We start from the raw sequence: 213,481 nt of genomic DNA on the forward strand, positions 1-213,481 counted from the left end.
GCGGCTTTATTGTGACATCAATGGCGCCTGGCCTTCAGGCCATGAACATACCACCATTGACGTGCAATTCTTGTCCTGTGACGTAAGCCGCCTGCGGTGACGCCAGGTAAGACACGGCGTGCGCGATGTCAGCCGGCTTGCCCAGGTGACCCAGGGGAATCTGGCTCAGCAAGGCCTTTTGCTGCTCGTCGGCCAAGTTGGCGGTCATGTCGGTTTCAATGAAACCGGGCGCAATGCAGTTGACTGTGATGTTGCGCGAGCCCAGTTCACGCGCCAGGGCACGCGTCATGCCGGCCACACCCGCCTTGGCCGCCGCATAGTTGGCCTGGCCCGGGTTGCCCGAAGCCCCGACCACCGAGGTGATGCTGATGATGCGGCCGTAGCGCTGCTTCATCATGGTGCGCATGACGGCGCGACTCATGCGAAAGACCGCCTTGAGATTGGTGTCAAGCACGGCATCCCATTCGTCATCCTTCATGCGCATGGCCAGGTTGTCGCGTGTGATGCCGGCGTTGTTCACCAGAATCTGCAGCCCGCCGTGTTCCTTGACGATGCTGTCGATCAGCGCATCCACGCCGGTCGGGTCATTGACATCCAGCACCCGACCCGTGCAGCCAGCGTGGCTTGCCAGCGACTGCGACACCTTGGCCGCACCCTCTGCCGTGGTGGCGGTGCCGATGACTTTGAGGCCACGCTCGGCCAGGATGAGCGCAATGGCGGCACCAATGCCGCGTGAGGCGCCCGTGACCAGGGCCACCTGGCCTTCAAATTTGATTTCGCTCATGTTGTTTGCGCATCCAGAATAAAAGTTTTGACGTCAGTCAGGCTGGCCAGATCAAACAAGGGCAAGCCCTGCATCTCGGCGTTGATGCGCTTGGTCATGCCGGCCAGCACCTTGCCCGGGCCGCATTCGACCAGGGTGGGCAAACCGCGCGCACCCAGCGCCTGCACGCACTCGACCCAGCGCACCGGGCCAAAGGCCTGGCGAAACAGCGCATCGCGGATCCGGTCGGCGTCCTGCTCCACAGCCACATCGATGTTGTTGACCACTGCAATTTGAGGCACGGCAAAAACCGTAGCCTGCAGTTTTTCCTTGAGCTTGAGCGCGGCCGGCTTCATCAGGCTGGAGTGAAACGGCGCCGACACCGGCAAGGGCAAGGCGCGCTTGGCACCCAGCGCTTTCAGTGCCACGCAGGCCTGCTCAACAGCCGCCTTGGAGCCCGCGATCACAGTCTGGCCAGGGTCATTAAAATTGACAGCTTCGACGACTTCAGACGAACCAGGACCAAAAGAGGCTGTGACTTCAGCACAACCGGCACTGACCCTGGCAGCATCCATGCCCAGAATGGCGGCCATGGCGCCCACGCCCACCGGCACGGCGTCCTGCATCGCCTGGGCCCGAAATCGCACCAGCGGCGCCGCTTGAGTCAGCGTCAGGACACCGGCAGCCACCAGCGCCGCATACTCACCCAACGAGTGACCCGCCAGGGCTTGTGGCGCCACACCCACCTCGGTCATCCAGACCCGGTAGGCGGCCACACCGGCCACCAGCATCACCGGCTGGGTGTTGGTGGTGAGCGCGAGCGCCTCCTTGGGGCCTTCCTTGATCAGCAGGCCGATGTCTTCGTTCAGGGCATCAGAGGCTTCCTGGACGGCGGCGCGCACTTGCGGGTGATCGGTCCAGCCGTCAAGCATGCCCACAGACTGCGAGCCCTGGCCCGGAAATACAAATGCAAAAGGTTTCATTTTTGTCAGATAGAGATGAGAGGCAATACTTTACCCCGTAAGCGACAAGTGGCGTCGCTTACAGCTTCAGCAGCACAGCACCCCAGGTAAAGCCACCACCGACGCCTTCGAGCAGCAAGGTTTGCCCGGGCTTGACCTGGCCATTGCGGACTGCGGTGTCGAGCGCCAGCGGGATTGAGGCCGCCGAGGTGTTGCCGTGCTGATCCACCGTGACCACCACCTTGTCCATGGGCAACTTGAGCTTGCGCGCGGTGCTCTGCATGATGCGGATGTTGGCCTGGTGCGGGATCAGCCAGTCGATGTCGGCATCGGTCTTGCCCGCCTTGGCAAGGACAGCGCGTGCCGATTCTTCGAGCACACCCACCGCCAGCTTGAAGACCGCCTGGCCGTCCATGCGCAGCAACGGGTCACCCAGAATACTACCGCCACAAACATGCCCGGGCACACACAGGATTTTGGTGTAGCTGCCATCGGCATGGATGTCGGTGGCCAGAATGCCGGGCTCAGTGGACGCCTCCAGCACCACCGCGCCGGCACCGTCGCCGAACAGCACGCAGGTGGTGCGGTCCTTGAAGTCCAGAATGCGCGAAAAAACCTCGGAGCCAATCACCAGCGCCTTGGTCGCGGTACCCGACTTGATCAGGGCGTCGGCAATGGTCAAGGCGTAAATGAAGCCGCTGCAAACCGCTTGCACGTCAAATGCCGCACCGCCCTTGACGCCCAGCTTGCCCTGCAAAATGCAGGCGGTTGAAGGAAACACCATGTCGGGGGTCGACGTGGCCACAATGATCAGGTCGATGTCCTGGGCCTGGACACCCGCCGCCTGCAAGGCCTGGCGCGCTGCATGCAAGGCCAGGTCGCTGCTGGCCATGTCAGCATCAGCGAAATGCCGGGCGCGGATGCCGGTGCGCTCAACGATCCAGTCATCGCTGGACTCCACGCCCTGGGTCGCCAGTTCAGCCACCAGATCTGCATTGGTGAGACGCCGCGGCGGCAAATAACTGCCGGTACCGGTAATGCGAGAGTAGATTTTCATGAATCAAGCCGAGGAAGTCGTCTGCGATTAAATGGGCACGTCATCACTTGCCAACAGCGGAGCGGCATGGGCAATCCGAACCCGAACACGATCTAACAAATTATTGCGGGCTGCATCATACGCCCGCGTCAGGGCATAGCCAAAAGCCATCTGGTCGGCTGAGCCATGGCTCTTGAACACCAGACCACGCAAGCCCAACAGGGCGCCGCCGTTGTAGCGCCGATGGTCCATGCGTTTCTTGAGTGCGGCAATCACCGGGTAGGCAGCGAGGGCGGACATTTTGGTGAAAATATTGCGCGAAAACTCTCTCTTGAGAAAGTCCACGATCATGCCGGCCAGGCCTTCGCTGGCCTTGAGCGCGACGTTGCCGACAAAACCGTCACACACCACGATGTCGGCCGTGCCCTTGAAAATGTCATTGCCTTCGACATTGCCATGAAAGTTGAGGTCACCGGCCTTGCCAGCGGCGCGCAGCAATTCGCCGGCCTTCTTGATGACTTCATTGCCCTTGATGGCTTCCTCGCCAATATTGAGCAGGCCAACACTGGGGTTGTCCTCGCCACTGAGCACCGACACCAGCGCCGAGCCCATCACGGCAAACTGCAGCAAATGTTCGGCTGTGCAATCCACATTGGCCCCCATATCGAGCACCGTGGTGGCGCCACCCTTGGCATTGGGGATTTGCCCGGCAATGGCGGGGCGGTCAATGCCGTCCAGGGTTTTCAGCAGGTAACGGGAAATCGCCATCAGGGCGCCGGTATTGCCCGCAGACACTGCGGCCTGAGCAGCGCCGTCCTTGACCTGCATGATGGTCACGCGCATCGATGAATCTTTTTTGCGCCGCAGCGCAACTTCGAGCGGATCATCCATGGTGACCACTTCACTGGCCAACACCACGGTGGCCCGCGCGTGGGAAAAACCCGTCATGCTTTGAGGCAAACCGACCAGGATCAAGTGCACGTCGGGGTGCTGATCCAGAAAACGGGCACACGCAGGCAGAGTCACCTCAGGCCCGTGGTCGCCCCCCATGCAGTCAACAGCAATAGTGATCATGAATAACAGGTCGCCCAACAAACATCAAGGACGAGTCCGACAGGCATCAGACTCAAAAAAGCAAAAGCCCGGGGCTACACGTTGGGTAGCCCCGGGCCTTGGGTGCCTGACAGCGTTAGGCTTCAGTCTTGCTCTTGATCACCTGACGGCCACGGTAAAAACCATTCGGGCTGATGTGGTGACGCAAGTGGATTTCGCCCGTGGTGGCTTCCACAGCGATGCCGGGCACGACCAAAGCGTTGTGCGAACGGTGCATACCGCGCTTGGAAGGGGACTTTTTGTTTTGTTGGACGGCCATGTTCCGCTCCTTAAGGCTATAAGCTGCCGGAGTGGCAGCCGTTGAAAATGATTAAAAAGCGCACGTCGTGGTGCGCGAAGACCGCAGAGTATAACCCAAGGCGGAGAACTTCGAACCTTAAAGTTTGCCGGCACCTTTCAGACCAGCCAGCACCGCAAAGGGGCTCGGCTTGGGCGAGGGCGCCTCAAAGTCAGGATCCACCGCCGTCAGCTTGACCGGCAAGGGGCAGGTGTCATGACGCGGCACCGCCGGCAAATCCATCAGCACCTCGTCTTCAATCAGCGCCGCCAGGTCAAAGTCCCGGCTCAACACCAGCACATCTTCTGGAGACTCATCATCTTCCTGTTCGGCCTGCGCTTCGGTTTCGACAAAGCGGAAAGCCCGTTCGATCTGCACCGGCACATCCACCGGCCCGAGACAACGCTGACAGGTCAGGGGCAGACTGGTGCTGACACTCAAATATAACCAGGGCTGCAGCTGCCCTTTTGCGTCGGAAGCAAGCTCGCCCCGCGCCGTCCAGTTCAGCGTGTTCTGCCCGCCAAGACTCTGCGTTTCTTCCATCAGGCGCTCGTAATGGGCCAGCACGTCCTGGCCGGAAAGTTGTTGCGAGGCTTGTCCGGCGTGTTTGACGTCGATTTTGGGAGGGCGTTGGTAAGTCGTCATGCCCCGCAGTGTAAGAGAATCGGGGCATGACTGAACCATTCCCACGCCAGATCATCCTGGCCTCTACCTCTGTTTACCGCCGCCAATTGCTGGAACGGCTGCGGCTGCCATTTACCGTGATCGCCTCGCAGGTGGACGAGGCAGCGCTGCCCGATGAGGGCCCGGCGCCTCTGGCCCGCCGCTTGGCGTTGGCCAAGGCGCAAGCGGTCGCCGCGCAGCATCCTGACTGCTTGGTGATCGGCTCCGACCAGGTGGCCGACCTCCACGGCGAAGCGCTGGGCAAGCCCGGCATCCACGCGCGCGCCGTGGCGCAATTGCAGCGCATGCGCGGGCAGACCGTCATTTTTCAAACGGCTGTCGCGGTGGTGTGCCAGGCCACCGGCTTCGCCCAAACCGAGCTTGCAGCCGTCAAGGTCCAATTCCGGGACCTGAGCGACGCTCAGATCGAGCGCTACCTGCTGGCCGAGCAACCGTACGACTGCGCCGGCAGTGCCAAGAGCGAAGGACTCGGCATTGCCTTGCTGGCGCGCATTGACAACGACGATCCGACTGCGCTGGTCGGCCTGCCGCTGATCCGCACCTGCCACCTGCTGGAAGCCGCCGGGCTCGCAGTGTTATGAAAGGCCGGCTCTACCTGGTGCCCGCGCCGTTGGACTTTGGCTGCAGCCAAAGCGCTGATTTGCGCGACACCCTGCCCATGGGCACCCTCACGGTGGCCGCCAGTCTGGCGCACTGGGTGTGTGAAAACGCCAAGTCGGCGCGCGCCTACCTGAAACGCGTCAACGAGATCACGCCGCTGTGCCAGCCGATCCAGGCGCTGTCGCTGGTGGAGCTGCCACGCGAAGTGCACAAGAAAGGCGACCACAACGGCAATTTCGATGCCCGCGCGCTGTTGCAACCGGCGTTTGACGGGCACCACATGGGCCTGGTCAGCGAGGCCGGCATGCCCGCCGTGGCCGACCCTGGCTCGTCGGTGGTCAGGGCCGCGCATGATCTGGGCATCACGGTGGTGCCGCTGGTGGGGCCGGTGTCACTGCTGCTGGCCTTGGCCGCCAGTGGCCTGAACGGCCAAAATTTTGCTTTTGTGGGCTACTTGCCGCAGGACCCGCAAGAGCGCGTGCAGCGCATTCGGGAACTGGAAGCACTGGCGCTCAAAAGCGGCCAGACCCAGCTTTTCATTGAAACGCCCTATCGCAACCTGGCCATGTTTGGGGCCCTGCTGCAAACCCTGCAGCACAACACCCGGCTGGCCATCAGCAGCGGGCTCACGCTGGCGAGTGCCAGCATTGCCAGCGACAGCATCAAGAACTGGAAACACAAAGCGGTGGCGGTGAACAACGCCACGCCAGCCGTGTTTGCCATCGGCCGCTGAGCTGGCCTTAATGCGGGGCCGCGCCGGCCTTCAACGCCGACATGACCCCGGCGCCCATGGCCACGCCAAAACGTTTGACCAGCCGCTCGGCCACGTTGTCACGGCGCGTGTAATCTATGATTTCCTCGGCCTTGACTACTTCGCGCGCGACAAAATCCAGGCTGCCCAGCTGGTCGGCCAGTCCGATCTCGACGGCCTGCTGGCCGCTCCAGAACAAACCACTGAAGGTCTCGGGGGTTTCTTTCAGGCGCTCGCCGCGCCCTTCCTTGACCACCGCAATGAACTGCTGGTGGATCTGATCGAGCATGGCCTGGGCGAAGACGCGTTGGGTCTCGGTTTGTGGACTGAAGGGGTCCAGGAAGCCCTTGTTTTCACCCGCCGTCATGAGCCGGCGCTCAACTCCCAGCTTGTCCATCAGGCCGGTGAAGCCAAAGCCATCCATCAACACGCCAATGCTGCCCACAATGCTGGCTTTGTCCACAAATATCTTGTCGGCCGAGACCGCAATGTAATAGGCCGCCGAAGCTGCCGACTCCTCCACCACGGCGTAGACCGGCTTGTTGTGCAGGGCTTTCAGGCGTTTGATTTCATCGTTGATGATGCCGGCCTGCACCGGACTGCCACCCGGAGAATTGATCAGCAACACCACCGCCAGCGCCCCTTCATCTTCAAAAGCAGCACGCGCCGAGGCCACCACCAGCTCGGCACTGGCCTCGGCGCCGGAAGCAATTTCACCCTTGATTTCAATCACGGCCGTGTGGGGCGTCGTCACATTTTGGGTATTGACCCCTTCGCTGAAAGCCAACCAGGCCAAGGTCACAAACACCAGCAGCCAGGCCAGCCGCACAAAAGTACGCCAGCGGCGTGCCAGCCGCTGCTCCTTCAAGCTGGCAAAAACCAGTTTTTCCAGTGTCGCACGCTCCCAGCCCGGGGTCTCCTGAAGGCCGGGGCCACCCCCCTTTTTTGACGCTTCGCTGGCTTTCATGGTGGACTCCGACGCTGAAGTCCGCTCAGGTTCGGACGCACCGGGCGATGGCTCTGCGGGGTCAATGACAGGTTCGTTCATATTAAAGAGGCAGTTGAAATTTATCGGAAGTATGCCAGTGCACCAGACCCTCGGCCTCGCTCACCTCAATTTTCACCAGGCCACCACGGCAGGGCCCCAGGCGGCATTGGCCAGTCTGCGGCGCGTAAGTGGCGCCGTGGGTCGCGCACATCAGTGAGTGCCCGGACAGGTCAAAAAACTCATTTGGCTGGAAGTCCATTTCCATCGGTACATGGCTGCAGCGGTTCAGGTAGGCATAGACGCTGCCTTGGTAACGCACTGCAAAAGCCGCCTGATTCTTGCCGAAGTAGCGCACCTTGAAGGGCACGGCCAGGCTGCTGTCTGCCAGTTCGTGTGACTGACACAGCAAAATCGCTTGGGTCATGCGGGGCGCTCAGACATGGGTATCAGGCATGGATATGCAGCCAGTCATGCAGTTGCGCCACATCGTGCACCACCGCCAGGGGTTTGAGTGCGACAAACGCCTCCGGTTCATGCGCGCCGTAGCTCACGCCCACACTGGCGCAGCCGGCATTGAGTGCCATTTGCAGGTCATGGGTGGTATCGCCAATCATCAGCGTGCGCTCGGGTGGCACGTCAAATTCGGCCATCAGTTCACGCAACATCAAAGGGTCGGGCTTGCCAGCCGTTTGATCGGCGGTGCGTGAGGCATCGAACGTGCCTGCCAGCGTGGAGGTAGCCAGGGCTTCATCGAGTCCGCGGCGGCTTTTGCCGGTGGCCACCGTCAGCAGGTGGCCGCGGGCCTTGAGCGCCGCCAGCATCGGCAACACGCCCTCAAACAGGCTGATCTCATGCTGGATCGCAAAATAATGGTGCCGGTAGCGGTCACCCAACAAGGGGTAACGCTCTTGGGGTACATCAGGCGCCGCGTGAGCGAGCGCCTGCATCAAACCCATGCCAATCACATAGGAAGCTGCCTCATCGCTGGGTTTTTGGCCCCCCACGTCCAGCACGGCGGCCTGGATGCAGCGGGCAATGATGGCGGTGGAGTCAAACAGGGTGCCATCCCAGTCAAAGGCGATCAGGTCAAAACGGCGAAAAGTCATGTGAAAGGGTCAGAGTGATGGGCGCACTGGCGCCGGGTTTGAAAGAAATTGGGACAGCTCAGACGGCAACTCTGCCAGAATTTCCAGGCGTTCACCGCTGACGGGGTGATTGAACTGCAAACGCCAGGCGTGCAAAAACATGCGTTTGAGCCCTGGCTTGGCGCCCGCACCGGCCAGGGTCTTGTTCAGGTCGAAGTCGCCGTATTTGTCATCCCCCAGAATCGGATGGCCTTCGCTGGCCAGATGCACCCGAATCTGGTGGGTGCGTCCGGTCTTGATGGTCACCTCCAGCAGCGTCCCCTGCGGCAGCTGCTCACGCACCTTGACCAGGGTCACCGAAGGCATGCCATCGGCGTTATCACGCGCCACCACCTTGACGCGGCGCTCACCTGCCTGGGCGTCTTTGCCATCCAGCAAATACTTGTGCAAGGGCTTGTCGAGCACCTTGAGCTTGGCTGGCCAGGCGCCGCGCACCATGGCCAGGTAGGTTTTGCCGGTCTGGCGCTCGCGAAACTGGTCCTGCAGGTTCTTTAGCGCGCTGCGTTTTTTGGCCACCAGCAAGATGCCGCTGGTTTCACGGTCCAGCCGGTGCACCAGTTCCAGGAATTTGGCCTGGGGGCGGGCCATGCGCAATTGCTCGATGACGCCAAAACTCACGCCCGAACCGCCGTGCACTGCCACCCCGGCGGGCTTGTTGATCACCAGCAGGTGCTCGTCTTCGAGCAGCACCGCAAAGTCACGCGCCGGCACGCCGCGCGCCGTGCCCTGGGCCATGGCCTGCGCCTTTTCAGCCACCCGCTCGGAAATGCGCACCGGTGGCAGACGCACCAGATCACCCTCATTCAGCCGGGTGTCGGCGCCCACCCGGCCTTTGTTGACACGCACCTCACCACTGCGGATCAGGCGGTAAATATGGGTTTTTGGCACCCCCTTGAGATGGCGCATCAGGAAATTGTCGACACGCTGGCCAGAGCTGTCCTCATCGATGCAAACGGTTTTAACCTGGGGTGCTGGCGCAGCGGGTTTGCCCTCTATAATGACTTTCACTGGGGGTGTGCTGTAAGTGGTTGATTTAACGAATCATTCATTCTTTATGTCGGTGAAGTTTAGTTCACACGCCGCTTGCCCCGCCAGAAAAGTCGATACCGCCTGACACCTTGCCCGCAAATGGCTGACCCATTGTCAGTCATGGCAGAGTGGGTGAAGGGTCAAAACGACGCAATGAAACCCTGATATGGAATACCCAAAATTCACAGACCTGTGCTGTGAATGGATTGAAGCGATATGTTTGTGTTGATCAACCTGATGTGTAATTGCCTGCAGCGCGAAACCGCGCTGCTGCTCGGCATTTATCAGGCATCGGCGCCCGCCAAACGGACGCAAACAGCTATTATATCAATAGCAAAACCAACACCCATCCCGATCGCTCCCCTCCACGCGCCCACACCCAGACTCACAACTTGAGTCCGGGCTCTCCGGCTATTTCCGCCTCGTTTCAAAGCGTCAGTTCGTGTATCAATGCTCGTCATGAGCAGTTTGTTGCTATTTGAATTGAAGGAACGCGACCCATGAAACGGATGCTGATCAACGCGACGCAGGCAGAAGAACGCCGCCTCGCCATTGTCGATGGACAAAAATTACTCGACTACGAAATCGAAATTGAAGGGCGCGAACAGCGCAAGGGCAATATCTACAAAGCCGTGGTGACACGCGTGGAGCCCTCACTGGAAGCCTGCTTTGTCGATTACGGCGAAGAGCGTCACGGCTTTTTGCCGTTCAAGGAAATCTCCAAACAATATTTCCAGCAAGGTGTAGCGGTCAGCCAGGCGCGCATCCAGGACGCCATCCGCGAAGGCCAGGAACTGCTGGTGCAGGTGGAAAAGGAAGAGCGCGGCAACAAGGGTGCAGCGCTGACCACATTTGTCTCGCTGGCCGGTCGTTATGTGGTGCTGATGCCCAACAACCCGCGCGGTGGTGGTGTTTCGCGCCGCATCGAAGGCGAGGACCGCGCCGAGCTCAAGGAAGCGCTCGACCAGCTCGAATACCCCAACGGCATGAGCATCATTGCCCGCACGGCCGGCATCGGCCGCGCCGCGCCTGAGCTGCAATGGGACCTGAATTACCTGCTCAAGCTGTGGTCGGCCATTGATGGCGCTGCCAAGGGCGGCAAGGGTGCGTTCCTGATTTACCAGGAATCGAGCCTGGTGATTCGCGCCATCCGCGACTACTTCAACCACGACATCGGCGACATCCTGATCGACACCGACGACGTGTACGAACAAGCCCAGCAGTTCATGGCGCACGTCATGCCCGAGCACGCCGCCCGCGTCAAACGCTACCGCGACGACGCGCCGCTGTTCAGCCGCTTCCAGATCGAGCACCAGATCGAGTCGGCCTATGCCCGCACCGTGACGCTGCCCAGCGGCGGCGCCATCGTGATCGACCACACCGAAGCACTGGTCAGCGTGGACGTCAACTCGGCCCGCGCCATCAAAGGCGGCGACATCGAGGAAACCGCCACCCGCACCAACCTGGAAGCCGCTGACGAAGTGGCACGCCAGGCGCGCCTGCGCGACCTCGGTGGCCTGATCGTCATCGACTTCATCGACATGGAAGAAAGCCGCAACCGCCGCGAAGTGGAAAACCGCCTGCGCGACGCGCTGCGCCAGGATCGCGCTCGCGTGCAGTTTGGCACCATCAGCAAATTCGGCCTGATGGAAATGAGCCGCCAGCGGCTGCGCCCGGCGCTGTCCGAAGGTGCTTCCATCCCCTGCCCGCGCTGCGGTGGTTCGGGCCACATCCGCGACACCGAATCGAGCGCGCTGCAAATTTTGCGCATCATCCAGGAAGAGTCCTTGAAGGACAACACCGCCTCCGTGATGTGCCAGGTGCCCGTGGAAGTGGCGTCGTTCTTGCTGAACGAAAAGCGCACCGAGATCGCCAAGATCGAGCTCAAGCAGCGCATCAACGTGCTGATGGTGCCCAACAAGTCGCTGGAAACACCCAACTACCGTCTGGAACGCCTGAAACACGACGATCCGCGCCTGGACAACATCCAGGCCAGCTACAAGATGGCCGATGAGGTCGAAGAAGCCACTGCCGTCACACGTCGCTCACAGGAACCCACCAACCGGCAAACCCCGGTGATCAAAGGCGTCTTGCCTGACGCCCCCGCACCTGTGGCCATCCCCAAACCCGAGCCTGTGAAAGCCGCCACGCCGGTGGCACACCCGACCAAGCCTGTTGCAGCGCCTGTGGTGGAGGAAACAGGTTTCTTCGGCTGGCTGAAGAGCCTGTTTGGTGCTGCCCCTGAGGCCACCCCTGCCGCCCCGGTGGCCGCAACCGCAGCCAAGGACGAGACCCGCGCACCACGTGACGGCCGCCCAGGCCGTGACGGCGCGCGTCGTCCGGACGGCCGTGGCGAAGGTCGCCCTGAAGGACGTGGTCCGCGCAGCGAAGGACAAGGCCGTGGCGGACGCGGCGAAGGTCGCAGCGACAACCGGGGTGGCAACCGCTCCGGCCGCCCTGACCGCAATGGCGCCGGCAGGGACCGGACCGAAGTGCAAAACGCCTTGGACGCAGGTAACGCCGCACCCGAACCGGGCACCACGGTCGACACCGCAGCACGTGGCGAACAACGCCCCGAGCGCGGTGGCCGCAACGCCGAGCGCGGCGACCGTCCGCCACGCACCGAGCGCGGTGGCCGCAACGCCGAGCGCGGCGATCGTCCGCCACGCACCGAGCGCGCGCCCCGCGCCGAAGAAGAGCCTCGCAACGTGGAAGCAGTTGTCAACACCGCGACCGAAGGTGCAGACAGCGCTGCCGATCAGCCCGGTGCAGACAACACCATGCGTGATGAAAACGGCGCACCCAGGGAGAAACGCTCGCGTGACCGTTATGGCCGCGACCGCAAGCCCCGCGCTGAGCGCAACGAGTCACCCGAGCAGCCCAGCCAGGAGCCTCAAGCGACTGAAGCAAGCGCTGAACAGGAGCCCGTGCGCAAATCGTACTTCAGCGTGCCTGCAGCCAGCAGCCAGCCCGACACGGTGGTGGCAGCGCCAGCAACACCCGCACCGGTTGCAATTGACGTAACGCCTGAGCCGGCAGCATTGCCCGCCGCCGTGGCAACGCCCGAAGTCGCGCCTGCGGTGTTGGTCGCGGCTCCGGTTGCTGCAGTGGTCGCCGCACCGACACCGGTTGCTGCGGCGGTCGCTGCCCCAGTGGCTGCCGCGCCTGCAGCACCGACCAAGGCCATGCCCGCCGTGCAGCCCTTTGCCTTGCCGCTGGAAGAATTGGCCCAAGTGGCCGAATCATCCGGTCTGCAGTGGGTGCAATCGGATGCCAGCAAAGTGGCCATGGTGCAGTCGGCGATTGCCGCAGCGCCCAAGCCGGTGCATGTGCCACGTGAACGTGCGCCCGTGCCGGTGCTCGACAACCAGCCACTGGTACTTGTGGAAACCAAGCGCGACCTGCGCGACCAGAAGCTGCCGTTCGAGCAGACCGAACAAGCCTAAGCGCTGACACCCCAAAAAAGGGCACCTGCGGGTGCCCTTTTTTTGTCCGGGAGATCTTCAAGCGAACTTTTCCAAGCCAGGCTTGCGTTTTCACACGACGCATGAAGCAGGACAAACCATCGCTGATCCCGGAATTCTTCAGAAACGCAAGGCTGCGTATGGCAGCACACAGACGAAGTGGCGACAAGCACTTAGCATTGGCTTGACGATTCACTTACACCTTGGCCGCGAAGAAATTCATCCACTTTTCAAGGACAACCAGGATGAAAAAATCAAATTCAAGAGAAAACTCGGAACGCGTGGCCAACAACTTCTCGCCCTTTGAAGGTTGCGGCAGTACTGCCGCCCTGATGACGTCGCTCTGTTCCAGGTCAAAACACAAGGGTGGGATTGTCGAACGCAAAAAGGAACGTTCTATTCAGAGATGCTCCGATGATTGAACACAATACCGATTTCAAATTAGTCAACGAATCTTTTCCGCACATTGGCAAAAAAATCCGACTCTTTTGGGGGCATCCGGAATTCGTTGTCCTGATGGATGACCTGCAACAAAACAAAAGAGGAGAGCCAAGACAGGGGTTTCCTATGGACATTGCCCGCGCCCTCAACAATCTTGACTCCGAACACAGCCTTGCCTTTCCAGAGTTGATCCGAAAAAGTGATATCTGGGGCCTGTGACGTGGCAGGGATCTGATTGAGTTGATCCGCCGTCTTCAAGCACCGACCGGAAAAGGGTCTGTCATCGGCTCACTTCACCACCAGCAAACTCTCGTCCCATTTGGCGTGTTTCTCCAACCCCACCAGATTGGCCACCGTAGCCGCGATATTGGACAGACCTGCAGTGGCTGTTTGCTTTAACGCCAGCTTGCCGCCGCTGACCTTGTCAAACAAAATCAGTGGCACCGGGTTCAGGGTGTGGGCGGTTTTGGCCTTGTAAGTGCCGTCGGCGTTCAAGGAGGGTTGTTTGGTTTTTTTATCGAGCTCGTACATCTCGTCGGCGTTGCCGTGATCGGCAGTGATCAGCGCCACACCGCCCGCCGCTTCAATGGCCGGCAGCAGGCGCGCCAGAGCCAGGTCAACGGCTTCCACGGCCATCGTCGCGGCGCGGAAGTTGCCGGTGTGGCCGACCATGTCGCCGTTGGCAAAGTTGCAGCGCAGCAGCTTGTGCTGGCCGCTCTGCACGGCGGCGATCATCGCGTCGGTGATCTCGGCCGACTTCATCCACGGCCGCTGCTCGAAGGGCACCACGTCGCTGGGCACTTCCTGCCATGTTTCACCCTCGAACTTATTGGAGCGGTTGCCGTTCCAGAAATAAGTGACGTGGCCGAATTTCTGGGTTTCGGAACAGGCGAACTGGCTCAGGCCGGCCTTGCTGAACCATTCGCCCGAGGTGTCCCGGATGGCTGGCGGCGTCACCAGAAAACGCTTGGGCAGTTGCAGATCGCCGTCGTACTGCAGCATGCCGGCATAGGTCACTTGCGGCGTGCGCACCCGGTCAAAACGGCTGAAGTCCGGCTCGACAAAAGCGCGCGTGATCTCGATGGCGCGGTCACCGCGAAAGTTGTAGAGCACCACCGAATCACCGTCCTCCACCGTGCCGATGGGCTGGCCATTGTCGGCAATGACAAACTCCGGCAAGTCCTGGTCAATGGTGCCGGGGTGGCTGGCACGCAGGCCGTTCACCGCCTCGGTGGCGTTGGCAAACTGCGGCCCCTGGCCCAGCACATGGGTTTTCCAGCCTTTTTCGACCATCGGCCAATTCGCGTCATAGCGGTCCATGGTGATGTTCTGGCGGCCCCCGCCCGAGGCAATGCGGGCATCAAAGCTGTCGGTGCTGAGCCCGGCCAGAAAGGCCTCGAACGGCACCACGTAATCCAATGCGCTGGTCTCGGGCACATCGCGCCCGTCCAGCAGGGCGTGGATACGCACGGTTTTCACACCTTCGAGCTTGGCCTGAACCACCATGGCTTTCAGGTGGTCGATGTGGCTGTGCACATTGCCGTCAGAAAAAAGACCGATGAAATGGATCACACCCCGGCCCGCCTTGGCGCCAGCCACAATTTGCTGCCAGGCCTGGCCCTGCCAGATCGAGCCGTCGGCTATGGCATTGGCCACCAACGCCGCGCCCTGGCTGTACACCTGCCCGGCGCCAATGGCGTTGTGGCCCACTTCGGAGTTGCCCATGTCATCGTCGGACGGCATGCCGACGGCCGTGCCGTGCGCGCGCAGGCTGATGTGGGGAAATTCGGCGAACAAGCGGTCCAGCGTGGGCTTGTGGGCGGCAGCAATGGCACTGCCTGCGTCAAGCTTGGGCAGGCCGTAGCCGTCCATGACAATGACAACAACCGGGCCGGGCACGCCGGCGAAGCCAGGAAATTTTTGAAGCATGGTGGGTTCTGTAGTGAGAGTTGGGCGAATGCCTCAATTCAGTCGTCCTGTCGCAGCGCCAGTTGCGCGGCCTGCTGCCAGGCCTGGGCCGCCTGCTCGTCATCACCCTGGCGCTGGGCCAGATCGGCCAGCATCATCCAGGCACGGGCCGCCAGGCGCTGGTCGGGCAGGCGCGGCAAGGCCTGTTTGATCAATTGACGTGCCTTGCCCCATAGCTCAAGGTGCAGGCAGGCGACACCGGCCAGATACTGCAGAACCGCGTCACCCGGCTGAGCCATTTGGGCTTGCTCAATGCGTACCAGCCAGACCGAGTCGACGGTGTCAGCGAACGCTGCTTCAAGTGCCTGCACCAGGCTGATTCTCTGGCTCGGCGTGAGCCCGTCTGGCGCCATCAGCATGCGCTCCCAGACCGGCAACAGCCAGGCCAGGGCGGAGACTTGTTCGCCACCCAGAAACAGCAAGCGTTCTGCCGCCAGGCAGGCCACCTCGGGCATGGTTTGCTCAATGGACTCCAGCTTGTGCCAGACACGCTGCAACTGCTCGGTATCGCGGGCATCCTGAATGTTTTCAAGGGCCAGGGCGCGCACCAGGCCACGACCCGAGGCCTCGGTAAAGGCGCGGTGCTTGACCAGCAGGCGGGCCGTATCCAGCGCCAGACCGGGCTGCCGCGTCAAGCGGGCCAACTTGAGCCGCAAACGCAGGGCCACGGTGCGCCGTGCCACGCCTGAGGGCAACTGGTCAAACCAGTCCTGCGCAGCCGCGGCGTCGCGGTCTTCCAATGCCCAGCGCACGGCGCGCAACAACAAACCCTCGCGCACACCCAGCGCGCCCGGGCTGGCCGACTGGGTCAGGGCTTGTTGAAGATGGGTGTCACGAGCCGTCTTGTCCTGCAAGGCCTGCGAGCTTTCAGCCGCCAGCAGGGACGACATGACGCGCAAACGCACGGCACCAGAACCACCCTCACCAATGCCCGACAAGGCCGCTTCGCGCGCCAGCACTTCCAGCGCTGCTTTTCTGGCCCGCAGGAACCGCCCCGCGACAAAATGCGACAGGGCTTCGATCAAGTTGGCATGCATGGCCTGTTCCTGGTGGCGCACGCGCCACGAGCGCGCCTGCCCCGGCAGGGCAAACAAGGCGGCCAGCGCCCGCAGCGCCAGATGGATCAGCAAGAACAACAGGCCCAACAGCACCACGACCATGTTGAGCGACAAATCGACCCGATGTGGTGGCCAGAAAATGGTGATGGTGCCCTCGTTGTTGCTGACGAACAAGGCCAGCAACACAGCCACACCGAACAAGCCCAAAAACCACAAGGCGACTCGCATGTTCAGCGTCCTGCGGCAGCGGTGGCCAGCACCGCCAGCGTGTCGTCGATGCGCGGCAACTGCAGGGTGCGCATTTGGGTCTGGACCTGCTGCAGCAAAGCACTGGCGGCCTGGCTTTTACGCGCATTGGCCTGAAAATATTTTTTCAGCATGGCATCGGCATCGGCCAGATCAGAGCGCGCCGAATCGATCTGGCGTGCCAACAGCCCCAAACGGGCGTTGAGCAACTTGAGCTTGAAGTTCTCCCGTAGAAAAAACGACTGCTCTGGGGACAACAGCGCCGCCTCCGGCGCCTCAATGCGGCTCACCCTGACCAGGTTGCGCGCCTCGCCGATCACCATCTGCAAACCACTTTGCCACCAGGCGAGTGACGCCTTGGGCGGTGCGACGAGATTTTTCTCAAACTGGCGCGCGGGTGCCACCGCGTTGGCCACCACCAGTTCATCCGCCAGATGCACCAGTTCATCGAGCTTGACGAGCAGGGTGGGGGTGTCGCTCACCGCAGCAGATTTGACGCGGTCAATATCCCGGGCAATGGCACGCTGCAGCAAGGCCAGCCGCGGTTGCGCCGCACGCACAATGCGCTGGTCAGCGCTTTTCAGGGCCGCTAGCAGAGGCTCCACGCTACCCGTCAATTGCGCCTGTTGCTGGGCCAGCCGCAAGGCGGCATCAATGTCGACCACCAGGTTCTCATCACGTGAGCGCGACATGCTTTGCATCAGCTCGTCAAGCTGGCTGCGTTGCAGGGCGACTTCGCTCAAGCGCGAATCCAGCACGGCCGCGCGCGCCGCGGCATCCTGCGCCAGCGTCACCGCCTGCTTGGCCATGGCCCGCGCCTCCAGTGACTGGGCCTGCGCTTCGGCGCTCTGGCGCGCCAGCTGCTCCTGCATGCCCGCCACTTTTTGCCAAAGGGCAGCGCCGGTCAGCAAGGCCAGCAGGGCCACACCTGCAAACACCCACATCAGCGCGCGCATCAAGACTTCGCTTTTAGCCACGGGGCTGACAGCGCTTGATGCGGTGTCGAACGGTGGCACATCCGCGCCGCGGTGGCTGGCTGGGTCAGAGGGAAGCTGGGCATTCATGTCAATGATTCTACCGAGGCCCGCACTTCTTCCCACGTGGGCCGTGTCTGGGTCACCACACCAAAACCCAGGCCCCTGGCCGCTGCCGCAATGCGCGGGTGGGTGGCCACGGCGCGGGCGGCCGACCAGTCCTGCCCGGGCAGCAAGCTCTGCAAGTGACCGAGCGCCTCGGCGCTGCTGAACAACCAGACCGAACCATCGGTGGCCGCCGACTGCGCCAAGGCACATTGCACGTCGGTCCAAAAAGGTGCGCCGCGTTGGTAAGCCACCACGAAATCGACCTGCGCACCGCTTTGGCGCAGATGCTCGGCCAGCCATTCACGCCCCACGCCCTGGTCGTTGTCGAACACCGACGTGCCGTCAGGCGCCACGCTGTCGCCGCGCACGATCAACACTTTGTCGCCCGGCTGGACCTGGGCGTGAACCTGCTGCCACAGCGCCTCGGAATCGAACTGCCCGGCCTGCTCGGGGGGCGTGTCCAGCCGAGGCACCGGAACGCCATGGTCCAGCAATGCATGGGCGGTGCCGGGGCCGGTGGCCCACCAGCGCGTTGTCATGGCTGCGAGTGCTTTGGCGTCCGGGACTGAAGCCGGCTTTGCCAGAAAGAAATAATCGACCGCATGGCGGCTGACGAACATCAACGCCTTGTAGTTTGGCAAGTTCAGCCAGGCCCTGCTCACTGCAGACACATCGGCAAGTCCCCGCACTTCGATCAGCGGCAGCACCACGGCGTCGTCGCCATGGGCTGCAAACCGGTCTGCCCACTGCTGCGCCTGCGGCTGCACCCGGGTCACGATGAGGCGCACCATCAGGCCTTGGGCTTGGCAGGTTCGGTCAAGTGGGCCAATGTGCCGCCTTGGGCCAGCACCTGGCTGCGCAGGTCATCCGCCACGCGCTGCCCCAAAGCCGTGGCGCTGGCCAAATCACTCACCGGTCCGCTCAAACGCACGCGCACCAGCGGCAACTGCCCCTCGCTATCGCCCCAGGCGGCGTCGATCGTCAGGTGGTCTTCGGCCAGCGTGGCATAGGCCGCCAGCGGCATCGAGCAGCTGCCGCCCATGGCCCGGCTCACGGCGCGTTCTGCCGCCACAGCCAGCCAGGTGGTGTGGTGCACCAGCGGTGCCAGCGCCGCCACCACATCGGCGCGATCCGTGCGCACCTCGATGCCCAGAGCACCCTGGCCCGCAGCGGGCAGCATCACCGACGGATCAAACTCAGCACGAATGCGCTCTTTCAGACCCAGGCGCTTGAGGCCTGCCGCGGCCAACACAATCGCGTCATACAAGCCCTCGTCGAGCTTGCGCAGGCGGGTGTCAAGGTTGCCACGCAGGGGTTCGATGCGCAGATCGGGGCGCAGCGCGCGCAGCAAGGCCATGCGGCGCAGGCTCGACGTGCCCACCACCGCACCTTGCGGCAAGGCGTCCAGGTTGGCATATTGGTTGGAGACAAAGGCATCGCGCGGGTCTTCTCGCTCCATCACGCAGGCCAGGCTGAAGCCTTCTGGCAGCTCCATCGGCACGTCCTTGAGCGAGTGCACAGCCAGATCGGCACGCTTTTCCTCCAAGGCAACTTCAAGCTCCTTGACAAACAGGCCTTTGCCGCCCACCTGGCTCAGGGCGCGGTCCAGAATCTGGTCGCCCTGGGTGGTCATGCCCAACAATTTAACCTGGTGCCCCATGCCGCCCAACAGGGCTTGGACATGCTCGGCCTGCCACATCGCGAGGCGGCTTTCTCGGGTTGCAATGGTGAATTGATGCATAGTGATCGGCAAAATACCGTAACCTTTTCGTAATCGTGAACGTTGCAGGAATGCTAGCATGGCTTTTGCTTATGCTCACTCCTATCGACTCTTCCATCAGCCATGTCAAAGTCCACTCCCGCACCCAAAAATAACGCCCTCCCCAGCAGCGAACGCCCGCTGGTAGAAGACATCCGCCTGCTCGGGCGCATTCTGGGCGACGTGATTCGCGAGCAGGAAGGCGACGCGGCCTTTGCCTTGATCGAACAGATCCGCCAGCTCTCGGTCACGTTTCGCCGCCATGCCGACCCGGTGGCCGACAAGGCGCTCAACAAATTGCTCAAGTCGCTCAGCAGCGACCAGACCGTGAGCGTGGTGCGCGCCTTCACCTATTTCAGCCATTTGGCCAACCTGGCCGAAGACCGCCACCACATCCGCCGCCGTGCGGTGCACGAACGCGCCGGCAGCATCCGCCCCGGCAGCATCGACATGACGCTCAAGCGCCTGAGCAGTGGCGGCATCACGCCGCAAGCCATCAGCGAGATGCTGGCGCACAGTTTTGTCTCGCCGGTGCTCACGGCCCACCCCACCGAGGTGCAGCGCAAAAGCATTCTGGACGCCGAACGCGCCATTGCCCAGCTGCTCACCGCGCGCGACGACATCCTGGCACAGGCGGCCGCCAGCCCGGTGGCGCATGACGCCCTGACGCCGCGCGAACTGAGCCAGAACGAAGCCCAGTTGCGCGCCCGGGTGCTGCAGTTGTGGCACACCCGCTTGCTGCGCTTCACCAAGCTGACGGTGGCCGACGAAGTGGAAAACGCGCTGAGTTATTACGAATCCACCTTCCTGCGTGAAATCCCCAAACTCTACGCCAGCCTGGAGCAGGCGCTGGGGCCACACCCGGTGCACAGTTTCCTGCGCATGGGCCAGTGGATCGGTGGCGACCGCGACGGCAATCCCAACGTCAACGCCCAGACCCTGCGTCACGCCTTAAGCCGCCAGTCCGACATGGCGCTGCGCCATCACCTGACCGAGGTGCACTACCTCGGTAGTGAGTTGTCGCTGTCGGCCATGCTGGTGGATTTCCCGCCCGAGATGCAAGTGCTGGCCCAGCACTCACCCGACAGCAATGAGCACCGCAAGGACGAGCCCTACCGGCGTGCCCTGATCGGCGTCTATGCGCGCCTGGCAGCCACGCTCAAAAACCTCAGCGGTGGCGAAGCGGCGCGCCACGCGGTGGCGCCACAAAACCCCTACCTGGGACCTGACGAACTGCTGCGCGACCTGCGCGTGATCGAGTCCTCATTGATCACGCAACAGGCACAAGCCCTGGTCGGGCAACGGCTACAGCCGCTGATCCGGGCGGTGGAAGTATTCGGCTTTCACCTCGCCACGGTCGACCTGCGGCAAAGCTCGGACCAGCATGAAGCCGTGCTGGCCGAACTGCTGGCAGTGGCCCGTATCACGCCGCATTACGCCAAGCTCGATGAGGCCGCCAAACGTGCCCTGTTGCTGGGCCTCTTGAACGACGCGCGCCCCTTGCGCGTCATGGGTCATGGCTACAGCGCCCACGCTCTGAGTGAGATCAGCATTTTCGAGGCTGCCAGGCAGTCACGCGCCCTGTTTGGCAGCGAAGCCATTCGCCACTACATCATCAGCCACACCGAAACCGTCAGCGACCTGCTCGAAGTCATGCTGCTGCAAAAGGAAGTGGGCCTGATGCAGGGCACGCTGGACGACCATGCGAGTTGCGATTTGATCGTGGTGCCGCTGTTCGAAACCATCGAAGACCTGCGCAACGCGGCCACCATCATGCGCGAGTACTACGCCCTGCCCGGCGTGCTGGCCATGGTGCAGCGCGGCGGCCCCGACCAGTATGGCGAGCAGGACATCATGCTGGGCTACTCCGACAGCAACAAGGACGGCGGCATTTTCACCAGCAACTGGGAGCTGTACCAGGCCGAGATTGCCCTGGTGGCGATGTTCGATGGCATCAACCAAGGCGCTGACCGTCCGATCCGCTTGCGCATGTTCCATGGCCGGGGTGGCACTGTGGGGCGCGGCGGCGGCCCCAGCTTCGAAGCCATCCTGGCGCAACCTCCGGGCACAGTGCGCGGCCAGATCCGCCTGACCGAACAAGGCGAGGTGATTGGCTCCAAATACGCCAACCCAGAAATCGGTCGGCGCAACCTGGAAACCCTGGTGGCGGCCACCCTGGAGGCCACCCTGTTGCACCCGACCCAGCCCGCCGCGCCGGCGTTTCTGGAAAGTGCAGCCGAGTTGTCGCTGGCCAGCATGGCCGCCTACCGCAAACTGGTGTACGAGACCCCCGGCTTCACCGAATACTTTTTTGATGCCACGCCGATCCGTGAAATTGCCGAACTCAACATCGGCTCGCGCCCGGCGTCACGCAAGGCCACGCAGAAAATTGAAGACCTGCGCGCCATTCCCTGGGGCTTCAGCTGGGGCCAGTGCCGCCTGACGCTGCCCGGCTGGTTTGGCTTTGGCAGCGCCGTGGAAGCGTTTTTGAACCCGCCCGGCGCCACCGTCAAAATGACCAAACAGCGCCTGGCCTTGTTACAACAGATGCAGCAACAATGGCCGTTTTTCAGCTCATTACTGTCCAACATGGACATGGTGATGGCCAAAAGCGACCTGGCGCTGGCCTCGCGTTACGCCGAGCTGGTGGACGACAAACGCCTGCGCAAGAAAATCTTTGGCGCGATTGAGCAGGAATGGCAGCGCACCGCGCACGCGCTGGAACTGATCACCGGTGACAAGGAGCGCCTGACGCACAACGCGGCGCTGCAACGCTCGATCCGCCATCGCTTTCCCTACATCGACCCGCTGCATCACCTGCAAGTGGAGTTGGTGCGCCGCCACCGCGCCGGGCAAACCGACGAGCGCCTGAAACGCGGCATTCACATTTCCATCAACGGCATTGCGGCGGGGCTGCGCAATACGGGTTAAACACGCTCAAGCCCCTGCGCGTCGCGCTTTTCCACCAGCTTGAGCAGCATCAGCAGCCCCGCGCCCAGTGCCATGATGGTCGCGGCAACGTACAAGCCGGCGTTGTAGCTGCCCAAGCGTGCACCGATCTGGCCGGTCACGGCCGGGCCGATGATTTGCGCCACGCCATAAGACAGCGTCATCTTGCCCATCATCTTGGCGGGCATGCCGGGGTAGTAGCGCCCGGCCATGCTCAGCACCAGGCTCACCATGCCGATGAAGGTGCCACCAAACAGCAGCGCACCCAGCATCGCAGCCCACAGGCCCGGCACCATCACCGGCAGCAAGATGCCGACAATCTGCAGCAAGGCGGCAAGAATCAGCGCGTTGAGGTCGCCGGTGCGTCGGGCAATCAGGTCCCAGTTCATACAAGCCGGTGCCGCCCCGAGGCCAATCGCCAAAAACACCAGATTGCCCCACCCGGCCAGGCCCGGCAACTGGTTCACGATGGCCACAATAAAGGTGACGCTGACCACATAACCAAAACCGGCGCAAAAATAGGCCGCCATGAACACCCGCAAATACAGGCTGCTGGGCGGTTGGTCCTGCAACTTCTGGCCGCTGGTGGTGAGGCCGCTGCTGTCGGGCGGCGGCAGCCAGCGCAACGCCGGCACCAGCAACAGGCAGCCCAGAACGGTAAAGGCAAACCATTGCTCGCGCCAGTCCAGCCAGGGCGTGAACAGCATCACCGCACCGGCACAGCCGGCAATCCCCAGGCCGATGCCGGCAAAGTGGATGCCGAGCTCGCTGCGGTGGTTGTGGCGGATCAGCCAGTTCATGATGAGCCCGGTGCCCAGCAGCATGCCAGCGGCACTGGTCAGTCCCGCCACGTAGCGGGACAGCGCCCAGACCACCACATTGGTGCTCAGGCCCATCACCAGCGTGCTGACAATGGCCAACACCATGCCGATGCGGTAAAGCCGGTCTTTCAGCACCAGACTGCTGATGCGCGAGGCAATCAGGGCGCCGCTCAGGTAGCCCGCGTAGTTGATGGCCGCCAGCCAACCGGCCGCTGCCACGCCCAGGCCGGCTTGTTGTTGCATCAGCGGCAGCAGCGGGGTGTAGGCGAAACGGGCCACGCCCAGCACCAGAATCAGGCTGAAAATACCGGCGCTCAAGACCTTGAAGCGTGTCACGGAAGAAGTCATGGCGTCAGACCGCACTCACCAGCGCCCGCACGGCACTGAGCTGGCGGCGCGAGACAAACAAGGCGTCTTCCACCCCGTCAAGCCGCACCGCCCAGCCCTCGCCCTCTTCGGGGTCGAGGTGTTTTTCCAACGCACGCACGGCGCGCCGGGCCACCAGGGCATTGCGGTGAATGCGGATGAAGCGACTGCCATAACGGGCTTCCAGCTCGAACAGTGAGGTCTCCAGCAGGTAGCTTCGGCTGGCGGTGCGCACCGTGATGTATTTGAGCTCGGCTTTCAGGTAGAGCACCTGCGCCAGCGGCACGCGCTCGGCACGGCCGCGCTCCTGGATCACCAGCACGTCTTCCTGCGCCTCGGTCGCAGCGTCTGCGGCCTGATGCCGCGCCCGTTCAATTTTTTGCAGCGCCGCCTGCAAACGCTCCAGCCGCACTGGCTTGGTCAGGTAGTCCAGCGCTTCCAGCTCGAACGCCTGCACCGCGTGTTCGGCAAAGGCGGTGACAAAAACAACGGCAGGCGGATGCGGCAACTGGCGCAGCGCCCGCGCCAGCATGAGCCCATCGGCACCGGGCATGTGGATGTCGGCCAACACGGCATCCACCGCGTGGTGCTGCAAAAAGTCCATCGCCTGCACTGCATTGGCGGCCTCGCCCAGCACCTGCGCTTGCGGCTCTCGGCAGTCGCCCAGCAGGGTTTTGAGCCGGCTGCGCGCCAGGCCCTCGTCGTCCACCACCAGCACGCGAATCATCATATGGGTACCTCGATACGGATCCGGAACACACCGTCTTTCACACCAATTTGAAAATCGGCCTGCACGTCGTGCAGCAGGCTCAGACGCTCGCGCACATTGCCCAGCGCCGTGCCGCTGCCGCCCGCACCAATGACACCGCTGGTGGTGTTGCTGACCTTGATCACCACGCGCGAACCACGACACTCGGTGCTGACCCGGATGTCAGCGCCGCTGGCGCTAGGCTCAACCCCATGCTTGACGGCGTTTTCCACCAGTGGCTGCAGCAACAGCGGCGGCAAGCGGGCCGCACCAGCACGCTCATCAAGCGCCCATTCGATGCGCAGGCGCTCGCCAAAGCGCACCTGTTCGATGGCCAGATAGGCTTGCGCCATGGCAATTTCCTGACGCAAAGTGACCGACTCGCCCTGCTCCATCAGGGCATGGCGAAACAGGTCGCTGAGGTCTTCGAGCAAGTTTTCGGCCTTGCCCGGCTCGGCCCGCACCAGGGCAATCGCGCTGTTGAGGGTATTGAACAAAAAGTGCGGCCGGATGCGCGCCTGCAATTCTGCCAGCCGCGCGGTGGTGGTGGCCGGCGCCTTGCCCTTGGCCCGCAACACCAGGGCCGCGACCAGCGCCGCCGCCAGCAGGGCACCGGCAAAGGCACTGCCCCACCACGGGGCCGGCTGCTGCAAACCCGACCAGGCCAGCATGGCGCAGCCATAGAGCCCGGCCAGCGCTCCCAGCGCAATGCCGGCCGCCTGTTGCCCGGGGTGGGGCAAACGCGCCAGCACTTTCTTGAAAATACAGGCCAGGATCAGCCACAACAGGGTGGCAGGCAAGGCTGCGCCGGTCACCAACGCCAGCCGCGTCAACCAATCCATCAGGTTCACGGCGCCAAACATGGTGGCCACCGCCATCACGGCCTGCACAAACAGCACGGCGCGCAGCACCACGCCGACATGGCAGGCATCAAACACCAGCGCCACGGACGGCTGCACGGCATTCCTGGCCGAGGCGGAGGCGGGGTTGTGGAAGACCGATAAAATTTGGGATTCTTTCATTCATCTGCCTGATGCGTGGCGCAAGCGGCCACTGGGGCAATTATTGATGATTCTCGGGCATGCTGCCCTCCTCTTACCCTTGAGCCGTGATGAGCCAAAACCAATTCGACAAAAAGTCCCAGGCCTGGTCGGCGCTGTTTTCCGAACCCATGAGCGATCTGGTCAAGCGCTACACCTCCAGCGTGTTTTTTGACAAGCGCCTGTGGCAAGCCGACATCACCGGCTCGCTGGCGCACGCCGACATGCTGTCGGCGCAGGGCATCATCACAGCCCAGGACCTGGCCGACATCACGCGCGGCATGGCACAGATCACCACCGAGATCGAGTCCGGCGCGTTCGAGTGGAAGCTCGACCTGGAAGACGTGCACCTCAACATCGAGGCACGCCTGACCCAGCTGGTGGGCGATGCCGGAAAACGCCTGCACACCGGGCGCTCGCGCAACGACCAGGTGGCCACCGACGTGCGGCTGTGGCTGCGTGGCGAAATTGACCTGATCAGCGCCCTGCTGAACGACTTGCAGCAATCCTTGCTCGAGGTGGCCGACCAGAATGTCGACGTCATCCTGCCCGGCTTCACCCACCTGCAGGTGGCGCAGCCCGTGAGCTTTGGCCACCACCTGCTGGCCTACGTGGAAATGTTCAGCCGCGACGCCGAGCGCATGGCGGACGTGCGCCGGCGCGTCAACCGCCTGCCGCTGGGCGCGGCCGCGCTGGCGGGCACCAGCTACCCGCTGGACCGCGAGCGCGTGGCCCGCGCCCTGGGCATGGTCGATGCGCAAGGTGTGGCCCAGGTGTGCCAGAACTCGCTCGACGCCGTGAGCGACCGCGACTTTGCCATTGAGTTCACCGCTGCGGCCTCGCTGTGCATGGTGCACATCAGCCGCCTCAGTGAAGAGCTGATTTTGTGGATGAGCCAAAACTTCGGCTTCATCAAAATTGCCGACCGCTTCACCACCGGCAGCTCCATCATGCCGCAAAAGAAAAATCCCGACGGACCCGAGTTGGCACGGGGCAAGACCGGTCGCGTGGTCGGCCACCTGATGGGCCTGATCACCCTCATGAAAGGCCAGCCGCTGGCCTACAACAAGGACAACCAGGAAGACAAGGAGCCGCTGTTTGACACCGTGGACACGCTCACCGACACGCTGCGTATTTTTGCCGAGATGATCGGCGGACAAATCAACCCGGCCAGCGGCACAAAGGAAGGGGGCATCACGGTCAACGCCCCTGCCATGGAGCAGGCCGCCCTGCGCGGTTATGCCACCGCCACCGACCTGGCCGATTACCTGGTCAAGAAAGGCCTGCCCTTCCGTGACGCCCACGAAACCGTGGCCCACGCGGTCAAGGCCGCCGTCAGCCACCAGGTGGACCTGTCGGAACTGCCGCTGGCGGTGCTGCAGGGCTTCAACACGAGCATCGACAAAGACGTGTACGACGTCCTGAGCCTGCGCGGCTCGCTCAACGCCCGTGACATCCTGGGCGGCACCGCGCCGAAGCAGGTGCGCCTGCAAATTGCCAAGCACCGGGCCCGACTGGGTTGAACCTGGATAAACCTCATGACAACATCTGAAACCAAAGAAATCATCCCGCCCTACACCACCGGCTGGCGCCTGGCGACCATCATCTGCCTGGTGATGCTGGCCGTGGCCGCCGCCAGCGGCGTCGGCATGTATGAGATGTTCAACGCGCAAATCGGCCACCTGCAGGCCAAGCTCAAGAACGTGCCGCAAACCAAATACGTGGCGGTGCTGCTCGATGCCCAGCTGGCGCCCGGCGTGCTGGTCACCTTTGACCCACAGGACGGCTTTGTGCAGCTGCAGCGGCTGACCGACATCAAGGAAGGGCAAAACGACAGCATGCAGCTGTGGGACATCAGCACTCCAGCCAAGCCCCAATCCCTGGGCGTGCTGACGCCCAAACTCAAAACGGCCCAGTTGCCAGCCACCGAGAAAACCCTGGCGGCCATCACGCAGCTGGCGATCAGCGTCGAAAACCGAGGCGGTGCTGAGCCGGGCGCGCAACCGCTGCAGCCCTACCTGTACCGCGGCGCGCTGATTCAGAAAGCGTTTTAAAAAACCTGAGACCTTGCGGGACAGACCAAGATTTGCGCAGCAAATTTGCTCTGTCCTCAACTGATTAGGATTCAGACCACTCGCGCAGCGACGTGCTCTGACCCCAGCTGATTAAACCAAGACCGTCCGGCGGCAAGCGCCTCTTGCCGCACACCCAACGCCGCCATGGCAGGCGGCACGGGCAGGCCGCGCACCAAGGCCGCAGCCAGTTCGCCCATGGCGGGCGCGGTCTGGATGCCATAGCCGCCCTGCCCCGCCAGCCAGAAAAACCCCGGCGCATCGGGCGCAAAGCCCACAACCGGAGTCTTGTCGGCAACAAACGAACGCAAACCGGCCCATTTGCGCCGCACCTGCCTGATCTGCAAGGTGGTGGCGCTTTCCAGCCGGTCGACGGCGATCGCCACATCGAGTTCTTCGGGCTGAACATCCTGCGCCGGCACCGGGTCGGCATTGGCCGGTGACACCAGCAGCAGCCCAGCCTCGGGTTTGAAATAAAAGGTCTCGGCGGCATCGATCACCAGCGGCCAACCCGTGCTTTGCACGGACGCCGGCAACTCACAGGTGAAGGCCGTGCGCCGCATCGGCACCAGACCCACCGGCCTGACGCCGGCCAGTTGCGCCAGTTCGTCACACCAGGCGCCGGCCGCATTCACCAACACCGGCGCGCTGAATGACCCCGCAGCCGTCTCGATACACCAGGCCCGGCCATCATGGCGGATTTGGCGCACGCCGGCATCACACACCAGTTGCGCCCCGGCGGCTTTGGCACCGCGCAAAAAACCCTGGTGAATACCGTGCACGTCCATGTCCATGGCGTCGGGTTCATACACCCCAACCACCGCGGCTTCGGGTTTGAGCACCGGCACCCGTTGCAGTATCTTGTCCTGCGTCCACCAGGCAATGTTGGGCACCAGGGCGCGCATGCTGTCCAGCGTCTGGCGCAGCGCGTCATGGTCGGCTGCGCCACCCACAATCAGTGCACCACGCGGCGTCACCAGCGGATAGGGCGAAAAGCCCTCGGAAGGCTGGAAGTAAAAAGGTTTTGAGGCGGTGGTGATGGCACGCACCGTGGCATTGCCATAGGTTTCGGAATAAAGCGCAGCCGAGCGCCCGGTCGAATGGTAGCCAGGCTGCGGCTCGCGCTCCAGCACGACCACATTGGCATGGGGCGCCAAAAAATAAGCCACCGAGGCGCCCGCCATGCCGGCACCAATGATGAGAACGTCTGAGGTTTGCATGATTTTTAATTGAGGAAGATCATGCAAACACTGTAACGCGAGTCAATCCGCCAGCTTCAGGCCACCGGCTTGATCGGCACGTACATCTCACCGCCGGCGCGCTTGAAGGCGTCCGACATGTCGGCCATGCCCTCGGTCAGGGCCTGGACCTCGCTCACGCCCTTGTCTTTGGCGTAGTCGCGCACCTCTTGCGAGATTTTCATGGAACAGAACTTGGGGCCGCACATCGAGCAAAAGTGCGCCACCTTGGACGAGTCTTTGGGCAAGGTTTCGTCATGGAAGTCGCGCGCGGTGTCGGGGTCGAGTGACAGGTTGAACTGGTCCATCCAGCGGAACTCGAAGCGCGCCTTGGACAGCGCGTCGTCGCGCGCCCGCACGCCCGGGTGACCCTTGGCCACGTCGGCCACATGGGCGGCGATCTTGTAGGTGATGATGCCGACCTTGACGTCGTCACGGTCCGGCAAACCCAAATGCTCCTTGGGCGTGACGTAACACAGCATTGCGGTGCCGAACCAACCGATCATGGCGGCGCCAATGCCGCTGGTGATGTGGTCGTAGCCGGGCGCGATATCGGTGGTCAGCGGCCCCAGAGTGTAGAACGGCGCTTCGTGGCAGTGCTTGAGCTGCTCGGTCATGTTGGCCTGGACCATGTGCAGGGGCACGTGGCCGGGGCCTTCGATCATCACCTGCACGTCCTGCTGCCAGGCTTTTTGCGTCAGCTCCCCCAGCGTGCGCAGTTCGGCAAACTGCGCTTCGTCGTTGGCGTCGGCACCCGAGCCCGGGCGCAGGCCGTCACCCAGCGAATAACTGACGTCATAGGCCTTCAGGATTTCGGTCATTTCATCAAAGTGGCTGTAGATGAAGTTTTCCTTGTGGTGGGCAATGCACCACTTGGCCATGATGGAGCCGCCGCGCGACACGATGCCGGTCATGCGCTGCGCTGTCAGGTGGATGAAGGCCAGGCGCACGCCGGCGTGGAAGGTGAAGTAGTCCACGCCCTGCTCGGCTTGCTCGATGAGCGTGTCGCGGAAGATGGCCCAGGTCAGGTCTTCGGCCACGCCGCCCACTTTTTCCAGCGCCTGGTAGATGGGCACGGTGCCAATGGGCACGGGCGAGTTGCGCAAAATCCAGTCGCGTGTGGTGTGGATGTTTTTGCCGGTGGACAAGTCCATCACCGTGTCTGCGCCCCAGCGGATCGACCACACCAGTTTTTCCACTTCTTCCTCGATGCTGGAGGTGACGGCCGAGTTGCCGATGTTGGCGTTGATCTTGACCAGGAAGTTGCGGCCGATGGCCATCGGCTCCACTTCGGGGTGGTTGATGTTGGCCGGGATGATGGCGCGGCCACGGGCCACCTCGTCGCGCACAAATTCGGGTGTCATCACCCGCGGAATGCTGGCACCAAAGCTGTTGCCGGCCAGCCGGGTCTCGCGCTCGGCACTGGTCTGATATTGGTCCATCCAGGCCTGTTTCTGGTTTTCGCGGATGGCCACGTACTCCATCTCGGGGGTGATGATGCCGCGCCGGGCATAGTGCATCTGCGACACGTTGGCCCCGCTGCGGGCGCGGCGCGGTGTGCGTTGCAGCCCGCTGGCCTGGGCGCGCAAGGCCGCCAGCGCTTCGGATTCGCCGTTCTTCAGGCCATCGTCCAGCGCAAACGGGGTGCGACCGGCATACGACTCGGTGTCACCCCGCGCAGCGATCCAGGGGCTGCGCACATGGGGCAGGCCCTGGCGCACGTCAATCTGGGCGGCGGGGTCGGTGTAGGGGCCGGAGGTGTCATACACGGTGACGGCTTCACCGTTGCTTTGCATGATTTCACGCATCGGCACCTGGATATTGGCCTGGCTGCCGGGGATGTAGATCTTGCTTGATGCCGGCAAGGGCGCGCGCGTGAGGCGCAACAGTTCGGTGAATTTGTCGGGGGCGTTCATGGGGACAGTCTCCTGATGTGTTGAAAAAACAACTCGGGAGTTCGGCCAGCCTCAACGCAAACACAGACAAGATCAAACGCCGCCTGCCGGTAGCGCAAGGCATCGACCTGGATCGATGCGCGGCAATGGCAATAACACAACGTTTGGCACTTCTTACGCCGGTATCAACCGGATCAAGTTCGCGGGTTCGGACAACCATCTCAGTGCTGATTCAGCACACCCCGGGCGAGGCGCAGTGTAAACGAGTCCGAAAAAACAGGGCTGGCAAAATATTTTCAGGTCCTGCACCGCAAATTTCAAGCCGTGGCCCATCTGGTCACCGTAACATGTTGCCGATTCAAAGGATTACCACGATGCCCATCATCACCAACATCGAAGACCTGCGCCTGCTGGCCCAAAAGCGTGTGCCGCGCATGTTTTATCAATACGCCGACTCGGGCTCCTGGACCGAGTCCACCTACCGCGCCAATGCCGAGGATTTTCAGAAAATTCTGCTGCGCCAGCGGGTGGCCGTCAACATCGAGCACCGCAGCACCGCCAGCACCATGATCGGCCAAAATGTCGCCATGCCGGTGGCCATTGCGCCCACCGGCCTGACGGGCATGCAGTGTGCTGACGGCGAGATCAAGGCGGCCAATGCGGCCAAAAAATTCGGCATTCCGTTCACCCTGTCCACCATGAGCATCTGCTCGATCGAAGACGTGGCCGCCGGGACCGGTGGCCACCCGTTCTGGTTCCAGCTGTACGTCATGAAAGACCGCGACTACATCGAGCGCCTGATCGACCGCGCCAAGGCGGCCAACTGCTCGGCGCTGATGCTCACGCTGGACCTGCAAATCATCGGCCAGCGCCACAACGACATCCGCAACGGCCTGTCGGCACCGCCCAAGCTCACCGTGCGCAATATGCTCAACATGATGACCAAGCCGCGTTGGGGCGTGGGTATGCTGGGCACGCCACGGCGCGGCTTTGGCAACATCGTCGGCCACGTCAAGGGCATCGAGAGCATGGGCACCTTGAGCGAATGGACCGCCAAACAGTTCGATCCGGCCTTGAGTTGGAACGACGTGGAATGGATCAAAAAGCGTTGGGGCGGCAAGCTCATCCTCAAAGGCATTCAGGACGCCGAAGACGCCCGACTGGCGGTGGCGTCAGGCGCGGACGCGCTGGTGGTCAGCAACCACGGCGGCCGCCAGCTGGACGGCGCGCCCAGTTCCATCACCGCCCTGCCCGCCATCGTCGACGCCGTGGGCAGCCAGATCGAGGTGCACATGGACGGCGGCATCCGCAGCGGGCAAGACGTGCTCAAGGCCCGCGCCCTCGGTGCGCGCGGCGCCTACATTGGCCGTGCCTTTTTGTACGGCCTGGGCGCCATGGGTGAAGCCGGTGTGACCCGCGCGCTGGAGATCATCCACAAGGAACTTGATTTGACGATGGCTTTTTGCGGGCGCACGCACATCGACAAGGTGGACAAGGGGATACTGCTGCCCGGGACGTATCCCACGTAGGCTCGCAGCCGTCATTTGGACATTCGCAAAACGCGCTTGGGATTTTTTTATCGGCTGGGCTGATTCTGCCGGTGAGCGTTGTTGGTGGTTGAACAAGAAGACAACCATTTCGGATGTCTGCTCCAGCTTCGCGGACTGTGCTGCAGCAGCAGCTGTCATTTACCAGAAAATCGGGAGCGCCCGGTTCGGGCCAGGTGAGGGTAGTCGCCAAAGACTGGTGACGGGCACTACGCTGGGCCGTGCTCAATCCTTGAGGCTCACCCCCAAGGCATCCAGCTTCTTGGCATACGAGTCCCTGCGTTTTGTTGCCTTTGCAGCTGTTTCGGCGGCCGCTTGGACTGCCTTGGGCCCCTTTTGCGCAGCAGTTTTGATCAATCCGAACTTGTGAGCAGCATCTGCTTGCGCCCGCTTGAAAGTGGCGATGAGTTCGGCATGGGCAACGGATGGATTCAAAGTTTGACGTTCGTGCGAAGCAAAGCTGTTCTCAATTCGCGATTGGCAGGTTTTGAAACATCCACCTTTTGAACAGCCAGGTCGAACGGTGAGCCTGGACTGATGTTGGTTGGCAGTACTTTTTTTACAGGATTCACAGTGGGGGGAGTGCCCTGCCCCGGACACATACGAACGGAAAACCCGAATTCTTCGAGTACGCCTTTCGCATACAGCTCCGCCAATTGTTGAAACGTCACGAAGGCTGAGCGTTTAACTTCTTTGAACCCTGGCTCACTGATGTCACGAACGATCTCGAATTTACCAAGCGTATCTCGCTGCGTATTGGTAAACGGATGCAGCAAGAAAGACTGACGAACCCCATTCTTTTTGGACACCAGAGTGTGCTCGACGGCGATATCAGTTAACAGCATATTGTTTTCCTCTTTTTTAAGCCCCAGCTTGCCAAGTCGCATCAGCCGGCTCAATCAGAACGTTCAAGTTGGGCACTTCCCCCTTGCGGAAAGCACTCAAGGCAAGGACGTGAGTGCCCGCTTCAAACCAGCTGCAACTGGTGCGTCACCAGCTTGAAGTCCGGGTCTTCCGGGAACGGTTTGATCTTGAAGCCCAGGCCCTTCATGAGTTTGAGCATATTGGGGTTATTGGCCAGCACCAGGCCCTCGATTTCGGTCAGCCCCTTTTCACGGGCAAAGTCCATGATCGACAGCATCAGCCGTGAACCCAGGCCGCGGCCCTTGAACGCGTCGTCCACCACCAGCGAGAATTCGCAACTGGCGCGGTCCGGGTTGGTGATGTAGCGCGACACGCCAATGATGCGCGTGGTCTCAAGGGTCTGGCCTTGCGCATCGGTGACCTCTTCGGTGATGAGCGCCACCAGCGCCATCTCACGGTCGTAGTCGATCAGCGTGAAGCGTGACAGCATGGTGGCCGGCAGCTCCTGCATGCTCGACACAAAACGGAAATAGCGGCTCTCGGGTGACAAGCTGCGCACAAAGGCCTGCAACATGTCGGCGTCGTCGGGGTGCACCGGACGCACGATGTACTCGCCGCCACCGGCCAATGGGCACAACTGCTCGTGTTGCGATGGGTAAGGCAGGATCGCCAGGTGGTTGTAATGACGCACTGACGGTGCGGCGTTGTCCACCACAATGCGCGCGTCCACGGCCAGCGCGCCCGACTCGTCGACGATGATGGGGTTGATGTCCATCTCGCGCAGTTGCGGCAGTTCGCACACCATCTCCGAGACACGCAGCAAAATCTGCTCCAGTGCTTCCATGTCGACGGCCGGCGCACCACGCCACACGCCCAGGGTTTCCGCCACGCGCGAGCGCTCGATCAGGCGGCGTGCCAAAAACTGGTTCAGTGGCGGCAGTTCCATGGTGCGGTCGTCGATGAGCTCGATCATGGTGCCACCGGCACCAAAAGCGATCACCGGGCCAAAGGGCTCGTCGGTGACCAGGCCCACGCAAACCTCACGGCCGCGTTTCAGGTTCGCCATGTTCTGGATCGTGACGCCGTTGATGCGGGCATTGGGCATCATTTTGGTCACCGTCTGAATCATCGACAGGTAGGTGTCGCGCACGCTGGTGGCATTCAAAACGTTAAGGACCACACCCTGCACGTCGGACTTGTGGCTGATGTCCGGGGAATCGATCTTGAGCGCCACCGGAAAACCCAGCTGGGTGGCGATCATGATGGCTTCATTGGCGCTGCGCGCCAGGATGGTCTTGGTGACCGGGATATGAAAGGCCGCCAGCAAGGCCTTGGACTCCATCTCGGTCAGCACCTTGCGACGCTCGGCCAGCACGCTCTCGATCAGCAGGCGTGCGCCTTCCACATCCGGCTGCGACAGGTCTGACAGCGGGGGCGGTGTTTGCTGCAGCAACTGCTGGTTTTGGTAGAACGAGGCAATGTTGCCAAAGGCACCCACTGCCGCCTCAGGGGTTCGGAAGGTGGGAATGGCGGCGTCGTTCAACATCTTGCGGGCATCCCCCACCGTGGCGTCGCCCATCCAGCAGGTCAGCAGCGGCTTGCTCACGTGGGCGTTGAAGTCGGCCATGGCCTTCGCCACAGCGTCGCCGTCGGCACCCATCTTGGGAGAATAAATCACCAGAATACCGTCCACCTGGGGTGCTTTGCTGACGGTTTCAATGGCCAGGCGGAAATGCTCCGGCCCGGCGTCTTCTGACACGTCGATCAGATCGGTCAGGGTGGCCAGCGCTGGCATGTGCGGCTTGAGGGCCACCGCCTGCTCGGGCGTGAGTCGCCCCAGCGTCAGATTGATTTCACTGACCCAATCGGCGGCCAACACGCCGGGTCCGCCACCGTTGGTGATGATGGCCAGGCGCTTGCCGACGGGCTTGTAGCGCGAAGCCAGGCATTTGGCCGCCGAGAACAGCGCCACAAACGAGCGCACGCGCACCGCGCCAGCACGTCGCAGCGCGGCATCAAACACGTCGTCGGAACCGACGATGGTGCCCGAGTGGGTCAGGGCCGCCTGATTGCTGGCCGGCTTGCGCCCGGCCTTGAGCACCACCACCGGCTTGGCATTGGCAGCGGCGCGCAGTGCGCTCATGAAGCGCCGGGCGTTGGTAATGCCTTCCATGTAGATCACGATGCTGTGGGTCTTGGCGTCCGAGGCCAGGAAATCCAGCACCTGGGCGATGTCCACCGCGGTATTGGGTCCGAGGGAGACCACTGCGGAAAAGCCCACGGCGTTCTTTTTGGCCCAGTCCAGAATCGAGGAAGTCAGCGCGCCCGACTGCGACACCAGCGCCAGCGGCCCCAGCGAGGCCAAATCCCCCGCCACACTGGCGTTGAGCTGCAGGCTTGGCCGCTGAAAACCCAGACTGTTGGGGCCCAATAGGTGAATGCCGTCGCGGGTGGCCATTTTGTGCAGGTCGGCGGCCAGGGCGGCGTCGATGCCGGTCGAGATCACCAGGGCTGAGCGACATTTGATGCGCCCGGCAATTTCCATCGCAGCCACGACCTCGGAAGGCGGCAGCGCGATGATGGCCAGATCGGCATTGACCGCAGCCAGGTCCGCCAAGGTCCCGCTGGCATGAATGTCCAGAAAAATCAGTTTGCCGGTAAAACGCTGGGCGGTGATGGCCTGGTGCAACACGCGCGCTTGCGGCGTGAGCGTCTCGGACTCTTCAGCCTTGCCGGCGAACACCACAATGGAGGTCGGCGAAAAAAGAGAACTCAAAAAATGCTTATCCATGAAACCACCTATTGACAAATAATCCAGACCGTGAATCTGCAATGCAGAGCTTAACCGGAATGGCGCGGCATTTTTTTGACCTGGCGCACCAAAAAAGCAGGCATTCGCACGACTTTAAGCCACATTGCCTTGATGGCTGCCAAGCGGCCTCATTTGCATCGAAAATCAGGGTGTCATGAGCACCCCACGGACCATCCCCCTGCGCCGCATTGCCCACCTGGACATGGACGCGTTTTATGCCTCCGTGGAACTGCTGCGCTACCCCCAACTCAAGGGGCTGCCGGTGGTGATTGGCGGCGGACGCCGGGCGCAGGACGAAGACCTCAAGGCGGCACAAGGTGAGCGCCCGCTGCACAAGATTGCGGTGGCCGAGTTCCCCCGACTGCAAGACTACAGCGGGCGCGGTGTCATCACCACCGCCACCTATGCGGCGCGCCAGTTTGGCGTGGGTTCGGCCATGGGACTCATGAAAGCCGCCAAGCTCTGTCCCCAGGCGATTTTGCTGCCCGTGGACTTTGCCGCCTACCGGCACTACTCCCGCACCTTCAAGGACATCATCCTGGACATTGCGCCGCTGATGGAAGACCGCGGCATTGACGAGGTCTACATCGACTTCACCGAAGTCCCCGGCGGCCAACGCGAAGGTGGTCGGGTGCTGGCACGCCTGATCCAGAAAGCCATTTTTGACGCCACCGGCCTCACCTGCTCGGTGGGCGTGGCGCCCAACAAACTGTTGGCCAAGATGGCCAGCGAGTTCAACAAACCCAACGGCATTGCCATTGTTGCCGAGGACGACCTGGCGGGCAAAATTTGGCCGCTGGCCTGCCGCAAAATCAATGGCATTGGACCCAAGGCCGATGAAAGGCTGCAGCAATTGGGCATCAAAACCATCGGCGATCTGGCGCAAAAAGAACAAGGCTGGCTGATGGACCACTTTGGCCAGAAAACCGGCGCCTGGATGTTTGAAGCTGCCCGGGGCATTGACACGCGCCCCGTGGTGCTGGCGAGTGAACCGGTGTCCATCAGTCGCGAAACCACCTTCGAGCGCGACCTGCACGCGGTGCGCGACAAGGCCGAGCTGGGCACCATCTTTACCCGGCTGTGCGACCAGGTGGCGCAAGACCTGGCGCACAAGGGCTATGTGGGCAAAACCATCGGGATCAAACTGCGCTATGACAACTTCAAAAGCGTCACGCGCGACCTGACGCTGCCCGACTACGTCTGTGATGCCGCCGCCATTCGCCACCAGGCCGGACTCTGCCTGAAACGGGTACCACTGCAGCAGCGCCTGCGCCTGCTGGGAGTGCGCGTGGGCTCCTTGCTGTCCTTGACCGAATATCAAACCGGACTGCGCAATGCGGCCCCAAACGCGCCGCTGCAAACCCTCATGAATCTGGATCTATAGGCCATAATTTGCCCCAGTAAAGACCGCCGTTTGGTGCCTGTTTTGGGCCGCTGGACGTTTTCAACGCCACCGTTTCAGCCATGCACCGAACCATTTTCTCGACCCCCGTCGTCAACACCCTGCTGCGCGCCTTGTCAGTGACTTATCTCAAGCTGGCGGGCTGGCAGGTGCAGGGCGTGCTGCCCGAGCAGGCGCAAAAAAGCGTGCTGATTGCGGCCCCCCACACCAGCAACTGGGACCTGCCCTACACCCTGATGGTGGCTTTTGTGCTGCGCCTGAACATTTACTGGATGGGCAAGGCCAGCATCTTCAGATTTCCGTTTGGACCGCTGATGCGCTGGCTCGGCGGCATTGCCGTGGACCGCAGCAAGACCAATAACCTGGTGCTGGCCTCGGCCCAAGCCATTCAGGCGGCGGACGGCGCCCTGCAACTGATCGTGCCGCCCGAGGGCACGCGCAGCAAAACGCGCTACTGGAAAACCGGCTTTTATCACATTGCAGCCACAGCACAAGTGCCGATCGTGCTGGCCTACATGGACTACCAGCGCAAGGTCAGCGGCCTCGGACCACTGTTTGTGCCCAGCGGCAACCTCGAGGCCGACATGCTGCAGATCAAGGCTTTTTATGCGCCCTTCAAAGGCCGGAATGCCGACCAGTTCGAGAGCGAATAAGGGTCAGCGCCTGGCTGCCGCACGGTCGATCTCGGCGCGCAATTCAGCGTAGTTCATGGTCACCGGAAACTGCGGAAACTCGTCGATCACGTTTTGTGGCGGGTGAAACAAAATGCCGGCATGGGCCCCGGCCAGCATGGCGGTGTCGTTGTAGGAGTCACCGGCGGCAATCACGTGGAACTGCAGCTCGCGGAAACGCTGCACCGCTTCTTTTTTCTGGTTGGGCATGCGCAGGTGGTAGTTCACCAGAAAGCCATCGGCATCGGCTTCGAGCTTGTGGCAAAACAGCACCGGCATGTTGAGCTGGGCCATCAGTGGCATGGCAAATTCGTAAAACGTGTCCGACAGGATGATGACCTGGTAGTCGCGCCGCAGCGCGTCCAGAAAATCACGGGCGCCGGCCATGGGCCCCATGTCGGAGATCACCTTTTGAATGTCGGGCAGGCCCAGCTGATGGGTCTTGAGCAACGCCAGCCGGTAGCTCATCAGCTTGTCGTAATCGGGCTCGTCGCGGGTGGTGCGTGAGAGCTCGGGAATGCCGGTGCGCTTGGCAAATTCGATCCAGATTTCGGGAACCAGGACACCTTCAAGGTCAAGACAAACAAGCTGCACGGAAATTCTCCAAAAATTGGTCAACAAAGGCGGGCATGTTACCGTGAAAGGATTGCCTCAGGCACTGCCCTCGTCCAGCGTCGCCTCTTCCAGATGACGGACATCGCCCCAGCCCACCAGGGTGAGGCCCTCGGGGGTCCACAGCAGGCGGTTGATGGTGGCATTTCCCAGCTGCCAGGTGCGTGGCGCCTGCAGCTCCTGGCCGGTGGCCAGGCGGTAGAGAACATCCATCACACCGCCATGGGCGACCAGCACAATTTGCCCGCCCACATGTTGCGCCGCAAAAGCAGTCACGGTGGCGGCAATGCGCTCACGCAGCGCCAGCAAGGATTCACCCCCCGGGGGCGCCCAGTCGGGCTCGCGCCGGCGCCAGCGCATCGCCTCAAGCGGCCACTGCGCTTCGAGCTCGGCATAGGTTTTGCCCTCAAAGCTGCCAAAACAGCGCTCGCGCAAATCCCGGCTGGCGACCTGGGGCGCGCCGGTGCTCTGCGCGATGGCACTGGCGGTATGCCAGGCGCGCAGCAGGTCGCTGGTGTAGATGGCCGCCACGGGTTCCTCGGCCAGCGCGCGTGCCGCCTGCGCGGCCTGCCACAGTCCTTTGGCGTTGAGCGCAATGTCAAGGTGGCCTTGCAGCCGGGTATCCACGTTCCAGGCGGTTTCTCCGTGGCGGATGGCGATGATACGGGTTGCTTGCATGGCCAGCTAGGTCGTCAACTTATTAATTGGGAATTTCAATATTGACCCGTCGCACCCCGGCAGGCGGCGTCGGAAAGCCTTGCAGCGCCGCGTCCAGCATGGCCGCCAGCACCACATCGCCATCCGGCCAGATGCCCTCGTGGCTGGCGTGGCTCTCGAACACCACTGCGCCTGCGGCATTGCGTATGATCAGGCTGACCTGGCGCCAGTAAGTGGTGCGCGACTCCAGGCCGGGAAACAGCGGACCCCGGTTGCCAATGCTGATGGCACCGTGACCAAAGACCCAGCCCAGTCCCCAGCCGATGCCCACGCCGCCCTGGTTGAGGGTATTTTCCTGGCGCTGCACGGCGCTCACCTGCACCAGCAAAGCTGCGTTGTTTTGACGCTTGAGGCCAACCTTGGCCAGCGCCTGCTCAGCCAGCTTTTCCAGTTTGGCCTGATTCACCGGGTCCGCCATTTGCGAGGGCAGGCGTTCGAACTGGTAACTGGCACCGGTGGCGATTGCTTGCGGCGCAAAGCTGTTGACCTGGGTGTCCACCAGACGCACGCCGGCACAGCCCGAAAGCAGGACCACCCCGATCAGCAGGGCGGCGCGCCCCAATTTGTTCACGATTGACCGCATATTTTTCCCCATAATCACAAGCCAAAGGACCTTATCACTGCGAGCGAAGCACAGCAGTCCATGCATGAGTTAAAGCTGCACCACCTGCAAACCCGCCACCTTGGGCAGCGGAAACTCTTCCTCGTCAAAGACCTTGTCACCATTTTCATCGGCCCGTCCGGTGATTTTGATGTTTTTGAAGTCGTAGCGATTGACATCCATCAAGTGCGAGGGCACCACGTTCTGCAGTGACGTGAACATGGTCTCGGTGCGGCCCGGGTACTGCTTTTCCCAGTCGCGCAGCATCTGGCCAATGAGCTGGCGCTGCAGGTTTTCCTGGCTGCCGCACAGGCTGCAGGGGATGATGGGGAATTCGCGGTGCGCGGCCCAGCGCACCAGGTCTTTTTCAGCCACGTTGGCCAGCGGCCGGATGACGATGTGACCGCCGTCGTCGCTCACCAGCTTGGGCGGCATGCCCTTGAGCTTGCCGCCGAAGAACATGTTGAGGAAGAAAGTAGCCAGCATGTCGTCACGGTGGTGCCCCAGCGCAATCTTGGTGATCTTGAGCTCGTCGGCCACCCGGTACAAAATGCCGCGGCGCAGTCGGCTGCACAGACTGCACATGGTTTTGCCCTCGGCGACCACTTTTTTGACGATGCTGTAGGTGTCCTGGGTCTCGATGTGGAACTCGATGCCGAGCTTGGCCAGGTACTCGGGCAGGATGTGCGCCGGAAAGCCCGGCTGTTTCTGGTCGAGGTTGACGGCTACAATCTCGAAGTTGATCGGCGCGCGCTTCTGCAATTTCAGCAGGATGTCAAGCAAGCCGTAGCTGTCCTTGCCACCGCTCACGCACACCATGACACGGTCGCCCTCTTCGATCATGTTGAAGTCGATGATGGCCTGGCCCACCTGGCGGCACAGGCGCTTTTCGAGCTTGTGGATTTCGCGCTCGATTTTTGGCTGCTGCACCTTCTCGGCGCTGTCTGTCCAAATGGCATTCATGGGTTCAATCCTTGTTCCACTGGCCGGTCTCGATGCGAATGGCCACTTCGCAGTCGGCAAAAATTTCGAGCTTGGCGATCTTGACGCGCACCCCCTTGACGTTGGGCAGCTGCATGAGCCGGTTGGCGAGCTTGCCAATCAGCGTTTCCAGCAGGTTGACGTGCACGGCCGTGCACTCGTCAATGATGATCTTGCGCACCTTGCGGTAGTCCAGCACATGCATGATGTCGTCATCGGCCGGCAGCAAGGGTTGCAAGCCCAGGCTCAGCTCGGCATCCACTTGGATCGGTTGCGGCGCGATCTTCTCGGCTTCAAGAATACCCAGGTTGGCATCAAAACGCAGGCCACTCAAAGTCAGGGTTTGTTGGCCCAGCGTGTGGCTGCTGGTGAAATAAGTCATGGTGTGAGGAATAAGTAAGTGGGAATGCGGCCCGGGGTCAAAGCAGCGAAAAATCGCGCTCGAACTTCATCAGGTGCTGGCCACCATCCACCAGCAGGGTGGTGCCGGTGATGGACTGGTTTTCAAGGGCAAAGGCCACCGTGGCCGCCACGTCGGCCGCGGTGGAGGAGCGGCCCAGTGGCGACAGCTTGTGCAGCGCCTCAAACTTTTCCGGCGTCAGCATGTGGCTGGTCAGCGTCAGGCCCGGGGCCACGCCCACCACCCGCACGCGCGGCGCCAGCGCCAGCGCCAGCATGGTGTTGGCAGACTCCAGCGCGGCCTTGGACAGCGTGTAACTGACGAAATCCGGATTCGGGTTCCACAACTTCTGGTCCAGCAGGTTCACCACGGCACCCTGGGCACCCTCGCGCGTCAGCAGATGCGCATGCAAGGCCTGGCTCAACAGAATGGCCGCGCCGGTGTTGGCGCGCATGTGTTTTTCCATGGCCGCAAAGCTGAAGCTCTCGGGCGTATCGTGCTCAAAGGTGGACGCACTGTTGACAATGGCATCCACCTGCCCGAGCGCTTCAATCACGCCCGGCAACAAATTGCGCACTGCTGTCTCATTGCCCAGGTTGGCGCGAAAAGAGGCGCTGGCGCCTGCCAGCTTGGCGCAGTCGGCGACCGTTTTGCGCGCTTCTTCCACCGAATCACGGTAATGCACGGCCACCCGCCAGCCCGCGCGGGCCAGGGTCAGGGCGATCTCGCGGCCCAGCCGTTTGGCAGCACCGGTGACCAAAACGGTGCGCGGAACGGGGACGGCGGCAGGCGGTGGCGTGACAGGGTGAGACATTCGGGGACAATTCCAGGCTATGACAAGATCCCACAGTTTAACGAGCGAGCTCGCGCACCACATCGGCCAGACCATTCTTGACGCCGGCGGCTGGGTCGGGTTTGATGTTTTCATGGACTTGGCCCTGTACACCCCCGGCCTGGGTTACTACGCCCACGGCAGTGCCAAATTTGGCGTTTTGCCCTACGCCGTGCAGGACGGTGTGCGCGCTGCTGGCAGCGACTTTGTCACCTCGCCCGAGATCACCCCGCTGTTTGGCTGGACCCTGGCGCAGCAGGTCGTGCAGGCGCTGCACGTCACCGACACCCAGGAAGTCTGGGAGTTTGGCGCTGGTTCTGGCGCGCTGGCGCTGCAAATTCTGCAAGCCCTGCAGGCCCAGGGCGGGCCTTTGCCGCGCTACACCATTGTGGACATTTCAAGCAGCCTGCGGGCGCGACAACAAGTCACCTTGGCGGCGTTTGCCGGGCAGGTGCGCTGGGTTGACGCCCTGCCCGACGAGCTGCAGGGCGTGGTGCTGGGCAACGAGGTGCTTGACGCCATGCCGGTCAAGCTGCTGGCCCGGATCCATGGCGCCTGGCATGAGCGCGGCGTGGTGCCAAGCGGGGCAGAAGCGGACGGGACACCTGCTTTTGCCTGGGCTGACCGGCCCACGGCGCTGCGCCCACCCCTGGAGATTGCCGGGCCGCAGGATTATTTGACCGAGATTCACCCACAGGGCGAATCCTTTGTGCGCACGCTGGGCCACAAGCTCTCGCGCGGCGCGGTGTTCCTGATCGACTACGGCTTTCCCGAGGCCGAGTATTACCATCCGCAACGCCACATGGGCACGGTGATGTGCCACCAGGCGCACCAGGTGGACGACGACCCGCTGGCGCGCGTTGGCCTGAAAGACATCACCGCCCACGTCAACTTCACCGGCGTGGCGCTGGCAGGCAATGAAGCGGGCCTGGGCGTTCTGGGTTACTGCAACCAAGGCCGCTTCCTGATGAACTGCGGCCTGCTCAGGCAGATGGAAGCCGCCGACCTGCCGACCCGTGTGATGGCGCAAAAACTCATCATGGAACACGAAATGGGCGAGCTCTTCAAGGTCATCGGTTTTTACAAGGGCGAGCCCTGGCAGGCGCTCGGGTTTGAGTCTGGCGACAAGACGCACACCCTGTAAACAAGGCAAACCATGTTCCGCTGGCTCATTGTTGTTTTTCTGGCCCTGGTATTGATCAACGGCTTCACGCCCTGGCTGCAGAAGCTGGGTTTTGGCAAATTGCCAGGTGACTTTCGCTTCAAGGTGTTCGGCAAGGAATTTTTTATTCCGCTCACCACCACCATCGTGCTGAGTCTGGTGGCCGCGGCCATCGCCAAATTCGTGTGACGCTGGTGCTTGAATTCATGCCAACTGCAACCATCTGCAAGGCTTGAAAGGATTCCCCATGACCGATGCCCTGCACATTGTTTGCCCGCACTGCCACACCACCAACCGCATCAGCCGCGCCAATTTGGGCAGCGCGCCCGACTGCGGCAGTTGTCACAAGCCGCTGTTTGACGCCCATCCGGTGATGCTCGACGAGGCCAGTTTTACACGCCACATCCAGCGCAACCAGATTCCGCTGCTGGTCGATTTTTGGGCTCCCTGGTGTGGCCCGTGTCGCCAGATGGCACCGGCTTTTGAGCAGGCGGCAGCCCAGTTGGAGCCCACCGTGCGGCTGGCCAAAGTGGACACCGAGGCCGAGCAGGCCTTGGGCGCACGCTTCAACATCCGCAGCATTCCCACGCTGGCCCTGTTTGTGAATGGCCGCGAGGTGGCACGCCAGGCTGGCGCCATGGGTGCGGCCGACATCGTGCGTTGGACCCAGCTGCATTTGCCACGCCCCTGAAGCCGCAGCGGCTGGCCACGGCGCAATGGGCGCGCTGACCCGAGCCTTTGACGGGCACGATGGCGTCCGCATCGCCGTGGACCACCAGGGCCGGCACTGTCAGCTTCTCAAGGTCGTCACTCAGCGTGTCTTGGTGCTGCTCGAATCCTTCGGGTTCGCCGTGGCGCCAGCGGCAGCCCCGCCCACGGCGCCGGCAACGGCCCCCAGCGTGGCACCAACCAAAACCCCCACCGGGCCCGCCACCGCGACGCCAATGGCGGCCCCCGTGGCGGCACCAGCCACCACGCCGCCCCCCACCAGCACCGAGTTGGCCTCGCGCTCAGCCTCCTGGGGTTCGAGCGCCACTTGCGCGGCGGGGTCCGTGTCCTGCGACGGTATGCCGTGACCGGGCAGGGCTTGCTCGGCAAGGTCTTCGTCGACCGCTGGGGTGTCGGAAAGTGGGGTGATCAATGGGTTCATGTGCTTCTCCTGGGTGAATTGAAGGTGGATCGAGCGCAGGGCTCGGTCCGAAGACTGTTCCTTCAGCTTAGGAGCGCGATGGCGGCCCGTCGGTGCGGCAGCGTACTGGTACTGGCACCGGCTCTGTGAGCCACCGAACGTTCGCTTGGCCTTCAAGCCTCTACCATGGACTGCAAAGCATCGGCTCGGGTTCCTGGGCGCGTACCACCCACAGGCAACTTTACAAAGAGGACCCGGCATGGCCACTGAAACTGACCCGCCCCAACACCATCAACCAAGGTGTTTTTGCGACCGATTCGCCCTCGGACTGGTCAAGTTCATGCGCTTCTTTGCAGACGCCTTTTTCGCCAAGCGCTACGGCATTCGCGCGGTGGTGCTGGAAACCGTTGCCGCGGTGCCGGGCATGGTGGGTGGCACGCTGCAACATTTGCGTGCGCTGCGACGCATGGAAAGTGACCGCGGCTGGATCCGCGTGCTGCTGGAGGAAGCCGAAAATGAACGCATGCACTTGATGACCTTCATCCAGATTGCACAGCCGTCACGGCTTGAGCGTTTGCTTGTTCTGCTGGTGCAAGGTGCCTTCTACAACCTGTTCTTTCTGCTTTATATGTTTACGCCCAGAACAGCACACCGGATCGTGGGTTACCTTGAGGAAGAGGCCGTGTTCAGCTACACCGAATACCTGGCAGGGGTGGACAACGGCACCTACCCGAATGTGCCAGCACCGCAGGTCGCCATCGACTACTGGAAATTGGCCCCGGGCGCCATGCTGCGGGAAGTCATCGTCGTCATTCGCGCGGATGAGGCACACCACCGCGACGTCAATCACCAATTTGCCGACGAGTTGACACACGGTCGAGCCTGAAACCCCAAGCGGTTAGCGATAAGCGCCAGGGTAATGCCTTGGCAACCGGCCCCGGCGTCAGGGTTTAGCATAGCGGCCTCACCACTTATGGCCATATTGATGCCTGGCGCCCCATTTCCATGGAAACAATCATGAATTCAAATGTACTGACCCACGGTTTTAAATTGCCCAGCGGTGCCGCGCCGATCGCCTGTGTGGACATTGGCGGCACCAAGGTGGCCGTCAATATCGTGGACGACCAGGGAGTGCGCGGCAAAGTGTCCGAACCCACCGCCACCACCGGCGTCAACGATGCGCTGGGTCGGCAAATCATCCGCTTGATTGGCCAGAGCTGTGACGCCGCCGACGTACCGGTGCAGCGCATCGCCCGGGTTGGCGTGGCGTCCTGCGGGCCCTTTGTGCTGAACCAGGGCCTGGTGGAGCTGGCGGCGCCCAATATTTGCGGCGGTCAGGCCGGCCCCGCGCGCGGTCTTCCCAACGACTGGAAAACGGCCTTGCTGGAAGCCCCGCTGCGCGCCGTCTTCGCCCATGTGCGGGTTGAAAACGATGGCATTGGTGCGCTGGAAGCCGAGCGCCGCTGGGGTGCCCTGCAGACGAATGGTGTGCCGATGGCCAACTGTGCCTACGTGACCTGGAGCACCGGCATTGGCACCGGCCTGTGTGCGGATGGCCACGTGTTACGCGGCAAAAACGGCAACGCCGGTCATGCCGGGCACCTGTTTGTCAGCACCAACAACGACGCCCTGTGTGGTTGCGGCAACCTGGGCGACGTGGAAGGCCTGATCGCGGGCAACGCCATCGCCCGCCGCTTTGCGTCGGCGGGCTATGCGGACTCGGCTTCATTGTTTGCCGCCGCTTACGCCGGTGATGCCGGGGCCAACGCCATCGTTGACGACTTGTGTGAGGTGATGGGGCGCATGCTCTACAACCTGATCGTCACGCTCGATCTGCAGCGCATCAGCCTGGGCGGAAGCGTCTATTGGCACCACCGCGATCACCTGTTGCCGCGCCTGCGCGCCGTGGTGAAAGGCAAACTACCACCGCTCACCGAGGGCTGCGAACTGGTCAGCGCCGGCCTGGGCGAGCGCGTGGGTGATTTCGGCGCGCTGGCGCTGGTGGTGTAAGTTTCTTTGATCGGGCGCAACCAAGGGTAAATACTTACTTGCGGCTTCCTGAAAATTAATTAACAATTAATTAATTCCGGCAACACGGTGTCTGCCCGAATCAACCCGCGCCTGGCTTCCCCAAGAACAACCCAGGCCAACTTCAAGGAGATGACATGATCAAACTTACCCAGTTGGCCACGGCCGTGGCCATGGTGGTGGCAGCTAACGCAGCAATGGCTGGCGAAGTCGAGGTACTGCACTGGTGGACCGCCGGCGGCGAAGCCAAGTCGGCCGCCGAGCTGAAAAAAATCATGCAGAGCAAGGGCCACACCTGGAAAGATTTTGCCGTGGCCGGTGGCGGTGGTGACAATGCCATGACCGTGCTCAAAAGCCGCGTGGTGGCAGGCAACCCGCCTGCAGCCGCCCAGATCAAGGGCCCGGCCATTCAGGAATGGGCCAGCGAGGGCGTGCTGGCCAATCTGGATTCAGTGGCCAAAGCCGAAAAATGGGACAGCCTGTTGCCCAAGGTGGTGGCCGATGTCATGAAGTACAAAGGCAATTACGTGGCCGCCCCGGTCAATGTGCACCGCGTCAACTGGATGTGGGCCAACGCCGCCGTGCTGAAAAAAGCCGGTGTCGCCGGCGCCCCCAAGACCTGGGACGAGTTTTTTGCCGCCGCTGAAAAGGTCAAAAAAGCCGGTTTGATTCCGGTCGCCCACGGCGGCCAGAACTGGCAGGACTTCACCACCTTTGAATCCGTGGCACTGGGCGTTGGCGGTGCCGGTTTCTACAACGATGCCTTTGTCAAGCTGGACAAAAAAGCACTCACCAGCGCCACCATGAGCAAGGCACTGGAAACCTTCCGCAAGGTCAAGTCCTACACCGACGCAGCGGCTCCCGGACGCGACTGGAACCTGGCCACGGCCATGGTGATCCAGGAAAAAGCCGCCTTCCAGTTCATGGGTGACTGGGCCAAGGGCGAGTTCACCGCCGCGAACAAGGTGCCGGGCAAGGACTACATCTGCGCCGCCGCGCCGGGCACCGCCAACGCCTTCACCTTCAACGTGGACTCGTTTGCCATGTTCAAACTGAAGGATGCCGCCGCCCAAAAAGCGCAGGCAGATCTCGCGGCAGCCATCATGGGCACCGAGTTCCAGGAGGTTTTCAACCTGAACAAGGGTTCGATTCCGGTGCGCCTGAACATGGACATGGCCAAGTTTGACGACTGCGCCAAGCTGTCGAGCAAGGACTTTGTGGCGACCTCCAAAGCCGGTGGCCTGGTGCCGTCCATCGCCCACGAAATGGCGGTTCCTCCCGCGGTGTCGGGTGCCATGAAGGATGCGGTCAGCCAGTTCTGGAACAACGACAAGATGAGTGTGGCTGACGGCGTCAAGAGCATTGCCAAGGCTGCGGCGACCAAGTAAAGCCTGGGGGTTGCGGGGTATTTTTACCCATGCCCGCAGCAGGGCTGGGGTACATACCGCCGCTCATGTCCCCCGCCCTGACGGGCTCCTCCTTGACTTCGCTCTGGTATGCACCCCAGCCCTACTGCTGAATTGTGGATTTACTGGCAGGAAAACCAAAACCTTGCCGACCCTGACTCGGACTTGGGCTTTGTGACAAGCAAAGCAAAGTCCTCCCCAGGATCAGACGGGTCGGGTGTTTCGCGTAGTGAGGTCAAGGAGGAGACCCTAGGCCGCAGGCTTAGGGTTGGGGGACACGAACGAAGTGAAATACCCGGTCCGTCTGATCCCGTCACAGCGCAAGCACAGCCCAGGAACAACGCAGGCGCACCATGCACCAAGCCCAAAACTTTCCCAACCGTAAGGCGCAATGTCCATGAAATCTTTTGAAAACGTGTTGCCCAAACTGGTGATCGCGCCGGGCTTTGTGCTCGGGTTCGCCTTCATCTATGGCTTCATGATCTGGAACGGTGTGTTGTCCGTGACCAACTCGCGCATGTTGCCCAACTACGACGAATTCGTTGGGCTGGAGCAATACGTGAAATTGTGGGAAATGGACCGCTGGTACGTGGCGCTGAAAAACTTGGGGCTGTTCAGCGTGCTGTATGTCGGTGGCTCAATGCTGCTGGGCATGCTGCTGGCCATTTTTCTGGACCAGAAAATCCGCTTCGAGGGCGTGATCCGCACCATTTATTTGTACCCCATGGCGCTGTCCTTCATCGTGACGGGAACCGCCTGGAAATGGATTCTGAATCCCAGCCTGGGTCTGGAAAAACTGATGCAGGACTTGGGCTGGAGCAGCTTCAGCTTTGACTGGCTGGTGCAATCCGACACCGCCATTTACTGCGTCGTGATTGCCGGCATCTGGCAGTCGGCGGGTTTTGCCATGGCGTTGTTCCTGGCCGGCTTGCGCGGCATCGACGACAGCATCATCAAGGCGGCGCAAATAGACGGTGCCAGCCTGCCACGTATTTATTGGCGAATCATTTTGCCGGTGTTGCGCCCGGTGGTGTTCTCCACCATTCTGGTGCTGTCACACCTGTCGATCAAGGCGTTCGATTTGGTGATGGCGCTCACCGCGGGTGGGCCGGGCTACGCGTCCGACGTGCCCGCCACCTTCATGTTCACCATGAGCTTTACCCGCGGCCAGATTGGTCTGGGCGCCGCCAGCGCCACCATGATGCTGGCCATGGTGGCGGCGCTGGTGGTGCCCTATCTTTACAGCGAGTTGCGGTCCAAACCGCACGAGCGTTGAACCGGGACCTGACCATGAATGCTAAAAATATGTCCCGTTTGGCGGTGTATGCCGTGCTGGCGGTGGCGGCTTTCTTCTTTCTGGCGCCCATGTATGTGATGCTGGTCACCTCCTTCAAGGATGCCGACCAATTGCGCGCCGGCAACCTGCTGAGCCTGCCGACATCGCTCAATGTCGAGTCCTGGCAACTGGCCTGGTCGACGGCTTGCACTGGCGTGGATTGCCGTGGCCTGAAACCCTACTTCTGGAACTCGGTGAGCATGGCGGTGCCGGCGGTGCTGATCTCGACCGCCTGGGGTGCCTTGAACGGCTACGTGCTGAGCATGTGGAAGTTCAAGGGCTCGGACTTGTTGTTTGGCTTCATTTTGTTTGGCGTCTTCATGCCATTCCAGGTGGTGCTGCTGCCGATGAGCCAAGTGCTGGGGTTTCTGGGTCTGAGCAGTTCCATCACCGGTCTGGTGCTGGTGCACAGCCTGGCCGGCATGGCAGGTACCACGCTGTTTTTCAGGAACTACTACACCGCCATTCCGCGTGAGCTGATTCAGGCTGCGCGCATGGACGGGGCCGGCTTCTGGCGTATTTTTTACCGCATCGTGATCCCCATGAGCACGCCCATTTTGATGGTCACGCTGATCTGGCAGTTCACCAACATCTGGAACGACTTTTTGTTTGGCGTGGCCTTCAGCGGCGCCGACAGCAAGCCGATCACGGTGGGCCTGAACAACATGGCCAACACCACCAGCAGCGTGAAAAGCTACAACGTCGACATGGCTGCGGCCATCATCGCCGGCCTGCCGACCATGCTGGTCTATGTGCTGGCCGGACAATATTTCGTCAAAGGTCTGACCGCCGGTGCGGTCAAAGGATAAACATCATGGCAGCTTCACTTCATATTGCAGGCATTCGCAAGGTTTTCGGCAAGGGTGACAAGGCCGTCGAAATCCTGAAAAAAATCGACATCGAGGTCGCCCCTGGTGAGTTCCTGATCCTGGTCGGTCCCTCGGGCTGCGGCAAGTCCACCCTGCTCAACATCATTGCCGGCCTGGAAGAACCCACCGAGGGCGAGCTGAAAATAGCCGGCAAGAACGTCATTGGCATGGCGCCGGCGCAGCGCGACATCGCCATGGTGTTCCAGAGCTACGCGCTCTACCCCACCATGAGCGTGGCCGACAACATCGGCTTTGCGCTGGAAATGCGCAAGGTGCCACCCGAGGTGCGCAAAAAGCGCATCCAGGAAGTGGCCGCCATGCTGCAGATCGAGCACCTGCTGGACCGCCGGCCAGCGCAACTCTCGGGTGGCCAGCGCCAGCGCGTCGCCATGGGGCGCGCTTTGGCGCGCGACCCACAACTGTTTCTGTTTGACGAACCTTTGAGCAACCTGGACGCCAAGCTGCGCGTGGAAATGCGCGCCGAGATCAAGCGCCTGCACCTGGTGAGCGGCATCACCACGGTGTATGTGACGCATGACCAGATCGAGGCCATGACACTGGGCAGCCGCATTGCGGTCATGAAAGACGGCATCCTGCAGCAAATCGGCACACCCGACGATATTTACCGCCGCCCGGCCAACACCTATGTGGCCGGCTTCATTGGCTCACCCACGATGAACTTCATCCCGGGCCAAGCCAGCGGCAATGGCGACAACGCGGTATTTGCCTTTGAAGGCGGCAGCCTGACCTTGCCCTGCCCGGCCACCGGCATGGTGACGCTGGGGCAGCGCCCGGAACACATCCATCTGAGCGATGACGCCAGCTGGCGCGGCGAGGTCACGCTGGTCGAGCCCACCGGGGCCGACACCTACGTGGTGGTCAAGACCGGGGTCGGGCTGGTCACGGTGCGCACAGCACCGAACACGCCGGTCAAGATCGGCGATAGCGTGGGCATGACAGTCAGCGGCCGGCACAACAACTGGTTTGACGCGCAAAGCGGCTTGCGCCTGGCCTGAGCCACAGCGCAGCCTGGCTGGTCAAGCAGCCTCGCGCAGCGCCTCGTCAGACTTTTGCACCATGGCTGCGAATTCGGCCGGACCCACCGGGCGCGAGTAAAAATAGCCTTGCGCGTAATCACAGCCCGCGGCTTTCAGCAGGTCACGCTGCTCCAGCGTCTCCACGCCCTCGGCGATCACTTTCATGCCCAGTGCGTGCGCCATGGCAATGATGGCCTGGCACAGCACCAGGTCGGTGGTACCCACCTTCAGGTCGCGCACAAATGACTGGTCGATCTTGATGAAGTCGATGTCGAATTTCTGCAGGTAGGACAGTGACGAGTAGCCTGTGCCAAAGTCGTCGAGTGACACGTTGATGCCCTCGTCGCGCAATTTGAGCAACTGATCGACCACGCCGTTGCTGGTCGACAGCAGCAAGCCCTCGGTGATCTCCACCACCACACTTTCACCGGGCAGTCCGAGCACACGCAACTGGTCGATCCAGGAAACGTGATTGGGGTTCGGGTTCTCGAACTGCAAGGGGGACTTGTTGACACTGACCTGAAACTCGGGGTGCAGGTCGGCACGCCAGCATTTCACCTGGGCGGCCGCCTGGGCAAAAATCCAATCTCCGAGTTCCACAATCAGGCCACTGCTTTCTGCCACCGGAATAAACTCGGCCGGGCTGATCAGGCCGCGTTTGGGATGCTGCCAGCGAATCAAGGCCTCAGCCTTGTGGATCTCGCCGGTGGCCAGGGTCACAATGGGCTGGTAGACCATGCGGAACTCCTGCGCCGGCAGGGCAGCCCGCAAATCGTGGGTCAGCTGGGCGCGCTGCATGGCGGCCTCCTGCAGCGCCGGAGTGAAAAAGCTGAACCGGTTACGCCCTGCCGCCTTGGCCACATAGAGCGCCTGATCGGCATTTTTCAGCAGGTCTTCCACCTCCATGGTGTCGGTCGGGTACACCGTGACACCCATGCTGGCCGACACAAAAACCTGGTCCAGCCCCAGGTGGAACGAAGCGCTCAAGGTGTTGAGCAGCTTGGGCAGGATGCTTTGCAGATTGGACTCGTCGGTCAGGCTGGTGATGATGACCGTGAACTCGTCGCCACCCATGCGCGCCACGGTGTCGGTTTCACGCAGGCAACGCTGGATGCGCTGCGCTGCCTCGACCAGCAAATCGTCGCCACGGTCGTGCCCCAGCGTGTCGTTGACTTCCTTGAAGTGATCGAGGTCGATGAACAACAGCGCCAGTTTGTGCCCGTTGCGACGGCATTTCTTGATTTCCTGGACCAGCCGCTCGCGCATCAGCCGCCGGTTGGGCAAGCCGGTCAGCGCATCGAAGTGCGCCTGCTGCCAGACCAGCGCATCGGCCGTCTTGCGCTCGGTGATGTCGGCGTGGGTGCCCAGCATGCGCAGCGCCTGGCCCTGGGCATCACGGCTGATCACCATGCCCCGGCTGTGCACCCACTTCCAGCTGCCGTCCTTGCACAGCACCCGGTGCTCATTGCTGTAGGTGAGCGTGAGGCCATCCAGATGCGCCTGCCGGTCGTGCTGCACGCGGCCCACGTCCTCGGGGTGAACCAGGGCATCGAGCTCGGCCACGCTGGCCTGGAGTTCGCCATCGTCATAACCGTACATGCGCAGCAGATTGGGCGACAGGTACTGCTCACCACTTTGCACCTGCAGGTCCCAGACGCCGTCGCCCACGCTTTCCAGCGCCAATTTCCAGCGTGCCTCGCTGTCGCGCAGCGCCATCTCGGTCTGTTTGCGTCGGGTGATGTCCTGCACGATGGCGGTGCGTTTGACCGCGCGGCCATTGACCCAGTTGGTGGTCCCCCGCGAGTGCAGCCAGATGCGCCGCCCCTTCAGGGTCAGCATTTCAATCTCGAACTCATGGGTCGATGTGGACTGGCCCGACGGCTGGTAAGACGCCTCCTCGACGGCCTGTGAATCTTCGGTATGGAGCGGCTTGATCGTGGCGGGCGACGGACTGAAGTCCTGCGGGCTGGTCTCGAAAATGCGGTAAACGCCGTCGGTCCAGGTCACCTGCTCGCGCAGCAAGTCCACTTCCCAGCCACCCAGCTCGGCCAGTGCCTGGGTGGCAAAAAGCAACTGGTTGGCGCGCTTGCGGCCGGCCTCTGCCTGCACATAGTCGCTGACGTCCAGCACGGTCTGCACCAGACCGGTCCCGGGCAGGCGCCGGGTTTGCACTTGCAGGGTACGCCCCAAATGCTTCAGGCGCAGGTAATGCTCGGTGGGCTCAGCCGGGTCGTCGGCGTCGCTGGCAAGCCCGGACGGCTGGTCCAGCGGATGGGGGGCGCCGGCGAAATCACCGCGCTGCATCTGAAAATCATAAATCTCGCGCAGGGACGGGCTGCTGGCCAGGAACTCTGGTGGCACGTCGAGCAACTCGGACAGACACGGATTGAAAAGGCTCACACAGCCGTGGGCGTCATACACACAAACGCCCTGACTGATATGGGCCAGCATGGCCTGCCAAAGCTCGTGTGTTGCCTGCCCGGTGCTGATTTCAGAATTGACATTCACCATGAATTTTCACCATAAAAAATAATAGCAAGGCTCAAACCAACACGTTTTCAAGCACCCTGGCCGGCAAGCACAACTGCACCCGCAGGCCCCGGGGCTGGGCCGCCAGAACCTGCGCGTGGCCACCATGGCGCTGCGCAATCTCAGCCACAATTGCCAGCCCCAGACCACAACCACCCGGCACATCGCTGGCCCGCCAAAAGCGTTCGAACACATGCGGAAAGTCCTGCGCCGACAAGCCCGGGCCGTTGTCGGCGACTTCGAGCACCACCTGTGGGCCCTGCTCCCGCACACGCAAGGTCACCTCGCTGCCAGCGCCAGCATACCTCAGCGCGTTGTCAATCAAATTATTCAGTGCTTCACGCAACAGGAAAGCCTCGCCGGCGAGCATCAGGTGGTCAGCCCCTTCGTAACCCAAGTCTATCCCGGCCTTGAGCGCGCGTGGCGTCCAGTCACGCGCCACTTCGCGCGCCAGGCTGGCCACATCCAGCGGCTGCAGCTTGACTTCCACTTCGTTGCGTGCCAACGACAACAACTGTTGCACCAAATGGGCGCTGCGCTGGGCACCCGACAGCACCTTGGTCAGCCGTGCGCGCAAGGCCTGTGGGTCGTTTTCAGCCAGCGCCAGCTCGGTCTGACTGATCAAGCCAGCCAGCGGCGTGCGCAACTGGTGCGCAGCATCGTTCAAGAAGCGCTTTTCCTGACCCAGACTGCGCCGCACCGCGCTCAGCAGGTGGTTCACGGCGCTGGCCAGCGCGTGCACTTCCTGCGGCGCCTCGGTCATCTCGATCGGCGACACATCCGACAGCGCCTGGTTGCGCCGATCCCCCAGCTGCGCCTGCAGCCGGGTCAGGGGCTGCAGGCCGCGGGAAATGCCACCGTAGACCAGCACGCTGAGCACGATACCCAACAACAGCAACGGCGCCAGCATGTCGGCAATCAGCTCGGTGGTCAAACGTTGTTGCACCGCCAGGCTCTTGGCCACCTGGACCCGCATGCGCTGGGGCGCACCCGCATCGCCATAATCCACCTCGATCAGCGCCACCCGCATGGGTTTGCCGTCCACCCGGGCGTTGTACAGCAGCGCTTCATGGGTCGGTGGCTGCGCTGCTTCAGCCGGCCCCGGCAGTTGGCCGTTGCCCAACAGGAAACTGCCGGGCGGACTCGACACCATGTAGCTCACCCGGTCCTCGGGGTCCTGCTCGATGATGTCTTGCGCCGCTCGGGGAAAGTCGATGAGCAGGCCTGAACCAATCGGTTTGACCTGACGCGCCAGCGAACGCACCGACTGGGTCAGTGACTGGTCGATGGCCTTCTCGGTGTAATTCAGTGCCATGCGGTAAGCCAGGGCACCGCCCACCAGAAACAACACCAGCTGGGGCAGCAGCAACCACAGCAACAACTGGCGCTTGAGTGACAAGCCCTGCCCGTGGTGTTGCGTTGCAGTGGGCAGAGTCATTGGCGCATGCAGGTTCAGGCGACACCCGTTTCCAGCATGTAACCCAGGCCGCGCACATTGCGAATATTCAGGCCGGAATCCACCAGCTTGCGCCGCAGGCGGTGGATATACACCTCCAGCGCATTGGAAGCCAAGGCACCGGGCTCACCGGGCTCGCTCTGCCAGGTTTCCAGCACATCCTCGCGGCTCACCACACGCCCGGCATGGGTGACCAGCAAGGATAACAGGGCCCATTCGCGCTGCGTGAGCTCCAGCGCCTCGTCCCCCAGCCAGGCCTGCGGCAGGACGGCATCGACACGCAGCGGCCGGGCGGACTGGCTGCCGGCCAATTCCAGCGAGCCGCCAAATGCCGGCAGCCGGGCACGCCGCAGCAGGGAACCCATGCGGGCCTGCAGCTCCGCCATGTTGAAGGGTTTGGTCAGGTAATCGTCGGCGCCTGCGTTGAGCCCCTGCACCCGGTCATCCACACCTTCGCGCGCGGTCAAAATGAGCACCGGCAGGGCGGGCAGGCGCTTGCGCACCCAGCGCAGCAATTCCATGCCACTGATTTTGGGCAGGCCCAGGTCGAGCACCACGCCGTCAAAACGCTGCGTTTCCAGCAAGGTCTGCGCGGCCTCGCCATCGGCCGCGGCCGTGACCAGGTGGCCGGCCTGGGTGAACTGCGCACTCAGGCCATCGCGCAGCAATTCGTCGTCTTCAATGATCAGCAAACTAGACATGTGGCAAGCATACCCGACGCGTTCACGCCTGCGGTCGTCAAGCAGCCAGGACCGTCCGCACCGCAGCCACGCGGGCGGTGTGCACGGCCTCGGCAATGTGCTGCCCTTTGGCACCGCGCGCCACGGCACTGGCGGCGACCTCACCGGTGTCGATCCCCTGAGCCGCCGCCAGCACCGCCTGCAAACGCGGGCGCTGCGGGTAGGCGGAATCAAAGTAGCCCAGGCGCCCGCGCGCATCACACTCGCAGGCCAGCAGGATCTGAGCGAAACGCGCCGGTTTGCGCAGCGCGTCGCAGCGCTCCAGCAGCCGCACCAAAGCGGCGGCATCAAACTCGCTTGAGCGGTGAATATTGCTGTGCTCGCGCGCCATCACCTCGGCCAGTTCCCGGCATTCGGTGGGCACCCGCAGACGCGTGCACAGGTTACGCAGCAAGCCGACGCTGCGCTGCTCGTGCCCCAGATGGCGCGGCAGGATATCGGCGGGCGTGTTGCCCTTGCCCAGGTCGTGGCAAAGGCAGGCCAGCCGCACCGGCAGGGGCGCCAGCAGGCGCGCGCTCATGTCCATCACCATCATCACGTGCACGCCGGTGTCGACCTCGGGGTGGTAGTCGGCGCGCTGCGCCACGCCCCACAGGCAGTCCACCTCGGGCAGCAAGCGGGCCAATGCGCCACAGTCGCGCAGCACGGCAAACATGCGCGACGGCATGGCCTCCATCAGGCCTCTGGCCAGCTCTTGCCAGACGCGCTCGGGAACCAGGTGGTCGACCTCGCCACTGGTGACCATCTCGCGCATGAGCGTCAAGGTTTCGGGTGTCATTGTGAACTCAGGAAAACGGGCCGCCAGGCGCGCCACACGCAGAATGCGCACCGGATCTTCGCGAAACGCCGGGCCAACGTGGCGAAACAATTTGTCGACCAGGTCCTGCACGCCGCCATGCGGATCGATAACGTGCTGGGGGTCAAAGACGCCGCCAGGGCCGAGCTGGTCGGCCGCGACCGCCAGGGCATTGATGCTGAGGTCACGCCGCGCCAGGTCCTGGGCCAGGCTCACGTCAGGCGCCGCATGAATGACAAAGCCGCGGTAGCCCGGCGCCGTCTTGCGCTCGGTGCGCGCCAGCGCATACTCCTCATGGGTTTGCGGGTGCAGGAACACCGGAAAGTCCTTGCCCACCGGCACAAAGCCCTGCGCCACCATGTGCTGCGGCGTGCTGCCCACCACCACCCAGTCGCGGTCCTGCACCGGCAGTCCCAACAGGGCATCACGCACCGCACCACCCACCATGTAGATCTGCATGCCGGGGCCCCCTGCTTCAGCGCGACAAGCGGTAAGGCTCTTCAAAGTCCAAAAAATCCTGCTCGGCCAGCGCACCATCAACCCATGCCTGGACGCCCGGCAAGGCGCACACCCGCGCCACATAGGCACTCACGTCAGCCGGCAAGGGCAAGGCGTAGCTGCGCAGGCGCATGCAGACCGGGGCATAAAAGGCATCGACCACGCTGAAGTCGCCAAATAACATGGGGCCACCGTGTTCGACCAGACATTGCCGCCACATGGCGATCAGGCGCGCCAGGTCGGCGCGCACGGCTGGCTGGTCACGCCAGACCAGGGCGCCCACCGCGGGCAGGCTGGCCTCGATGTTCATCGGGCAATGGCCGCGCAGGCCGGTAAAGCCGCTGTGCATTTCGGCACACAGGCTGCGTGCACGCGCCCGGGCGGCCCTGTCGCGGGGCCAAAGCACTTTTTCAGGAAACTGCTCGGCCAGGTATTCGGCAATGGCCAGCGTGTCCCACACCACCAGGTTACCGTCCACCAGCACCGGCACCTTGCCGGTGGGCGACAGCTTGCGCAGCGCGGCCTTGAAGTTTGAGTCGGGGCTAAAGGCGTCAAAGCGCAACATCACCTCTTCAAACGCAATACCGGCCTGGGTCAGCAGCACCCAGGGGCGCATCGACCAGGACGAATAATTCTTGTTGCCGATATAAAGTTTCATGAAGCAGCTTTCAAAGGCGTGATGCTAGCAGCCAGCGGCGGCGGCGCCGACGGCTGCTGGCTGAGCCCGCGCATCCAGGTCGCGTCGGCCTGCCAGCGCTGCGACCACTGCAACAACTCGGCCCCGGGCATGGGCTTGGCAATGCCGTAACCCTGGGCCAGTTCGCAGCCCAGCTGCAGCAGGGCGCTGCCGTGTGCCAGAGTTTCAACCCCTTCGGCGATGACCTCGCGCTTGAACGCATGGGCCAGACCGATGACTCCCTGCAAAATCGCCAGGTCGTCGGCATCGTCGAGCATGTCACGGACAAAACTCTGGTCAATCTTGATGCGCGCCACCGGCAGCCGCTTGAGGTAGTTCAGCGACGAGTAGCCGGTACCAAAATCGTCGAGCGCAAACAACACCCCCATCAGCCGGCATTGCTCGATGACATGGGTCACCCCGCTGATATCTTCCAGCGCGGTGGTTTCCAGAACTTCGAGTTCCAGTCGGCCGGACAGCACCGTCGGGTGTTGGGCCAAAATGGTTTGCAGGCGCCCGAGAAAATCGCGCTGCTGCAATTGGCGCGCGCCCACGTTGACACTGACCGGCAGATCAAGCCCCTGGGCATGCCAGGCCTGCACCTGATCGAGCGCGGTATGGATGACCCATTCGCCCACTTCGATCGCCAGCGCATGGTTCTCGATGACGGGCAAAAAAAGCCCCGGTCCGAGCAGGCCACGGGTCGGATGCTGCCAGCGGATCAGTGCCTCCACGCCCACCAGCCGGCCACTGCGCATGTTGACCTCGGGCTGGTAGTACAGCGTCAGCTGACCACTTCCCAACGCCTCCCGGATTTCCTCCAGGCTCTCATTGTGACCCCGCACGCTGCGGTCGTGTTCGGTGTCGAAAATATGAAACCGGTTCTTGCCCAGCAGCTTGGCCTGGTACATGGCCTGGTCAGCCTGGCGCTGCAACTGGTCGGCATCAATGTCCGACTCCTGCGGGTAAAAGGTCACCCCCAGGCTGGCCGTGACCCGCAAGCGGGCATCGTTAAAAACGATGGGCTCGGTGATCGCAGCCAACAAGCGCGTGAGCATGGGCAGCAGCTCGGCGTCGTTGGCCACGTCGACCAGCACCGCCACAAACTCGTCACCCCCCAAACGCGCCAGCGTGTCGCCCTCACGCAGGGTCAGTTTCATGCGGTTGGCCAGCACCGCCAGCAAATGGTCACCGGCATCATGACCAAAACTGTCGTTGATGGCCTTGAAACCGTCCAGGTCCAGAAACAGCACCGCCAGCTTGAGACCGCGGCGCTGGCATTGCAGCATCGACTGGCTCAGGCGGTCCGCCAGCAACACGCGGTTGGGCAGATTGGTCAGGGCATCAAAGTGCGCCACATGGTGCAGTTGCTGCGCATGCTGCTTGGCCTCGGTGATGTCGGAAAAAATGGCCACGTAATGCTGGGGTCGGCCGTGGTCGTCAAACACCGTGCTGATGGTCAGCATCTCGGCATAGAGGTCGCCATTTTTCCGGCAGTTCCAGACATCGCCATACCAGTGACCCTTGTCCTGCAGATCGCGCCACATGGCCTCGTAAAACGCCTTTTCCTGCCGCCCGGAGCGCAGGAAGCGCGGATTTCGGCCAATCACTTCATCGTGGGTATAGCCCGTGATCAGGCTGAAGGCTTGATTCACGTCGATGATCGCCCCCTTGGTGTCGGTGATCATGATGCCTTCGCGGGCGGTACCAAAGACACTGGCCGCCAGCGTGAGCTTTTCTTCGGCGCGCTTGCGCTGGGTGACATCCGAGATAAAACCGTGCCACAACACGGAGCCATCGGGTTCGCGTTCCGGCATCGCGCTGGCATGCATCCAGCTCTCGGTGTCTGTGTCGGCGTCGAGGCGAATGCGGTATTCGTGCTCCCAGGGCGTCAACTGCTGGGCGGATTGCTGGATGCTGGCCGTCACAGCAGCCAGGTCGTCCGGATGGATCATGGCGAACACCGGGCTGGCATCGTGCTGCACATCGGCCGGGTTCAGTCGATGCCGGTACAAGGCGCCGATAGCCTCGCTGACATAGGGGAAAGAGGCTGTTCCGTCCGGGCGCAGCCTGAATTGGTAAAGCACCCCCGGCACGCGACTGGCAATTTTCTTGAACCGGTTGAACACCTCATCGTGCGCCAGGCGCGCCTGTTTTTTTTCGGTGATATCGGAGATCACCCCCACATAGTGGCGCAAGTTGCCCTGCTCGTCATGTGATGTGCTGATGGCCAGTTGGGCATCAAACAAGCTGCCGTCCTTGCGCCGGTTCACCAGCTCCCCGCGCCACCGGCCGGTTTGCTTCAATTGGTCCCACAGCGCTGCATAGAAAGCCCGGTCCTGTTGCCCTGAGGAGAGGATCCGGGGATTGCACCCCAGCACCTCTTGCTCCGGGTAGCCCGTCATGCGCGTGAACGCCGCATTGACCGACAGGATGTTGGCCTCGTGATCTGTCACGAGAATGGATTCGGAACTGGCTTCAAAAACAGCCGCATTGATACGCAGCACGCGCTCAACCTGCGCACGCTGCTCAGACAATGAGCGCTGTTTCAGCAAGACCATCTGCCGATTGCAAAGGGCCGACGGTCATCAACAACACCGGGATCAGTGTGCCCATCAAGGTTTTGACTTCGGTGCGCCATCTCGATGTCAACGCCGGACAGCGTATGCGTTTTGGGGTTGCGGTAAGTGATGCTGTAGCAGTCAGGCCAGAGGCACACGCGCACCAGCTTGCTGACTTGAATACTTGCCAGGCGGCTGGCCGGGGCGGTCTGGGCCGGGGCCGAGACCGACACACCCGGGGCGGTAGCCAGCAAAACAGACAGGTAGGCAAGGCGCATGGGGTCTCCGGATGGTCAGCCAATGAGAGAGAAGCCCCCGATGATACGTTCAGGGCAGGTCATTGGCGGCAACTGTGCCGTCGGCCACCCGTGGACCCACCTTGCCCAGCCGTGCCTTGAGCGACTGGGTCTGGCCACTGATCATGGCGGCGTAAATGGTGGTGTTGGCCAGCACTTTCTTGACGTAATCGCGGGTTTCGGTAAAGGGCACATTTTCGGCCCAGATGGCGGCCTCCAGCACCGGTGCGCCGGCTTGTCCGCGCCAGGCACGCGGCCGACCGGGGCCGGCGTTGTAAGCCGCGGCGGCCATCGGCATCGAGCCGGCAAAGTCATCGAGCACCAGCTTGAGGTAACCGGTGCCAATGGCAATATTGGTGTCGCGCTCGGTGATCTGGTGCGGCTTGAAGTCGGTCATGCCGATTTTTTTGGCGGTCCAGCTCGCCGTGGCCGGCATCACCTGCATCAGGCCGGAAGCCCCCACGACCGAGCGGGCATCCACAATAAAGCGGCTTTCCTGGCGGATCAGGCCATAGACATAGGCCGGGTCCAGTCCGATCTCACGGCTGCGCACCAACACCGCCTGTTTGTGCGGCATGGGAAAGCGTTGCGCGAGGTCAATCACGCTCTTGGTGCGCTCGCTGGTGTTGATGCAACGGTCCCAGACCTCGTGGCGGCACGCCAGATCCGCCGCAGCCAGCAGCTCGCGGTCACCCATGCCACCGCGGGTGTGCAGATTGGTGCTGTAGTTCCATTCGCGCACCCCGTCCGCGCGCAAGCCAATGGCAATGGCCGCCAGCGCACGTTGCAAACCGGGGTTGCCATTGGCAGCGGCCTTTTCAGCTGCGGTCAGGGGTTCGGGCGGGGGCGGTGGCATGATCGCCAAGCCCAACTCTTCTTGTGCCAGCAACTCGTAGAAGCCCTGCACACCCGCCACGCTTTGCAGCAAGGCTTGGGCCTCGGCACGATCAGCTGGCATTTTGGCCAGCGCCAGCAAAGCCCGCGCGCGCCAGTAGACCCAGGCAGCCTCCTGGCGCTGGCTCTCGGTCATGGCCGCAGTGGCGGCTGCGACCTGTTCCCAGCGACCTGCACGCAGCGCAGCGCGCACTTTCCAGGCCAGGTGGTCGGCGTGCATCAGCTTGTCTTGCCCGTTCAGAAAAAAGGCCAACGCCTTGTCCGACTGGCGTATGGCAGCGCCTTTGCCGATCACACCCCAAACCCAGCTGCGCTCTTCCTGGCTGAGCTGGGTTTTCCAGCGCAGCTTGTCGACCTCAAGGGCGGCAAGCTCAGGGTCCTTGACCGCCAGGCGAATCATGGCGAGCGTGACCAGCTCTTTGGTGCGCGCGCGCAGCGCCAGCAGCCGGCCTTCAAGGTAATGCTCGGGATTGGCGTAGATGGCGCTGACCGTGTTGGCCCATTCGGGGTCCAGCAAGCCCACCGCCTGGACGGCCACGCGCGGCTTGCCGTTTTCCATCCCGAGCCGGGCACGCAGCCAGGCGGTATGCGCTGGCAGCTTTTTGGCCTGGAGCAACTGCCCGGCCGCCGTGGCACAGCCTTCATCGGCCTCGCGCAGGGCCAGCCAACGGTCTTCAACCTGTTGCGCCACATCGCGCTCGTTGGACTTGAAGTCGGTCAGCAAGGCATAACACTGGACCGAGCGGTCATCGTTCATGCGGAAATTGGGGTATTCGGCCATGAACGTGCCCCATTCCTGCTGCTGCCCCAGTAGCAGCAGCCAGTCGTTGCGCAAGCGGTCTTCCTGGTAGGTTCCAGCAAAGCGGGTTAAAAAACGACTGATCTCGTCGGGGGTGGCCGTCTCCAGGCGGGCACGCAGTTCCCAGTAAGCGGCCCAGGGCGCCAGCACATGGTTCTGGGCACGCGGCAACAGCTCGCTCAGGCGCTTGGTTTGACTCTTGTTGAAGGCTTCGCGCATGTCAAGCATCACAGCATCGGAGGCGCTGGTGCCGGCGCCCTGCGGCTGGGCCTGCGCGGGCAGGCCGGCCAGCGAAACCAGCAAGCCAATCAATGTCAAAATAGTTGTGAACTGCATAGAGTGATTATGAATAAATCTGAAGAACAAAAAGCCGCTGAAAAAAAAGCTTTGCGCAAGCGGCTGATTGACCAGCGCCTGCGCTTGCCGGACCGCACAGAGCGTGTGGCCATGCTGCAACAGGTACTGCGGATCTGGCTGGTGGGGCGCCCCGACACCGTGATTGGCGCTTACTGGCCCATCAAGGGAGAATTCGACCCCCTGCCCGCCCTGCACCGCTGGAAAGAAGACGGCGAACTCATCGAGCAGCAGCAACTGCGCAAAATTGGACTGCCCGTGGTGGATAAAGTTCATAAAACCATGGCTTTTCATACCTGGTACCCGGGCTGTCCGATGGAAGAGGACGCTTACGGCATCCCAAAACCCAAAGACACCGAGGTCATCACCCCCTCGCTGCTGTTTGTGGCCTGTGTCGGTTATGCGCCCGGAGGCTACCGCCTGGGTTACGGCGGCGGTTTTTATGACCGTACCCTGGCCAACCTGAACCCGCGCCCGTTCACCGTGGGCCTGGGCTTTGGCACCGACTTTTTACCTGACTTCGAACCCGAACCACACGACCTGCCGATGGACGCTATTTTGAACGACCACGGCGTGGTCTGGCCGGTGTAAGCCCCATGCCCCATACCTCCACGACAGCACGCACTTTCTGCCTGAGCGACTTTGACTTCGATTTGCCGCCCGAACTGATCGCCCAGCACCCGGCGCCTGAGCGTAGCGGTTCACGCTTGCTCGACGGCAGCGCCAGCGCGCCCACCGACCGCATCTTCCGGGATCTGCCCGGGCTACTCAAGGCAGGCGACCTGCTGGTGTTCAACGACACCCGTGTGATGAACGCGCGCCTGTTTGGCGAAAAGGCCACAGGCGGCAAACTGGAGTTGCTGATCGAGCGCGTACTCGGTGGCAACCAGGTGGCAGCGCACCTGCGTGTCAGCAAGAAGCCCGCCATTGGCGACACCATGTCTCTGGTCAGCGCGCCGGGTCACCCGGACAATGTGAGCGCCACGCTGCTGGGACGCTGGCCCGATGCAAACGGCGCGTTGTTTCGCTTTGTGCTGGCCAATGATGCGGGTGATGACCCTTACACCCTGATGGCGCGCCACGGCCATGTGCCCCTGCCGCCCTACATCACCCACACCGACTCGGCCGAGGACGCCCAGCGTTATCAGACCGTGTTTGCCAAAAATCTGGGCGCCGTGGCGGCGCCCACGGCCGCGCTGCATTTTGACAACACCCTGCTGGCGCAACTTGACGCCATGGGCGTGCAGCGCGCCCACGTCACGCTGCATGTGGGCGCGGGAACCTTTCAACCGGTCAAGACAGAAAACCTGTCCGAGCATCAGATGCACAGCGAGTGGTACGAGGTGCCGGTAGCCGCCCAGCAGGCCATTGCCGACTGTCGCGCGCGCGGCGGTCGGGTCGTGGCGGTGGGGACCACGACAGTGCGCACGCTCGAATCCTGGGCCCTGAGTGGCCAGCCGACCGGCGACACATGCATCTTTATCACCCCCGGTTTTGAATTCAGGGTGGTTGATGCCTTGGTCACCAACTTTCACCTGCCCAAGTCAAGCCTGATGATGCTGGTCAGCGCTTTTGCCGGGCACGAGCACATCATGGCGCTGTATGCCCATGCGATTCGCGAACGCTACCGATTTTTCAGCTACGGCGACGCCATGTTGCTGACGCGCGCGCTCAGCGGGCCTGAAGCCGGTTGATGTACTCGACCAGCAACAAAATGCGCCCCCGCACCAGGCCGTCTGCGTCGTAATTGCCACGGGCTTCATGGAGCCTCTGGGCATCATCAACCCGGTAAGCCTGGCCCCAGATCGGCATGTCGCGACTTCCATGGCTTGGCACACCCTTGCCGTCGATCACGTCATACATCCGGGTGACCGGCAGAATGCCCTGGTTTTTCTTGGCCAACTGGGTCAGGTCGGTTGCGCTGACACGCAGCAAGTCCCGCAGCGAGCCATCGCCCTTGCCCAACGGGCCATGGCAAACCGCGCAATTGGTGTCGTACTCCAACTTGCCCTGGTCGGTTTTTGCCTGCTGCGCCCAAATGGCACCGCTGCACAGCGCCAGTGACACGGCCATCAGGACGGTTTTTTTGCTGACATGTTTCATGGTGATGCTCCTGTTGATTGAACGGTGAAGCATCCTATGATTTGACGAAATTACCTCCGTTGCGAATTCTCATGCTTGGTGTGTCTGGCGCACCAACGCACGGCAAGCCTTGCGCACCTGGCGCTCAAGGCTTGGCAAAAAAATTCACCCCCGGCAGGCCCTGGTAGTCGACATCTTGCGTCCAGAACGTGGCGCCGAGTTCCAGTGCCAGGCTGTACATCATGGCATCGGCCATCGCCAGGCGGTGTTTGACGGCCACGCTGGCCGCCGCCACGGCCCGGCGGTCGGTGATGTCGAGCACCCGGCCCAGCCGCATCACGTCCAGGCACTGCGTGACCGCATCGGCTGGCACCTTGCGGCTGAGCACCTTGTGCACTTCAAACAGCGCAATCACAGGCACCAGCAGGGTGTTGCGCTGCTCGATCACGGGCTTGAACTTGGGGCCATTCGCGCCCGCAAGAAAAAATTCAATCCAGCCAGAAGAATCAACGACGTTCATTCAAATTCCCGATCAGGCTCTTTTTCAATCTCCAGATCGGCAGGATCGAGATTGTATTTTTTGAGCAGCCCGTAATACGCGCTCATCGGCAGTTCAGGCTTGATCACCAACTCTTGCCCGCGCAGTTCAAACTGGATGTGGGAACCCGGACCAATCCCCAGCTTGGCCCGCATGGCAGCCGGCAGCGTCACCTGCCCTTTGCTTGACACAATTGCTTCTGCTTGCATGGCAAATCCTTTACTTAAAGTTAAGTAAAGCACATCATAAACGTAAAGCAAATAAATGTCTAATCAGTCGGGTGATGCAAGCCTTTGACCCCGCATCTCACCCACCATCGCGCCCAAGGCCATGGCCTGCGCCCCAGATCAAAGACAATACCGCCCAAGCTCCTCTTCATCGCCATGACACACGATCACGATCATCCCCACGACCATCCGCATCCACCTCCGACCCAGCCCGTGGTTCAGTTCGACCTGTTGCGCACCGACCCGCCGCTGCCTGAGACCGGCTACGCCGGCAGCCATGCCCGCCGCGGCACGCTGGTGCTGAACCACGGCATGGTGCAAACCCCGATCTTCATGCCGGTCGGCACCTACGGCACGGTCAAGGGTGTGATGCCCAGCAGCCTGGAAGACATGGGCGCGCAAATCATCCTGGGCAACACCTTTCACCTCTGGATGCGCCCGGGGCTGGACGTGATGCAAAGCTTTGGCGGCCTGCACGACTTTGAGCGCTGGAACAAACCCATCCTCACCGACTCGGGCGGTTTCCAGGTCTGGAGCCTGGGCGCCATGCGCAAAATCACCGAGGAAGGCGTGCACTTCTCTTCGCCGGTGAACGGCGACAAGCTGTTCATGTCGCCCGAAGTGTCGATGCAGATCCAGACCACGCTGAACTCCGACATTGCCATGCAACTCGACGAATGCACGCCCTACCTGTCGGTCGAACCCAAAACAAAGGGCCAGAAAACGACCGAACACGAGGCCAGGGTCTCGATGGAAATGAGCCTGCGCTGGGCCAAACGCAGCCAGGACGAATTTGCCCGGCTGGAAAACCCCAACGCTCTGTTCGGCATTGTGCAGGGCGGCATGTTTGAGGGCCTGCGCCAGGAATCGCTGGAGCAACTGGTGGCCATGGACTTCCCCGGTTACGCGGTCGGCGGCGTCAGTGTGGGCGAGCCCAAAGAAGAAATGCTGCGCATCATGGCGCACACGCCGCACCGCCTGCCCTGGCACAAACCGCGTTACCTGATGGGCGTGGGCACGCCCGAAGACCTGGTCGAGGGTGTGGCGCAGGGCGTGGACATGTTCGACTGCGTGATGCCCACCCGCAACGCGCGCAACGGCACCCTGTTCACGCGTTTTGGCGACCTGAAAATGCGCAATGCGCGCCACAAGGCAGACCACGGGCCGCTCGACAGCACCTGCAGCTGCTACACCTGCAAAGGCACGACCCGGCCCAACGGCACGATCAGCGGCGGCTTTAGCCGAGCCTACCTGCACCACCTCGACCGCTGCGGCGAAATGCTCGGCCCGATGCTCGCCAGCATCCACAACCTGCACTACTACCTGAACCTGATGCGCGAGGTGCGCGCCGCACTCGATGCCGGCAGCTTTGGCGCTTTCCGCCAGCAGTTCAAGGCGGACCGGGCGCGCGGGGTGTAAATTTATTTACCAGTAAACACCGTCAGCACACCGGTGTAGCCATACAGATGATGGCGGGCAATCTCGCCGCCGGCAAAAAAGCCGATCAGCGGCACGTCGCCCAGCGCGCGGCGAATGATCTGCAGCTCGGCACTGTCGCCACCAAAATGGGCGCCACCGCGGCCTGAGCAGCTCACATAAATGGCGCCGGCAATGCCACGGGAGGCATGCGGTGCTGCTTCGGCTTCGGATTGCGCAAGCGCAGCGGCCGTTTCCAGCGCCTGCTCCTGCGGCTCCAGCTCTTCACGGATCTCGGCGCAAATGCGCATCAGGTCGGCGCGCGCGGCCTGCACGTTGCGCTGGCAAAACGCCAGCTCCATGCCTTCGGTCACGATGTCGGCCACCGCCACACCGGCACGTCCCGGGTCCAGGCCGATGATGTGGCGCACCAGCACATCGGGGCCAAAGTTACCGGTGCGCGTCACGGTTTGCGACGCATCCGCCAGGCTTTCAGGCGCGGTCAGCCCCACCAGTGTGGCGCGCACAGCTTTCAGCGCCTCGCGCGGCTCGTCCAGCGACACCTTCAGTTCGCGCAACATCACATCCAGTGCCGGCTCGCCATCCAGCGTCAGCACCACGTTGCGCTCGGCGCTGGTGACCTGGTGCGCGCGGCTGATGGGCAGGCAGCCCTGGGTGACGCGCGACACCAGCGCCACCTCGGAGCCAAAGGCCACGCCGCTCAAGCCGCCGCTGAAAACACCGCTGGCCGCGCCCTGCCCCTTGACATTGCCATTGCCCGACACGGCAAATTGCACTGTCGCACCACGGCTGGAGGCCAGTCCGCCAAACACATAACCGGAGTCGGTGCGCTGGGCCAATTCCTCGATCAGTTCACCCACATCAGGGGTATGGCCGTCGGCATGCACCAGTGCGGTGTGTGCCTCAAAGGCCAGCCCCAAGGGCGCCACGCCCGAGAACACCCGGTATTGGTCGCTGGGCAACTCACACAGCATGACGGCCAGCGCGGGCTCGTCAAAGTACTCGACATTGTTCGAGGCAATGCCCACGCCCACGGTACCGGACCAGTCGGTGACTTCAGGCAGTTCGGCGCTCAGGTGCTCCAGGATCTCCTGCGCCTGGGCAGCGTAGTGGTCGGTGATGTAAAGCAAGGCCAGGGTCGGGCTGCTGGCGTAACCGTGCAGCGCCATCTGGGCGCGCAGCTGCGCCAACACCAGGTTGGCGGCCATGCCCCACTGCGGATGGGTGGCATGCCCATAAGGAAACAATTTCATGACCCGGCCTGGCAGTTGCGGTGGTACAAGTTAGCGGCTTCGGGCACTGGATTTGGCCGCCACTTTTCTGGCCGTCTTGGCAGGTGCCTTTTTGCTCGCCACTTTTTTACGGGCAGGCTTGGGCGCAGCGGCAGGGGCGTCTTTCGCGGGTACCTTGTTGACGTCCTTCATGGCGCCCGCGGCAATATGCTGGAACTGCTGGGTCAGCGCAGTCCACAACTGCATCGGGTCGACCAAACCGGCCGCCGCAGTTGCCGGTTTGCTGGCTGGCTCAGCCGGCTTCTCCACCTCGGCCTGGGGTTTTTCCTGCACTTTTTCCGGCACTTTGCTGACCTGCTCCTGCGCGGCGTCCGTGGCCTTGAACTTGAATGCATTGGCCACCTCGCCCATACTCAGGTTCATGCCCTTGAGCGTGGCCAGGGTGAGTTTTTGCACCTCCAGCGCCTGCACCGTGGCGCCCAGCGCCTTGGAGTTTTGATCGAGCCAGAAATGCACCGCCTTGAGTTCGGCGATGCGCTTGTCCAGCTCTTCTTCATTGAGCGACGGCGCAATCCAGTTGGACAGGTTGGGCATTTGCGGCACCGCTTGCGTGGCGCCCTTGGCCAGGTTTTGCAAAAAGTCAAAGCCAGGAACAAATTTGGCAAAACCGTCGTTGTCTGAATGACTCATGTTTTTCTCCTGAAAAGTTGTTGTCGTGGCACAGGCAACAGCTTACCGCAAAGCGCCGGGCGTGAAACAGCTTTTCTCGGTGCCGCGCCGGGACTCCAAGGTCAAAACTTCAGGTTCACGCCCACATAAACCGAGCGCCCCATGCCCGGCACGGCAGTGCCGTAAGGCGTGCCCGTGCTGCTCATGGTGGTGCCCTGGCCGGTGTAGGCCCCGCCGGTGGGCAGGAAATAGAACTTGTCAAACAGGTTTTCCACACCGAAGTCCAGCCGCACGGTTTGCCACGAATAACTGCCACGCAGGTTGACCAGGCTGTAGCCGGGGGTCTTGATCTCGTTGCGCAGGGTCGAGCCATCGGTCTTGGCCTTGACTGCGACCAGCTCCAGACTGTTGTCCCAGGCACCGGTTTTCTGCGTCACCGTCAGCCGGGCGTTGCGCGGCATGATGTTGTACAAGCCGTCGCCCGTGTCCCGGTTCTTGCCGTGGGTGTAGTTCAACAGGCCCTTGAAACCAAACTCGCCCCAACTGGTTTTGGCCAGTGGCAGGTGGCCGGACAGATTGACCCCGTAGAGTCGCGCCGACTGGTTCATGTACTTCAACACACTGAAAGCGTTGGTGACCAGCGTGGTGGCAGCGGCGTTGGCGGTGGCATTCCACTGCACGGCATCGATGTAGTCGTCCACCTGGGTGAAGAACGGCGTGGCCTTGAAGCCCCAGGCCTTGTCAGCCGCGTGCCAGTCGAAGGTGGCGCTCAGGGTGTTGGCTTTCTCGGGCACAAGGCCCAGGTTGCCCACATAGCCGTTGCCGTCACCGACAAAATTGTTCATCAAAGCCGCCATCGTCCAGGTTGACCAGGTAAAGCGCTCGTACACGTTGGGCGAGCGCACCTTGTGGGCAAAGCCGAATTCAACGTCATAGTTGGCATTGGCGGTGTATTTGGCCAAGGCGCTCAGGTCGAGGTTGGTGTCGGTGCTGGCGTGGCTTTGAGCGTTGAAGGCGTTGGCATCGCGTGCTTGATTGCCCATGGCTGCAGGCGCCATGTTGTAGCCCGCAGCCTCGCCAGCATCCATCCTGACCTGCTCCAAACGCGCGCCAATCAGCGTCATCCACTGCGCGCTTTTTCCGCTTTCCAGCTCGGCAAACAGGGCCGTGCGGTCACGCTCGCCGTCCTTGATGTTCCAGAAGGTGCCCGGTGCCATACTCGCACCTGACGCTGGCCACCAGTCGTTGTTGCGGTATTGCTGCAGCTCGGCGCCGACGCGCAGCAGGTCTTGCGGGTTCAGGGCCACCCCGGCCTTGACACTGACACCGGTGGTTTTGCCCTCGGTGTACATCGGCATGCCGGCGGCACACGCCGAAGGGAAGGCCGTCACGACGCAGGGCACACCCGAATAACTGGGACCTGGCGGATTGCTGTACCAATATTTTTTGTCCGCGCCAAAGTCCATGAAGTGGTCCACGTTCTCCTGGTAGGCGCGGACCTCCAGCGAACCCCAGTCAAACTGGCCCAGGTAGCTCAGGTTCAGGCTGTCCTGCTTGTTGTAGAGCATGTCCATGCGCTGATTCGGGTAGAGCTGGAACGGCATGTCCTGGATGCCCAGCCTGGCCTCAAACAGGTGGTTGTCATTTTTGAACGCCAGGGCCAGGGTGTGGTTCAGGGTGTCGAAGGCGCTGGAGCCCACTTCGTCACGGGCCAGGATATGGCCTGGGCGCCCGGTGGCGTCATACGTTTTGAAATCGGCAGCGGCGCTGTAGTTGTCAGCCTGGCTGCTGGCCCCGCTGTAGCTGATGCTGAGCGCCTGCGTGGCGTAGCTGGCCGACAGATTGACACCGCTGGCCTTGTTGTTGCTGCGGTAAAACGTGCCGACCTCGCCTTTGACAATGGGCTTTTGGCCAGGTGCAGCGAACTCTGGCGCGCGCGACTCGGCGTTGATCGTGCCGCCAATGCTGTCGCCGCCGCTGCTAACCGGCGCGATACCGGCATACACCGTGAGCGCGCCCAGCTGGGTCGGGTCGATGTAGGACAGCGCCGGGTTCATGTGGTTGGGGCAGGAGGCAATCAAGTCCATGCCATCGACTTTGATGCGCAGACGGTCGTCGGCCAGGCCGTTGATGGCGGGCAGGCTCGACACACCCCCCGCACCGTACAGGCTCAGGCCCGGCACGTCGGTCAACAGGCTGGCAGTGTCACTGGTGGTGGCCAGTCTGGAGGCCAAAACGGCTGGATCGACCGGGGTCGCGCCCGGTGGCTGGGCCGTGTCGATTTTGCTGGCGTTCACCGTCACGGTGGGCAAACTTGCAGTGGCGGCCTCTTGTGCCAGGGCTTGGCTGCATTGCAGGCACAGCGCCGACATGGCCAGCGTCATGGCACGGGAGAATGGATGGGACTGAGGATAAGACATGGTGATTTTCTTGCCTTGATGGCGTTGTTCTAAAGGATGAAATGACTCCGTCGCCGTCTTGCTGGGCTGAAGATGGGCGTACTGACCCACAACACACGCACAGCACACACACGCCGGACCGGCGCGCGTTGCTGCAGTGGTGCAGATCCGGCGAAAACAGGAAAAATCGGGCCCGGGCGGGCCGTGGGCGTGCGCTTTCGCAAGCGCCCCTACAGCCTTACTTGGCTGGCATGTTGCCGTGCATGGAGTGGTCCATGGCGGCCGGTTTGACCATGCCACCCGGTGCCATGGCGGCCACGGGCAGCTTCAGCTCCAGCTTGCTCTCGGCACCCTTGGCGTCCTTGAACGTCAGGGTGACGGGTACGGTGCTGTCTTTGGCCAGCGCGGCTTTCAAGTCCATCAGCATCAGGTGGTAACCGCCGGGTTTGAGTTCCACGGCCTTGCCGGCGGGCAGGACCAAGCCGCCTTTGACCTCGGCCATTTTCATCACGCCACCCTCCATCTTCATTTCATGCACCTGCGCCACGCCGGCGGCCGGTGAGGCCACGCCGACCAGGGTGGCACCTTCCTTGGCCGTGATCGTCATGAACGCGCCGGTGGCCAACTGGCCCGTGACGGTGGCGCGGGCCCAGGCGTTTTTGACCTCAACGGCGGCATCGGCAGCCAGCACGCCGAACGTGGTCGCAGCCAGGGCGACGGCGGTCATCAGTGATTTGAATTTCATGGGGTTTCCTTCAGGATTAAAAAGGTCGGGACGACCGTATGAGTGACAGAAAAAAGATGGCTCAGGCCATGACGAAAAGAACACCAAGGGGATGGCCGCTTGAGCTGAGAAAAAGGGCTGCACCCGGCAGTGTTGTAGGGCGGACTTGCACCCGCCTGGTCGACTGAAGTCGACCCTACGACGGCCCGACAACAACCCAACAGCGACTCTGACGGGCGATCAGACTTTGGGGGGGGCGCGCGCTGGCGGTAGCGCAGCGGTCCGGGCGGCGATGATGGCCGCTGGAATACGCCGCAAGGCATGGGCCAGTGGCTGTGGCGCAGCCACGGTGTTCAACACCACAGGGGGTGGCGCACCCGCCACCAGGCACAAGGGACAAAACAGGGTGTCACCGCTGTCAGACGGGGCAGCGGTGGTGACCGTGCCGTCGTCCGCCAACACCACCTTGAGCATGCCCGCGCCGGTGCAGATCACCAGCTCGGTTTGCGGGTTGACCAAGGGCGAGGCCACTGCAGCGCCAAGCGTCAGGGCAAACCACAGCACAGCCAATTTGGCCAGCCAGGGTGCATTGCGCAGGGATTGCAGAAGGGTCATGGGGCGCGATTATGGCATCCCAACGTCTCCCCGGACCTGCTATCCTGCGGTCGATGAACAGCTTATTTCACCTGGCCTTCAACGTCACCGACCTCGACCAGACCCGCGCGTTCTACGGCGGCGTGCTGGGATGCCGCGAAGGACGCAGCACCGCGACCTGGGTCGATTTTGATTTTTTTGGACACCAACTCTCGATGCACCTGGGCGAGCCTTTCAAGACCACGCCCACGGGTCATGTGGGCGAGCATCTGGTGCCCATGCCGCACTTTGGCCTGGTGCTGGGGCTGCCCGACTGGCAGGCATTGGCCAAGCGCTTGACGAACGCCAACATCGACTTCGTCCTGCCGCCACAGTTGCGTTTTGCCGGGCAACCGGGTGAGCAGTGGACCATGTTCTTTTGCGACCCCTTCGGCAACCCGATCGAGGTCAAGGGCTTTGCCTCGCTGGCATCGCTTTACGCCAGCTGATCAGCCCGCAGGCGTTTCCCCCCATCGCCGCAGCGCACTTGAGCGCCGCTCTTCATCGAGCGCCTTGTCCTCGATGGCTTGGCGCACAAATTCAATGTGTTCACTGGCGGCGAGCGCCGCCTCCTGCGGCCTGTGCTCGCGAATGGCTTGCCAGATGGCACGGTGCTGTGCCCGCAAGTGACTCCAGCGCTGCGGCCGGGCGTGCAAGTGCATCAGGTTATTTGACACATGGCCGTGAATCACGCGCATCAGGCTGGCCGTGAGGTGACCGATCAGCACGTTGTGGGTGGCCTCGGCCACGGCTTGGTGAAAGGCGACGTCGGCGTCAATGCAGGCGCTCAAATCATCCCGTTCATAGCTGTTTTCAAGCGCTGCATAGACCTCGTCGAGTCGGCTGATGTCGAGATCGGTGGCACGGTCGGCTGCCAGCGAAGCCGCCTGGCTTTCCAGCATTTGGCGCACTTCAAGCAGGTCACGGTGCAGCAGGGGGTTGCCCTTGAGCATGTCCTGCCAGGGGTCGACAAAATGGGCATCGAGCCGGTCGGTCACATAGGTGCCGCCGCCATGGCGCGTGGTCAACAAGCCCCTGGACACCAATTTTTGCATCGCTTCCCGCAGCGAGGGTCGCGACACGCCCAGATCCAGAGCCAGCAGGCGCTCTGCAGGCAAGCGGTCGCCCGACTTGAGTGAGCCTTCAAGCATTCTTTTTTCGAGTTCACTGGCGACAGAGTCGGCCAGGCGAGGAGCACCGGGACGTGTTGAGATCATGCTTGTCTTTGGGCAATACTGGTCATACCACTTGCATCATATTTCAAAACCTGATTGAAAATATTGCATCAAAACGCAGGGTAAACCCTAGTTCCACGTCAAAATCCAGATTGTTACAGTTATCAACTGGTAATACCAATTTACCAAACAACAAAAAGAAGACAAACCATGCGCCATTTGATGGACGTCCTGGCGCGCATTCCTTTTTTTCCCATTCAGCAAGGAGTATTTCCATCATGAACACCTGGCGGTCGATCCCTCTCTTTTCACAACCCTCAAGACGCAGGAGGCCATCATGAATCAAACCATGCTTTCCTTGCTGGCCTTTGCGCCACTGGTGCTGGCCGCCGTGCTGCTGGTGGGTTTCAACTGGCCCGCCAAACGTGCCATGCCGGCCGTGCTGGTGCTCAGTGTGGTGATTGCCCTGGGCGCCTGGGGCATGTCGACCAACCGGGTCATCGCCTCGATATTGCAGGGCCTGATCCTGACCGGCGCGGTGCTGTGGATCATCTTTGGCGCCATTCTGCTGCTCAACACCCTGAAGCATTCAGGCGCGATCAAGGCCATCCGTGGCGGCTTCGCCAACATCAGCCCGGACCGCCGGGTGCAGGTCATCATCGTGGCCTGGCTGTTTGGCTGCTTCATTGAAGGCGCTTCCGGCTTTGGCACCCCCGCTGCGGTGGCAGCACCCTTGCTGGTGGCGCTGGGCTTTCCGGCCATGGGCGCGGTCATGCTGGGCATGATGGTGCAGTCCACCCCGGTGTCTTTTGGCGCGGTCGGCACGCCGATTGTGGTGGGCGTGACGGGGGGTCTGGACAAAGCCGGCATCTCAAGCCAATTGCTGGCCAAGGGCTCGGATTGGGATGTTTTTTACCGACTCATCACCTCGGAGGTGGCCATCACCCATGCGCTGATCGGTTTTGTCATTCCGCTGCTGATGTGCGCCATGCTGACACGCTTTTTTGGTGCCAACAAGTCCTGGCGCGAAGGCCTGGCGATTGCACCGTTTGCGCTCTTCGGCGGACTCGCTTTTGTGCTGCCCTACGCCGCGGCCGGTGTTTTTCTGGGCCCCGAATTCCCATCGATCATCGGCGCCCTGGTGGGTCTGTCGATTGTGGTGCCTGCCGCCAAAATGGGCTTCTTGTTGCCCAAGAAAACCTGGGACTTTGCCGAAGCCAAGGACTGGCCGGTGCACTGGATGGGCAGCATCGAAATCAAACTTGACCAATTGACCGCCAAGGCCCCCATGTCGGTCGGCCTGGCCTGGCTGCCCTACCTGTTGCTGGCGGGCCTGCTGGTGCTGTCGCGCGTGCACCCCGGCGTCAAGGCCTTCTTTTCCAACAACCTGGTGCTGGGTTGGTCGAATATTCTGGGGGAAAAAGGCTTGTCGGGCAGCATCCAGTTTCTGTACCTGCCCGGCGGCATCATGATCATGGTGGTGTTGGCGACTTTTCTGCTGCAGCGCATGAAATTTTCGGAGCTCAAGGCGGCGGTGGGTGAATCGTCACGCACCCTGCTCGGTGCCGGTTTTGTGCTGATGTTCACCATTCCCATGGTCCGGATCCTGATCAACTCAGGTGTCAACATGGCCGACCTGCCCTCGATGCCGCGCGCCATGGCCGAACTGGTGGCTGGCGCCGTGGGCAGCATTTACCCGTTTTTTGCCCCGTCGGTGGGCGCGCTGGGGGCCTTCATTGCCGGCTCGAACACGGTGTCGAACCTGATGATGGCGCAGTTCCAGTTTGACACGGCGCAACTGATCGGCGTTTCGGGTGCCCTGCTGGTGGCCGTGCAGGCCGTCGGGGCCGCTGCGGGCAACATGATCGCCATCCACAACGTGGTGGCGGCATCGGCCACGGTGGGCTTGCTCGGGCGCGAAGGCACGATTCTGCGCATGACCATCATCCCGACGCTCTACTACCTCGTCGTGGCGGGCGTGCTGACCATGATCGCCATTCATGGCCTGGGAGTCACCGACCCGATGATGTTGGCGGTCAAGCCTTGATCCACTTTATTCCCCAGGAGTTCATTCATGTGTAAACGTATTTTTGTCGCCATCGACGGCAGCACCACGGCCCGGGCAGCGCTGGTCGAGGCCATCCAGTTCGCCAGCCTTCCGGGCATGAGCCTGTGCATAGGCACCGTGCTTGACACCGGGATGCTGAGCAAGAACAGCATGGGTATGGGCGCCCTGTTCGACATCGACCAGGTCAAAGCCGGTATGCGCCAGGCCGCCGAGACACTGCTTGACGACGCCATGGACAAAGCCAAAGAGGCTGGCCTGGACCCTTTCCGCATTCTGGTCGAGTCAGACAACAAACGCGTCGCCGACATGATTGTGGAGGCGGCCGGCCAATGGGACGCCGACCTGATCGTGATCGGCACCCACGGCCGGCGCGGCTTTGAGCGCATGGTGATGGGCAGCGTGGCAGAAAACCTGGTGCGCATTGCCACCACGTCGCTGTTCCTGGTACGCAGAAAAGCGGCCTGAACCCCTTGGTCTTACCGTCTGCTGCGCCCATCGCAAAGCGCAGCGGGCGTGTCGGCTGGCAACTCAGGGAGCTGCCAGCCTCAAGCCTGCTATCCTGTTGCCACCGACAGCCCTTGCAGCGCGCATGAACTACACCTTTGCCTCCGCCACCATTTTGCTGATCCTGATCACCGATCCGATCGGCAACATCCCGATTTTCGCCAATGCCCTCAAGCACGTGGCACCCGAGCGACGCGCACGCGTCATCCTGCGTGAGGTGCTGATTGCGTTTTTGCTGCTGCTGACCTTCATGTTCATTGGCGAAAGCTTTCTGCGCGTGATGAACCTGAGCGCGCTGTCGCTGCAGATTGGCGGCGGTGTGATCCTGTTTTTGATCGCGCTGCGCATGATTTTTCCACCGCCCAAGGTGGAAACTGACGAACCTCCGGGTGAACCACTGATCGTGCCGCTGGCCATTCCTGCCATTGCCGGACCGTCGGCGCTGGCTACCGTGCTGCTGCTGGTGTCACAAGCGCCCGAAAAGCGGATCGAGTGGATCGCGGCGCTGTGCGTCACCATGACGGTCAGCGCGGTGGTCCTGGTGCTGGCCGAGCGCATCCAGCGCGTGGCGGGTGACCGCTTTGTGGTGGCACTGGAACGGCTGATGGGCCTGGTGCTGGTGGCCGTCTCGATCGAGATGATGCTGCGCGGTATCAAGACCTTCGCCTCACAACTGACATGAGCCTGGCCCGCCGAAGCAAGCCCGCGCGGGCGCCATGAACTTGAAAATCTGGCTGTCACTGACATTGGCGGTGTTGCTGCTGCACCTGGTCCTGCTGCAAACGCTGCCTTTGACTCGGCCCTTGACCCGAGCGCCAAGCGAGCCCACGCTGACCACCCGATCTGTCTTGTTGACTCGTACACCCACGCCTGGCGCAGTCCGGGCAGCCACCACACGACAAGACCAAGCCAAAACACCGGCCGCCAAAACGCCCGCCCGCCAACCCGTCGCCCAAGCCGAACCGACGCCTGAATCGGCCATATCCAACACCGTGGCGCCCGCGCTGGGCGCCGTTGACCCTGGTGCAGCCACTGCCCAAGCGCCAACACAAGCACCGGCCGAGTCCCCGGCCAGCGTCGCCTCCGCGCCTGCCGTGGCGGCCATCAGTCCCGCCAGCGCGCCTGAAAGCACCACAGAACCCCAGGCGTCGGCCCTTCCCACAACCGAAGTCGCTTTCAATCCCGACAGTCTGCCAGCCTCGGTGAAGCTGACGTACCAGGTCGAAGCCAACAAGTTTCCGTACACGCTGAGCGGTGAATTTTTATGGCAAAAGCTGGACCAGGGCTACCAGGCGCAACTGAGCATCAGCACGCTCGGCCAGACACGGGTGCAAACCAGCCGCGGCCAGATTGACCCCTTTGGCCTGGCTCCGGAGCGCTTTTCAGACAAATACCGCAGCGAGCTGGCCGCCCACTTCAACCGCGCGCAGGGTCTGGTGAGCTTCAGCGCCAACACGCCCAGCCTGGTCTTGCAGCCCGGTGCCCAGGATCGCCTGAGCGTGCTGGTGCAGCTGGCGGCCCTGGTGGCCAGCGCACCACAAAACTTTGGCCCTGGCACCACGCTGCAAGTTCAAACCATTGGCCCGCGCGATGGCGACCTGTGGCTGTTCATGTTTGGCAACATGGAAACCCTGGAACTCCCCGGCGGCCCCCAGCAGGGCTTGAAGCTGGTGCGCCAGCCGCGCCAACCCTACGACCAGAAACTCGAAGTCTGGCTGGCCCCCGGCCTGGCCTACCTGCCCGCCCGGATCCGCATCACCGAAGCCAATGGCAATTATGTGGATCAGAAATGGCTGGCCTCGCAAGCGGTCGACGGCCCTTGAATGGCGCCAAGCGGTGCCCAAGTACAAGCTCTTTGGGATTCGTGGATAATTTGACGCATGCACACGCTTTACGACTCTGAGACCTATTCCGTCACCCACATGCTGGCCAACGCTGTCACGGCAGAGCTTCAGCCTGATGACATGAAGGCGGGCGAGCAATTGCTGATCGTGCCGCAGCTGGTGCGCCACGGTTTTGAAATTGTCGACAAGCGTGCCAACAAGGAGGTCTACCTTGACGGCTCCTGGGCCGAGCTGTTTCAACAGCAAATCTCGGCTTGGCAAACCAAAACACCCACCCAGGAAGAAGTCGAAGACACGCTGGAGCAATACGCCGAACTGGCACAAAATCCGGTCGTGGTGCATTGAGCCACCCGATCGTTCATTGCAGCGCACCCTGAGTCCGGGATGATGGCCCCATGAGCGGCGCTGAGATCACCGCACTGCTGCTGCTGTGCACGGCAGTCAGTTTTACTCCTGGCCCCAACACCACGCTTTCCACCGCACTGGCGGCCAATTTTGGCCTGCGCCGTGCGCTGCGTTTTGTGCTGGCGGTCCCGGTCGGCTGGGGTTTGCTGCTGAGCCTGTGCGCCAGCGGTGTGGGTGCACTGGTGGTGAGCCTGCCGCCGCTGCGCCTGGGCGTCAAAGCGGCAGGTGTGGGTTACCTGATCTGGCTGGCCTGGAAGCTCTGGCAGGCGCACCAACTGTCTCAGGCCCAAGGCAGCCAACTCAACGTGACATTCTGGCAAGGTGTGATGCTGCAGTTTCTCAACATCAAGGCCTGGATGCTGTCGCTCACGGTGGTGGCCGGCTGGCTGGCCGGGCGCGACGACCTGTGGGCACGCTTTGCCGTGGTGCTGCCCTTGCTGCTGGCATTTGCCCTGGCCAGCAATCTGAGTTACGCGCTGGTGGGCACGCTGCTGCGCCAGTGGCTGGCCGACCCGCAACATGGTGGGCGACGCCTGCGCTGGTTCAACCGCTGCATGGCGATGGTGCTGGTCGCCACGGCGTTGTGGATGGCCACGGTTTAAGCCGAGCGCGCAGCAAGAGCCACGTCCGCCACACCCCACACCGGGTTTTGCTGCCAGTGCTGCAGCCACTGCGGAAAAGCCTGTGCCGGCAGGGGCCGCGCAATGGCATAACCCTGACCCAGCTCACAGCCCATTTCCAGCAACCTGCGGCCATGCGCTTCGGTCTCGACCCCTTCCGCGATCACCCGGCGATTGAACGCATCCGCCAGACCGATTACCCCCCGCAAAATGGCCAGGTCGTCCGGATCGTCGAGCATGTCGCGCACAAAGCTCTGGTCCATCTTGAGCACACTGACCCTCAGGTGCTTGAGGTAGCTCAGCGAGGAGTAACCCGTGCCAAAGTCGTCCAGCGCAAACAGAACACCCAGGCGGTGACAGTCATCAATCAGTCGCGAGAGCCCCGCCAGGTCACTGAGGGCGCTGGTCTCCAGAATCTCGACTTCGAGCTGCGCCGGCCGGATCTGCGGATGCGCCGCCAGCAAGGTCTGCAGGAACGCGACGAAATTGCCTTGCTGGAGTTGCCGTGCGCCCACGTTGACGCTGACATTGAAGCTCTCCGGCAGGACCAGGCCGTCGTTCTGCCAGTGCTCCATCTGGCTTAACGCAGTGTCCATCACCCACTCGCCCACCACCACCGCCAGCGCATGCTCCTCAATGACCGGCAAAAACAGGGCTGGGGCGAGCAAACCCCGATCCGGGTGTTGCCAGCGAATCAACGCTTCCACGCCAATCACGGCACCGGTGCGCATATTGACTTTGGGCTGGTAATAAAGCAAGAATTCCTGGGCGGCCAGTGCGTTGCGAATGCGTTCCAGGCTCTCAAAATGACCTCTTGTGCTGCGGTCATTTTCCGCATCGAAAAAGTAAAAGCGATTTTTGCCAGCGAGTTTGGCCAGGTACATCGCCTGGTCGGCCTGGCGCAGCAATTGGTCGGCCTCCACAGCTTCGACCTGCGGATAAAAGGTGACCCCCAGGCTGGCCGAAATTTGCAATGAGACATCGCCCAGTTGCACCTCCTCGCCGGCTGCGCTGAGCAGGCGATCGAGCAGCGGCACCGCCGCCTGACTGTCATCCAGATCGATCAACACAGCCACGAATTCGTCGCCCCCGATGCGCGCCAGGGTATCGCCCTCGCGCAGCGCCAGTTTCATCCGGGTGGCCACGTGGCGCAGCAAATGGTCGCCAAGATCGTGGCCATGGCGGTCGTTGATGTTTTTGAAACCGTCCAGATCGAGGTAAACCACCGCCAGCTGCTGGCAGCGCCGGATACTCTGCGCCATGGTCTGGTGCAACCGGTCGGCCAGCAACACCCGGTTGGGCAAGCCTGTGAGCACGTCGTAATGCGCGATGCGCTCGAGCTCCTTTTCATGCTCCTTGATGGGCGTGATGTCAGAAAACAGGGCCACATAGTTCTGCACCTGGCCCTGCGCATCAAAGACCGCCGAAATATTCAGCAGTTCCGCATACACCTCGCCATTCTCGCGCCGATTCCAGATCTCACCGTACCACTGGCCGTCGCGGTGCAAGGCTGCCCACATGGCTTGGTAAAAATCGGGCGTCTGATGACCCGAACTCAGGATGTTGGGCGTTTTCCCGAGCGCCTGCGCGCGAGAAAAGCCAGTGATGCGACTGAAAGATTCATTGACATCGATGATGGTGCCTGCAGCGTCGGTGATCAGGATGCCCTCGCGGGCATGGGTGAACACATTGGCCGTCAGCAGCAGCCTCTCCTGGGCCTTCTTGTGCTCGGTCACGTCCTCTGAAATGCCCAGCAGGTATTTCATTTGGCCGTCGCCACCCCGGATACCCACCTTGCGCGTGTGCAAAAACCGCACACCCTGGTGGGCTGTCTGGACCGCCTCGATCGGAGTGTCCTGCACGCCCGACTCGCCCTCCAGGACCGTCCGGTCCTTGCGCATGAAGTCCTCCGCCTGCACCGACGGGAAAAAGTCCAGATCGCTCTTGCCAATCAGGTCATCGCGACCAAAGCCCAGCATATTTTCACCGGCGCGGTTCAACAGCACAAAACGCAAGCTGCGCGCATCTTTGAGAAAAATCATCAATGGCGCGTTTTCCACAATGGCCTCGGTCAGCGTCTTGGCGTCCAGCAAGGCCTGTTCAGAGCGCTTGCGCTCGGTGATATCGCGAAGAAAGGCCACCACATGCCCCGCTTCAAGCGCATGGAGTTGGACACTGACTTCCACATCAAACACCCGGCCATCCTTGGCAAGGTGCCGGGTTTCAAAACGGTCCGAGCCCACGGCCAAAACCTTTTGAATGTGCGCAAGACTCAGCGCCTCGGACTCGCCGGCCTCGAACTGGCTGACATGCATGCCCAACAACTCGGGCACGGTATAGCCACTCATGCGCGCATAGGCCTGATTGACTTCAAGCAAGCGTCCTTGCAGGTTGGTCAACCAAAAACCATCCATGGCGGCTTCCAGGATGCTGCGGTGTTGGTGTTCGCTTTTGCGTAAGGCAGCCACGGCTTGCGCCACAGCATCCTGACTCGACAGCATCTTGCCAAGCAGCAGGGTCAAGAGCGGAAAAGCCAGCATGATCGGCAGCCCCAGGCTCTGCAGCGTCCGCCAGCCCAATGGGGCCGGCAAGGTGGCCATCAGCGACAATTCGGTGAGGTGCACCACAAGCCCAAGCAGCAGCAACTGGGGCAAGCGAATGGGCTGCTTGGCGCTGGACCAGCGTCGGTAAAAATACCAGCCCCAGACGGCTGCAGACACGATCACCAGCACGCCCATGATCACGCCCGCGCCGCCCAGAGGCAGCCGGTAAGCCAGGGCCAGCGCAGCCGCAACACCAGCCGCCAGGGGGCCAAAGAACAAGCCGCACAGGCTTAAGGTGACCGTGCGTGGATCAAAAATCAGGCCCGACCCCAAATCCATGGGCGCCACCATGTTGATCACCGTGGCGGTGCCGAACAGCAGGCCTTGCAAAATGGCCTGCCGCGTGGCCGATTCCTGGCTGCGCCTGATCAAACCCGAGGTCAACACCATGGCCACCAGAATGGCCATGTTGTAGGTGAGCTCAAGAGCGACAGACAGCACGATTAGACCTTGTCACAGTTTGTAATTGGCGTTCATTCTATGCCGGAAGCCCAAAAAAAAGGCACCCGAAGGTGCCTCTCATGCTGCCCGCAGGCAGTGCGTGATCACGCCTTTTGAGTCACTGCGGCGGCAGCGCTGAGGGCTTGCTCGGTCACGGCAGCCATGTTGCTTTCAGCCACGGCCAGGGCCTTTTTGGCCGAGCTTTGAGCAGAGTCAATGGCGGTCTGGCTGGAAGCCAAAGCACTCTTGAACACAGCGACAGCCGACTCGGTACCGACCGGTGCATTCCTGGCCACGTTTTCCACCACCTGGTTGAACGCTTTCTGTGCGTCAGCAGCCTTGCCTTCGAAGGCCTTGCTGAATTCAGCGCCGGTTTCAACTGTGATGCCGTACACGTGGCGGCTGTAAGCCACCGACTTTTCAGCCATGGGGGCGAGCAGACCGTTCTGCAGGGCCATGGCTTGCTGCAGGTCTTTGGCCGCCAGAGTGGCTTGGGCGTGGCTGAAAGATTCAGTCATCAAGGCCTTGGCGGCAGCCAGGTTCAACTCAACCAGCTTTTCCAGGCCAGCGAAAGATTTGGTGGCCAGTGCCTGGGTGGTGTCGAAAGCGGCTTGATTGGTGGCGGTGATTTGGTCAGCAGTGATAAACATGGTAGTTCCTTTTAAATGGGGTTGATTGCGTTGTAACGTCCGGATAAGCGGTTTATGTTGCAGTGCAGCATGAGTTGAATTATAGGGAAAACCCAGGGCTTTTCAAGTCTTTTTTGTTGCAGTGCAGCAAAAAAGTTAAGGGTATGACTCTAGGAGCCAGGGCGGCAGAGCGTCCTGCTGCGTGTCCCCCGCCCTGCGGGCTCCTCCTTTTACCTGCGCAGAACGCTCTGCCGCCCTAACTCCTAGCGCCACAGAATCAGCGCCGTCCCCCATTCAGCGCCAGCAGGTCGCGGGGGGCCATTACCCGAGCGCGGGTCGGTCCAACAGCGTATTGGCCGGCAAGCGGTCCACTTCCACCAGCAGTCTGGCCAGTGCATTCCCGGCGGCATCAACCAGGGCCTGGCCTTTTTCTGCCGTGGCATTGGCGGCATGGCCCACCGCCCCGGCGGGGTTGTAGTCCTGTGTTTGCCAGCCCAGCTTGGCACTTTTGCCGTTGCCCAGAATCTCAAAAGCGCCCGCGCGCGCCTGCGCCCTTGACTCAAAATGGCGCGCCTGCGCCATGTCCACGCGGGCCGGGTCCAGCGCCAGCATCATCGAGGTCTCGATGTCACCGCCGTGGATACCAAAGCGGTGTTCTTCAGCGCTGAATAAAGCATGGACATTCCGGCCCTGCGCGTCCGCGAGCGGCAAATTAAACCAGCTCACACTGTAGACCAGCATGTCCAGCCGCGCGCGCAGGTCGCGCGCGACCAGGTCCATCACACCGACATGGCCACCGTGGCTGTTGAACAGCACCAATTTGCGGATGCCGGCGGCGGCCACCGACTCGGCAATGTCGGTCCATAGTCGCAGGATGGTCTCATTTTTGAGGGTCAACGTGCCGGGAAAACGCGCGTGTTCCGGGCTCAGGCCAACCGCCTGCGTCGGCAAAAAAAGCACCGGCACATCGGCCGGCAGCTGGTCCAGCGATGCCGTGATGATGCCGTCGACCAGCACCGTGTCCACGCTCAGCGGCAGGTGCGGGCCATGCTGCTCGGTCGCTGCCACGGGCAACACCGCGATGGTGCGCGCGGCCAGGCCACTGGCGCGCAGACGCTCAAAATCAAGCGTGGTCCAGTCAGCCCAAAAGCGTGAAGAGGTGGTCATGGTGGGTTTGCAGCGTGAGAAAAATTGCGGCTCAAGCCTTTTTCATGAACTCGGCCTTGAGCATGAACGCGCCCTGCTCGGTCTTGCAGTCGACCTCATGGTCCCCGGCGCCTTCAGGCAAGCGGATGCCTTTGATCTTGGTGCCCTTTTTCAGCACGATCGAGGACCCCTTGACCTTCAGGTCCTTGATCAAGATCACCGTGTCGCCATCGGTCAGCGGGTTGCCATTGACGTCCTTGACCGGACCACCGGCTTCCTCGCCTTCCGCGACAACCGCCGCCTGGGGCCACTCAAAACCGCAATCCGGACAGACACAGTTGTCACCGTCCGGGTAGGTGTTCTCGAGGGTGCATTGGGGGCAGGCAGGCAAGTTCAACATGGTGGTTGGGAGCAAAGAGCCGAATTGTAGAGCCCGCTATCATCCGCGCATGACCAAAAAACATTCACGCCACATCACAGGAGACAGCTTTTTTGCCTGGGATGGCGACGTGCTGGTGGTCAATATCCTGGGCAAACCCAGTGCCAGCAAGGATGCCATTGGCAAACCCAAGGGCACCCAACTCAAGGTCAGCGTCACCGCCAAGCCCCAGAACGGCAAGGCCACCGACCACATGCTGCGTTTTCTGGCGCCGCTCTTTGGGGTGAATCTGGCTGCCATCGAGGTGGTGTTTGGCCAGGAAAACGTCAACAAGCAATTGCGCATCAAAGCCCCGACAAAACTGCCCGCTGTATTTAACGAGCCCACAGAACAGGCGTCGCTTTTTGGCGCTGATGCTGCTGTCCACTAAAAAGCTCAGCTTAGTCCGCGGAACTTCAAGACTCCTTCAGCCTCTCACTGCACCATGACCCTTCTGAAACATCTGACGCGCCCTTTTTCTGCGCTGTTTTTCCTGGCAAGCCTCGCGCTACCGACCGCCGCCATGGCACAGAACAGCCCCAAGAACACCTTCACCACCGAGCAGGTTCAGGCTGAACTGATGGCGCACGCGCCCGATGGCGTGGATCCCGGTAAAACGGTCTGGGTCGGGCTGCAACTACAGCACCAGCCGGATTGGCACACCTACTGGAAGAATTCTGGCGACTCCGGCCTGGCCACCAGCCTGAGCTGGACCCTGCCCGCCGGCGTGCTGGCGGGCGACATCGCCTGGCCGCTGCCTGTGAAGATTCCGATCGGCAATCTGGCCAACTATGGTTACAAAGATACTGTGCTGCTGCCGGTACCTCTGACCATCACGCCAGACTTCAAGCCGTCCGTATTGAACCCCGAACTGGAGATCAAGTTGCAAGCCAGCTGGTTGGTGTGCAAGCTCGAATGTGTCCCGCAAGACGGTGACTTCGTGCTGCGCATCCCCGTCAAGGGCTCCACCGCCATCCATGGCGCCGCTTTCGATGCCGCCTTCAAGGCGCAACCCGAGGCGCTGCCGCAAGCGGGTAGCGTGGCCATTGAGAACCGCACGCTCAAGGTGTCGGTGATTGGCCTGCCCGCCAGCCTGCAGGGCCAAACGCTGGAGTTTTTCCCGGAAACCCCGGAAATCATCGAGACCGCAGCCAAATGGAAGCAAAGCTGGCAGGGGGCCGTGTGGACGGCTGCCGTGCCGATGGCCAAGCACCGCAGCAGCGACCCGACCGTGATGCCGCTGGTGCTGGTCGCGCAGTTGGGCAAGGAGCAGGTGGGCTTTGTCACCCAAGCCAAGGTCACAGGCACTTGGCCCGCCCAGGCAGCACCGTCTGAGGTGGCCGCAACCACACCGGGGCCTCCGTTGGCACCCCCCTCCAACCTGCCCTCCTCGCTCTGGCTGGCGCTGCTGGGCGCCCTACTGGGTGGCATGATCCTGAATCTGATGCCCTGCGTGTTCCCGGTGCTGGCCATCAAGGTAGTTGGTTTTGCCCGACACAGCACAAACCAGCGCCGACAACGCGTCGGCGGCCTGGCCTACAGCGCCGGCGTGGTGCTGTCCTTTGTCGCGCTGGGGGCGCTGATGCTGGCCTTGCGTGGCGCCGGCGAGCAGTTGGGTTGGGGGTTTCAGTTGCAGTCGCCCGGCGTGGTGGCGGCGCTGGCCGTGCTGTTCACCGTGATCGGCCTCAATCTGGCCGGTCTGTTTGAGTTTGGCCAGTTCGTGCCTTCCAGCGTGGCCGCGCTGGAAGCCAAAAACCCGTCAGTGGATGCATTTTTGTCGGGCATCCTGGCCGTGGTGATTGCTTCACCCTGCACCGCGCCCTTCATGGGTGCGTCGCTGGGCTTGGCGTTGGCGCTGCCCGCCACGCAAGCCCTGGCCATCTTTGCCACCCTCGGGCTGGGCATGGCGCTGCCCTACCTGGCAGCCAGTTGGTCGCCGGCCTTGGCCCGCCTGTTGCCGCGTCCGGGCGCCTGGATGGCCACTTTCCGCCACGCCATGGCATTCCCGATGTTTGCCACCGTGGTCTGGCTGCTCTGGGTGCTGGGCCAGCAAAGCGGCATCAACGGCGCCGCCAGCCTGCTGGCACTGTTGCTGAGCCTGGCTTGGGTCATCTGGGCGCTGGGTTTGCGGGGCCGCAGTCGCCTGGTGCTGGCAACACTTTCGATGGCGGCGCTCGCTTTTTTAGCGGGTTCCATCGGCCAAAACATCATCACACCCTTGGAAAGCAACAGCACCACAACCAGCACGGCGCTGTGGCAACCCTGGGCGCCGGGCAAGGTGGATCAGGCACTGGCCAGTGGTACCCCCGTGTTTGTCGACTTCACCGCGGCCTGGTGCGTGACCTGCCAGTACAACAAGACCACCACACTGGCCAGCGCCGAACTGCTGGCCGACTTTGCCGCCAGAAATGTGACGCTGCTGCGGGCCGACTGGACGCGCCGAGACCCCACCATCACCGCCGCGCTGGCGCAGTTGGGGCGCAACGGTGTGCCGGTGTATGTGCTGTACCAAAACGGCCGTGCGCCGGTGGTGCTGTCAGAAATCCTGTCAGTGGCGGAAGTGCGCAGCGCACTGGCCCGGCTTTAGTCTGACCCGCAAGCTTTTATCACCCCGGCGCCTGAGGGTCGCGGCGCAATGCGACAATCCCGTCATGAATTCCACGCCCACTTCCTCTTCTTTCGCACCCCTCCAGAACGACACCTTTCTGCGCGCCTGTTTGCGCCAGGCCACTGACTACACGCCGATCTGGATGATGCGCCAGGCCGGACGTTTTTTGCCCGAATACCGCGCCACCCGGGCCAAGGCAGGCAGTTTCATGGGCTTGGCCACCAACACCGACTTTGCCACCGAAGTCACGCTGCAGCCGCTGGAACGCTTCCCGCTCGATGCCGCCATCCTGTTCAGTGACATCCTGACCGTGCCCGATGCCATGGGCCTGGGGCTGTCATTTGCGCTGGGCGAAGGCCCCAAATTTGCGTCGCCCGTGCGTGACGAAGCCGCTGTGGCCAAGCTGCAGGTACCTGACATGGACAAGCTGCGTTATGTGTTTGATGCCGTGACCTCGATCCGCAAGGCGCTCAACGGCCGCGTGCCGCTGATCGGTTTCAGCGGCAGCCCCTGGACACTGGCTTGCTACATGGTCGAAGGTGCGGGTTCTGACGACTACCGCCTGGTCAAGACCATGATGTACAGCCGCCCGGACCTGATGCACAAGATGCTGCAGATCAACGCCGACGCGGTGGCGCTTTACCTCAACACCCAGATCGAAGCCGGTGCCCAGGCGGTGATGATTTTTGACAGCTGGGGCGGTGTTCTGGCCGACGGTGCGTTTCAGGAATTCAGCCTGGCCTACACCCGCCGGGTGCTGTCGCAATTGCACCAAGAATACAAGGGCGCACGTATTCCCAGCATTGTCTTCACCAAGGGCGGCGGCTTGTGGCTGGACGAAATGGCGCAACTGGACTGCAATGTGCTGGGTGTCGACTGGACCGTGAACCTGGCCAAGGCTCGCGCGCAGGTTGGCGCCAGCAAGGCCTTGCAAGGCAACTTGGACCCTAACGTGCTGTTTGCACAGCCAGCGCAAATCGAGGCTGAAGTACTCAAGGTGCTCCAGGCTTTTGGCACCCCGCACCGTGGTGAGGGCGCCGGCCCCACCCACATTTTCAATTTGGGCCATGGCATCAGCCAGCACACCGAGCCTGCGCATGTGGCCGCCCTGGTGCAGGCAGTCCACCAGCATTCACGCCAAATGCGGCTTGCCAGCTGACGAACCTGGTGAACCTGGCGCACCGGAGGAAAACTTGCCCGGACCCGTCTGCTAGCACTTTTTTGCCTGCTTTACCAGTCCTGAACGACAAAATAATTTGTCACTTATGCACAAAAATAGGCATAAGCCAGAGTCTGTACTTTTCCTTCTGCTGGCTGACTCCAAAAGCCATGCAAGTTGCAAGCCATTGATTTATATAGGTTTAAAAATTTGCCTTTTTTCTAAGCAAGCTAACCGAAGCCTTGATTTGCAAGGCCTGGGGACCGTTGCAGAGCCCTTATCAACAAAGTTATCCACAGAAAATCTGGATGACTTATAAAAGCTCTCAAAATCAAGCACTTAACGCTTTTTCCGCAAGTTCACTTGAACAAAATGCCACCTCCCTCCGCCCCTGGCGCCTGCTTGACTCAGGTGCTCGTTCACACGCCGGCGCACAGCCAGATGACGGGCGCGCTGAGTTATTGGAGCCCGGCGCCCCTACCCCCGGGCACCCTGGTGCGGGTGCCGCTGGGACAACGCGAACTGCTGGGCGTGGTCTGGCCCGGTGAGTCGGCCACCCCACCCGACACCGCGCTGGACCCAGCCAAACTGCGCCCGATCACGGCGGCCCTGGAGGCCCTGCCCCCCCTGAGCCCCCATTGGCGGGCCCTGATCAGCTTCGCCGCCGGCTACTACCAGCGCACGGCCGGCGAAGTGGCCTTGGCGGCCTTGCCGCCGCAACTGCGCGACATGAGCAGCGTCCAGCTCGGACGCCGACTGAAAAAACTGGCCAAGGCGGCCAGCGCATCCGTCAAACCAGAAACCAGGCCAACTCAGGCGTCCGACACGGCGCCGGCGCCCGAGGCAACCGGTGCCAGTCAGAGCGTCCGGTTGACGCCAGAGCAGCAGCAGGCCATCGACCAGTTTCACCAGCAGGCGGGCCCCTTCCTGCTGTTTGGCGCTACTGGCAGCGGCAAAACCGAAGTTTTCATGCACTGCACCGCTGCGCTGCTGGCCGCCTCAAGCGAGGCACAAGCGCTGGTCATGGTGCCCGAGATCAATCTGACACCGCAACTTGAAGCACGCTTCAAGGCTCGCTTTTGTGCCATCTATGGCGACGACGCTGTGGTTTCGATGCACAGCGGCATGACACCGGCACAACGCCTGAACAGCTGGCTGGCCGCCCACAGTGGCGCTGCCCGCGTGGTGCTGGGCACCCGCATGGCGGTGTTTGCGTCGATGCCGCAGTTGCGCTTGATCGTGGTCGACGAAGAACATGACCCCAGCTACAAAAGCGGTGAGGGTGCGCGCTACTCGGCGCGTGATCTGGCCATTTACCGGGGCCGCCTGGAGGGCGCCAAGGTGATGCTGGGTTCCGCCACGCCCTCGCTGGAAAGCTGGTACCACAGCCGCCCCGCCGCCGAGGGCGGGCGCTACCTGCGGCTGGAGATGCCAAGCCGCATTGGCAGCGGCCAGTTGCCGCTGGTACGCCGGGTCGACATGAACCATCAGCCGAAGTCCTGCATCATCTCCCCCCCCCTGTTGGCCGCCATGGCTCAGCGCATCGCCCGGGGTGAGCAAAGCATGGTGTTTTTGAATCGGCGCGGCTACGCTCCGGTGCTGCAATGCAGCGACTGCGACTGGAAAAGTGAATGCCCGCATTGCAGCGCCTACCGGGTCTTTCACAAGATTGACCGCACCTTGCGCTGCCACCACTGCGGTTTGAGCGAGCGCGTGCCGCGTGCCTGCCCGGCCTGCGGCAACCCCGACATCGTGCCGCTGGGGCGCGGCACCGAACGACTGGAGGAGCACCTGGCCGAATTGCTGGCAGACCTGCGTCGCCCGGACGGCGAGCCGGTGCGCATCATGCGCATCGATGCCGACACCACGCGACTCAAGGGCACGCTCGAATCCCAGCTGGCGCAGGTGCACACGGGCGAGGTCGATGTGTTGGTGGGCACCCAGATGATTGCCAAGGGGCACGACTTTCGCCGCATCACGCTGGTGGCCGCCGTGAACCCGGACAATGCCCTGTTTTCCAGCGATTTTCGGGCGCCCGAGCGACTCTTCAGCCTGTTGATGCAAGCCGCCGGGCGGGCCGGGCGTGATGAAACGGTGGCCACCCAAAGCGAAATGTGGCTGCAGACTTGTCAGCCCACGCACCCCTTGTACGAGGCGCTGAAGAAACACGACTACCCCGCGTTTGCCGCCTCACAACTCAAAGAGCGGCAACAAGCCGCCATGCCGCCGTTCAGCTTCCAGGCGCTGGTCCGTGCCGAAGCACGCAGCCAGGAAGCCGCACAAGGATTCCTCAACCTGGCCAGCCAGACCGCAGCCAGCCAAAGCGATACGGCGGCCCTGCTGGCCCACCTCATGCTCTACCCGGCGGTGCCGATGAGCATGGCGCGCATTGCCAACATCGAGCGTGCGCAAATGCTGGTGGAAAGCCCGTCGCGCACGGTACTCCAGCGCTTCTTGAGTGCCTGGCAAGGCGTGCTGCACAGCACCCGGTCAGATCCCAGCTGCAAAGGCGTGATCCGCTGGGCGATTGACGTGGATCCGCTCAACATCTGAGCGGGTAATTCCTCCGGACAAGTTCAGCCGGCCTTGGTCGCCACGATGACCTGGAAGTTGCCAAAGAACGCCGTGTGGCGCTCGCAACGGACACCGGGCATGGCCTGCAGTTGCAGCACCGGGTCATGACTGTCCCACAGCGCCAGACCGTAGGGCTCGAAGACCTTGAAATAAGTCCAGCTCAAGGTACGCAGCAACCAGGGGCGGGGACGGTGGAACTCGCCCAGATACAACTTGCCGCCCGGGGCCAACACCCGCATGGCTTCGTTCAAGGCCTCAATTTTCAGATCATGCGGCAACTCGTGCAGCAGAAAAAACATCACGTTGGCCTGCACCGAGGCGTCGGGCTGTTGCATGGCGACCGCATTGTCCCGCAGGTACACCGTGCGATCGGCGTAAGCCCCGAGCTTGGTTCGTGCATGGTCGAGTTCATTCTGGATGATGTCGGCAATCAGCACCTTGCAGGCACCCGACTTGACGGCGGCATCGACCACACGGGGAATCACATTACCGAAGGCGCACGAGGTGATCAGGATATCTTTGTTCTTCAAATCATCCTGACGCAATCCATGGGTAATGATGGAGACCAGGCGGCTGTACTGAAATAACAAAATAGCCGAAATGATGGGCTGCCAGTCCACCAGACGAATCAGCCGCATGTTGGAATAGATGGGGTACACATGGGCGGCATCATGTGTCAGCTGCCCCATGGCACCACGCACGAGCAATGCGCCGCGGGTCAGGGTGAAGAAAAACAGGGCGGTGCTGGCGAGCACCACCACCACGGTAAAGACGGTATAAGAAAACCAGGCAGACATCGCGTTCTTTCAAATGACGGGTAAGGGAGTCAAAAAAATGACCAAGGCCGATTACACGCCCCTGGGAAAACCCTGTATTGATGCAGATCAAAATGCCAACAGGCGTTGGCGAAAGCGCGATGACAGCGCCCTTAGACCATCAGGGCCACGGCCAGCGAAAAGGTCAGAAAAGCGGCGGCGGTTGACACCAGAATGATGCGTGCAATGCGCCCGTTGTCGGCACCAAAGCGCTCGGCCAGCAGCGAGACATTACTGGCGCTTGGCAAGGCCGCAGTGAGCACAATGACCGTCAAGGCAAAACGCGATAACGGCAAGCCCTGACTGATCAGACCGGCGCCCACCAGCAGCACCAGCAGTGGATGTACAAACAGCTTGAAGAGTGCCACCGGCAAATAGTCACGCAGCAGTGGCGCCGTGGCATGACCCGCTTTGGCGAGCATTTGGGCACGCGCCAGCACCGCACCGATGGTAAAAAGCGCCACCGGCGAGGCCGCGTCGGCCAACAAGCCTATGGTCTGCGCCACCGGCGCGGGCGGCTCCCAACCGACCACCGACACCAACGCGCCCAACAAAATGGCCCATGGCATCGGGTTGGCCAGCACGCCCTTGAGTGCTTTTTTGAATGCCTTGGCAGCACCATGTTGGTCAGCCCCGTCCAGGCGTGACAGCGCAATACAAAGCGACGTGATCACGATCATGTCAATCATCATGGTCAGGATCACCGGCCCAGCCGACTGCGCCCCCAGCAAAGCCACCAACAGCGGCACCCCCATGAAGCCGGAATTGGGAAACGCACCTACCAGGGCGCCAAAGGACGCATCATTCCAACCAATGCGTGCATTCAAGCTCACTGCCACGATAAATCCCACCGTGATCAAGGCACAGATCAGCCAGGTGACAAAAACGCCGACATCAAGCAGTTGTCCTATGGGCGTGTCGGCGCCGAACCGGTACAACATGCACGGCAGGGCAAAAAACAGCACAAAGCCGTTCAAGCCGGGAATGGCCTCCAGGGGCAGCATGCGCCTGCGCGCGGCCAGATAGCCGCACAGCACCAGTGCAAAAAAAGGAAAGGTAATGACAACGATTTGCAGCACGGCGGCAGACTCAGCTTGGGTCAAAGGCAGCCAGCCCCCGGCCCGTCGTGCTGCAGTCCGCCAGCATGCCATCAACAAACACGTGGAGTTCGCCAGCCCGCATGGTGATCCAACTTTCATCGGTGGTCAGGGGTTCGGTCACGACGATCACCTGCCGGTCCTGCGGACTGTTGAGTTCGGCCAGGTTGACGCTGACATCCTCGTCTTTCAGGTGCACTTGGTGAAACGGGTGCTCACGCATCACGTAATGCAGTCGGGTGGTGGCATGCGCCCACAATGCCAAGCCGTTGCTGAGCAAAAAATTGAAGGTGCCGTGCCGGGCAATCGCCGGAACCAATTCGCGCAAGGTACAGCTCAGCTCTGCTACCGATGGCACGTCGGCGTGGGATTTGGCCAGCTCCTGCATCAACCAGCAAAAGGCCAGTTCGCTGTCTGTCGTGCCCACCGGCTGAAAGCTGCCGTGCAGCTTGGGCGCGTAATCTTTCAGGTCGCCATTGTGGGCAAAGACCCAGTTGCGGCCCCACAACTCGCGCACAAACGGGTGGCAATTTTCCAGCGCCACCTGGCCCACGGTGGCTTTGCGCACATGCGCCACCACGTTATGACTTTTAATGGGATAACTTTTGAGCATCTGGGCGATGGGCGAGGTGGCGGCACTGGCCTTGTCAACAAAATGGCGCACGCCCTTGCCTGGGGTGGCGCAGTCACTCTCGAAAAAAGCAATACCCCAGCCGTCTGCATGGTGGTCGGTGCAACCGCCACGCTGCGAAAATCCAGTAAAGCTCAGCGTCAGGCTGGCCGGCAGGTAGCTGTTCATTCCCAGAAGTTGACACATAAATCCGTGGCCTTGACAAAAGACATAACCGGAAATGAAACCAAAAGCGCTATTATTCAGCGTAAAAAAATAATGTACGGCGCTCCTGTCGGACAAGCGCAAGTCGCGACCGCCCTTGTTGTCAGATATCTCCGTGCTTGATTATGACGAATACGAACGCCCCATCTTGCCGCATCCGAAAATTTTGATACGCCCATGAGCCCAACACACATCAAAAAAACTGTCACAAAAGAAAGTGTGCTTGCGGCCACCAAATGGGGCCTGGTCCTTTTGTCCGGTGCCATCGTCGCAGCCCAGGCGATGACACTGGGAGAACTGCAGGGTGAGGCCCTGATCGGGCGTGCGCTGGACGTGAGCATACCCGTCCAATCCAGTGCAGGAGATGCCTTGTCTGAAGGCTGCGTCCGCGCTGACGTCTACTACGGCGAAGCTCAACAGGGAACGCCGCGCATCACGCTTCAAGAGAGCCGGCTGCGGGTGCAACTTGCCGAACCTGTCAATGAACCGGTTGTGAGGGTCCAGCTGCGCACTTTTTGTGGTGCCAGCCAGATGCGCAACTATGTCCTGCTGGCTGATCTGCCGCCGGATTTCAGTGCCAACGTGGCAACCAACACACCCCCCGTCGCAACCCCGGCCGCGTCCGAGACATCCAGCGCCAACCGCGCCCCGGCGGCGGTCGTGTTGCCCCAGGCGGCACCCGCCCAGGCCGCCAAACCCGTTAGATCGGCAGCCCGAAAGCCGGCTTCGTCCGTTGGCAAAAGCAAAAAAATAGCTCAGAAGCCCAAACCCACTGCCACCAAGCGCCCGCGCGATCCCAAGCCCGCAGTCGTGCAGCAAGCCAAATCGGTGCTCAAGCTGGATCCTCTGGAAATCCTGTCGGACCGGATGGACAACCTGGAACTCAACATGCCCTTTGTGCCAGCCGAGGACGCCCTGTTGCAAAGTCGACAGATTGCAGCGCTGCAGGAAGAGGTGAAGTCCATGCGCGAGCTCGCGGTCAAGAATGACAGCGCCCTGTTGGCGCTACGCAGCCAACTTGAACAAGCCCAATCCCGGCAAATGTTCAGCACCCTCCTTTATGCCCTGATCGCCGTGTTGCTCGCCGTCGTGGCGGGTCTGGCGTGGCTTTGGCACAGCCAGAAAAAGTTGACTGTTGCCGCGCAATCATGGTGGCAACACGCCTCGGACGAAGACCTGACGGCTTTTTTACAGCCCGAAGCGGCACCGCCGGCGTCCAAACCTGTTGCAAGCGTGGCAAAGCCACTCGTGATCACCCAGCCTGAACCCCTTCCGGCTCCGGCGACCGCGCCAATCGCCATCAACCCGGAGTCGGTTCAGGACCTTCGCCAGCAGGCAGAATTTTTTATTTCGCTGGGGCAGGATCACCGGGCCGTCCATATCCTGAACCAGCATGTTGCCGCCTCCGAGCTCCCCAATCCCCTGGTCTGCATGGACCTGCTGGGCCTGTACCAGCACGCCAATCAGGTTCCCGAATTCAATCAGCTGCGCGAGATCTGCGAGCAGCATTTCAATGTGCACTTGCCTGATTTGACCGATGACCTGCAGGACGGTCAGGACCTGGCTTCTTATCCTGACGTCCTGGCCACCCTGACGCGCCTGTGGCCTGGTGAACAGGCACAGCTTTTCATGGACCGCTGCATTTTTCGCAAAGCCGCGACCCAAGCCCTCTTCGACCTTGCGGCCTTCCGTGATCTGCTGAGCCTGCACGCGCTGGCAGAAGAGCTGGCCTTGCCCGTCACGCCACGCTGACCAAGGGGCTGAATCAACCCATTGACGCCGTTGAACCTTCCTGCTGGCACTCACTCATAGAGAGTGCTAACATTGCGAAATTGAGCAACAAGGAGTTCTGGCATGTCTACTTACACTGACGTTACTGGCAACCCCCTGACCCTGGCAAATCCCTGGTCGGTGGTACCGGCGCTGGGCCATCTGGATGCCTACATTGCGGCCGTCAACCGCATGCCCATGCTGACCCTGGAAGAAGAACAAAGCTACGCCCGCAAACTGCGCCAGGACAGCGATGTGGAGGCGGCAGGGCGGTTGGTGTTGTCCCACCTGCGGCTGGTGGTGTCGATTGCGCGCCAGTATCTGGGCTACGGCCTGCCGCATGGTGACCTGATCCAGGAAGGCAACGTGGGCCTCATGAAGGCTGTCAAACGCTTTGATCCGGACCAGGGCGTGCGCCTGGTGAGCTACGCCCTGCACTGGATCAAGGCCGAAATCCACGAGTACATCCTGAAAAACTGGCGCATGGTCAAGGTCGCCACCACCAAGGCCCAGCGCAAGCTGTTTTTCAACCTGCGCTCCATGAAGCAGCGTTACCAGAGTGATGACGCGGCGGCTGACCTCGACACGCACCGCAACACACTCAACGAAAGCCAGATCGATGCGATGGCCGCTGAACTCCATGTCAAGCGCGAGGAAGTGATTGAGATGGAAGCGCGCCTGGCGGGCGGCGATGTACTGCTGGACCCGAGTCCGTCAGATGATGGCGAAGATGCCTTTGGCCCGATTGCCTACCTGACCGATTCGGCACACGAACCCACGGCCATGCTGGAAGCGCATCACCGCGATCTACTGGCCAGTGACGGCATTGCGATGGCGCTGGACACACTGGACGAGCGCAGCCGACATATCGTGGAAGAACGCTGGCTGAAGGTGAATGACGACAGTAGCGGCGGCATGACACTGCATGATCTGGCGGCGGTGCATGGTGTCAGCGCCGAGCGTATTCGCCAGATCGAGGTCGCCGCCATGAAAAAAATGAAAAAAGTGCTGGTTGAATTTGCCTGAATCTCTGGCCCACGCCAGCAGGCGCCAGGCGCTGCGCCACAATACCCCTGACAGCCCCGGCTTCAGGGGTGTTTTTTACAGGAGTCATCATGCCTCGCCCATGGATCAAACTAAGCCTCATCTCGATCACCGTCGGCGTCCTGCCCCTGTGCGCGGCCGCCCAGGCGCCGTCGAAAGTAACACCCTGGCCTGCCAAGACCTTGCGCATCATCGTCGGCTTTCCTGGCGGGTCGTCGCCGGACCTGACAGCGCGCACACTGGCCGAGCCTTTATCCAAAGCGCTGGGCCAACCGGTGATTGTGGAAAACAAGGTGGGAGCCGGTGGCAACATTGCCGCCGATTACGTGGCCAAGGCCACGGACAACCACACCTTGGGCCTGATGATCAACGGCAATCTCACCACGGCCAAACTGCTCAACCCCAAGTTGCCCTACGACCCGCTCAAGGACTTGCTGCCCGTGAGTCTGGTGGGTGTCTCGCCACTGGTGTTGATGGCGCCGAAAACCGCACCGGGTGCTGACGCCCCTGCGTTTCTGGCAGCGGCCAGACAAGCCGGTAACCGCTGGAGCTATGGCTCGCCCGGTGTCGGCACGATCGGGCACGTTGGCATGGAGTTGCTCCAGAGTAAAACCGGCACCCAAGCCGTTCACGTCCCCTACCCTGGCTATGCCCAGGTGGCCACGGCCATGATCGGCGGGCAATTGCAGTTGTCCATGTTGCCACCCGCTCTGGCCCTGGCTCAGGTCAAGGGCGACAAGTTACGCGCCATTGGCGTGACGTCCAGTGGCCGCAGCGCCTTGGCACCTGAATTGCCCAGCATGGCTGAAGTGGGGGTGGCCAACTTCAATCTGGAAATCTGGAACGCCGTGGCAGCCCCCAAGTCCATGCCACCGGCTCTGGTGGCCAAACTGGCTAGCCTCGTCAGCGACATTGCGCGTTCCCCGGAAGTCCGGCAAAAACTGTTTTCCCAAGGGTGGCAAGTGGTGGGCTCCTCGCCCGAAGGACTGGCCAAGCGCATCCAGTCGGACACCTTGCTCTATGGCGACATCATCAAAAAACTGGGGGTGAGCAACCAGTAGCCAGCCAGCCCGGCGTAGCCGGGCAACGCGACGACTACTCTTGCGCCGCTGCGCGAATCGTGTCACGCCCGTGACGGTCCTTGGCGCGACCCAGGTCGGTGTCCAGCGCGCTGGCCAACTTGTCCACGGCACTGATGAAAGCGCCCGCCATCTTGTCGGCTTCGGCCGTCACGGTAACCGGCTGACGCCCGGCCAAGCGAGCCTCAAGACGACACCGCTTGTCGTTGACGCCAGATTTTGCACCGTCAATGTCGGTCAAAAAAACTTCCAGACGGGTAACGTAGTCCTTGAAACGGGCCAGGCGACCGGTCGCTTCGTCGCGCACCCATTGCGCCAAACCTTCTCCACCTTGAATGTGATCGTCTGTATTGACCTGAATCTGCATATTTTTTCTCCTGTTTTGACTTCAGTAAGTGCCCGTGACGAGCAATGAACGGTTCTGACTGTACCCCAGGCCCGCCAGCCGGCACATGACAATGCGCAGGGTTCACTCACAAGGCGCAAGGCATCACGCGGATGCCCCCGGCCTCAGGGTGCAGACACCAGCAGTTGCCTGATGTCAGCCGCCGTCAACTCGGGCTTGGTGCCGTAGCGGGTAAACAAGCGCAGCTTGCCGCGGGTGTCGTAGACGTAGCTGCCCGCGGTGTGGTCCATGGTGTAGCTGGTGGGGGTCGGGCCGTCCACTTTTTTGTAATAGACCTTGTAATCCTTGGCCAGCAAGGTCAGCTGTTCGGGCGTGGGCACCAAGGCCAAAAATGTCGGGTCGAAAGCGGCCATGTACTCCTTGAGCATGTCCGGCTTGTCGCGCTCCGGGTCGACACTGACAAACAAGCCCTGGACGCGCTCACCGTCCTTGCCCAGCAACTGCTTGATCCGGGCCATCTCCAGCATGGAGGTGGGGCAGACGTCCGGGCACTGGGTGTAGCCGAAGAACATCATGACAATTTTCCCCTGGAAATCCTGCAGCGTGCGCACCTGCCCATTGTGGTCGGTCAGGGAAAAGCCTTTGGCGTAATCGGCACCGGTGATGTCAATGGCCGTGAACTGGGGGGCATTGGGCGAGCAGGCGGAAAAAAGACTTGCCGCGCCCAGCAGCATGGCGCCGGCCGTGATTGATTTGATCGCGTTTCGTTTGTTCATGCGGTCGATGATAAACCGGGCCAGACCATCGCCTTGGCCGTTAGACGTAATGATCAATCAGCAGCGCAGCGAACAACAGGCTCAGGTGGATGAGCGAGAAACGAAAGGTCTTGCGCGCCAGCAGGTCAGAATAATCACGCCATAACCACCAAGCATGCAGGATGAACCCGGCGTTCAACAGCACCGCGACCACCAGGTACAGCCAGGAACTCATGCCGTAGATAAAGGGCAGCAAACACGCCGCCAGCAGGATAAAGGTGTAGAGCAACACCATCAACTGGGTGAACGCGTTGCCATGGGTCACGGGCAGCATCGGCAGGCCGGACTTGCGGTAGTCCTCCACACGGTACAGGGCCAGTGCCCAGAAATGCGGCGGCGTCCACAAAAAAATGATCAGAAACAGAATGATGGCCTCGGGCCCGACATTGCCCGCCATGGCGGCCCAGCCCAATACCGGCGGCATGGCCCCGGAGGCGCCACCAATCACAATGTTTTGGGGCGTCAACGGCTTCAAAATGACGGTGTAGATCACCGCGTAGCCAATGAAGGTGGCGAACGTCAACCACATCGTCAGCGGATTCACCGCAAAGTAGAGCAGCGCAGAACCCAGCGCACACAGGGTGGCTGAAAACAGCAGGGTTTGCCGGTCGCCAAGTTCGCCCTTGGCCGTGGGCCGCCAGGCGGTGCGCTTCATCTTGGCATCAATGCTTTTTTCGATGATGCAGTTGAAGGCCGCCGCCGCTCCCGCGACCAGCCAGATGCCCAGACAGGCAACGGCGGCCACCCCCACCTCGCGCCAGGACGGCACGCCGGGCACCGCCAGCACCATGCCGATCAAGGCACAAAAGACAATCAGCTGGATGACGCGCGGCTTGGTCAGCGCGTAATACTGGGCAAAGGCCGACAGGGCGACCGGCGACGCCAGGGTAGTCACGGCAGACGTCCCGCTTGCTGGGGAGCTGAGGACGCCGAACCGGCCAGGGTCCAGGTCAGCGTCAGCACCAGCGCGGCGGCGCCGCCGGTGTGCAACAGCGCAGCCAGGAGCGGCCAGTCCAGCACCACATTGCTCAGCCCAGTGGCCAGTTGCAAGCCCACCAGCGCTGCCAACGCGCGACTTGGGTTGCGCCACGCGTCGCTGCGATTGAGTTGCCAGGCCAGCAACGCGAGCACGACCAGTACCAGGTAGGCCATCAATCGATGCACGTAGTGGATGGCGGTCAGAGCTGAGAAATCGAGGGGTTCGCCAGTACCGGTCACACCCAAATGGCGCCACAACTCGAAGCCCTGGCTGAAATTCATCTCGGGCCACCAGCGGCCCTGACACTGCGGAAAGTCGCTGCAGGCCAGTACCGCATAGTTGGTGCTGACCCAGCCTCCGAGCAAAATTTGTACCCACAGCAAGGCAAGCCCGAGAACGAGCCAGCGGCGAAGGCCAGCCGGCAGCACCCGACTTGGCGGCGTCGGGTTGCCGCGCACCACCTGCAGCGCCAGCAAGGCCAGCAGCACCAGGGCACCCGCCAGGTGCAAGGTGACAATGGCGGGAAACAACTTCATGGTGACCGTCAGGGCGCCAAACGCCCCCTGCAAGCAGACCCAGAACAGGGTGAACGTGGCCCACCAGGGCGACAGCGCCCCTGGGGACGGCTTCCCCCCGGCGCGCGCGCTGATGCGCCATTGCAACCAACTGGTGAGTGTCATGGCCACGATCAGCGCGCCGACCCCAGTGGCCAGGTAACGGTGCAGCATCTCGATCCAGGCCTTGGCCTGCGTCACCGGACCGGTGGGCATGGCAGCCTGCTCCGCGGCAATGGCGTGCTGGGCGCCCAGTGGCGAGGTGCTGCCGTAACAACCCGGCCAATCCGGGCAACCCAGGCCCGAATCGGTAAGCCGGGTGAAAGCACCAAACAGAATCAGATCGAAGGTCAAGAAAAGCGTGAACAGGCGCAGTGCCTGGGCGCGCTGCAAGGGCGCATGGTGGCGGTTGCGCCAGTAGACCCAGGCCAACGGCCCAAGGGCCAGCAGCGCGCCCACCAGCAACAGGCTGGCCAGGGGTGTCAGGTCATAGAGGGGTTGCGCGTTCATGGGGTCATTGGCCCGCCACGCCAGCCTGGCGCCCTGGTGGATCCCACGCCAGGGAGGCCCGCAACAGATGCGCCATGTCACGTTTTGCTTTGCTGGCAGCGACACTGTCAAGCTGCGAAGGAAAGCGCATCATGGTGTTGCCCATCGGGTCCACCACGTAAATGAAGTCTTGCTGAACTTTGCCAGCGGGTGCGGGCAACCAGCGTGCCAAGTGCGCAGCGTCGACACGCAGCACGGTCGCACTGTCCTTTTTCAGGCTGGCTGCCAAGGTCGGATCCACCGGTGCCTGGTCATTGATCAACCAGAGCCAGTCCAGGCGGTCCATGTCCTTGCCCAGCATCAAACGGAACTGGCGCAATACCGTCAACTGCTTTTGGCAGTCCTGCAGGCAGGCCCCGCCATCCACCTTGACCAGCAACCACTGCGCCTTGAGCGATGGCAAAGCGAGACTGGCGCCATCCAGGGTACTTGCCTGCACTTCGGGGACAGCACGCACCGGGGTGATGAGTTCCCCGAGCCCGGCCTGTCCTTGAGGTCGCATCACGTGAAAAACAAAATAAGCCACCAGGACCGGCAGCGAACAAGCCAACAGAATAGCCAACAATTTCAGACGGCCACTGGCTACTGCGCGCGCCGCCTCGCCCGGCTTGGGCAGCGAATGCACCGTCAGGCCCAACACTTCATCCGGTGGCGACGGGTTCATGACGGCACGCCTTTGCGCACGCTGGCGAAAAAGAAGAACAACAGCAGAGCCACGGCCATGCCAAACCACTGAAACGCGTAACCCCGGTGCATGCCAACGCGGTCTTCGGGCGGCGCCCAGCGGCGCACCAGCGTGTCGGGTGTATCACCGCCGGTCTGCTGCAACACCACGGGCTGCAATGGATGCCCGAGCTGCTGCTGAAAGCGCTGCAGGTCCACCCGCGACCATAGCTTGGCCTGCGCCTCGGGACGGTCCGGCATCAGGAAAAACTTTTTGGTCGATGGCACGTTGGCGATGCCGGTAATTTGGACCCGCCCCTCGGGCGTGGCCACCACGGGCAGCACCGAGCGCCCCTGCGTCCAGCCGACCCAACCGCGGTTGACCAGCACCCGGGTGTCACTGCCTTCTATTTTCAAGGGGGTGATGACGTGAACACCAGGTTGGTCATTTTCCTGGCGGTTGTCCAGAAAAATCTGATGTTGTGCCTCGTAGGTTCCCATCACGGTGAATGCAGCATCCTGAGCGGTCTGGGCATCCAGCAGTTGGCCTGACATCGGCGTGGGCCCCAACTGGCTGCGCTGCGCGCGTTGCGCCAGCTCCTGGGCCAGGCGCTCACCCTTGCCGGCCTGCCATAAGCCGAGATAGATGAACATGACCAAGCCCAGCAGCATGGCCAGCGTCGGGATCAGACGAATACGGAGACGATTCTGGAACATGGACCTGAGGTTAAAAAGCATAATGCAGTCAAACTTTTCAAAGAGACTGTGATGCTGGCGAAAATTTTAATTCTGGCGACCTTGGCACTGATTTTGGTAAGTCTATTCAGTGCGCTGGCCTTGCTTTTCAAGACCGACGACCCTGACAAGCGCAAACGGGTGGTGCAAGCCCTGACCGTGCGCATTAGCTTGTCCATCGGCCTGTTCCTGACGCTGTTGGCCAGCTTTTACTTCGGCCTGATTCCAGGCCGCGGGTGATGCCAGAAGCCCACCTGGGTGGGCTTGAAGGTCAAATGTTCAGGTGCGGTGTCTGCCTCAGAGAATGTAAACAAAGACAAACAAAATCAGCCAGACCACGTCAACAAAGTGCCAGTACCAAGCCACCGCCTCAAACGAAAAGTGGTTGTGCGCCGACAGGTGCCCCTTCATGCCGCGCCCGAGCATCACCATGAGCATGATGGTGCCCAGGGTGACGTGCAGACCGTGAAAACCGGTCAGGATGTAAAACGTGGCACCGTATACACCGGCACCCAGGGTCAGGCCCATCTCGGCATAGGCGTGGGCATATTCGTACACCTGAAAACCCATGAAGGTCAGGCCCAGCGCGACGGTCATGGCCAGGCCCCAGGTCAGTTGGCTTTGCTTGCCCTTGATCAGGCCCCAATGCGCCCAGGTGAGGGTGGCACCGGATGTCAGCAGCAGCATGGTGTTGATGGCCGGAATGCCCCAGGCACCCATCGGCATGAACGGGTCACCCATGGGACCGGCGCTGGGCCAGACACTGGTAAATTGTGCATAGGGCGTTAACGCAGCCTCGTAGCCACCCAACTCCGGCAGGGAAATCTGGCGAATGTAGTACAGCGCGCCAAAAAAGCAGGCAAAGAACATGACCTCAGAAAAAATGAACCAGACCATGCCGATGCGGTACGAGCGATCTTCCCACACCGTGTAGGCACCACGCAGGTTCTCGCTGATCAACTCGCCAAACCAGCCAATGATCACGTAAACAATCAGCGCTGCACCCAACAACATGCTCCAGATGCCGGGGGGCGTTCCGTTGAGCCTGAAGATGAATCCGAGGGCCAACATGAAGATACCGACCGACAAAAAGGTCGAGTAATGGCTGGCAGCCGGCACAAAGTAGTGGCCGCGTGCAGCAGCTTGGGGGGCGTTTGTCATTTTTTTCCTTAATGATCAGCTTTTTGTCTTGACGGCTTCAAAGAAAGTGTAGGACAGGGTCACGGTGCCCATGTCACGGTCCAGCTTGGGGTTCACCACAAACACCACCGGCATGGTGCGCGACTCTCCAGGCTGGAAGGTTTGCTGGGTAAAGCAGAAACACTCCAGCTTTTCAAAATGCAGTGACGCCACCGCCGGCGTCACACTGGGAATGGCCTGCCCCACGAACACCTGGTCACTGTGGTTGGTGACGGTGTAATTCATGCGGGAAATTTCACCGGGATGGATGCGAATGGAAAACTGCTCGGGCTTGAAGCTCAGACCCACGCCGGGCATGGTATGGCTGAGAAATTCGACATTGACCGAGCGCGACAGATCGACCTGGGTGTTCTGGTCTGCCACCATGGCCTCGCTGTTGGTCTTGCCGTTGAGCCCGGTGATCTCACAAAAGACGTCGTACAAGGGCACCATGCCAAAGCCGAAACCGACAAAAAACAGCGCCACGAAGCCGAGTTTGATTCCCATGCGCACATTGCTGCGCTGGCGCTCAGCCCCGGTCTGGCCGGTCAAAAGGGGCGATATTTCCATATGGAACCCAAAAAGATCATCACGACGATCACGGCAACAAGGTAGCCCAGGCGCTTGTTGTTGCGCCTGCGCTTGTCCCACTCGGCTGCGTCAAAGGCAGCGCGCTCCATCTCCGGCAATTTCATCTCGATCTCAATGACGGTTATTTGATGACGGGAGGTGTCTCGAAGGTGTGGTACGGCGCCGGTGACGGCACGGTCCACTCCAGGCCCTCGGCGCCTTCCCAAGCCTTGTCGCCCGCCTTTTCGCCACCCTTGATGGTCTTGTAGACGTTGTAGACAAAGATCAGGTGCGACACACCCAAGATGAACGCGCCAATACTGGACAGCATGTTCCACTCGGCAAACATCAGCGGGTAGTCGGGAATACGACGCGGCATGCCCGCCAGACCGACAAAAAACTGCGGAATGAAGGTCAGGTTGAAGCCCACCACAGCCACCCAGAAGTGCCATTTGCCCATGGTCTCATCAAGCATGTGGCCGGTCCACTTGGGTAGCCAGTAGTACACCGCCGCCATGGCACCCATCACCGCAGACGGGTAAAACGCGTAGTGGAAGTGCGCCACCAGGAAATAAGCATTGTGGTACTGGGGGTCAGCTGCCGCGTCGGACAAGGCCAGCCCGGTCAGGCCACCCCAACCGAACAACACCAGGAAACCCAGGGCAAACAGCATCGGCGTTTCAAAGGTGATTGAACCTTGCCAGACCGTGGCGATCCAGCAAAAGAACAGCACCGCCAGCGGGAACGAGATGGCCATGGTGATGTACATGAAGTAGATCTGTCCACCCAGTGACATGCCACTGGTGAACATGTGATGGGCCCACACAATCAAGCCCAGACCGGCAATGGCCCAGAACGAATACACCTGCGCCTTGTAACCATAAATCGGCTTGCGCGCAAAGGCCGAGAACACGTGGGGCAGTGCGCCGGCAATCGGCAGCAGCAGCACATACACCTCCGGGTGACCCATGAACCAAAAAATATGCTGCCACAGCACCGGGTCACCGCCGCCGGCGGCATTGAAGAAATGGGTACCAAAGTGGCGGTCCATCAGCACCATGGTGACGCCACCCGCGAACACCGGCATGATGGTGATGAGCAGCACGGCCGTCATCAGAAAGCCATGGGCGAAGAGCGGCATCTTCATCAGCGTCATGCCCGGGGCGCGCATGTTCAGGATGGTCACGATCACGTTGATCGAGCCCAGAATGGACGACACACCCAGCATGTGAATGGCAAAAATGGCAAAGTCCATGCCCCAACCGCTTTGAATCGACAAGGGGGCGTACAGCGTCCAGCCGGTATCAACGCCGCCAGGGCCCACACCCATCAAACCCAGGAAAAACGGCAGCGTCAGCATGATGGCAGCGGGCGGCAAAATCCAGAAGCCCCAGTTGTTCAAGCGGGGCAGCGCCATGTCAGGCGCGCCAATCATCATGGGCAACATGTAGTTGGCCAGACCGGTGGCCGCCGGCATGGCGAAGCCAAACACCATGACGAGGCCGTGCAGGGTGATCAACTGGTTGAACAACTCGGGTTGCACGAATTGCAGGCCAGGCTGAAACAACTCGGCGCGAACCACCAGAATCATGGCACCACCGACAAAGAGCATGGCGAAACCAAAAATCAGGTACATGATCCCGATGTCTTTGTGGTTGGTGGTTTCCAACCAGCGCATCCACCCGCCCTTGTAGTGTCCCGCATGGGAATCACCCACCGGCATGCCATGTGCCATATCGTGTGCCATTGCCAACTCCTTCTACTGAATTTCTGAAATTTGATGCCGTTTTACTGGGCTTTTGCCAGCGCGAGCTGCGCCACGGGCGCCAGGGCGGCCGTTGGCACTACTGCCGCCGCCGGGGCTTTTTTGCTGGCCAACCACTTGGCAAACTCTTCGTCACTGACCACATGAACCACGACCGGCATGAAGCCATGCTCTTTACCGCAAAGCTCAGAACACTGGCCGCGGTAGGTTCCGGTTTTCTCAACAGTGGCCCAGAATTCCCGCAAGAAACCGGGAACGGCGTCGCGCTTGACACCGAAAGCGGGCACCCACCAGCTGTGGATCACGTCATTGGAAGTGGTGATGAAACGCACCTTTTTGCCGACAGGCAAGACCAGCGGGTTGTCCACCTCCAGCAAATAATGCTCGCCCTTGGCCGCCCCGTTGTCAATCTGATCTCGCGGGGTGGTCATGCGACTGGTAAAGCTGACGCCTTCGGCCGGAAACTCGTACTGCCACAGCCACTGGCTACCCGTCACCTTGACCACCAGTTCTGCGTCGGTCTTGGTGTCCTCGTACATCACCACCGCGTGGTAGGCAGGAATGCCAATCACCACGTAGTCAAGAAACGCCAGCAGGGCAAAGGGCGACAGGACCCAAAGCCACTGCTTGCGATTGGTCGGGCCGGTGTAACTGGCCGCCTTGTAACCAGCGTCCTTGCGATGCACACGAAAAGAATAAATCAACAAGCCAAAGACCAGGAAAAACAGCACCAAAATCACCACCATGACGAGGTTGTGCATGTGCAGCGTTTCGCGTGCAATCGGTGTCACGGGCTCCGGAAAATTGAAAGCATACTCAGCCCAAGCGGCTACCGAGCCCAAAGCCAGCAGAACGCTCAAGCCAAACTTGTACATGCTACGCATAAATCGCGGTCCTTCGTGTGGGGATTGATGACCGAACAATGGTCATCTAATTGATATTTATCAATCGATTCTAATGGATCATCAGCCGCAAATCCCCCAAAAACTACAAGGGGAAACCCCATATCCGGGCGAACCCAGGAAACTTGTTTGGCAAGGTCAGGGGAGCCAGAAAATGCGCACGATCGGCCACACCAGCAACAGCACAATGATGCAGGGTGCGATAGTCCAGGCCATCTCGATCAACAGCGAACTGTGAAAATTGTCCTGCGCCAGCTGACCGCGCCGATGGTGCCGCCAGGAAGCCCACAGCAGCGCGGCAAAAGAGGCCAAAAGAATCAGCAGGCAAAGCGCCATCAGCGCCCAACGAAAGTCGAGTTCATTCATGTTGATTCAGACTGGATTGCGGTTCAGGGCGGCCAGCGCTTGCGACTTTGCCGCGCGTCAGGGCAGCACGCATCTGGTCCAGCGTGATTTCACTTTGTGCCTGCACCGCGAGCTTGGGCGCCGGCTTGAAGGCGTGGCCATACACCACCTCAAAAGTCAATTGCATGGCATTTTTCTCAATGGCGTCGAGCAGCTGGGTATGCCAGCGGCGCCCACGCAAGGCCTGGAAGCGGTCGACGTGAAGGTTGCGCCCCAAGCCCCGCAACTCCTGAAGCACCCGCTGCGGCGACTCGAAGGTGAGCGTGATGCGCTCCATGTCCATCACCGGCTCGGCAAAGCCGGCACCGATCAACATGTCACCCCAATCGTGCATGTCGGTGAATTCGTGGCTCGGCGCTGGCCAGTCCAGCGCCTGGTAGAGCACCCGCAGCTCTTTGAGGCTGTCCGGACCCAGGCACGAAAACATCAAAAAACCATCCACCGCCAGGGCCCGATGCCACTGCTGCAGCAAGGCCTGCGGCTGGTGGCTCATGTGCAGGTTCATGTTGGCCCACAGCATTTGGGCCGGCTGCGTGACCTCGGCAAGCACCTGCGACCGGGCTTGCAGCCAACGCCTGGCCTGCCACCAAGGCGGCGTCACCATCCGTTCGACATGCCGGGCGTTTGCACCACCGGGCTCAACCAAGGTACAGGTCGCGCGCGGATAACGCTGCGTTAAAAGGGCATGGGCCTGCATGCCTCCATTGAGCGGCGCCCAATGCAGCCAACTTTGCGGCTGACAGGTGATCCAGTCCAGCCGTTCCTGCATACGCCGCGCAACCTCTTCATGCAACCAGGCCGAGGCCGCCGCAGGCCGGTGTTGCCAGCGCAAAGCAGCCTGTGGATCAACGGAGGGGGGCGATAAATGGGCCATGGCGCAATCAAAAAGAAGACGCGAGTATATTGACTGAATGTTCGCCCGCTTTTTCTCAAGGATGTTGCAGCCTCCCGCCAGCCAATGCCGGGTCTGCCGCAGCTGGCCGGCGCAGCCCGTTTGCGACGCCTGTGTGGCCGAATTTGCCCAGCCCCAGGCGCGCTGTCGCACCTGCGCCTTGCCCTTGCTGGCGGGTCTGTCCCAGTGCGGTGCCTGCCTACGGGAACCACCGCCCCTGGATCTGTGCTTGGCCGCCGTGCCCTACGCCTTTCCCTGGGCGCACTTGATGGCCGATTTCAAGTTCAATGAGCAGCCCGCACTGGCCGGATTCTTTGCCCACCTGCTCAAGGCCACGCCCTGGGTCGAGCCGGCGCTGGAAGCGGCTGATCTGTTGCTACCGATGCCGCTGTCCAGTCAACGCCTGCAGCAGCGCGGTTACAACCAGGCCCTGTTGTTGGCCAACCATCTCAGCGCGTCCAAAACACACACGGACCTGTTGCTGCGCGTGGTGGACACACCCGCACAGCACGGACTCAAGCGCACCCAGCGCCTGACCGCCCTGAATCAGGCTTTTGCCGTAGATCCACTGAAAGTTTCGACAGTCAAAGGCGCGCAGCTGGTGCTGGTTGATGATGTCATGACCACCGGAGCGTCGTTGAACACCGCCGCGCGCGTGCTCAAGGCGGCCGGGGCATCCCACATCACCGGTCTGGTGGTGGCGCGCACTGAATAAGCCTGCGCGACAATGCAGACATGTTTCATATTGTTCTGGTTGAGCCCGAAATCCCTCCCAATACCGGCAACGTCATCCGGCTGGCGGCCAACACCGGCTGCACCCTGCACCTGGTGGAGCCGCTGGGTTTTTCGATGGACGACAAACACATGCGCCGCGCCGGGCTGGACTATCACGAATACGCCACCCTCAAACGTCACGTCAGTTGGCAGAGCTTTCTGGATGAAGAGCAGCCCCTGCCTGAACGCCTGTTCGCGCTGACCACCCGCGCCACACAAAACGCGTTCGAGGCGAGCTTCCTGGCCGGTGACTACCTCGTGTTTGGCTCCGAGACCAAGGGCCTGAGTGAGGAGGTGCGCCGATCATTCGCAGCACAGCAAACCTTCAAGTTACCCATGCTGCCGGGCCAGCGCAGCCTGAACCTGTCGAACGCGGTGGCGGTGACGGTGTTCGAGGCCTGGCGGCAAAACGGCTTTGGCAGCCGGCAGACTTGACCAGAAAATTGTCAGCAATAAAAAACCCGCGCTCGGACAAACGAGGCGGGTTTTGAAGGGTTCTGGTACTGTTGACAACAGTGAAATGGTGCCGATTATCGGATTCGAACTGATGACCTACCGCTTACAAGGCGGTTGCTCTACCAACTGAGCTAAATCGGCACAAGTTGTATTTTACATGGCAGATTCACGCCGAATTCGCCTGCGTGCAAGGCTTATTTGATGCGCGTCAGCGTGGGCCGTCCGCCCGTCTTGGGCTTGCTCACCGCGCTCTTTGTGGCGCTTACAGATTCAGGGGCAGTCGCCGGCACGCTGGCCAGATGGGACGACACCAGCTCCGCACTGCTGCGGTCTTGATCCTGCGGCTCATCATCTTCAGCCAACGCGGACTGGTCAGCGCCTTGCGCATGCGGACTGGCTTTTGGAAAGGCCATGCCCTGGCCATTTTCCCGGGCAAAAATGGCCAGCACACGGTCTACCGGCACCATGACGTCGCGCGCCACGCCAGCAAACCGGGCCTTGAATGCCAGATAGTCGTTGCCAAGCTGCAGGCTGGTGGTGGAGTCATAGCTGATGTTGAGCACGATCTCGTCATCCTTGACGTACTCACGCGGCACCTGCACGCTGCCGTCGACCCAGACCGTGACGTAAGGCGTCAAACCGTTGTCAGTGCACCATTCGTGCCAGGCACGAATCAGGTAGGGCTGGGACGAGGTCAATTCCGGAGCTGGCTTCATGACGTCAGTAGCGGCCGTTATTTGCGCATGACTTTTTCAGACGGCGTGAGCGCCTCAATGTAGGCGGGGCGAGAAAAAATGCGCTCCGCGTACTTGAGCAAAGGCGCCGCGTTCTTGCTGAGTTCGATGCCGTAGTAGTCCAGACGCCAAAGCAGCGGCGCAATGGCCACGTCGAGCATGGAGAAACCTTCACCGAGCATGAATTTGTTTTTCAAAAACACCGGCGCCAGCTGGGTGAGCCGGTCACGAATGTGAGCGCGGGCTTTTTCCAGCGCTTTTTCATTGGTCTTGGCGGTACGGGATTCGAGCGTGATCACATGGGTGAACAGCTCCTTTTCAAAGTTCAGCAAAAACAAGCGGACGCGTGCCCGATCGACCGGGTCACCGGGCATCAACTGCGGGTGCGGAAAGCGCTCGTCGATGTACTCGTTGATGATGTTGGATTCGTAAAGGATCAAATCACGCTCGACCAGAATCGGCACCTGGCCATAAGGGTTCATGACGTTGATGTCTTCGGGTTTGTTGTACAGGTCAACGTCACGAATCTCAAAGTCCATGCCCTTCTCGAACAGGACGAAACGGCAGCGGTGTGAGAAGGGGCAAGTTGTACCCGAGTAAAGCACCATCATGGTGGAGGCTCCTAAAAAAGTAAAAGCGGACGGCGGTTAGGCGGCCCACTCAAAAGAGTCTGCGGGGCGCCACTCAAGACGCTCCCCAGACAGGTAGATGGTGCTATTTGATGTCTTTCCAATAGGCTTTATTCAGTTGCCAGGTCAGAAAGATCAAGCCAGCCAAAAAGATCAGCACCCACATGCCGATGGCTTTACGCGTGGTCTGGGCCGGCTCGGCCATCCACTGCAGGTAGTTCACCAGGTCGCCGATGGTCTGGTCGTACTGACCCGGCGTCATGCTGGCTTGCATTTCCCATAGCACATGCGGCATGGCCACGTTCGGGAAAACATGGTTGTTCCAACCCGTGGGCTTGGTGTCGTCCTTGTAAAAACCGCGCATGTACGAATAGAGGTAGTCGGCCCCGGTCCCACCGGCACCGGCACGTGAACGGGCGATCACGGTGAGGTCAGGCGGATTGACACCAAACCAGGCCTTGGCCTGTTGTGGATCAATGGCGGCCTTCATCGTGTCGCCAATTTTGCTGTTGGTGACCAGCAGGTTGTCCTTGATCTGCTCCTGCGTCAAACCAATATCGGTCAGGCGGGTGTAGCGCATGAAAGCAGCCGAGTGGCAGTTCAGGCAATAGTTGACGAATACCTTGGCGCCGCTTTGCAAGGCCGCCATGTCGGTGATCTTGTTTGGCGCCTTGTCCCAAGCCGCGCCTACCGACGCCGCCTGCACCGCACCGGCCAGCCCCAGGGCCAGCGCCATACCAAGCATGATTTTTTTTGTGAAACCCATGATTTTCATGTTGTGTTCTCCAGTTCAATGGGCCGTGAAGTTGACGCGGCTGGGCACTTGTTTGAAGGTCCCCAGGCGACTCCACCAGGGCATCAGCAGGAAAAAGCCGAAGTAGAACAAGGTGCCAAACTGGGAAATACGACCGGCAATGTCTGATACGGGTTGCGTGCCCAGGTAACCGATGACGAAAAAGTTGATGACAAAGGCAGCGTACAAGGCCTTGTGCCAAGTGGGACGGTAGCGAATCGACTTGACCGGGCTGTTGTCGAGCCAGGGCAGGAAGAACAGGATCACGACACCGCCGCCCATGGCGACCACGCCCCAGAACTTGGCATCGATGGCCATCATCATGGCGACCACCACGAGAGCCCCACCCACGATCACAGCCTTGAACAGGCTGGGCATCTTGATTTTGACAACGGCCAGCACAGCACCCGCCAGCACACAGGCCATCAGCACGTACATCATTTCCGAGGTCACGGCGCGCAACAGGGTGTAAAACGGCGTGAAGTACCAGACAGGCGCAATGTGCAGCGGCGTCTGGAACGGGTCTGCCGGGATGAAGTTGTTGTATTCGAGGAAGTACCCGCCCATTTCTGGCGCAAAGAAGACGATGGCAGAGAACACGAACAGGAACATGCTGACTGCAAACACGTCGTGCACAGAGTAGTAAGGGTGGAAAGGAATGCCGTCGAGCGGAATGCCGTTGGCGTCCTTGGTGGCCTTGATTTCGATGCCGTCGGGGTTGTTGGAGCCGACTTCATGCAAGGCGATGATGTGCGCCACCACGAGGCCCAGCAGCACCAGCGGCACCGCGATGACGTGGAAGCTGAAGAAGCGATTCAGGGTGGCATCACCCACCACGAAGTCGCCACGAATCAAGAGCGCCAGGTCCGGGCCGATGAACGGAATAGCCGAGAACAGGTTCACGATCACCTGAGCACCCCAATAGCTCATCTGGCCCCAAGGCAGCAGATAACCCATGAAGGCTTCGGCCATCAAGGCCAAAAAGATGCCGCAACCAAACAGCCAGATCAGTTCACGCGGTTTGCGGTAGCTGCCGTACATCAGGCCACGGAACATGTGCAGGTACACCACCACAAAGAAGGCCGAGGCGCCCGTGGAGTGCATGTAGCGAATCAACCAGCCCCAGGGCACGTCACGCATGATGTATTCGACCGAGGCAAAAGCCAGGGCGGCATCGGGCTTGTAGTGCATCACCAGGAAAATGCCCGTGACGATCTGGATCACCAGCACCAACAGCGACAAAGAACCGAAGATGTACCAAAGATTGAAGTTCTTCGGCGCGTAATACTCGCTCATGTGCTCCTTGAAGAGCTTGGAGAGCGGGAAACGGTTGTCGACCCAATTCAGTGCTTTTTCACCAGCAGAAGCGTTGGGGGAGATTTCGTGAAAAGTAGCCATGTTTTTTGTCCTTAGGCTTTTTTGTCTTCACCAATGAGCAACTTGGTGTCGGAAAGGTACATGTGCGGCGGAACCTCGAGGTTGTCGGGTGCCGGTTTGTTTTTGAAAACACGTCCTGCCAGATCGAACGTTGAACCGTGGCAGGGGCAGAAAAAACCACCAGTCCAGTCGTCAGGCAAGGAGGGTTGTGGGCCGGCTGTGAACTTTTCTGAAGGCGAGCAACCCAGATGGGTGCAGATACCCACCACCACCAGGTACTCCGGCTTGATGGACCGGCTCTCGTCCTTGCGGGCGTACTCAGGGGCCTGCTCGGTCGGCTTGCGCTGCGACAGCGGGTCAGCCAGTTGGTCGTTGAGCTTGGGTAGCGCCGCCAGCTGCTCCGGCGTGCGACGCACGATCCAGACCGGCTTGCCACGCCATTCCACGGTCATCTTTTCCCCGGGTTTGATCGCGGAAATGTCAGCTTCAACCGCTGCACCAGCGGCTTTGGCTTTTTCGGAGGGTTGAAAGGAGCTCACAAAAGGAACTGCTGCGGCGATACCGCCCACTGCACCAGCACAACCAGATGCAATGAGCCAGGTCCTTTTACTTGGGTCGATGGGGCCGCTTGCGGCGAGCGTTTCACTCATGAGAGTCCTCAATGGAAAAATGGAATTAGTAACAACCCTAGATTCTAACGGAGCCGTTTGCCTCTCGTTCGATGAAGTCCGCCCGGGCGCCAGGGATGAGCTGCCGCGCAACGCGAATCGCTTCCATCAGGCTGGAAGCATCTGCCTTGCCAGTACCGGCAATGTCAAAGGCTGTGCCATGGTCCGGGCTGGTCCGCACCAGCGGCAAGCCCAAGGTCACGTTGACACCCTTGTCCACGCCCAGGTACTTGACGGGAATCAGTCCCTGATCGTGGTACATCGCCAACACCACATCAAACTCACCGGGCTGGCCCGGCTGCGCCCGTGCGCGCATGAAAACCGTGTCAGGGGCCAGCGGGTCACTGGCCTGCACCCCTTGGGCGCGCGCCGCCATCACGGCGGGCCCGATGATGTCCAGTTCTTCTCGACCAAACAGACCCCCTTCGCCAGCATGCGGATTCAGCCCGGCCACGCCGATCCGCGGCGCACGCCCCAGAATGGCCTGCAGGGAGCGGTGCGTGATCAGCAAGGATTCGAGCACCTGCTCAAAGGTGACCGCCGCCAGGGCCTGCCGCAAGGACACATGGATGCTGACCAGCACCACACGCAGTTCGTCGTTCGCCAGCATCATGCGCACCGGCAGTTGCGTCACCGAGGTCTTGAGATGCGCCGCTGCCAAGGATTGCAGCAGTTCGGTGTGGCCCGGAAAATCGTCATAGGGTGCCCCGACCAAGGACAGCGCCGCCTTGTTCAGCGGCGCCGTGACGAGGGCAGCCACCTCGCCACGCAAGGCCGCCTTGGCCGCCCAGACCACACAGTCACCCGCCAATTGCCCCGCGCCGGCGCTGACCCGGCCAAAGGCAGCAGGCTCGCCACCTGCCAAAGCGGTCGAGCTGATTTGCCAAACCGGGATACAGCGTGGCGGGCAATCCAGCACCTCCTGCAAGTCGGCCAAGGTGGCCACTGGCAGGGCGACACCGGGCCCTGCCACCACCGCCGCGGCCCGACGCAGGGTGGCGACGTCGCCCACCACAAAGCAGCCACGCGTGAGATCCGGTGCATCACGAAACGCCTTGACGATGGTCTCGGGGCCGATGCCAGCCGGGTCCCCCAGGGTAATGGCAATGGGCAATGAGCGGGTTGATTCAGTCATGTCAGGCGGGGTTATCGATGTCAATGAATTCATGCACCAGGCCCAATTGGGCGGCCACATGGGCGGCCACTGCGGGTGCGCCGTAGCGCTCGGTGGCATGGTGACCACAGGCCAGATAAGCGACACCGCATTCGCGTGCGTAATGGGCCTGTGGCTCGGATAGCTCACCGGTGATGAAGGCGTCGGCGCCCGCTTCGATAGCGGCCTCAAAGTAGCTTTGCGCGCCACCGCTGCACCAGGCTATTTTGCGAAGCGTTTTATGCTGCTCACCGACCAAGGTCACCGCGCGCCCGAGTGCCTGCTCGATGTGCGCCGCCAGGTCTTGCGGCGACGCAAATGATTGACCGTCCGCGCGCTGTCCCAGGCAGCCAAGCGCTTGTTCGCCAAACTGCGACTGCGCCACCAGGCCCAGCTGCAGCGCGAGCTGCGCGTTGTTGCCGAGGGTGGGATGGGCATCCAGCGGCAAGTGGTAGGCAAACAGATTGATGTCATGCGCCAGCAGCAAAGCCAGCCGCTGCTTCATCCAGCCGGTCACGCAGCCGTCCTGGCCTCGCCAAAACAGACCATGATGCACAAAAATGGTGTCCGCCCCAGCGGCAATGGCGGCTTCGATCAGGGCACGGCTGGCAGTGACCCCCGAGACAAGTTTGCCCACTTGCGCCCGGCCCTCCACCTGCAAGCCATTGGGCCCGTAGTCTTTGAAGCGCTCAGGTTGCAACAAGTCGTCCAGCGCGCGCAGTAATTCAGCTCGTTCACACATGTCCGGGTCAAGGCCTTTAGAAAAGATTGCGAGTCAGATCACTCGCCTGGCGACGTGCTCTGACCCCAACTGATGAGAAACTTGATGATAAGCGGACGAAGCCAACGGCGCCGAGGCTCGGGCTATTCGCGGGATATTGGCCTGAGATGAGGGCATGCCGCTATTGGCGGACCTTGAAAAGGGTCAGTAGACCTACAATTTGCCGGCCTAGTGCTGTTCCACCTTCACCAAGCTTCATGCTTGCCCTGTCATGAAAAGATTTTGGTTGTTATTTTCTCAATCGGTCACGGTGCTGCTGGCCGTCTACTTTGTGGTGCTGACGCTCAAACCGGCCTGGCTGGATGGCGTCAACGTCCAACCGGCCTCGGTTGCGCTGATTGAAGCGCCTGCAGGGGTCGCCACGGAAGTGCCAGCAGGCAGCTTTCGGCTGGCAGCACAAAAGTCATCGTCAGCCGTGGTGAGCATCAACACCAGTAAAAATGCCCGGTCGAGCCCACACAGCAGCGATCCCTGGTTCCGGTTTTTTTTTGGTGACCAGGAAAATGCGCCACAGGTGGGTCTGGGCAGTGGCGTGATCGTGAGTGCCAACGGCTACATCCTGACCAACAACCACGTGGTGGAAAGTGCTGACGAGATTGAAGTGATCCTGAACGACAGCCGGCGTGCGCCCGCCAAGGTGATCGGCACCGACCCGGACTCTGACCTGGCCGTGCTCAAAATTGAACTGGAGCGCTTGCCGGTCATGGTGCTGGGCAACTCCGACAGCCTGCAGGTGGGCGACCAGGTGCTGGCCATTGGCAACCCGTTTGGCGTGGGCCAAACCGTGACCAGTGGCATTGTCAGCGCCCTGGGGCGAAACCAGTTGGGCATCAACACTTTTGAGAATTTCATCCAGACCGACGCTGCCATCAATCCGGGCAATTCTGGGGGAGCGCTGGTGGACATCGACGGCAACCTGCTGGGCATCAATACCGCCATCTATTCGCGCTCGGGAGGCAGCATGGGCATTGGTTTTGCCATTCCTGTGTCCACCGCAAAAATGGTGCTGGAGGGCATTGTGAAAGACGGCCAGGTCACGCGTGGCTGGATCGGGGTGGAACCCAATGAACTCACGCCCGAACTGGCGCAAACTTTTGGCGTGGCAGCACAGCAAGGCGTCATCATCACCGGCGTTCTGCAAAACGGTCCGGCGGCTCAGGCGGGAATGAAACCTGGCGATGTGGTGACCCGCATAGGCAATCAGGACATTCGCAACGTGGCCGAACTGCTGACCCAGGTGGCAGCGCTCAAACCAGGCACGGCCGCAGCTTTTGAAGTGCAGCGCACGCAGGGAAAAACGAAGCTGCAGGTGACGCCCGGTGTGCGCCCAAAAGCGCGGCGACAAGCGCAATAAGCGACGGCTTAAATCAGGCTTGGGTCGCCCGTTTTAGCCCGGACTGCTGCTTGTTTCGGCGCTGTCTTCGGGCTTTTTGGTGTGCCGGATGAAAATTTGCGCTGCCCAGATACCCACTTCGTACAGCAGGCACATCGGGATGGCCAGGGCCAGTTGTGATACCACGTCGGGCGGTGTCACGATGGCCGCAATGATGAAAGCCAAAACGACAAAGTAACCGCGAAATTCCTTGAGCTTTTGAATGCTGAAAATGCCCATGCGCGCCAGTACCACCACGACCACGGGCACTTCAAACGCCATACCAAAGGCAAGAAACATGGACAACACGAAACCGAGGTAGGCCTCGATATCAGGCGAGGCCGTGATGCTGGCCGGCGCAAAACTCTGAATGAAGGCAAAGACGCGGCCAAAAACAAAGAAATAGCAAAACGCCACACCAATGAAAAACAGCCCGGTGCTGGACACCACCAGCGGCATCACCAGCTTTTTTTCGTGCGAGTACAGCCCGGGCGCCACAAAGGCCCACAACTGGTACAAAACCACGGGCAAGGCAATCATGAAAGCGGCCATCAACAGCACCTTGAGCGGCACCATGAAGGGCGAAATCACCGAGGTGGCAATCAGCGTGGCGCCCTTGGGCAAATGGGCCACCAAGGGGGCCGCCATCAGGTCGTACAAAGCACCGGGGCCGGGATAGACACCCAGCGCCACCGCCACCACCGCAACCGCAATGAAGGCCTTGACCAGCCGATCACGCAGCTCGACCAGGTGCGCCACGAAAGGCTGCTCGGAACCGGCCAACTCGTCGTCTTTTTTTGGGGAATCAGTCATCAATTGAATTTGGTGGGTCGGAAACGCGCCACCCGGGCCGCGCCCGACAGGGCTTTGGTACGCACACCGGTACGGGCCTTGAACCAGTTGGGCGTGGCCCCTTGTTTGAGACGCCAGTTTTTCTTGGGGTGCCGGTACTCGGGCGAGGGCTCAGGCAGGGCGAGCTGGTAATCAGAACCCGATCCGGTATCCACTTGGGTGGCATCTGCCCAGGTTTTCTCGAAGTCGGCAGCACTGCTTTGCACCGACTCACTGACGTCCTTGGCCGCAGCTTCGACACTTTCCTTCATTTTCTTGAGTTCATCAAGCTCCATGGAGCGACTGACCTCGGCCTTGACGTCGCTCACGTAGCGCTGAGCCTTGCCAAGCAGGGTACCCACCGTACGTGCGACACGCGGCAATTTTTCAGGGCCAATGACGATCAGTGCCACAGCACCGATCATGGCCAGCTTGGAAATACCGAGATCAATCATGCAGGCCTTGCGCCAGACCGCATGCGGCCAACCGTGCGCTCATCAGGACTTTTGCTTGGCTTCCACGTCGATCGTGGTTTTTTCAGCCGCCGCTGCATTAGCCACCTGGGCAGACTCAGCCGCCTTGTCTTCCGGCGCAGTGCCACCGTCTTTCATGCCTTCCTTGAAACCCTTGACGGCACCACCGAGGTCGCCGCCGAGATTTTTAAGTTTTTTGGTGCCAAACACCATGATGACGATCAACAGAACAATCAACCAATGCCAAATAGAAAATGAACCCATCGTGGTCTCCTAAAGAATGTACGGATTTTAAGGGGCGCACCTGATTGGCGCGCCCGACAGAGAAAATTTAACCCCGCAACCAGGGGCGTGGACCACCCATCACGTGCACGTGCAGGTGATGCACCTCTTGCGCACCCTCCACACCGGTATTGGCCAGCATCCGGAACCCCCCCTCGGGGTAGGGATTGCAGCCTTCCTGCAAAGCCAGCTTGGGAACCAGCACCATCATGCGGCCCATCAGCGCGGCGTGGTCTTCGGTGAGCAAGGCCATGGAAGGAATGTGCAGCTTGGGAATGACCAGAAAATGCACTGGCGCCCATGGGTGAATGTCGTGAAAAGCGTACAGATCGTCGTCCTGATAGACCAGCCTGGACGGAATTTTCCCGGCAACAATCTTGCAAAACAGGCAATCCGGGTCGTTCGGAACCACATGCTCGATCATGCTGACATCTCCATTGGCAAACCTTTGTTCATGCGCACCATGCCGCTGACGATACGGTACAAAAACCAGACTGAAATACCCAGCCAGGCCAGCCAACCGGGAAGAAAAAACAGCAACCACAGTGGCGCGGTGACCAGATACAGCAATGCCGCAATGATGACGGTGCGAATGCGCCAGCTGAAATGCGTGGCATGCCAGCTACCCTCGGCATCGCTGCGCTTGACGAGGTCAATCACCAGCGCAATGACGAGCAGCACCGGACCGAACTGTCCGCCCGGAATCAGCGCGCCCACCGCCACGATCAGATGCAGGACATAGCTGACGGTCCCCCACGCATTGAGCCCGTTGAGCGTTTGCACGTCCAGTTCGCGCCAGGCAGCACCCTCATGGGGTGTCTGATTGTGGGGGGTGGAGTCCTGTGTCATGTCACATTTCCTTGCCCAGGAATTTCGTGTTCCTTGAGCTTTCGCATAGCCTTCTCTTCGAGACCGCTGGTCCCTTCGCGGCGCACCAGTTCGGCAATGACATCAGCGGGAGTCAGGCCGTAGTGGGCCAGCGCGATCATGCTATGAAACCACAGGTCAGCCACCTCATAGACGATCTTGCTTTTGTCGCCACCATGGTCGGCGTCCTTGGCGGCCATGACCACCTCGGTTGCTTCTTCGCCGATCTTTTTCAGGAAAGCATCAGGACCCTTGTGCAGCAGCCGCGCCACGTAACTGGCCTCCGGGTTGCCGCCGTGGGCGGGCAGTCGCGACGCAATGACAGCAGCCAGCGCAGCCAGCGAGTCGGCAGAATTTGTATCGGGGCGCATCACGCTTTATAAATGGTTTGGGGATCTTTCAGGACCGGATCAACGACCTTCCAGGCGCCATTGTCATACACACTGTAAAAACAACTGTGTCGACCGGTATGACAGGCCAAGCCAGGCGTGTGACCGGTCTGGGTGACCTTGAGCAAAATGACATCGCTGTCGCAGTCCAGGCGAATTTCATGGACGGTCTGCACATGGCCGGATTCCTCGCCCTTGAACCACAGCTTGTTGCGCGAGCGGCTGAAATACACGGCACGACCCGATTCAGCCGTTTTTTGCAAGGCTTCGCGGTTCATCCAGGCCATCATCAGCACGTCGCCACTGCCCTGCTCTTGCGCAATGGCAGGAATGAGGCCTTGGGCGTCCCATTTGAGTTTATCTAACCAGTTCATGACCAGATTGTCGATGATTTGACGGATCAGAATTCCAGAAAATGTTGAGGACAGAGCAAGCTCACTGCGTATCGCTTTGGTCTGTCCCGCAAATCATCAGATTCTCACCGGGATGCCACGCGCCGCCATATGGGCTTTGGCCTGCGCCACAGTGAATTCGCCGTAGTGAAAGATGCTGGCCGCCAACACCGCGTCCGCCCCACCCTGCTGGATGCCGTCGGCCAGGTGGTCCAGTGTGCCCACGCCGCCCGAAGCAATCACGGGCACATTGACCGCATCACTGACAGCGCGGGTCAAGGCCAGATCAAAACCTGCCTTGGTCCCGTCGCGGTCCATGCTGGTGAGCAAAATCTCACCGGCGCCAAAATCTGCCATCTGACGCGCCCAGGCGACGGCGTCGAGACCGGTGTTTTTACGCCCGCCGTGGCTGTACACGTCCCAGCCCTCGCCCACAGGCAAGCCATGAGGATCCAGCCGATGCACATCATCGCCCGAGCGTCGCTTGGCATCAATGGCCACCACAATGCACTGCGCACCGTATTTTCCGGAAGCATCGCGAATCACCTGAGGATTGGCGATGGCTGCCGAATTGAAACTGGTTTTGTCAGCGCCGGCGTTGAGCAGACGGCGCACATCGTCCACAGTGCGCACACCGCCACCCACGGTCAATGGAATGAATACCTGGCTGGCTACCGCCTCAATGATGTGCAAAATCAGATCGCGGCCATCACTGGTGGCGGTAATGTCCAAAAAGGTAAGTTCGTCAGCGCCCTGCTCGTTGTAACGCGCGGCAATTTCCACCGGATCGCCCGCATCACGCAGTTCGACAAAATTGACCCCTTTGACCACCCTGCCACCCGTGACGTCGAGGCAGGGGATGATGCGTTTGGCTAGCACAAGACCATCCGACGTTCAGCCATTGAGCTCATCGGCCCGCTCTTGCGCCGCTTCGAAGTCCAGATCACCGCTGTAAATGGCGCGACCACAAATGACGCCTTCAACACCCTCATCTTCAACCGCGCACAAGGCTTCGATATCAGCCAGGTTGGACAAACCGCCGGAGGCGATCACGGGAATGGTCAGCGCCTGCGCCAAGCGTACCGTGGCTTCGATGTTGATGCCTGTCAACATGCCGTCACGGCCAATGTCGGTGTAAATGATGGACTCGACACCAAAGTCTTCGAACTTCTTGGCCAGGTCAATGACATCGTGCCGAGTCAACTTGCTCCAGCCATCGGTGGCCACCTTGCCGTCCTTGGCATCCAGGCCGACGATGATGTGGCCACCAAACGCGGTGCAGGCGTCCTGCAAAAAACCAGGATTGCGCACCGCTGCGGTACCAATGATGACGTAGCGCAAACCCGCATCCAGATAACGTTCAATGGTGTCGAGATCGCGAATACCGCCGCCCAACTGAACATCAACCTCACTGCCAACGGTCTTGAGTATCTTGCGGATGGCTGCCTCATTTTTGGGTGTCCCGGCAAAAGCGCCATTCAGGTCCACCAAGTGAACGCGGCGCGCCCCCTTGTCAACCCAACTGCGCGCCATGACCGAAGGCTCTTCGCTGAAGGTGGTTGAAAGTGACATGTCGCCCTGTTGCAGGCGCACACAATGGCCGTCTTTTAGATCAATGGCAGGAATTAAAAGCATGATGCTTCAGTGAGGGAGTGAATAGGCTTCGGCTAAGGCAGCACGAATGGTGAAAAAGTGAAGTCAAGGATTCCAGTGGAGGAAATTACGGTACAGGCACAGGCCGTGTTCAGCGCTTTTTTCAGGATGAAACTGGGTGGCAAAAATATTATCACGGGCAATGGCTGAACAAAAGCGCTGGCCATAGTCGGTTTCACCCACGCTGTGGCGCAGATCAGACGGTTTGGCGTAAAAGCTATGAACAAAGTAAAAGTAACTGCCGTCAGGCACGTCGCCCCAAACCGGGTGCGGCGCAGCGCCATGGTTATTGCGCCAAACCTGGTTCCAGCCCATTTGCGGCACCTTGTAACGGCTGCCATCAGGTTGCGTTTGCCCCACCAGGTCAAACTTGACAACTTCGCCATGGATCAAACCCAAGCCCGCTGTGTCGCCCTCAGCGCTGTGGTCCAGCAGCATCTGCATGCCGACACACACACCGAACAAAGGCTTGGAGGCAGCGGCTTCCAGGACGGACTGCAGCAATCCGGATTCGCGCAATTCGCGCATGCAGTCCGGCATGGCACCTTGGCCTGGCAGTACCACCCGCTCGGAACTACGAACCACATCGGGGTCCTGGGTGATCACCACCTCAAACCCGGTACCGCTGGCCGCTGCTTTGACCGCCTGGGAAACCGAGCGCAAATTCCCCATGCCGTAGTCGACCACAGCAACGGTTTTCCCGGAGTCGTGTCGGACGCCTAAATTCATGGTGTATTGGGCTCTACCATCGACGAACAGAGCAACTGATCAAGCGCGTTCAGAGCGAGCCCTTGGTCGATGGAATGCTGCCGACGGCGCGCGGATCCACCTCAAGCGCCGCACGCAGGGCACGGGCAAAAGCCTTGAACACGGTCTCGGCCTGATGGTGCGCGTTGGCGCCCTTGAGGTTGTCGATATGCAGGGTCACCAGCGCGTGATTGACAAAGCCCTGGAAAAACTCATGCATCAACTGGCTGTCAAAGTTGCCGATCATGCCGCTGGTGAAGGGCACGTCCATGACCAGGCCCGGACGGCCGGAAAAATCGATCACCACCCGGCTCAAGGCCTCGTCGAGAGGAACATAAGCATGGCCGTACCGTCGGATACCCTTCTTATCGCCCACCGCTTTGTAAACCGCCTGCCCCAGCGTGATGCCGACATCTTCGACCGTGTGATGACCATCGATGTGCAGATCACCGTCGGCATCAATGTCAAGGTCAATCAGCCCATGACGGGCGATCTGGTCGAGCATGTGATCAAAAAAACCGATGCCGGTGTGCAAGTGCGACTGACCTGTGCCATCCAGGTTGACGCGCACCGTGATCTTTGTTTCTGCCGTCTGACGCATCACATCGGCACATCGCGGCAGGGGACTCGCCAAGTTATCAGGCAATTCTGTCAATGGGTAGTTCGTCATGGAAGCTTGTTAACAGCAAAAAAACAAAAAAAAGACAGTCAAATGCAAATTCAGACGATGCCGTACATGCACCGAATTGGCCAGTTTAAATACAAAACGAATTCATGCTCACGAATACACAAAAAAAAAGCCCACTAAAGTAGGCTTTTTAAATTGGTTGCGCGAGAAGGATTTGAACCTCCGACCTTTGGGTTATGAGCCCAACGAGCTACCAGACTGCTCCATCGCGCGGTATGTTTGTATTGTAACCGATTAAGCGGCTGTTTCGGCTTCTGGCGCAACAGTTTCCGGGCCACGGTCAACCAATTCCACGATACACATGGGCGCGTTATCACCCACGCGGAAACCCATTTTCAGGATGCGGGTGTAGCCGCCTGGACGCGCATTGAAACGCGGACCCAACACGTTGAACAATTTGACCACCGAGTCACGATCGCGCAAGCGATCAAATGCCAGGCGCCGGTTAGCGAGTGTTGCAGTTTTTGCCAACGTGATCATTGGCTCAACCACACGACGCAACTCCTTGGCTTTGGGCACGGTTGTCTTTATGACCTCGTGCTCAATCAGAGAATTCATCATGTTGCGCAGCATCGCCAAACGATGCGAAGAAGTGCGATTTAGTTTGCGAAGACCTAGTCCGTGACGCATGGTAATTTCCTTTTATTTAATTAAAACAGCCGTATCAGGTACTGTTCATGTCACATCGATAAATTTAATTATCGTTTTTCAAGTGCAACTGGAGGCCAGCTTTCAAGCTTCATGCCCAAAGTCAAGCCGCGGGAAGCCAGCACTTCCTTGATTTCATTGAGCGATTTCCGACCCAGATTAGGTGTCTTGAGCAGCTCGTTTTCAGTGCGCTGAATCAGGTCGCCGATGTAGTAAATATTTTCGGCCTTGAGACAGTTTGCAGAACGCACCGTCAGTTCAAGCTCATCGACCGGACGCAAAAGCACCGGGTCAAAGTTCGAGCTACCGCCACGCACCGGCGATGCAATGATGGAATCAACATCACCACCTTCAAGCTGCGCAAAAACGGCCATCTGTTCGATCAGGATCTTGGCCGAAGCGCGCACAGCATCTTCGGCCGAGAGCGCACCGTTGGTCTCGATATCGAGGATCAACTTGTCGAGGTCAGTACGCTGCTCGACGCGCGCGCTTTCCACCGTGTAACTGACCCGCTTGACTGGCGAGAACGAGGCATCGAGGACGATACGGCCAATGGACTTGGTGGTGTCGTCCAAGTGACGGCGCATGGTACCCGGTACATAACCACGACCACGTTCCACTTTGATCTGCACATCCAGCTTGCCACCGTGCGCCAGATTGGCAATGACATGATCAGGGTTGATGATTTCAACATCGTGCGGCGTCTGGATGTCGCCCGCGCAGACAACGCCTTCGGTATCCTTGCGCAAGCTCAACGTGACTTCGTCACGGTTGTAGAGCTTGAAAACGATACCTTTGAGGTTCAGCAAAATGTTGACGACGTCCTCATGAACACCTTCAATCGAAGAATATTCGTGCAACACACCGGCAATCGTGACCTCGGTCGGGGCAAACCCAGGCATGGACGACAGCAACACACGACGCAAGGCGTTACCCAAGGTGTGACCGTAGCCCCTTTCAAAAGGCTCTAGTACAACTTTAGCCCTGTTGGTAGACAACTGCTCAACATTGATCGCCTTAGGTTTTAGTAAAATATTTTGCATGTACAAATCCTCTTGATACCCCCGGTGACTTACACCGGTAAAGGCTTACGATGCAACAGACGACCCATAAACCATCGGTTGCCAAAACATAGGCTGCTTACACTTAACGTGAATACAGCTCAACAATCAGTGACTCATTCACGTCAGCTGCGAACTGGTCACGATCTGGTACTGATTTGAAAACGCCTTCGGCCTTTTCAATGTTGACTTCAACCCAGGCAGGCATGCCCACTTGTTGCGCCAATTGCAGGGCCTCAGCAATACGTGCTTGTTTGTTCGATTTTTCACGAACAGCCACCACGTCACCCACCTTGACCAGGTAGGAGGGAATGTTCACGGACTTGCCGTTCACAATAATTGCCTTGTGCGAAACGAGCTGACGGGACTCAGCGCGGGTGGAGCCGAAGCCCATCCGGTAAACAACGTTGTCAAGACGCGTTTCGAGCAACGCCAGCAAATTGGCGCCGGTGTTGCCTTTGCGACGGTCGGCTTCCTCAAAATACCGACGGAACTGCTTCTCGAGCACGCCGTACATACGTTTGACTTTTTGCTTTTCGCGCAACTGAATACCGAAGTCGGAGGTACGGGCACCTGAAGTGCGGCCGTGCTGACCGGGTTTGGAGTCGAACTTGACCTTGTCACCAATCGAGCGACGGGCGCTCTTCAGGAACAGGTCGGTGCCTTCACGGCGGGAGAGTTTGCCCTTGGGGCCTAAAAAACGTGCCACTTGAATTTCCTTTTTGATCATCTACCGCTTGAAAAAGCGGGAGCCAATGTGCGGACACATTGGCGGTGGGCTTGGTTTGAAAAATTAGATGCGACGACGCTTCTGTGGGCGGCAACCGTTGTGCGGAACCGGCGTCACATCAGCAATCATGTTGATTCGGATACCCAGGGCAGCCAGGGCACGAACCGAAGACTCACGGCCGGGACCCGGACCCTTGATCTCGACATCAAGATTCTTGATGCCTTGTTCAATGGCGGTGCGGCCAGCCACTTCCGAAGCCACCTGAGCAGCAAATGGCGTGGACTTTCTGGAACCTTTAAAACCTTGGCCACCAGAAGAAGCCCAGGCAAGAGAGTTGCCCTGACGATCAGTGATGGTGATGATGGTGTTGTTAAAGGAAGCGTGCACGTGCGCAATGCCGTCAGCAACGTTCTTTCGAACTTTCTTGCGAACGCGCTGTGCAGCGTTATTGGATGGAGCTTTAGCCATAATGAACTTTCAGAGCCTGTTATTTCTTGAGAGAAGCCGCTGCTTTACGAGGACCTTTGCGCGTGCGTGCATTGGTACGCGTGCGCTGACCACGCAAGGGCAGGCCACGACGATGGCGGAAGCCACGATAACAACCGATGTCCATCAAACGCTTGATGTTCATGGTGGTTTCGCGACGCAAATCACCTTCAATGGTGAACTTAGCGACTTCGTCACGCACTTTTTCAAGTTCTGAATCGGTCAGATCCTTGATTTTTTTGGCGTAGTCGACACCGCAAGATTCGCAAATCTTGCGGGCGCGGCTGCGTCCAATACCGAAAATGGCAGTCAAGCCAATTTCAGAATGCTTTTGTGGTGGAATATTGATACCAGCGATACGTGCCATTTTGATCCTCTATAACTCTTGCAATTAACCCTGACGCTGTTTGTGGCGTGGATCTGTACAGATCACACGAACCACGCCCTTACGCCGAATAATCTTGCAGTTGCGGCAAATTTTCTTGACCGAAGCCGAAACTTTCATTGCGTTCTCCTAAACAATTCGTAAACAGTTGAAACTACTTGGCTCGAAACACAATGCGTGCCCGGCTCAAATCGTACGGTGTAAGTTCTACAGTCACTTTGTCACCAGGCAAGATGCGGATGTAATGCATGCGCATTTTTCCGGAAATATGCCCTAAAACAATATGACCATTTTCAAGTTTGACCCTGAATGTTGCATTGGGAAGATTTTCTACAATCTCACCCTGCATTTGAATAACGTCGTCTTTTGCCATATGTTTAATCTCAGGAAGCCTTGAAGTTGGCTTTTTTCAGCAGAGATTCATATTGCTGCGACATCAAATAATTTTGCACCTGGGCCATGAAGTCCATGGTCACCACAACAATAATCAGCAATGAAGTACCACCAAAATAAAACGGTACGTTGTACTTGAGAATCAGAAACTCTGGCAACAAACACACCAATGTGATGTACATCGCACCAACAAACGTCAAGCGCAACAGAATCTTGTCGATGTACTTGGCCGTATGGTCACCCGGACGAATACCAGGAACGAAAGCGCCACTCTTCTTGAGATTGTCGGCAGTTTCACGGCTATTGAAAACCAGGGCCGTGTAAAAGAAACAAAAGAAAATAATGGCTGCAGCGTACAACATGACATAGATCGGCTGACCCGGCGTCAAGGAACCCGCGATGTCTTTCAACCAACGCATCGAATCACCTGCACTGAACCAACCAACCACGGTCGCAGGCAACAGAATGATCGACGATGCAAAGATCGGAGGGATCACGCCAGCCATGTTCAGCTTGAGCGGCAAGTGCGAAGACTGGCCACCATAAACCTTGTTACCAACCTGGCGTCGCGCATAATTCACAAGGATCTTGCGCTGGCCACGTTCGACAAACACCACAAAGTACGTCACCAGTGCCACCAGAATCACAATCAGCAGCGAAACAATAATGCTCATCGCCCCAGTACGAACCAATTCCAGCAAACCACCCACTGCGCTCGGTAAGCCCGCCGCAATACCCGCGAAGATCAGGATGGAGATACCGTTACCCAGTCCACGCTCGGTAATCTGTTCACCCAACCACATCAGGAAAAGCGTGCCCGCTGTCAGCGTGACCACAGCGGTCATGCGGAAGCCAAACCCAGGCTCGATCACCAGACCGGCAGAACTCTCAAGTGCCACAGCGATTCCCAAGGACTGGAACAAGGCCAGGCCAAGCGTGCCATAACGGGTGTACTGGGTAATCTTGCGACGCCCAGCCTCGCCCTCTTTCTTCAATTGCTCGAAGGCCGGCAGCACATACCCCAGCAACTGCATGATGATCGAAGCCGAAATGTACGGCATGATCCCCAGCGCAAAGATGGTGAATCTGGACAAAGCGCCACCCGAGAACATGTTGAACATGCCGAGGATACCGCCCTGCTGACCCTTGAAAAACTGCTGTAGCTGGACCGGATCGATGCCAGGCACCGGAATGTGTGCGCCCACACGGTAAACCACGAGGGCAAGCAACAGAAAGACCAAACGGCGACGCAAATCGCCGTATTTGTCTGACTTTGCCGCGAGAGCCGTACTGGTAGCCACTTACACCAATCCTGAATCTGTATTAAGCAACGCTGCCACCGGCAGCTTCAATCGCCAACTTGGCGGCCGCTGTAGCGCCAACACCATTGAGCTTGAAAGCCTTGGTGACTTCACCCGTCTTGATGATCTTGACCACCTTGGCCAACTCACCCACCAAACCAGCTTGCTTGAGCACGAGCACGTCAATGTCTGCCACGTCAAGCAAATTCAGTGCAGACAGAGTCACTTCAGCGTTGAATTTCAGCAGCGCGGACTTGAAGCCGCGCTTGGGAAGGCGACGCTGCATAGGCATTTGGCCGCCTTCAAAACCCACCTTGTGGTAACCACCGGCACGGGACTTTTGGCCCTTGTGACCACGGCCTGCTGTTTTACCAAGACCCGAGCCAATGCCGCGACCCACACGGCGTTTGTAATGTTTAGCGCCGTCAGCCGGCTTGATGCCATTGAGTTCCATCATTTACCTCTTACAGCACTTTAACCAAGTAGCTGATTTTGTTGATCATGCCGCGGACTTCGGGTGTATCCACCAGTTCACTGGTGCTGCGCATCTTGCGCAAACCCAGGCCACGAACAGTCGCACGGTGTGACTCTGCGCAACCAATCGGGCTACGCACAAGTTGAACGGTTACTTTTTTTTGCGTTGTCATTTTTGAAAACTCCAATTAGGCAAAAATTTCTTCGATCGTCTTGCCGCGCTTGGCTGCAACGACGGAAGGCGTCGTGGCATGCGACAGCGCGTCCAACGTGGCGCGAACCATGTTGTACGGATTCGAGGAACCATGGCTCTTGGCCACAATGTCCGTGATACCAATGACTTCGAAAACAGCGCGCATCGGGCCGCCGGCAATGATGCCGGTACCCTTGGGGGCCGGTGCCATCATGACTGAGGCGGCGCCATGGTGACCCATCACACGGTGGTGAATGGAACCGTTTTTCAGCGAAACCTTGGTCATGTTGCGACGTGCTTCTTCCATGGCCTTTTGCACGGCAGCAGGAACTTCTTTCGATTTTCCCTTGCCCATGCCGACGGTGCCATCACCGTCGCCAACCACGGTCAGTGCTGCGAAGCCCAGAATACGACCACCCTTGACCACTTTCGTGACCCGGTTGATCGCGATCATCTTCTCGCGCAGACCATCCTCAGGCCCTTCAGCCTTACCTTGCATTTTTGCTTGTACTTTAGCCATCTTAATTTCCGATCTGCTTAGAACTGCAAGCCAGCTTCACGTGCCGCATCAGCCAACGCTTTCACGCGGCCATGGTACGCAAATCCTGCACGATCAAACGCTACTTTTTCAACACCAACAGCTTTTGCCTTTTCAGCCAAACGCTTACCGATGACCTGGGCAGCGGCAACATTGCCACCTTTACCAGATCCGCCCAATGACTGACGCACTTCGGCTTCCGCCGTCGATGCGGTGGCCAAAACCTTGCTTCCATCGCCAGAAATTACACTGGCGTAGATGTGCAAGTTGGTGCGATTCACCGTCAAACGGGCGACGCCTTGGAGGGCGATGCGGATCCGGGTTTGACGGGCTCTGCGAAGACGCTGCTCTTTTTTGCTCAACATGTTGCAGATCCTTATTTCTTTTTGGTTTCTTTGATGGCGACTTTTTCGTCCGCATACCGAATACCCTTGCCCTTGTAGGGCTCAGGCGGACGGACTGCACGAATTTCGGCTGCAATCTGACCAACGCGCTGGCGGTCAGCACCCTTGATCACAACCTCTGTCGGCGTCGGAGTTGCCACAGTAATACCGGCAGGCATGTCAATATTGACCGGATGAGAGTAACCCACCGTCAAGTTGAGTTTGTTGCCAGCGGCTTGCGCCTTGTAACCCACACCAATCAGGGTGAGCTTTTTCTCAAAGCCCTTGCTGACGCCAACCACCATGTTGTTCACCAACTGGCGCATGGTACCGGCCATGGCATCGGCTTCACGCGTATCGTTGGCAGCCGAGAAGCTCAGCTTGCCAGCATCGCTGGAGATTTTGACCAGCATGTTTTGCGTCAGGGTCAGCAAACCGCCGGAACCCTTGACGCTGATACTTTGCTCACCTACCGTCACCTCAATCCCAGCAGGGATGGTCACGGGCATTTTTGCTATACGAGACATCTTGTATTTCCTCTCAATGTCACGCTTTAGGCGACGTAGCAAAGGACTTCACCACCGACACCGGTAGCGCGCGCCTTGCGGTCAGTCATGACACCCTTGGGCGTTGTGACAATTGCCACACCCAGGCCGTTTTGAACTTGCGGAATGGCATCGCTGCCACGGTACACACGCAGACCAGGACGACTGACACGCTCGATGCGCTCAATCACCGGACGACCCGCGTAGTACTTCAAGGCGATTTCCAGCTCGGGCTTGCCGTCAGCCGGATTGATCTTGAATCCATCAATGTAACCTTCGTCCATCAGGACTTGGGCAATCGCGACCTTCACTTTGGAAGAAGGCACACGAACAGAAGTTTTTGCAACCATTTGCGCATTGCGAATGCGGGTCAACAGGTCGGCGATCGGATCACTCATACTCATATCTATTTCTCCTACCGATTACCAGCTGGCCTTGACGATGCCAGGTATTTCACCAGCAAAAGCCATTTCACGAATCTTTGCACGTGCCAAGCCAAATTGCTGGAACGTACCACGAGGGCGTCCAGTGATGGCACAGCGGTTACGCTGCCGGGTTGGATTTGCATTGCGAGGCAAAGCCTGCAGACCAAGGCGGGCCGCAGCGCGCTCTTCATCAGTGCGCTTTGCATCTGTCGAGATCGCCTTCAATTCCGCATGTTTTTTTGCGTACTTGGCGACCAGTTTGTCGCGTTTGAGTTCGCGTTGGATTAAAGCCATCTTAGCCACAGATCACCTCAGTTCTTGAAGGGAAAACGGAAACCAGCGAGAAGAGCCTTGCACTCATCGTCACTCTTGGCCGTTGTTGTGATGCTGATGTTGAGACCGCGCAAGGCGTCAACCTTGTCGTACTCAATCTCAGGAAAAATAATTTGTTCTTTCACGCCGATGTTGTAATTACCACGACCATCGAAGGAGCGACCGGAGATACCACGGAAGTCACGCACGCGGGGCAGGGCCACAGTGACAAAGCGATCCAGGAATTCGTACATTTGCGCACCACGCAATGTCACCATACAGCCAATGGCCTGGTTCTCACGAATCTTGAAACCGGCAATTGCCTTCTTGGACATCGTCACCACAGGCTTCTGGCCCGCGATTTTTGACATGTCACTCACGGCGTGGTCCATAACCTTCTTGTCAGCGACTGCTTCGCTCACACCCATGTTGAGTGTGATCTTGGTCAGGCGAGGAACCTGCATTGGCGACTTGTAGCCAAACTTGGCCATCAACTCGGGAGCCAATTTTTCACGGTAAAGTTGTTGCAAACGAGCCATGTTCATGCCACCTTGATTTCTTCGCCGCTGGACTTGTAAACGCGAACACGTTTGCCGTCAGCCTGCAATTTGATACCGACGCGGTCAGCCTTGCCGCTTGCTGCATTGAAAATTGCAACATTGGACTGGTGAATCGCCATGGTTTTTTCAACAATGCCACCCGCCTCACCCTTCATGGGGTTGGGCTTGGTATGCTTCTTGACGATGTTCACACCTTCAACCATCAGGTGCGAATCATCTTTACGCGATGTGACTTTGCCACGCTTGCCTTTATCGCGCCCGGTGAGCACGATGACATCGTCGCCTTTGCGAATCTTGTTCATGTGATGTCCTTACAAAACTTCAGGTGCCAAAGACACGATCTTCATGAACTTTTCAGTGCGCAATTCACGCGTCACCGGCCCAAAGATGCGCGTGCCGATAGGCTCGAGCTTGGCATTGAGCAACACTGCTGCATTGCCATCAAATTTGACCAAAGAGCCGTCGCTGCGACGGATGCCCTTGGCCGTGCGCACCACCACAGCACTGTAGACGTCGCCTTTTTTGACACGTCCACGAGGCGCGGCTTCCTTGATGCTCACTTTAATAATGTCGCCTACGCTGGCGTAGCGACGCTTGGATCCGCCCAGCACCTTAATGCACAGAACGGACTTGGCGCCAGTGTTGTCGGCGACTTCGAGTCGAGATTCGGTTTGGATCATTTGTTTAATTCCCAACTTGCACTGAAAACCGGCCTGCACAACGCTTAGCCTTACTTCAGTCAGTCTTGGGCCCGTTACACGCAACATGAACCACTCATGTCGTTAGCTTTGGGCAGATACTTCGGTTTTAACGCGAAGCCTCGTATTATGCAGCAAAAATTTAGCTCGATCAAGGATTTTCTTGTGCGCAGAGCAAATATTGTTGACACAGGTTATTCATGGCGCGCTGCAAACCTCACCATCGCCTCGCTCAAGCCTTCGCACAGCCACCTCCCTGCGCCTGGCAAGGCAAACCGAACTGCTACTCGAGCCCTGGAAGCCAAAGGCCCACACATTTGATTAGACTCAAGCTTTCCAACAACCATGACGCGGTCTCACCCACGCATAAAACTCATGAGCAAACGTATCGCATTCATTGGCGGAGGCAACATGGCCAGCGCCCTCATCAGTGGTCTGATCAAACAGGGATTACCGTCCGACCTGATTGACGTGGTGGAACCCTTCGCCGATGCGCGGGACAAGCTGCTGGCCAGCTTTGGCATCACCGCCCGTCCCGAAGCGGGTGCTTTTTTGATGGATGCCGCGCTGGTGGTCTGGGCTGTCAAGCCGCAAACGTTCAAGGCGGCGGCACTGGCCGTGGCACCACACACCCCTGGACGTTTGCACTTGAGCGTGGCGGCTGGCATTCGAAGCGACAGCATTGCCACCTGGTTGGACAGCGAGCGCGTCGTGCGCGCCATGCCCAACACGCCCGCACTGATTGGTCAGGGCATCACCGGCCTGTTTGCCCGCACCAGTGTCACGGCGAACGACAAAGCCTTTGTGGAACAAGTCATCGCCACCACCGGCGAATCCCTCTGGCTCGATGCCGAAGACCAGCTGGATGTGGTCACGGCCCTGTCAGGCTCGGGGCCAGCCTATGTGTTCTATTTCATGGAGGCCATGACCATGGCGGGCACCGAAATGGGCTTGAGCCGCGAACAGGCACTGCAACTCGCCGTGGCCACCTTCAGTGGCGCCAGCGCATTGGTAAAAACCACGGGAGATGCACCCCAGGTGCTGCGCCAGCGCGTCACCTCCAAAGGCGGCACCACCTTTGCCGCCATCTCCAGCATGGAAGACAACGACGTGCGCGCCCTGTTCATCGATGCCATGTACGCAGCCCGTGAACGCGCCAAAGAACTTGGCGACGAGTTTGGCGCAGACTGAGCGGATTAGCGAAAAAAATAACTGGCGGCAATACCGGCAAAAACGGTAAAGCCCAGCCAATGGTTCAGCCTGAAAGCCTTGAAACAGCCCTCACGTGAACGCGAGCGGATCAGGGTGAAATGCCAGGCCACCTGAGCCAAAGCCAACGACATGGCCAGATAAAACAGTGGGTTTGCCGCATACTGACCCAGGGTCACTGACCAGACGCCGATGAAGCCCAGATAGCACAAGGTGACCACCAGCACATCCCAGCGACCCAAGGTGATGGCCGAAGTTTTGATGCCAATGCGCAGGTCATCGTCGCGGTCCACCATGGCGTATTCAGTGTCGTAAGCCAGCACCCAGAACAGGTTACCCAACATCAGCCACCAGGCCAGCGGCGGCACATCGCCGCGCACGGCAGCAAACGCCATGGGAATGCCCATGCCAAAAGCAATTCCCAGGACGGCCTGCGGCATGGACACAAAGCGCTTGGCATACGGGTAAGCCAGCGTGACGGCCAACGCCGCACACGACAAGCCAATCGTGAGGGCATTGGTGGTGAGCACCAGCGCAAAGGCCAACAGCGCCAGCAGCGCCCCCACCATCAGCGCCTCTTTCACCGACACCGCGCCGGTGGTCACCGGCCGCCCCGCCGTGCGCTTGACATGTTTGTCAAACTCGCGATCTGCCACATCGTTGATGCAGCAGCCGGCACTGCGCATCAAAACCGTGCCCAGTACAAAGACGCCAAACAAATGCCAGCCCGGAAAGCCTCCAGCGGCCACCCACAGCGCGGCCAGTGCTGGCCACAGCAACAGCAGCCAACCCGCCGGGCGGTCCCAACGGATCAAGGCCAGGTACAAATTGAATTTCTTACGCCAACGCATCGTTTTCTTTCTTCTTCGGTTTCACCCATTCGGCCATCAGGACAAACGCCGTACGCCCGGCAACTCACAGGCATAAATCGCGTTGCGCAGGGCGGCAATGGCCTCATAACGGGTAAAACTCCGCCGCCAGACCAGCACCACACGTCGTGTGGGCGGGTCGCCCGCAAAGGGCAGGTATTTGACATAAGCGTCTTCGAGGCGCCGGGCTTTTGCCGCCAGTGCTTCCTTGGGGACACTCAGGCGCGGCACCAGGGTGACCCCCATGCCCGCGGCCACCATATGCTTGATGGTTTCCAGCGAGGAGCCCTCGAAGCTCTTGCGAATGCCCTCGGCATTGCTGGAAAAACGGGCAAACTCGGGACACACTTCGAGCACATGATCGCGAAAACAGTGACCACTGCCAAGCAGCAGCATGGTCTCGTTCTTCATCTCGTCACTGGTCACCTCGGCCTGGGCCGCGAGCGGGTGATTGGCCGGCACAGCCGCCATGAAAGGCTCATCGTAAAGGGGCGCCACGGCCAGCCCGGCGTCCGGAAAAGGTTCCGCCAGAATGGCGCAATCAATCTCACCCGTGCGCAACATCTCCAGCAACCTCACGGTGAAGTTTTCTTGGAGCATCAAGGGCATTTGCGGAGTCTTGGATATCATCTGGCGCACCAAGTCCGGCAACAAATACGGACCAATGGTGTAGATGATGCCCAGCGCCAGCGACCCGCCCAGCGGGTCCTTGCCGCGTTTGGCAATTTCCTTGATGGCGGCTGCCTGCTCCAGCACACTTTGCGCCTGGCGCACGATTTCCTCGCCCAACGGCGTCACGGTCACCTCATTGGCGCTGCGCTCGAACAGCTTCACATCGAGTTCCTCCTCGAGCTTTTTTACCGCCACCGACAGGGTCGGCTGCGACACAAAGCAAGCCTCGGCCGCCTTGCCGAAATGCCGCTCACGCGCGACGGCAACGATGTATTTGAGTTCAGTCAGGGTCATGCTGCTATTTTCACCTACGGCGCGCTCGACCCGCGCATCAGGGTTTGTACCGACACGGCATTGTGACTGGGGTTGATCTGAGTCAATCAAACACATGGCAAAGCCTCTAGCATTCAAACAGGAGAATGCCCATGTTTGATTTACCCATCCGCAGCGTCATGGAACGCAAAAAATTCATCACTGCGGCGCCCAACACCACCGTCAGCCAGGCAGCCCGCTTGATGGCGACCAAGAACGCCGGTGCCGTGCTGGTCGTTGAAGACGATCAACTGATCGGCATATTTACCGAACGGGATGTGGTGTTTCGCGTGATCGCCCTGGGACTCGATCCGAGAGAAACCTGCTTGCGGCAAGTGATGACCGCCGATCCCAAAACACTCAGCCCAAACCAGTGCTACGGCCACGCCCTGGTCATCATGCAGGAAAACGGCTTTCGCCACGTGCCCGTGGTGGAGGAGAATCTGCCCATCGGCATTATCTCGTCGCGCAACGCGATGGACCCCGACCTGGAAGAGTTTGTCGCGGATCAACGCCGGCGTGAACACTACCGCTAGGCTATCACCCCCCGCAGATCAAGGGTCGGTCAGGCGTTCAGATAATCGGTCTTGCCACCCAGCCAGCGCTGCACATGTTGCGCGGCCAGCGCAGGGTGTTGGTCCAGCAGCAGCGGCGCCAGGTGACGCGCCCAGTCCAGCAGCCGGGCATCTTCCACCACGTCGGCAAAACGCAGCATGGCATCGCCCGACTGGCGCGCGCCCATGAACTCGCCCGGTCCACGAATTTCCAGGTCACGCCGGGCGATCTCAAAACCATCGCTGGTTTGCGCCATCGCCTTGAGGCGCGCTCGCGCGGTATCACCCAGGCGTGGCGCGTCACCGGTGGCGTACAGCAGCACACAAGCCGACGCCGCTGCGCCACGACCTACCCGGCCACGCAACTGGTGCAACTGGCTCAGGCCAAAGCGCTCGGCGTGCTCAATCACCATCAGCGAGGCATTGGGCACGTCCACCCCCACTTCAATCACCGTGGTACTCACCAGCACCCCCATCTGACCGCCAACAAACAGGCTCATCACCACTTTTTTCTCGAGCACGGGCATGCGTGAATGCAGCAGACCCACCAGTACGCCGGGCAGAGCCGCACTGAGTTGCGCGTGGGTTTCTGTCGCATTACGCAGATCCAGCGCCTCACTCTCTTCGATCAAGGGGCAGACCCAGTAAATCTGCCGCCCCTGCACCAATTGGTCACTGATGCGGGCAATCACCTCGTCGCGGCGCGCGTCATGAATCACCCGGGTCACGATGGGGGTTCGCCCGGGCGGCAACTCGTCAATGGTGGATACATCCAGGTCGGCGTAGTAACTCATGGCCAGCGTGCGCGGGATGGGTGTGGCCGTCATCATCAGCAGGTGGGGCTCCAGATCCGGGCTGCCCAGCTTTTCCCGCAGGGCCAGACGCTGTGCCACGCCAAAACGGTGCTGCTCATCGATGATGGCCAGGGCCAACTTGTGAAATTGCACCTTGCCCTGGATCAAGGCATGGGTACCCACCACCAACGCAGCCTGCCCGCTGGCGATCAAGGCCAACATCTCACGCCGCTCCTTGGCTTTCTGACTTCCTGTCAACCAGGCCACGGTCACGCCGAGCGGCTGCAACCAGTCCACCAGCTTGGCAAAGTGCTGGGTGGCCAGAATTTCGGTAGGGGCCATCAGTGCACACTGCCAGCCGGCCCCCATGCACTGCGCAGCGGCCAGCGCGGCCACCACGGTTTTGCCGGCACCGACATCGCCTTGCAGCAGGCGGTGCATGGGCGCCGGCCGGGCAAGGTCCCGATTGATTTCAGCCACCACACGCCGCTGCGCTGTGGTCAATTGAAACGGCAGTGTCGCCAGCAAACGTTCAAACAAGCTGTCAGCACTGGCCCCAGACAGCGCTGGCGAGCGCAAGCGGGCACGCGAACGCCGCGATTGCAGTTGCGAAAGTTGCTGCGCCAGCAACTCCTCGGCCTTGAGTCGTTGCCAGGCCGGGTGACTGTGATCCTGCAGGGTATCGAGCGACACATCAGGCGTGGGGTTGTGCAGGAACGAGAGTGCTTGACGAAGATTCCAGACGGGCTCCAACCCAATCTCCTGCAAGTACGCTGCAGGCACGGTTTCAGGCAGCTCTGCGCGCGCCAGGCCGGCCTGCACCGCCCGGCGCAAATAGGCCTGGGGTAAACCGGCCGCCGTGGGGTAAACCGGAGTCAGTGCCGTGGCCAGTTCGCCACCCGCGGGCTTGACCACCGGATGCATCATGGTGAGGCCGGCAAAACCACCGCGAATCTCACCGCGCACCCTGATCAGATTCCCGACAGCAAGCGCTTTTTGTTGGGATGGATAAAAGGTAAAAAAACGCAACAGACAGGTGCCGCTGCCGTCGTCGAGCGTGACCAGCAGTTGCCGGTGGCCACCAAGCTTGACTTCGGCATGGGTCACCCGGCCCTCCAACTGTGCCACCTCACCTTCGCGAACGTCGCGCAATTTGACCAGTCGCGTTTCATCTTCATAGCGTAGTGGCAAGTGCAAGGCCAGGTCAATCGGTCGTACCAGCCCGAGCTTGCGCAAGACCTTTTGCGGGCCAGTCAGCGGCTTGACGGCTGGAGTTACAGGCGGGAGTGGCATACACCAATTTTGCATGCAATCAGGCAGCGACTTCATTATCATCACGCCATGTCCGCCCGCCCTGCCTTGCCTGACCGCCAGTTCACATGGTTGCATGCACCACTGCGCCATTGGCACAGCTGGTGGCACATGTTTTATGTGGCTTCGGTAGTGCTGGCGCTGGCGCTCAGCCCGAGCAGCTATACGCCCGAGTTTCGGCGCCTTACCGCCCAGCACATCCACGCCAGCACCTGGCGGGTGATCCCCTGGTTCACGGCGCTTTCAGCCTTGCTGAGCCTGGTGTTGATTCGCATTGTGGTGGTGACCGCCCTGAGCTACGGCTTGTCGCAATATGCCCTGCAAATGGTGGTACGGGTGCTGGTGCTGGAGCTCATCCCGCTGGCAGCCGCCTTGTTTGTCGCCTTGCGCGCGGGTCTGGCTTTTAACGCTGGCGCCGTCGGCGTGGCAGCCCAGCCCGCCGTGGCGCCAGGGCCACTCGACCTGGCTCACCTGCGCGACCATTTGACGCCACGCGTGCTGGCCGATGCCTTCGCCGTGCTGGCCCTGGCCATGCTTAGCAGCGTGGTGATTCTGGTATTGACTTACCTGACCGTTTATGGTCTGTCGCCCTGGGGCTTGCCCGGTTTCACCCGTACCGTGGGCCAGGTGTTTGATCTGCAGGTCAGCCTGGGCTTCATTCTGAAAACCCTGTTTTTCAGTCTGGCGGTCGCCGTGGTGCCCATGGCCGCCAGCCTGGAGGCCACGCAACAGCGCGTCACAGATACGATCCAACCAGGCGCCGTGCGACTGTTCCTGGTCCTGTTTTTGCTGGAAGCGACCTCGCTTGTCGTCAAATACGCCTGACCCACCCGGAACCGCCCATGACCGATACCACCGAAGCCAGCCCAGACCTCACCCACATCGAGCGCCGCGCCAAGGGGCTGTTATTGCTGATGGCCGCCTTGGTGGCGGGCTTTGTGCTTTATGTGATGGTGGCCCGCGGTGTGTTTGAGAGCACCCAGCAGTTGGTGCTGATCTCGGACGACTCCGAGGGCGTCATCGTGGGCATGGACCTGACGTTTTCTGGTTTTCCCATCGGCCGGGTGCGGCGCATCGAACTGGCGCCCGATGGCATGGCCCGCATGGTGGTTGACGTGCCCCACAAACAGGCGCACTGGTTACGCAGTTCCAGCATTTTCACCCTGGAACGAGGCATGGTGGGTGACACCCGTATCCGCGCCTACAGCGGCATCCTGGGCGACCCACCACTGCCCCCCGACGCGGAGCGCACGTTGCTGCGCGGCGACACCTCGGCTGAAGTGCCACGCCTGATCGCCTCGGCCCGTGCTCTGCTGGAAAACCTGGAAGCCATGACCGGCACCGAGTCACCCCTCAACGCCAGCCTGGGACAACTTAAAACCACCACCGAGCGCATGAACGGCCGTTATGGCGTGTTGACCGGTGTCATGGGCAGCGAGAGCAACGCCAAACAAATCATCCAGACGCTGGAGCGCACCAACAGCCTGCTGGCGAAAGCGGAGCAACGCATGTTTGGCAGCGGTGGCCTGGTGGATGCCACCCAGGTCACCTTGAACAGCACCCAGGCCACCATGAACAGCGGAAAAGCGGCGCTGGAGCAATTGCAGAACGCCATCGGCGACACCCGCAACACTTTGAAAAACGTCGACGCGGTGCTGGCCGAAGCCCAGGCGGTTGGCGCCAATGCGCGTATCGCCAGCACCGACCTGGGCGTGTTACGTGCAGAAGTCGAGGCCAGCTTGCGCCGCCTGAGCCAGCTCACCGACGAGATCAACCGCAAGTGGCCTTTCGCCCGCGATACCGAGATCAAGTTGCCATGAAACGTTTTTTAGCCCTGACTACCGCCCTGCTGCTGGTCGCTTGTGCCAGCGCACCACCGCCTCCCGAATGGCAAAGTCAATCGTTTGCAGCGCTCAAAAGTTACACGGCAGCTTACCTGCGCGGCAACACGCGGGTGGCAGAAGTCGAATTTGAGCGCGCCAAAGCCGAAATTGCCCGCACCGGCCGGCCCGACCTGATGGCACGCATTGAGCTGCTGCGCTGTGCCACGCAAGTGGCCAGCCTGGTCATGGACCCCTGCGTGGCTTACCACGCCCTGGCACAGGACGCCGCGTTTGCGGAGCAGGCCTACGCCAGCTTCATCGCGGGGCGCTGGGACACGCTGCAAGCGCCACATTTACCCTTGCACTATCGCGCCTTGGTGACCCAAACCCAGGCATCGATGAGGCAGACCGCCAAGCCCGAACAGGGTGCAAACGCCCAAATCCCAAGCAAACTCCTTCGAATTGAAGATCCGTTGGCGCGCCTGGTGGCCGCCGGGGCACTGATTCAAAGGGAGCCTTTGAGCAACGCGGACATTGATCTGGCGGTTGAAACCGCGTCAGCGCAGGGCTGGCGCCGACCCTTGCTGGCCTGGCTTGGCGTGCAGCTCAAACGCAATCAAAGCCTTGGCAACACCGGGGCCGCAGCCGCCATTCAGCGGCGCATTGATTTGGCGCTGTAGGGCGTTTCAAAACGGCATTTTGGGCATGCCTTTCATGCCGCCCATGCGCTTCATCATTTTCATCATGCCGCCGCCCTTCATCTTCTTCATCATGTCCTGCATTTGCTCAAATTCCTTGAGCATGCGGTTGACCTCCTGCACCTGAACCCCGGCGCCAGCAGCAATGCGGCGCTTGCGGGTGGCTTTGATGAGCTCGGGTTTACGACGCTCCAGTGGCGTCATGCTCTGGATGATGCCTTCCTTGCGCTTGACATCTTTTTCAACCTTGCCCATGTCCATCTGACCGGCTTTGGCCGCCATGGCGGCAGGCAGTTTGTCCATTAGACTGCTCAGGCCGCCCATTTGCTTCATTTGCTGGATCTGGCTTAAAAAGTCGTTGAGGTCGAAGCTGGCACCACTTTTGACCTTGGCAGCCAGCTTCTGAGCCGAGGCCATGTCGACCCCCGCCGTGACCTGCTCGACCAGCGCCAAAATATCGCCCATGCCCAGAATGCGGCCAGCGTGGCGTTCGGCGTCAAACACCTCCAGTCCGTCGAGCTTCTCGCTGGTACCGGCAAACTTGATCGGTGCACCAGTGACCTGGCGCACCGACAGAGCCGCACCACCACGCGAGTCGCCATCGAGCTTGGTCAGGATAATGCCGGTCAGGGGCAAGGCCTCCTTAAAGGCTTTTGCTGTATTGACCGCGTCCTGGCCCTGCATGGCATCCACCACAAACAGGGTTTCCACCGGGTTGATGGCGGCGTGCAAGTCCTTGATTTCACGCATCAGCACGTCATCAATGGCCAACCGGCCCGCCGTGTCGACCAGCAAGACATCAAAATAATGTTTGCGGGCATAGTCCAGCGCAGCCAGCGCGATGTCCACCGGCTTTTGCTCGGGCGTGCTGGGAAACCACTCGGCCCCCGCCTGCGCTGTGACGGCTTTGAGCTGCTCAATGGCGGCCGGGCGGTAAACGTCACCTGAGACCGTCAATACCTTCTTGTTGCGCTTCTCGATCAGGTGTTTGGCCAACTTGGCAGTCGTGGTGGTTTTACCCGCCCCCTGCAAACCTGCCATCAGGATCACGGCTGGCGGTTGCGCCGCCAGATTGATGTCGGCCACACCGTCACCCATGGTGGCGGCCAGCTCCTTATTCACAATGCTCACCAGAGCCTGGCCCGGTGTGAGCGAGCCCAGCACGTCTTGCCCCAGCGCCTTGTCCTTGACCCGGGCAATGAAGTCACGCACCACCGGCAGCGCCACGTCGGCCTCCAGCAGTGCCATGCGCACCTCGCGCAGCATGTCGGCCACATTGGTTTCGGTGATGCGGGCCTGGCCGCGTATTTCTTTAACCAGGCGCGAGAGTTTGTCGGTGAGAGCGGAGGCCATAGGATATTTTTCCGGCAAACGGAACCTGAGTTAATGCCAAGGGTGGGAAGACAGGATACAAAACGCTAAACTGTGCGCATGATTTTAGCCAGTGCTACTCCCCTCACTCTCACCCTGGCGCTGGGCGCGTCGGCGGCTTATGCGGCGTCTGCCACGGGAGCCGCACGCGCTGGCAAAACGCTGCCCCGTATCACGGCCTGGCTGGCGTGGTGTTTGCATGGGGTACTGCTGGCCTGGGGACTTTGGGGAAGCGAGCCACGATTCGGTTTTGCGCCCGCATTGTCCGTCACCACCTGGCTGGTCGGCTTGGTGTATGCCGTTGAAAACTACGTTTTCCCACAGCTCAGAACACCTTGGCTGTTGTCGGGTGCGGGCTCTGCGGCCGTACTGTTGGCCCTGCTGTTTCCGGGCAATACCCTCAATCCCAGCGCCTCGACCTGGCTGCCCCTGCACTGGGCGCTGGGAATTGCCTCTTACGGCTTGTTTGCCGTGGCCGTCGTGCACGCCTGGCTGATGACCCGCGCCGAAGCACGCATACGTGTGGCCGCCAACGCCGCCAGCGGCTTGCCCCTGCTGACCATGGAACGGCTGACCTTTCGCTTTGTCAGCCTCGGATTTATCTTGCTGAGCGCGACCTTGCTGGCCGGCTTTTTCTTTGGCAACCATCTGTATGGTGCCAGCCACGCCATCAAATGGGATCACAAAACCATTTTTTCGGTGTTGTCCTGGCTGACATTTGCTGTTCTTATGGTGGGCCGAATCCGCTTTGGCTGGCGCGGCAAACGCGCAGTGCGATTTCTTTACGCTGGCTCGGGCCTGCTGTTATTGGCTTATGTAGGCTCCCGTTTTGTCATGGAAATCGTGCTGGGGCAGGCGCTGTGAAAGGCTTGCTGATTTTGCTGGTGGTGCTGGTCGGCGTCTGGTTCTGGCGCAATCGTGCATCTGCCATCAGCCAGCGCCCGCCGGCGTCGTCCGATCCGACGCCCATGCCACTCGACACCGTGGCCTGCAGCCGCTGTCATGTGCACATTCCCCGTGCCGAGGCGATTCAGGGTCAGCACGGAAGTTATTGTGGGCAGGAACACCTGGATCAATCGGAACCCTGAATGAAGTTGCCCGCGCTGGCATCACTCTGGTCAGGAAAGCAGTCACACCAGACCGACTTCAACGACCACCCCGACGAATTTGACCGTCTGTGGCGCAGTTTCATGACCGCCCGTGCCACCCTGGGCGGGGTGCTGGTGGTACTGCAGGCCAGCCTGCTGGGCCTGGCCGCAGCGCCCAGCCTGACGCCCCTGTTAATCTGTCTGGCCTACCTGGTCGCCACGTTGGCAGAGCGAATGATGTCAGCACCGAAACAATTGGGGTTGGGCTTCAATGGGGCCTGGTTGCGCACGCTGGGCGTTGACCTACTGGCCTTTGCCGCGCTGCAAACCCTGCAGGACAGCAGCATCAATTACACCCCGCTATTTGCCTTGCCGGTGCTGATGGCCTCGGTCCTGGGGTCACAGTTGCTGGCCCTTGCCAGCGCGGCCAGTGTCACCTTGTTGTTGTTTGCCTATGCCGGCTGGCTATCCCTGCAAGCCCCCTGGAGTGCCAGCGCCCTTTTCTCACAGGCTGCGCTGACGGGCGCCGGCTGTTTTGCCATTTCCTTTATTGCCCGGCAAATGGCGAGCCGTTTGGCCAGCATTGAACTCAAGGCCCAACGGAGTCAACTGGCCGCAGCAGTGCAGCGGCAAGTCAACGAACTGATCATCGAGACACTGGGCGATGGCGTGCTGGTGGTCGATGCACAGTACCTGGTGCGATCCGCCAACCCTGCCGCTCAAAAACAATTGAGCTCCCCCCAAGGTACGCAAAATCAGCCCTGGATTCTGGCCAATGCACCAGGTTGGCAGGGACTGCGCCAGCTGATCGACGAGACCTTTAAAACACAGACAACGCAACATCTGGAAATCAGCATTCAGCACGAAGGCCAGGGAACGCGCCTGGCCATGGCTCACACCCAACTGACCGCCCAATTGAATCCGGAGGCGCAAGGCATGTGTGTGATTTTCTTGCAGGATCAAAGAGAACTGCAAGCTCGTTTACGGGTCGAAAAATTCGCCAGCATGGGCCGTATGTCGGCCGCGGTCGCCCATGAAATACGCAACCCGCTGGCTGCCATCGTGCAAGCCAATGCCTTGTTGGCAGAAGACCTGTCTGATCCCGGGCAACAACAATTGAGCCGGTTGGTGCAACAAAATGCCCAGCGCCTTGAAAAAACAGTGCACGACATCCTGCACGTCGTCCAAAACCCCAACACAGACCGCCTGGTCCAGACTCAGCCGCTCGACCTGACACTCACCGTGCCGCGAATTTGTCGGGACTGGCAATCGCATGGGGGGAACAAGCCGGACATCGCGGTACAGTTGCCCAACACCCAGGCCTGGGTCTGGTTTGACCCCGAGCACTTGCGTCGTATTTTGATCAACCTGCTGGACAATGCCCAACGCTACATTAGCACACACCCCGATGCCATCCAGATCACGCTGGACAAAAGTTGGGGAACTGGCGCGAGCGCGCGCATCTGTCTGCGGATCTGGAGCGACGGTGCGCCGCTGGACCCTTCCGTCGAACAACATTTGTTTGAACCTTTTTTTTCCTCCGAGAGCCGTTCCAGTGGTCTCGGGCTTTATATTTGCCGGGAACTGTGTGACAGTCATGGTGCTGAAATCAACTACCGGCGCAGCACGCGCGCCATGGATGGAAAAATGTTGACGGGTAACGAGTTTTTTGTGACGTTCAAATCATTGCCTCCACACGATAGTCTTGCAGCGTCAGTCCAGCCAAACGAGTGAACCCATGACCCCAAGCACCCAACACATCCTGGTGGTCGATGACGAGCCCGACCTGCGCACCATTTACGAACTGACCCTGTTGCGTGAAGGTTATCGGGTCGACACCGCAGAAAACCTTCAGCAGGCACGCACCTGCCTGCAAAGCAAGGTGTTTGACGCCGTCATCACCGACATGCGCCTGCCTGATGGCCTGGGCCTGTCACTGATCACCGAACTCAAGGCGCAGCATCGCAACGAGCGCTGCGTGGTCATCACCGCTTATGGTTCCACCGCCAATGCGGTCGAGGCCTTGAAAGCGGGTGCTTTTGACTACCTGACCAAGCCCGTCGACCTCAAACAATTTCGCTCCGTCATTGCGGCGGCATTGCGCAGCGCACCAGTTCCGCCCACACGACAAGCCGCGCAGCCAGATCAGTTGCAGCCCGAATTCAGCGGTGGACCCGACAACCCGGGCGCCCAGTCACTGGCGCGGCTGGTCGGTCAGTCGCTGGTCATGCGTCAGATCAAGGAGCGCATCCTCAAAGTTGCACCCAGCATGGCGCCGATCATGGTCACAGGTGAGTCTGGCACGGGCAAAGAACTGGTGGCCTATGCGATTCACAGCAACAGCCACCGCGCCCGAGGTGCCTGGATCGCCGTGAACTGCAGCGCCATTCCCGAGAATTTGCTGGAAGCCGAATTTTTTGGTGTCAAAAAGGGCGCCTACACCGGCGCCAGCCAGGACCGACAGGGATTTTTCCAGGCGGCGCAAGGGGGCACCCTGTTTTTGGATGAAATTGGCGACCTGCCCCTGGCCATGCAGGCCAAATTGCTGCGCGCCATCCAGGAACGTCGCGTCAGACCCTTGGGTTCAACCCAGGAGGACCTGGTGGATGTGCGCATCATCAGCGCCACCCACAAGGATCTGGCGACCGAAGTCCAGCAAGGCAACTTCCGGCAAGACCTGTATTACCGTCTCAATGTGATCGAGCTGACGATTACGCCGCTGCGGGAACGACAGGAGGATCTGCCCGAACTGTGCGACGCACTGCTATCACGCATTGCGCAGGAAGCGGGCTTGCCGACACCCCGCCTCAGTGCTGACGTTCTGGCGCAATTGACCCAACTGCCAATGCCGGGCAATGTCAGAGAGCTGGAAAACCTGCTCCATCGCAGTGTGACTCTGGGTGATCTTGACCAGATCCCGTGCCTGCCCGCCACAGCACCCGCAGTCTCAGACTTAGACCCGGCCGGGGAACACATTCCCAGCGATTTGCAGGCTTATCTGGACACCCACGAGCGCGCCATCTTGCTGCGCACCCTGCAAGAGACCAGTTTCAACCGCACTGCCGCCGCGTCCCGGCTGGGCCTGAGCCTGCGACAAATCCGCTACCGCATCGCCCGCCTGGGGATTGCGGCCGCACACTCTGATGAGAATACCGATGACGACGCCACTGACAACTGCCGGTGACGCCTTGTGGGCAGACGGCTGGTACCGCTTTGCCGCGCAACAGGCCTCACCCAACCGGGGTCCGCGTCCACCGCAGACCCACATTGACTTGATCGTGCTGCACTCCATCAGCCTGCCACCAGGTCAATATGGTGGACCTGAGGTGCTTCAGTTTTTCAACAACCAGCTCAACTGGCAAGCCCACCCCTACTTCCACCAAATCCAGGACATGGAGGTGTCAACGCATTTCTTCATCCGGCGCAACGGCGAGCTCTGGCAGTTGGTCAGTTGCGACGACCGCGCCTGGCACGCAGGCGCGTCGACCTACCGTGGCCGCGACAACTGCAACAACGACAGCATTGGCATTGAACTCGAAGGGCTGGAAGGTGACTTGTTTGAAGACGCGCAATACGAATGCCTGCAAAGCGTGTGCGCCGCGCTGATGCAGCACTACCCCATTGCCCATCTGGCGGGACATGAACACATCGCGCCCGGCCGCAAAGGCGACCCTGGCGCAGGTTTTGACTGGCTGCGCTTGCAAAAAGACTTGGGACTGGAGACTCGGTATTTACCCCTAGCCTTGCCATCCGATGCGACCAGGAAAGACGGCTCAACGGACTTGTTTGAGCGATAAAAAAGCATGCAAACTCAAGCTCAGTCGGGCATCGATCGCTATTAAAACCAGAGAAATACAGCTCGGCGCCACAAACTGGCCAAGTGACAAAAAACACCATGGGTAGTGTCATAACCGATTCACAACCCTAGATATAGTGATAAGCTAAGGCATTCGATCACGCGCACGCAGCTGCTAAAAGCTGCCTCGCCATTCATTTCCGCACCAGTTTCAAGAGAGGATGCCATGCAAACTGCCCAGACCACTTCCAGCACACCTTACAGCAACATGCCGAGCCGATCCGAATCAGGCGAGCCATCTGCGACTTCTGCCGGAACATTGAGTCAATACCAAATCCTCCGGCGCAACGGTGCCGTGGTGCCTTTCGAGCCCAACAAAATTGCCGTGGCCATGATGAAGGCCTTTCTGGCAGTGCATGGCACCCAGGGCGCCGCGTCCGCCAGTGTGCGTGAGACCGTTGAGGTGCTTACCCAGGTCGTGATCAAGGCGCTGATGCGTTCGCGCCCGGCCGGTGGCACCTTTCACATTGAAGACGTGCAGGACCAGGTGGAACTGGGTCTGATGCGCGAAGGGCACCACGAAATTGCCCGCGCCTATGTGCTGTACCGCGAGAAACGCAGCCAGGAACGCGCGCAAAAGGTGGTTCAACAGGCGCCTGCGGCCCCGCTGTTGCATGCCGTTGACAAGGGCCAGCGTGTGGTGCTGGATCTGGCACGCCTGCAAGGGATCATTGTGGACGCCTGCAGCGGCCTGGGTGCTGATGTCAAGCCCGAGCCCATCATGGCAGAGACGCTGCGCAACCTCTATGACGGCGTGCCCATGGACGAGGTCTACAAAGCCTCGGTGCTGGCGGCCCGCACCCTGATTGAAAAAGACCCGGACTACACCTACGCCACCGCGCGCTTGCTGTTTCACACCATCGCCAAAGAGATATTGGGTGAAGACGTGGCGCAAGCTGACATGCCCCAGGCCTACGCCGACTACTTTCCGCAGTTCATCAAACGCGGCGTTGAGAACGAGTTGCTCGATGAAAAACTGCAGCAGTTTGACCTGGTGCGACTGGCCGGCGCCCTCAAGGCCGAACGTGATCTGCAATTCGATTACCTCGGCCTGCAAACCCTTTATGACCGCTATTTTTTGCACATTGGCAAACAGCGCATCGAACTGCCGCAAGCGTTTTTCATGCGCGTCGCCATGGGCCTGTCGCTCAATGAAATCGACCGCGAAGCCCGTGCCATCGAGTTCTACGAGGTGCTGTCCTCGTTCGACTTCATGTCATCCACGCCCACCCTGTTCAACAGCGGCAGCCTGCGCTCGCAACTTTCAAGTTGTTACCTGACCACGGTGCCCGACGACCTTGACGGCATTTACGAGTCGATCAAGGAAAACGCCTTGCTGTCCAAGTTTGCCGGCGGCCTGGGCAATGACTGGACCCGCGTGCGCGCGCTAGGCAGTCACATCAAGGGCACCAACGGCGAATCGCAGGGCGTGGTGCCTTTCCTGAAAGTGGTCAACGACACGGCGGTGGCGGTAAACCAGGGTGGCAAGCGCAAGGGCGCGGTCTGCACCTACCTGGAAACCTGGCACCTCGACATCGAAGAGTTTCTGGAACTGCGTAAAAACACCGGCGACGACCGCCGCCGAACGCACGACATGAACACCGCCAACTGGATTCCGGACCTGTTCATGCGCCGCGTCATGGAAAAAGGCCAGTGGACCCTGTTCTCGCCCAACAACGTGCCCGACCTGCACGACAAGTTCGGCATCGCCTTTGAGCAGGCTTATGTGGCCTACGAAGAAAAAGCGGCGCGCGGCGAGATCAAGCCCTGCCGCACGGTGCAGGCGTCCGACCTGTGGCGCAAGATGCTGACCATGCTGTTCGAGACTGGCCACCCCTGGATCACGTTCAAGGATGCCTGCAACATCCGATCACCGCAACAACATGTGGGCGTGGTGCACTCCAGCAACCTGTGCACCGAGATCACCCTCAACACCAGCAACACGGAAACAGCGGTCTGCAACCTGGGCTCGGTCAATTTGTTGCAGCATTTGAAGGACGGCGCAATCGATCACGCCAAACTGCAAAAAACCATCACCACCGCCATGCGCATGCTTGACAACGTGATTGACATCAACTACTACGCGGTCAAAAAGGCGCGGGACTCCAACCTGCGGCACCGCCCGGTGGGGCTTGGCCTGATGGGCTTCCAGGACAGCCTGTACGAGTTGCGCCTGCCCTATGCGAGCGAGGCGGCGGTGCAGTTCGCCGACGAGTCCATGGAGGCCATCTGTTACTACGCCTACCAGGCGTCCACCGAACTGGCACGCGAACGTGGCCAGTATTCCAGCTACAAGGGCTCCTTGTGGGACCAGGGCATCCTGCCCATCGACACGCTGGACCGGCTCGCACACGAGCGGGGTGGTTATGTCGAGGTTGACCGTTCCAGCACCCTCGACTGGGATGCATTGCGGCAAAAAATTGCCCAGCACGGCATGCGTAATTCCAACTGTGTGGCCATTGCGCCCACCGCCACCATTTCCAACATCATTGGTGTCGACGCCTCCATTGAACCCTGCTTTGGCAACCTCTCGGTCAAGTCCAATCTATCGGGTGAATTCACCATCATCAACAGCTATCTGGTGCGCGACCTCAAGCGCATTGACCTGTGGGATGATGTGATGGTGATGGACCTCAAACATTTCGATGGTTCACTGGCCCCCATCGATCGCGTTCCGCAGGAAATCAAGTCGTTGTACGCCACCGCTTTTGAAGTCGAGACCCGCTGGCTGGTAGAAGCTGCCGCGCGGCGCCAAAAGTGGATCGACCAGGCGCAGTCACTCAACATTTACATGGCCGGCGCGTCGGGTAAAAAACTCGATGACACCTACAAGTTGGCCTGGGTGCGTGGCCTCAAAACCACCTATTACCTGCGCACACAGTCGGCCACCCATGTGGAGAAATCGACGGTGACAGCGGGCCGTTTGAATGCCGTTTCATCCAGCGGCGAACTATCGGATCAGGGTGGTCTGACTGCACTCGATGCCGCGGCCGCGGCGGCACGACAACAGATGGCCAACGTTCCTGCCACGGACATCAAGTTCTGTGGTGTCGATGACCCAACGTGTGAGTCCTGCCAGTAAGCAGAACCGGGGCTCATTCGATGCGATGCTGTCACACCACAGTGCGGCAAGCATGAGCACCCGACACTCTCAAAATTCTTTCTATTTTTGACGCAAGATCTCATAATTCACCGATTGGAAAAAACATGTTGACCTGGGACGACGAAGTACTACCCACTGCCAGTTTGCATCCCCCCGAAGCCAGCCGCCCGAATCCGCTGATGGCTGGGCGTTTTGCTGACCCCGCCGCCGCCGTGGCTGAGTTTGCGCCCACGCCAAACGTCACCAAAGCTGTACCGGCGTCCGCGCAAAAGGCGCCATTGGCAGCCCCGCAACGCCGCGTCAATGCCGCAGACAAGCGCATCATCAACGGCAAGACCGATGTCAATCAGTTGGTGCCCTTCAAGTACAAGTGGGCTTGGGAAAAATACCTGTCAAGTTGTGCCAATCACTGGATGCCACAAGAAGTCAACATGACCCGTGATATTGCGCTTTGGAAGGACCCCAACGGCCTGACCGAAGACGAGCGCCGCATCGTTAAACGCAACCTCGGTTTTTTTGTGACCGCAGATTCACTGGCGGCCAACAACATCGTGCTCGGCACCTACCGCCACATCACCGCACCCGAGTGCCGTCAGTTCTTGCTGCGCCAGGCTTTCGAGGAAGCCATTCACACCCACGCTTACCAGTACATTGTGGAATCCCTGGGACTGGACGAGGGCGAGATTTTCAGTGCTTACAACGAAGTCAAATCCATCCGTGACAAGGATGAGTTCCTGATCCCGTTCATTGAGGCCATCATGGACCCGCAGTTCAAGACTGGCACACCGGAGGCTGATCAGACCCTGCTCAAGTCACTGATCGTATTCGCCTGCCTGATGGAAGGCCTGTTCTTCTATGTCGGGTTTACCCAGATTCTGGCATTGGGCCGGCAAAACAAAATGACCGGTGCCGCGGAGCAATACCAGTACATCCTGCGTGATGAATCCATGCATTGCAACTTTGGCATTGACCTGATCAACCAGCTCAAGCTGGAAAACCCGCAACTCTGGAATGCAGAATTCAAAGCCGAGATCAAAGCTTTGTTTGAAACCGCGGTCGATCTTGAATACCGCTATGCCGAAGACACCATGCCACGTGGCGTGCTGGGCATGAACGCGTCCATGTTCAAAGGTTACCTGCGCTACATCGCCAACCGCCGGGCCACCCAGATTGGGCTGGAGGCGCTGTTTCCCAATGAAGAAAACCCGTTCCCCTGGATGAGTGAAATGATCGACTTGAAGAAAGAGCGTAATTTCTTCGAGACGCGTGTCATTGAATACCAGTCTGGCGGCGCCTTGTCCTGGGAATAACAGCGACGTATGACCAAGCTCTTTTCACAAGCTTCCAAGCCATCTCATGGTGGCAAAGTCTTGTTGACCCCCGTTCATGGTGCTGGGAACCTGCCCAACACCATGGATCACTTGACGCGCAATGATTTTCGTCAAGTGCTCTTTGCAAATTGATCAAGGAGATTGACATGGCCACTGCAAAAAAACCTGCTGCCAAGCCTGCCGCCAAACCCGTAGCAAAAGCTGCTGCCAAACCCGCAGCTAAACCAGCCGCAAAAGCTGTTGCCAAGCCCGCTGCAAAAGCAGCCGTCAAACCGGTCGCAAAAGCTGCTGCCAAACCAGCGGCAAAAGCTGCTGCCAAGCCGGTCGCAAAAGCTGCTGCCAAACCAGCGGCAAAAGCTGCTGCCAAACCAGCGGCAAAAGCTGCTGCCAAACCAGCGGCAAAAACTGCTGCCAAACCAGCAGCAAAAGCAGCCGCCAAACCAGCAGCAAAAGCAGCCGCCAAACCGGTCGCAAAAGCTGCTGCCAAACCAGCCGCTAAGGTTGCTGCAAAGCCAGCCGCTAAAGCCGTCGCCAAGCCAGCCGCTAAAGCCGCTGCCAAAAAAACGGCTCCCGCAAAAAAGACTACCAAAGCACCCGTGGCCCCTGCAGCCCACACCAAGCTCAATCCACAAGCAGCCTGGCCGTTCCCATCCGGAAAAAAACCCTGATCCATCACTTGTCCCGAAGTACCAGCCCGATGCCCAAACTGCATCGGGCTTCCCTGTCAGGGATAAAAAATCAGCAATCGGTAACCCTGCGCGCGTGCATGCGTGAAATTTGCGCGAAGCTGCAAATAGCTTGTTACCGACCATTCACTTGCTGACGCCACAGTCGCCGTTGCAACGCCCAACTCGGCCGGTGTAAAAACACGTCGAATCACAGGCTGGCCTGTCAGATCGGTCAATGTCAGTTCGACCGCAGGCAAAGCCAATTCAAAGCGCGACTTGTTTTTCACGACAAATCGCAATTCAAAACTATCCTGGCCTACCTGCTGAAAGGTCGCGGCATCAATCGCAAGACTTTCAATGCCTTGCAGGGGCGATACGCGACAAGCCAGAAGCTCGCAAGCCGAGAGAAGGGACGTCTTCATGACAGGAAATGAGGCAGACAATTGGTCGCGTTCACGGTACACGCCCTGAAGCAGCAAACCGACCAGCAGCAGCCCCACCACCCCCCAGAACAGCACCGGTTGGCTCCCTCGATGCGCACCTGACGGGCCGTCCGGTACCAGCATGAACGAAACAGGCGCCGCCAATGGCGCCAGACTGGTGGCCGCTGGCTCCGCTGCATCTGATTCAGATTCGGATGAAGGCTTGATGAGGAGCGCTGCCGATGCCCATGACCCCTCTGCTGAGAACGGGGCTGTCAACGGCCCGTCCTGCGCTGGGCCGTCGGCTGTTGAAAGCGATGGACCTCGTTGGTTGCCGCTGAAAGACATGGCTTGCTGCTCATCACGCGACAAGCCTTCCGGACTCAAGATTTGCGCTTGAGCCTGGTCACCCGTTGGCGCGACAGCCTCTGAGGTCAAGGACTCGGTCTCAGCATTGACCCACTGCTGTGAGGCATCAAAAACTTCGCCACACTGACCGCAACGGACCCAACCATCCGAAATTCGCAACTGGTCAGGCACGACCCGGTAAGAGGTTTGGCATGCGGGGCAACGGGCGATCAAGTTCATGAAATCTGATACCTCCTGGCCATGCCGTCAAGCCGATTTATTTTGTTGCCGTCATCAGGATCCAACCGTCTTCAGCATCGGCCACTTGCAGCGCGCAATAAGGCGCATAGGCCGCCTTGAGCTCATCGGCCTGGCGCGCCAGAATGCCCGCCAGCACCAACTTGCCCCCCGGAGCCACGCGCGACCAAAGCAGCGGCGCCAGGACCTTCAGGGGTGTTGCCAGAATATTGGCCAACACCGTCTGGTACACACCACTGGCCGTTTCAGGCAGACCCGCATGCAAGTCCACATGATTGGCCTGTGCATTGAGCACGGTGGATTCCACCGCAGCCAGATCAATATCGACCGCATCAATGTCGCTAGCGCCAAACTTGGCGGCCCCAATGGCGAGGATGCCGGAACCACAACCATAGTCCAACACACGGGTCAGTGCCGGTGCACCACCATGACTGGCAATCCAGCGCAAGCACATGCGCGTGGTCGGATGGGTGCCGGTACCAAAGGCCAGACCCGGGTCAAGACGAATCACGATGCGGGCTTCGGCAGGGGGCTCATGCCAGGTGGGCACAATCCAGAATTCAGGCGTGATGTCCACCGGCGCGAACTGCGACTGGGTCAAGCGCACCCAGTCCTGCTCCGGCACGTGCTGAATCCCCAGAACCGAACAGTCATCAAAAAAGTCCTGCGCCTGCAACAGTTCCAGCGTGGCTTGCGCCTGTTCACGGCCTTGAAACAGGGCCAGCACCCGGGAGCGCTGCCAGCCCTCTTTCGGTGGCGGCATGCCCGGCTCGCCAAACAGTGCCTGCTCGGCATCGGTTTGGGCATCAGCGTCTTCCACGCTGACGCTCAAGGCATCCAGGGCGTCCAGCGCGTCACTCACGGCCTCAACCCGGTGCTCCGGGCACATCAATCGCAGTTCAAACATGAGTCGGGTCAATCACCGGTTGTGGTTGGCAAGCCAAGCTTCAAGGTAATGGATATTGGTGCCACCTTCCATGAACTTGGCATCGACCATCAACTCACGATGCAAGGCGATGTTGGTGTTGATGCCCTCCACGACCGTTTCACCCAAGGCGGTGCGCATGCGCGCCAGGGCCTGCTCGCGGGTATCGCCATGAACAATGATTTTCCCGATCATCGAGTCGTAGTTGGGTGGCACAAAATAATTGGTGTAGATGTGCGAGTCCACACGCACGCCAGGACCGCCCGGGGGGTGCCACATGGTGATGCGTCCTGGTGAAGGAATGCACTTGTACGCATCTTCAGCGTTCAGACGACATTCAATGGCGTGACCATGAATCTGGATCTGGCGCTGGGTAAACGGCAATTTTTCGCCAGCTGCCACCATGATTTGCGTCTTGACGATGTCAATGCCCGTGATCCACTCGGTCACCGGGTGCTCGACCTGCACGCGGGTATTCATCTCAATGAAATAAAACTCACCGTCCTCATACAAAAACTCAAAGGTACCCGCACCTCGGTAGCCAATTTTTTTGCACGCTGCCACACAACGCTCGCCGACGCGCTCGATGAGCTTGCGTGGAATACCGGGCGCCGGGGCTTCCTCGATGACCTTCTGGTGGCGCCGTTGCATGGAGCAGTCGCGCTCACCCAGATAAACCGCGTTTTTGTATTTGTCGGCCAGGATCTGGATTTCGACATGGCGCGGATTCTGCAAATACTTTTCCATGTAGACCGCCGGGTTGCCAAAGGCGGCACCCGCTTCGCTTTTGGTCATGGCGACCGCGTTGATCAGCGCCGCCTCGGTGTGCACCACCCGCATGCCGCGACCACCCCCACCACCTGCTGCCTTGATGATGACCGGGTAACCGACCATTTTGGCAATACGCTTGATTTGCACCGGGTCGTCGGGCAGCTCGCCTTCAGAGCCGGGAACGCAGGGCACACCCGCCTTGATCATGGCTTGTTTGGCCGACACCTTGTCGCCCATGATACGGATCGACTCCGGCGTGGGGCCAATGAACTGAAAACCGCTGCGCTCGACCCGCTCGGCAAAATCAGCGTTTTCGCTCAAAAAACCATAACCAGGGTGAATGGCTTCGGCATCGGTCACTTCAGCCGCTGAAATAATGGCCGGCATGTTCAGGTAACTGAGCGCCGAAGAAGCTGGCCCGATACAGACGGCCTCTTCCGCCAACTTGACGTATTTGGCGTCGCGATCCGCCTCGGAATACACCATGACGGCCTTGACGCCCAGCTCGCGGCAGGCGCGCTGGATCCGCAAGGCGATTTCGCCCCGATTGGCAACCAGAATTTTTTTAAACATGAAGGACGCCTGACGTTAGTCGATGATGAACAGGGGTTGGCCGTATTCGACCGCTTGACCGTTGTCAGTCAAAATGCGCCGCACCGTGCCGCTCTTGTCGGATTCAATTTCATTGAGGATTTTCATGGCCTCGATGATGCACAGGGTCTGCCCCTCCTTGACCACATCACCGAGTTCAACAAAAGATTTGGCGCCAGGCGACGCAGAACGGTAGAAAGTGCCCACCATCGGCGACTTGACAGTGTGACCGGTTTCAACCGGCGCAGCCACCACGACAGTTTCAGGTGCGGCAACGGGTGCCAAGGGAGTCGGGCTGACGGGCTGCCCGACGGGTGCAAGTTGCTGAACCACGGCACCGCCACCTTTGACAATGCGGATTTTTCCTTCGGCTTCGGTGATTTCGAGCTCGGAGACGTTTGATTCCGACACCAGGTCGATCAATGTTTTGAGTTTTCTGAGATCCATGGGGGCTCCAACGAAAAATAATTAACAGCCAACAGAAATTCACTTTATTTTGCGTGAAATTGCAATTAATTTTCAACAAAACAAGCTAACTAGGCTTTATTTTACATTTTCTTTGCCACGTCGATCAAGCCGGCAATTGCCCCCAGAGACGCAAGTCCTCGTTTGTCAGCTTGCCCATTTTACGGTGCAGAACGTCTCCCTGCGCACCAAACACCACGGTAAAGGGCAAGGCACCACTTAAATTCCCAAGCGATCGACTCATCTCGATCCCCGGAAAACCGGCTAAAGCCACCGGAAAAGAAAGCGGTGAGCGAGCCAGAAAGCGCGTCACTGGCGCCGCCTGGTCAACCGCCAAACCTAGAACTTGCCAGCCTTTAAGCTTATTTTCCATAAAAAAACTGTCAATTAACGGCAGTTCTTCAACGCAGGGAGGGCACCAGGTGGCCCAAAAATTCAACAACAAAGGCTTGCCCTTGAAGCCACTGGTCGACAACTTGGCTCCATCCAACTGCGTGAACTGTTGCTGCCAAAAGAGGCTCTCAACCTCTGAAAGCATTTGCGACTGACGCCTCGAGGTGCGCCAGGCCAAGCCTGCACCCACACCCGCCAGGCCCAAACCAGCCGCCGCAGCCAACCAGCCACGTCTGGACGGTTGCAAGCCACTCATGTCGTCACTGGCGACAACAGGCGTCGCACCGCTTTGGCATCGCCCCGTGGCGCGCGTCCTTTGGCATCGGCCTTGAGTGCGCCCCGGACATCATCGAAATCATAAATCATCAGATGCACCCCAATGTCTTCGTTCAACTCAGCAGAAAACGCGTGCACGCTCAAGGCATCCACAGCTTCGCCGTTGAAGCCCGTGACCGTGCGCGCCACATAGCTTACACGCTGGTCGATCAAAGCGATCTCGGCCGACTTGCTGTCATCACAAAACAACTGCAGATAGATGTCCGACTTCCGCGTGGCTGCGCCATGCCACACCGCGCCCCCCAGATGAGGACGAAACTCGGCCAGGCGCGCCATCCAGTCCAGTGCCAGACGCCGCAAGGCCTGCAACTCTTGCGGCTGGGTATCGGCACAGAATACTGCAATGTAATCCATCACGGCGTCTTCGAGTACCTCGTTGGAAGGCAGCATTCCACGGCCACTCAAGCCCAGTTCCTGGGCGGCACGGCGCTTGGCGGGGCCATACTCGAGCCCTTCTTCCACCACCCAGCGGGCGGCCTGCGCTGCAATTTCAGATTGATCATCGGTCATAGAGCCCCATTTTGCCCCGACCGAGGTTCTCCACCTCCTTAAAGGGAATGGGCCAGGCTCCCCCTTGGCTGCCCGCCTAAAATCCGGCGATGCATATTCACATTCTTGGTATCTGCGGCACCTTCATGGGAGGACTTGCCGCCCTGGCGCGCGAAGCTGGCCACACCGTCACCGGCTGCGACGCAGGCGTGTACCCGCCCATGAGCGACCAGTTGCGCGCCCTCGGCATTGACCTGATGGAGGGCTACAGCGCCGACCAACTGACGCTCAAGCCCGACATGTTTGTGATCGGGAACGTGGTCAGCCGCGCACGCTTGAGCGACGGCATGCCCAAATTCCCGCTGATGGAGGCCATCCTTGACGCCGGCTTGCCCTACACCAGCGGCCCCCAATGGCTGGCCGATCACATCCTGCCAGGCCGCCATGTGATCGCCATTGCCGGCACCCACGGCAAAACCACCACGACCGCCATGACCAGCTGGATTCTGGATCAGGCGGGCTTGCAGCCTGGTTTTTTGATCGGTGGCGTGCCGCTGAATTTTGGCGTCTCGGCCCGGCTGGGCCAGGGCAAGGCCTTTGTCATCGAGGCCGATGAGTACGACACCGCGTTTTTTGACAAGCGCAGCAAATTCGTGCATTACCGCCCTCGCACAGCCGTGCTCAACAACCTGGAGTTTGATCACGCTGACATTTTTGACGATCTGGCGGCCATCGAGCGACAATTTCACCATTTGCTGCGCACCGTGCCCGGCAAAGGCGCGCACGGTGGCGGCCGGGTGGTCGTCAACGGCCTGGAAGAAAGCCTGGCCCGCGTGCTGCACATGGGCTTCTGGAGCGCGGTGCGCAGCTTTGGCGCAGCGGTCAGTGACTTCACTGCCCAAGGCGAGGCCAACGACTTTGAGGTGTTGTGTCAAGGCCAGTCCGTTGGCCGCGTGACCTGGTCGCTGACCGGCAGCCACAACCAGCTCAACGCGCTGGCGGCCATTGCGGCCGCTGAACACCTGGGCGTGGCGCCCCAGCTTGCAGCGCAGGCGCTGGGTAGTTTCGAGAATGTAAAGCGCCGCATGGAGCTGCGCGGCACCGTCCCAACAGTCACCGGAAGCATCACGGTTTACGACGACTTTGCCCATCACCCCACGGCCATTCGCACCACCGTCGACGGCCTGCGCCGCACCCTCAAGGCCGGCGAGCGCATTTTGGCGGTGTTTGAGCCGCGCTCCAACACCATGAAGCTGGGCACCATGAAGGCGCAATTACCCTGGAGCCTGGAACAGGCCGACCTGGCCTTTTGCCACAGCGCCGGGCTGGGCTGGGATGCCACCGAGGTGCTGGCAGGCATGGGTGTTCGGGCGCTGGTGACGGACAACATTGGCACCCTGGTTGAGCAAGTCAGCCAGGCTGCCAGGGGCGGTGATCACATCCTTTGCATGAGCAACGGTGGCTTTTCCGGCGTTCATACCAAGCTGCTGCAGGCGCTGCGCAGCCGATAGCCCGACAGGACCTCCTGGATTCCGGAGCGGGCCTATCGCGCGCGCCGTGCCAAGACGGCTTTTGACAGCACGTCCAGGCATTCAAGCGAATCGTCCCAGCCCAGGCAGGCATCGGTGATGCTCTTGCCAAATTCGAGCTTGTCGGATTTGTCTTTGCCCGGGGTGAACTTTTGCGCCCCGGCGTTCAGGTGGCTTTCGACCATGACGCCAAACACGCTGTGCGAACCACTGGCGATTTGGGTGGCAATGTCGCGTGCCACATCGAGCTGTTTCTCATGCTGCTTGCTGCTGTTGGCGTGGCTGCAGTCCACCATCAGAGTGGCCGGCAATTTGGCTTTTTCCAGTTCGGCACAGGCCGCAGCCACGCTGGCGGCGTCATAGTTGGGCGCTTTGCCGCCGCGCAAAATGACGTGACAGTCTTTGTTGCCGTTGGTTTGCACAATCGCCACCTGGCCGTTTTTGTGCACCGATAAGAAATGATGGCCACCAGCAGCCGCCTGAATCGCATCGGTGGCGATCCGGATGTTGCCGTCGGTGCCATTCTTGAAGCCGATCGGCGCCGACAGACCGGACGCCAGTTCGCGGTGCACCTGGCTTTCGGTGGTGCGGGCACCAATTGCGCCCCATGCAATCAGGTCGCCCAGGTACTGCGGAGAGATCACATCCAGAAACTCACTGCCCGCGGGCAGGCCCAGGCGGTTGATCTCAATCAACAACTGGCGTGCAATGCGCAGGCCTTCATCGATGCGGAAGGATTCGTCCAGGTAGGGGTCGTTGATGAGGCCTTTCCAGCCCACCGTGGTGCGTGGCTTCTCGAAATACACGCGCATCACAATTTCCAGCGTGTCAGCGTATTTGTCGCGCTGCTCTTTCAAGCGGCGGGCGTACTCGATGGCCGCCGCCGGGTCATGAATCGAGCATGGGCCAATGATCACCAGCAGCCGGTCGTCCTTGCCCGCCATGATGTGATGAATATGGCGCCGGGTGCTGCTGATCATCTTCTCCACGGGTGTCCCCTGAATCGGAAAAAAGCGGATCAAATGCTCGGGCGGCGGTAACACGGTGATGTCCTTGATGCGTTCGTTATCTGTCTGACCGGTGCGGTCAGTGGCGGGACTTGGCGAGTTGGTACCCCAGGCATCTTTATCAGCAGTGGCTTTGGCATTCATGGGCGGTTTCCTCATAAAGTTGAGATCAAAAACACATAAAAAAACCGCCGGGTGTGCCGGCGGTTTTTCAAGATTCAGTACGTTTGGATCAGCTACGTTCAGAACTCTCTACCGCCGGTGGCGCTTGAGAACCAAAAATAAGCAAAGAAAAAATACACTGACTTCATGGCATTGAAATGTAGCACAGTCGCGTCAACCCAAACTGACAGGGTCGGCCATCATGTCTAACTTGACTTCAAGCCGTGCCGCCGACCGTCAGGCCGTCAATCCGCAGCGTGGGCTGCCCCACACCAACAGGCACACTTTGCCCTTCTTTACCGCAGGTGCCGACACCGCTGTCGAGCTTCATGTCATTGCCGATCAAGCTGACACGCTTCAGCACATCAGGCCCGCTGCCCACCAGCGTCGCGCCCTTGACCGGGTACAAAATCTTGCCGTTTTCGACCCAGTAGGCCTGGCTTGCCGAGAACACGAACTTGCCTGAGGTGATGTCCACCTGGCCACCCCCGAAATTGGTGGCATAAAGGCCTTTCTTGATGCTGGCCACAATTTCCTCGGGGGCCTTGTCGCCGCCCAGCATGTAGGTGTTGGTCATGCGCGGAATCGGCACATGCGCGTAGCTTTCACGCCGTCCATTGCCTGTTGGCTTGACGCCCATCAGGCGGGCGTTCATGGCATCCTGAATGTAGCCTTTGAGAATGCCGTCTTCAATCAGCACATTGCGGCCACTGGCATTGCCTTCGTCATCAACGTTGAGCGAACCGCGCCGGTCACTCAGCGTGCCATCGTCCAGCACGGTCACCCCTTTGGCGGCCACCCGTTGGCCAATCCGGCCACTGAAGGCACTGGACCCCTTGCGGTTGAAGTCACCTTCCAGGCCATGACCGATGGCTTCGTGCAGCAAAATGCCAGGCCAACCTGAACCCAGTACCACCGTCATTTCCCCCGCAGGCGCAGGCCGCGCCTCCAGATTGGTCAGCGCAGCCGAGACCGCCTCGTCGACATACTGGCCGATCAGCGCGTCATCAAAATAGGCAAAACCAAAACGGCCACCGCCGCCAGCTGAACCCATCTCGCGACGGCCTTGTTGCTCGGCAATCACGGTCACACTCAGGCGCACCAGCGGGCGCACGTCGGCCGCCAGCGTGCCGTCAGCACGCGCCACCAGCACCACGTCGTACTCTGCCGCCAGCCCCGCCATGACCTGCGCCACGCGCGGATCTTTCGCGCGGGCCAACTGCTCTACTTTTTCGAGCAACTGGACCTTGGCGGTACTGTCGAGGCTGGCAATGGGATCCAGCCCGTTGTACAGGGAGCGGGAAGACGCTATTTTTTTGCTGGGCACACGTGCCCGTCCGACCTGGGCAACGCTGGAGATGGAACGCACCGTGCGCGCGGCATCCAGCAGCGACACTTCGGAAATATCATCCGAGTAGGCAAAAGCCGTTTTCTCACCACTGACGGCGCGCACACCGACCCCCTGGTCAATCGAGAAAGAGCCGGTCTTGACAATGCCTTCTTCCAGGCTCCAGCCTTCGGATCGGGTGTACTGGAAATACAGGTCGGCTTCATCGACCTTGTGCGCCTTGATTTCCGCCAGCGCGCGCGCCAAGTGGGATTCATCCAACCCGAAAGGGGTGAGCAGCAAGGACTTGGCAATGGCCAGGCGTTCAAGGGTGGGTTCGCGTGAAATCATCGCGCGATTTTAGGGCTTGGGGTCAAACAGCCGTGTTGACAGCCCGGCGCAACCCCTTGAGCCATGCGGTAAACCGGACTTACGACTGGACCAGCCGCTTGGATTTGGCAATCGACATCAAGATGCCCAAGCCAAGCCCCAGGGTGACCATGGCGGTGCCGCCATAGCTGATGAACGGCAGCGGCACCCCCACCACTGGCAAAATACCACTGACCATACCCATGTTCACGAAGGCGTAACAGAAGAAAATCATTGCCATCGCGCCACCCAACAAACGGGTAAACACGGTGGGCGCCCCCAGCGCAATCACCAGCGCGCGCAGCACCAAAAAGACAAAAGCAGCGATCAGCAGGATATTGCCAAACAGACCGAACTCTTCAGAAAAAGCGGCAAAAATGAAATCGGTGGTGCGCTCCGGAATGAACTCCAGATGGGTTTGCGTCCCCTGCATGAAGCCCTTGCCCCATAAGCCACCGGAGCCAATCGCGATCATGCCCTGAATGATGTGAAAGCCCTTGCCCAGCGGATCACGCCCCGGGTCCAACAGCGTGCACACCCGCTGTTGCTGGTAGTCGTGCAGCAGCGGCCAGTTGACGCCGTCGGCGCACAGTTCGGGCTCGAACACCACCAGCAAGCTCATGCCCAGCAAAGCCAGAACCAGCGGCGGGGCCACCAACTTCCAGCTCAAGCCGGCAAAAAATATGACGGACAGCCCGGCAGCCAGCACCAGCAGCGAGGTGCCCAGGTCCGGCTGTTTCATGATCAAGCCGACAGGCAGTATCAACAACATGGCCGCCACGATGAAATCCAGTGGCCGCAATTGCCCCTCACGCTTCTGAAACCACCACGCCAACATCAGCGGCATGGCAATCTTGAGAATCTCACTGGGCTGAATGGTCACGCCCACATTCAACCAGCGCCTGGCACCCTTTTTGGTCACGCCGAAGATCGCCACGGCAATCAACAACGCCACGCCCAGAACGTACAGAGGCACCGCCAGGGCCATGAGGCGCTGCGGCGGAATTTGCGCCACCACGAACATGATGAAGCCGGCGATCAGCATATTGCGCGCATGGTCTTCAAAGCGCGTGCCGTGGTCGTAACCCGATGAGTACATGGTCAGCAGCCCCCCGCACACCAGAATGAAGACGGCAAAGGCCAGCGGCCCGTCAAACCCTGAAAACCAGGGTGACAAGCGGCGCGACAAGGAAGGACGTTCAAAAACCAGGGACATGCGGCGATTATCGCGAAGCGCTGCCGCCCGGCGGCACCCGAAGCGGTATCGTCACCGGCCCGTCGTTCAGCAGACAAACCTGCATGTCTGCGCCAAACACACCCGTCTGCACCTGGCTGTGCAGGGCGTGGGCCTGGGCCACCACGTGCTTGTACAAGTGCAGGCCTTCGCCGGGGTCTGCCGCTGCTGCAAAACCTGGCCGGTTGCCGCCTGAGGTGTCAGCCGCCAGCGTGAATTGACTCACCAGCAGCAGCCCCCCCGAATGCCCCAAGCCATCCATGTCTTGCAGACTATGGTTCATCTTGCCCGCAGCATCATTGAAGATGCGCAGCTTCAGGATCTTGGCCAGCAACTTGTCGCCTTGCAGCTCCGTGTCACCCCGCTCGGCGCACAGCAAGACCAGCAGGCCCGGACCAATTTCACCGACCACCGAGCCAGCCACTTCAACCCGGGCGTGGCGCACCCGCTGCAACAAAGCCATCATGAGAGGACGCTCCGTCGGCCGCTGGGCATGGCAAGGCAATCCAGGAGCAAATAATGGTCAGGACAGCGTGACGCGGGCAAACTTGCGTTTACCGACTTGCAGCACATAGGTGCCTGCGCCCAGCTTGAGCCCCTTGTCACTCACCACGCCGGAGTCCAGGCGCACACCACCGCCGTCAATCAGGCGGTTGCCCTCACCGCTGGATGTCGCCAGCCCGGCCATTTTCAGCAGTGCGGCAATGCCAACGGGCAGCCCATCCTGCGCCAGGGGCAGCGTCAACTCGGCAATCTCATCCGGGACACCACCCCGGCTGCGGTTGATGAAGTCCTGCTCGGCGGCATCGGCCGCAGCGCGCGAGTGAAAGCGCGTGGTGATTTCCTTGGCCAGCGCCACCTTGGCATCCTTCGGGTTACGTCCCGCCAGCACCTCGGCCTTCAGAGCCGCAATTTCGGCTTCCGACTTGAAGCTCAGCAAGGTGTACCAGCGCCACATCAGCACGTCAGAGATGCTGAGCACCTTGGCAAACATGGTGTTGGCATCCTCGGAAATGCCGATGTAGTTGCCCTTGCTCTTGGACATTTTTTCAATGCCGTCAAGGCCTTCGAGCAATGGCATGGTCAGAATACACTGCGGCTCCTGGCCGTATTCGGCTTGCAAGTGGCGCCCCATCAACAGGTTGAATTTTTGATCGGTGCCGCCCAGTTCCAGGTCACTTTTCAAGGCCACGCTGTCGTAACCCTGCATCAGCGGGTACAAGAACTCGTGCACGCTGATGGGGGTGCCGGCATGGAAACGGTCGTGAAAGTCGTTGCGTTCCATCATGCGTGCCACGGTGTAGCGCGCTGCCAGTTCGATCATGCCGCGCGATCCCAAAGCGTCACCCCACTCGCTGTTATAGCGAATCTCGGTTCTCGCAGGGTCCAGCACCATCGAAGCCTGGCGATAATAGGTTTGCGCGTTGACCTCAATTTGCTCACGGGTCAAGGGCGGACGCGTGGTGTTGCGCCCTGACGGGTCACCGATCAACGTGGTGAAATCGCCAATCAAAAAGATGACGGTATGACCCAGATCCTGCAATTGACGCAGCTTGTTGAGGACCACGGTGTGGCCAATATGAATGTCGGGCGCCGTGGGGTCCAGCCCAAGCTTGATGCGCAACGGTTTGCCCGTGGCCTCCGCGCGGGCCAGCTTTTTCAGCCAATCATCCTGCGGGATCAACTCTTCACAGCCGCGTAGCGTCACTGCCAAGGCCTCCTTGACACGATCAGATACAGAAAATGGAGGCGTTTTGGCGTTTGTCATAAGGGTTTTTCCGGATGCAACGCATCGGGCGGGGTTTATACTCTGAGATTGTTTTTGCAGCTGATTTTACGTGGGCGTGACTGCTCTTTTTTTCTCACCTGTTGTGTCTTTTACACAAGCCTCATCCCAGGATTCACTTTGATCAAGCAAATTATTGCGATCGGCCAGGTATTTTCAAGCACGGCCGCCCGTTGGATCAAGCAGCACCCAAAACGCGTGACGGCCACGGTGGCAGCCTTGTTGCTGAGCGGTGGCGGTGGCGCATTTGCTGTGGCGTCGCTCGGCCCCGACGCTGCTGACCTGCCGGTTCGCGAAATACTCGAAACCGTGCAGCCCTTGGCTTATTCCGACTATAGCCGCGAGGCTGAATCTGCGTATGTGCTCTACCGCACAGATAGCACGCGTTCCAATGACACCGCAGACACGCTGCTCAAGCGCCTGGGCATTGACGACGCGCAGGCAGCGGCTTATCTGCGCAGTGACGGCAACGCCCGGCAGATTTTGCTGGGCCGCAGTGGCCGCCAGGTGACCGCGGAAGCGCTCAGCGACCAGCGCCTGAACAAACTCACAGCCCGTTGGACCGCCGACAACGAGGGCCACTTTCAACGTCTGGTCATTGAGCGCACTGGCAATGGCTTCACCACGCGACTGGAGACTGCTGCCTTGCGCGCCAGCAGTCAACTGGCCAGCGGCACCATTCAGAGTTCATTGTTCGTCGCCACCGATGAAGCCAAGATTCCCGATGCCGTTGCTGTGCAATTGGCCGAAATTTTTTCCGGCGACATCGACTTTCGCCGCGAACTGCGCAAGGGCGACCGTTTTTCAGTGGTCTATGAAACCCTTGAAGGCGACGGCGAGCCGCTGCGCACGGGTCGCGTCTTGAGCGCCGAATTTGTCAATGCCGGCAAGTCCCATCAGGCCATGTGGTTTGACGAACCTGCTGCCGGACAATCAGGCGACAGCCTGCAGGCCGGGAACCCCATCAGCAAAGGCGGTTATTACACGCTCGATGGCCAAAGCCTGCGTCGCGCTTTCCTGAGCTCACCCGTCGCCTTTTCGCGCGTCAGCAGCGGATTTGCCATGCGCTTTCACCCGGTCCTGAAACAAATGCGCGCCCATCTTGGCACCGACTTTGCAGCCAGCACCGGCACACCGGCACGCACGGTGGGTGATGGTGTGGTGACCTTCGCAGGCGTTCAAAACGGGTATGGCAACGTCGTTTTCATCAAACATCGCGGCGAAACCGAAACGGTGTATGCCCACTTGAGCAAGCTCCTGGTCAGCCGAGGTGACAAGGTCAGCCAGGGTCAAACCATTGGTCTGGTCGGCTCGACGGGCTGGGCAACCGGCCCCCACCTGCACTTTGAAGTGCGCCACAATGGCGTCCAGCAGGACCCCATGAAAGTGGCCCAGAAGAGCGAAACCGTGCCAGTCACAGCAGCACGCAAGCCCGTTTTTGACCAAATGGCACAACAAGCCCGCGTCGCGCTGGCAGCCGCCGCCAGCATGGAAGTGACCAGCGCGCAGTAAGCTCCTTGGCCGCGTCGCGCGTGACGGAGTTATTCATTGGCCTGATGTCAGGCACCTCAATGGACGGTGTCGATGGCGTCTTGGCCGACTTCAGCACCTCACCGCTCACGGTGCGCGCCCATGCCAGCGCCGCCATGGAACCTGCTCTGAAAGCTGAGTTGCTGGCACTCAACCAGCCAGGAGCCAATGAATTGCATCGCGCCGCCTTGGCGGCCAACGCGCTGATGCGCGTCTATGCCGGCGTGGTCCAACAACTGCTGTCCAGTTCTGCCACTGCGCCTGGGCAGGTTCAGGCGATTGGCGCCCACGGGCAAACCGTTCGGCATCAGCCCCAACAGCACGACGCCACGGGTTACACACTGCAACTCGCCAATCCGTCCTTGCTGGCTGAATTGACCGGCATCGATGTGGTGGCGGACTTCAGGAGCCGCGACGTTGCAGCGGGTGGCCAGGGTGCACCCCTGGTACCCGCCTTTCACCAGGCAGTATTTGGCAAAGCCGGCCAAACCAGGGCCGTGCTCAATATCGGCGGCATGGCGAATCTGACGTTACTGGGCCCGGCGTCGACGGATGATGTGCTCGGCTTTGATTGCGGGCCCGGCAACGCCATGATGGATGCCTGGTGCCAGCGCCACCTGGGGCAGGCCTTCGACGCCGATGGCGTCTGGGCGGCCAGCGGTCAGGTGCTGCCTGACTTGCTCAGGACCCTGCTGACAGCGCCTTTTTTCGCATTGTCACCGCCCAAGAGCACGGGGCGTGATTTGTTCAGTCCCGACTGGCTTGCCGTGCAACTTCGCGACTTTGCCGATGCTGCACCCGCCGATGTCCAGGCCACACTCACCGAACTGACCGCGAGAACCTGCGCCACAGCGGTGGAGACGTATGGAGCCGGCAGCCAACAACTACTCGTTTGCGGCGGCGGCGCCTTCAACGCCCACCTGATGGCCCGCCTGCGCGCGTTGCTGCCAAGCGTCACGATTTTGCCCTCTGACGCCTGCGGCCTGCCGGCACAGCAAGTGGAGGCCACCGCCTTTGCCTGGCTGGCCCGCAAAACCATGCGTCGCGAAACCTTGGACCTGCAAAGCATCACGGGCACCCGAGGTGCCCGTGTACTGGGTGCGATTTATCCGGCCTGAGCCGGCCTACGCGGCTTGGTCAGGAAAAGCTGGAACCACAGCCACAGGTGGTCGTGGCATTGGGGTTCTTGATGACAAACTGTGCGCCCTGCAAGTCTTCCTTGTAGTCAATCTCTGCGCCCACCAGATACTGGTAACTCATGGCATCAATCAACAGGGAAACACCGTTCTTGGTCATGGTGGTGTCATCGTCGTTGGTGATTTCATCAAAGGTGAAACCGTACTGAAAACCCGAACAACCACCACCCTGCACGAACACGCGCAATTTGAGATCAGGATTACCCTCTTCGGCAATCAGGTCAGCCACTTTGGCGGCCGCGCTGTCGGTGAACAAAATCGGGGCTGGCATTTCGGTTTGAATGTCTTCGGCAACGGCGCTCATGGGTTTCTCCTGTAATTGGAACTGATGAAATGGTACAGTAATTTGATCAAGTTTTGACCTGCTGATGATTTGCCGCTAGTTTCAGTGTGGTTTTTTCTGGCGGGCACTTCGGAGTGACCCAGGCTCAAAACGCAAGAAGCCGCCGGAACTTGCATCCCGGCGGCTTCTTGACAGACAGCGTAGATTAACGCTTGCTGAACTGCTTGCGACGGCGGGCACCGTGCAAACCGACCTTCTTACGTTCGACTTCACGGGCATCGCGGGTCACGAAACCGGCTTTGCTCAGCTCGGACTTGAGCGTGGCGTCGTAGTCGATCAGGGCACGGGTGATACCGTGGCGCACTGCACCTGCCTGGCCGGACTCGCCGCCGCCTGCCACATTGACCATGATGTCAAAGGTTTCAGCGTGGTTGGTCAGCATCAGAGGCTGCTTGCAGATCATGATCGAGGTTTCACGGCCGAAGAACTTTTGAATGTCCTTGCCGTTGACAACGATCTGGCCGGAGCCTTTTTTCAGGAAAACACGGGCGACGCTGGATTTGCGACGGCCGGTACCATTGTTCCATTCACCAATCATTTCAAGGCTCCTTAGATTTCCAACACTTTGGGTTGCTGGGCAGTGTGCGGGTGCTCTGCACCACCGTACACCTTGAGCTTCTTGATCATGGCGTAGCCCAGCGGGCCTTTAGGCAGCATGCCCTTGACGGCTTTTTCCAAAGCGCGGCCAGGGAATTTGGCTTGCATGTCACGGAAGTTGGTGGAACTGATGCCGCCCGGATAACCGGAGTGGCTGTAATACATTTTGTCCAGGGACTTGGCACCGGTCACGCGCAGCTGGGCCGCGTTGGTGACAATGATGAAGTCGCCGGTATCGACGTGAGGCGTGTAAATGGCCTTGTGTTTGCCGCGTAAACGGAGAGCAACTTCGCTGGCTACTCGTCCGAGGACCTTGTCGGTCGCGTCAATCACAAACCACTCGTGCACGACCTCAGCGGGTTTTGCGCTGAAAGTTGACATGAGATTTCTCTTCTTTAGTGAGGGTTTGCTGGGCTCTTTTCTACGGTCGGCGTTCCTCTGATGGGAATCTCTTAGGTAGGTTTTCAAGCTTCGCCGCGGAGCCACAAAAGCGCTGCGAAGCCCGGCATTATACAAAGATATGGGCACTGCGGTTAACATCCATGCATGTTCAGTTATCGCCACGCCTTTCACGCCGGCAACCATGCCGATGTCCTCAAGCACACCACGCTGCTGGCCATCCTGCGCCACATGGCGCTCAAGGAAACGGCTTTTACCGTCTTTGACACCCATGCCGGCGCCGGACTGTACCGCCTCGATGGCGACTACGCCAGCACCAGCGGCGAAGCCGGCGAGGGCTATTTGCGCCTGATCGAGAAGCTTGCCTGCATCACCCCGACAGCCGCGCTGCAGGACTACCTCGACATGGTGGCCAGCTTCAACACGACGGGCAGCCACAAGGTCTACCCCGGCTCGCCCTTCATCATTCAGCGCCTGCTGCGTGAGCGCGACAAGCTCAAGCTGTTTGAAATTCACCCCACCGACACCAAAACCCTGTCCTCCAACATCGCCCAGCTTGATGTCGGACGTCAGGTGGCTGTGTTGCGCGAAGACGGCTTTGAAGGCATCAAGAAATTCCTGCCGCCACCGTCGCGGCGCGCCCTGGTGCTGTGCGACCCGAGTTATGAAATGAAGACCGACTACAACCGTGTGGTCGACATGGTGGCCGATGCACTGGTCCGGTTCCCGACCGGCACTTACGCCATCTGGTACCCGCTCATCCCGCGTCCGGAAGCCCACCAGTTGCCGCGCAAGCTCAGGACCCTGGCCACCAAGGCTGGCAAACCCTGGCTTAACGCCACGCTCACAGTCAAATCCAGCAAACTGCTCACCAATGACGCGGGCGATGTCATCCGTCCTGGCCTGCCCGCCAGCGGCATGTTCGTCATCAACCCGCCGCACACCCTGAAGAGTGCGCTGAAGGACAGCTTGAAACAGGTGGCACTGGTACTGGCGCAGGACCAGAACAATGCGTTTGAGGTGGAATCAGGCAGCTGATCGCCCGTCACCCGCGGCTTGATCAAAGGTGACGCGCGCCAGCACCTTGGCGTCACGGCCAAGAACCACGCCCTCGCCCATCGTCAAAAACTGGCCCACCAGCGCCGTCACATTGGTTTGGTGCGATACCCACACCTGAAACTGCCCCGCCGGCAGTTGTGCCAGCGCCTGACGTAACGCGGCGGTTTGATCCGGCAAGGGCAGGCGGTCGCCAAACACCGAATTCAGGGGTGCCCACAGCTGACTCTTGCCAAAGGCCAGATTGGCCGTGTCCACACAACGGCACCAAGCGCTGGTCAGGACCGCCTGCGGCTGCAAGCCCCGCGCCTTGAACCATTGCCCCATGCGCACCGCGCTTTGTTTTCCTGCCGCGCTCAGGTTGCGCTGGGTGCCACACACCCCCAGCTTGAATTCTGGTGGGTCGCCAATACCCGGCTCGGTCTGGGCATGACGCAACATCAATACACAGCCACCCCGGCGCAGCAGCGCGGCCGGCTCGTCTGCGGCGACAACTCCCATGGGCAAGGCACCGGACGCCAACAGCGTCAGCATCTGCCGCCGCGACAGACAAGGAACAGAAAAATTTCTCAACCGGGTCATACCGTTTACTTTCGTTCCAACACGGGTTGCAAGGCCACCCCGGTATGTGTTCCCAACGCCACCACGGCCTCAGGCGAACCCGCAGCCACCACACGGCCACCCGCGTTGCCACCCTCCGGCCCCAGGTCCAGCACCCAGTCCGCCTCGGCGATCACATCCAGGTCGTGCTCGATCACCACCACGCTGTGACCGCCATCGACCAGGCGGTGCAGCACCTTGATGAGCTTTTCCACATCGGCCATGTGCAGCCCCACCGTGGGTTCATCCAGCACATAGAGCGTGTGCGGTGCTTTCTGGCCGCGCCGGGTAATGTCGTCGCGCACCTTGCTGAGTTCGGTCACCAGCTTGATGCGCTGCGCCTCGCCGCCACTCAAAGTGGGTGACGGCTGGCCCAGCGTCAGGTAACCCAGGCCCACGTCTTTCAGCAGTTGCAGCGGATGCGAAATGACCGGCATGGCGGCAAAAAAGTCCACGGCTTCGTCCACTTCCATCTGCAGCACATCGCCGATGTTCTTGCCACGCCAGGTCACTGCCTGGGTCTCGGGGTTGAAGCGCGCGCCCTTGCAGGTTTCGCACAGTACCTTCACGTCGGGCAGGAAACTCATGGCGATGGTGCGGATACCCTGCCCTTCACAGCTTGGGCAACGGCCCTCGCCGGTGTTGAAGCTGAAGCGATTCGCGGCATAACCCCGCGCCTTCGCTTCCAGCGTGTCGGCAAAGAGCTTGCGGATGGTGTCCCAAAAACCGATGTAAGTGGCCGGGCATGAACGCGGCGTCTTGCCGATCGGGGTTTGATCGACCTCCAGCACGCGGTCCACCACCTCGAAGCCGGTCACCTCTTTGCAACCAACCCAGGCAACCGTCTCACCCGCGGCCAGCGCATCGCGCCCGGCCTTGGTGCTGCGCTTTTGCACGGCGACCTGCACGTTGGCCAGCAACACGTCGCGCGCCAGGGTGGACTTGCCCGAGCCGCTGACGCCGGTGATGGCGACCAGGCGGCTCAAGGGAACGGTGGCCGTGACGTTTTGCAGGTTGTGCATTGAGGCACCCATCACGGTGATCCAGTGTTGTTGTTCAAGGTCCGTCACCACCCGGCGTGGTTTCAGCGGGTGTTTCATGGCATGCAGCAAATAGCGGCCGGTCTGTGAGTCCGCTGAGCCCTGAATGTCCGCCACCGTGCCTTCGGCCACCAGCCGTCCGCCACGCTTGCCGGCGCTGGGGCCGATGTCGATGATGTGGTCGGCGTGGCGAATGGTGTCGACGTCGTGCTCCACCACCACCAGCGTGTTGCCTTGGTCGCTCAGGGTCTGCAAAGCGCCCAACAAAATCTGGTTGTCACGCGCGTGCAGGCCGATGGTGGGCTCGTCGAGCACGTAACACACGCCCTGCAAATTGCTGCCCAGTTGCGCTGCGAGGCGGATGCGCTGGGCCTCGCCGCCGCTCAAGGTGGGCGCGCCCCGGTCCAGCGTCAGGTAACCCAGGCCGACTTGCTCCAGAAACTCCAGCCGCCCCTTGATCTCGGGGATCAGGTCGCGGGCAATATCACTCTCGCGCCCGCTCAGGCGGCCCAGGACCTGCATGGTTTCGACCCAGCCGCGCAGGTCACTCACGCTCAGGCGTGCGAGTTCGGTGATGGCAATGCCATCAACAGTCGCCTGCGACTGACCCGCACCTCCCCCAAAACGCACCGCGCGGGCTGTCGCGTTGAGCCGGGTACCCTGGCACTTGGGGCACACGGTATCGACCAGGTCTTCCACCTCGGGCTCGGCAAAGGTCTGCTCGCGGCCCTTGTTGTCGTCATCGCGCACCGAGTCGTCGAACACCTTGCGCTGCTCGCGCGTGAGCTTGACGCCGGTACCCACGCAGTCCGGGCACCAGCCGTGTTTGCTGTTGTAACTGAACAACCGTGGGTCGAGTTCGGCGTAACTGGTGCTGCACACCGGGCAGGCGCGCAAGGTGGAAAACGCACTGAGCTTGCCGATGCCCGCTGTCGGCGTGTCGGCCTGCATGGCCTCGCTCAAACCCGCCAGATCGCTCAGCACATGCACTACGCCCTTGCCGTGCTGCAAGGCCCGGGCGAGCGCCTCGCGCAACTCCGCTTCCTGCTCCGGCAACACATCGAGGCTGTACACCGGCAATTCGATGGTGTGCTCCTTGAAGCGGTCCAGGCGCGGAAAGTTGGTGGTGGGCAAAAAGTTGCCATCGACCCGCAAATGGGTGAAACCGCGTGGGCGCGCCCAATCGGCCAGCTCGGTGTAAACGCCCTTGCGGTTCATCACCAGCGGCGCCAACAGGCCGATGTGCTGACCGCGGAAATTCTTCATCAACTGTGCCGCAATCTTCTCGGGCGTTTGCGGCGCCACTGGCGTGCCGTCATGGATGCAGTGCTGGGTGCCGAGCTTGACAAACAAGAGCCGCAAAAAGTGCCAGACCTCGGTCGTGGTGCCTACGGTCGACTTGCGCCCGCCACGACTCAGGCGCTGCTCGATCGCCACCGTGGGCGGGATGCCGTACACCGCATCGACCTCGGGTCGACCGGCTGGTTGCACGATCGAGCGCGCGTAGGCGTTGAGCGACTCCAGGTAACGGCGCTGGCCTTCGTTGAACAGGATGTCGAACGCGAGCGTCGACTTGCCCGAGCCTGAAACCCCGGTGACCACGGTGAACTTGCCGCGCGGGATGTTGACACTCAAGGACTTGAGGTTGTGTTCGCGCGCATTGATGATCTGGATGCTGTTGTCTTGCCCTTGTAGGGGCGACTTCAGTCGACCAGGCCGACTGAAGTCGCCCCCACGAAGTCTGCCAGCCCCGGAAAAATCCCGCACCTCGTGCACCACGCCCGTTTGCGCGGCGTAGTCGCGCAGCGCCAGCGCGGTGTGCGAACTGGCGTGCAGCATCACCTCTTCGGGCGTGCCAAACGCCACCACCTCGCCCCCGGCGTCGCCGCCTTCGGGACCCAGATCGATCAACCAGTCCGAAGCGCGGATCACGTCCAGGTTGTGCTCGATCACCAGCAGCGAATGACCCGCATCCTGCAGCTTGCGCAGTGCCCGCATCAGTTTGGCAATGTCGTCAAAGTGCAGCCCGGTGGTGGGCTCATCGAACATGAACAACACGCCGCGCTTGGCCGTGGGCTGGCGGCTGGCACTGGCGCTTTTGGCGGCTTCGGCCAGAAAACCGGCGAGCTTGAGGCGCTGCGCCTCGCCACCGCTGAGCGTGGGCACCGGCTGGCCGAGTTTGACGTAGTCCAGCCCGACGTCCATGATGGGTTGCAGCGCCCGCAGCACATCATGGTCGGCCGCGAACAACGCAGCGGCCTCACTGACGGTCAGGTTCAACACGTCGGCGACGTTGAGGTGCTGCGCCTCGCGTTCAATCGTGATCTCCAGAATTTCAGGGCGGTAGCGTTTGCCGTCGCAATCCGGGCAGCGCAGGTAGACGTCGCTCAAAAACTGCATTTCCACATGCTCGAAGCCGGAGCCACCGCAGGTCGGGCAGCGGCCGTCGCCGTTGTTGAAGCTGAATTTGGTGGCGGTGTAACCGCGCTGCCGGGACAGCGGCGCGTTGGCAAAGATCTCGCGAAGGGCATCCCAGGCACCGACATAACTCACCGGGTTCGAGCGCGCGGTCTTGCCGATCGGCGACTGGTCCACAAACACCACGTCGCTGAGCTGCTCTGCCCCCAGCAGGCGCACGAAAGCACCCGGCGTCTCGGTGGCCTTGCCGAAGTGTCGCAGCAGCGCCGGGGCCAGCGTGTCCTGGATCAAAGTGGACTTGCCGGAACCGCTGACACCGGTGACACACACCAGGCGCTGCAGCGGAATCTCGACCGTGACGCTTTTCAGGTTGTGGTCGCTGGCGCCTTCGAGCACCAAGCGCGGTGTGCTGGCGGCCACCAGGCGCTTGAAGCCCATGCCCACGGTCTTGCGCCCGCCCAGGTAGGCGCCGGTCAGGGTGTCGGCGTTGCGCAAGTCGGCGGTGCTGCCGTCAAACACAATCTGACCCCCACGCTCGCCAGGACCGGGACCCATGTCGATCATGCGGTCAGCGGCCAGCATCACGGCCGGGTCATGCTCCACCACCACCAGCGTGTTGCCAGCGTCGCGCAGGCGCTGCATGGCTTTGATGATGCGGTGCATGTCGCGCGGGTGCAGGCCGATGCTGGGCTCGTCGAGCACAAACAAGGTATTGACCAGCGAGGTGCCTAAAGCGGTGGTGAGGTTGATGCGCTGCACCTCGCCGCCACTGAGGGTGCGGCTTTGCCGGTCCAGCGTGAGGTAGCCAATGCCCACCTCGCACAGGTATTTCAGGCGGGTGCTGATTTCCTCGAACAGCAGCTTGAGGGTTTTTTGATCGGCCTCGGAGACCCCCGGAACAAGCTGTGCCAACTGCATGGTCTCGAAAAACAGGCGCAAGCGGTCCATCGGCAACTGCATCAAGTCATGCAGGCACAGGCCCGGCAAGGCTTCCAACTGATCGCGACGCCAAGACACACCCTGCGGCATGAAGCGCTTGGCGGGTTCCAGCACGGCATCCGCATCGGCTTTGGAGCCAATGCGCCACAGCAGGCTCTCGGTTTTCAGCCTGGCGCCGCCACAATCCGGGCACAGCGTGTAGCTGCGGTACTTGGACAGCAGCACACGAATGTGCATCTTGTACGACTTGGTTTCCAGGTATTCAAAAAAGCGCTTGACACCAAACCAGTGCTGGTTCCACTTGCCATTCCAGTGTGGCGAGCCGTGAATCACCCAGTGCTGGTGTTCCGGTGACAGCTTGTTCCACGGCGTGTCGCGCGGAATGCCCTCTGATTCGGCATGGCGCATCAAATCGTCCTGCGCCTCTTGCCAGGCCGGCGTTTGGATCGGCTTGATGGCGCCAGCGCGCAAGGTGAGCTTGTCGTTGGGAATCACCAAGCCGTAATCGACGCCGATGACCCGGCCAAAGCCGCGGCAGGTGTCACAGGCGCCCACGGCCGAGTTGAAGGAAAACATCGACGCAATCGGATCGGTGTAGCGCAGGTTGCTTTCCGGGCAATGCAGGCCGGTCGAAAACTTCCAGACGACGGGTTCCGCAGTCTCTGCCGTCGCCGGCGCATCCAGCAGGTACACCGTCATGCGACCGCTGCCGTGTTTGAGCGCCACTTCAATCGCTTCCAGCACGCGGGCGCGCTCGGCCGTTCCGAGCCGGAAGCGGTCCGCCACCACGTCGAGCACCTTGCGTTTTGAGATCGGCTCGGCAGCAGTTTTACCGGCTTTCTTTTTAACCACCGCCGTGTGGGTCTCGACCGTCACCTCGCGCTCGGCCTGCACCTTGGTGAAACCACTCACCGACAACCATTGTTCGATTTCAGCTGGCGTCGCGCTGGCGGGCAGTTCCACCGGGAAGGTGATGGCCAGGCGTGCGTCGCTGCTGCCCACGCGCTGCTGCAGTTCGGTATAAATGGTCTCAGGGGTGTCGTGGCGCACCGGTTGCCCCGTGGCCCGGTCAAACAAGGAACCGGCGCGGGCAAACAGCAGTTTCAAATGGTCATTGAGCTCGGTCATCGTGCCCACGGTGGAGCGGCTGGAGCGCACCGGATTGGTCTGGTCAATGGCAATTGCGGGCGGCACACCCTCGACCTTGTCCACGGCGGGCTTGTCCATGCGGTCCAGAAACTGACGCGCGTAGGCGCTGAAGGTCTCCACGTAACGGCGCTGGCCTTCGGCAAACAGGGTGTCGAACACCAGGCTGGATTTGCCCGAACCGCTGGGACCGGTGACCACGGTCAGCTCACCGGTGCGGATGTCCAGATCGAGATTTTTGAGGTTGTGCTGGCGCGCACCGCGAATGCGGATGGTTCCCTGTGGCATGAAGGCTTTCCGGTTTGTGAGGCAAACATTCTAGGGATGTCCGTCTGCCAAACCCGCTCAAAGGGGCTTAAGCGCGGCGCACCCCTGGCGCTATAGCCGCCGCCGCGTCCCACGCACCCTCAAACCACGCATCATCCGCCAGATAAGCGCGCAACATGGGCAGCGCATCGAGCCCCCAGAACAATTTGCCATCCACCTCGAAAGTGGGCACACCAAACACGCCCTGCGCGATGGCCTCGGCCGTATTGGCCTTGAGCCGTGCCTTGACCTCGTCGCTGTCCGGCAAGTGTGCCGGCTTCAATTGCTGGGTGAGCGCCTGCAGGCGAGCCGGGTCAGCCGCCTCCAGGCCGCCCTGCCAGACATGGCGAAACACCGTCTCGCAGACATAGCGATTGGGCTGCTCTGGCGCACCACAGGCCAACGCCAGCCGCAACAAGGCCAGCGGATTGAACGGGTGGGTGGCGGGCAACTGCAATTCAAGCCCATGCTGGTGCGCCAGCCACAGCACCTGGCGGTAGGTCCACTCGCGCTTGCCGGGAATCTCGGCCGGGCCCAGTTGCCCGTGGTGTTTCAGCAGGGCGCCAAACAGCACCGGCTTGTACGTCACGCTGGTGCTGTGGCCCATCAGCGCCTCGGGCAATTTCTGGAACGCCAGGTAAGCGTAGGGCGAGATGAAATCCAGGTAAAAGGTGATGTGCTTCATGATTCGAACTCGGTCAGGCGCGCCTCGATTCGGGTCCAGACGACACGCTTGAACGCGTCATCGGCATTGCCCCACTGGCTAATTTCTTCCAGAGTCCGGAAGCAACCCTGACACAAGCCGGTGGCATCACTCATCTGGCACACCGAGACACAGGGCGACGGCACCGTCTGTGCAAAACTTTGCGCGCTGGCGCGGAGGTGCCTGGCGCTGGCGGCCAGGAATTTCATGGCTTTGGGGTCGGGACTCAAGCGGTTTCTCCTGCCGCCACATCCACCACGGGCGCACCGGTCAGGTGCATCAGGTCAGCGGGCTGCAACTTGAAGACGCCATGCGGATGCCCAGCCGCCGCCCAGATTTCGTCAAACCGCAGCAGGTCGCGGTCGATCAGGGTGACGGGCGCCACCGCATGCCCGACCGGCGAGACACCGCCAATGGTGAAACCCGTGCTTGCCTTGACAAACTCCGCATCGGCCCGCCCGAGCTTTTGTCCGTCCACACAGACCAGCGACTGCACCTTGGCTTCGTCGACACGACGGTCGCCCGAGGTAATGACCAGCACGGCGGCGGCATCGGGCTTGCGCTTGAAGATGATGCTTTTGGCAATTTGCCCCAGCGCCACACCCAGCGCATCGGCGGCCTGTTGCGCGGTGCGCGCCGCATCGTCAAGCAGCACGGGCGGGTGCGGGTGGCCCTTGTCCTGCAGGGCGCGCGCCACGCGCTGCATGCCTTCGGGCAAGGGTTTGAGTTCAGCACCACACATCAGGCTTGCCGTTTGGTAAACAGCGCCTTGCCCGCGCGTGCGTTGGTCGGACGATTCAGGAAGTCGCTGATGAACTGGCCGGCATCGATCAACAAGTCCAGGTCGATGCCGGTCTCGATGCCCATGCCGTGCAGCATATAGACCACGTCTTCGGTCGCCACGTTGCCGGTCGCGCCTTTGGCATAGGGGCAGCCGCCCAAACCGGCCACCGAGGTGTCGAACTGCCAGACGCCCATTTGCAGGCAGATCAGGGTATTGGCCAGCGCCTGGCCGTAGGTGTCGTGAAAGTGGCCGGAGATATCGTTGAGGTCGAAATGCTTGAGCGTGGCTTCCACCGCGCGCTGCACCTTGAGCGGCGTGCCCACGCCAATGGTGTCAGCCACCCCCACATGCTGCACGCCAATGCCCTTCATGAGACCGGCCAGGTAGCCCACCCGCTCAGGCGCCACCTCGCCCTCGTACGGGCAACCCACGCTGCAGCTCATGGCGCCGCGCACATAAATGCCCGCATCGCGCGCAGCCGCCACCACCGGCTCAAAGCGATCGATGCTCTCGGCGATGCTGCAGTTGATGTTCTTCTGGCTGAAGGCCTCGCTGGCGGCGCCAAACACCACGATCTCGTCGGGTTTTGAAGCCAATGCGGCCTCAAAACCCTTGAGGTTGGGCGTCAGCACCGAATAACGCACACCGGGCAGTCGGTGGATGCCCGCCATCACATCCAAGTTGTCGGCCATCTGCGGCACCCATTTGGGGCTGACAAAACTGGTGACTTCGATCTCTGTCAGGCCAGCGGCTTGCAGCCGGTGCACCAGCTCGATCTTGACCGCGGCCGGCACCAGGTTTTTCTCGTTTTGCAGGCCGTCACGGGGGCCGACTTCGACCAGTTTGACGCGTTGCGGAAGGGACATAAAGAACTCTCTGACGTAAATTGACGGAGCGACTCAGGCAGCCAGCAAGTGGCAACGAGAAATATGCGAAAGGGCCTCACCCATGGCTTCGCGCGCGACCGCTGTATCGTAGTTGGCCTGACCGCGAAGCCACCAGCCGTCACTGAGCCCAAAGTACCGGCACAAGCGCAGGTCAGTGTCTGCGGTAATCGCGCGTTTGCCCGCCACGATGTCACCAATGCGCTGTGGCGGCACACCAATGTCTTTGGCCAGGCGGTACTTGGTCAGGCCCAGCGGTTTCAAAAACTCTTCATCCAGCATTTCACCGGGGGAAACAGGGGGGACAGTTCGCATATTCAAACTCCTTCAGTGGTAGTCCACAATCTCAACATTCTTCGGGCCATCTGCAGTCCAAACAAAGCACACACGCCATTGATCATTGACGCGAATGCTGTGCTGCCCGGCGCGATTTCCCCTCAAAGCTTCCAAGTGATTACCAGGGGGAATACGCAAATCTTCCAACACCGAAGACCAGTCAAGTTGCTCCAATTTGCGCAAAGCTGATCGCTCGACATGGACCCAGCGCCGGACACGTTGCCCCAAAAAAAGTGCCTGCGTGTCTTTGCATTGAAAACTTTTGATCGCCATGCCTGAATGTTAACGCCAGACGTTGATAACGCGCGATGTTAATAAAATATCCACAGACGATGCTTGACTTTTATTCTCGCCATTTGCTTCAGGTGTTGGTTTGCAGCTGTTCTGAAGGATCCTGGTCATGCTGCCGAAAAACCTGGATCGAGCGGCTGAAATCGGCAACTGAGGGCCTACAACTGCCTGGCAATGATGGCGACAAGCTGGATTTCGACGGGCGCGTTGCCCGGCAGGCTGGCAACCCCGACAGCGGCCCGGCAGCCGATGCCGTCGTCACCGATTTCACCTTGCAGATAGGCCGAAGCAAAGTCGGCCAAACGTGCATGCGCGGTGAATTCCGGTTCAGCCGCGATATAGACCGTCAAGCTGAGAACCCCGGCGACTCGCTCGTGCGGCGCCAGCAGCAGGCGTGCGGCGGTCAAGGCATTTTTCGTGGCGAGCTCGACCGCGGCCTGATAATTTTCCAGCGGAGCGCCTGGGCTGACTGCGCCCTTGAACATCAATACCCCGTTGTCCCGGGGCGTCATGCCCGAGGTATAAACCAGGTCGCCATGCCGCTTGGCGGCGACATAGTTCCCTTGCGGCACGGGGGGGCGCGTCATCTCCGGTACCGCTCGATCAGGGCGCAGGTGCGCTCGACCGCCTGAATCGCCGCCGCATGGTCCTGTGAAAAGTTAAAGCGGACGCTGTCGATGGAATGGGGGCCGAATTCCGCCCCGGGGGTGACCGTCACACCGGCCTGATGGCGCAGAATCGTGACAAAGGTCTGGGTCGGCACGGCGAGTTCAGGCAGGCGCGGGAACAGATAGCTGCCCGCTTGCGGGGTGCGTGCGGCCAGCCCATCCACCGCGCGCAGTCTGGCCAGCAAGGCGTCGCGGATCACCTGATGCAGGGCAATCCGCTCCTGCAGCCAGCCGGCGGGTTCCGCAAACCAGGTCCGAAGCACCGATTGGCTGTAGCCCCCGGCCCGCAAGGAGACGATGGCCTGAAGCTTTTCCATCCGGTCAATCAGCGCCGCCGAGCCAAAGGCCACGCCCACGCGGTAACCGCTGAGCGATTCCGTCTTGGAGGGGCCGATGATGGTGATCAGGTTGTCGGGGGCGTGGGGGTTAGCCCGCAAATGCGTGTAGTGGCTGCCCGGATACAGCAGCCGGGAATAGAGCTGGTCAACGATCACGGTGGCACCGTAAGCCTGTGCCAGACGCGCAATCGCGTTGATTTCACTGCCAGAGTAAATCACGCCCGCCGGGTTGTTCGGGTTCGAAAAAACAAACACCTTGGCCCCGGCTTTGAAAACCTCTTCCAACTGGCCCAAGTCGAGGCCCGCATGGTCGGTTGCGGCAAGGTAGTTCAGCTTGACGGGCGCGATCTCGGCGCCGAAAAATTGCACCAGCTTGCGGTTGGCGAAATAGTCGGGTTGCACAATCGCGACCTTGTCGCCTGCTGAAACAGTGGATGCGATGGCCAGGAAAAGCGCGCCCTGGGTGCCTGGGGTGATGATCAGCCCATCGTCCGCCGAGACCGGTGCACCGGTGAAATCGGCAAGTTTGGCGGCAAGATGGTCGCGGATGTTTTTCTTGCCACGGTATTCAGTATAGGCTTGGTCGGCACCGAATTCGACACCCGCGACAAAGGCCTCAAAGGCACCGGGGGTGGGTTCGAACGCATTGACATCGCCATGCGAAAAATCAACCGGCCTGCCTTCAAGCGGGCCCTCGCGCAGCAAAGACCCAAGATCGGCCGCCTTTTGGCGCCCCTCTTGCCCCGGCGCGTTGTCGGTTGCAAGCATGGCGAATGTGTCTTCGATCTTGCCCATTTTGTCCTGTCGTCTGGTTGATTGACGATGCTAACATTCTCGGAGAGGATGTTGCGTAATGGCATCTTGCGCCATTGTGAAGCGAATGACGAGGGTGTCAATGATGTGTGGCCGATTCAGGCGGCAGAAGACCCAATACCGACTTTCAATTTTCCAGACAGCAGGCGCTCAACGACGAAGTTAAGCGTCACTTTGGGCCTCTCGACTGCAAAGCAATTTCTCGATGCTGTAAGTTTTGTGCTGCCATAGCCGTGTACTTGCGATCGAGTTCATCCCGAATTGTTTGAAGCACTTGCAGATTGTCGCTCAAACGAACCCAAATGCGATCAATGTCTTCCTCTGGAGACTTCGCAAGTTGCGTCGCACCATTTGCATAAAGACGGGAATCAGCAAGAAACGATTCTGCTTTAGTCTGAAGCTCAAGGATATTTTGCTTGAGATTTTGTAGACTTGAGTGTCCCCCAGAGCCAGAGAAAACCTCTGCGGACTTGTACTCAATAATTAGTTCTGATGCTCTGGACTTAATTCCTAAGACCGCGACCAGTATTGAGGCTGCGGTAGAGGACACTTCCCGAAGCCTAGCCCGACGGTTCGAGTCTTCGGCTGAACGGGCAGCCTCCCGCGCAGAGTCGGCCGATCGAAATGCTGCTACAGCTGCAAAGGCGCCCCCAACTGCGCTTACAACCGCAGCAATTGCAGTAGAAATTTCGAGCAACGATGGAGAGGCCATAGTGTTGTGACGCTTAACGTTCAAGCTCAGGGGCGCGAAGCCGGCTAGCCGGCGAAGCGTCCTTCTGGAGTGATGGGATGGGCGTCAGTTGCATGCTCACTTGGCCGTGAGGACCTGAACCACGATTGCAGCAACAGACAGGACAAGCGCGACAAACGAAGCTGCGAGAGACCACGAATGCCTTCGGTGCTCGTCGTCGTGCCCTGCGAGTATTGACGCAAGAAACGGGAAGTGAACACAGTGACGCTTCCCTTGCAAATTCAGATAGAACAACGAAACGAGAGCGCCGTTGTCTTGCTTGTAGCGATGCTTGGCGTCGAGGTAGTAGTACAACCTTCCGAATAGCAGCTCGGGCTTGCAGTTGAGCCGCTTGGCGACCGCAGGCACGTCGATTGGCAAGTAGGGATCGTTTTCACCTCGCACCTCCCCAGGCGGAACGCCAGGGTATGCGGCCTCGTACATCTCGTAGATGCAGCGCAGAACTTGACGGTCAGTCGGAAGTTTGCTCATGAAGCCGAACGAAAAATACACCGCAAAATCTGCCGATTAATCTGGGCGCTGCGGAAAAAACTGGTCATGAATTCCTCCTGAAAGTGGTTTGCAGCCTTGCTTGCGGCGGTCTTACACCCCCCCGCAGACTGTCTCCGAGCAATTCTAGACTCCAACAAGCAATTTCCAGCAGTTGATAGCGCCGGTTGAATGTCTGCAACCGCTGCGAACCAAACATCAAACCCAACTCAATACCCACGTCCTACATCCACCAGCCCAGCCACGCGTTCACCCCGCTGCAAACCCATGAGTTTGGAAGCAATCTGCGCAATGCTGGTCTCGCGCAAGGTGCGCGCCGAGGTGTGCGGCGTGATCGTGATGTTGAGGTGTCGCCAAAACGGGTGCGCTGGCGGCAAAGGTTCGGCGCGAAACACGTCCAGCGTGGCACCGGCCAGATGGCCGCTGTCGAGCAGCGCCAGCAAATCCTCATCCACCAGGTGCGCACCGCGCGCCACGTTGATGACGTAGCCACCCGGCTGCAGCCGGCTCAAGCGTTCGCGGTTCAGAATGTTGGTGGTGTCGGGTGTCAATGGCAGCAGGTTGACCAGCACGCGACTGCTGGCCAGAAACGCATCGAGTTGCGCCGCGCCGTTGAAACCGCGCACACCGTCGAGAAGCTTTGGGGTACGGCTCCAGCCGTTGACCGGAAACTCAAAGTGCGCCAAGGCCTGCGCCACCCGCGCGCCCAGCACACCCAGGCCCATCACGCCGACGGCAAAGTCACTGCGCTGGCGCGGCTTGTAATACGTCCAATGCCCGGCGCGCACGTCGGCGGCATAAGCCTCCAGGTCTCGAAAATGCCGAATCACCGCCTGACAGACGTATTCGGCCATCTGCACCGCCATGCCCGCGTCTTCCAGCCGCACCACCACGGCTTGCGGCGGCAGGCGCAGACTCAGCAGCGCATCGACCCCCGCGCCAATGTTGAAAATGCCTTTGAGCTGCGGCTGCTCGTCAAAAAACTGCTGGGGCGGTTGCCACACCACGGCGTAGTCAGCCGGGGTGGCACCGGGCTGCCACACGGCCACCTCGGCCTGCGGCAAGGCGGCACGCAGGCCGGCCAGCCAGGGTTCCGGCTCGGTATCGGCGCAGCAAAAAGTAATTTTCATGGACATCATCAGATTTTATGGATTGCCACGCTGGCCGTCATTGCGAGGAGCGCAGCGACGCGGCAATCCATGAATTCAATCTGCATGGATTGCCGCGCTTCGCTCGCAATGACAGCCTGGTCACTGCGCCACCAACTTGAGGAGTTCGGCGCCCTCCACCACCTGGTCCCCGGGGGCATAGAGCAACTCTTCGACCACGCCGTCGATGGGCGCGGCAATGGTGTGCTCCATTTTCATGGCGTCCATCACCGCCAGCGCCTGGCCGCGCTGGACCCTGTCACCGGCCTTGACGGCAAACGACACCACCTTGCCCGGCATGGGCGCCGTCAGGCGGCCGACCTCGGCAGGCGCTTCGCCGGCGTGCAACAGCAGATCAACGGCAATGATTTGCGTGGCGCCTTGCGCGGCATGGATGTAGCCGACCTCGCCCTGGCGATACACATTGACCAACGCGCGCTGGCCCGCAAAACGAACGTCGATGCCCGCTGGCGTGGCGGTGAATTCAAGCATTCCGGCCACTTCGCCCACGGTGAATGACAGCGCCCCTTCATGCAAATAAGTCAGTCCGGCCTGCACCGGCTCGCCGGCAAATTCAAAGGCAAATCGGCGCGTGAAGACGCCGTGGCTGCGCCAGCCATCGGTCTTACTGAAGGGGTCGGTGCCTTCGGCGGCACGCTCCTCCAACAGGGTCTGCGCCACATCGGCAGCCGCCGCCAACGCCAGGCCCACGCGCTCCTGGTTGAACAGCACGCCTGCCTCGCGCGGGATCAAACCCGTGTCCAGATTGGCCTGCGCAAACGAGGGCGACTGCAGCACATGGCGCAAAAACTGCACATTGGTGGTCAGGCCGATGATGTGGGTTTGTGCCAGCGCGTCGTCCAGCCGCGCCAGCGCCTGTTCGCGCGTGTCGCCATGCACGATGAGCTTGGCCACCATGGAATCGTAAAACGGGCTGATGCTGTCACCCTGGCGCACACCATCGTCAAAACGCACCGGGCTGATGGCAAAGCTGCTGCACGCTGGCTTGCGGTAGACGTCGAGCGTGCCTGTGGCGGGCAGGAAGTTGTTGTCGGGGTTTTCGGCGCAAATGCGCGCCTCGATGGCATGGCCGGTGATCTTGAGCTGCGCCTGGGCAAGCGGCAGCGCTTCACCATTGGCCACGCGCAGTTGCCACTCCACCAGATCCTGGCCTGTGATGGCTTCAGTCACCGGGTGCTCGACCTGCAGGCGGGTGTTCATTTCCATGAAAAAGAAATCCATCGACCCGTCTTCACGCTGCTCGACGATGAACTCCACCGTGCCGGCGCCGACGTAATTCACAGCCCGGGCGGCGGCCACGGCGGCTTCCCCCATGCGCGCACGCAACTCATTCGTCATGCCCGGCGCGGGCGCTTCTTCCAGCACTTTCTGGTGGCGTCGCTGCACCGAGCAGTCGCGCTCAAACAGGTAAACGTAGTTGCCGAAGCTGTCGCCAAACACCTGGATCTCGATGTGGCGCGGGCGCTGCACGTATTTTTCGACCAGCACCGCGTCGCTGCCAAAGCTGTTGATGGCCTCGCGCTTGCAGCTGGTCAGGGCATCGGCAAAGTCTTGTGACCGCTCCACCGCGCGCATGCCTTTGCCGCCACCACCGGCGCTGGCCTTGATCAGCACGGGATAACCGATTTCGTCGGCCTTGAGCTGCAACAGCGCCGGGGCCTGGTCCGAACCATGGTAGCCCGGAACCAGCGGCACACCGGCGCGTTCCATCAGTTGTTTGGACTCGGCTTTGAGGCCCATGGCCTGAATGGCTGAAGCGGGTGGACCGATGAACACCAGACCGGCGGCGGCACAGGCCTTGGCAAACTCTTCGTTTTCGCTGAGGAACCCATAACCGGGATGCACCGCTTGGGCGCCGGTGGCCTGGGCCGCTTCGATGATTTTTTCCCAGCGCAGGTAACTGTCTTTGGGCGCGCTGCCGCCAATGTGCACCGATTCATCACACGCGGCGACGTGCTTGGCATGGGCATCGGCATCGGAATACACCGCCACCGTTTTGATGCCCATGCGGCGTGCAGTGGCTGCCACCCGGCAAGCTATCTCGCCACGGTTGGCGATCAGGATTTTTGTGAACATGTTTGTCTCCATCGGAATGAATTCATCGCAAATTAATTGGAATCTGACCCCAATTAAATGAGCCAGTCGGGTTTGCGCTTTTGCAGGAAGGACTGCACGCCTTCCTTGCCCTCGGCACTGGCGCGGATGCCGGCGATGCCTTGCACGGTGTAAGCGATCAGGGCAGCGTCGATGTCCTTGCCCGCCACGTCATGCAGCAGGGTCTTGCATTCCTTGACCGCGTTGGGGCTGGCATTGACCAGCGCCTGGGTGATCTCGGCCACCTGATCGTCTAGTTGCTCGGCGGGCACCACAGCATGGACAAACCCGATGCGCAAGGCCTCGGCCGCATCAAAGCGCTCGGCGGTCAAGAAGTAGCGGTGCGCGGCGCGCGCGCCCATGGCACGGATCACATAGGGGCTGATGGTGGCCGGGTAAAGGCCCAGCTTGACCTCGCTCAGGCAATAGTTGGCCGATTCCACACTCACCGCCATGTCGCAGACGGCAACCAGGCCCATGCCACCGGCATAAACATCGCCCTGGATGCGCGCCACGGTGGGCTTGGGGCAGGTATCAATCACACGCAGCATTTCGGCCAATTGCGCGGCGTCAAGCAGGTTTTCGGCCTGGCTGTAGTTGGCCATGCGCCGCATCCAGTTGAGGTCGGCGCCCGCACAGAAAGCCGGCCCAACGGCCGCCAGCACGATGGCGCGCACCTGGGGGTCCTGACCCAATTCGGCAAAGGCATGAGTCAGTTCGGCAATCACCTCGTCGTTGAAAGCGTTGCGCACCTCGGGGCGGTTCAGGGTGACCGTGGCACAGTGGCCAGCGGTGGAAACAGAGATGGATGGCATGGGGTCCCCGCTCACATCCGGAACAAACCGAAGCGCGTGTCGTCGATGGGCGCGTTGCGCGTGGCGCTCAGTCCCAGCGCCAGCACGCGGCGGGTGTCGGCCGGGTCGATGATGCCGTCGTCCCACAGCCGTGCGGTGGCGAAATAGGGGTGGCCCTGGGTTTCGTACTGGCTGCGGATTGGCGCCTTGAAGGCTTCTTCCTCTAACGCGCTCCACTGCCCGCCCTTGAGCTCGATGCCGTCGCGGCGCACCGTGGCCAGCACACTGGCCGCCTGCTCGCCGCCCATCACCGAGATGCGGGCGTTGGGCCACATCCACAAAAAGCGCGGGCTGAAGGCGCGACCGCACATGCCGTAATTGCCGGCACCAAAACTGCCGCCGATGATGATGGTGAATTTGGGCACTGCCGCCGTCGCCACTGCGGTCACCATCTTGGCGCCGTTGCGCGCAATGCCCTCGTTCTCGTACTTGCGGCCGACCATGAAGCCGGTGATGTTCTGCAAGAACACCAGCGGGATCTTGCGCTGGCAGCACAGCTCGATGAAATGCGTGCCTTTCAGCGCCGATTCGCTGAACAGAATGCCGTTGTTGGCGATGATGCCGACCGGCATGCCCTCGATGCGGGCGAAACCGCAGATCAGCGTGGTGCCAAAGCGCGACTTGAATTCGTCAAAGTCGGAGTCATCGACGATACGGGCAATGATCTCGCGCACATCGAAGGGCTTGCGGGTGTCCACCGGAATCACGCCATACAGTTCTTGCGCCGCATACTTGGGCGCGGCGGGGGCATGGTCGGTGGCACCCAACAGCTTGCCCTTGTTCAGGTTTTTCACGGCGGTTCGGGCCAGCGCCAGCGCGTGCATGTCGTTTTGCGCCAGATGGTCGGCCACGCCGCTGAGGCGCGTGTGCACGTCGCCGCCGCCCAGGTCTTCGGCGGTCACCACCTCGCCCGTGGCCGCCTTCACCAAGGGCGGTCCACCCAGAAAAATGGTGCCCTGGTTCTTGACGATGATGGCCTCGTCGCTCATGGCGGGCACATAGGCGCCACCGGCGGTGCAACTGCCCATGACCACCGCAATTTGCGCCAGGCCCTGCGCGCTCATGGTCGCCTGGTTGAAGAAGATGCGGCCAAAGTGGTCGCGGTCCGGAAACACCTCGTCCTGGTTCGGCAAGTTGGCCCCGCCCGAGTCCACCAGGTAAATGCAGGGCAGCCGGTTTTGCTGGGCCACCTCCTGCGCGCGCAGGTGCTTTTTGACCGTCATCGGGTAGTAGGTGCCGCCTTTGACCGTGGCGTCGTTGCAGACGATCATGCAGTCGACCCCTTCGATGCGACCAATGCCGGCAATCAGGCCGGCGCCGGGTGCGCTGTCGCTGCCATCGCGGTCCGGGTACATGCCCAATGCGGCCAGCGGCGAGAGCTCCAGAAACGGCGTGCCGGGATCGAGCAGCATCTGCACCCTGTCCCGCGGCAGCAGCTTGCCGCGCGCGGTGTGTTTGGCACGGGCCGCGTCGCCTCCGCCCATCTCGACCTGAGTCACCTTGGCATTGAGGTCATCCACCAGGGTGCGCATGGCGGCGGCATTGGCCTGGAAATCCGCAGAGCGGGCATTGAGTTTGGTCTCCAGAACGGACATGGCATTCTTTCTGTGGGTCGGGTTGGCGTTCAGGCTGGCGCCAGGTTGATGACCCGAGCATAAAACCAAAAGCACGCCCGTGGCGGCCATGCAGGTTGCATATTGCGCCAATTGAAAAGATACTACGGACCATGCAAAACTTGTCCAGCAGCCGCGCTGCAACCCCGATCGCTTTCGTTAAAGCCATCGTGGGCGCTTATGAAAGGCTTGGCAAAAGTCCTGCGCATGCACTCGAATCGGCACAAATTGCGCCAGAACTTCTTGAAGATCCCACCGCGCGCATCAGCGCCGCGCAGATGGAGCGCATTTCAGACGCGGCGATGCGGGAGTTGGACGACGAGGCGCTGGGCTGGTTCAGCCGGCGCCTGCCCTGGGGCAGTTACGGCATGCTGGCGCGCGCCTCCATCAGCGCCCCGAACCTCGGCGTGGCGCTCAAGCGCTGGTGCCGCCACCATGGCTTGCTGACCGATGACATCAGTCTCCAGGTGCAAACCACAAAGGACATCACCACCATCAGCCTCACCGAGCAGCGCGACTTGGGCGCAATGCGCGAGTTTTGCCTGGTCTCGGTATTGCGCAACCTCCATGGCGTGGCCTGCTGGCTGATTGACTCACGCATCCCGCTGCAGGGCGCCCAGTTTCCCTTTGCGGCGCCCGCGCACCACCAGGTCTATGCCGTACTGTTTTCGGGTGCCACCACGTTTGAAAAGCCGCAGGCGCAGATCCGGATGGACGCACGTTACCTGGACTTGCCCTTGCGCCGCAATGAGGCCGCGCTGCAGCAGATGCTGGAACACGCCCTGCCGCTGACCGTGCTGCAGTACCGGCGAGACCGTCTGCTGGTTCAGCGGGTGCGGCAAGCACTGGCGATGCACCCCGAGCAGACCCGCAGTGCCCATGATCTGGCCGCCCTGCTCTACCTCTCGCCGCGCACCCTGCACCGCCAGCTCAAGGACGAGGGCGCGTCATTGCAGCAGTTGAAAGACGAGGTGCGCAGGCAGCGCGCGCAAGACCTGCTGCTGCGCACTGACCGCCCCATCAAACAGGTGTCGACCGCCAGCGGCTTTCAAAACGAGAAGAGTTTCATGCGGGCGTTCAAAGGCTGGACCGGACAGTCCCCGGCAGAATTCAGGCACGCGGCCGGCACCACGCCTGGCTCACCTGGCGGCTAAGGGCTCGCAAGTAACAACCCAGGCACATCGGCCATGGAGCGAAACAGCTGGCGCGCACCCGCCTGCAGCAGGGCGGCATCCCCTGACGGTTGCGGGCTGTAAGCCCACACGGTGGCGCCCGCTGCCACACCTGCCGTGACGCCCACCGTGGTGTCTTCGATCACCAGGCACTGCTCGCCTGGCAGGTTCAGATGTGCAGCGGCCGCCAGATAAACATCGGGGGCCGGCTTGGAACGCGGCATTTCATGGCCGCTGAAAATCCGCCCCGCAAAAAATCCCAACAGGTCCACTTTGCCCAATTGCATTTCCACCTTGAAGCGGTCTGCCCCCGAGGCGCAGGCAATGCGCCCCCGGGTGACGTCATGCGCCGCCTGCACGGCGGAGCGGGCTCCCGGAATCACTTCCAGCCTGGCAACAAGCGCCTGGTTGCGCCGCTGGTAAAAACTGTTGAGCCAATCCTGCGTCAAGGGCTGACCGGTGCGCGCCTCAATCTCGGCCCGCTCTTCGCGCACCGTCTTGCCGACGAAGTAAGCCATGCATTCGGCCTGTGTCATGGACCAGCCGGCTTCAGCCAGCATCTCGCGCAGAACCTGGTTGGTCAGGGGCTCGCTGTCGACCAGCACGCCGTCGCAGTCGAACAAAATTGCCTCAAATTTCATGCTTGTTGTCTTTCGTGTTGTCCCAGGAGCCCGGGCGGCAGAGCGTTCTGCGCAGGCTCCTGCGCCTTGGCGTGGCGACGCGCCTTGTGCTGTTCCATGGTTTCCACCGGTGCACCCTGTTTGACCCAGTCGGTGAAACCGCCGTCGATATGGGCCACGTTGGTCATACCCATGTTTTGCAGGGCCAGGGTGGCCAGCGCACTGCGCCAGCCGGCGCCGCAAAACAGGATGTATTCCTTGGACTCGTCACCAAACACCGGCTTGTAATAGGGCGAGGCCGGGTCCACCCAAAACTCCAGCATGCCACGCGGCGCGTTGATGCAGCCTGGCACCGTGCCTTCGCGCTCAAGCTCGCGCACGTCGCGGATGTCGACCACCTGCACACGCGGATCATCCAGACGCGCTTTGACGTCTGCAACCGAGTAGGTCTTGACCTGGGCCATGGCCTCGGCCACGAGTTGTTGGTAGCCTTTGGTGATCGGCATGAGGGGTCTCCTGAAAATAGGTAAATTACTTGCGCCAGAACTGCGGCAAAAACAGCACCATCACAGCCAGCAGTTCAAGCCGCCCGAGCAGCATCGCCACGGTGCAAATCCAGGTCTGAAAATCGGTGAGCACGCCAAAATTGGATGCCGGTCCGACCAGTCCCAAACCCGGACCAATGTTGTTCAGGGTGGCCACCACCGCAGAAAATGCCGTGACGATGTCGAGCCCCGAGAGCAGCATCAGCATGGTCAGGCCGATGGTGCTGGCGCCGTAGATCAGCATGTAGGCCATGACCGCAGCAATCACGGTGGCAGGAATGGTGGCGCGCCCCATGGTGACCGGGTTCACCACCCGCGGGTGGATGGCGCGCACCAGTTCCCGGCGCGATTGCTTGATGAGCAGCACCATGCGCACCATCTTGATACCGCCGCCGGTGGAGCCTGCGCAAGACACAAAAGTGCCCAGAAACATCAACCAGACCGGCGCAAAAACGGGCCAAAGAGCGTAGTCAGCCGACGCGTAACCGGTGGTGGTGGCCACCGACACCACATGGAAGGCAGCGGCGCGCAAGGCCACCTGGGGTTCATCGAAGGTGCCATGCAGCAGCAACAAGGCAGCCAGCCCCAAAGCGGAGCCCAGCAGCGCCAGCACATAGGCCCGCACCTCGGTGTCGCGCCACATGGACCGCACCGAGCGCGCCCGCCAGACAATGAAGTAACGCGCAAAGCTGATGCCTGACAGCGCCATGAAAACAATGGCCACGAGTTCGATGTCACGCGAATTCCAGAAGCCAAAACTCGCGTCATGGGACGAAAAACCGCCCAATCCCATGGTGCTGCACATGTGCATGAAGGCATCCGACCAACTCATGCCAGCCTGGTAATACGCCAGCATGCAAGCCGTCGAGAACACAAAATAAACGCCCCACAAACCACGCGCGGTTTCGGCAATGCGCGGTGTCAGGCGGGCATCCTTCATGGGTCCGGGGGTTTCGGCCTTGTAGAGCTGCACGCCACCCAAACCCAGCAGCGGCAACACCGCCACCACCAGCAGCATCACGCCGAGGCCGCCGATCAGCTGCAAAAAACAGCGCCACACATTGACCGAAACCGGCAGCCCATCCAGTCCGGACAAGGCCGTGGCCCCGGTGGCGGTCAGGCCGCTCATGGCCTCAAAATAGGCATCGGTCCAGCTCAGGCCGTCAATCGCCAGCACCAAGGGCACGGCGGAGCAGGCTGGCAGCACCGTCCACACCAGATTGACCAGCACAAAGCCATCCCGCGGCATGAGTTCACGGTGGTGTCGATGGGTGAGCAACCAGAGCGCCAGCCCCAAGCCCAGCGTGATCGCCATGCTTTGCAGCCACACGCCCAGCAAGGCCGGCGCATCCAGTTGCCAGGCCCAGGCCATCGGCACCAAGAACAGCAAGGCGTAGCCCACCATGATGCGGGCCAGGATGTTGAGCGCCGGAGCCAGGCTGGTCATGGTCTAGAAAAAGTTGGCACTGACCTGGAACAACTTTTCCACCGGCCGCAGCAAACGCTTGTTGGCAATGAAGATGATGATGTGGTCGGCTTCCTGGATCACCAGGTCATGGTGCGGCATCAAGACCTCGCAATCCCGCCCCTCGCCGCGCACAATGACGCCAAAACGGGCGCCCTCAGGCAGTTTGATCTGCTCAATGCGCCGCCCCACCAACTGGGACGACTTGACGTCACCACGGGCCACGCCCTCCAGCGCCTCGGCCTCGCCGCGGCGCAAGCTGTGCACCGCCGCCAAGGCACCGCGGCGCACGTGCACCAGCAGTTCGCCAATGACCGTTTGGGCGGGCGAGATGGCAATATCAATGGTGCTGCCCTGCATCATCTCGGCATAAATGCGCCGGTTGATCAAGGCAATCACCCGCCTGGCACCGAGCCGCTTGGCCAGCATGGCGGACAAGATGTTGTCCTCGTCGTCACTGGTCAGCGAGATGAACAAATCCATCTGCCCCACGCCCTCTTCGAGCAGCAGGGTTTCATCGGCCGAGTCGCCTTCCAGCACCAACATGTCAGAGGGCAATTCCCCCGCCAGATATTTGCAGCGCTTGTGGTCCTGCTCGATGAGCTTGACCTGGCACTGCCCGACCAGGCTGCGCGCCAGCCGCAGGCCCACCTTGCCGCCGCCGGCAATCATGACGCGGCGCACCGGCTGGTCATTGTTATGAATGGCGCGCAACACTTCCCGAATTTTTTGCTTGTCGGCCAGCACAAAGACCTCGTCACCCGCCAGCACGCGGGTATCGGGTCCCACCGGTATTTCGGCGTCCTGCCGGTAGACCGCCACCACGCGCATCTCGGCCCAGGGAAAAAGGTCACGAAATTCGCCAATGGTGTGGTTCACCAAGGCGCTTCCTTGTGCAGCGCGCATGGCGACCAAGTGTGCCCGGCTGCGCGAAAACTCCAGCACCTGCAGCGCTTCTGGGTAGTCGATGAGCTTGTGGATGTAATGCATCACCGACTCTTCGGGACAAATCACATGCGTGACACCAAAGCCGGTCTTGTCCAGCAAAGCATCGCCCTCGACGAACTCGGGGGAGCGCAGCCGCGCCACGGTGATCGGAATGCCAAACACGTCGTGCGCCACCTTGCAGGCGGTCAGGTTGGTCTCGTCCAGCGCGGCGCAGGCGACAAACAGGTCAGCGTCTTCAGCGCCAGCGCGGCGCAGCACCGACGGCTGAATGCCATTGCCCGGCACGCCACGCAAGTCCAGCCGGTCCTCCAGGTCGCGTAGCAACTCTGGGTCGGGGTCGATCAAGGTAATGTCGTTTTGCTCGGAAACCAGGCTTTCGGCCACACTTTCGCCAACCCGCCCGGCTCCCAGAATGATGATGCGCATAAAGGGTGCCTTGTTTTGGGGGCATCATACCGGAGCGCGGCGCGCTACTTGACCGCGTTACGGCTCATTTCAATGGTTGAGGATCAACCACCCATCGATCAATCCATGGCCACTTCATCCGCCCAGACGGTGAACCGTTGCAGTGTGTTGGGCCCGAAAGTGCTGGTCAGTGCCACGTCACAAGCATCGCGGCCGCGGGCCATCAGCACGCGGCCAATGCGCGGCGTGTTGTTGCGCGCATCGAAGGTGTACCAGCGGTCACCCAGGAAAGCCTCGAACCAGCCGGCAAAGTCCATCGGCCCCGGAATGGGTGGAATGCGGATGTCGCCCAGGTAACCCGTGCAGTAGCGCGCCGGAATGTTCATGCAGCGGCACAGGGCAATGGCCAGGTGGGCGTAATCGCGGCACACGCCCTGCCCCTCGTTGAAGGCCTCCCAGGCCGTGCGCGTGCGCCGGGCGTGGTGGTAGCCAAATTCAATGCGGTGGTGCACAAAATCGCAAATGGCCTGCACCCGTGCCCAGCCGGTGGGACCGGCGCCAAACTGCTGCCAGGCGATGTTGGAAAGCAGGTCGGTCTCGCAGTAGCGGCTGCCCAGCAAATATACCAGCACCGATTCGGGCAGATGCTCGACCGGCGTCTGTTCAACCCAGGGCGCCACCACGTCGGGCAGGCCGCTGTCATTGACCAGCGCATCGGTGCGCAACACCAGGCGCCCGGCCGGGGCGACGATGCGGCTGCACCAGTTGCCAAACAGATCGCGGTAGGCGCTGATCGGGATTGCCGGGCTGGTCACCAGAATGTCCGGGCGCACCAGATCACTTGCCCGCGAATGGTGGATGTTGAGCGACAAAAGCATCGGCGTCGGACCGGGGCATTCGTACGCCATCTCAAAGCCGACGCGCATGCGCAGGGCGGTGCCCGGAAATTGGTGCCTGGGTTCCCCTGCAATGAGATTCAAATTAGTCAATAGGTGCTCCAGATGAGGGGTACTTGCGCCGGGCAGCAACCCAACTCGGAGGAGCATAGGCTGCGATGCACCCAGGAGACTGTTCGGCAACACACTGAAGCAATAATTATTCCAGGCTTGTGAAATTTTGCGGGTCAGAGCACTCGCGCAACGACGTGCGCTGACCCCAATTGATTAAAGAGCTCTCTGGATGATGATCTTCTGCACGTCCGAGGTGCCCTCGTAAATCTGACACACACGCACGTCACGGTAAATGCGCTCCACCGGGAAGTCGCTCACCACCCCGTAACCGCCCAGGGTCTGGATGGCGATGCTGCACACTTTTTCGGCCATTTCGCTGGCAAACAGCTTGGCCATGGCGGCTTCTTTCAGACATGGACGGCCGGCATCGCGCAAGGCTGCCGCGTGCCAAATGAGTTGCCGCGCCGCCTCCAGCTGGGTGGCGCACTCGGCCAATCTGAAGCCTACGGCCTGGTGGTTGAAGATGGCGGTGCCAAAACTCTGGCGTTCCTTGGCGTATTGCAAAGCAAACTCAAACGCGCTGCGCGCCATGCCCACGCTTTGTGCGGCAATGCCGATGCGACCGCCCTCCAGGCCGCCCAGGGCAATGCCGTAGCCCTGGCCCTCGGCGCCAATCAGGTTCTCGGCGGGAATGCGGCAATTGTCAAAATTGATCTGCGCGGTGTCGCTGGAGTGCTGGCCCAGCTTGTCTTCGAGCCGCGCCACGTGATAGCCCGGGGCATGGGTCGGCACCAAAAAGGCGCTCATGCCCTTTTTGCCCGCGCCCTTGTCGGTGACGGCAATCACAATGGCGACGTCGCCATTTTTGCCGCTGGTGATGAACTGCTTGACGCCGTTGATCACGTAGCCGTCGCCGTCCCGGACCGCCGTGGTGCGCAGGCTGGAGGCGTCCGAGCCCACATGCGGCTCGGTCAGGCAAAAGGCGCCCAGCATCTGCCCCTGCGCCAGCGGCGTCAGCCATTGCTTTTGCTGCGCCGGATTGCCATAGCGCATCAAAATGGCATTGACCGGACAGTTGGTCACACTGATCACGGTGCTGGTGCCGCCGTCACCGGCCGCAATTTCTTCAAGCACCAGTGCCAGTGTCAGGTAGTCCAGGCCCGCGCCGCCCAGTTCTTCAGGCACGCAAATGCCGTAGGCGCCCAATGCTGCCAGGCCTTGATGCGCCGCCTTGGGAAAGTGGTGCTCCTTGTCCCACCTGGCCGCATTCGGCCACAACTCGGCCTGGGCAAAGTCGCGCACCGCGTCGCGGATCATTTCCTGGTCTTGGGTCAACAGCATGGTTCAGGCTTTCGTTCAGAGCATTTCCAGCGCCACGGCAGTCGCTTCACCGCCGCCGATGCACAGGCTGGCCACGCCTTTTTTCAGGCCTCGGGCCTGCAGCGCGTAAATCAACGTCACCATGATGCGGGCACCGCTGCAGCCAATCGGGTGGCCCAGCGCGCAGGCGCCACCGTTGACATTGACGATGTCGTGGCTCAGGTTCAGCTCGTGCATCAGCGCCATCGGCACCACGGCAAAAGCCTCGTTGACTTCCCACAGGTCGACATCTTTCACGCCCCAACCCGCCTTGGCCAGCACCTTGTTGACCGAACCGATGGGCGCCGTGGCAAACCAGTTGGGCTCCTGCGCGTGCACGGCGTGGGCCACCACGCGCGCCAGCGGCTTGAGGCCCAGCTGACTGGCGGTGGAGGCACGCATCATGACCAGCGCGGCGGCGCCGTCGTTGATGCTGGAACTGCTGGCGGCGGTGATGGTGCCGTCTTTCTTGAAAGCGGGTTTGAGCGCGCTGATCTTGTCGAGCTTGACCTTGCCGGGACCTTCGTCAATCGACACCACGGTCTCCCCGGAACGGGTCTTGACCGTGACCGGCGCAATTTCGGCGGCAAAAGCGCCTGATTTTGTCGCCGCCTGCGCGCGCTGCACGCTGGTGGTGGCAAAGGCGTCCTGCTGTTCACGGGTAAAGCCGTATTTGGCGGCACAGTCTTCACCAAAAGTGCCCATCGAGCGGCCCGGCTCGTAGGCGTCTTCCAGACCGTCGAGCATCATGTGGTCAAAAATGCGGTCGTGGCCGATGCGGTAACCACCGCGCGCCTTGGGCAGCAGATAAGGCGCATTGGTCATGCTTTCCATGCCCCCGGCCACCAGCACGTCGGCGCTGCCCGCGGCCAGCATGTCGTTGGCAAACATGGCCGCGCGCATGGCCGAGCCGCACATTTTGGACAGCGTCACGGCGCCCGCACTCAAGGGCAAGCCACCTTTCAATGCCGCCTGGCGTGCCGGCGCCTGGCCCTGGCCCGCCATCAGGCAGTTGCCAAACAGCACCTCGTTGACCAGCGCCGGGTTGACACCGGCACGCGCAACGGCGGCCCGGATGGCGACGCCACCCAGATCGTGCGCCGCCAAAGACGAAAAGTCGCCTTGAAAAGAACCCATGGGGGTGCGGGCTGCGCCCACGATCACTATTTGCTCCGTCATGTCAAACTCCTTGAAAAATTTAAATGGATTCCCGAACCTGTGTTTCGACGCGCTCGGGCTGAAACCGCTTGTCCTGGTCGTACGGGAACACGTCATAGACGTAACCCGCCTGAATCCGTTCCTTGTGGCTTTGCCAGAACGCCACGTCGAGCAGGTCGGCGTGGTACTTCATGAACACCGCTTTCACCGCCGGGTTACCCAGCAGGAACGGGCCAAACGTTTCCGGGAACACGTCTTTCGGACCCACCGTGAACCAGACCTCGCCCGACATTTCGTCTTCTTCGTTGCGTGGCTGGGGCACCCGGCGAAAGACGCAGTCGGTGATGTATTCGATCTCGTCGTAATCGTAAAACACCACCTTGCCATGGCGCGTGATGCCAAAGTTTTTCCACAGCATGTCGCCGGGAAAAATGTTGGCCGCCACCAGGTCCTTGATGGCATTGCCGTACTCGATCACGCCGCGCGCCAGTTGCGCATGGGCACGCTGCGCTTGCGGGCTGGTGTTGGCGGGGTCGGCACCGCCCGCATCGAAGGCTTCCTGCAGGTAAATATTGAGCGGGATCATGCGCCGCTCAATGTAGACGTGCTTCAGGATCACCTCGATCTGGCCGTCGCCATCGCGGTCGCTGATTTCGAGCTGGCTGGGCGCAAATTTTTCGATTTCGGCAATCAGCTCGTCGGTAAAACGCTTGCGCGGGAACGCCACCTCGCTGTACTCCAGCGTGTCGGCCATGCGCCCCACGCGGTCATGCTGCTTGACCAGCAGGTACTTGCCCTTGATCTGCTCGCGGCTGGTCTCCTTGGGCGGGGGGTAAAAGTCCTTGATGACCTTGAACACATAAGGAAAGCTGGGCAAATCGAACACCAGCATGACCATGCCCTTGATGCCCGGTGCGATACGGAACTGGTCGGTGGAATGGCGCAGGTGAAACAGGAAGTCGCGGTAAAACAGCGTCTTGCCCTGCTTGGCCAGGCCCAGCGCGTTGTACAACTCGTTGCGTGGCTTGCGCGGCATCATGCTGCGCAAAAACTGCACGTAGGCACTGGGTATTTCCATGTCGACCATGAAATAGGCCCGGGCAAAACTGAACAGCATGTGCATGTCGTCTTCGCCGTGCAGCACGGCGTCGATGGCCAGCTGCGACTCGCCCCCGGTGTACAGGATCGGCAGCGCAAAGGGCACCTCATGAAAACCGTTGATCATCTTGCCCACCACGTAGGCACCCTTGTTGCGGTAAAACAGGCTGGTCAGCACCTGCAACTGGAAGTTGGCGTGCAGCTTGCTCGTCCCCAGCAAGGGGCTGATGACGTCCGTGACAAAAGCCGCATCGCGCGGCAAATCTTCAAAGTCGCGGTGCAGCCCAAAATCCTTGACCATCTGCACCAGCACGGCTGACATGTCCGCAGGCGTTGGGTAATAGGCGCGGTAGGTGGGGCGTGTCTCGGATTCGCCGTTTTCGATGTACTCGGTGCTGACCGCCGGACGCACAAAAATGAAATCGTTTTGAAAGTAGCTGCGGTGCAGTATTTTGGTGGTGACCGAATTGAAAAAGGTCTCGGCCAGCTCGGGCTGGTGGTGGTCTACCAGCAAACCGATGTAGTGCAGCTTGACCTGCTGCCAGATGTCCATGGGTTGGTCGCCGGCCTTGAATTCCCGCTCCAGCCGCATGGAGCATTCGCGCACCCGCAGGTCGTAAAACTCGATGCGCTCACGCTGGGCCCGCTGCTGGCCCGCCCAGTCTGCGGTTTCAAAGCGGTGTTTGGCACGTGCCGACTCGGTCCTGAACAGCCGGTAATGGCGGTTGAATCCGTCCATCATGGCTTTGGCAATGTCGTAAGCGACCGTGGAGTCGAGGCGTGCAGGAAACATTTTTGCTCTTTATTGAATAGCTTCTGACACTTGTTGACATCAGAATTTTTCAGGGCGCAGAATCTCGACGTCATGAAGGTAAGCCACCATGGCGTAGTTGTCGAAGTAACGGGTCTGAATATGCAGGAGCGCAGCCTCGGCCAAGGGGCGGGAACAAATAATCTCGATCCGAATGTTTCCGACCTCTTTCCAGGTGGCATCACGCACGCCGCGACTGCCCCGACCGCGGGCATCCGAGACCGTGTAGGCGTGAACACCCAGTTTGTCCAGGTCGCGCACCAATAACTCCTCGACGGCGGCCTCGGTGATCACGGTCAACAGCGTGCGCATTTCGGTGATGAGTGTCATACATTGCCTCCTGAAAAATACACCGCCAACCAATGGTAAAGCGGAATACCCACCAAAATATTGAAGGGAAAAGTGACGCCAAGGACAGCGGCCAGCGACAGCGCGGGGTTGGCCTCAGGCACGGCCAGGCGCATGGTGGCTGGCACGGCGATGTAAGACGCACTCGCAGCCAGCGCGGCAAGCAGGGTGCTGCCGCCTACCGAAAGCCCCAGGGCCGACGCGCAGGCCAGACCAAGCATGGCTGAAAAGAGCGGCATGAGCAGACCAAAACCGAGAATGAAAATACCGCGCTTTCGAAGCTCACCGGCCTGGCGCGCCACGATCAGGCCCATCTCCAGCAGAAACAGGGCCAGCGCACCCTTGAACAAGTCATAGAACAAGGCTTTGACCGGCTCCAGCCCAAGCGGGCCAGCCGCCCAGCCGATGAGCATGCCGCCCACCAAAAGGGTCACACCCTTGCCCAAAAATGTTTCATGCGCCAGCATGCGCCAGTCAGTTTCCCGCCCGATGCCGCGTGCCAGAACGATGCCGACCATGATGGCAGGCACCTCCATGACCGTCAGGAAGATAGCCAGTTGCGGCTCAAATGCAATGTTGCGGGTCATCAACCAGTTGACACCCACCGCAAAGGTCGCCACGCTCACCGACCCATAGTGTGCCGCAGTGGCAGCTGCGTCAGAGCGCCCAAGGCGACCCAAATAACGCAAGGCCGCAAACGCAATCAGTGTTTGCACAATGCCCAGCAGGGTCACCATGCCCAGCTGCGGCAGCAGCGCCCCAAGCTCCTGCTGGGCCAGACCTTCGCCGCCCTTGAGGCCAATGGTCAAAAGCAGCACCAGCGACAGCGAATCGTAGAGGGCAGAGGGTAACTTGAGCTCTGAACGCAGTATCCCGGCCGTCAAGCCGAAAATAAAGAAAAGTACAACGATGTCGATCATTACCGGCAATTCCTTTTATCGGCCCCATTATCGATGGGAGACCCATTACCAGGATGATGCGGCTGGCGAATCATGCGACGCCCGCCCGGCGCCCTTGCCAGGCCATCCGGTTTCAGTCGTCGTCGCCGAGTTCAGGATCCCAGCCCTGCGTGCGGGCTTTTTTGATGGCGGCATCGTAAATTCGGTGATGCCGCTCGGCCAGACCGGCCGGGAGTCGGCTGGGCAAATTTCCATACGGCTCCCAGGCTTTGGAAACAGCGTCGAGCAAGAGCTGGAAATCAGCGGCACTGCGCCCAATGAAAGTGTCGTTTTCCGGCAGAATGTCAAACAGCCAGGCATCCCGGATGGTGCGGCCGATCATGGTCATGCCGCCATTTTCTTCGTTGTCCAGACCGATGTAGGTTTGCATGCGTAAGCTCTGTATAAAAGTTGATGGGGGATGATCGCAGGTTTACGCGCCTAGCGCGTCAAACCGGCATACAGCAGCGGCAGTTTTTCCGGCAGGCGCTCCACCTTGTCGACCACCATGTAGTTTTGCGCGCCAAAAATGCGCGACACATACTGGTCGGCGCGCGGGTCCAGGCTCATGCAATAGGTGCTGATGCCATTGCGCCCGGCCTCTTCCACCGCTTTTTTGGTGTCGTGGCGCAGGTACTGCGGGTCGCGCACATCCACGTCGGCCGGTTCGCCGTCGGTGATGACCAGCAACAGCTTCCTGGCTGAGCGTTGCGCCTTCAAGGCCGCCGCTGCATGGCGAATGGCGGCACCCATGCGCGTGGAGAGCTGCCCGGTCATGCCTGCCAGGCGGGCCTTCACCACATCGTCGTAGGGCTGGTTGAAGTCCTTGAAGCGCCAGTAGTTCACATCGTGCCGACCATCCGAGCAGAAGCCATGAATGGCAAACGGGTCGCCCACCTTGCCAACGGCATCGGCCAGCAGCACACAGGCCTGGCGGGTGAGTTCAAGCACGGTGTGATCCTGCCCGGCCACACGGTCGTTGGTGGAGTGCGACAGATCCAGCAGCACCATGACCGAAATGTCGCGGGTCTTGCGCACGCTGCGCATCATGATGCGCGGGTCGGGTTGCTGACCCATGCGCATCTCGATCAGCGAGGCCAGCGCGGCGTTGATGTCGATGTCGTCACCGTCCTCGAGCTTGCGGATGCGCTGCACGCCTTGCGGCTGCATGGCATCGAGCAAAAATTTCATGCGCGAAACGACACGCTTGTGCTCAGCGGCAATGGCGTCAATCAGCGCCAGATCACCCAGCTTGGCGCGCCGCTCCTGCACCGTGGCCCATGCCGGGCGCTCCAGCTGGATCAAATAGTCCCACTCGGCATAGTGGCTGGGCGGCACCAGGGGCTCCTTGCCTTCGGATGCGTTGTAGGACACACCCATGTCCTCGTAGGGAAAGAGCTCGGTGGCCAGCACCCAGATTTCCTGTGCGTCGTCACCCGCGGTTTCCACCTCGGTTTCGTTGGCCATCTCCATCAGATTGACATACTTGCGCACCTGCTGTGGCGCGTGGTAGCCGGCGGCGATGGACTGGTCAAAGTCGAATGCCTCGAAGGCCCAGAAGTAGCGGTTGTCGTCGCGGTAGGGCGCGCGCTGCACGTCGGTGCGCGGGTGGTAGGCCAGCCCCACGTCCCTGAAACTGTGTGCCAGGGCCACGCCAATGTCCATGGATGCGGTGTTGTCATGGGGCTGCGCCAGCACGCCGGGCAAAGCCTGTGCAAACAGGGCCTGCCCCTGGACGATCCAGGGGTGGGTGTCCTGATGATCGGGCGCCAGCAGTGCGCGTGCCAGGCGGTTGAGGTAATCCCCCGCCGAGGCCGCTTGCGCCGGTGTCACGGTGTGCAGGCTGCACCAGAGCTGGCGCAAGCCCGGAAATTTGGCACAGGCCAGCGCTTCGACCCGCGCATCTTCAATCACCCCGATCAGCGCCATCTGCCAGGGGCTGAGCGCCTGTGCCGAGATGGGCTGGCGGGTATAGACCAGGTGTGCCGCCGCGTGGGCCGCACTGGCCCGGTACAACTCGGTGGCACTGACCTGGCCCTGCTGGCCCGCCACCGCGTCAAAGGCATCGGGCAGATGGATCAGGTAATCCTCGATGAAAGGCATGTAACCCTCGCGCGACTCAAAGTCCCCCGAGGTCGGACGCATGAAAAAATCACGCCCCCACAAGGCGCGCAGGTACATGTTGATGCGCCGCTGCACATCCACCAACAACGTGCCCTTGCGCTCCTTTTGCAGCATGGCCAGCGACTCTTTGGAATTGAGGCCAAAGTACTTGACCTGCTCTTCGTAGTGGGTCCGATGGGCGTGCGCGCCCCAATTGGCCCAGCGGCGCAAGCCACCCAGGGTGAGTTGGCCCAGCAGCACATCAATTTTGTCAAGCATGGGGCGCAGGCCGCGCGGTGCCTGGTTGACCAGGGCGCTGATCACTTGCAGGTATTGCAAAAACAGGCCGCCGTCCGCCAGCCGCTTGGCGGCTGTGGGCGCGGTGGCCAACACCAGCTCAATCACCGAGCCCGAGGTTTTGGAGGCCAGCATCAGCGCCTCGGTGACCAGGTCGGCCACCACGTCCTCGCCAACCTCACTGGCCACTTGCGGCGCCGAATCAATCCAGGCGTTGACCAGGCTCGCGCCCTTGCCCAGCCCGCGCAGCGCGGCAGCGCCCTTGACATAGTTGTCCAGCCCCCGGGCCGAGAACACGCGGGTGGCATCCGCCCAGGCATGCACCAGCAGCTCGCGCGACTCGGGTTCGAGCTCGTTGAGCCACTCTTGATAATCGTCAAGATGAACGGACATGGCACGCTCCGGGTTCTGGGTGACAAGCCGCGTGGTCAGAAGAAGGTGGCAACCGCCGCGTCCAGCGCATCGCGCATGTCGGGGTCGTCGGTGATGGGGCGCACCAGCGCCACGCGGCAGGCCGCCTGCGTCGCCACACCCTTCTTGATCAGGCTGCCCGCGTAAATCAGCATGCGGGTCGAGAGGCCCTCATCCAGCCCATGGCCTTTGAGGTTGCGGGCGCGCTCGGCAATGGACACCAGTTTGCCCGCCACCTCCAGGGAGACACCGGTTTCATGGGCCACGATTTCGGACTCGACGTCACGCGCCGGGTAGCTGAAATCAAGCGCGCCAAAACGCTGCTTGGTGGACTGCTTCAGGTCTTTCATCAGGCTCTGGTAGCCTGGGTTGTAGGAAATCACCACCTGAAAATCAGGGTGCGCCTGCACCAGCTCACCCTTTTTTTCCAGCGGCAGGATGCGCCGGTTGTCGGTCAGCGGGTGAATCACCACGGTGGTGTCCTGACGTGCCTCGACCACTTCATCCAGATAACAGATGGCACCGTGGCGCGCGGCCGTGGCCAGCGGCCCGTCTTGCCAGCGCGTGCCGTTGGCATCGAGCAAAAAGCGCCCGACGAGGTCTGACGCGGTCATGTCTTCATTGCAGGCCACCGTGATCAATGGCTTTTGCAGCTTCCAGGCCATGTACTCCACGAAGCGTGTCTTGCCGCAGCCGGTAGGGCCTTTGAGCATCATCGGCATGCGCACCGAGTAAGCCGCATCGAACAACGCCACCTCATCCGCCACCGGGCGGTAGTAAGGCTGTTGCGTGACGCGGTAGGGTTCCAGAATGTCGTTCATTAAAGTCTCCAATCGAAAATAACGCCAGGACTTGACGGGCGTCGGGCAAAAAATGTCAGCGGAACGCACCATCCCTCAAAGCGCCTGCCTCCTGCAAGCTGAGGTTTTGAGGGATGGCCCCGGCATGGACAACACGCCGGGGCCCGGCTCGATAGAAGCCCGGTCAGACCGTCTTGCCGCGGAAGATCACCATCGAGGCGCCCTGCGACTGCTTGAAGTTGTCATAGCCAATCAGGCGCACATGGTTGTCAGGGTTGGACTTGCGACAGGCTTCGCATTCAGCCAGAATTTTGTCCACGTCGGTTTCGCCAAACATGGGCAGCTTCCACATGTACCAATAGGAGTCCATCAGGTACTGCGGCTCGGTGTGCTCGATGGCCGGGTTGAGTCCCTTTTTCACCAGGTATTCCACCTGCTTGCGAATTTCTTCGGTCGTCATGGCGGGCAGGTAAGAGAATGTCTCGAACTTGCGGCTGGTCGGGTCGCTCACGCGGCTTTTGTAATCCATTACTTCAGACATGTCATTTCCTTTCAGAGGTTAAAAACCAGAAGCCGGGCTGGCTAAAAAGAAGCCCGGGCAGCTGCGGTTTACTTGTGCGCCACATCGAGCTTGTCGACGGTGTCGAATTCGAACTTGATCTCTTTCCAGGTTTCCATGGCGATCTTGAGTTCGGGCGAGTGCTTGGCCGCGTCCATCAAGACGGTTTTGCCTTCCTTCTCGACCGCCACGCCTTCGTTGCGCGCCTTGACGCAAGCCTCCACCGCCACGCGGTTGGCTGCAGCGCCGGCCGCGTTGCCCCAGGGGTGACCCAAAGTACCACCGCCAAACTGCAGCACGGAGTCGTCACCAAAGATATTGACCAGGGCCGGCATGTGCCACACGTGAATGCCGCCCGAAGCCACCGGCATGACGCCAGGCATGGAACCAAAGTCCTGGTCAAAGAAGATGCCGCGCGAACGGTCTTCCTTGATGAACTTGTCACGCATGATGTCAATCCAGCCCAGCGTGGCTTCGCGGTCGCCCTCAAGCTTGCCCACCACCGTGCCGGAGTGCAGGTGGTCACCACCCGACAAACGCAGGCACTTGGTCAACACCCGGAAGTGAATACCGTGGTGCGGGTTGCGGTCAAGCACGGCGTGCATGGCGCGGTGAATGTGCAGCAGCATGCCGTTGTTGCGACACCAGTTGGCCAGCCCCGTGTTGGCCGTGAAGCCACCGGTCAGGTAGTCGTGCATGATGATGGGCGAGCCGATTTCCTTGGCATATTCGGCGCGCTTGTACATCTCCTCAGGCGTTGGCGCGGTGACGTTCAGGTAGTGACCCTTGCGCTCACCGGTTTCGCGCTCGGCCTTCTCGATGGCTTCCTGCACAAAGTCAAAACGCTGCTTCCAGCGCATGAAGGGCTGGCTGTTGACGTTCTCATCATCCTTGGTGAAGTCCAGACCACCACGCAAGCCTTCGTAGCAGGCACGACCGTAGTTTTTGGCTGACAGACCGAGCTTGGGCTTGATGGTGCAGCCCAGTAGCGGGCGACCGTACTTGTTCATCACATCGCGCTCGACCTGAATGCCATGCGGCGGGCCGCCACAGGTCTTGACGTAGGCTATCGGAAAGCGGATGTCTTCCAGGCGCAGTGCGCGCAGCGCCTTGAAGCCAAACACGTTACCCACCAGCGAGGTCAGCACGTTGACGATGGAACCTTCCTCGAACAGGTCAATCGGGTAGGCCACGAACGCGTAATAACAGGTGTCGTCACCCGGCACGTCCTCGATCCGGTAGGCGCGGCCCTTGTAGTAATCCAGATCGGTCAGCAAATCGGTCCACACCGTTGTCCAGGTGCCCGTGGAAGACTCGGCGGCCACCGCGGCAGCACACTCCTCACGCGACACACCGGGTTGCGGGGTAATTTTGAAACAGGCCAGAATGTCGGTATCCAATGGCGTGTACTCGGGGGTCCAATAGGTCTGCCGGTATTCCTTCACGCCGGCGTTGTAGGCTTTTGCCATGCTGTCTCCTTTTTAGGGTGGTGAAAATCGTCGTAGTGGGGTTCAAAGTTGGGTCTTGCGGGTCGGTTTTGCTTTGAACTTGGGTGAATTTTTGCCCAGCGCAACAATAAATAAAAGTAAAATGTTTTAACCGTAATGATTTACTTTTATAAATTATTAAAATCCCATGCCCCTCCGTCACGCCACCCTGCACCAATTGCGTATTTTTTCCACTGTTGCCCGCCTGAGCAGTTTTGCGCGTGCTGCCGAAGCCTTGCATTTGTCGCCGCCCACCTTGTCCTTGCAGGTCAAGCAACTGTCTGAAACCGTCGGGGTGCCTTTGTTTGAACAACTCGGCAAGAAAATTTTTCTGACGCCGGCCGGACGCGCCCTGGCTGACACTTGCCATGACATTGAGCAGCGCATGGAGCGTCTGACACAAGACCTGGCCGCTCTGCACGGCGTTGAAAGGGGAAGCTTGAGCATTGCCATCCTGACCACACTGAAATACACGGTGCCCAAACTGCTGGCCGGGTTTTGCAAAGCCCACCCAGGCATTGAGGTGTCGCTCTTTGTTGGCAACCGCGAAACCCTGCTGCAGCGCCTGGCAGCCAACCAGGACGACCTCTACATCATGGGTCAAGCGCCCAAAAATATGGAGGTGTCAAGCGAGCATTTTTCCGAAAACCGTTTGGTGCTGGTGGCTCCGCCTGCGCACCCGCTGGCGGGCAAGCGCAAGCTGGCGGCGAAGCGTCTGGCGAATGAGCCTTTCATCTTGCGCGAGCCAGGCTCTGGCACGCGCCTGACCACCGAACGCTTTTTTGATGCCCTGGGCATCACACTGAAAAACCGGCTGGAGCTCAGCAGCACCGAGGCCATCAAGCAAGCTGTGGCTGGCGGGCTGGGCCTGGCGGTGCTCTCAAGCACCACGGTGGTGTCAGAGCTGGCGCTTGGAGAACTGGTGCAGCTCGATGTTCAGGGATTCCCCCTGATTCGGCACTGGTACGTGGTTTGCCCCAAGGGCAAAAAACTGTCGGCTGCGGCCACTGCCTTCAAGGCCTGTCTTATGTGACCAAGCAGGTCAGAGCTGGCTTGGCCGTGGATAGCGCTTGAATGCATTGCGAAACACATTCACCACTTCGTTTGCGCCCTGCATGCTGACCGCCAGGTCCTTCACCAGGCCGTCCTTGATGCCATAACACCAGCCATGCACCGCCACCTTTTGGCCGCGCGCCCAGGCATCCTGCAGCACATTGCTCAAGGCCACGTTGCCCACCTGCTCAATCACATTCATCTCGCACAGGGTGTCTTCCTGCTCGGCTACGCTCAGGTGGTCCAGCCGGCGGCGATGGCGCAGCTTGACATCGTGCACGTGGCGCAACCAGTTGTCGGCCAGCCCGACCCGGGTACCGCGCAGGGCGGCCAGCACGCCGCCGCAACCGTAGTGCCCCACCACCATGATGTGCTCGACCTTGAGGTGATCCACGGCAAACTGGATGACGGAGAGCGCGTTCAGGTCCGAATGCACCACCACATTGGCAATGTTGCGATGCACGAACACCTCGCCGGGATCGAGCCCGGTGATTTCATTGGCTGGCACACGGCTGTCGGCACAGCCGATCCAGAGGTACTTGGGTGTCTGTTGCTGCGCCAGTTGCCTGAAAAACCCGGGCCGCTGCATTTCCATGCGGGCCGCCCAGTCGCGGTTGTTGTCGAGGAGGTGTTGTAGGGTTGTCATGCGCCAATGTTAGCTGCTGTCATGTCGCTTCAGCAGGTTTCGGAAAACAGTTCACGCCCAATCAGCATGCGCCGGATTTCCGAGGTGCCGGCGCCAATTTCGTACAACTTGGCGTCGCGCCACAGGCGGCCCAGCGGGTACTCGTTGATGTAGCCATTGCCACCAAAAATCTGCACCCCCTCGCCGGCCATCCAGGTGGCTTTTTCGGCGGTCCACAAAATCACCGAAGCACAGTCCTTGCGCACCTGGCGCACATGGTCGGTGCCCAACAAGTCCAGGTTCTTGGCCACGGTGTAGGCGAAGCTGCGCGCGGCCTGCAGCACGGTGTACATGTCGGCCACCTTGCCCTGGATCAACTGAAATTCACCAATGCTCTGGCCGAACTGCTTGCGATCATGGATGTAGGGAATCACGTTGTCCATGACCGACTGCATGATGCCCAGCGGGCCACCGCTGAGCACGGCACGCTCGTAGTCCAGCCCGCTCATCAGCACCTTGGCGCCCATGTTCAGGCCGCCCAGAATGTTGGCTTCGGGCACTTCCACGTTGTTGAACACCAGCTCGCCGGTGTGGCTGCCGCGCATGCCCAGCTTGTCGAGCTTTTGCGCAATGCTGAAGCCCGGCATGCCCTTTTCAATCAGGAACGCGGTGACGCCGCGCGCGCCCAACTCGGGTTCGCCTTTGGCATAGACCACCAGCGTGTCGGCGTCGGGGCCATTGGTAATCCACATCTTGCTGCCGTTGAGCAGGTAGTAGCCGCCTTTGTCTTCGGCCTTGAGTTTCATCGACAGCACGTCGCTGCCGGCGCCCGGCTCGCTCATGGCCAGTGCACCGACGTGTTCACCCGAAATCAGCTTGGGCAGGTATTTGGTGCGCTGCTCGGGCGTGCCGTTGCGCCTGATCTGGTTCACGCACAGGTTGCTGTGCGCGCCATAACTCAGGCCCACGCTGGCGCTGGCGCGGCTGATTTCCTCCATCGCGATCATGTGCGCCAGGTAGCCCATGTTGGCGCCACCGTACTCTTCGCCCACGGTGATGCCGAGCACGCCCAGGCTGCCCATCTTTTCCCACAGGTCCATGGGAAACTGGTCGCTGCGATCGATTTCAAAGGCGCGCGGCGCGATCTGGCCTTGAGCAAAGTCACGCACGGCGTCGCGCAGCGCATCAATGTCTTCACCGAGTTGAAAGTTGAGTCCGGGCAAGTTGTTCATGGGGGTTTCTCCTGCGTTGTCGTGTTGGGTGAACCTGGAAATTCAGTAGGTTTTGGGCACAGCCATCAGGGTTTGCTGCAAAGCCGCACAGACCGTCTCGCGGCCATCGTCGGCCACATGCATGACCTCGGCGCGGGTCACGATCACGCGCTTGCCGGCCTTGATGACGCGGCCGGTGGCCAGCAGCTTGCCGCCCTGGCAGGCCGCCAGAAAATTGATCTTGTATTCCACCGTGACCACCTCCATGCCCGCCGGGGCCTGGGTCAGCCCGGCGTAGCCCGCCGCAATATCCGCCAGCGCGCCCATGGCGCCACCATGAAAGCCGTCCTGCTGTTGCGTGACCTTGTCCGAATACGGCAAGCTCAGCACGCACAGACCGGACTCGACCTGCTCAATCTGCGCGCCCCAATGGCGCATCAGGCCCTGGCGTTCGAAACTGGCTTGCACCCGCTGCAAGGGTGTGACATGCTGGGTCATGCCTTGGCTTTCCTGGATTGGGTTTTGGCAAGCAAGGCCCGGGCCTCGCGCTGGTGCACCTTGAGTTCGTCCAGATTGGCTTGCAGGTCGGTCATCTGGGCTTCAAGCTGCTGCTGGTGCTGGGCCAGCACCAGCAAGAACTTCTCCAGTTGCGCGGCGGTATCGCGCGGGCTGTCGTACATGTCGATGATCTCTTTCGCCTCGACCAGGCTGAAGCCCAGGCGCTTGGCACGCAGGGTGAGCTTGAGCCGCGTGCGGTCGCGGCTGCTGTAGACCCGGCTGCGCCCGGCCGGGCCGGTACGCTCGGGCTGCAACAGCCCCATGTCCTCGTAAAACCGCATGGCCCGGGTGGTCAGGTCGAATTCCTTGGCCAGGTCGCTGATGCTGTAGGTGTGTGCCATTTGGGTGGGCTGGTATAAATTGACGTGAACGTAAACGTCAATTATGAGGCAAATCCGCCGGTGTCAGGACCAGCGTGGCGCGGCTTCGCTCTTGAGTTGCTGGCGCAGCGCCGCATAGTTGGGCAGCACCGACTGCACCGTGTCCCAGAAGCGCGGGCTGTGGTTCATCTCGCGCAGGTGGCTCAGCTCGTGTGCCACCACGTAGTCGAGCACCGACCTATTGAAATGAACCAGCCGCCAGTTCAATCGGATCGAACCGTCCGACTTGGCACTGCCCCAGCGGGTACCGGCATTGCTGAGGGCCAGCTTTTTCCACTGCACACCCAGCAGCGGTGCAAAGTGGTCCAGGCGCTGCTGGAACACCTGCCGGGCCTGGCGCATCAGCCAGGCTTGCACGACATCGCGAATCTGGTCGGGGCTGGCATGGTGCGGCAGGCTCAGGCGCAGGACCCTGGACGGGTCGCACGGTTCGGATGTCATCAGTTCGGCGTTGGCACAGGCGTGCTCCGGATCCAGCTTGAGCACCAGGTTCTGCCCCAGAAATGGCAAACTGGCCCCGTCACGCCAGTCGATGGTGTGCTCGGCCAGGCGCGCGTGGCGCTCACGCACCTCCTGCAGCTTGCGCAGGATCCAGGCCGATTTGTCCTGCAGCGCGGCGTCCACCTCAACCAAAGGCACCCATTTGGGTGCGCGCACCGCCAGCCCGTGCGGCCCGACACTGAAACCGATGCTGCGCCGCTGGCCGCGCTTGAATTCATAGGCCACCAAGGCATGGCCGAGGCGCACTTCACGGCTGGCGTGAGGGTGACGAAAATGCACGGCCTGCCCCACTGACGTGGCGGGCGGAACGGCCAGTTGGGTGGGTTTGACTCTGGGCCGTATCTTTGGCGCTTTCGTTTCAGGCAGCGGGGCCGGGATGGGCTCGAACAAATCGAGCGTGAAGCGCAGCAGCGGGTGCATGGGTCGCGTGGCGCCTAGACCGATGGATAGGCCTCAGGGTCGATGCGGCGCATCTCGGCCTCGATCCAGGCCTCGGCCTCGCGCATCAGCCCCTTGGGGTCACGCCCGGCGCTGGGCAAGCCCGGGCCGATCGACACCGTCACCACACCCGGGTGCTTGATGAAGCCCCGGCGCGGCCAGCAGCGTGCCGTGGCCACCGCAATTGGAATCACCGGCGCGCCCGACTGCACGGCAAGCCGGCTGCCGGCGGTCTGGTAGGTACCTTTTTGACCGCGCGGCATGCGCGTGCCTTCGGGAAACATGATGACCCAGGTGCCCTGCGCGAGCAGGCGGCAGCCTTGCTCGATGACGTGCTTCATGGCCTCGCTGCGCGACTCGCGGTCGATGTGGATCATGTCCAGGCGCGCCATCGACCAGCCGAAAAACGGCACCTTGAGCAATTCGCGTTTGAACACAAAAGCCAGCGGGTGCGGCATCAGTGTGGGCAGCAACAGGGTTTCCAGCGCGGACTGGTGCTTCGACAACAACACCGCAGCGCTGCTTTTTCCCAGCGGCAGATGCTCATAGCCCAGCACCTTGAATTGCACTCCCAGAATCACCCGCGTGCCCCACATCACCACGCTGAACCAGTTCACCGCCGTCCACCAGGCCGCTCGGCGCGAAAACAGCGACACCAGCAATACGGCACAGGTCCACGGAACCACCGTGACCACCATCCAGACCATGTGCACAATCGATCGAAGCAGCGCCAGCATGGTCTCAGGCCCGCGCTTCTTCGCGGTCAAGCAAGAAGTCGACAAAGGCCGACAGGTTCTCGTGTGCCACGGTATGCGCCGGAAATGCCTCGGGCAGGCTTTTACCCCGGTAAACAGCGCCTTTGCCCGTCATCACCAGGTGCGGCTCACACCCCACCGCAACGGCAGCAACAGCATCACGGGCCGAGTCACCCACTGCGGGCACATTCTTCAGATCCAGCCCGTAACGGTCTTCAATTTGCTCAAACAACCCGGTGTCTGGCTTGCGGCAATGGCAGGCGTCAGCCGGTGTGTGCGGACAGTAAAAAACGGCATCGATGCGCCCGCCCACGTCCGCCAACATCTGGTGCATCTTGGCGTGAATGGCGTTCAGGTCAGACACCTCGAACAGCCCGCGCCCAAGTCCCGACTGATTGCTCACCACCACCGCATGCCAGCCGGCGTGGTTGAGCCGGGCAATGGCTTCCAGCGCGCCGGGTAGTGGATGCCATTCGTCGGCCGACTTGATGAAGTCGTCGCTGTCTTCGTTGATGGTGCCGTCGCGGTCCAGAATCACCAGTTTGATCGGGATCATTTTCTGCCTTCGTCAGCGTTACAAACGGTCATGCAGCCAGGCGCGACAAGTCGGCGACCTGATTCATGGCTCCGTGCAGGGTCTTGAGCAGGCCCAGGCGGTTCAGACGCAAATCGAGCGCCTCGGCGTTGACCATCACGCCGTCAAAGAAGGCGTCGACCGGCGCGCGCAAGGCGGCCAGGGTTTGCAGCGCAGTGGTGTAATCACCCGCCACAAACAGCGCCTGAGCGCGTGGTGCAATGTCCTGCATGGCCGCATACAGCGCTTTTTCGGCCGGCTCCTGCAGCAGCAGTTCGCTCACATGGGCATCGACGGCGCCCGCCGCGTCAGCTTTTTTCAGGATGTTGCTGATGCGCTTGTTGGCCGCTGCCAGCGCCGGTGCCTCCGCCAGCGCGGTAAAGGCGCGCACCGCTGCCAGCCGACGCGGCACGTCACCCAGGCGCTGCGGACGCAAGGCCAGCACGGCGTCGACTTCAAGCGCGCTGTAGCCCTGCTCGCGCAGGGAACCGGCCAGGCGGTCGTAAATAAAGTCGCCGAGCGCCGCACTGGCATCGGTGATCTTGTCACCAAAAGCCGGGACAGCTGACGCCAACAGCGCCTTCAGATCCAGCGCCAGATCTTTTTCAACCAACATGCGGATCACACCGAGCGCGTGGCGACGCAAGGCAAACGGGTCCTTGTCGCCGGTGGGCAGGTTACCGATGCCGAACATGCCAACCAGGGTTTCCAGTTTGTCGGCCAGCGCCACCACCACGCCGACCGGGTTGCGCGGCAGGGCATCGCCGGCGAAACGGGGTTTGTAATGGTCTTCGATGGCCTCGGCCACGTCGGCGGTCAGTCCGTCATGGCGGGCATAGTAGCCACCCATGATGCCTTGCAGTTCCGGGAACTCACCCACCATGTCGGTCAACAAGTCGGTCTTGGCCAGGCGCGCAGCCTGTTCTGCGCGCTCACCCAGCGCCTCACCACCAACTTGCAGCGCCAGCGCTTGGGCAATGGCGCAAACACGCGCCATGCGCTCGCCTTGCGTGCCCAATTTGTTGTGGTAGACCACCTTGTCGAGACCCGCCACGCGGGATTCGAGGGTTTTCTTGCGGTCCTGGTCGTAGAAAAACTTGGCGTCACTCAGGCGCGGGCGCACCACCCGCTCGTTGCCGCCAATCACCGCGCTGGCGTCCAGGGGGCTGATGTTGCTGACCACCAGGAACTGGTTGGTCAGCTTGCCCTGGGTGTCGACCAGCGGAAAGTACTTCTGGTTGGCCTTCATGGTGAGGATCAGGCACTCTTGCGGCACCGCCAGAAACTGCGCCTCGAACTGGCAGGTCAACACATTGGGGCGCTCCACCAGGGCGGTGACCTCGTCCAGCAAGGCGTCGTCCATCAGCACCTCAAAGCCCGGACCCAGGCGCTCGGCGGCTTGGGCCAGTTGCTGCACGATGGCAAAGCGCCGGTCACCAAAGCTGGCGATCACGGCACCGTCGCGCAGCAAGGTGGCGGCGTAGTCGTCCGCATGGTCCACCTGCACCGGCGACTTGTGCGCCTCAAAACGGTGACCTTGCGTCAACTTGCCCGAGCTCAAACCCAGCACCTTGACCGGCACCACGGTGCTGCCATGCAAGGCCAGCAGGCCATGCGCCGGACGCACAAAGTTCACGCTGCTCCAGCCCGGCAGTTCGCAGTCGGTCTCCAGCTGATAGCTCATCATTTTGGGAATTGGCAGCTGCGCCAGCGCCGCCAGCAAGGCGTGCTGCAAGCCCACATCGAGCGTGGCACCGGTCATCTGGCTGTCGTAAAACAGCGCCTCGGCCTTGCCATCCGGCGCCTTGCGCAGCGCCGCCACGGCAAACACCGGATCGGACACGTCAGCGCCTAGCGCCTGCAGTTTTTTCAGCAAAGCCGGGGTCGCCAGGCCGTCGGCATCGAGGCCGACGCTCACCGGCATCAGCTTTTGCTGCACCGCGGTGTCGGCCGCCTTGGCCGCCACATGCGTGATGTGCGCGGCCAGCCGGCGCGGTGACGCAAACGGCGTGCTCACCGAGTCGCTGGAGGCCAGACCCAACTGGCGCAATTGCGCGCACAACTGGCTGGCAAACACCTCACCCAGTTTTTTAAGCGCCTTGGGTGGCAACTCTTCGACAAACAGTTCAACGAGAAGATTTTGGTGGCTCATGTCATGCGGCTTTCTTGGTCATTTCAGCTACCCAGGCACGCGGTGCCATCGGGAAACCCAGGCGCTCGCGGCTGTCAAAGTAGCTTTGCGCCACGCCGCGCGCCAGCGTGCGGATACGGCCAATGTAGGCGGCGCGCTCGGTCACGGAAATGGCGCCACGGGCGTCCAGCAGGTTGAAACTGTGCGCGCATTTGAGCACCTGCTCGTAGGCGGGCAGCGCCAGTTGCGCTTCCATCAGGTGCTTGGCCTGACGCTCGTGCGCGGTGAAGGCGGTAAACAAAAAGTCGGCATCGCTGTGCTCGAAGTTGTAGGTCGACTGCTCGACCTCGTTTTGCTTGTAGACGTCGCCGTAGGTCAGCTGGGTGCCGTCGGCCGCGGGGGTCCAGGTCAGGTTGTAGACGTTGTCCACCCCTTGCTGGTACATGGCCCGGCGCTCCAGGCCGTAAGGGATATCGCCGGTGAGCGGGCGGCAGTCAATGCCACCGTCCGTCTGGAAGTAGGTGAACTGCGTC

At 60.8% G+C, this 213,481-nt stretch carries 221 protein-coding genes, 2 tRNA genes, 1 pseudogene and 1 riboswitch; of the genes and pseudogenes, 61 read left to right on the forward strand and 163 right to left on the reverse strand.

Going from position 1 to position 213,481, the window contains the following annotated elements; translation table 11 throughout:
• Nucleotides 1–34: 34 nt before the first annotated feature.
• The 6 genes from fabG to Q7U49_RS01400 form a co-directional block, all read right to left on the reverse strand.
• Nucleotides 35–784 (reverse strand): 3-oxoacyl-ACP reductase FabG, encoded by a 750-nt coding sequence (gene fabG / locus Q7U49_RS01375; RefSeq protein ID WP_304761956.1) that lies wholly within the window; start codon nucleotides 782–784, stop codon nucleotides 35–37.
• Nucleotides 781–1,746: an ACP S-malonyltransferase gene (gene fabD, locus Q7U49_RS01380; protein ID WP_304761957.1), complete on the reverse strand. Its 966-nt coding sequence runs from the start codon at nucleotides 1,744–1,746 to the stop codon at nucleotides 781–783. The genes fabG and fabD overlap by 4 nt, the downstream gene beginning before the upstream one ends.
• Nucleotides 1,747–1,804: 58 nt before the next feature.
• Complete coding sequence (locus tag Q7U49_RS01385) at nucleotides 1,805–2,782, reverse strand: beta-ketoacyl-ACP synthase III (RefSeq protein WP_304761958.1); 978 nt, start codon at nucleotides 2,780–2,782, stop codon at nucleotides 1,805–1,807.
• Between the two features lie 27 nt (nucleotides 2,783–2,809).
• Nucleotides 2,810–3,835: a phosphate acyltransferase PlsX gene (gene plsX / locus Q7U49_RS01390; RefSeq protein WP_304761959.1), complete on the reverse strand. Its 1,026-nt coding sequence runs from the start codon at nucleotides 3,833–3,835 to the stop codon at nucleotides 2,810–2,812.
• 115 nt (nucleotides 3,836–3,950) lie between these two features.
• Entirely contained in the window at nucleotides 3,951–4,133 is a 183-nt protein-coding gene (gene rpmF, locus Q7U49_RS01395) for a 50S ribosomal protein L32 (protein WP_304761960.1), read from the reverse strand.
• A gap of 117 nt (nucleotides 4,134–4,250) precedes the next feature.
• Entirely contained in the window at nucleotides 4,251–4,796 is a 546-nt protein-coding gene (locus Q7U49_RS01400) for a DUF177 domain-containing protein (RefSeq protein WP_304761961.1), read from the reverse strand.
• A gap of 26 nt (nucleotides 4,797–4,822) precedes the next feature.
• Here Q7U49_RS01400 and Q7U49_RS01405 point away from each other — a divergent pair, with 26 nt between their 5' ends.
• Both Q7U49_RS01405 and Q7U49_RS01410 read left to right on the forward strand, forming a co-directional pair.
• Nucleotides 4,823–5,416 (forward strand): Maf family nucleotide pyrophosphatase, encoded by a 594-nt coding sequence (locus Q7U49_RS01405; protein ID WP_304761962.1) that lies wholly within the window; start codon nucleotides 4,823–4,825, stop codon nucleotides 5,414–5,416.
• Entirely contained in the window at nucleotides 5,413–6,168 is a 756-nt protein-coding gene (locus tag Q7U49_RS01410; RefSeq protein WP_304761963.1) for an SAM-dependent methyltransferase, read from the forward strand. Before Q7U49_RS01405 ends, Q7U49_RS01410 begins: the two co-directional genes overlap by 4 nt.
• Nucleotides 6,169–6,175: 7 nt before the next feature.
• Here the strand turns inward: Q7U49_RS01410 and Q7U49_RS01415 are convergent, their stop codons facing one another.
• The 4 genes from Q7U49_RS01415 to Q7U49_RS01430 form a co-directional block, all read right to left on the reverse strand.
• Nucleotides 6,176–7,153, reverse strand: a complete 978-nt coding sequence (locus Q7U49_RS01415; RefSeq protein ID WP_304761964.1) for a S49 family peptidase — start codon at nucleotides 7,151–7,153, stop codon at nucleotides 6,176–6,178.
• Between the two features lie 82 nt (nucleotides 7,154–7,235).
• Nucleotides 7,236–7,598: a Rieske 2Fe-2S domain-containing protein gene (locus Q7U49_RS01420; protein ID WP_304761965.1), complete on the reverse strand. Its 363-nt coding sequence runs from the start codon at nucleotides 7,596–7,598 to the stop codon at nucleotides 7,236–7,238.
• Between the two features lie 22 nt (nucleotides 7,599–7,620).
• Entirely contained in the window at nucleotides 7,621–8,280 is a 660-nt protein-coding gene (locus tag Q7U49_RS01425; protein WP_304761966.1) for an HAD family hydrolase, read from the reverse strand.
• A gap of 9 nt (nucleotides 8,281–8,289) precedes the next feature.
• Nucleotides 8,290–9,327 (reverse strand): RluA family pseudouridine synthase, encoded by a 1,038-nt coding sequence (locus Q7U49_RS01430; protein WP_304761967.1) that lies wholly within the window; start codon nucleotides 9,325–9,327, stop codon nucleotides 8,290–8,292.
• 521 nt (nucleotides 9,328–9,848) lie between these two features.
• Between Q7U49_RS01430 and Q7U49_RS01435 the strand changes: the two genes are divergently transcribed.
• The 3 genes from Q7U49_RS01435 (at nucleotide 9,849) to Q7U49_RS01445 (ending at nucleotide 13,472) form a co-directional block, all read left to right on the forward strand.
• Nucleotides 9,849–12,794 carry an Rne/Rng family ribonuclease gene (locus Q7U49_RS01435; protein ID WP_304761968.1) on the forward strand — a complete coding sequence of 982 codons (2,946 nt, stop codon included), beginning with the start codon at nucleotides 9,849–9,851 and terminating at the stop codon, nucleotides 12,792–12,794.
• Between the two features lie 82 nt (nucleotides 12,795–12,876).
• Nucleotides 12,877–13,119, forward strand: coding sequence for a hypothetical protein (locus Q7U49_RS01440; protein ID WP_304761969.1), 243 nt, complete (start codon nucleotides 12,877–12,879; stop codon nucleotides 13,117–13,119).
• Between the two features lie 107 nt (nucleotides 13,120–13,226).
• Nucleotides 13,227–13,472 (forward strand): hypothetical protein, encoded by a 246-nt coding sequence (locus Q7U49_RS01445; protein ID WP_304761970.1) that lies wholly within the window; start codon nucleotides 13,227–13,229, stop codon nucleotides 13,470–13,472.
• A gap of 69 nt (nucleotides 13,473–13,541) precedes the next feature.
• On the opposite strand, the gene gpmI is transcribed toward Q7U49_RS01445, so the two are convergent.
• Genes gpmI through hemC form a run of 5 tightly spaced genes read right to left on the reverse strand, consistent with a single transcriptional unit; the run spans nucleotide 13,542 to nucleotide 19,348 of the window.
• Nucleotides 13,542–15,182 carry a 2,3-bisphosphoglycerate-independent phosphoglycerate mutase gene (gene gpmI, locus Q7U49_RS01450; RefSeq protein WP_304761971.1) on the reverse strand — a complete coding sequence of 547 codons (1,641 nt, stop codon included), beginning with the start codon at nucleotides 15,180–15,182 and terminating at the stop codon, nucleotides 13,542–13,544.
• 38 nt (nucleotides 15,183–15,220) lie between these two features.
• Nucleotides 15,221–16,507 (reverse strand): heme biosynthesis protein HemY, encoded by a 1,287-nt coding sequence (locus Q7U49_RS01455; RefSeq protein ID WP_304761972.1) that lies wholly within the window; start codon nucleotides 16,505–16,507, stop codon nucleotides 15,221–15,223.
• A gap of 2 nt (nucleotides 16,508–16,509) precedes the next feature.
• Complete coding sequence (locus Q7U49_RS01460; protein WP_304761973.1) at nucleotides 16,510–17,589, reverse strand: uroporphyrinogen-III C-methyltransferase; 1,080 nt, start codon at nucleotides 17,587–17,589, stop codon at nucleotides 16,510–16,512.
• Nucleotides 17,586–18,398, reverse strand: coding sequence for a uroporphyrinogen-III synthase (locus Q7U49_RS01465; RefSeq protein ID WP_304761974.1), 813 nt, complete (start codon nucleotides 18,396–18,398; stop codon nucleotides 17,586–17,588). The genes Q7U49_RS01460 and Q7U49_RS01465 overlap by 4 nt, the downstream gene beginning before the upstream one ends.
• Nucleotides 18,398–19,348 (reverse strand): hydroxymethylbilane synthase, encoded by a 951-nt coding sequence (gene hemC / locus Q7U49_RS01470; RefSeq protein WP_304761975.1) that lies wholly within the window; start codon nucleotides 19,346–19,348, stop codon nucleotides 18,398–18,400. Before hemC ends, Q7U49_RS01465 begins: the two co-directional genes overlap by 1 nt.
• Before the next feature lie 102 nt (nucleotides 19,349–19,450).
• On the opposite strand from hemC, the gene ppc reads away from it, so the two are divergent.
• A complete protein-coding gene (gene ppc / locus Q7U49_RS01475; RefSeq protein WP_304761976.1) occupies nucleotides 19,451–22,297 on the forward strand; it encodes a phosphoenolpyruvate carboxylase in 2,847 nt (948 codons plus the stop codon).
• On the opposite strand, the gene Q7U49_RS01480 is transcribed toward ppc, so the two are convergent.
• From Q7U49_RS01480 to Q7U49_RS01490, 3 genes are read right to left on the reverse strand one after another with little or no spacing between them, the layout of a single operon-like run.
• A complete protein-coding gene (locus Q7U49_RS01480) occupies nucleotides 22,294–23,484 on the reverse strand; it encodes a YbfB/YjiJ family MFS transporter (protein WP_304761977.1) in 1,191 nt (396 codons plus the stop codon). The genes ppc and Q7U49_RS01480 overlap by 4 nt on opposite strands.
• A gap of 4 nt (nucleotides 23,485–23,488) precedes the next feature.
• On the reverse strand, nucleotides 23,489–24,232 hold the full coding sequence (locus Q7U49_RS01485) for a LytTR family DNA-binding domain-containing protein (protein WP_304761978.1): 744 nt from the start codon (nucleotides 24,230–24,232) through the stop codon (nucleotides 23,489–23,491).
• On the reverse strand, nucleotides 24,229–25,272 hold the full coding sequence (locus tag Q7U49_RS01490) for a sensor histidine kinase (RefSeq protein WP_304761979.1): 1,044 nt from the start codon (nucleotides 25,270–25,272) through the stop codon (nucleotides 24,229–24,231). The genes Q7U49_RS01485 and Q7U49_RS01490 overlap by 4 nt, the downstream gene beginning before the upstream one ends.
• Nucleotides 25,273–25,361: 89 nt before the next feature.
• Between Q7U49_RS01490 and argH the strand changes: the two genes are divergently transcribed.
• Both argH and Q7U49_RS01500 read left to right on the forward strand, forming a co-directional pair.
• Nucleotides 25,362–26,813, forward strand: coding sequence for an argininosuccinate lyase (argH, locus tag Q7U49_RS01495; protein ID WP_304761980.1), 1,452 nt, complete (start codon nucleotides 25,362–25,364; stop codon nucleotides 26,811–26,813).
• Between the two features lie 15 nt (nucleotides 26,814–26,828).
• A complete protein-coding gene (locus Q7U49_RS01500; RefSeq protein ID WP_304761981.1) occupies nucleotides 26,829–27,344 on the forward strand; it encodes an anti-sigma factor domain-containing protein in 516 nt (171 codons plus the stop codon).
• A gap of 71 nt (nucleotides 27,345–27,415) precedes the next feature.
• Here the strand turns inward: Q7U49_RS01500 and Q7U49_RS01505 are convergent, their stop codons facing one another.
• Both Q7U49_RS01505 and thiC read right to left on the reverse strand, forming a co-directional pair.
• On the reverse strand, nucleotides 27,416–28,582 hold the full coding sequence (locus Q7U49_RS01505; protein ID WP_304761982.1) for an FAD-binding oxidoreductase: 1,167 nt from the start codon (nucleotides 28,580–28,582) through the stop codon (nucleotides 27,416–27,418).
• A gap of 56 nt (nucleotides 28,583–28,638) precedes the next feature.
• On the reverse strand, nucleotides 28,639–30,516 hold the full coding sequence (gene thiC / locus Q7U49_RS01510; RefSeq protein WP_304761983.1) for a phosphomethylpyrimidine synthase ThiC: 1,878 nt from the start codon (nucleotides 30,514–30,516) through the stop codon (nucleotides 28,639–28,641).
• A gap of 132 nt (nucleotides 30,517–30,648) precedes the next feature.
• Nucleotides 30,649–30,750: riboswitch (TPP riboswitch) on the reverse strand.
• Between the two features lie 119 nt (nucleotides 30,751–30,869).
• Between thiC and Q7U49_RS01515 the strand changes: the two genes are divergently transcribed.
• Nucleotides 30,870–32,024 carry an alpha-hydroxy acid oxidase gene (locus Q7U49_RS01515; protein WP_304761984.1) on the forward strand — a complete coding sequence of 385 codons (1,155 nt, stop codon included), beginning with the start codon at nucleotides 30,870–30,872 and terminating at the stop codon, nucleotides 32,022–32,024.
• A gap of 449 nt (nucleotides 32,025–32,473) precedes the next feature.
• On the opposite strand, the gene Q7U49_RS01520 is transcribed toward Q7U49_RS01515, so the two are convergent.
• Together Q7U49_RS01520 and Q7U49_RS01525 are read right to left on the reverse strand one after the other, a co-directional pair.
• Entirely contained in the window at nucleotides 32,474–32,929 is a 456-nt protein-coding gene (locus Q7U49_RS01520; protein ID WP_304761985.1) for a hypothetical protein, read from the reverse strand.
• An 80-nt stretch (nucleotides 32,930–33,009) separates the two neighbouring features.
• Nucleotides 33,010–35,697 carry a bifunctional acetate--CoA ligase family protein/GNAT family N-acetyltransferase gene (locus Q7U49_RS01525; protein WP_304761986.1) on the reverse strand — a complete coding sequence of 896 codons (2,688 nt, stop codon included), beginning with the start codon at nucleotides 35,695–35,697 and terminating at the stop codon, nucleotides 33,010–33,012.
• 175 nt (nucleotides 35,698–35,872) lie between these two features.
• On the opposite strand from Q7U49_RS01525, the gene dinB reads away from it, so the two are divergent.
• Nucleotides 35,873–37,102, forward strand: a complete 1,230-nt coding sequence (gene dinB, locus Q7U49_RS01530) for a DNA polymerase IV (RefSeq protein ID WP_304761987.1) — start codon at nucleotides 35,873–35,875, stop codon at nucleotides 37,100–37,102.
• Nucleotides 37,103–37,182: 80 nt separating this feature from the next.
• Nucleotides 37,183–37,773 (forward strand): lysophospholipid acyltransferase family protein, encoded by a 591-nt coding sequence (locus tag Q7U49_RS01535; protein ID WP_304761988.1) that lies wholly within the window; start codon nucleotides 37,183–37,185, stop codon nucleotides 37,771–37,773.
• Between the two features lie 3 nt (nucleotides 37,774–37,776).
• Here Q7U49_RS01535 and thrH read toward each other — a convergent pair whose 3' ends face one another.
• The 6 genes from thrH to Q7U49_RS01565 all read right to left on the reverse strand — a co-directional run bounded on the left by thrH (nucleotide 37,777) and on the right by Q7U49_RS01565 (nucleotide 41,916).
• A complete protein-coding gene (gene thrH, locus Q7U49_RS01540) occupies nucleotides 37,777–38,385 on the reverse strand; it encodes a bifunctional phosphoserine phosphatase/homoserine phosphotransferase ThrH (RefSeq protein WP_304761989.1) in 609 nt (202 codons plus the stop codon).
• Nucleotides 38,386–38,442: 57 nt separating this feature from the next.
• Complete coding sequence (locus Q7U49_RS01545) at nucleotides 38,443–39,081, reverse strand: histidine phosphatase family protein (RefSeq protein WP_304761990.1); 639 nt, start codon at nucleotides 39,079–39,081, stop codon at nucleotides 38,443–38,445.
• Between the two features lie 22 nt (nucleotides 39,082–39,103).
• Entirely contained in the window at nucleotides 39,104–39,691 is a 588-nt protein-coding gene (locus tag Q7U49_RS01550) for a DUF4136 domain-containing protein (RefSeq protein ID WP_304761991.1), read from the reverse strand.
• 81 nt (nucleotides 39,692–39,772) lie between these two features.
• The gene (gene ttcA, locus Q7U49_RS01555) at nucleotides 39,773–40,684 is read right to left on the reverse strand and encodes a tRNA 2-thiocytidine(32) synthetase TtcA (protein WP_304761992.1); all 912 of its coding nucleotides are present in this window, start codon (nucleotides 40,682–40,684) and stop codon (nucleotides 39,773–39,775) included.
• 4 nt (nucleotides 40,685–40,688) lie between these two features.
• Nucleotides 40,689–41,084: a dihydroneopterin aldolase gene (locus Q7U49_RS01560; protein WP_304761993.1), complete on the reverse strand. Its 396-nt coding sequence runs from the start codon at nucleotides 41,082–41,084 to the stop codon at nucleotides 40,689–40,691.
• A 37-nt stretch (nucleotides 41,085–41,121) separates the two neighbouring features.
• The gene (locus Q7U49_RS01565) at nucleotides 41,122–41,916 is read right to left on the reverse strand and encodes an SDR family oxidoreductase (protein WP_304761994.1); all 795 of its coding nucleotides are present in this window, start codon (nucleotides 41,914–41,916) and stop codon (nucleotides 41,122–41,124) included.
• Between the two features lie 19 nt (nucleotides 41,917–41,935).
• Between Q7U49_RS01565 and Q7U49_RS01570 the strand changes: the two genes are divergently transcribed.
• The 3 genes from Q7U49_RS01570 to trxC are packed head-to-tail and all read left to right on the forward strand — an operon-like array spanning nucleotide 41,936 to nucleotide 43,787.
• The gene (locus tag Q7U49_RS01570; RefSeq protein WP_304761995.1) at nucleotides 41,936–43,078 is read left to right on the forward strand and encodes a class I SAM-dependent methyltransferase; all 1,143 of its coding nucleotides are present in this window, start codon (nucleotides 41,936–41,938) and stop codon (nucleotides 43,076–43,078) included.
• A gap of 12 nt (nucleotides 43,079–43,090) precedes the next feature.
• Complete coding sequence (locus Q7U49_RS01575) at nucleotides 43,091–43,285, forward strand: DUF2905 domain-containing protein (protein ID WP_304761996.1); 195 nt, start codon at nucleotides 43,091–43,093, stop codon at nucleotides 43,283–43,285.
• Between the two features lie 58 nt (nucleotides 43,286–43,343).
• Nucleotides 43,344–43,787, forward strand: a complete 444-nt coding sequence (trxC, locus tag Q7U49_RS01580; RefSeq protein ID WP_304761997.1) for a thioredoxin TrxC — start codon at nucleotides 43,344–43,346, stop codon at nucleotides 43,785–43,787.
• 120 nt (nucleotides 43,788–43,907) lie between these two features.
• Here trxC and Q7U49_RS01585 read toward each other — a convergent pair whose 3' ends face one another.
• Nucleotides 43,908–44,246, reverse strand: coding sequence for a hypothetical protein (locus Q7U49_RS01585; RefSeq protein ID WP_304761998.1), 339 nt, complete (start codon nucleotides 44,244–44,246; stop codon nucleotides 43,908–43,910).
• Between the two features lie 238 nt (nucleotides 44,247–44,484).
• On the opposite strand from Q7U49_RS01585, the gene Q7U49_RS01590 reads away from it, so the two are divergent.
• The 6 genes from Q7U49_RS01590 to Q7U49_RS01615 all read left to right on the forward strand — a co-directional run bounded on the left by Q7U49_RS01590 (nucleotide 44,485) and on the right by Q7U49_RS01615 (nucleotide 50,880).
• Nucleotides 44,485–45,111 (forward strand): alternative oxidase, encoded by a 627-nt coding sequence (locus Q7U49_RS01590; protein WP_304761999.1) that lies wholly within the window; start codon nucleotides 44,485–44,487, stop codon nucleotides 45,109–45,111.
• A gap of 131 nt (nucleotides 45,112–45,242) precedes the next feature.
• The gene (locus Q7U49_RS01595) at nucleotides 45,243–46,235 is read left to right on the forward strand and encodes an ROK family protein (RefSeq protein WP_304762000.1); all 993 of its coding nucleotides are present in this window, start codon (nucleotides 45,243–45,245) and stop codon (nucleotides 46,233–46,235) included.
• Between the two features lie 155 nt (nucleotides 46,236–46,390).
• Nucleotides 46,391–47,641 (forward strand): ABC transporter substrate-binding protein, encoded by a 1,251-nt coding sequence (locus tag Q7U49_RS01600; protein ID WP_304762001.1) that lies wholly within the window; start codon nucleotides 46,391–46,393, stop codon nucleotides 47,639–47,641.
• Nucleotides 47,642–48,050: 409 nt separating this feature from the next.
• Nucleotides 48,051–48,935, forward strand: coding sequence for a carbohydrate ABC transporter permease (locus Q7U49_RS01605; RefSeq protein WP_370653945.1), 885 nt, complete (start codon nucleotides 48,051–48,053; stop codon nucleotides 48,933–48,935).
• 14 nt (nucleotides 48,936–48,949) lie between these two features.
• Complete coding sequence (locus tag Q7U49_RS01610) at nucleotides 48,950–49,804, forward strand: carbohydrate ABC transporter permease (RefSeq protein WP_304762003.1); 855 nt, start codon at nucleotides 48,950–48,952, stop codon at nucleotides 49,802–49,804.
• A gap of 5 nt (nucleotides 49,805–49,809) precedes the next feature.
• Nucleotides 49,810–50,880, forward strand: coding sequence for an ABC transporter ATP-binding protein (locus Q7U49_RS01615; protein WP_304762004.1), 1,071 nt, complete (start codon nucleotides 49,810–49,812; stop codon nucleotides 50,878–50,880).
• A 21-nt stretch (nucleotides 50,881–50,901) separates the two neighbouring features.
• On the opposite strand, the gene Q7U49_RS01620 is transcribed toward Q7U49_RS01615, so the two are convergent.
• Genes Q7U49_RS01620 through Q7U49_RS01655 form a run of 8 tightly spaced genes read right to left on the reverse strand, consistent with a single transcriptional unit; the run spans nucleotide 50,902 to nucleotide 62,482 of the window.
• Nucleotides 50,902–53,412, reverse strand: coding sequence for an EAL domain-containing protein (locus Q7U49_RS01620; protein ID WP_304762005.1), 2,511 nt, complete (start codon nucleotides 53,410–53,412; stop codon nucleotides 50,902–50,904).
• A 31-nt stretch (nucleotides 53,413–53,443) separates the two neighbouring features.
• Nucleotides 53,444–54,868, reverse strand: coding sequence for a sensor histidine kinase (locus Q7U49_RS01625; RefSeq protein WP_304762006.1), 1,425 nt, complete (start codon nucleotides 54,866–54,868; stop codon nucleotides 53,444–53,446).
• Nucleotides 54,869–54,882: 14 nt separating this feature from the next.
• Entirely contained in the window at nucleotides 54,883–55,587 is a 705-nt protein-coding gene (locus Q7U49_RS01630) for a response regulator transcription factor (protein ID WP_304762007.1), read from the reverse strand.
• A 37-nt stretch (nucleotides 55,588–55,624) separates the two neighbouring features.
• On the reverse strand, nucleotides 55,625–56,881 hold the full coding sequence (locus tag Q7U49_RS01635; RefSeq protein ID WP_304762008.1) for a multifunctional CCA addition/repair protein: 1,257 nt from the start codon (nucleotides 56,879–56,881) through the stop codon (nucleotides 55,625–55,627).
• Nucleotides 56,882–56,897: 16 nt separating this feature from the next.
• Complete coding sequence (locus Q7U49_RS01640; protein ID WP_304762009.1) at nucleotides 56,898–57,578, reverse strand: glutathione S-transferase family protein; 681 nt, start codon at nucleotides 57,576–57,578, stop codon at nucleotides 56,898–56,900.
• Nucleotides 57,575–60,157, reverse strand: a complete 2,583-nt coding sequence (locus Q7U49_RS01645; protein ID WP_304762010.1) for an EAL domain-containing protein — start codon at nucleotides 60,155–60,157, stop codon at nucleotides 57,575–57,577. The genes Q7U49_RS01640 and Q7U49_RS01645 overlap by 4 nt, the downstream gene beginning before the upstream one ends.
• Nucleotides 60,145–60,435, reverse strand: a complete 291-nt coding sequence (locus Q7U49_RS01650) for a hypothetical protein (RefSeq protein WP_304762011.1) — start codon at nucleotides 60,433–60,435, stop codon at nucleotides 60,145–60,147. Before Q7U49_RS01650 ends, Q7U49_RS01645 begins: the two co-directional genes overlap by 13 nt.
• A gap of 49 nt (nucleotides 60,436–60,484) precedes the next feature.
• Nucleotides 60,485–62,482, reverse strand: coding sequence for a lytic transglycosylase domain-containing protein (locus Q7U49_RS01655; RefSeq protein ID WP_304762012.1), 1,998 nt, complete (start codon nucleotides 62,480–62,482; stop codon nucleotides 60,485–60,487).
• Nucleotides 62,483–62,491: 9 nt separating this feature from the next.
• On the opposite strand from Q7U49_RS01655, the gene Q7U49_RS01660 reads away from it, so the two are divergent.
• Nucleotides 62,492–63,091, forward strand: coding sequence for a 5-formyltetrahydrofolate cyclo-ligase (locus Q7U49_RS01660; protein WP_304762013.1), 600 nt, complete (start codon nucleotides 62,492–62,494; stop codon nucleotides 63,089–63,091).
• A gap of 5 nt (nucleotides 63,092–63,096) precedes the next feature.
• Complete coding sequence (queA, locus tag Q7U49_RS01665) at nucleotides 63,097–64,194, forward strand: tRNA preQ1(34) S-adenosylmethionine ribosyltransferase-isomerase QueA (RefSeq protein WP_304762014.1); 1,098 nt, start codon at nucleotides 63,097–63,099, stop codon at nucleotides 64,192–64,194.
• Here the strand turns inward: queA and Q7U49_RS01670 are convergent.
• The 3 genes from Q7U49_RS01670 to Q7U49_RS01680 form a co-directional block, all read right to left on the reverse strand.
• Nucleotides 64,172–64,603, reverse strand: coding sequence for a c-type cytochrome (locus tag Q7U49_RS01670; protein ID WP_304762015.1), 432 nt, complete (start codon nucleotides 64,601–64,603; stop codon nucleotides 64,172–64,174). The two genes, queA and Q7U49_RS01670, sit on opposite strands and share 23 nt — an antisense overlap.
• Before the next feature lie 124 nt (nucleotides 64,604–64,727).
• Nucleotides 64,728–65,102 carry a type II toxin-antitoxin system VapC family toxin gene (locus tag Q7U49_RS01675; protein ID WP_304762016.1) on the reverse strand — a complete coding sequence of 125 codons (375 nt, stop codon included), beginning with the start codon at nucleotides 65,100–65,102 and terminating at the stop codon, nucleotides 64,728–64,730.
• Nucleotides 65,099–65,329, reverse strand: coding sequence for an AbrB/MazE/SpoVT family DNA-binding domain-containing protein (locus tag Q7U49_RS01680; RefSeq protein WP_304762017.1), 231 nt, complete (start codon nucleotides 65,327–65,329; stop codon nucleotides 65,099–65,101). The genes Q7U49_RS01675 and Q7U49_RS01680 overlap by 4 nt, the downstream gene beginning before the upstream one ends.
• Before the next feature lie 231 nt (nucleotides 65,330–65,560).
• Here Q7U49_RS01680 and tgt point away from each other — a divergent pair, with 231 nt between their 5' ends.
• Nucleotides 65,561–66,766, forward strand: a complete 1,206-nt coding sequence (tgt, locus tag Q7U49_RS01685) for a tRNA guanosine(34) transglycosylase Tgt (RefSeq protein ID WP_304762170.1) — start codon at nucleotides 65,561–65,563, stop codon at nucleotides 66,764–66,766.
• A 2-nt stretch (nucleotides 66,767–66,768) separates the two neighbouring features.
• On the opposite strand, the gene Q7U49_RS01690 is transcribed toward tgt, so the two are convergent.
• The 5 genes from Q7U49_RS01690 to Q7U49_RS01710 form a co-directional block, all read right to left on the reverse strand.
• Complete coding sequence (locus tag Q7U49_RS01690) at nucleotides 66,769–68,037, reverse strand: FIST N-terminal domain-containing protein (protein WP_304762018.1); 1,269 nt, start codon at nucleotides 68,035–68,037, stop codon at nucleotides 66,769–66,771.
• Between the two features lie 30 nt (nucleotides 68,038–68,067).
• Nucleotides 68,068–68,706, reverse strand: a complete 639-nt coding sequence (locus Q7U49_RS01695; RefSeq protein ID WP_304762019.1) for a PhaM family polyhydroxyalkanoate granule multifunctional regulatory protein — start codon at nucleotides 68,704–68,706, stop codon at nucleotides 68,068–68,070.
• 101 nt (nucleotides 68,707–68,807) lie between these two features.
• Complete coding sequence (locus Q7U49_RS01700) at nucleotides 68,808–71,105, reverse strand: TonB-dependent siderophore receptor (RefSeq protein ID WP_304762020.1); 2,298 nt, start codon at nucleotides 71,103–71,105, stop codon at nucleotides 68,808–68,810.
• 217 nt (nucleotides 71,106–71,322) lie between these two features.
• On the reverse strand, nucleotides 71,323–71,829 hold the full coding sequence (locus Q7U49_RS01705; RefSeq protein ID WP_370653946.1) for a copper chaperone PCu(A)C: 507 nt from the start codon (nucleotides 71,827–71,829) through the stop codon (nucleotides 71,323–71,325).
• Between the two features lie 219 nt (nucleotides 71,830–72,048).
• Nucleotides 72,049–72,423: a DUF2946 family protein gene (locus Q7U49_RS01710; protein ID WP_304762021.1), complete on the reverse strand. Its 375-nt coding sequence runs from the start codon at nucleotides 72,421–72,423 to the stop codon at nucleotides 72,049–72,051.
• Between the two features lie 53 nt (nucleotides 72,424–72,476).
• Between Q7U49_RS01710 and Q7U49_RS01715 the strand changes: the two genes are divergently transcribed.
• Nucleotides 72,477–72,890: a VOC family protein gene (locus tag Q7U49_RS01715; protein ID WP_304762022.1), complete on the forward strand. Its 414-nt coding sequence runs from the start codon at nucleotides 72,477–72,479 to the stop codon at nucleotides 72,888–72,890.
• Here Q7U49_RS01715 and Q7U49_RS01720 read toward each other — a convergent pair whose 3' ends face one another.
• The gene (locus tag Q7U49_RS01720) at nucleotides 72,891–73,658 is read right to left on the reverse strand and encodes a FadR/GntR family transcriptional regulator (protein WP_304762023.1); all 768 of its coding nucleotides are present in this window, start codon (nucleotides 73,656–73,658) and stop codon (nucleotides 72,891–72,893) included.
• A 43-nt stretch (nucleotides 73,659–73,701) separates the two neighbouring features.
• The gene (locus tag Q7U49_RS01725) at nucleotides 73,702–73,962 is read right to left on the reverse strand and encodes a hypothetical protein (protein WP_304762024.1); all 261 of its coding nucleotides are present in this window, start codon (nucleotides 73,960–73,962) and stop codon (nucleotides 73,702–73,704) included.
• Between Q7U49_RS01725 and Q7U49_RS01730 the strand changes: the two genes are divergently transcribed.
• The 6 genes from Q7U49_RS01730 (at nucleotide 73,954) to Q7U49_RS01755 (ending at nucleotide 79,039) form a co-directional block, all read left to right on the forward strand.
• The gene (locus Q7U49_RS01730) at nucleotides 73,954–75,663 is read left to right on the forward strand and encodes an L-lactate permease (protein WP_304762025.1); all 1,710 of its coding nucleotides are present in this window, start codon (nucleotides 73,954–73,956) and stop codon (nucleotides 75,661–75,663) included. The genes Q7U49_RS01725 and Q7U49_RS01730 overlap by 9 nt on opposite strands.
• Nucleotides 75,664–75,690: 27 nt before the next feature.
• Nucleotides 75,691–76,149 (forward strand): universal stress protein, encoded by a 459-nt coding sequence (locus tag Q7U49_RS01735; RefSeq protein WP_304762026.1) that lies wholly within the window; start codon nucleotides 75,691–75,693, stop codon nucleotides 76,147–76,149.
• Between the two features lie 124 nt (nucleotides 76,150–76,273).
• Nucleotides 76,274–76,870: a MarC family protein gene (locus Q7U49_RS01740; protein WP_304762027.1), complete on the forward strand. Its 597-nt coding sequence runs from the start codon at nucleotides 76,274–76,276 to the stop codon at nucleotides 76,868–76,870.
• A gap of 34 nt (nucleotides 76,871–76,904) precedes the next feature.
• Nucleotides 76,905–78,011: a DUF3108 domain-containing protein gene (locus tag Q7U49_RS01745; RefSeq protein WP_304762028.1), complete on the forward strand. Its 1,107-nt coding sequence runs from the start codon at nucleotides 76,905–76,907 to the stop codon at nucleotides 78,009–78,011.
• 57 nt (nucleotides 78,012–78,068) lie between these two features.
• Complete coding sequence (locus Q7U49_RS01750) at nucleotides 78,069–78,377, forward strand: DUF3567 domain-containing protein (RefSeq protein ID WP_304762029.1); 309 nt, start codon at nucleotides 78,069–78,071, stop codon at nucleotides 78,375–78,377.
• Nucleotides 78,378–78,427: 50 nt separating this feature from the next.
• Nucleotides 78,428–79,039, forward strand: coding sequence for a LysE family translocator (locus Q7U49_RS01755; RefSeq protein WP_304762030.1), 612 nt, complete (start codon nucleotides 78,428–78,430; stop codon nucleotides 79,037–79,039).
• Here the strand turns inward: Q7U49_RS01755 and Q7U49_RS01760 are convergent.
• The 4 genes from Q7U49_RS01760 to Q7U49_RS01775 all read right to left on the reverse strand — a co-directional run bounded on the left by Q7U49_RS01760 (nucleotide 79,036) and on the right by Q7U49_RS01775 (nucleotide 84,276).
• Complete coding sequence (locus Q7U49_RS01760; RefSeq protein WP_304762031.1) at nucleotides 79,036–82,101, reverse strand: EAL domain-containing protein; 3,066 nt, start codon at nucleotides 82,099–82,101, stop codon at nucleotides 79,036–79,038. The two genes, Q7U49_RS01755 and Q7U49_RS01760, sit on opposite strands and share 4 nt — an antisense overlap.
• A 104-nt stretch (nucleotides 82,102–82,205) precedes the next feature.
• A complete protein-coding gene (locus tag Q7U49_RS01765) occupies nucleotides 82,206–82,751 on the reverse strand; it encodes a phasin family protein (protein ID WP_304762032.1) in 546 nt (181 codons plus the stop codon).
• Nucleotides 82,752–83,051: 300 nt separating this feature from the next.
• Nucleotides 83,052–83,897, reverse strand: a complete 846-nt coding sequence (locus tag Q7U49_RS01770) for a creatininase family protein (protein WP_304762034.1) — start codon at nucleotides 83,895–83,897, stop codon at nucleotides 83,052–83,054.
• A gap of 31 nt (nucleotides 83,898–83,928) precedes the next feature.
• Nucleotides 83,929–84,276 carry a zinc ribbon domain-containing protein YjdM gene (locus Q7U49_RS01775; protein WP_304762036.1) on the reverse strand — a complete coding sequence of 116 codons (348 nt, stop codon included), beginning with the start codon at nucleotides 84,274–84,276 and terminating at the stop codon, nucleotides 83,929–83,931.
• Between the two features lie 49 nt (nucleotides 84,277–84,325).
• Here Q7U49_RS01775 and Q7U49_RS01780 point away from each other — a divergent pair, with 49 nt between their 5' ends.
• From Q7U49_RS01780 to priA, 4 genes are all read left to right on the forward strand, one after another.
• Entirely contained in the window at nucleotides 84,326–84,685 is a 360-nt protein-coding gene (locus Q7U49_RS01780; protein ID WP_304762037.1) for a DUF167 family protein, read from the forward strand.
• A gap of 54 nt (nucleotides 84,686–84,739) precedes the next feature.
• Nucleotides 84,740–86,881, forward strand: a complete 2,142-nt coding sequence (locus tag Q7U49_RS01785) for a protein-disulfide reductase DsbD (protein ID WP_304762038.1) — start codon at nucleotides 84,740–84,742, stop codon at nucleotides 86,879–86,881.
• Nucleotides 86,882–86,945: 64 nt separating this feature from the next.
• Complete coding sequence (hemE, locus tag Q7U49_RS01790; protein WP_304762039.1) at nucleotides 86,946–88,061, forward strand: uroporphyrinogen decarboxylase; 1,116 nt, start codon at nucleotides 86,946–86,948, stop codon at nucleotides 88,059–88,061.
• A gap of 372 nt (nucleotides 88,062–88,433) precedes the next feature.
• Nucleotides 88,434–90,614, forward strand: coding sequence for a primosomal protein N' (gene priA, locus Q7U49_RS01795; RefSeq protein WP_304762040.1), 2,181 nt, complete (start codon nucleotides 88,434–88,436; stop codon nucleotides 90,612–90,614).
• A 23-nt stretch (nucleotides 90,615–90,637) separates the two neighbouring features.
• Here the strand turns inward: priA and Q7U49_RS01800 are convergent, their stop codons facing one another.
• The 3 genes from Q7U49_RS01800 to Q7U49_RS01810 all read right to left on the reverse strand — a co-directional run bounded on the left by Q7U49_RS01800 (nucleotide 90,638) and on the right by Q7U49_RS01810 (nucleotide 93,364).
• The gene (locus Q7U49_RS01800; RefSeq protein ID WP_304762041.1) at nucleotides 90,638–91,432 is read right to left on the reverse strand and encodes a class I SAM-dependent methyltransferase; all 795 of its coding nucleotides are present in this window, start codon (nucleotides 91,430–91,432) and stop codon (nucleotides 90,638–90,640) included.
• A 131-nt stretch (nucleotides 91,433–91,563) separates the two neighbouring features.
• Nucleotides 91,564–92,529, reverse strand: coding sequence for an AEC family transporter (locus tag Q7U49_RS01805; RefSeq protein WP_304762042.1), 966 nt, complete (start codon nucleotides 92,527–92,529; stop codon nucleotides 91,564–91,566).
• Between the two features lie 10 nt (nucleotides 92,530–92,539).
• Nucleotides 92,540–93,364, reverse strand: a complete 825-nt coding sequence (locus Q7U49_RS01810) for a class II glutamine amidotransferase (protein WP_304762043.1) — start codon at nucleotides 93,362–93,364, stop codon at nucleotides 92,540–92,542.
• 195 nt (nucleotides 93,365–93,559) lie between these two features.
• Here Q7U49_RS01810 and Q7U49_RS01815 point away from each other — a divergent pair, with 195 nt between their 5' ends.
• From Q7U49_RS01815 to Q7U49_RS01825, 3 genes are all read left to right on the forward strand, one after another.
• Nucleotides 93,560–95,134, forward strand: a complete 1,575-nt coding sequence (locus Q7U49_RS01815) for a FimV family protein (protein ID WP_304762044.1) — start codon at nucleotides 93,560–93,562, stop codon at nucleotides 95,132–95,134.
• Between the two features lie 102 nt (nucleotides 95,135–95,236).
• On the forward strand, nucleotides 95,237–96,178 hold the full coding sequence (rpoH, locus tag Q7U49_RS01820) for an RNA polymerase sigma factor RpoH (RefSeq protein WP_304762045.1): 942 nt from the start codon (nucleotides 95,237–95,239) through the stop codon (nucleotides 96,176–96,178).
• Between the two features lie 89 nt (nucleotides 96,179–96,267).
• Nucleotides 96,268–97,257 (forward strand): tripartite tricarboxylate transporter substrate binding protein, encoded by a 990-nt coding sequence (locus tag Q7U49_RS01825; RefSeq protein ID WP_304762046.1) that lies wholly within the window; start codon nucleotides 96,268–96,270, stop codon nucleotides 97,255–97,257.
• A gap of 34 nt (nucleotides 97,258–97,291) precedes the next feature.
• Here Q7U49_RS01825 and Q7U49_RS01830 read toward each other — a convergent pair whose 3' ends face one another.
• The 6 genes from Q7U49_RS01830 to Q7U49_RS01855 form a co-directional block, all read right to left on the reverse strand.
• Entirely contained in the window at nucleotides 97,292–97,642 is a 351-nt protein-coding gene (locus Q7U49_RS01830; RefSeq protein WP_304762047.1) for an HPF/RaiA family ribosome-associated protein, read from the reverse strand.
• Nucleotides 97,643–97,785: 143 nt separating this feature from the next.
• A complete protein-coding gene (locus tag Q7U49_RS01835; protein ID WP_304762048.1) occupies nucleotides 97,786–98,397 on the reverse strand; it encodes an SCO family protein in 612 nt (203 codons plus the stop codon).
• A 40-nt stretch (nucleotides 98,398–98,437) separates the two neighbouring features.
• Nucleotides 98,438–99,331 carry a heme o synthase gene (gene cyoE, locus Q7U49_RS01840; protein WP_304762049.1) on the reverse strand — a complete coding sequence of 298 codons (894 nt, stop codon included), beginning with the start codon at nucleotides 99,329–99,331 and terminating at the stop codon, nucleotides 98,438–98,440.
• Nucleotides 99,328–100,479 (reverse strand): heme A synthase, encoded by a 1,152-nt coding sequence (locus Q7U49_RS01845; RefSeq protein ID WP_304762050.1) that lies wholly within the window; start codon nucleotides 100,477–100,479, stop codon nucleotides 99,328–99,330. Before Q7U49_RS01845 ends, cyoE begins: the two co-directional genes overlap by 4 nt.
• A 4-nt stretch (nucleotides 100,480–100,483) precedes the next feature.
• Nucleotides 100,484–101,182, reverse strand: coding sequence for a hypothetical protein (locus Q7U49_RS01850; RefSeq protein ID WP_304762051.1), 699 nt, complete (start codon nucleotides 101,180–101,182; stop codon nucleotides 100,484–100,486).
• Complete coding sequence (locus Q7U49_RS01855; protein ID WP_304762052.1) at nucleotides 101,179–101,898, reverse strand: SURF1 family protein; 720 nt, start codon at nucleotides 101,896–101,898, stop codon at nucleotides 101,179–101,181. The genes Q7U49_RS01850 and Q7U49_RS01855 overlap by 4 nt, the downstream gene beginning before the upstream one ends.
• Nucleotides 101,899–101,949: 51 nt before the next feature.
• On the opposite strand from Q7U49_RS01855, the gene Q7U49_RS01860 reads away from it, so the two are divergent.
• Complete coding sequence (locus Q7U49_RS01860) at nucleotides 101,950–102,156, forward strand: twin transmembrane helix small protein (RefSeq protein WP_304762053.1); 207 nt, start codon at nucleotides 101,950–101,952, stop codon at nucleotides 102,154–102,156.
• Between the two features lie 57 nt (nucleotides 102,157–102,213).
• On the opposite strand, the gene Q7U49_RS01865 is transcribed toward Q7U49_RS01860, so the two are convergent.
• From Q7U49_RS01865 to Q7U49_RS01895, 7 genes are all read right to left on the reverse strand, one after another.
• Nucleotides 102,214–103,077, reverse strand: a complete 864-nt coding sequence (locus Q7U49_RS01865) for a cytochrome c oxidase subunit 3 (protein ID WP_304762054.1) — start codon at nucleotides 103,075–103,077, stop codon at nucleotides 102,214–102,216.
• A 15-nt stretch (nucleotides 103,078–103,092) separates the two neighbouring features.
• Nucleotides 103,093–103,665: a cytochrome c oxidase assembly protein gene (locus Q7U49_RS01870; RefSeq protein ID WP_304762055.1), complete on the reverse strand. Its 573-nt coding sequence runs from the start codon at nucleotides 103,663–103,665 to the stop codon at nucleotides 103,093–103,095.
• Complete coding sequence (locus Q7U49_RS01875; protein ID WP_304762056.1) at nucleotides 103,644–103,790, reverse strand: hypothetical protein; 147 nt, start codon at nucleotides 103,788–103,790, stop codon at nucleotides 103,644–103,646. Before Q7U49_RS01875 ends, Q7U49_RS01870 begins: the two co-directional genes overlap by 22 nt.
• A 17-nt stretch (nucleotides 103,791–103,807) precedes the next feature.
• Nucleotides 103,808–105,412: a cytochrome c oxidase subunit 1 gene (locus tag Q7U49_RS01880; RefSeq protein ID WP_370653947.1), complete on the reverse strand. Its 1,605-nt coding sequence runs from the start codon at nucleotides 105,410–105,412 to the stop codon at nucleotides 103,808–103,810.
• A 41-nt stretch (nucleotides 105,413–105,453) separates the two neighbouring features.
• Nucleotides 105,454–106,314 carry a cytochrome c oxidase subunit II gene (gene coxB, locus Q7U49_RS01885; RefSeq protein ID WP_304762057.1) on the reverse strand — a complete coding sequence of 287 codons (861 nt, stop codon included), beginning with the start codon at nucleotides 106,312–106,314 and terminating at the stop codon, nucleotides 105,454–105,456.
• Between the two features lie 156 nt (nucleotides 106,315–106,470).
• Nucleotides 106,471–106,698, reverse strand: a complete 228-nt coding sequence (locus tag Q7U49_RS01890; RefSeq protein WP_304762058.1) for a cytochrome c oxidase subunit II transmembrane domain-containing protein — start codon at nucleotides 106,696–106,698, stop codon at nucleotides 106,471–106,473.
• On the reverse strand, nucleotides 106,691–107,611 hold the full coding sequence (locus Q7U49_RS01895; RefSeq protein ID WP_304762059.1) for a biotin synthase: 921 nt from the start codon (nucleotides 107,609–107,611) through the stop codon (nucleotides 106,691–106,693). Before Q7U49_RS01895 ends, Q7U49_RS01890 begins: the two co-directional genes overlap by 8 nt.
• A gap of 37 nt (nucleotides 107,612–107,648) precedes the next feature.
• On the opposite strand from Q7U49_RS01895, the gene Q7U49_RS01900 reads away from it, so the two are divergent.
• Together Q7U49_RS01900 and Q7U49_RS01905 are read left to right on the forward strand one after the other, a co-directional pair.
• On the forward strand, nucleotides 107,649–108,344 hold the full coding sequence (locus tag Q7U49_RS01900) for a ComF family protein (protein ID WP_304762060.1): 696 nt from the start codon (nucleotides 107,649–107,651) through the stop codon (nucleotides 108,342–108,344).
• A 20-nt stretch (nucleotides 108,345–108,364) separates the two neighbouring features.
• Nucleotides 108,365–108,838 (forward strand): tRNA (cytidine(34)-2'-O)-methyltransferase, encoded by a 474-nt coding sequence (locus Q7U49_RS01905; RefSeq protein WP_304762061.1) that lies wholly within the window; start codon nucleotides 108,365–108,367, stop codon nucleotides 108,836–108,838.
• Nucleotides 108,839–108,924: 86 nt separating this feature from the next.
• On the opposite strand, the gene Q7U49_RS01910 is transcribed toward Q7U49_RS01905, so the two are convergent.
• The 8 genes from Q7U49_RS01910 to Q7U49_RS01945 all read right to left on the reverse strand — a co-directional run bounded on the left by Q7U49_RS01910 (nucleotide 108,925) and on the right by Q7U49_RS01945 (nucleotide 114,955).
• Nucleotides 108,925–109,000: transfer RNA gene (locus tag Q7U49_RS01910), tRNA-Thr, on the reverse strand.
• Nucleotides 109,001–109,053: 53 nt separating this feature from the next.
• Nucleotides 109,054–109,575: a ClpXP protease specificity-enhancing factor gene (locus Q7U49_RS01915; RefSeq protein ID WP_304762062.1), complete on the reverse strand. Its 522-nt coding sequence runs from the start codon at nucleotides 109,573–109,575 to the stop codon at nucleotides 109,054–109,056.
• 17 nt (nucleotides 109,576–109,592) lie between these two features.
• A complete protein-coding gene (locus Q7U49_RS01920) occupies nucleotides 109,593–110,204 on the reverse strand; it encodes a glutathione S-transferase N-terminal domain-containing protein (RefSeq protein WP_304762063.1) in 612 nt (203 codons plus the stop codon).
• 103 nt (nucleotides 110,205–110,307) lie between these two features.
• A complete protein-coding gene (locus tag Q7U49_RS01925) occupies nucleotides 110,308–110,997 on the reverse strand; it encodes a cytochrome c1 (protein ID WP_304762064.1) in 690 nt (229 codons plus the stop codon).
• A gap of 15 nt (nucleotides 110,998–111,012) precedes the next feature.
• Complete coding sequence (locus tag Q7U49_RS01930) at nucleotides 111,013–112,413, reverse strand: cytochrome bc complex cytochrome b subunit (protein WP_304762065.1); 1,401 nt, start codon at nucleotides 112,411–112,413, stop codon at nucleotides 111,013–111,015.
• 11 nt (nucleotides 112,414–112,424) lie between these two features.
• Complete coding sequence (gene petA / locus Q7U49_RS01935) at nucleotides 112,425–113,042, reverse strand: ubiquinol-cytochrome c reductase iron-sulfur subunit (RefSeq protein ID WP_304762066.1); 618 nt, start codon at nucleotides 113,040–113,042, stop codon at nucleotides 112,425–112,427.
• Nucleotides 113,043–113,079: 37 nt separating this feature from the next.
• Entirely contained in the window at nucleotides 113,080–114,195 is a 1,116-nt protein-coding gene (gene pdxA, locus Q7U49_RS01940) for a 4-hydroxythreonine-4-phosphate dehydrogenase PdxA (protein ID WP_304762067.1), read from the reverse strand.
• 1 nt (nucleotide 114,196) lies between these two features.
• Entirely contained in the window at nucleotides 114,197–114,955 is a 759-nt protein-coding gene (locus Q7U49_RS01945; RefSeq protein WP_304762068.1) for a Nif3-like dinuclear metal center hexameric protein, read from the reverse strand.
• 250 nt (nucleotides 114,956–115,205) lie between these two features.
• Here Q7U49_RS01945 and Q7U49_RS01950 point away from each other — a divergent pair, with 250 nt between their 5' ends.
• Nucleotides 115,206–116,348: a S1C family serine protease gene (locus Q7U49_RS01950; RefSeq protein ID WP_304762069.1), complete on the forward strand. Its 1,143-nt coding sequence runs from the start codon at nucleotides 115,206–115,208 to the stop codon at nucleotides 116,346–116,348.
• A gap of 33 nt (nucleotides 116,349–116,381) precedes the next feature.
• Here the strand turns inward: Q7U49_RS01950 and tatC are convergent, their stop codons facing one another.
• From tatC to rplN, 30 genes are all read right to left on the reverse strand, one after another.
• Nucleotides 116,382–117,179, reverse strand: coding sequence for a twin-arginine translocase subunit TatC (gene tatC, locus Q7U49_RS01955; RefSeq protein WP_304762070.1), 798 nt, complete (start codon nucleotides 117,177–117,179; stop codon nucleotides 116,382–116,384).
• Nucleotides 117,179–117,652 carry a Sec-independent protein translocase protein TatB gene (tatB, locus tag Q7U49_RS01960; RefSeq protein ID WP_304762071.1) on the reverse strand — a complete coding sequence of 158 codons (474 nt, stop codon included), beginning with the start codon at nucleotides 117,650–117,652 and terminating at the stop codon, nucleotides 117,179–117,181. Before tatB ends, tatC begins: the two co-directional genes overlap by 1 nt.
• A 42-nt stretch (nucleotides 117,653–117,694) precedes the next feature.
• Nucleotides 117,695–117,934, reverse strand: coding sequence for a Sec-independent protein translocase subunit TatA (gene tatA, locus Q7U49_RS01965; RefSeq protein WP_304762072.1), 240 nt, complete (start codon nucleotides 117,932–117,934; stop codon nucleotides 117,695–117,697).
• Nucleotides 117,935–118,001: 67 nt separating this feature from the next.
• On the reverse strand, nucleotides 118,002–118,376 hold the full coding sequence (locus Q7U49_RS01970; RefSeq protein WP_304762073.1) for a histidine triad nucleotide-binding protein: 375 nt from the start codon (nucleotides 118,374–118,376) through the stop codon (nucleotides 118,002–118,004).
• On the reverse strand, nucleotides 118,373–118,801 hold the full coding sequence (locus tag Q7U49_RS01975; RefSeq protein ID WP_304762074.1) for a hypothetical protein: 429 nt from the start codon (nucleotides 118,799–118,801) through the stop codon (nucleotides 118,373–118,375). Before Q7U49_RS01975 ends, Q7U49_RS01970 begins: the two co-directional genes overlap by 4 nt.
• Nucleotides 118,798–119,190 (reverse strand): phosphoribosyl-ATP diphosphatase, encoded by a 393-nt coding sequence (locus Q7U49_RS01980; RefSeq protein WP_304762075.1) that lies wholly within the window; start codon nucleotides 119,188–119,190, stop codon nucleotides 118,798–118,800. The genes Q7U49_RS01975 and Q7U49_RS01980 overlap by 4 nt, the downstream gene beginning before the upstream one ends.
• Nucleotides 119,190–119,582, reverse strand: coding sequence for a phosphoribosyl-AMP cyclohydrolase (gene hisI / locus Q7U49_RS01985; protein WP_304762076.1), 393 nt, complete (start codon nucleotides 119,580–119,582; stop codon nucleotides 119,190–119,192). The genes Q7U49_RS01980 and hisI overlap by 1 nt, the downstream gene beginning before the upstream one ends.
• A gap of 96 nt (nucleotides 119,583–119,678) precedes the next feature.
• Complete coding sequence (hisF, locus tag Q7U49_RS01990) at nucleotides 119,679–120,479, reverse strand: imidazole glycerol phosphate synthase subunit HisF (protein WP_304762077.1); 801 nt, start codon at nucleotides 120,477–120,479, stop codon at nucleotides 119,679–119,681.
• A 15-nt stretch (nucleotides 120,480–120,494) separates the two neighbouring features.
• Nucleotides 120,495–121,235, reverse strand: a complete 741-nt coding sequence (hisA, locus tag Q7U49_RS01995; RefSeq protein WP_304762078.1) for a 1-(5-phosphoribosyl)-5-[(5-phosphoribosylamino)methylideneamino]imidazole-4-carboxamide isomerase — start codon at nucleotides 121,233–121,235, stop codon at nucleotides 120,495–120,497.
• A 63-nt stretch (nucleotides 121,236–121,298) separates the two neighbouring features.
• Nucleotides 121,299–121,982: an imidazole glycerol phosphate synthase subunit HisH gene (gene hisH, locus Q7U49_RS02000; RefSeq protein ID WP_304762079.1), complete on the reverse strand. Its 684-nt coding sequence runs from the start codon at nucleotides 121,980–121,982 to the stop codon at nucleotides 121,299–121,301.
• Nucleotides 121,983–122,031: 49 nt separating this feature from the next.
• Entirely contained in the window at nucleotides 122,032–122,670 is a 639-nt protein-coding gene (hisB, locus tag Q7U49_RS02005) for an imidazoleglycerol-phosphate dehydratase HisB (protein WP_304762081.1), read from the reverse strand.
• 154 nt (nucleotides 122,671–122,824) lie between these two features.
• A tRNA-Met gene (locus tag Q7U49_RS02010) sits at nucleotides 122,825–122,901 on the reverse strand.
• A gap of 21 nt (nucleotides 122,902–122,922) precedes the next feature.
• Complete coding sequence (gene rplQ, locus Q7U49_RS02015) at nucleotides 122,923–123,318, reverse strand: 50S ribosomal protein L17 (RefSeq protein ID WP_304762082.1); 396 nt, start codon at nucleotides 123,316–123,318, stop codon at nucleotides 122,923–122,925.
• A gap of 68 nt (nucleotides 123,319–123,386) precedes the next feature.
• Complete coding sequence (gene rpoA / locus Q7U49_RS02020; RefSeq protein ID WP_304762083.1) at nucleotides 123,387–124,379, reverse strand: DNA-directed RNA polymerase subunit alpha; 993 nt, start codon at nucleotides 124,377–124,379, stop codon at nucleotides 123,387–123,389.
• Nucleotides 124,380–124,482: 103 nt separating this feature from the next.
• Nucleotides 124,483–125,106 carry a 30S ribosomal protein S4 gene (gene rpsD, locus Q7U49_RS02025; RefSeq protein ID WP_304762173.1) on the reverse strand — a complete coding sequence of 208 codons (624 nt, stop codon included), beginning with the start codon at nucleotides 125,104–125,106 and terminating at the stop codon, nucleotides 124,483–124,485.
• An 84-nt stretch (nucleotides 125,107–125,190) separates the two neighbouring features.
• Nucleotides 125,191–125,595 (reverse strand): 30S ribosomal protein S11, encoded by a 405-nt coding sequence (gene rpsK, locus Q7U49_RS02030; RefSeq protein ID WP_300217505.1) that lies wholly within the window; start codon nucleotides 125,593–125,595, stop codon nucleotides 125,191–125,193.
• Nucleotides 125,596–125,614: 19 nt separating this feature from the next.
• The gene (gene rpsM, locus Q7U49_RS02035; RefSeq protein WP_300217502.1) at nucleotides 125,615–125,980 is read right to left on the reverse strand and encodes a 30S ribosomal protein S13; all 366 of its coding nucleotides are present in this window, start codon (nucleotides 125,978–125,980) and stop codon (nucleotides 125,615–125,617) included.
• Nucleotides 125,981–126,004: 24 nt separating this feature from the next.
• The gene (rpmJ, locus tag Q7U49_RS02040; RefSeq protein WP_012348927.1) at nucleotides 126,005–126,118 is read right to left on the reverse strand and encodes a 50S ribosomal protein L36; all 114 of its coding nucleotides are present in this window, start codon (nucleotides 126,116–126,118) and stop codon (nucleotides 126,005–126,007) included.
• A 34-nt stretch (nucleotides 126,119–126,152) separates the two neighbouring features.
• The gene (gene infA, locus Q7U49_RS02045) at nucleotides 126,153–126,371 is read right to left on the reverse strand and encodes a translation initiation factor IF-1 (RefSeq protein WP_223907181.1); all 219 of its coding nucleotides are present in this window, start codon (nucleotides 126,369–126,371) and stop codon (nucleotides 126,153–126,155) included.
• A gap of 10 nt (nucleotides 126,372–126,381) precedes the next feature.
• Nucleotides 126,382–127,692 carry a preprotein translocase subunit SecY gene (gene secY / locus Q7U49_RS02050; RefSeq protein ID WP_304762084.1) on the reverse strand — a complete coding sequence of 437 codons (1,311 nt, stop codon included), beginning with the start codon at nucleotides 127,690–127,692 and terminating at the stop codon, nucleotides 126,382–126,384.
• A 22-nt stretch (nucleotides 127,693–127,714) separates the two neighbouring features.
• Nucleotides 127,715–128,146: a 50S ribosomal protein L15 gene (gene rplO, locus Q7U49_RS02055; RefSeq protein WP_300217497.1), complete on the reverse strand. Its 432-nt coding sequence runs from the start codon at nucleotides 128,144–128,146 to the stop codon at nucleotides 127,715–127,717.
• A gap of 10 nt (nucleotides 128,147–128,156) precedes the next feature.
• Nucleotides 128,157–128,339, reverse strand: a complete 183-nt coding sequence (rpmD, locus tag Q7U49_RS02060) for a 50S ribosomal protein L30 (RefSeq protein WP_304730375.1) — start codon at nucleotides 128,337–128,339, stop codon at nucleotides 128,157–128,159.
• 15 nt (nucleotides 128,340–128,354) lie between these two features.
• A complete protein-coding gene (gene rpsE, locus Q7U49_RS02065) occupies nucleotides 128,355–128,879 on the reverse strand; it encodes a 30S ribosomal protein S5 (RefSeq protein WP_304762086.1) in 525 nt (174 codons plus the stop codon).
• Between the two features lie 17 nt (nucleotides 128,880–128,896).
• A complete protein-coding gene (gene rplR, locus Q7U49_RS02070; protein WP_304730374.1) occupies nucleotides 128,897–129,262 on the reverse strand; it encodes a 50S ribosomal protein L18 in 366 nt (121 codons plus the stop codon).
• Nucleotides 129,263–129,273: 11 nt separating this feature from the next.
• Nucleotides 129,274–129,807, reverse strand: a complete 534-nt coding sequence (rplF, locus tag Q7U49_RS02075) for a 50S ribosomal protein L6 (protein WP_304762087.1) — start codon at nucleotides 129,805–129,807, stop codon at nucleotides 129,274–129,276.
• Nucleotides 129,808–129,833: 26 nt separating this feature from the next.
• On the reverse strand, nucleotides 129,834–130,229 hold the full coding sequence (rpsH, locus tag Q7U49_RS02080; RefSeq protein WP_304762089.1) for a 30S ribosomal protein S8: 396 nt from the start codon (nucleotides 130,227–130,229) through the stop codon (nucleotides 129,834–129,836).
• An 18-nt stretch (nucleotides 130,230–130,247) separates the two neighbouring features.
• On the reverse strand, nucleotides 130,248–130,553 hold the full coding sequence (gene rpsN / locus Q7U49_RS02085; RefSeq protein ID WP_304762090.1) for a 30S ribosomal protein S14: 306 nt from the start codon (nucleotides 130,551–130,553) through the stop codon (nucleotides 130,248–130,250).
• Between the two features lie 8 nt (nucleotides 130,554–130,561).
• The gene (gene rplE, locus Q7U49_RS02090) at nucleotides 130,562–131,101 is read right to left on the reverse strand and encodes a 50S ribosomal protein L5 (RefSeq protein WP_304762091.1); all 540 of its coding nucleotides are present in this window, start codon (nucleotides 131,099–131,101) and stop codon (nucleotides 130,562–130,564) included.
• A gap of 2 nt (nucleotides 131,102–131,103) precedes the next feature.
• Nucleotides 131,104–131,424, reverse strand: a complete 321-nt coding sequence (gene rplX / locus Q7U49_RS02095) for a 50S ribosomal protein L24 (RefSeq protein WP_304762092.1) — start codon at nucleotides 131,422–131,424, stop codon at nucleotides 131,104–131,106.
• Nucleotides 131,425–131,433: 9 nt separating this feature from the next.
• On the reverse strand, nucleotides 131,434–131,802 hold the full coding sequence (gene rplN / locus Q7U49_RS02100; RefSeq protein ID WP_075585457.1) for a 50S ribosomal protein L14: 369 nt from the start codon (nucleotides 131,800–131,802) through the stop codon (nucleotides 131,434–131,436).
• 96 nt (nucleotides 131,803–131,898) lie between these two features.
• Between rplN and Q7U49_RS02105 the strand changes: the two genes are divergently transcribed.
• Both Q7U49_RS02105 and proC read left to right on the forward strand, forming a co-directional pair.
• Complete coding sequence (locus Q7U49_RS02105; RefSeq protein WP_304762093.1) at nucleotides 131,899–132,141, forward strand: hypothetical protein; 243 nt, start codon at nucleotides 131,899–131,901, stop codon at nucleotides 132,139–132,141.
• Between the two features lie 54 nt (nucleotides 132,142–132,195).
• Nucleotides 132,196–133,011, forward strand: a complete 816-nt coding sequence (gene proC / locus Q7U49_RS02110) for a pyrroline-5-carboxylate reductase (protein WP_304762094.1) — start codon at nucleotides 132,196–132,198, stop codon at nucleotides 133,009–133,011.
• A gap of 5 nt (nucleotides 133,012–133,016) precedes the next feature.
• On the opposite strand, the gene ubiA is transcribed toward proC, so the two are convergent.
• Nucleotides 133,017–133,880, reverse strand: coding sequence for a 4-hydroxybenzoate octaprenyltransferase (ubiA, locus tag Q7U49_RS02115; RefSeq protein ID WP_304762096.1), 864 nt, complete (start codon nucleotides 133,878–133,880; stop codon nucleotides 133,017–133,019).
• 36 nt (nucleotides 133,881–133,916) lie between these two features.
• The gene (locus Q7U49_RS02120) at nucleotides 133,917–134,864 is read right to left on the reverse strand and encodes a LysR substrate-binding domain-containing protein (RefSeq protein ID WP_304762098.1); all 948 of its coding nucleotides are present in this window, start codon (nucleotides 134,862–134,864) and stop codon (nucleotides 133,917–133,919) included.
• Nucleotides 134,865–134,995: 131 nt separating this feature from the next.
• Here Q7U49_RS02120 and Q7U49_RS02125 point away from each other — a divergent pair, with 131 nt between their 5' ends.
• Entirely contained in the window at nucleotides 134,996–135,418 is a 423-nt protein-coding gene (locus tag Q7U49_RS02125) for a cyclic nucleotide-binding/CBS domain-containing protein (RefSeq protein ID WP_304762099.1), read from the forward strand.
• A gap of 29 nt (nucleotides 135,419–135,447) precedes the next feature.
• Here the strand turns inward: Q7U49_RS02125 and recG are convergent, their stop codons facing one another.
• A complete protein-coding gene (recG, locus tag Q7U49_RS02130; RefSeq protein WP_304762100.1) occupies nucleotides 135,448–137,523 on the reverse strand; it encodes an ATP-dependent DNA helicase RecG in 2,076 nt (691 codons plus the stop codon).
• Between the two features lie 48 nt (nucleotides 137,524–137,571).
• Here recG and Q7U49_RS02135 point away from each other — a divergent pair, with 48 nt between their 5' ends.
• From Q7U49_RS02135 to Q7U49_RS02145, 3 genes are read left to right on the forward strand one after another with little or no spacing between them, the layout of a single operon-like run.
• Nucleotides 137,572–138,366 (forward strand): ABC transporter permease, encoded by a 795-nt coding sequence (locus Q7U49_RS02135; RefSeq protein ID WP_304762101.1) that lies wholly within the window; start codon nucleotides 137,572–137,574, stop codon nucleotides 138,364–138,366.
• A 17-nt stretch (nucleotides 138,367–138,383) separates the two neighbouring features.
• Nucleotides 138,384–139,361: an MlaD family protein gene (locus Q7U49_RS02140; protein ID WP_304762102.1), complete on the forward strand. Its 978-nt coding sequence runs from the start codon at nucleotides 138,384–138,386 to the stop codon at nucleotides 139,359–139,361.
• The gene (locus tag Q7U49_RS02145) at nucleotides 139,358–140,044 is read left to right on the forward strand and encodes a hypothetical protein (RefSeq protein WP_304762104.1); all 687 of its coding nucleotides are present in this window, start codon (nucleotides 139,358–139,360) and stop codon (nucleotides 140,042–140,044) included. Before Q7U49_RS02140 ends, Q7U49_RS02145 begins: the two co-directional genes overlap by 4 nt.
• 6 nt (nucleotides 140,045–140,050) lie before the next feature.
• On the opposite strand, the gene ffh is transcribed toward Q7U49_RS02145, so the two are convergent.
• Nucleotides 140,051–141,415: a signal recognition particle protein gene (ffh, locus tag Q7U49_RS02150; protein ID WP_304762105.1), complete on the reverse strand. Its 1,365-nt coding sequence runs from the start codon at nucleotides 141,413–141,415 to the stop codon at nucleotides 140,051–140,053.
• 78 nt (nucleotides 141,416–141,493) lie between these two features.
• Between ffh and Q7U49_RS02155 the strand changes: the two genes are divergently transcribed.
• From Q7U49_RS02155 to Q7U49_RS02190, 8 genes are all read left to right on the forward strand, one after another.
• Nucleotides 141,494–142,297 carry an inner membrane protein YpjD gene (locus Q7U49_RS02155; protein ID WP_304762106.1) on the forward strand — a complete coding sequence of 268 codons (804 nt, stop codon included), beginning with the start codon at nucleotides 141,494–141,496 and terminating at the stop codon, nucleotides 142,295–142,297.
• On the forward strand, nucleotides 142,294–142,521 hold the full coding sequence (locus Q7U49_RS02160) for a PP0621 family protein (RefSeq protein ID WP_304762107.1): 228 nt from the start codon (nucleotides 142,294–142,296) through the stop codon (nucleotides 142,519–142,521). Before Q7U49_RS02155 ends, Q7U49_RS02160 begins: the two co-directional genes overlap by 4 nt.
• Nucleotides 142,522–144,255, forward strand: a complete 1,734-nt coding sequence (locus Q7U49_RS02165) for a PAS domain-containing sensor histidine kinase (protein WP_304762108.1) — start codon at nucleotides 142,522–142,524, stop codon at nucleotides 144,253–144,255.
• 4 nt (nucleotides 144,256–144,259) lie between these two features.
• Nucleotides 144,260–145,705, forward strand: coding sequence for a sigma-54 dependent transcriptional regulator (locus Q7U49_RS02170; protein WP_304762109.1), 1,446 nt, complete (start codon nucleotides 144,260–144,262; stop codon nucleotides 145,703–145,705).
• Nucleotides 145,677–146,318, forward strand: a complete 642-nt coding sequence (ampD, locus tag Q7U49_RS02175) for a 1,6-anhydro-N-acetylmuramyl-L-alanine amidase AmpD (RefSeq protein WP_304762110.1) — start codon at nucleotides 145,677–145,679, stop codon at nucleotides 146,316–146,318. The genes Q7U49_RS02170 and ampD overlap by 29 nt, the downstream gene beginning before the upstream one ends.
• A gap of 225 nt (nucleotides 146,319–146,543) precedes the next feature.
• On the forward strand, nucleotides 146,544–149,459 hold the full coding sequence (locus Q7U49_RS02180; protein ID WP_304762111.1) for a ribonucleoside-diphosphate reductase subunit alpha: 2,916 nt from the start codon (nucleotides 146,544–146,546) through the stop codon (nucleotides 149,457–149,459).
• A 125-nt stretch (nucleotides 149,460–149,584) separates the two neighbouring features.
• On the forward strand, nucleotides 149,585–150,790 hold the full coding sequence (locus Q7U49_RS02185) for a ribonucleotide-diphosphate reductase subunit beta (protein WP_304762112.1): 1,206 nt from the start codon (nucleotides 149,585–149,587) through the stop codon (nucleotides 150,788–150,790).
• Nucleotides 150,791–150,957: 167 nt separating this feature from the next.
• Nucleotides 150,958–151,479: a histone gene (locus Q7U49_RS02190; protein ID WP_304762113.1), complete on the forward strand. Its 522-nt coding sequence runs from the start codon at nucleotides 150,958–150,960 to the stop codon at nucleotides 151,477–151,479.
• Nucleotides 151,480–151,535: 56 nt separating this feature from the next.
• On the opposite strand, the gene Q7U49_RS02195 is transcribed toward Q7U49_RS02190, so the two are convergent.
• From Q7U49_RS02195 to Q7U49_RS02220, 6 genes are all read right to left on the reverse strand, one after another.
• Entirely contained in the window at nucleotides 151,536–152,489 is a 954-nt protein-coding gene (locus tag Q7U49_RS02195; RefSeq protein WP_304762114.1) for a zinc-ribbon and DUF3426 domain-containing protein, read from the reverse strand.
• Between the two features lie 37 nt (nucleotides 152,490–152,526).
• Nucleotides 152,527–153,414 carry a 50S ribosomal protein L11 methyltransferase gene (gene prmA, locus Q7U49_RS02200; RefSeq protein WP_304762115.1) on the reverse strand — a complete coding sequence of 296 codons (888 nt, stop codon included), beginning with the start codon at nucleotides 153,412–153,414 and terminating at the stop codon, nucleotides 152,527–152,529.
• Nucleotides 153,415–153,426: 12 nt separating this feature from the next.
• Nucleotides 153,427–154,776, reverse strand: a complete 1,350-nt coding sequence (gene accC / locus Q7U49_RS02205; protein ID WP_304762116.1) for an acetyl-CoA carboxylase biotin carboxylase subunit — start codon at nucleotides 154,774–154,776, stop codon at nucleotides 153,427–153,429.
• 15 nt (nucleotides 154,777–154,791) lie between these two features.
• Nucleotides 154,792–155,241 carry an acetyl-CoA carboxylase biotin carboxyl carrier protein gene (gene accB, locus Q7U49_RS02210; RefSeq protein WP_304762117.1) on the reverse strand — a complete coding sequence of 150 codons (450 nt, stop codon included), beginning with the start codon at nucleotides 155,239–155,241 and terminating at the stop codon, nucleotides 154,792–154,794.
• Between the two features lie 124 nt (nucleotides 155,242–155,365).
• A complete protein-coding gene (locus Q7U49_RS02215) occupies nucleotides 155,366–155,908 on the reverse strand; it encodes a TlpA disulfide reductase family protein (protein ID WP_304762118.1) in 543 nt (180 codons plus the stop codon).
• Nucleotides 155,905–156,498: a hypothetical protein gene (locus Q7U49_RS02220; RefSeq protein ID WP_304762119.1), complete on the reverse strand. Its 594-nt coding sequence runs from the start codon at nucleotides 156,496–156,498 to the stop codon at nucleotides 155,905–155,907. Before Q7U49_RS02220 ends, Q7U49_RS02215 begins: the two co-directional genes overlap by 4 nt.
• 89 nt (nucleotides 156,499–156,587) lie before the next feature.
• Between Q7U49_RS02220 and mpl the strand changes: the two genes are divergently transcribed.
• Complete coding sequence (gene mpl, locus Q7U49_RS02225; protein WP_304762120.1) at nucleotides 156,588–157,988, forward strand: UDP-N-acetylmuramate:L-alanyl-gamma-D-glutamyl-meso-diaminopimelate ligase; 1,401 nt, start codon at nucleotides 156,588–156,590, stop codon at nucleotides 157,986–157,988.
• Nucleotides 157,989–158,020: 32 nt separating this feature from the next.
• Here the strand turns inward: mpl and Q7U49_RS02230 are convergent, their stop codons facing one another.
• From Q7U49_RS02230 to tyrS, 5 genes are all read right to left on the reverse strand, one after another.
• Nucleotides 158,021–159,157 carry a 3-deoxy-7-phosphoheptulonate synthase gene (locus Q7U49_RS02230; RefSeq protein WP_304762121.1) on the reverse strand — a complete coding sequence of 379 codons (1,137 nt, stop codon included), beginning with the start codon at nucleotides 159,155–159,157 and terminating at the stop codon, nucleotides 158,021–158,023.
• Between the two features lie 235 nt (nucleotides 159,158–159,392).
• The gene (tldD, locus tag Q7U49_RS02235) at nucleotides 159,393–160,853 is read right to left on the reverse strand and encodes a metalloprotease TldD (RefSeq protein ID WP_304762122.1); all 1,461 of its coding nucleotides are present in this window, start codon (nucleotides 160,851–160,853) and stop codon (nucleotides 159,393–159,395) included.
• 79 nt (nucleotides 160,854–160,932) lie between these two features.
• On the reverse strand, nucleotides 160,933–162,087 hold the full coding sequence (gene rodA / locus Q7U49_RS02240; protein WP_304762123.1) for a rod shape-determining protein RodA: 1,155 nt from the start codon (nucleotides 162,085–162,087) through the stop codon (nucleotides 160,933–160,935).
• A gap of 7 nt (nucleotides 162,088–162,094) precedes the next feature.
• The gene (gene dtd, locus Q7U49_RS02245; protein ID WP_304762124.1) at nucleotides 162,095–162,571 is read right to left on the reverse strand and encodes a D-aminoacyl-tRNA deacylase; all 477 of its coding nucleotides are present in this window, start codon (nucleotides 162,569–162,571) and stop codon (nucleotides 162,095–162,097) included.
• 57 nt (nucleotides 162,572–162,628) lie between these two features.
• Nucleotides 162,629–163,873 carry a tyrosine--tRNA ligase gene (gene tyrS / locus Q7U49_RS02250; protein ID WP_304762125.1) on the reverse strand — a complete coding sequence of 415 codons (1,245 nt, stop codon included), beginning with the start codon at nucleotides 163,871–163,873 and terminating at the stop codon, nucleotides 162,629–162,631.
• 138 nt (nucleotides 163,874–164,011) lie between these two features.
• Here tyrS and Q7U49_RS02255 point away from each other — a divergent pair, with 138 nt between their 5' ends.
• Both Q7U49_RS02255 and Q7U49_RS02260 read left to right on the forward strand, forming a co-directional pair.
• Complete coding sequence (locus Q7U49_RS02255) at nucleotides 164,012–165,403, forward strand: M23 family metallopeptidase (protein ID WP_304762126.1); 1,392 nt, start codon at nucleotides 164,012–164,014, stop codon at nucleotides 165,401–165,403.
• Nucleotides 165,404–165,423: 20 nt separating this feature from the next.
• Nucleotides 165,424–166,539 carry an anhydro-N-acetylmuramic acid kinase gene (locus tag Q7U49_RS02260; protein ID WP_304762127.1) on the forward strand — a complete coding sequence of 372 codons (1,116 nt, stop codon included), beginning with the start codon at nucleotides 165,424–165,426 and terminating at the stop codon, nucleotides 166,537–166,539.
• A gap of 19 nt (nucleotides 166,540–166,558) precedes the next feature.
• On the opposite strand, the gene erpA is transcribed toward Q7U49_RS02260, so the two are convergent.
• From erpA to rplM, 3 genes are all read right to left on the reverse strand, one after another.
• Nucleotides 166,559–166,921, reverse strand: coding sequence for an iron-sulfur cluster insertion protein ErpA (gene erpA, locus Q7U49_RS02265; protein WP_296162992.1), 363 nt, complete (start codon nucleotides 166,919–166,921; stop codon nucleotides 166,559–166,561).
• Nucleotides 166,922–167,105: 184 nt separating this feature from the next.
• Entirely contained in the window at nucleotides 167,106–167,498 is a 393-nt protein-coding gene (gene rpsI, locus Q7U49_RS02270) for a 30S ribosomal protein S9 (RefSeq protein ID WP_078366577.1), read from the reverse strand.
• A gap of 11 nt (nucleotides 167,499–167,509) precedes the next feature.
• Entirely contained in the window at nucleotides 167,510–167,938 is a 429-nt protein-coding gene (gene rplM / locus Q7U49_RS02275) for a 50S ribosomal protein L13 (RefSeq protein WP_227334015.1), read from the reverse strand.
• 165 nt (nucleotides 167,939–168,103) lie between these two features.
• On the opposite strand from rplM, the gene Q7U49_RS02280 reads away from it, so the two are divergent.
• Complete coding sequence (locus tag Q7U49_RS02280; protein ID WP_304762128.1) at nucleotides 168,104–168,994, forward strand: 23S rRNA (adenine(2030)-N(6))-methyltransferase RlmJ; 891 nt, start codon at nucleotides 168,104–168,106, stop codon at nucleotides 168,992–168,994.
• Here Q7U49_RS02280 and Q7U49_RS02285 read toward each other — a convergent pair.
• From Q7U49_RS02285 to Q7U49_RS02360, 16 genes are all read right to left on the reverse strand, one after another.
• Nucleotides 168,983–169,546, reverse strand: coding sequence for a histidine phosphatase family protein (locus Q7U49_RS02285; protein ID WP_304762129.1), 564 nt, complete (start codon nucleotides 169,544–169,546; stop codon nucleotides 168,983–168,985). The genes Q7U49_RS02280 and Q7U49_RS02285 overlap by 12 nt on opposite strands.
• A 53-nt stretch (nucleotides 169,547–169,599) precedes the next feature.
• Complete coding sequence (uvrA, locus tag Q7U49_RS02290) at nucleotides 169,600–175,443, reverse strand: excinuclease ABC subunit UvrA (RefSeq protein ID WP_304762130.1); 5,844 nt, start codon at nucleotides 175,441–175,443, stop codon at nucleotides 169,600–169,602.
• 67 nt (nucleotides 175,444–175,510) lie between these two features.
• Nucleotides 175,511–176,146, reverse strand: coding sequence for a 2-hydroxychromene-2-carboxylate isomerase (locus tag Q7U49_RS02295; protein WP_304762131.1), 636 nt, complete (start codon nucleotides 176,144–176,146; stop codon nucleotides 175,511–175,513).
• Nucleotides 176,143–176,394 carry a DUF1289 domain-containing protein gene (locus Q7U49_RS17395; protein WP_370653948.1) on the reverse strand — a complete coding sequence of 84 codons (252 nt, stop codon included), beginning with the start codon at nucleotides 176,392–176,394 and terminating at the stop codon, nucleotides 176,143–176,145. The genes Q7U49_RS02295 and Q7U49_RS17395 overlap by 4 nt, the downstream gene beginning before the upstream one ends.
• Entirely contained in the window at nucleotides 176,391–176,906 is a 516-nt protein-coding gene (locus tag Q7U49_RS02305; RefSeq protein ID WP_304762132.1) for a YbaK/EbsC family protein, read from the reverse strand. The genes Q7U49_RS17395 and Q7U49_RS02305 overlap by 4 nt, the downstream gene beginning before the upstream one ends.
• A complete protein-coding gene (locus Q7U49_RS02310) occupies nucleotides 176,906–177,814 on the reverse strand; it encodes a hydroxymethylglutaryl-CoA lyase (RefSeq protein WP_304762133.1) in 909 nt (302 codons plus the stop codon). The genes Q7U49_RS02305 and Q7U49_RS02310 overlap by 1 nt, the downstream gene beginning before the upstream one ends.
• Nucleotides 177,815–177,847: 33 nt before the next feature.
• Nucleotides 177,848–178,147, reverse strand: a complete 300-nt coding sequence (locus Q7U49_RS02315; RefSeq protein WP_304762134.1) for a HigA family addiction module antitoxin — start codon at nucleotides 178,145–178,147, stop codon at nucleotides 177,848–177,850.
• 12 nt (nucleotides 178,148–178,159) lie between these two features.
• Nucleotides 178,160–178,441 (reverse strand): type II toxin-antitoxin system RelE/ParE family toxin, encoded by a 282-nt coding sequence (locus Q7U49_RS02320; protein ID WP_304762135.1) that lies wholly within the window; start codon nucleotides 178,439–178,441, stop codon nucleotides 178,160–178,162.
• 176 nt (nucleotides 178,442–178,617) lie between these two features.
• Nucleotides 178,618–179,046 carry a RidA family protein gene (locus tag Q7U49_RS02325; protein ID WP_304762136.1) on the reverse strand — a complete coding sequence of 143 codons (429 nt, stop codon included), beginning with the start codon at nucleotides 179,044–179,046 and terminating at the stop codon, nucleotides 178,618–178,620.
• The gene (locus tag Q7U49_RS02330) at nucleotides 179,043–180,260 is read right to left on the reverse strand and encodes a pyridoxal phosphate-dependent aminotransferase (protein ID WP_304762137.1); all 1,218 of its coding nucleotides are present in this window, start codon (nucleotides 180,258–180,260) and stop codon (nucleotides 179,043–179,045) included. Before Q7U49_RS02330 ends, Q7U49_RS02325 begins: the two co-directional genes overlap by 4 nt.
• A gap of 187 nt (nucleotides 180,261–180,447) precedes the next feature.
• Nucleotides 180,448–180,828 (reverse strand): hypothetical protein, encoded by a 381-nt coding sequence (locus Q7U49_RS02335; protein ID WP_304762138.1) that lies wholly within the window; start codon nucleotides 180,826–180,828, stop codon nucleotides 180,448–180,450.
• Nucleotides 180,829–181,086: 258 nt separating this feature from the next.
• Nucleotides 181,087–181,500: a hypothetical protein gene (locus tag Q7U49_RS02340; RefSeq protein ID WP_304762139.1), complete on the reverse strand. Its 414-nt coding sequence runs from the start codon at nucleotides 181,498–181,500 to the stop codon at nucleotides 181,087–181,089.
• Nucleotides 181,501–181,727: 227 nt separating this feature from the next.
• The gene (locus tag Q7U49_RS02345) at nucleotides 181,728–182,648 is read right to left on the reverse strand and encodes a glyoxylate/hydroxypyruvate reductase A (RefSeq protein WP_304762140.1); all 921 of its coding nucleotides are present in this window, start codon (nucleotides 182,646–182,648) and stop codon (nucleotides 181,728–181,730) included.
• A gap of 120 nt (nucleotides 182,649–182,768) precedes the next feature.
• Entirely contained in the window at nucleotides 182,769–184,763 is a 1,995-nt protein-coding gene (locus Q7U49_RS02350) for an acetyl/propionyl/methylcrotonyl-CoA carboxylase subunit alpha (protein ID WP_304762141.1), read from the reverse strand.
• A gap of 53 nt (nucleotides 184,764–184,816) precedes the next feature.
• Nucleotides 184,817–185,596: an enoyl-CoA hydratase/isomerase family protein gene (locus Q7U49_RS02355; RefSeq protein WP_304762142.1), complete on the reverse strand. Its 780-nt coding sequence runs from the start codon at nucleotides 185,594–185,596 to the stop codon at nucleotides 184,817–184,819.
• Nucleotides 185,597–185,607: 11 nt separating this feature from the next.
• Nucleotides 185,608–187,230: a carboxyl transferase domain-containing protein gene (locus Q7U49_RS02360; RefSeq protein ID WP_304762143.1), complete on the reverse strand. Its 1,623-nt coding sequence runs from the start codon at nucleotides 187,228–187,230 to the stop codon at nucleotides 185,608–185,610.
• A 131-nt stretch (nucleotides 187,231–187,361) separates the two neighbouring features.
• On the opposite strand from Q7U49_RS02360, the gene Q7U49_RS02365 reads away from it, so the two are divergent.
• The gene (locus Q7U49_RS02365) at nucleotides 187,362–188,402 is read left to right on the forward strand and encodes an AraC family transcriptional regulator (protein ID WP_304762144.1); all 1,041 of its coding nucleotides are present in this window, start codon (nucleotides 187,362–187,364) and stop codon (nucleotides 188,400–188,402) included.
• Here the strand turns inward: Q7U49_RS02365 and Q7U49_RS02370 are convergent.
• From Q7U49_RS02370 to Q7U49_RS02440, 15 genes and pseudogenes are all read right to left on the reverse strand, one after another.
• Nucleotides 188,399–189,061 carry an HAD family phosphatase gene (locus Q7U49_RS02370; protein ID WP_304762145.1) on the reverse strand — a complete coding sequence of 221 codons (663 nt, stop codon included), beginning with the start codon at nucleotides 189,059–189,061 and terminating at the stop codon, nucleotides 188,399–188,401. The genes Q7U49_RS02365 and Q7U49_RS02370 overlap by 4 nt on opposite strands.
• Before the next feature lie 80 nt (nucleotides 189,062–189,141).
• A pseudogene (locus Q7U49_RS02375) lies at nucleotides 189,142–189,546 on the reverse strand (rhodanese-like domain-containing protein); the annotation flags it as partial.
• 25 nt (nucleotides 189,547–189,571) lie between these two features.
• Nucleotides 189,572–191,032 (reverse strand): TrkH family potassium uptake protein, encoded by a 1,461-nt coding sequence (locus Q7U49_RS02380; protein WP_304762146.1) that lies wholly within the window; start codon nucleotides 191,030–191,032, stop codon nucleotides 189,572–189,574.
• A gap of 3 nt (nucleotides 191,033–191,035) precedes the next feature.
• A complete protein-coding gene (gene trkA, locus Q7U49_RS02385; protein WP_304762147.1) occupies nucleotides 191,036–192,424 on the reverse strand; it encodes a Trk system potassium transporter TrkA in 1,389 nt (462 codons plus the stop codon).
• Nucleotides 192,425–192,522: 98 nt separating this feature from the next.
• Complete coding sequence (locus tag Q7U49_RS02390) at nucleotides 192,523–193,392, reverse strand: transglutaminase family protein (protein ID WP_370653949.1); 870 nt, start codon at nucleotides 193,390–193,392, stop codon at nucleotides 192,523–192,525.
• Between the two features lie 174 nt (nucleotides 193,393–193,566).
• Complete coding sequence (locus Q7U49_RS02395) at nucleotides 193,567–194,694, reverse strand: acyl-CoA dehydrogenase family protein (protein WP_304762148.1); 1,128 nt, start codon at nucleotides 194,692–194,694, stop codon at nucleotides 193,567–193,569.
• Between the two features lie 15 nt (nucleotides 194,695–194,709).
• Nucleotides 194,710–195,891: an acetyl-CoA C-acyltransferase gene (locus Q7U49_RS02400; RefSeq protein ID WP_304762149.1), complete on the reverse strand. Its 1,182-nt coding sequence runs from the start codon at nucleotides 195,889–195,891 to the stop codon at nucleotides 194,710–194,712.
• A gap of 19 nt (nucleotides 195,892–195,910) precedes the next feature.
• Nucleotides 195,911–197,761, reverse strand: coding sequence for a bifunctional isocitrate dehydrogenase kinase/phosphatase (aceK, locus tag Q7U49_RS02405; protein ID WP_304762150.1), 1,851 nt, complete (start codon nucleotides 197,759–197,761; stop codon nucleotides 195,911–195,913).
• Between the two features lie 39 nt (nucleotides 197,762–197,800).
• Entirely contained in the window at nucleotides 197,801–198,109 is a 309-nt protein-coding gene (locus Q7U49_RS02410) for a transcriptional regulator (RefSeq protein ID WP_304762151.1), read from the reverse strand.
• A complete protein-coding gene (locus tag Q7U49_RS02415) occupies nucleotides 198,106–199,047 on the reverse strand; it encodes a sodium-dependent bicarbonate transport family permease (protein ID WP_304762152.1) in 942 nt (313 codons plus the stop codon). The genes Q7U49_RS02410 and Q7U49_RS02415 overlap by 4 nt, the downstream gene beginning before the upstream one ends.
• Before the next feature lie 112 nt (nucleotides 199,048–199,159).
• Complete coding sequence (locus Q7U49_RS02420) at nucleotides 199,160–199,456, reverse strand: hypothetical protein (protein ID WP_304762153.1); 297 nt, start codon at nucleotides 199,454–199,456, stop codon at nucleotides 199,160–199,162.
• A gap of 50 nt (nucleotides 199,457–199,506) precedes the next feature.
• Nucleotides 199,507–201,858, reverse strand: a complete 2,352-nt coding sequence (locus Q7U49_RS02425; RefSeq protein ID WP_304762154.1) for a nitric oxide reductase activation protein NorD — start codon at nucleotides 201,856–201,858, stop codon at nucleotides 199,507–199,509.
• A 35-nt stretch (nucleotides 201,859–201,893) separates the two neighbouring features.
• The gene (locus Q7U49_RS02430) at nucleotides 201,894–202,697 is read right to left on the reverse strand and encodes a CbbQ/NirQ/NorQ/GpvN family protein (RefSeq protein WP_304762155.1); all 804 of its coding nucleotides are present in this window, start codon (nucleotides 202,695–202,697) and stop codon (nucleotides 201,894–201,896) included.
• 163 nt (nucleotides 202,698–202,860) lie between these two features.
• A complete protein-coding gene (locus Q7U49_RS02435) occupies nucleotides 202,861–203,217 on the reverse strand; it encodes a ribulose bisphosphate carboxylase small subunit (RefSeq protein WP_304762156.1) in 357 nt (118 codons plus the stop codon).
• Nucleotides 203,218–203,285: 68 nt separating this feature from the next.
• On the reverse strand, nucleotides 203,286–204,704 hold the full coding sequence (locus tag Q7U49_RS02440) for a form I ribulose bisphosphate carboxylase large subunit (RefSeq protein ID WP_304762157.1): 1,419 nt from the start codon (nucleotides 204,702–204,704) through the stop codon (nucleotides 203,286–203,288).
• 166 nt (nucleotides 204,705–204,870) lie between these two features.
• Between Q7U49_RS02440 and Q7U49_RS02445 the strand changes: the two genes are divergently transcribed.
• Complete coding sequence (locus Q7U49_RS02445; RefSeq protein ID WP_304762158.1) at nucleotides 204,871–205,755, forward strand: LysR family transcriptional regulator; 885 nt, start codon at nucleotides 204,871–204,873, stop codon at nucleotides 205,753–205,755.
• Nucleotides 205,756–205,764: 9 nt separating this feature from the next.
• Here Q7U49_RS02445 and can read toward each other — a convergent pair whose 3' ends face one another.
• From can to Q7U49_RS02490, 9 genes are all read right to left on the reverse strand, one after another.
• Complete coding sequence (can, locus tag Q7U49_RS02450; RefSeq protein ID WP_304762159.1) at nucleotides 205,765–206,421, reverse strand: carbonate dehydratase; 657 nt, start codon at nucleotides 206,419–206,421, stop codon at nucleotides 205,765–205,767.
• Nucleotides 206,422–206,450: 29 nt separating this feature from the next.
• Nucleotides 206,451–207,632 carry an isovaleryl-CoA dehydrogenase gene (locus tag Q7U49_RS02455; protein ID WP_304762160.1) on the reverse strand — a complete coding sequence of 394 codons (1,182 nt, stop codon included), beginning with the start codon at nucleotides 207,630–207,632 and terminating at the stop codon, nucleotides 206,451–206,453.
• Between the two features lie 42 nt (nucleotides 207,633–207,674).
• On the reverse strand, nucleotides 207,675–208,109 hold the full coding sequence (locus Q7U49_RS02460; RefSeq protein WP_304762161.1) for a PaaI family thioesterase: 435 nt from the start codon (nucleotides 208,107–208,109) through the stop codon (nucleotides 207,675–207,677).
• The gene (locus Q7U49_RS02465) at nucleotides 208,106–208,510 is read right to left on the reverse strand and encodes a MerR family DNA-binding transcriptional regulator (RefSeq protein WP_304762162.1); all 405 of its coding nucleotides are present in this window, start codon (nucleotides 208,508–208,510) and stop codon (nucleotides 208,106–208,108) included. The genes Q7U49_RS02460 and Q7U49_RS02465 overlap by 4 nt, the downstream gene beginning before the upstream one ends.
• Nucleotides 208,511–208,573: 63 nt before the next feature.
• Entirely contained in the window at nucleotides 208,574–209,470 is an 897-nt protein-coding gene (locus Q7U49_RS02470; protein ID WP_304762163.1) for a M48 family metallopeptidase, read from the reverse strand.
• 14 nt (nucleotides 209,471–209,484) lie between these two features.
• Nucleotides 209,485–210,222, reverse strand: a complete 738-nt coding sequence (locus Q7U49_RS02475) for a 1-acyl-sn-glycerol-3-phosphate acyltransferase (RefSeq protein ID WP_304762176.1) — start codon at nucleotides 210,220–210,222, stop codon at nucleotides 209,485–209,487.
• Between the two features lie 7 nt (nucleotides 210,223–210,229).
• Entirely contained in the window at nucleotides 210,230–210,799 is a 570-nt protein-coding gene (gene gmhB / locus Q7U49_RS02480; RefSeq protein ID WP_304762164.1) for a D-glycero-beta-D-manno-heptose 1,7-bisphosphate 7-phosphatase, read from the reverse strand.
• A gap of 28 nt (nucleotides 210,800–210,827) precedes the next feature.
• A complete protein-coding gene (gene glyS / locus Q7U49_RS02485; protein ID WP_304762165.1) occupies nucleotides 210,828–212,969 on the reverse strand; it encodes a glycine--tRNA ligase subunit beta in 2,142 nt (713 codons plus the stop codon).
• A 1-nt stretch (nucleotide 212,970) separates the two neighbouring features.
• On the reverse strand, nucleotides 212,971–213,481 hold a 511-nt coding region (locus Q7U49_RS02490), incomplete at its 5' end, for a glycine--tRNA ligase subunit alpha (protein WP_304762166.1).

This window comes from Rhodoferax sp., from assembly GCF_030653815.1.
Taxonomy (GTDB): domain Bacteria; phylum Pseudomonadota; class Gammaproteobacteria; order Burkholderiales; family Burkholderiaceae_C; genus Rhodoferax.

Excerpts from the sequence above, each read along its gene's own strand:
- Q7U49_RS01925 (WP_304762064.1), bottom strand. The coding sequence starts at position 110,997 with ATGAAAATCATGGGTTTCACAAAAAAAATCATGCTTGGTATGGCGCTG.
- thiC (WP_304761983.1), bottom strand. The coding sequence starts at position 30,516 with ATGAACGCCCCCGACAAATTCACCGAACTGTTGCGCCTCACGCGCGCG.
- Q7U49_RS01815 (WP_304762044.1), top strand. The coding sequence starts at position 93,560 with ATGAGCCCAACACACATCAAAAAAACTGTCACAAAAGAAAGTGTGCTT.
- trkA (WP_304762147.1), bottom strand. The coding sequence starts at position 192,424 with ATGCGCATCATCATTCTGGGAGCCGGGCGGGTTGGCGAAAGTGTGGCC.
- Q7U49_RS02315 (WP_304762134.1), bottom strand. The coding sequence starts at position 178,147 with ATGCGAACTGTCCCCCCTGTTTCCCCCGGTGAAATGCTGGATGAAGAG.
- rpsM (WP_300217502.1), bottom strand. The coding sequence starts at position 125,980 with ATGGCACGTATCGCTGGTATCAATATTCCACCACAAAAGCATTCTGAA.
- hemC (WP_304761975.1), bottom strand. The coding sequence starts at position 19,348 with ATGCATCAATTCACCATTGCAACCCGAGAAAGCCGCCTCGCGATGTGG.
- rpsH (WP_304762089.1), bottom strand. The coding sequence starts at position 130,229 with ATGAGTATGAGTGATCCGATCGCCGACCTGTTGACCCGCATTCGCAAT.
- Q7U49_RS01600 (WP_304762001.1), top strand. The coding sequence starts at position 46,391 with ATGATCAAACTTACCCAGTTGGCCACGGCCGTGGCCATGGTGGTGGCA.
- rpmF (WP_304761960.1), bottom strand. The coding sequence starts at position 4,133 with ATGGCCGTCCAACAAAACAAAAAGTCCCCTTCCAAGCGCGGTATGCAC.
- gmhB (WP_304762164.1), bottom strand. The coding sequence starts at position 210,799 with ATGATCCCGATCAAACTGGTGATTCTGGACCGCGACGGCACCATCAAC.
- Q7U49_RS01410 (WP_304761963.1), top strand. The coding sequence starts at position 5,413 with ATGAAAGGCCGGCTCTACCTGGTGCCCGCGCCGTTGGACTTTGGCTGC.
- Q7U49_RS01535 (WP_304761988.1), top strand. The coding sequence starts at position 37,183 with ATGCACCGAACCATTTTCTCGACCCCCGTCGTCAACACCCTGCTGCGC.
- rplE (WP_304762091.1), bottom strand. The coding sequence starts at position 131,101 with ATGGCTCGTTTGCAACAACTTTACCGTGAAAAATTGGCTCCCGAGTTG.
- Q7U49_RS01905 (WP_304762061.1), top strand. The coding sequence starts at position 108,365 with ATGTTTCATATTGTTCTGGTTGAGCCCGAAATCCCTCCCAATACCGGC.
- prmA (WP_304762115.1), bottom strand. The coding sequence starts at position 153,414 with ATGTTTGAACTGCGATTGATGTGCCCGGAGCACCGGGTTGAGGCCGTG.
- Q7U49_RS01930 (WP_304762065.1), bottom strand. The coding sequence starts at position 112,413 with ATGGCTACTTTTCACGAAATCTCCCCCAACGCTTCTGCTGGTGAAAAA.
- Q7U49_RS02330 (WP_304762137.1), bottom strand. The coding sequence starts at position 180,260 with ATGGGCAAGATCGAAGACACATTCGCCATGCTTGCAACCGACAACGCG.
- Q7U49_RS01810 (WP_304762043.1), bottom strand. The coding sequence starts at position 93,364 with ATGTGTCAACTTCTGGGAATGAACAGCTACCTGCCGGCCAGCCTGACG.
- Q7U49_RS02440 (WP_304762157.1), bottom strand. The coding sequence starts at position 204,704 with ATGGCAAAAGCCTACAACGCCGGCGTGAAGGAATACCGGCAGACCTAT.
- Q7U49_RS01740 (WP_304762027.1), top strand. The coding sequence starts at position 76,274 with ATGAACTACACCTTTGCCTCCGCCACCATTTTGCTGATCCTGATCACC.
- proC (WP_304762094.1), top strand. The coding sequence starts at position 132,196 with ATGAGCAAACGTATCGCATTCATTGGCGGAGGCAACATGGCCAGCGCC.
- rplM (WP_227334015.1), bottom strand. The coding sequence starts at position 167,938 with ATGTCAACTTTCAGCGCAAAACCCGCTGAGGTCGTGCACGAGTGGTTT.
- tatC (WP_304762070.1), bottom strand. The coding sequence starts at position 117,179 with ATGACTGATTCCCCAAAAAAAGACGACGAGTTGGCCGGTTCCGAGCAG.
- Q7U49_RS02410 (WP_304762151.1), bottom strand. The coding sequence starts at position 198,109 with ATGACACTCATCACCGAAATGCGCACGCTGTTGACCGTGATCACCGAG.
- Q7U49_RS01675 (WP_304762016.1), bottom strand. The coding sequence starts at position 65,102 with ATGAACGTCGTTGATTCTTCTGGCTGGATTGAATTTTTTCTTGCGGGC.
- Q7U49_RS01485 (WP_304761978.1), bottom strand. The coding sequence starts at position 24,232 with ATGATGATTCGCGTGCTGGTGGTGGACGACGAGGGCCTGGCGCGCAGC.
- gpmI (WP_304761971.1), bottom strand. The coding sequence starts at position 15,182 with ATGCTTCAAAAATTTCCTGGCTTCGCCGGCGTGCCCGGCCCGGTTGTT.
- Q7U49_RS01855 (WP_304762052.1), bottom strand. The coding sequence starts at position 101,898 with ATGTTCCAGAATCGTCTCCGTATTCGTCTGATCCCGACGCTGGCCATG.
- Q7U49_RS02355 (WP_304762142.1), bottom strand. The coding sequence starts at position 185,596 with ATGCCATCCATCTCTGTTTCCACCGCTGGCCACTGTGCCACGGTCACC.
- Q7U49_RS01785 (WP_304762038.1), top strand. The coding sequence starts at position 84,740 with ATGACCCTTCTGAAACATCTGACGCGCCCTTTTTCTGCGCTGTTTTTC.
- Q7U49_RS01585 (WP_304761998.1), bottom strand. The coding sequence starts at position 44,246 with ATGAACCCATTGATCACCCCACTTTCCGACACCCCAGCGGTCGACGAA.
- Q7U49_RS01630 (WP_304762007.1), bottom strand. The coding sequence starts at position 55,587 with ATGTCTAGTTTGCTGATCATTGAAGACGACGAATTGCTGCGCGATGGC.
- Q7U49_RS01670 (WP_304762015.1), bottom strand. The coding sequence starts at position 64,603 with ATGAAACATGTCAGCAAAAAAACCGTCCTGATGGCCGTGTCACTGGCG.
- Q7U49_RS01835 (WP_304762048.1), bottom strand. The coding sequence starts at position 98,397 with ATGAACAAACGAAACGCGATCAAATCAATCACGGCCGGCGCCATGCTG.
- Q7U49_RS02145 (WP_304762104.1), top strand. The coding sequence starts at position 139,358 with ATGAAACGTTTTTTAGCCCTGACTACCGCCCTGCTGCTGGTCGCTTGT.
- Q7U49_RS01650 (WP_304762011.1), bottom strand. The coding sequence starts at position 60,435 with ATGCGCCTTGCCTACCTGTCTGTTTTGCTGGCTACCGCCCCGGGTGTG.
- Q7U49_RS02325 (WP_304762136.1), bottom strand. The coding sequence starts at position 179,046 with ATGACGCGCCCCCCCGTGCCGCAAGGGAACTATGTCGCCGCCAAGCGG.
- Q7U49_RS02360 (WP_304762143.1), bottom strand. The coding sequence starts at position 187,230 with ATGTCCGTTCTGGAGACCAAACTCAATGCCCGCTCTGCGGATTTCCAG.
- Q7U49_RS02415 (WP_304762152.1), bottom strand. The coding sequence starts at position 199,047 with ATGATCGACATCGTTGTACTTTTCTTTATTTTCGGCTTGACGGCCGGG.
- Q7U49_RS01715 (WP_304762022.1), top strand. The coding sequence starts at position 72,477 with ATGAACAGCTTATTTCACCTGGCCTTCAACGTCACCGACCTCGACCAG.
- Q7U49_RS01575 (WP_304761996.1), top strand. The coding sequence starts at position 43,091 with ATGTTCCGCTGGCTCATTGTTGTTTTTCTGGCCCTGGTATTGATCAAC.
- Q7U49_RS01775 (WP_304762036.1), bottom strand. The coding sequence starts at position 84,276 with ATGTTGAACTTGCCTGCCTGCCCCCAATGCACCCTCGAGAACACCTAC.
- Q7U49_RS01975 (WP_304762074.1), bottom strand. The coding sequence starts at position 118,801 with ATGACACAGGACTCCACCCCCCACAATCAGACACCCCATGAGGGTGCT.
- hisB (WP_304762081.1), bottom strand. The coding sequence starts at position 122,670 with ATGACGAACTACCCATTGACAGAATTGCCTGATAACTTGGCGAGTCCC.
- Q7U49_RS02400 (WP_304762149.1), bottom strand. The coding sequence starts at position 195,891 with ATGACGGAGCAAATAGTGATCGTGGGCGCAGCCCGCACCCCCATGGGT.
- Q7U49_RS02195 (WP_304762114.1), bottom strand. The coding sequence starts at position 152,489 with ATGAACTTGATCGCCCGTTGCCCCGCATGCCAAACCTCTTACCGGGTC.
- Q7U49_RS02445 (WP_304762158.1), top strand. The coding sequence starts at position 204,871 with ATGCCCCTCCGTCACGCCACCCTGCACCAATTGCGTATTTTTTCCACT.
- ubiA (WP_304762096.1), bottom strand. The coding sequence starts at position 133,880 with ATGCGTTGGCGTAAGAAATTCAATTTGTACCTGGCCTTGATCCGTTGG.
- dtd (WP_304762124.1), bottom strand. The coding sequence starts at position 162,571 with ATGATGGCTTTGTTGCAGCGGGTGCGCCACGCCCGGGTTGAAGTGGCT.
- erpA (WP_296162992.1), bottom strand. The coding sequence starts at position 166,921 with ATGAGCGCCGTTGCCGAAGACATTCAAACCGAAATGCCAGCCCCGATT.
- Q7U49_RS01970 (WP_304762073.1), bottom strand. The coding sequence starts at position 118,376 with ATGATCGAGCATGTGGTTCCGAACGACCCGGATTGCCTGTTTTGCAAG.
- Q7U49_RS01735 (WP_304762026.1), top strand. The coding sequence starts at position 75,691 with ATGTGTAAACGTATTTTTGTCGCCATCGACGGCAGCACCACGGCCCGG.
- tldD (WP_304762122.1), bottom strand. The coding sequence starts at position 160,853 with ATGATTTCACGCGAACCCACCCTTGAACGCCTGGCCATTGCCAAGTCC.
- Q7U49_RS02220 (WP_304762119.1), bottom strand. The coding sequence starts at position 156,498 with ATGACCGATGATCAATCTGAAATTGCAGCGCAGGCCGCCCGCTGGGTG.
- Q7U49_RS01655 (WP_304762012.1), bottom strand. The coding sequence starts at position 62,482 with ATGCAGTTCACAACTATTTTGACATTGATTGGCTTGCTGGTTTCGCTG.
- Q7U49_RS02470 (WP_304762163.1), bottom strand. The coding sequence starts at position 209,470 with ATGCACCCGCTGCTGCGCTTCACGCTCGATTTGTTCGAGCCCATCCCG.
- accB (WP_304762117.1), bottom strand. The coding sequence starts at position 155,241 with ATGGATCTCAGAAAACTCAAAACATTGATCGACCTGGTGTCGGAATCA.
- hisI (WP_304762076.1), bottom strand. The coding sequence starts at position 119,582 with ATGAACTGGTTAGATAAACTCAAATGGGACGCCCAAGGCCTCATTCCT.
- Q7U49_RS01780 (WP_304762037.1), top strand. The coding sequence starts at position 84,326 with ATGACCAAAAAACATTCACGCCACATCACAGGAGACAGCTTTTTTGCC.
- Q7U49_RS01645 (WP_304762010.1), bottom strand. The coding sequence starts at position 60,157 with ATGGTCTTGCTGAAACAGCGCTCATTGTCTGAGCAGCGTGCGCAGGTT.
- tatB (WP_304762071.1), bottom strand. The coding sequence starts at position 117,652 with ATGATTGATCTCGGTATTTCCAAGCTGGCCATGATCGGTGCTGTGGCA.
- glyS (WP_304762165.1), bottom strand. The coding sequence starts at position 212,969 with ATGAGCCACCAAAATCTTCTCGTTGAACTGTTTGTCGAAGAGTTGCCA.
- Q7U49_RS01635 (WP_304762008.1), bottom strand. The coding sequence starts at position 56,881 with ATGCAGATCTACATGGTGGGTGGTGCGGTGCGTGATGCCCTGTTGGGA.
- Q7U49_RS01745 (WP_304762028.1), top strand. The coding sequence starts at position 76,905 with ATGAACTTGAAAATCTGGCTGTCACTGACATTGGCGGTGTTGCTGCTG.
- Q7U49_RS01750 (WP_304762029.1), top strand. The coding sequence starts at position 78,069 with ATGCACACGCTTTACGACTCTGAGACCTATTCCGTCACCCACATGCTG.
- rplQ (WP_304762082.1), bottom strand. The coding sequence starts at position 123,318 with ATGCGTCACGGACTAGGTCTTCGCAAACTAAATCGCACTTCTTCGCAT.
- rpsI (WP_078366577.1), bottom strand. The coding sequence starts at position 167,498 with ATGATTGGTGAATGGAACAATGGTACCGGCCGTCGCAAATCCAGCGTC.
- Q7U49_RS02435 (WP_304762156.1), bottom strand. The coding sequence starts at position 203,217 with ATGTCTGAAGTAATGGATTACAAAAGCCGCGTGAGCGACCCGACCAGC.
- Q7U49_RS02305 (WP_304762132.1), bottom strand. The coding sequence starts at position 176,906 with ATGTGTGGTGCTGAACTCAAACCCTTGCCCGAAGGCATGCAGCGCGTG.
- Q7U49_RS02370 (WP_304762145.1), bottom strand. The coding sequence starts at position 189,061 with ATGAAATTTGAGGCAATTTTGTTCGACTGCGACGGCGTGCTGGTCGAC.
- Q7U49_RS01850 (WP_304762051.1), bottom strand. The coding sequence starts at position 101,182 with ATGAACCCGTCGCCACCGGATGAAGTGTTGGGCCTGACGGTGCATTCG.
- Q7U49_RS02395 (WP_304762148.1), bottom strand. The coding sequence starts at position 194,694 with ATGCTGTTGACCCAAGACCAGGAAATGATCCGCGACGCGGTGCGCGAC.
- Q7U49_RS01865 (WP_304762054.1), bottom strand. The coding sequence starts at position 103,077 with ATGACAAACGCCCCCCAAGCTGCTGCACGCGGCCACTACTTTGTGCCG.
- can (WP_304762159.1), bottom strand. The coding sequence starts at position 206,421 with ATGACAACCCTACAACACCTCCTCGACAACAACCGCGACTGGGCGGCC.
- Q7U49_RS01465 (WP_304761974.1), bottom strand. The coding sequence starts at position 18,398 with ATGGTGCGCCTCATCGTGACCCGGGTGCAGCCGCAGGCGCAGCAGTGG.
- Q7U49_RS01560 (WP_304761993.1), bottom strand. The coding sequence starts at position 41,084 with ATGACTTATTTCACCAGCAGCCACACGCTGGGCCAACAAACCCTGACT.
- argH (WP_304761980.1), top strand. The coding sequence starts at position 25,362 with ATGAGCCAAAACCAATTCGACAAAAAGTCCCAGGCCTGGTCGGCGCTG.
- Q7U49_RS01880 (WP_370653947.1), bottom strand. The coding sequence starts at position 105,412 with ATGGCACACGATATGGCACATGGCATGCCGGTGGGTGATTCCCATGCG.
- rplN (WP_075585457.1), bottom strand. The coding sequence starts at position 131,802 with ATGATCCAAACCGAATCTCGACTCGAAGTCGCCGACAACACTGGCGCC.
- Q7U49_RS01565 (WP_304761994.1), bottom strand. The coding sequence starts at position 41,916 with ATGTCTCACCCTGTCACGCCACCGCCTGCCGCCGTCCCCGTTCCGCGC.
- Q7U49_RS01945 (WP_304762068.1), bottom strand. The coding sequence starts at position 114,955 with ATGTGTGAACGAGCTGAATTACTGCGCGCGCTGGACGACTTGTTGCAA.
- fabD (WP_304761957.1), bottom strand. The coding sequence starts at position 1,746 with ATGAAACCTTTTGCATTTGTATTTCCGGGCCAGGGCTCGCAGTCTGTG.
- mpl (WP_304762120.1), top strand. The coding sequence starts at position 156,588 with ATGCATATTCACATTCTTGGTATCTGCGGCACCTTCATGGGAGGACTT.
- tatA (WP_304762072.1), bottom strand. The coding sequence starts at position 117,934 with ATGGGTTCATTTTCTATTTGGCATTGGTTGATTGTTCTGTTGATCGTC.
- Q7U49_RS01825 (WP_304762046.1), top strand. The coding sequence starts at position 96,268 with ATGCCTCGCCCATGGATCAAACTAAGCCTCATCTCGATCACCGTCGGC.
- Q7U49_RS01915 (WP_304762062.1), bottom strand. The coding sequence starts at position 109,575 with ATGAAGCCAGCTCCGGAATTGACCTCGTCCCAGCCCTACCTGATTCGT.
- Q7U49_RS01660 (WP_304762013.1), top strand. The coding sequence starts at position 62,492 with ATGAATAAATCTGAAGAACAAAAAGCCGCTGAAAAAAAAGCTTTGCGC.
- Q7U49_RS01690 (WP_304762018.1), bottom strand. The coding sequence starts at position 68,037 with ATGAAATTGTTTCCTTATGGGCATGCCACCCATCCGCAGTGGGGCATG.
- Q7U49_RS02380 (WP_304762146.1), bottom strand. The coding sequence starts at position 191,032 with ATGACCAGCCTGGCTCCGGCGCTCAACATCCTGGCCCGCATCATGGTG.
- Q7U49_RS01385 (WP_304761958.1), bottom strand. The coding sequence starts at position 2,782 with ATGAAAATCTACTCTCGCATTACCGGTACCGGCAGTTATTTGCCGCCG.
- Q7U49_RS01610 (WP_304762003.1), top strand. The coding sequence starts at position 48,950 with ATGAATGCTAAAAATATGTCCCGTTTGGCGGTGTATGCCGTGCTGGCG.
- Q7U49_RS01680 (WP_304762017.1), bottom strand. The coding sequence starts at position 65,329 with ATGCAAGCAGAAGCAATTGTGTCAAGCAAAGGGCAGGTGACGCTGCCG.
- priA (WP_304762040.1), top strand. The coding sequence starts at position 88,434 with ATGCCACCTCCCTCCGCCCCTGGCGCCTGCTTGACTCAGGTGCTCGTT.
- ampD (WP_304762110.1), top strand. The coding sequence starts at position 145,677 with ATGACGACGCCACTGACAACTGCCGGTGACGCCTTGTGGGCAGACGGC.
- ppc (WP_304761976.1), top strand. The coding sequence starts at position 19,451 with ATGTCAAAGTCCACTCCCGCACCCAAAAATAACGCCCTCCCCAGCAGC.
- rpsE (WP_304762086.1), bottom strand. The coding sequence starts at position 128,879 with ATGGCTAAAGTACAAGCAAAAATGCAAGGTAAGGCTGAAGGGCCTGAG.
- infA (WP_223907181.1), bottom strand. The coding sequence starts at position 126,371 with ATGGCAAAAGACGACGTTATTCAAATGCAGGGTGAGATTGTAGAAAAT.
- Q7U49_RS01435 (WP_304761968.1), top strand. The coding sequence starts at position 9,849 with ATGAAACGGATGCTGATCAACGCGACGCAGGCAGAAGAACGCCGCCTC.
- Q7U49_RS02350 (WP_304762141.1), bottom strand. The coding sequence starts at position 184,763 with ATGTTCACAAAAATCCTGATCGCCAACCGTGGCGAGATAGCTTGCCGG.
- Q7U49_RS01615 (WP_304762004.1), top strand. The coding sequence starts at position 49,810 with ATGGCAGCTTCACTTCATATTGCAGGCATTCGCAAGGTTTTCGGCAAG.
- Q7U49_RS02215 (WP_304762118.1), bottom strand. The coding sequence starts at position 155,908 with ATGAGTGGCTTGCAACCGTCCAGACGTGGCTGGTTGGCTGCGGCGGCT.
- Q7U49_RS01980 (WP_304762075.1), bottom strand. The coding sequence starts at position 119,190 with ATGCGCCCCGATACAAATTCTGCCGACTCGCTGGCTGCGCTGGCTGCT.
- Q7U49_RS01800 (WP_304762041.1), bottom strand. The coding sequence starts at position 91,432 with ATGTCTGCCTGGTTTTCTTATACCGTCTTTACCGTGGTGGTGGTGCTC.
- Q7U49_RS01445 (WP_304761970.1), top strand. The coding sequence starts at position 13,227 with ATGATTGAACACAATACCGATTTCAAATTAGTCAACGAATCTTTTCCG.
- Q7U49_RS01870 (WP_304762055.1), bottom strand. The coding sequence starts at position 103,665 with ATGGAAATATCGCCCCTTTTGACCGGCCAGACCGGGGCTGAGCGCCAG.
- Q7U49_RS02365 (WP_304762144.1), top strand. The coding sequence starts at position 187,362 with ATGCAAAACTTGTCCAGCAGCCGCGCTGCAACCCCGATCGCTTTCGTT.
- Q7U49_RS02420 (WP_304762153.1), bottom strand. The coding sequence starts at position 199,456 with ATGCAAACCTACATCGGTCTGGACAACGAAGAAAATGGCGGCATGACC.
- queA (WP_304762014.1), top strand. The coding sequence starts at position 63,097 with ATGCCCCATACCTCCACGACAGCACGCACTTTCTGCCTGAGCGACTTT.
- coxB (WP_304762057.1), bottom strand. The coding sequence starts at position 106,314 with ATGCGTAGCATGTACAAGTTTGGCTTGAGCGTTCTGCTGGCTTTGGGC.
- rpsK (WP_300217505.1), bottom strand. The coding sequence starts at position 125,595 with ATGGCTAAAGCTCCATCCAATAACGCTGCACAGCGCGTTCGCAAGAAA.
- Q7U49_RS02430 (WP_304762155.1), bottom strand. The coding sequence starts at position 202,697 with ATGAACGACATTCTGGAACCCTACCGCGTCACGCAACAGCCTTACTAC.
- hisH (WP_304762079.1), bottom strand. The coding sequence starts at position 121,982 with ATGAATTTAGGCGTCCGACACGACTCCGGGAAAACCGTTGCTGTGGTC.
- accC (WP_304762116.1), bottom strand. The coding sequence starts at position 154,776 with ATGTTTAAAAAAATTCTGGTTGCCAATCGGGGCGAAATCGCCTTGCGG.
- Q7U49_RS01620 (WP_304762005.1), bottom strand. The coding sequence starts at position 53,412 with ATGGTGAATGTCAATTCTGAAATCAGCACCGGGCAGGCAACACACGAG.
- Q7U49_RS02285 (WP_304762129.1), bottom strand. The coding sequence starts at position 169,546 with ATGCTGACGCTGTTGGCGTCCGGTGCCTTGCCCATGGGAGTTGTCGCC.
- Q7U49_RS01525 (WP_304761986.1), bottom strand. The coding sequence starts at position 35,697 with ATGGATAAGCATTTTTTGAGTTCTCTTTTTTCGCCGACCTCCATTGTG.
- Q7U49_RS01545 (WP_304761990.1), bottom strand. The coding sequence starts at position 39,081 with ATGCAAGCAACCCGTATCATCGCCATCCGCCACGGAGAAACCGCCTGG.
- Q7U49_RS01570 (WP_304761995.1), top strand. The coding sequence starts at position 41,936 with ATGACAAGATCCCACAGTTTAACGAGCGAGCTCGCGCACCACATCGGC.
- rplF (WP_304762087.1), bottom strand. The coding sequence starts at position 129,807 with ATGTCTCGTATAGCAAAAATGCCCGTGACCATCCCTGCTGGGATTGAG.
- Q7U49_RS01405 (WP_304761962.1), top strand. The coding sequence starts at position 4,823 with ATGACTGAACCATTCCCACGCCAGATCATCCTGGCCTCTACCTCTGTT.
- hisA (WP_304762078.1), bottom strand. The coding sequence starts at position 121,235 with ATGCTTTTAATTCCTGCCATTGATCTAAAAGACGGCCATTGTGTGCGC.
- Q7U49_RS01480 (WP_304761977.1), bottom strand. The coding sequence starts at position 23,484 with ATGACTTCTTCCGTGACACGCTTCAAGGTCTTGAGCGCCGGTATTTTC.
- Q7U49_RS01830 (WP_304762047.1), bottom strand. The coding sequence starts at position 97,642 with ATGCAGATTCAGGTCAATACAGACGATCACATTCAAGGTGGAGAAGGT.
- rpoA (WP_304762083.1), bottom strand. The coding sequence starts at position 124,379 with ATGCAAAATATTTTACTAAAACCTAAGGCGATCAATGTTGAGCAGTTG.
- fabG (WP_304761956.1), bottom strand. The coding sequence starts at position 784 with ATGAGCGAAATCAAATTTGAAGGCCAGGTGGCCCTGGTCACGGGCGCC.
- Q7U49_RS01625 (WP_304762006.1), bottom strand. The coding sequence starts at position 54,868 with ATGACTCTGCCCACTGCAACGCAACACCACGGGCAGGGCTTGTCACTC.
- Q7U49_RS01505 (WP_304761982.1), bottom strand. The coding sequence starts at position 28,582 with ATGCAAACCTCAGACGTTCTCATCATTGGTGCCGGCATGGCGGGCGCC.
- Q7U49_RS02125 (WP_304762099.1), top strand. The coding sequence starts at position 134,996 with ATGTTTGATTTACCCATCCGCAGCGTCATGGAACGCAAAAAATTCATC.
- Q7U49_RS02135 (WP_304762101.1), top strand. The coding sequence starts at position 137,572 with ATGTCCGCCCGCCCTGCCTTGCCTGACCGCCAGTTCACATGGTTGCAT.
- uvrA (WP_304762130.1), bottom strand. The coding sequence starts at position 175,443 with ATGCCACAGGGAACCATCCGCATTCGCGGTGCGCGCCAGCACAACCTC.
- Q7U49_RS01605 (WP_370653945.1), top strand. The coding sequence starts at position 48,051 with ATGTCCATGAAATCTTTTGAAAACGTGTTGCCCAAACTGGTGATCGCG.
- pdxA (WP_304762067.1), bottom strand. The coding sequence starts at position 114,195 with ATGACTGAATCAACCCGCTCATTGCCCATTGCCATTACCCTGGGGGAC.
- Q7U49_RS01845 (WP_304762050.1), bottom strand. The coding sequence starts at position 100,479 with ATGAACGCGCAACCCCTCTATGACCTGACACCCCTGGCCAGCCTGTTG.
- Q7U49_RS01710 (WP_304762021.1), bottom strand. The coding sequence starts at position 72,423 with ATGACCCTTCTGCAATCCCTGCGCAATGCACCCTGGCTGGCCAAATTG.
- Q7U49_RS02185 (WP_304762112.1), top strand. The coding sequence starts at position 149,585 with ATGTTGACCTGGGACGACGAAGTACTACCCACTGCCAGTTTGCATCCC.
- Q7U49_RS02165 (WP_304762108.1), top strand. The coding sequence starts at position 142,522 with ATGAAGTTGCCCGCGCTGGCATCACTCTGGTCAGGAAAGCAGTCACAC.
- rplX (WP_304762092.1), bottom strand. The coding sequence starts at position 131,424 with ATGAACAAGATTCGCAAAGGCGACGATGTCATCGTGCTCACCGGGCGC.
- plsX (WP_304761959.1), bottom strand. The coding sequence starts at position 3,835 with ATGATCACTATTGCTGTTGACTGCATGGGGGGCGACCACGGGCCTGAG.
- trxC (WP_304761997.1), top strand. The coding sequence starts at position 43,344 with ATGACCGATGCCCTGCACATTGTTTGCCCGCACTGCCACACCACCAAC.
- Q7U49_RS01400 (WP_304761961.1), bottom strand. The coding sequence starts at position 4,796 with ATGACGACTTACCAACGCCCTCCCAAAATCGACGTCAAACACGCCGGA.
- Q7U49_RS02140 (WP_304762102.1), top strand. The coding sequence starts at position 138,384 with ATGACCGATACCACCGAAGCCAGCCCAGACCTCACCCACATCGAGCGC.
- Q7U49_RS02345 (WP_304762140.1), bottom strand. The coding sequence starts at position 182,648 with ATGAAAATTACTTTTTGCTGCGCCGATACCGAGCCGGAACCCTGGCTG.
- Q7U49_RS01875 (WP_304762056.1), bottom strand. The coding sequence starts at position 103,790 with ATGAAATTGCCGGAGATGGAGCGCGCTGCCTTTGACGCAGCCGAGTGG.
- Q7U49_RS01425 (WP_304761966.1), bottom strand. The coding sequence starts at position 8,280 with ATGACTTTTCGCCGTTTTGACCTGATCGCCTTTGACTGGGATGGCACC.
- Q7U49_RS01770 (WP_304762034.1), bottom strand. The coding sequence starts at position 83,897 with ATGACCACCTCTTCACGCTTTTGGGCTGACTGGACCACGCTTGATTTT.
- Q7U49_RS02310 (WP_304762133.1), bottom strand. The coding sequence starts at position 177,814 with ATGTCCCTTCCGCAACGCGTCAAACTGGTCGAAGTCGGCCCCCGTGAC.
- Q7U49_RS01700 (WP_304762020.1), bottom strand. The coding sequence starts at position 71,105 with ATGTCTTATCCTCAGTCCCATCCATTCTCCCGTGCCATGACGCTGGCC.
- Q7U49_RS02460 (WP_304762161.1), bottom strand. The coding sequence starts at position 208,109 with ATGACCCAGCATGTCACACCCTTGCAGCGGGTGCAAGCCAGTTTCGAA.
- rplR (WP_304730374.1), bottom strand. The coding sequence starts at position 129,262 with ATGTTGAGCAAAAAAGAGCAGCGTCTTCGCAGAGCCCGTCAAACCCGG.
- Q7U49_RS01950 (WP_304762069.1), top strand. The coding sequence starts at position 115,206 with ATGAAAAGATTTTGGTTGTTATTTTCTCAATCGGTCACGGTGCTGCTG.
- Q7U49_RS01705 (WP_370653946.1), bottom strand. The coding sequence starts at position 71,829 with ATGAAATTCAAATCACTGATGACCGCCGTCGCCCTGGCTGCGACCACG.
- petA (WP_304762066.1), bottom strand. The coding sequence starts at position 113,042 with ATGAGTGAAACGCTCGCCGCAAGCGGCCCCATCGACCCAAGTAAAAGG.
- Q7U49_RS02465 (WP_304762162.1), bottom strand. The coding sequence starts at position 208,510 with ATGGCACACACCTACAGCATCAGCGACCTGGCCAAGGAATTCGACCTG.
- hemE (WP_304762039.1), top strand. The coding sequence starts at position 86,946 with ATGAATTCCACGCCCACTTCCTCTTCTTTCGCACCCCTCCAGAACGAC.
- Q7U49_RS01520 (WP_304761985.1), bottom strand. The coding sequence starts at position 32,929 with ATGCGACTTGGCAAGCTGGGGCTTAAAAAAGAGGAAAACAATATGCTG.
- rpmJ (WP_012348927.1), bottom strand. The coding sequence starts at position 126,118 with ATGAAAGTTTCGGCTTCGGTCAAGAAAATTTGCCGCAACTGCAAGATT.
- Q7U49_RS02340 (WP_304762139.1), bottom strand. The coding sequence starts at position 181,500 with ATGAGCAAACTTCCGACTGACCGTCAAGTTCTGCGCTGCATCTACGAG.
- Q7U49_RS02230 (WP_304762121.1), bottom strand. The coding sequence starts at position 159,157 with ATGAATGCCAAAGCCACTGCTGATAAAGATGCCTGGGGTACCAACTCG.
- Q7U49_RS01730 (WP_304762025.1), top strand. The coding sequence starts at position 73,954 with ATGAATCAAACCATGCTTTCCTTGCTGGCCTTTGCGCCACTGGTGCTG.
- Q7U49_RS01515 (WP_304761984.1), top strand. The coding sequence starts at position 30,870 with ATGCCCATCATCACCAACATCGAAGACCTGCGCCTGCTGGCCCAAAAG.
- ffh (WP_304762105.1), bottom strand. The coding sequence starts at position 141,415 with ATGGCCTCCGCTCTCACCGACAAACTCTCGCGCCTGGTTAAAGAAATA.
- tyrS (WP_304762125.1), bottom strand. The coding sequence starts at position 163,873 with ATGACAAACGCCAAAACGCCTCCATTTTCTGTATCTGATCGTGTCAAG.
- Q7U49_RS01500 (WP_304761981.1), top strand. The coding sequence starts at position 26,829 with ATGACAACATCTGAAACCAAAGAAATCATCCCGCCCTACACCACCGGC.
- rplO (WP_300217497.1), bottom strand. The coding sequence starts at position 128,146 with ATGGAACTCAATGGCATCAAGCCGGCTGACGGCGCTAAACATTACAAA.
- Q7U49_RS01460 (WP_304761973.1), bottom strand. The coding sequence starts at position 17,589 with ATGAATGCCCAGCTTCCCTCTGACCCAGCCAGCCACCGCGGCGCGGAT.
- Q7U49_RS01415 (WP_304761964.1), bottom strand. The coding sequence starts at position 7,153 with ATGAAAGCCAGCGAAGCGTCAAAAAAGGGGGGTGGCCCCGGCCTTCAG.
- Q7U49_RS02280 (WP_304762128.1), top strand. The coding sequence starts at position 168,104 with ATGTTCAGTTATCGCCACGCCTTTCACGCCGGCAACCATGCCGATGTC.
- Q7U49_RS02320 (WP_304762135.1), bottom strand. The coding sequence starts at position 178,441 with ATGGCGATCAAAAGTTTTCAATGCAAAGACACGCAGGCACTTTTTTTG.
- Q7U49_RS01455 (WP_304761972.1), bottom strand. The coding sequence starts at position 16,507 with ATGCGAGTCGCCTTGTGGTTTTTGGGCTTGTTCGGTGTGGCTGTGTTG.
- Q7U49_RS02120 (WP_304762098.1), bottom strand. The coding sequence starts at position 134,864 with ATGACCCTGACTGAACTCAAATACATCGTTGCCGTCGCGCGTGAGCGG.
- Q7U49_RS01595 (WP_304762000.1), top strand. The coding sequence starts at position 45,243 with ATGAATTCAAATGTACTGACCCACGGTTTTAAATTGCCCAGCGGTGCC.
- Q7U49_RS02105 (WP_304762093.1), top strand. The coding sequence starts at position 131,899 with ATGTCGTTAGCTTTGGGCAGATACTTCGGTTTTAACGCGAAGCCTCGT.
- Q7U49_RS02170 (WP_304762109.1), top strand. The coding sequence starts at position 144,260 with ATGACCCCAAGCACCCAACACATCCTGGTGGTCGATGACGAGCCCGAC.
- ttcA (WP_304761992.1), bottom strand. The coding sequence starts at position 40,684 with ATGAATGCCATTTGGACAGACAGCGCCGAGAAGGTGCAGCAGCCAAAA.
- Q7U49_RS02190 (WP_304762113.1), top strand. The coding sequence starts at position 150,958 with ATGGCCACTGCAAAAAAACCTGCTGCCAAGCCTGCCGCCAAACCCGTA.
- Q7U49_RS01590 (WP_304761999.1), top strand. The coding sequence starts at position 44,485 with ATGGCCACTGAAACTGACCCGCCCCAACACCATCAACCAAGGTGTTTT.
- Q7U49_RS01695 (WP_304762019.1), bottom strand. The coding sequence starts at position 68,706 with ATGAGTCATTCAGACAACGACGGTTTTGCCAAATTTGTTCCTGGCTTT.
- Q7U49_RS01860 (WP_304762053.1), top strand. The coding sequence starts at position 101,950 with ATGCTGGCGAAAATTTTAATTCTGGCGACCTTGGCACTGATTTTGGTA.
- dinB (WP_304761987.1), top strand. The coding sequence starts at position 35,873 with ATGAGCACCCCACGGACCATCCCCCTGCGCCGCATTGCCCACCTGGAC.
- Q7U49_RS02180 (WP_304762111.1), top strand. The coding sequence starts at position 146,544 with ATGCAAACTGCCCAGACCACTTCCAGCACACCTTACAGCAACATGCCG.
- Q7U49_RS01895 (WP_304762059.1), bottom strand. The coding sequence starts at position 107,611 with ATGGCCCATTTATCGCCCCCCTCCGTTGATCCACAGGCTGCTTTGCGC.
- Q7U49_RS01720 (WP_304762023.1), bottom strand. The coding sequence starts at position 73,658 with ATGATCTCAACACGTCCCGGTGCTCCTCGCCTGGCCGACTCTGTCGCC.
- Q7U49_RS01755 (WP_304762030.1), top strand. The coding sequence starts at position 78,428 with ATGAGCGGCGCTGAGATCACCGCACTGCTGCTGCTGTGCACGGCAGTC.
- aceK (WP_304762150.1), bottom strand. The coding sequence starts at position 197,761 with ATGTTTCCTGCACGCCTCGACTCCACGGTCGCTTACGACATTGCCAAA.
- recG (WP_304762100.1), bottom strand. The coding sequence starts at position 137,523 with ATGCCACTCCCGCCTGTAACTCCAGCCGTCAAGCCGCTGACTGGCCCG.
- Q7U49_RS01765 (WP_304762032.1), bottom strand. The coding sequence starts at position 82,751 with ATGTTTATCACTGCTGACCAAATCACCGCCACCAATCAAGCCGCTTTC.
- Q7U49_RS02455 (WP_304762160.1), bottom strand. The coding sequence starts at position 207,632 with ATGAACAACTTGCCCGGACTCAACTTTCAACTCGGTGAAGACATTGAT.
- rpoH (WP_304762045.1), top strand. The coding sequence starts at position 95,237 with ATGTCTACTTACACTGACGTTACTGGCAACCCCCTGACCCTGGCAAAT.
- rpmD (WP_304730375.1), bottom strand. The coding sequence starts at position 128,339 with ATGACAACGCAAAAAAAAGTAACCGTTCAACTTGTGCGTAGCCCGATT.
- Q7U49_RS01920 (WP_304762063.1), bottom strand. The coding sequence starts at position 110,204 with ATGATGGTGCTTTACTCGGGTACAACTTGCCCCTTCTCACACCGCTGC.
- rodA (WP_304762123.1), bottom strand. The coding sequence starts at position 162,087 with ATGTCCCTGGTTTTTGAACGTCCTTCCTTGTCGCGCCGCTTGTCACCC.
- Q7U49_RS02155 (WP_304762106.1), top strand. The coding sequence starts at position 141,494 with ATGATTTTAGCCAGTGCTACTCCCCTCACTCTCACCCTGGCGCTGGGC.
- Q7U49_RS01890 (WP_304762058.1), bottom strand. The coding sequence starts at position 106,698 with ATGAATGAACTCGACTTTCGTTGGGCGCTGATGGCGCTTTGCCTGCTG.
- Q7U49_RS01420 (WP_304761965.1), bottom strand. The coding sequence starts at position 7,598 with ATGACCCAAGCGATTTTGCTGTGTCAGTCACACGAACTGGCAGACAGC.
- Q7U49_RS02425 (WP_304762154.1), bottom strand. The coding sequence starts at position 201,858 with ATGTCCGTTCATCTTGACGATTATCAAGAGTGGCTCAACGAGCTCGAA.
- Q7U49_RS02295 (WP_304762131.1), bottom strand. The coding sequence starts at position 176,146 with ATGAAGCACATCACCTTTTACCTGGATTTCATCTCGCCCTACGCTTAC.
- Q7U49_RS01900 (WP_304762060.1), top strand. The coding sequence starts at position 107,649 with ATGTTCGCCCGCTTTTTCTCAAGGATGTTGCAGCCTCCCGCCAGCCAA.
- Q7U49_RS01490 (WP_304761979.1), bottom strand. The coding sequence starts at position 25,272 with ATGAAAGAATCCCAAATTTTATCGGTCTTCCACAACCCCGCCTCCGCC.
- Q7U49_RS01640 (WP_304762009.1), bottom strand. The coding sequence starts at position 57,578 with ATGAAACTTTATATCGGCAACAAGAATTATTCGTCCTGGTCGATGCGC.